The sequence below is a fragment of the Mangrovimicrobium sediminis genome (assembly GCF_004745945.1).
GTDB classification, from domain to species: Bacteria; Pseudomonadota; Gammaproteobacteria; order Pseudomonadales; family Halieaceae; genus Mangrovimicrobium; species Mangrovimicrobium sediminis.
In genome coordinates, this window is sequence record NZ_SRLE01000005.1 from 1 (window position 1) to 229,752 (window position 229,752).

At 66.6% G+C, this 229,752-nt stretch carries 206 protein-coding genes, 2 tRNA genes and 1 riboswitch (1 of these 209 only partly in view); of the genes, 111 read left to right on the top strand and 97 right to left on the bottom strand.

All coding sequences use genetic code 11. The features are described from left to right. Positions 1–534 precede the first annotated feature (534 nt). The 14 genes from E4634_RS04925 to E4634_RS04990 all read right to left on the bottom strand — a co-directional run bounded on the left by E4634_RS04925 (position 535) and on the right by E4634_RS04990 (position 18,802). On the bottom strand, positions 535–2,955 hold the full coding sequence (locus E4634_RS04925) for a TonB-dependent receptor (RefSeq protein ID WP_135441511.1): 2,421 nt from the start codon (positions 2,953–2,955) through the stop codon (positions 535–537). A 301-nt stretch (positions 2,956–3,256) separates the two neighbouring features. Continuing rightward, positions 3,257–3,979: a sulfite exporter TauE/SafE family protein gene (locus E4634_RS04930; protein WP_135441512.1), complete on the bottom strand. Its 723-nt coding sequence runs from the start codon at positions 3,977–3,979 to the stop codon at positions 3,257–3,259. After that, positions 3,976–4,173: a cbb3-type cytochrome oxidase assembly protein CcoS gene (gene ccoS, locus E4634_RS04935; RefSeq protein WP_135441513.1), complete on the bottom strand. Its 198-nt coding sequence runs from the start codon at positions 4,171–4,173 to the stop codon at positions 3,976–3,978. The genes E4634_RS04930 and ccoS overlap by 4 nt, the downstream gene beginning before the upstream one ends. A 9-nt stretch (positions 4,174–4,182) precedes the next feature. Continuing rightward, positions 4,183–6,612 carry a heavy metal translocating P-type ATPase gene (locus E4634_RS04940; RefSeq protein ID WP_240725095.1) on the bottom strand — a complete coding sequence of 810 codons (2,430 nt, stop codon included), beginning with the start codon at positions 6,610–6,612 and terminating at the stop codon, positions 4,183–4,185. Beyond that, positions 6,605–7,102 (bottom strand): FixH family protein, encoded by a 498-nt coding sequence (locus tag E4634_RS04945; protein ID WP_135441514.1) that lies wholly within the window; start codon positions 7,100–7,102, stop codon positions 6,605–6,607. Before E4634_RS04945 ends, E4634_RS04940 begins: the two co-directional genes overlap by 8 nt. A gap of 8 nt (positions 7,103–7,110) precedes the next feature. After that, entirely contained in the window at positions 7,111–8,526 is a 1,416-nt protein-coding gene (ccoG, locus tag E4634_RS04950; protein ID WP_135441515.1) for a cytochrome c oxidase accessory protein CcoG, read from the bottom strand. A gap of 81 nt (positions 8,527–8,607) precedes the next feature. Then, the gene (gene ccoP, locus E4634_RS04955) at positions 8,608–9,486 is read right to left on the bottom strand and encodes a cytochrome-c oxidase, cbb3-type subunit III (protein ID WP_135441516.1); all 879 of its coding nucleotides are present in this window, start codon (positions 9,484–9,486) and stop codon (positions 8,608–8,610) included. Then, entirely contained in the window at positions 9,479–9,658 is a 180-nt protein-coding gene (locus tag E4634_RS04960) for a cbb3-type cytochrome oxidase subunit 3 (protein ID WP_135441517.1), read from the bottom strand. Before E4634_RS04960 ends, ccoP begins: the two co-directional genes overlap by 8 nt. Next, positions 9,658–10,266 carry a cytochrome-c oxidase, cbb3-type subunit II gene (ccoO, locus tag E4634_RS04965; protein ID WP_135441518.1) on the bottom strand — a complete coding sequence of 203 codons (609 nt, stop codon included), beginning with the start codon at positions 10,264–10,266 and terminating at the stop codon, positions 9,658–9,660. Before ccoO ends, E4634_RS04960 begins: the two co-directional genes overlap by 1 nt. A gap of 19 nt (positions 10,267–10,285) precedes the next feature. Then, positions 10,286–11,722, bottom strand: coding sequence for a cytochrome-c oxidase, cbb3-type subunit I (gene ccoN / locus E4634_RS04970; protein ID WP_135441519.1), 1,437 nt, complete (start codon positions 11,720–11,722; stop codon positions 10,286–10,288). Between the two features lie 66 nt (positions 11,723–11,788). After that, positions 11,789–12,388: a Yip1 family protein gene (locus tag E4634_RS04975; RefSeq protein ID WP_135441520.1), complete on the bottom strand. Its 600-nt coding sequence runs from the start codon at positions 12,386–12,388 to the stop codon at positions 11,789–11,791. Between the two features lie 107 nt (positions 12,389–12,495). Beyond that, positions 12,496–13,251 carry a fumarate/nitrate reduction transcriptional regulator Fnr gene (gene fnr / locus E4634_RS04980; protein ID WP_135441521.1) on the bottom strand — a complete coding sequence of 252 codons (756 nt, stop codon included), beginning with the start codon at positions 13,249–13,251 and terminating at the stop codon, positions 12,496–12,498. Between the two features lie 80 nt (positions 13,252–13,331). Next, positions 13,332–14,768 (bottom strand): oxygen-independent coproporphyrinogen III oxidase, encoded by a 1,437-nt coding sequence (gene hemN / locus E4634_RS04985; protein ID WP_135441522.1) that lies wholly within the window; start codon positions 14,766–14,768, stop codon positions 13,332–13,334. A gap of 95 nt (positions 14,769–14,863) precedes the next feature. Continuing rightward, complete coding sequence (locus E4634_RS04990) at positions 14,864–18,802, bottom strand: DUF1631 family protein (RefSeq protein WP_135441523.1); 3,939 nt, start codon at positions 18,800–18,802, stop codon at positions 14,864–14,866. Positions 18,803–19,006: 204 nt separating this feature from the next. On the opposite strand from E4634_RS04990, the gene npdG reads away from it, so the two are divergent. The 4 genes from npdG to cofH are packed head-to-tail and all read left to right on the top strand — an operon-like array spanning position 19,007 to position 24,544. Next, positions 19,007–19,690 (top strand): NADPH-dependent F420 reductase, encoded by a 684-nt coding sequence (gene npdG / locus E4634_RS04995; RefSeq protein ID WP_135441524.1) that lies wholly within the window; start codon positions 19,007–19,009, stop codon positions 19,688–19,690. Between the two features lie 16 nt (positions 19,691–19,706). After that, on the top strand, positions 19,707–20,474 hold the full coding sequence (gene cofE / locus E4634_RS05000; RefSeq protein ID WP_135441525.1) for a coenzyme F420-0:L-glutamate ligase: 768 nt from the start codon (positions 19,707–19,709) through the stop codon (positions 20,472–20,474). Between the two features lie 12 nt (positions 20,475–20,486). After that, positions 20,487–21,440: a 2-phospho-L-lactate transferase gene (cofD, locus tag E4634_RS05005; protein ID WP_135441526.1), complete on the top strand. Its 954-nt coding sequence runs from the start codon at positions 20,487–20,489 to the stop codon at positions 21,438–21,440. Next, positions 21,437–24,544 (top strand): 5-amino-6-(D-ribitylamino)uracil--L-tyrosine 4-hydroxyphenyl transferase CofH, encoded by a 3,108-nt coding sequence (gene cofH / locus E4634_RS05010; RefSeq protein ID WP_135441527.1) that lies wholly within the window; start codon positions 21,437–21,439, stop codon positions 24,542–24,544. Before cofD ends, cofH begins: the two co-directional genes overlap by 4 nt. On the opposite strand, the gene E4634_RS05015 is transcribed toward cofH, so the two are convergent. The 3 genes from E4634_RS05015 to E4634_RS05025 all read right to left on the bottom strand — a co-directional run bounded on the left by E4634_RS05015 (position 24,541) and on the right by E4634_RS05025 (position 26,687). Next, complete coding sequence (locus tag E4634_RS05015) at positions 24,541–25,143, bottom strand: carboxymuconolactone decarboxylase family protein (RefSeq protein ID WP_135441528.1); 603 nt, start codon at positions 25,141–25,143, stop codon at positions 24,541–24,543. The genes cofH and E4634_RS05015 overlap by 4 nt on opposite strands. A 116-nt stretch (positions 25,144–25,259) precedes the next feature. Next, entirely contained in the window at positions 25,260–26,030 is a 771-nt protein-coding gene (locus E4634_RS05020; RefSeq protein WP_135441529.1) for a hypothetical protein, read from the bottom strand. An 87-nt stretch (positions 26,031–26,117) separates the two neighbouring features. Further along, entirely contained in the window at positions 26,118–26,687 is a 570-nt protein-coding gene (locus E4634_RS05025) for a TMEM165/GDT1 family protein (protein ID WP_135441530.1), read from the bottom strand. A 226-nt stretch (positions 26,688–26,913) separates the two neighbouring features. Between E4634_RS05025 and ung the strand changes: the two genes are divergently transcribed. From ung to rsgA, 6 genes are all read left to right on the top strand, one after another. Beyond that, a complete protein-coding gene (gene ung / locus E4634_RS05030; protein ID WP_135441531.1) occupies positions 26,914–27,615 on the top strand; it encodes a uracil-DNA glycosylase in 702 nt (233 codons plus the stop codon). Between the two features lie 65 nt (positions 27,616–27,680). Beyond that, positions 27,681–28,019: a zinc ribbon domain-containing protein YjdM gene (locus E4634_RS05035; RefSeq protein ID WP_135441532.1), complete on the top strand. Its 339-nt coding sequence runs from the start codon at positions 27,681–27,683 to the stop codon at positions 28,017–28,019. Positions 28,020–28,032: 13 nt separating this feature from the next. Further along, positions 28,033–28,443 carry a GFA family protein gene (locus E4634_RS05040; RefSeq protein WP_135441533.1) on the top strand — a complete coding sequence of 137 codons (411 nt, stop codon included), beginning with the start codon at positions 28,033–28,035 and terminating at the stop codon, positions 28,441–28,443. A gap of 12 nt (positions 28,444–28,455) precedes the next feature. Beyond that, a complete protein-coding gene (locus tag E4634_RS05045) occupies positions 28,456–28,893 on the top strand; it encodes a GNAT family N-acetyltransferase (RefSeq protein WP_135441534.1) in 438 nt (145 codons plus the stop codon). A gap of 187 nt (positions 28,894–29,080) precedes the next feature. Beyond that, on the top strand, positions 29,081–30,277 hold the full coding sequence (locus E4634_RS05050) for a DUF3089 domain-containing protein (protein ID WP_135441535.1): 1,197 nt from the start codon (positions 29,081–29,083) through the stop codon (positions 30,275–30,277). Between the two features lie 330 nt (positions 30,278–30,607). After that, the gene (gene rsgA, locus E4634_RS05055) at positions 30,608–31,642 is read left to right on the top strand and encodes a ribosome small subunit-dependent GTPase A (RefSeq protein WP_135441536.1); all 1,035 of its coding nucleotides are present in this window, start codon (positions 30,608–30,610) and stop codon (positions 31,640–31,642) included. Positions 31,643–31,721: 79 nt separating this feature from the next. Here the strand turns inward: rsgA and trhA are convergent, their stop codons facing one another. The 8 genes from trhA to E4634_RS05095 form a co-directional block, all read right to left on the bottom strand. Next, positions 31,722–32,348, bottom strand: a complete 627-nt coding sequence (gene trhA, locus E4634_RS05060; RefSeq protein ID WP_135441537.1) for a PAQR family membrane homeostasis protein TrhA — start codon at positions 32,346–32,348, stop codon at positions 31,722–31,724. 78 nt (positions 32,349–32,426) lie between these two features. Next, entirely contained in the window at positions 32,427–33,773 is a 1,347-nt protein-coding gene (locus E4634_RS05065; RefSeq protein ID WP_135441538.1) for an NCS2 family permease, read from the bottom strand. Next, positions 33,764–35,122: an amidohydrolase family protein gene (locus tag E4634_RS05070; protein ID WP_135441539.1), complete on the bottom strand. Its 1,359-nt coding sequence runs from the start codon at positions 35,120–35,122 to the stop codon at positions 33,764–33,766. The genes E4634_RS05065 and E4634_RS05070 overlap by 10 nt, the downstream gene beginning before the upstream one ends. A 3-nt stretch (positions 35,123–35,125) precedes the next feature. After that, complete coding sequence (locus E4634_RS05075) at positions 35,126–36,133, bottom strand: ABC transporter substrate-binding protein (protein ID WP_135441540.1); 1,008 nt, start codon at positions 36,131–36,133, stop codon at positions 35,126–35,128. After that, positions 36,134–36,922 (bottom strand): ABC transporter permease, encoded by a 789-nt coding sequence (locus E4634_RS05080; protein WP_167854773.1) that lies wholly within the window; start codon positions 36,920–36,922, stop codon positions 36,134–36,136. 11 nt (positions 36,923–36,933) lie between these two features. Beyond that, the gene (locus E4634_RS05085) at positions 36,934–37,728 is read right to left on the bottom strand and encodes an ABC transporter ATP-binding protein (RefSeq protein ID WP_135441542.1); all 795 of its coding nucleotides are present in this window, start codon (positions 37,726–37,728) and stop codon (positions 36,934–36,936) included. A gap of 79 nt (positions 37,729–37,807) precedes the next feature. Beyond that, the gene (locus E4634_RS05090) at positions 37,808–40,318 is read right to left on the bottom strand and encodes a TonB-dependent siderophore receptor (RefSeq protein WP_135441543.1); all 2,511 of its coding nucleotides are present in this window, start codon (positions 40,316–40,318) and stop codon (positions 37,808–37,810) included. A gap of 251 nt (positions 40,319–40,569) precedes the next feature. After that, a complete protein-coding gene (locus E4634_RS05095) occupies positions 40,570–40,965 on the bottom strand; it encodes a RidA family protein (protein WP_135441544.1) in 396 nt (131 codons plus the stop codon). An 85-nt stretch (positions 40,966–41,050) separates the two neighbouring features. Between E4634_RS05095 and E4634_RS05100 the strand changes: the two genes are divergently transcribed. Both E4634_RS05100 and E4634_RS05105 read left to right on the top strand, forming a co-directional pair. After that, positions 41,051–41,848, top strand: a complete 798-nt coding sequence (locus tag E4634_RS05100; RefSeq protein WP_135441545.1) for a creatininase family protein — start codon at positions 41,051–41,053, stop codon at positions 41,846–41,848. 34 nt (positions 41,849–41,882) lie between these two features. Beyond that, the gene (locus E4634_RS05105; RefSeq protein ID WP_135441546.1) at positions 41,883–42,731 is read left to right on the top strand and encodes a c-type cytochrome; all 849 of its coding nucleotides are present in this window, start codon (positions 41,883–41,885) and stop codon (positions 42,729–42,731) included. Here E4634_RS05105 and E4634_RS05110 read toward each other — a convergent pair. From E4634_RS05110 to E4634_RS05135, 6 genes are read right to left on the bottom strand one after another with little or no spacing between them, the layout of a single operon-like run. Then, positions 42,688–44,100, bottom strand: a complete 1,413-nt coding sequence (locus tag E4634_RS05110; protein ID WP_135441547.1) for an AtzE family amidohydrolase — start codon at positions 44,098–44,100, stop codon at positions 42,688–42,690. The two genes, E4634_RS05105 and E4634_RS05110, sit on opposite strands and share 44 nt — an antisense overlap. After that, positions 44,093–44,305, bottom strand: coding sequence for a DUF4089 domain-containing protein (locus E4634_RS05115; RefSeq protein WP_135441548.1), 213 nt, complete (start codon positions 44,303–44,305; stop codon positions 44,093–44,095). The genes E4634_RS05110 and E4634_RS05115 overlap by 8 nt, the downstream gene beginning before the upstream one ends. Beyond that, complete coding sequence (locus E4634_RS05120) at positions 44,302–45,921, bottom strand: hypothetical protein (RefSeq protein ID WP_206046799.1); 1,620 nt, start codon at positions 45,919–45,921, stop codon at positions 44,302–44,304. The genes E4634_RS05115 and E4634_RS05120 overlap by 4 nt, the downstream gene beginning before the upstream one ends. After that, positions 45,893–46,594, bottom strand: coding sequence for a cysteine hydrolase family protein (locus E4634_RS05125; protein WP_135441549.1), 702 nt, complete (start codon positions 46,592–46,594; stop codon positions 45,893–45,895). The genes E4634_RS05120 and E4634_RS05125 overlap by 29 nt, the downstream gene beginning before the upstream one ends. Further along, complete coding sequence (locus tag E4634_RS05130) at positions 46,594–47,856, bottom strand: amidohydrolase family protein (protein ID WP_135441550.1); 1,263 nt, start codon at positions 47,854–47,856, stop codon at positions 46,594–46,596. Before E4634_RS05130 ends, E4634_RS05125 begins: the two co-directional genes overlap by 1 nt. Beyond that, a complete protein-coding gene (locus E4634_RS05135; protein ID WP_135441551.1) occupies positions 47,853–49,220 on the bottom strand; it encodes an FAD-binding oxidoreductase in 1,368 nt (455 codons plus the stop codon). The genes E4634_RS05130 and E4634_RS05135 overlap by 4 nt, the downstream gene beginning before the upstream one ends. Positions 49,221–49,572: 352 nt before the next feature. Here E4634_RS05135 and E4634_RS05140 point away from each other — a divergent pair, with 352 nt between their 5' ends. Genes E4634_RS05140 through E4634_RS05155 form a run of 4 tightly spaced genes read left to right on the top strand, consistent with a single transcriptional unit; the run spans position 49,573 to position 53,211 of the window. Then, the gene (locus E4634_RS05140) at positions 49,573–50,112 is read left to right on the top strand and encodes a DUF2165 family protein (protein ID WP_206046800.1); all 540 of its coding nucleotides are present in this window, start codon (positions 49,573–49,575) and stop codon (positions 50,110–50,112) included. A 16-nt stretch (positions 50,113–50,128) separates the two neighbouring features. Next, on the top strand, positions 50,129–51,166 hold the full coding sequence (locus tag E4634_RS05145) for an isopenicillin N synthase family dioxygenase (protein ID WP_135441552.1): 1,038 nt from the start codon (positions 50,129–50,131) through the stop codon (positions 51,164–51,166). Next, a complete protein-coding gene (locus tag E4634_RS05150; RefSeq protein ID WP_206046801.1) occupies positions 51,156–51,788 on the top strand; it encodes a nucleoside deaminase in 633 nt (210 codons plus the stop codon). The genes E4634_RS05145 and E4634_RS05150 overlap by 11 nt, the downstream gene beginning before the upstream one ends. A gap of 46 nt (positions 51,789–51,834) precedes the next feature. Next, positions 51,835–53,211 carry a uracil-xanthine permease family protein gene (locus E4634_RS05155; RefSeq protein ID WP_167854774.1) on the top strand — a complete coding sequence of 459 codons (1,377 nt, stop codon included), beginning with the start codon at positions 51,835–51,837 and terminating at the stop codon, positions 53,209–53,211. Here E4634_RS05155 and puuE read toward each other — a convergent pair. Further along, the gene (gene puuE, locus E4634_RS05160; protein ID WP_434783495.1) at positions 53,193–54,107 is read right to left on the bottom strand and encodes an allantoinase PuuE; all 915 of its coding nucleotides are present in this window, start codon (positions 54,105–54,107) and stop codon (positions 53,193–53,195) included. The genes E4634_RS05155 and puuE overlap by 19 nt on opposite strands. A 375-nt stretch (positions 54,108–54,482) precedes the next feature. Between puuE and E4634_RS05165 the strand changes: the two genes are divergently transcribed. Genes E4634_RS05165 through E4634_RS05215 form a run of 11 tightly spaced genes read left to right on the top strand, consistent with a single transcriptional unit; the run spans position 54,483 to position 65,726 of the window. After that, entirely contained in the window at positions 54,483–55,244 is a 762-nt protein-coding gene (locus E4634_RS05165; protein ID WP_135441554.1) for a DUF3450 domain-containing protein, read from the top strand. After that, a complete protein-coding gene (locus E4634_RS05170; RefSeq protein WP_135441555.1) occupies positions 55,244–56,641 on the top strand; it encodes a MotA/TolQ/ExbB proton channel family protein in 1,398 nt (465 codons plus the stop codon). The genes E4634_RS05165 and E4634_RS05170 overlap by 1 nt, the downstream gene beginning before the upstream one ends. 4 nt (positions 56,642–56,645) lie before the next feature. Beyond that, entirely contained in the window at positions 56,646–57,179 is a 534-nt protein-coding gene (locus E4634_RS05175; RefSeq protein ID WP_135441556.1) for a MotA/TolQ/ExbB proton channel family protein, read from the top strand. After that, positions 57,176–57,586, top strand: a complete 411-nt coding sequence (locus E4634_RS05180; protein WP_135441557.1) for an ExbD/TolR family protein — start codon at positions 57,176–57,178, stop codon at positions 57,584–57,586. Before E4634_RS05175 ends, E4634_RS05180 begins: the two co-directional genes overlap by 4 nt. Positions 57,587–57,589: 3 nt before the next feature. Further along, complete coding sequence (locus tag E4634_RS05185) at positions 57,590–58,225, top strand: energy transducer TonB (RefSeq protein ID WP_240725096.1); 636 nt, start codon at positions 57,590–57,592, stop codon at positions 58,223–58,225. After that, on the top strand, positions 58,225–59,469 hold the full coding sequence (locus tag E4634_RS05190; protein ID WP_135441558.1) for a tetratricopeptide repeat protein: 1,245 nt from the start codon (positions 58,225–58,227) through the stop codon (positions 59,467–59,469). The genes E4634_RS05185 and E4634_RS05190 overlap by 1 nt, the downstream gene beginning before the upstream one ends. Before the next feature lie 54 nt (positions 59,470–59,523). Further along, positions 59,524–61,134, top strand: coding sequence for a gamma-glutamyltransferase family protein (locus E4634_RS05195; protein WP_240725097.1), 1,611 nt, complete (start codon positions 59,524–59,526; stop codon positions 61,132–61,134). Next, the gene (locus E4634_RS05200; RefSeq protein ID WP_135441559.1) at positions 61,131–61,964 is read left to right on the top strand and encodes a sulfite exporter TauE/SafE family protein; all 834 of its coding nucleotides are present in this window, start codon (positions 61,131–61,133) and stop codon (positions 61,962–61,964) included. Before E4634_RS05195 ends, E4634_RS05200 begins: the two co-directional genes overlap by 4 nt. Positions 61,965–62,001: 37 nt before the next feature. Next, a complete protein-coding gene (locus E4634_RS05205; RefSeq protein WP_135441560.1) occupies positions 62,002–63,243 on the top strand; it encodes a pyridoxal-phosphate-dependent aminotransferase family protein in 1,242 nt (413 codons plus the stop codon). Then, positions 63,236–64,543, top strand: coding sequence for an allantoate amidohydrolase (locus E4634_RS05210; RefSeq protein ID WP_135441561.1), 1,308 nt, complete (start codon positions 63,236–63,238; stop codon positions 64,541–64,543). The genes E4634_RS05205 and E4634_RS05210 overlap by 8 nt, the downstream gene beginning before the upstream one ends. Continuing rightward, a complete protein-coding gene (locus E4634_RS05215; RefSeq protein ID WP_135441562.1) occupies positions 64,536–65,726 on the top strand; it encodes a nucleoside hydrolase in 1,191 nt (396 codons plus the stop codon). Before E4634_RS05210 ends, E4634_RS05215 begins: the two co-directional genes overlap by 8 nt. 6 nt (positions 65,727–65,732) lie before the next feature. Here E4634_RS05215 and E4634_RS05220 read toward each other — a convergent pair whose 3' ends face one another. The 3 genes from E4634_RS05220 to E4634_RS05230 are packed head-to-tail and all read right to left on the bottom strand — an operon-like array spanning position 65,733 to position 67,549. Next, positions 65,733–66,095 (bottom strand): HigA family addiction module antitoxin, encoded by a 363-nt coding sequence (locus tag E4634_RS05220; protein WP_135441563.1) that lies wholly within the window; start codon positions 66,093–66,095, stop codon positions 65,733–65,735. Next, positions 66,088–67,095 (bottom strand): SPFH domain-containing protein, encoded by a 1,008-nt coding sequence (locus tag E4634_RS05225; RefSeq protein ID WP_135441564.1) that lies wholly within the window; start codon positions 67,093–67,095, stop codon positions 66,088–66,090. Before E4634_RS05225 ends, E4634_RS05220 begins: the two co-directional genes overlap by 8 nt. 10 nt (positions 67,096–67,105) lie before the next feature. Then, positions 67,106–67,549, bottom strand: coding sequence for an NfeD family protein (locus tag E4634_RS05230; protein WP_135441565.1), 444 nt, complete (start codon positions 67,547–67,549; stop codon positions 67,106–67,108). Between the two features lie 54 nt (positions 67,550–67,603). Here E4634_RS05230 and dinB point away from each other — a divergent pair, with 54 nt between their 5' ends. Next, entirely contained in the window at positions 67,604–68,791 is a 1,188-nt protein-coding gene (dinB, locus tag E4634_RS05235) for a DNA polymerase IV (RefSeq protein ID WP_135441566.1), read from the top strand. 129 nt (positions 68,792–68,920) lie between these two features. Beyond that, positions 68,921–69,424: a cupin domain-containing protein gene (locus E4634_RS05240; RefSeq protein ID WP_135441567.1), complete on the top strand. Its 504-nt coding sequence runs from the start codon at positions 68,921–68,923 to the stop codon at positions 69,422–69,424. On the opposite strand, the gene E4634_RS05245 is transcribed toward E4634_RS05240, so the two are convergent. Next, positions 69,421–70,797, bottom strand: a complete 1,377-nt coding sequence (locus tag E4634_RS05245; RefSeq protein WP_135441568.1) for an 8-oxoguanine deaminase — start codon at positions 70,795–70,797, stop codon at positions 69,421–69,423. The genes E4634_RS05240 and E4634_RS05245 overlap by 4 nt on opposite strands. Positions 70,798–70,812: 15 nt before the next feature. Then, on the bottom strand, positions 70,813–71,508 hold the full coding sequence (locus tag E4634_RS05250) for a TetR/AcrR family transcriptional regulator (RefSeq protein WP_135441569.1): 696 nt from the start codon (positions 71,506–71,508) through the stop codon (positions 70,813–70,815). 192 nt (positions 71,509–71,700) lie between these two features. Here E4634_RS05250 and E4634_RS05255 point away from each other — a divergent pair, with 192 nt between their 5' ends. Beyond that, positions 71,701–72,027, top strand: coding sequence for a DUF1330 domain-containing protein (locus E4634_RS05255; RefSeq protein WP_167854775.1), 327 nt, complete (start codon positions 71,701–71,703; stop codon positions 72,025–72,027). Then, complete coding sequence (locus E4634_RS05260; protein ID WP_135441571.1) at positions 72,024–73,043, top strand: adenosine deaminase; 1,020 nt, start codon at positions 72,024–72,026, stop codon at positions 73,041–73,043. The genes E4634_RS05255 and E4634_RS05260 overlap by 4 nt, the downstream gene beginning before the upstream one ends. On the opposite strand, the gene E4634_RS05265 is transcribed toward E4634_RS05260, so the two are convergent. Genes E4634_RS05265 through E4634_RS05280 form a run of 4 tightly spaced genes read right to left on the bottom strand, consistent with a single transcriptional unit; the run spans position 73,040 to position 77,650 of the window. Beyond that, positions 73,040–74,119 carry a BMP family ABC transporter substrate-binding protein gene (locus E4634_RS05265; protein WP_135441572.1) on the bottom strand — a complete coding sequence of 360 codons (1,080 nt, stop codon included), beginning with the start codon at positions 74,117–74,119 and terminating at the stop codon, positions 73,040–73,042. The two genes, E4634_RS05260 and E4634_RS05265, sit on opposite strands and share 4 nt — an antisense overlap. 1 nt (position 74,120) lies before the next feature. Then, the gene (locus E4634_RS05270) at positions 74,121–75,047 is read right to left on the bottom strand and encodes an ABC transporter permease (protein WP_135441573.1); all 927 of its coding nucleotides are present in this window, start codon (positions 75,045–75,047) and stop codon (positions 74,121–74,123) included. Positions 75,048–75,050: 3 nt separating this feature from the next. Next, a complete protein-coding gene (locus E4634_RS05275; protein WP_135441574.1) occupies positions 75,051–76,136 on the bottom strand; it encodes an ABC transporter permease in 1,086 nt (361 codons plus the stop codon). Continuing rightward, positions 76,127–77,650, bottom strand: a complete 1,524-nt coding sequence (locus E4634_RS05280; protein ID WP_135441575.1) for an ABC transporter ATP-binding protein — start codon at positions 77,648–77,650, stop codon at positions 76,127–76,129. The genes E4634_RS05275 and E4634_RS05280 overlap by 10 nt, the downstream gene beginning before the upstream one ends. Positions 77,651–77,874: 224 nt before the next feature. Here E4634_RS05280 and xdhA point away from each other — a divergent pair, with 224 nt between their 5' ends. The 9 genes from xdhA (at position 77,875) to E4634_RS05325 (ending at position 87,349) form a co-directional block, all read left to right on the top strand. Next, a complete protein-coding gene (xdhA, locus tag E4634_RS05285) occupies positions 77,875–79,323 on the top strand; it encodes a xanthine dehydrogenase small subunit (RefSeq protein WP_167854776.1) in 1,449 nt (482 codons plus the stop codon). After that, positions 79,316–81,634, top strand: coding sequence for a xanthine dehydrogenase molybdopterin binding subunit (gene xdhB / locus E4634_RS05290; RefSeq protein ID WP_135441577.1), 2,319 nt, complete (start codon positions 79,316–79,318; stop codon positions 81,632–81,634). The genes xdhA and xdhB overlap by 8 nt, the downstream gene beginning before the upstream one ends. A 4-nt stretch (positions 81,635–81,638) precedes the next feature. Continuing rightward, on the top strand, positions 81,639–82,490 hold the full coding sequence (xdhC, locus tag E4634_RS05295) for a xanthine dehydrogenase accessory protein XdhC (protein WP_167854777.1): 852 nt from the start codon (positions 81,639–81,641) through the stop codon (positions 82,488–82,490). Continuing rightward, complete coding sequence (gene uraD / locus E4634_RS05300; protein WP_240725098.1) at positions 82,487–83,002, top strand: 2-oxo-4-hydroxy-4-carboxy-5-ureidoimidazoline decarboxylase; 516 nt, start codon at positions 82,487–82,489, stop codon at positions 83,000–83,002. The genes xdhC and uraD overlap by 4 nt, the downstream gene beginning before the upstream one ends. A gap of 3 nt (positions 83,003–83,005) precedes the next feature. Beyond that, entirely contained in the window at positions 83,006–83,335 is a 330-nt protein-coding gene (gene uraH, locus E4634_RS05305; RefSeq protein ID WP_135441579.1) for a hydroxyisourate hydrolase, read from the top strand. Beyond that, positions 83,336–84,625: a guanine deaminase gene (gene guaD / locus E4634_RS05310; protein ID WP_135441580.1), complete on the top strand. Its 1,290-nt coding sequence runs from the start codon at positions 83,336–83,338 to the stop codon at positions 84,623–84,625. It begins immediately after the preceding gene. Beyond that, positions 84,622–85,842 (top strand): urate hydroxylase PuuD, encoded by a 1,221-nt coding sequence (locus E4634_RS05315; protein ID WP_135441581.1) that lies wholly within the window; start codon positions 84,622–84,624, stop codon positions 85,840–85,842. Before guaD ends, E4634_RS05315 begins: the two co-directional genes overlap by 4 nt. Beyond that, positions 85,839–86,747 carry an isopenicillin N synthase family dioxygenase gene (locus E4634_RS05320; RefSeq protein WP_240725099.1) on the top strand — a complete coding sequence of 303 codons (909 nt, stop codon included), beginning with the start codon at positions 85,839–85,841 and terminating at the stop codon, positions 86,745–86,747. Before E4634_RS05315 ends, E4634_RS05320 begins: the two co-directional genes overlap by 4 nt. A 98-nt stretch (positions 86,748–86,845) precedes the next feature. Beyond that, entirely contained in the window at positions 86,846–87,349 is a 504-nt protein-coding gene (locus E4634_RS05325) for a hypothetical protein (RefSeq protein ID WP_206046802.1), read from the top strand. Between the two features lie 54 nt (positions 87,350–87,403). Here the strand turns inward: E4634_RS05325 and E4634_RS05330 are convergent, their stop codons facing one another. From E4634_RS05330 to E4634_RS05345, 4 genes are all read right to left on the bottom strand, one after another. Then, positions 87,404–90,238, bottom strand: coding sequence for a bifunctional diguanylate cyclase/phosphodiesterase (locus E4634_RS05330; protein ID WP_135441582.1), 2,835 nt, complete (start codon positions 90,236–90,238; stop codon positions 87,404–87,406). Between the two features lie 28 nt (positions 90,239–90,266). After that, positions 90,267–91,532 (bottom strand): hypothetical protein, encoded by a 1,266-nt coding sequence (locus E4634_RS05335; protein WP_135441583.1) that lies wholly within the window; start codon positions 91,530–91,532, stop codon positions 90,267–90,269. Continuing rightward, positions 91,525–91,956, bottom strand: a complete 432-nt coding sequence (locus E4634_RS05340) for a type 2 periplasmic-binding domain-containing protein (RefSeq protein WP_135441584.1) — start codon at positions 91,954–91,956, stop codon at positions 91,525–91,527. Before E4634_RS05340 ends, E4634_RS05335 begins: the two co-directional genes overlap by 8 nt. Positions 91,957–92,275: 319 nt before the next feature. Then, positions 92,276–93,526, bottom strand: coding sequence for a hypothetical protein (locus E4634_RS05345; RefSeq protein WP_167854778.1), 1,251 nt, complete (start codon positions 93,524–93,526; stop codon positions 92,276–92,278). A gap of 357 nt (positions 93,527–93,883) precedes the next feature. Here E4634_RS05345 and E4634_RS05350 point away from each other — a divergent pair, with 357 nt between their 5' ends. Continuing rightward, the gene (locus E4634_RS05350; protein ID WP_135441586.1) at positions 93,884–94,723 is read left to right on the top strand and encodes a hypothetical protein; all 840 of its coding nucleotides are present in this window, start codon (positions 93,884–93,886) and stop codon (positions 94,721–94,723) included. Positions 94,724–94,786: 63 nt separating this feature from the next. On the opposite strand, the gene atzF is transcribed toward E4634_RS05350, so the two are convergent. From atzF to E4634_RS05370, 4 genes are all read right to left on the bottom strand, one after another. After that, positions 94,787–96,601, bottom strand: coding sequence for an allophanate hydrolase (atzF, locus tag E4634_RS05355; protein ID WP_135441587.1), 1,815 nt, complete (start codon positions 96,599–96,601; stop codon positions 94,787–94,789). A 36-nt stretch (positions 96,602–96,637) separates the two neighbouring features. Beyond that, positions 96,638–98,035: an amidohydrolase family protein gene (locus E4634_RS05360; protein ID WP_135441588.1), complete on the bottom strand. Its 1,398-nt coding sequence runs from the start codon at positions 98,033–98,035 to the stop codon at positions 96,638–96,640. Positions 98,036–98,051: 16 nt separating this feature from the next. Beyond that, positions 98,052–99,176, bottom strand: coding sequence for a HupE/UreJ family protein (locus E4634_RS05365; protein WP_167854779.1), 1,125 nt, complete (start codon positions 99,174–99,176; stop codon positions 98,052–98,054). Between the two features lie 61 nt (positions 99,177–99,237). Beyond that, positions 99,238–101,127, bottom strand: a complete 1,890-nt coding sequence (locus E4634_RS05370; RefSeq protein WP_135441590.1) for an adenine deaminase — start codon at positions 101,125–101,127, stop codon at positions 99,238–99,240. Between the two features lie 167 nt (positions 101,128–101,294). Here E4634_RS05370 and E4634_RS05375 point away from each other — a divergent pair, with 167 nt between their 5' ends. Continuing rightward, positions 101,295–101,876, top strand: a complete 582-nt coding sequence (locus E4634_RS05375) for a phosphoribosyltransferase (RefSeq protein WP_135441591.1) — start codon at positions 101,295–101,297, stop codon at positions 101,874–101,876. Positions 101,877–101,883: 7 nt separating this feature from the next. On the opposite strand, the gene add (E4634_RS05380) is transcribed toward E4634_RS05375, so the two are convergent. From add (E4634_RS05380) to E4634_RS21670, 6 genes are read right to left on the bottom strand one after another with little or no spacing between them, the layout of a single operon-like run. After that, positions 101,884–103,080: an adenosine deaminase gene (gene add, locus E4634_RS05380; RefSeq protein ID WP_135441592.1), complete on the bottom strand. Its 1,197-nt coding sequence runs from the start codon at positions 103,078–103,080 to the stop codon at positions 101,884–101,886. Continuing rightward, entirely contained in the window at positions 103,073–104,563 is a 1,491-nt protein-coding gene (locus tag E4634_RS05385; RefSeq protein WP_135441593.1) for an amidohydrolase family protein, read from the bottom strand. Before E4634_RS05385 ends, add (E4634_RS05380) begins: the two co-directional genes overlap by 8 nt. A 31-nt stretch (positions 104,564–104,594) precedes the next feature. Continuing rightward, the gene (add, locus tag E4634_RS05390) at positions 104,595–105,602 is read right to left on the bottom strand and encodes an adenosine deaminase (RefSeq protein ID WP_135441594.1); all 1,008 of its coding nucleotides are present in this window, start codon (positions 105,600–105,602) and stop codon (positions 104,595–104,597) included. A gap of 10 nt (positions 105,603–105,612) precedes the next feature. Continuing rightward, complete coding sequence (locus tag E4634_RS05395) at positions 105,613–106,866, bottom strand: acyl-CoA dehydrogenase family protein (protein WP_135441595.1); 1,254 nt, start codon at positions 106,864–106,866, stop codon at positions 105,613–105,615. Next, positions 106,863–108,680, bottom strand: a complete 1,818-nt coding sequence (locus E4634_RS05400; protein WP_135441596.1) for an adenine deaminase C-terminal domain-containing protein — start codon at positions 108,678–108,680, stop codon at positions 106,863–106,865. Before E4634_RS05400 ends, E4634_RS05395 begins: the two co-directional genes overlap by 4 nt. Continuing rightward, complete coding sequence (locus E4634_RS21670; RefSeq protein WP_206046804.1) at positions 108,677–109,045, bottom strand: hypothetical protein; 369 nt, start codon at positions 109,043–109,045, stop codon at positions 108,677–108,679. The genes E4634_RS05400 and E4634_RS21670 overlap by 4 nt, the downstream gene beginning before the upstream one ends. Here E4634_RS21670 and E4634_RS05405 point away from each other — a divergent pair. The 3 genes from E4634_RS05405 (at position 109,044) to E4634_RS05415 (ending at position 113,918) form a co-directional block, all read left to right on the top strand. Beyond that, the gene (locus E4634_RS05405; protein WP_206046805.1) at positions 109,044–110,282 is read left to right on the top strand and encodes an NCS2 family permease; all 1,239 of its coding nucleotides are present in this window, start codon (positions 109,044–109,046) and stop codon (positions 110,280–110,282) included. The genes E4634_RS21670 and E4634_RS05405 overlap by 2 nt on opposite strands. Positions 110,283–110,287: 5 nt before the next feature. After that, positions 110,288–113,263, top strand: coding sequence for an amidohydrolase family protein (locus tag E4634_RS05410; RefSeq protein WP_135441598.1), 2,976 nt, complete (start codon positions 110,288–110,290; stop codon positions 113,261–113,263). Between the two features lie 127 nt (positions 113,264–113,390). Next, positions 113,391–113,918, top strand: coding sequence for a zf-TFIIB domain-containing protein (locus E4634_RS05415; protein ID WP_135442121.1), 528 nt, complete (start codon positions 113,391–113,393; stop codon positions 113,916–113,918). Positions 113,919–113,982: 64 nt separating this feature from the next. On the opposite strand, the gene E4634_RS05420 is transcribed toward E4634_RS05415, so the two are convergent. Further along, positions 113,983–114,360: a VOC family protein gene (locus E4634_RS05420; RefSeq protein WP_135441599.1), complete on the bottom strand. Its 378-nt coding sequence runs from the start codon at positions 114,358–114,360 to the stop codon at positions 113,983–113,985. A 199-nt stretch (positions 114,361–114,559) separates the two neighbouring features. Here E4634_RS05420 and E4634_RS05425 point away from each other — a divergent pair, with 199 nt between their 5' ends. Further along, entirely contained in the window at positions 114,560–115,684 is a 1,125-nt protein-coding gene (locus E4634_RS05425; RefSeq protein WP_206046806.1) for a PQQ-dependent sugar dehydrogenase, read from the top strand. 33 nt (positions 115,685–115,717) lie between these two features. Here the strand turns inward: E4634_RS05425 and E4634_RS05430 are convergent, their stop codons facing one another. From E4634_RS05430 to E4634_RS05440, 3 genes are all read right to left on the bottom strand, one after another. Then, positions 115,718–117,103: an amidohydrolase family protein gene (locus E4634_RS05430; RefSeq protein WP_167854781.1), complete on the bottom strand. Its 1,386-nt coding sequence runs from the start codon at positions 117,101–117,103 to the stop codon at positions 115,718–115,720. Positions 117,104–117,116: 13 nt separating this feature from the next. After that, on the bottom strand, positions 117,117–118,466 hold the full coding sequence (locus tag E4634_RS05435) for an amidohydrolase family protein (RefSeq protein ID WP_135441602.1): 1,350 nt from the start codon (positions 118,464–118,466) through the stop codon (positions 117,117–117,119). Positions 118,467–118,625: 159 nt separating this feature from the next. Continuing rightward, on the bottom strand, positions 118,626–119,216 hold the full coding sequence (locus tag E4634_RS05440) for a phosphoribosyltransferase (protein ID WP_135441603.1): 591 nt from the start codon (positions 119,214–119,216) through the stop codon (positions 118,626–118,628). A gap of 101 nt (positions 119,217–119,317) precedes the next feature. Here E4634_RS05440 and E4634_RS05445 point away from each other — a divergent pair, with 101 nt between their 5' ends. After that, the gene (locus E4634_RS05445; RefSeq protein ID WP_135441604.1) at positions 119,318–119,890 is read left to right on the top strand and encodes a phosphoribosyltransferase; all 573 of its coding nucleotides are present in this window, start codon (positions 119,318–119,320) and stop codon (positions 119,888–119,890) included. Between the two features lie 21 nt (positions 119,891–119,911). On the opposite strand, the gene E4634_RS05450 is transcribed toward E4634_RS05445, so the two are convergent. Further along, positions 119,912–121,231, bottom strand: coding sequence for a cytochrome P450 (locus tag E4634_RS05450; RefSeq protein WP_135441606.1), 1,320 nt, complete (start codon positions 121,229–121,231; stop codon positions 119,912–119,914). Then, positions 121,212–122,201 (bottom strand): ABC transporter substrate-binding protein, encoded by a 990-nt coding sequence (locus E4634_RS05455; protein ID WP_167854782.1) that lies wholly within the window; start codon positions 122,199–122,201, stop codon positions 121,212–121,214. Before E4634_RS05455 ends, E4634_RS05450 begins: the two co-directional genes overlap by 20 nt. Positions 122,202–122,493: 292 nt before the next feature. On the opposite strand from E4634_RS05455, the gene E4634_RS05460 reads away from it, so the two are divergent. Next, a complete protein-coding gene (locus E4634_RS05460) occupies positions 122,494–123,048 on the top strand; it encodes an NAD/FAD-utilizing enzyme (protein ID WP_135441609.1) in 555 nt (184 codons plus the stop codon). Between the two features lie 75 nt (positions 123,049–123,123). Here the strand turns inward: E4634_RS05460 and E4634_RS05465 are convergent, their stop codons facing one another. Together E4634_RS05465 and E4634_RS05470 are read right to left on the bottom strand one after the other, a co-directional pair. Next, positions 123,124–124,359, bottom strand: coding sequence for an MFS transporter (locus E4634_RS05465; RefSeq protein WP_135441611.1), 1,236 nt, complete (start codon positions 124,357–124,359; stop codon positions 123,124–123,126). A 119-nt stretch (positions 124,360–124,478) separates the two neighbouring features. Next, positions 124,479–125,897: a carboxypeptidase-like regulatory domain-containing protein gene (locus E4634_RS05470; RefSeq protein ID WP_135441613.1), complete on the bottom strand. Its 1,419-nt coding sequence runs from the start codon at positions 125,895–125,897 to the stop codon at positions 124,479–124,481. A 308-nt stretch (positions 125,898–126,205) separates the two neighbouring features. On the opposite strand from E4634_RS05470, the gene E4634_RS05475 reads away from it, so the two are divergent. Next, the gene (locus E4634_RS05475; RefSeq protein WP_135441615.1) at positions 126,206–127,939 is read left to right on the top strand and encodes an NADP-dependent isocitrate dehydrogenase; all 1,734 of its coding nucleotides are present in this window, start codon (positions 126,206–126,208) and stop codon (positions 127,937–127,939) included. Positions 127,940–127,990: 51 nt separating this feature from the next. Here E4634_RS05475 and E4634_RS05480 read toward each other — a convergent pair whose 3' ends face one another. Further along, positions 127,991–128,659, bottom strand: coding sequence for an energy-coupling factor ABC transporter permease (locus E4634_RS05480; RefSeq protein ID WP_167854783.1), 669 nt, complete (start codon positions 128,657–128,659; stop codon positions 127,991–127,993). A 14-nt stretch (positions 128,660–128,673) separates the two neighbouring features. Next, a complete protein-coding gene (gene ygfZ / locus E4634_RS05485; RefSeq protein WP_135441618.1) occupies positions 128,674–129,603 on the bottom strand; it encodes a CAF17-like 4Fe-4S cluster assembly/insertion protein YgfZ in 930 nt (309 codons plus the stop codon). 146 nt (positions 129,604–129,749) lie between these two features. Here ygfZ and E4634_RS05490 point away from each other — a divergent pair, with 146 nt between their 5' ends. Beyond that, positions 129,750–130,016 carry an FAD assembly factor SdhE gene (locus E4634_RS05490; protein ID WP_135441620.1) on the top strand — a complete coding sequence of 89 codons (267 nt, stop codon included), beginning with the start codon at positions 129,750–129,752 and terminating at the stop codon, positions 130,014–130,016. Continuing rightward, on the top strand, positions 129,967–130,392 hold the full coding sequence (locus tag E4634_RS05495; protein WP_135441622.1) for a protein YgfX: 426 nt from the start codon (positions 129,967–129,969) through the stop codon (positions 130,390–130,392). Before E4634_RS05490 ends, E4634_RS05495 begins: the two co-directional genes overlap by 50 nt. On the opposite strand, the gene nadB is transcribed toward E4634_RS05495, so the two are convergent. Then, positions 130,354–131,976 (bottom strand): L-aspartate oxidase, encoded by a 1,623-nt coding sequence (gene nadB / locus E4634_RS05500; protein WP_135441624.1) that lies wholly within the window; start codon positions 131,974–131,976, stop codon positions 130,354–130,356. The two genes, E4634_RS05495 and nadB, sit on opposite strands and share 39 nt — an antisense overlap. A gap of 265 nt (positions 131,977–132,241) precedes the next feature. Between nadB and rpoE the strand changes: the two genes are divergently transcribed. From rpoE to E4634_RS05590, 17 genes are all read left to right on the top strand, one after another. Continuing rightward, entirely contained in the window at positions 132,242–132,826 is a 585-nt protein-coding gene (gene rpoE, locus E4634_RS05505) for an RNA polymerase sigma factor RpoE (RefSeq protein WP_135441626.1), read from the top strand. A 79-nt stretch (positions 132,827–132,905) separates the two neighbouring features. Next, the gene (locus E4634_RS05510) at positions 132,906–133,505 is read left to right on the top strand and encodes a sigma-E factor negative regulatory protein (protein ID WP_135441629.1); all 600 of its coding nucleotides are present in this window, start codon (positions 132,906–132,908) and stop codon (positions 133,503–133,505) included. A gap of 7 nt (positions 133,506–133,512) precedes the next feature. Beyond that, positions 133,513–134,472, top strand: a complete 960-nt coding sequence (locus tag E4634_RS05515; RefSeq protein WP_135441631.1) for a MucB/RseB C-terminal domain-containing protein — start codon at positions 133,513–133,515, stop codon at positions 134,470–134,472. Position 134,473: 1 nt separating this feature from the next. Then, positions 134,474–134,959, top strand: coding sequence for a SoxR reducing system RseC family protein (locus tag E4634_RS05520; protein WP_135441633.1), 486 nt, complete (start codon positions 134,474–134,476; stop codon positions 134,957–134,959). A gap of 55 nt (positions 134,960–135,014) precedes the next feature. Next, entirely contained in the window at positions 135,015–136,415 is a 1,401-nt protein-coding gene (locus E4634_RS05525) for a Do family serine endopeptidase (protein WP_135441635.1), read from the top strand. A 156-nt stretch (positions 136,416–136,571) separates the two neighbouring features. Next, on the top strand, positions 136,572–138,371 hold the full coding sequence (gene lepA / locus E4634_RS05530) for a translation elongation factor 4 (protein ID WP_135441637.1): 1,800 nt from the start codon (positions 136,572–136,574) through the stop codon (positions 138,369–138,371). An 8-nt stretch (positions 138,372–138,379) separates the two neighbouring features. Then, positions 138,380–139,219: a signal peptidase I gene (gene lepB, locus E4634_RS05535; RefSeq protein WP_135442123.1), complete on the top strand. Its 840-nt coding sequence runs from the start codon at positions 138,380–138,382 to the stop codon at positions 139,217–139,219. 34 nt (positions 139,220–139,253) lie between these two features. Further along, positions 139,254–139,637 (top strand): DUF4845 domain-containing protein, encoded by a 384-nt coding sequence (locus tag E4634_RS05540; RefSeq protein WP_135441639.1) that lies wholly within the window; start codon positions 139,254–139,256, stop codon positions 139,635–139,637. 5 nt (positions 139,638–139,642) lie between these two features. After that, the gene (rnc, locus tag E4634_RS05545; protein ID WP_135441641.1) at positions 139,643–140,338 is read left to right on the top strand and encodes a ribonuclease III; all 696 of its coding nucleotides are present in this window, start codon (positions 139,643–139,645) and stop codon (positions 140,336–140,338) included. Continuing rightward, on the top strand, positions 140,328–141,227 hold the full coding sequence (era, locus tag E4634_RS05550; protein ID WP_135441643.1) for a GTPase Era: 900 nt from the start codon (positions 140,328–140,330) through the stop codon (positions 141,225–141,227). Before rnc ends, era begins: the two co-directional genes overlap by 11 nt. A 20-nt stretch (positions 141,228–141,247) precedes the next feature. Next, on the top strand, positions 141,248–141,970 hold the full coding sequence (gene recO / locus E4634_RS05555; protein ID WP_135441645.1) for a DNA repair protein RecO: 723 nt from the start codon (positions 141,248–141,250) through the stop codon (positions 141,968–141,970). Next, positions 141,967–142,338 (top strand): holo-ACP synthase, encoded by a 372-nt coding sequence (acpS, locus tag E4634_RS05560; RefSeq protein ID WP_135441647.1) that lies wholly within the window; start codon positions 141,967–141,969, stop codon positions 142,336–142,338. Before recO ends, acpS begins: the two co-directional genes overlap by 4 nt. 98 nt (positions 142,339–142,436) lie before the next feature. Then, complete coding sequence (gene cysM, locus E4634_RS05565; protein ID WP_135441649.1) at positions 142,437–143,330, top strand: cysteine synthase CysM; 894 nt, start codon at positions 142,437–142,439, stop codon at positions 143,328–143,330. A gap of 1 nt (position 143,331) precedes the next feature. Next, entirely contained in the window at positions 143,332–145,566 is a 2,235-nt protein-coding gene (relA, locus tag E4634_RS05570) for a GTP diphosphokinase (protein ID WP_135441651.1), read from the top strand. Beyond that, positions 145,563–146,369, top strand: a complete 807-nt coding sequence (mazG, locus tag E4634_RS05575; RefSeq protein WP_135441653.1) for a nucleoside triphosphate pyrophosphohydrolase — start codon at positions 145,563–145,565, stop codon at positions 146,367–146,369. Before relA ends, mazG begins: the two co-directional genes overlap by 4 nt. Before the next feature lie 129 nt (positions 146,370–146,498). Next, entirely contained in the window at positions 146,499–147,146 is a 648-nt protein-coding gene (gene adk, locus E4634_RS05580; protein ID WP_135441655.1) for an adenylate kinase, read from the top strand. A 282-nt stretch (positions 147,147–147,428) separates the two neighbouring features. Beyond that, a complete protein-coding gene (locus E4634_RS05590) occupies positions 147,429–148,286 on the top strand; it encodes a hypothetical protein (protein ID WP_167854784.1) in 858 nt (285 codons plus the stop codon). An 87-nt stretch (positions 148,287–148,373) separates the two neighbouring features. Here the strand turns inward: E4634_RS05590 and mobA are convergent, their stop codons facing one another. Continuing rightward, entirely contained in the window at positions 148,374–148,925 is a 552-nt protein-coding gene (mobA, locus tag E4634_RS05595; RefSeq protein ID WP_167854785.1) for a molybdenum cofactor guanylyltransferase MobA, read from the bottom strand. Between the two features lie 116 nt (positions 148,926–149,041). Here mobA and tsaB point away from each other — a divergent pair, with 116 nt between their 5' ends. From tsaB to trpS, 6 genes are read left to right on the top strand one after another with little or no spacing between them, the layout of a single operon-like run. Then, positions 149,042–149,752, top strand: coding sequence for a tRNA (adenosine(37)-N6)-threonylcarbamoyltransferase complex dimerization subunit type 1 TsaB (gene tsaB, locus E4634_RS05600; RefSeq protein WP_135441663.1), 711 nt, complete (start codon positions 149,042–149,044; stop codon positions 149,750–149,752). Continuing rightward, positions 149,752–150,552, top strand: coding sequence for an undecaprenyl-diphosphate phosphatase (locus tag E4634_RS05605; RefSeq protein ID WP_434783497.1), 801 nt, complete (start codon positions 149,752–149,754; stop codon positions 150,550–150,552). Before tsaB ends, E4634_RS05605 begins: the two co-directional genes overlap by 1 nt. A gap of 14 nt (positions 150,553–150,566) precedes the next feature. Then, positions 150,567–151,448, top strand: coding sequence for an NAD(P)-dependent oxidoreductase (locus E4634_RS05610; protein WP_135441667.1), 882 nt, complete (start codon positions 150,567–150,569; stop codon positions 151,446–151,448). A 13-nt stretch (positions 151,449–151,461) separates the two neighbouring features. Continuing rightward, the gene (locus E4634_RS05615) at positions 151,462–152,772 is read left to right on the top strand and encodes a M18 family aminopeptidase (RefSeq protein WP_135441669.1); all 1,311 of its coding nucleotides are present in this window, start codon (positions 151,462–151,464) and stop codon (positions 152,770–152,772) included. Positions 152,773–152,778: 6 nt separating this feature from the next. Then, positions 152,779–153,912, top strand: coding sequence for a tRNA-queuosine alpha-mannosyltransferase domain-containing protein (locus E4634_RS05620; protein ID WP_135441671.1), 1,134 nt, complete (start codon positions 152,779–152,781; stop codon positions 153,910–153,912). Between the two features lie 31 nt (positions 153,913–153,943). Then, complete coding sequence (gene trpS / locus E4634_RS05625) at positions 153,944–154,951, top strand: tryptophan--tRNA ligase (protein WP_135441673.1); 1,008 nt, start codon at positions 153,944–153,946, stop codon at positions 154,949–154,951. Between the two features lie 15 nt (positions 154,952–154,966). Here trpS and E4634_RS05630 read toward each other — a convergent pair whose 3' ends face one another. The 5 genes from E4634_RS05630 to E4634_RS05650 are packed head-to-tail and all read right to left on the bottom strand — an operon-like array spanning position 154,967 to position 159,322. Next, positions 154,967–155,392 (bottom strand): YqaA family protein, encoded by a 426-nt coding sequence (locus tag E4634_RS05630; RefSeq protein WP_135441675.1) that lies wholly within the window; start codon positions 155,390–155,392, stop codon positions 154,967–154,969. Further along, positions 155,389–156,162 (bottom strand): gamma-glutamyl-gamma-aminobutyrate hydrolase family protein, encoded by a 774-nt coding sequence (locus E4634_RS05635; RefSeq protein WP_135441677.1) that lies wholly within the window; start codon positions 156,160–156,162, stop codon positions 155,389–155,391. Before E4634_RS05635 ends, E4634_RS05630 begins: the two co-directional genes overlap by 4 nt. Continuing rightward, entirely contained in the window at positions 156,159–157,211 is a 1,053-nt protein-coding gene (locus E4634_RS05640) for an amidoligase family protein (protein WP_135441679.1), read from the bottom strand. The genes E4634_RS05635 and E4634_RS05640 overlap by 4 nt, the downstream gene beginning before the upstream one ends. Before the next feature lie 58 nt (positions 157,212–157,269). Beyond that, the gene (locus E4634_RS05645; RefSeq protein WP_135441681.1) at positions 157,270–158,622 is read right to left on the bottom strand and encodes an ATP-binding protein; all 1,353 of its coding nucleotides are present in this window, start codon (positions 158,620–158,622) and stop codon (positions 157,270–157,272) included. Positions 158,623–158,626: 4 nt separating this feature from the next. Next, positions 158,627–159,322 carry a response regulator gene (locus tag E4634_RS05650; protein ID WP_135441683.1) on the bottom strand — a complete coding sequence of 232 codons (696 nt, stop codon included), beginning with the start codon at positions 159,320–159,322 and terminating at the stop codon, positions 158,627–158,629. Between the two features lie 188 nt (positions 159,323–159,510). Between E4634_RS05650 and E4634_RS05655 the strand changes: the two genes are divergently transcribed. Together E4634_RS05655 and E4634_RS05660 are read left to right on the top strand one after the other, a co-directional pair. Continuing rightward, positions 159,511–159,990, top strand: a complete 480-nt coding sequence (locus E4634_RS05655) for a Spy/CpxP family protein refolding chaperone (protein ID WP_135441685.1) — start codon at positions 159,511–159,513, stop codon at positions 159,988–159,990. 139 nt (positions 159,991–160,129) lie between these two features. Next, entirely contained in the window at positions 160,130–160,672 is a 543-nt protein-coding gene (locus E4634_RS05660) for a winged helix-turn-helix transcriptional regulator (RefSeq protein WP_135441687.1), read from the top strand. Here the strand turns inward: E4634_RS05660 and E4634_RS05665 are convergent. From E4634_RS05665 to E4634_RS05695, 7 genes are all read right to left on the bottom strand, one after another. Continuing rightward, the gene (locus E4634_RS05665) at positions 160,660–163,596 is read right to left on the bottom strand and encodes an EAL domain-containing protein (protein ID WP_135441689.1); all 2,937 of its coding nucleotides are present in this window, start codon (positions 163,594–163,596) and stop codon (positions 160,660–160,662) included. The genes E4634_RS05660 and E4634_RS05665 overlap by 13 nt on opposite strands. 216 nt (positions 163,597–163,812) lie before the next feature. After that, positions 163,813–164,700, bottom strand: a complete 888-nt coding sequence (locus E4634_RS05670; RefSeq protein WP_240725100.1) for a cobalamin-binding protein — start codon at positions 164,698–164,700, stop codon at positions 163,813–163,815. Continuing rightward, positions 164,697–165,476, bottom strand: a complete 780-nt coding sequence (locus tag E4634_RS05675; RefSeq protein ID WP_135441691.1) for a heme ABC transporter ATP-binding protein — start codon at positions 165,474–165,476, stop codon at positions 164,697–164,699. Before E4634_RS05675 ends, E4634_RS05670 begins: the two co-directional genes overlap by 4 nt. Next, entirely contained in the window at positions 165,473–166,486 is a 1,014-nt protein-coding gene (locus E4634_RS05680; RefSeq protein WP_135441693.1) for a FecCD family ABC transporter permease, read from the bottom strand. Before E4634_RS05680 ends, E4634_RS05675 begins: the two co-directional genes overlap by 4 nt. Then, positions 166,468–167,943, bottom strand: coding sequence for a cobyric acid synthase (locus E4634_RS05685; RefSeq protein ID WP_135441695.1), 1,476 nt, complete (start codon positions 167,941–167,943; stop codon positions 166,468–166,470). The genes E4634_RS05680 and E4634_RS05685 overlap by 19 nt, the downstream gene beginning before the upstream one ends. A gap of 17 nt (positions 167,944–167,960) precedes the next feature. After that, on the bottom strand, positions 167,961–168,569 hold the full coding sequence (gene cobO / locus E4634_RS05690) for a cob(I)yrinic acid a,c-diamide adenosyltransferase (RefSeq protein ID WP_135441697.1): 609 nt from the start codon (positions 168,567–168,569) through the stop codon (positions 167,961–167,963). Positions 168,570–168,599: 30 nt separating this feature from the next. After that, complete coding sequence (locus E4634_RS05695) at positions 168,600–170,453, bottom strand: TonB-dependent receptor plug domain-containing protein (RefSeq protein ID WP_135441699.1); 1,854 nt, start codon at positions 170,451–170,453, stop codon at positions 168,600–168,602. A 98-nt stretch (positions 170,454–170,551) separates the two neighbouring features. After that, positions 170,552–170,697: riboswitch (cobalamin riboswitch) on the bottom strand. A gap of 95 nt (positions 170,698–170,792) precedes the next feature. Here E4634_RS05695 and E4634_RS05700 point away from each other — a divergent pair. From E4634_RS05700 to E4634_RS05715, 4 genes are all read left to right on the top strand, one after another. Then, positions 170,793–171,305, top strand: a complete 513-nt coding sequence (locus tag E4634_RS05700) for a DUF501 domain-containing protein (RefSeq protein ID WP_135441701.1) — start codon at positions 170,793–170,795, stop codon at positions 171,303–171,305. Then, a complete protein-coding gene (locus E4634_RS05705) occupies positions 171,302–171,898 on the top strand; it encodes a YigZ family protein (protein ID WP_135441702.1) in 597 nt (198 codons plus the stop codon). The genes E4634_RS05700 and E4634_RS05705 overlap by 4 nt, the downstream gene beginning before the upstream one ends. A 109-nt stretch (positions 171,899–172,007) precedes the next feature. Next, positions 172,008–173,063: a 3-deoxy-7-phosphoheptulonate synthase gene (locus E4634_RS05710; RefSeq protein ID WP_135441704.1), complete on the top strand. Its 1,056-nt coding sequence runs from the start codon at positions 172,008–172,010 to the stop codon at positions 173,061–173,063. A 3-nt stretch (positions 173,064–173,066) separates the two neighbouring features. Then, entirely contained in the window at positions 173,067–174,806 is a 1,740-nt protein-coding gene (locus tag E4634_RS05715; protein WP_135441706.1) for a mechanosensitive ion channel family protein, read from the top strand. On the opposite strand, the gene E4634_RS05720 is transcribed toward E4634_RS05715, so the two are convergent. Then, the gene (locus E4634_RS05720; protein WP_206046808.1) at positions 174,803–175,837 is read right to left on the bottom strand and encodes a DUF481 domain-containing protein; all 1,035 of its coding nucleotides are present in this window, start codon (positions 175,835–175,837) and stop codon (positions 174,803–174,805) included. The genes E4634_RS05715 and E4634_RS05720 overlap by 4 nt on opposite strands. Before the next feature lie 143 nt (positions 175,838–175,980). Between E4634_RS05720 and E4634_RS05725 the strand changes: the two genes are divergently transcribed. Further along, on the top strand, positions 175,981–179,532 hold the full coding sequence (locus E4634_RS05725; protein ID WP_135441710.1) for a hybrid sensor histidine kinase/response regulator: 3,552 nt from the start codon (positions 175,981–175,983) through the stop codon (positions 179,530–179,532). Between the two features lie 52 nt (positions 179,533–179,584). On the opposite strand, the gene E4634_RS05730 is transcribed toward E4634_RS05725, so the two are convergent. Further along, complete coding sequence (locus tag E4634_RS05730; protein WP_135441712.1) at positions 179,585–180,277, bottom strand: type II secretion system protein GspG; 693 nt, start codon at positions 180,275–180,277, stop codon at positions 179,585–179,587. Positions 180,278–180,346: 69 nt separating this feature from the next. Then, positions 180,347–181,537, bottom strand: coding sequence for a type III PLP-dependent enzyme domain-containing protein (locus E4634_RS05735; protein ID WP_135441714.1), 1,191 nt, complete (start codon positions 181,535–181,537; stop codon positions 180,347–180,349). 128 nt (positions 181,538–181,665) lie between these two features. Here E4634_RS05735 and E4634_RS05740 point away from each other — a divergent pair, with 128 nt between their 5' ends. Next, on the top strand, positions 181,666–182,112 hold the full coding sequence (locus tag E4634_RS05740; protein WP_240725101.1) for an Lrp/AsnC family transcriptional regulator: 447 nt from the start codon (positions 181,666–181,668) through the stop codon (positions 182,110–182,112). Between the two features lie 8 nt (positions 182,113–182,120). On the opposite strand, the gene E4634_RS05745 is transcribed toward E4634_RS05740, so the two are convergent. Then, on the bottom strand, positions 182,121–183,005 hold the full coding sequence (locus tag E4634_RS05745; RefSeq protein ID WP_135441716.1) for a LysR substrate-binding domain-containing protein: 885 nt from the start codon (positions 183,003–183,005) through the stop codon (positions 182,121–182,123). A 153-nt stretch (positions 183,006–183,158) separates the two neighbouring features. On the opposite strand from E4634_RS05745, the gene cysC reads away from it, so the two are divergent. From cysC to E4634_RS05770, 5 genes are all read left to right on the top strand, one after another. Then, a complete protein-coding gene (gene cysC / locus E4634_RS05750; RefSeq protein ID WP_135441718.1) occupies positions 183,159–183,776 on the top strand; it encodes an adenylyl-sulfate kinase in 618 nt (205 codons plus the stop codon). Positions 183,777–183,789: 13 nt separating this feature from the next. Further along, the gene (gene sat / locus E4634_RS05755) at positions 183,790–184,977 is read left to right on the top strand and encodes a sulfate adenylyltransferase (RefSeq protein ID WP_135441720.1); all 1,188 of its coding nucleotides are present in this window, start codon (positions 183,790–183,792) and stop codon (positions 184,975–184,977) included. 76 nt (positions 184,978–185,053) lie between these two features. Next, positions 185,054–186,007 carry a DHH family phosphoesterase gene (locus E4634_RS05760; RefSeq protein ID WP_135441722.1) on the top strand — a complete coding sequence of 318 codons (954 nt, stop codon included), beginning with the start codon at positions 185,054–185,056 and terminating at the stop codon, positions 186,005–186,007. 92 nt (positions 186,008–186,099) lie between these two features. After that, positions 186,100–187,824 (top strand): SLC13 family permease, encoded by a 1,725-nt coding sequence (locus E4634_RS05765; RefSeq protein WP_135441725.1) that lies wholly within the window; start codon positions 186,100–186,102, stop codon positions 187,822–187,824. A 75-nt stretch (positions 187,825–187,899) separates the two neighbouring features. After that, positions 187,900–189,762 carry a DUF885 domain-containing protein gene (locus tag E4634_RS05770; RefSeq protein WP_135441727.1) on the top strand — a complete coding sequence of 621 codons (1,863 nt, stop codon included), beginning with the start codon at positions 187,900–187,902 and terminating at the stop codon, positions 189,760–189,762. Here the strand turns inward: E4634_RS05770 and E4634_RS05775 are convergent. Together E4634_RS05775 and E4634_RS05780 are read right to left on the bottom strand one after the other, a co-directional pair. Next, entirely contained in the window at positions 189,744–191,795 is a 2,052-nt protein-coding gene (locus E4634_RS05775; RefSeq protein WP_135441729.1) for a TonB-dependent receptor, read from the bottom strand. The two genes, E4634_RS05770 and E4634_RS05775, sit on opposite strands and share 19 nt — an antisense overlap. Positions 191,796–191,797: 2 nt before the next feature. Then, complete coding sequence (locus tag E4634_RS05780; RefSeq protein ID WP_135441731.1) at positions 191,798–192,232, bottom strand: group II truncated hemoglobin; 435 nt, start codon at positions 192,230–192,232, stop codon at positions 191,798–191,800. Between the two features lie 112 nt (positions 192,233–192,344). Here E4634_RS05780 and E4634_RS05785 point away from each other — a divergent pair, with 112 nt between their 5' ends. The 8 genes from E4634_RS05785 (at position 192,345) to E4634_RS05820 (ending at position 199,716) form a co-directional block, all read left to right on the top strand. Next, positions 192,345–193,019 carry a DUF6498-containing protein gene (locus E4634_RS05785; protein WP_135441733.1) on the top strand — a complete coding sequence of 225 codons (675 nt, stop codon included), beginning with the start codon at positions 192,345–192,347 and terminating at the stop codon, positions 193,017–193,019. A 95-nt stretch (positions 193,020–193,114) separates the two neighbouring features. Further along, positions 193,115–194,218, top strand: coding sequence for a phosphoribosylaminoimidazolesuccinocarboxamide synthase (locus E4634_RS05790; protein WP_135441735.1), 1,104 nt, complete (start codon positions 193,115–193,117; stop codon positions 194,216–194,218). 7 nt (positions 194,219–194,225) lie between these two features. Beyond that, positions 194,226–194,975 carry a sulfite exporter TauE/SafE family protein gene (locus E4634_RS05795; protein WP_135441737.1) on the top strand — a complete coding sequence of 250 codons (750 nt, stop codon included), beginning with the start codon at positions 194,226–194,228 and terminating at the stop codon, positions 194,973–194,975. Between the two features lie 61 nt (positions 194,976–195,036). After that, positions 195,037–195,441 (top strand): protein tyrosine phosphatase family protein, encoded by a 405-nt coding sequence (locus E4634_RS05800; RefSeq protein WP_135441739.1) that lies wholly within the window; start codon positions 195,037–195,039, stop codon positions 195,439–195,441. Positions 195,442–195,467: 26 nt separating this feature from the next. Further along, entirely contained in the window at positions 195,468–196,187 is a 720-nt protein-coding gene (locus tag E4634_RS05805) for an NUDIX hydrolase (protein ID WP_167854786.1), read from the top strand. Positions 196,188–196,196: 9 nt separating this feature from the next. Then, the gene (locus E4634_RS05810) at positions 196,197–196,850 is read left to right on the top strand and encodes a cytochrome b/b6 domain-containing protein (RefSeq protein ID WP_135441743.1); all 654 of its coding nucleotides are present in this window, start codon (positions 196,197–196,199) and stop codon (positions 196,848–196,850) included. A 245-nt stretch (positions 196,851–197,095) separates the two neighbouring features. Then, the gene (locus E4634_RS05815; protein WP_135441745.1) at positions 197,096–198,970 is read left to right on the top strand and encodes a hypothetical protein; all 1,875 of its coding nucleotides are present in this window, start codon (positions 197,096–197,098) and stop codon (positions 198,968–198,970) included. Positions 198,971–198,984: 14 nt separating this feature from the next. Beyond that, positions 198,985–199,716, top strand: a complete 732-nt coding sequence (locus E4634_RS05820; protein WP_135441747.1) for a hypothetical protein — start codon at positions 198,985–198,987, stop codon at positions 199,714–199,716. Between the two features lie 21 nt (positions 199,717–199,737). Here the strand turns inward: E4634_RS05820 and E4634_RS05825 are convergent, their stop codons facing one another. Continuing rightward, positions 199,738–200,799 (bottom strand): D-2-hydroxyacid dehydrogenase, encoded by a 1,062-nt coding sequence (locus E4634_RS05825; protein ID WP_135441749.1) that lies wholly within the window; start codon positions 200,797–200,799, stop codon positions 199,738–199,740. Between the two features lie 165 nt (positions 200,800–200,964). Next, entirely contained in the window at positions 200,965–201,447 is a 483-nt protein-coding gene (locus tag E4634_RS05830) for a c-type cytochrome (protein WP_135441751.1), read from the bottom strand. 199 nt (positions 201,448–201,646) lie between these two features. Between E4634_RS05830 and aptA the strand changes: the two genes are divergently transcribed. The 4 genes from aptA (at position 201,647) to E4634_RS05850 (ending at position 206,015) form a co-directional block, all read left to right on the top strand. Beyond that, positions 201,647–202,987 carry an omega-aminotransferase AptA gene (aptA, locus tag E4634_RS05835; protein ID WP_135441753.1) on the top strand — a complete coding sequence of 447 codons (1,341 nt, stop codon included), beginning with the start codon at positions 201,647–201,649 and terminating at the stop codon, positions 202,985–202,987. Positions 202,988–203,009: 22 nt separating this feature from the next. Then, the gene (locus tag E4634_RS05840) at positions 203,010–203,978 is read left to right on the top strand and encodes an AEC family transporter (RefSeq protein WP_240725102.1); all 969 of its coding nucleotides are present in this window, start codon (positions 203,010–203,012) and stop codon (positions 203,976–203,978) included. Positions 203,979–204,106: 128 nt separating this feature from the next. After that, positions 204,107–204,496, top strand: a complete 390-nt coding sequence (locus E4634_RS05845) for a PilZ domain-containing protein (protein WP_135441755.1) — start codon at positions 204,107–204,109, stop codon at positions 204,494–204,496. A 91-nt stretch (positions 204,497–204,587) separates the two neighbouring features. Then, positions 204,588–206,015 carry an aldehyde dehydrogenase family protein gene (locus E4634_RS05850; RefSeq protein WP_135441757.1) on the top strand — a complete coding sequence of 476 codons (1,428 nt, stop codon included), beginning with the start codon at positions 204,588–204,590 and terminating at the stop codon, positions 206,013–206,015. A 24-nt stretch (positions 206,016–206,039) separates the two neighbouring features. On the opposite strand, the gene E4634_RS05855 is transcribed toward E4634_RS05850, so the two are convergent. Beyond that, complete coding sequence (locus E4634_RS05855) at positions 206,040–207,485, bottom strand: energy transducer TonB family protein (RefSeq protein ID WP_167854787.1); 1,446 nt, start codon at positions 207,483–207,485, stop codon at positions 206,040–206,042. A 477-nt stretch (positions 207,486–207,962) separates the two neighbouring features. Between E4634_RS05855 and glpK the strand changes: the two genes are divergently transcribed. The 3 genes from glpK to E4634_RS05870 all read left to right on the top strand — a co-directional run bounded on the left by glpK (position 207,963) and on the right by E4634_RS05870 (position 210,334). Continuing rightward, positions 207,963–209,453: a glycerol kinase GlpK gene (gene glpK / locus E4634_RS05860; RefSeq protein WP_135441761.1), complete on the top strand. Its 1,491-nt coding sequence runs from the start codon at positions 207,963–207,965 to the stop codon at positions 209,451–209,453. A 1-nt stretch (position 209,454) separates the two neighbouring features. Beyond that, complete coding sequence (locus E4634_RS05865; protein WP_135441763.1) at positions 209,455–209,640, top strand: hypothetical protein; 186 nt, start codon at positions 209,455–209,457, stop codon at positions 209,638–209,640. A 136-nt stretch (positions 209,641–209,776) separates the two neighbouring features. After that, positions 209,777–210,334 carry a nitroreductase family protein gene (locus tag E4634_RS05870; protein WP_135441765.1) on the top strand — a complete coding sequence of 186 codons (558 nt, stop codon included), beginning with the start codon at positions 209,777–209,779 and terminating at the stop codon, positions 210,332–210,334. A gap of 6 nt (positions 210,335–210,340) precedes the next feature. Here the strand turns inward: E4634_RS05870 and E4634_RS05875 are convergent, their stop codons facing one another. After that, the gene (locus E4634_RS05875) at positions 210,341–211,126 is read right to left on the bottom strand and encodes a hypothetical protein (RefSeq protein WP_135441767.1); all 786 of its coding nucleotides are present in this window, start codon (positions 211,124–211,126) and stop codon (positions 210,341–210,343) included. Positions 211,127–211,155: 29 nt separating this feature from the next. Between E4634_RS05875 and E4634_RS05880 the strand changes: the two genes are divergently transcribed. Both E4634_RS05880 and E4634_RS05885 read left to right on the top strand, forming a co-directional pair. Next, a complete protein-coding gene (locus E4634_RS05880; RefSeq protein WP_135441768.1) occupies positions 211,156–211,959 on the top strand; it encodes an alpha/beta fold hydrolase in 804 nt (267 codons plus the stop codon). A gap of 7 nt (positions 211,960–211,966) precedes the next feature. After that, positions 211,967–212,296: a DUF3301 domain-containing protein gene (locus tag E4634_RS05885; RefSeq protein ID WP_206046809.1), complete on the top strand. Its 330-nt coding sequence runs from the start codon at positions 211,967–211,969 to the stop codon at positions 212,294–212,296. 38 nt (positions 212,297–212,334) lie between these two features. On the opposite strand, the gene E4634_RS05890 is transcribed toward E4634_RS05885, so the two are convergent. Together E4634_RS05890 and queD are read right to left on the bottom strand one after the other, a co-directional pair. Further along, the gene (locus tag E4634_RS05890; protein ID WP_135441772.1) at positions 212,335–212,949 is read right to left on the bottom strand and encodes a LysE family translocator; all 615 of its coding nucleotides are present in this window, start codon (positions 212,947–212,949) and stop codon (positions 212,335–212,337) included. Between the two features lie 491 nt (positions 212,950–213,440). Further along, positions 213,441–213,797, bottom strand: a complete 357-nt coding sequence (gene queD / locus E4634_RS05895) for a 6-carboxytetrahydropterin synthase QueD (RefSeq protein ID WP_135441774.1) — start codon at positions 213,795–213,797, stop codon at positions 213,441–213,443. A gap of 181 nt (positions 213,798–213,978) precedes the next feature. Here queD and E4634_RS05900 point away from each other — a divergent pair. Together E4634_RS05900 and E4634_RS05905 are read left to right on the top strand one after the other, a co-directional pair. Then, a tRNA-Val gene (locus E4634_RS05900) sits at positions 213,979–214,054 on the top strand. Positions 214,055–214,084: 30 nt separating this feature from the next. Continuing rightward, positions 214,085–214,161: transfer RNA gene (locus E4634_RS05905), tRNA-Asp, on the top strand. An 81-nt stretch (positions 214,162–214,242) separates the two neighbouring features. Here E4634_RS05905 and E4634_RS05910 read toward each other — a convergent pair. Beyond that, complete coding sequence (locus E4634_RS05910; RefSeq protein ID WP_167854788.1) at positions 214,243–215,040, bottom strand: c-type cytochrome; 798 nt, start codon at positions 215,038–215,040, stop codon at positions 214,243–214,245. 279 nt (positions 215,041–215,319) lie between these two features. On the opposite strand from E4634_RS05910, the gene E4634_RS05915 reads away from it, so the two are divergent. Further along, positions 215,320–216,096 (top strand): class I SAM-dependent methyltransferase, encoded by a 777-nt coding sequence (locus E4634_RS05915; protein WP_135441778.1) that lies wholly within the window; start codon positions 215,320–215,322, stop codon positions 216,094–216,096. Between the two features lie 74 nt (positions 216,097–216,170). Here the strand turns inward: E4634_RS05915 and E4634_RS05920 are convergent, their stop codons facing one another. Both E4634_RS05920 and E4634_RS05925 read right to left on the bottom strand, forming a co-directional pair. Next, on the bottom strand, positions 216,171–217,997 hold the full coding sequence (locus tag E4634_RS05920) for a DUF3604 domain-containing protein (RefSeq protein ID WP_135441780.1): 1,827 nt from the start codon (positions 217,995–217,997) through the stop codon (positions 216,171–216,173). 147 nt (positions 217,998–218,144) lie between these two features. Then, positions 218,145–218,837 carry an aspartate/glutamate racemase family protein gene (locus E4634_RS05925; protein WP_135441782.1) on the bottom strand — a complete coding sequence of 231 codons (693 nt, stop codon included), beginning with the start codon at positions 218,835–218,837 and terminating at the stop codon, positions 218,145–218,147. A gap of 211 nt (positions 218,838–219,048) precedes the next feature. Between E4634_RS05925 and E4634_RS05930 the strand changes: the two genes are divergently transcribed. Next, positions 219,049–219,438, top strand: a complete 390-nt coding sequence (locus E4634_RS05930; protein WP_206046810.1) for a CBS domain-containing protein — start codon at positions 219,049–219,051, stop codon at positions 219,436–219,438. A gap of 80 nt (positions 219,439–219,518) precedes the next feature. On the opposite strand, the gene E4634_RS05935 is transcribed toward E4634_RS05930, so the two are convergent. Next, entirely contained in the window at positions 219,519–220,844 is a 1,326-nt protein-coding gene (locus E4634_RS05935; protein ID WP_135441786.1) for an amidohydrolase family protein, read from the bottom strand. Between the two features lie 168 nt (positions 220,845–221,012). Between E4634_RS05935 and E4634_RS05940 the strand changes: the two genes are divergently transcribed. Then, positions 221,013–221,807: a helix-turn-helix transcriptional regulator gene (locus E4634_RS05940; RefSeq protein ID WP_135441788.1), complete on the top strand. Its 795-nt coding sequence runs from the start codon at positions 221,013–221,015 to the stop codon at positions 221,805–221,807. A 92-nt stretch (positions 221,808–221,899) separates the two neighbouring features. Here E4634_RS05940 and E4634_RS05945 read toward each other — a convergent pair whose 3' ends face one another. Next, the gene (locus E4634_RS05945; RefSeq protein ID WP_135441790.1) at positions 221,900–222,529 is read right to left on the bottom strand and encodes a hypothetical protein; all 630 of its coding nucleotides are present in this window, start codon (positions 222,527–222,529) and stop codon (positions 221,900–221,902) included. 404 nt (positions 222,530–222,933) lie between these two features. Here E4634_RS05945 and E4634_RS05950 point away from each other — a divergent pair, with 404 nt between their 5' ends. Next, on the top strand, positions 222,934–225,084 hold the full coding sequence (locus E4634_RS05950; protein ID WP_135441792.1) for a tetratricopeptide repeat protein: 2,151 nt from the start codon (positions 222,934–222,936) through the stop codon (positions 225,082–225,084). A 101-nt stretch (positions 225,085–225,185) separates the two neighbouring features. On the opposite strand, the gene E4634_RS05955 is transcribed toward E4634_RS05950, so the two are convergent. Beyond that, positions 225,186–228,962 carry a DUF11 domain-containing protein gene (locus tag E4634_RS05955; protein WP_135441794.1) on the bottom strand — a complete coding sequence of 1,259 codons (3,777 nt, stop codon included), beginning with the start codon at positions 228,960–228,962 and terminating at the stop codon, positions 225,186–225,188. Between the two features lie 387 nt (positions 228,963–229,349). On the opposite strand from E4634_RS05955, the gene E4634_RS05960 reads away from it, so the two are divergent. After that, positions 229,350–229,752 carry the 5' portion of a methyl-accepting chemotaxis protein gene (locus tag E4634_RS05960; protein ID WP_135441796.1) on the top strand. It continues 1,268 nt past the right edge of the window, so the window shows 403 of its 1,671 coding nt (coding positions 1–403); it begins with the start codon at positions 229,350–229,352; its stop codon lies beyond the right edge, outside the window.

Sequence of the window (229,752 nt, forward strand, 5' to 3'; positions counted from 1 at the left end):
CGTAGATTCGTAGATTCGTAGGGCCGTACGTGCGAGCACTGCGAAACACGCAACATCACCGCTGACTATCCTGAGGCGCCGCTGAATTCAGCGGTCCGAGCCGCTTCCCTCCCGAGACGGGCTCAACCCACACCGCACCAAGCTCCCCACAAATCATATAATCAAAGGACTGGCGGCGGGCGTGTTGGCCGCGGAAAGTGAACGGCGCCGAGGGAGTGGAGGGAAGGGCGTGGAGGGAGACCGCTCGCGGGCTCACGACCGACTGAGGGCACCCCGGAGGGGCGCCGTTCTGCAGCGGCCAGCACGCGCACCGCCAGTCCGTCAGTGGCGAACCAATCTTGCAGCGCTTTTCCAGCCAATGTGGTGCCGCAAAGCAGCAAACCTCAAGCCCTCCCGGGCGCGCGCTTTTTTTCGCGCCCGGGAGGGCTTGAGATTTGCAGCTATGGAACCAAAAACTGCGGACCCAAAAAAAAGCACGCGCCGAAACGCGTGCTTTATTGAAGAGTGCCCCGGCAACCCGGGGCCAGTAAGCCGTCAGATGCGGTAGACGAACTTCACCCACAGCTCGCGGCCGCGGTCGGTGATACAGGCCAGTTCGTCCTTGCCGCCGAAGCCCTGCACGCCGTCCGGGCTGCCGGTTACGATCGAGCCCGGCAGGTTGGAGTAGACACCGTTGAAGTTGGTGCAGTTGCCCGCCGTGATCTCGTCCGTGAGGTTCTTGCCGATCAGGCTGATCTCCCAGTTGCCGTCCGCGTCGCGCAGGCCCAGGGATGCGCTCGTCTTGAAGTAGGAGTCCTGGTAGAAGTCGTCGCGCAGCAGGGTGTTGGCCGCGTACTCGTCGGACCACTGGGTGGAGGAGCCGAAGGACATGATCAGGCTCTCGCTGACCGGGCGCTCGTAGGTAAAGCCGAAAGTCGCCTGGAATTCCGGCGCGCGCAGCAGGTCGCCACCGGACAGGTCCTGCGCCTGGTACAGGCCGGTCTCTTCGTTGAAGGCTTCGGTACAGCCCTCCTCGAAGGTCTGGCCACCCCAGCACAGCGCGTTGTCGAATGTGTCGTACTCGGCGTTGTTCCAGTTGGCGACCGCGAACAGTTCCAGCCCGTCGACGGACAGCGGCGCGTAGGCGACGTCGAAGTCGACACCCCAGACAGTTGCGGAGGCCGCGTTCAGGGTGCGGATCAGGAAGCCCTGGGGGGTGGACTCGTTGGCGCCCACCTGCAGGTCGTCGTACTCGTAGTAGTAGACCGAGGCGTTGAGGGACACGGTGTTTTCCGCGAGGTAGGTCTTGATGCCGCCCTCGTAGCCCTCGACTTCCTCATCCTTGAACGAGGTGTCGACGCCGCTGGGGTTGGAGATGGTATCCCAGGAGCCGGACTTGAACGCCTTGCGGTAGCCGGCGAACAGGGTCAGTGTGTCGGTCGGCGTCCAGGTGATGGAGATCTCCGGCGAGACGTCGTCGGTCTGCAGGTTGTCCGTCTGGTACAGCTCGATGGGGAAGGGCTCGCCGGTCTCCTTGTTGACCGGGTTGTAGTCGCGCTCCTCGTCGGTGTAGCGCGCGCCCACCGCCAGTTCCAGTTCCGGGGTGATGCTCCACAGCACCTGGCCGAAGGCCGCCATGGTGGTCACGTCGATCGGCAGGTAACCCTGCGGGAAGGAGCCGAACACCGGCTGGAAGAAGAACAGGCCGGTGCGGTTGGCCATCTCGCCGTCCTGGTAGTACAGGCCGGCCATGAAGTTCAGGGCGCCGTCGAAGCTGGAGGTCAGGCGCAGCTCCTGGGTGAAGTCTTCGCGGGTGAAATCGGTGTCCGCGATGATCAGCGGGCCGGCGAAGCCGGACTGGGTGCCGTTGATCATGACACTGTGTTCGGCGTCGGCGTAGGCGGTGACCGAGGACAGCAGCAGTTGGTCGGTTACCTGCCAGTCCAGTTGCAGGCTGCCCCAGTACTGCTCGAGGTCGTAGAAGGGCACGCCATTGTTGCGGATGCCGGTGTACAGCGGGTTGTCCGGGTTGACCCAGACGGCATTGACGTTGCCGTCCAGTTTGCAGTCCTCGTTGGCGGCAAACCACTGCGGCGAGTTGGTGCCGTAGAAAGCTCCCAGGGCATCGCCGAGGAAGTAGTCGTCCGGTACGTCGGTGGTCACACCGCCGAGGCAGCCGGCGATCTGGCCGGCGCCGCCGGAGCCGTCGATGTAAACCTCGTTGTAGTTGGCTTTCAGCTTGGCGGAGAAGGTGTCCGAGGGCTCCCATTTCAGGGTGCCGCGAATCACCAGTTCATCCTTGTTGGGAACCTTGGGGACGTTGGGCGTGATGCTGCTGATGCCGTCGCCCACGGCGGTGTTGTCCTGCCAGCCTTCCATGTCGGAGTACTGTACGGCGAGGCGTGCGCCCAGGGTGTCGGTGATCGGGCCGGACACGATGCCGTGGACCAGGTATTCCTCGGCGTTGTCTTCATAGCCGGCGCCGACTTCCAGTTCGAACTCGTCGCCCGGGTCATTGGTGTTGATGGAGATCACGCCGGCGGTGCTGTTTTTACCGTAGAACAGTGACTGCGGGCCGCGCAGGACTTCCAGTGACGCCATGTCGAACAGCGAGGAGGAAAACGCCAGCGCCTGGCTGAAGCCCTGGCCGTCTACGTTCAGCGATACCGACTGGTCGATGGTCGGGTTCAGGGTGCCGGTGCCGATACCGCGCAGCGACGGGGTCGGTCCGATCGAGGCGACCTGGGTGCCCATGACGAAGCCGGGTACGCGCTCGGTCAGGGTGTACATGTCGTTGGTGCCAAACTGCTTCAGCTGGTCACCGGAGAACGCGGTAATGGCCACCGGCACATTGAGTACGGATTCCTCGCGTTTGCGCGCGGTGACGATGACTTCTTCGAGCTGTGAGAATGCAGGGATTGCCGGGAGCATCAGGCTGGACGCAATAACGGCGGGCAGGATCTTCCTGGAGAACATAGTGCTACCTCTCGCTTATAATTTTTTATAGAGGGTCAAGAGCCCAAAATCGGAGTCTGATTTTTATGGATTGACCGATTCTTGAAGCCACTCAAGCATTGCACGCTTGTCGCGGGAGGGTCAAGCCAGCCGCGATACCGTGCCAGGAGTGGAACACGTGCATTATTCACTGTTTTTTACGGTGTTTTAAGCAGCCTGGCAGGGCATTGCGTGCAGGGTTCAATTCTATTGCGCGCCAAGCAAATTCCCGATTTTCAGGTTCGTCGATGGCCGGATTTTGCGCGCCGGCGTAAAACAATTGTTACATGTGATGGTGCTCGTGCGCCGGGGCGGCAGCGCCCGGCTGCGGCGAGCGCAGGTGCCCGGCGTGGGCTGCCACCAGGTACAGCGTCCAGATACCGGAGGCAATCAGCAGCAGGGCGATGACAAGCTTCAGGCCGCGCCGGCGCAGGAAGCCCTGCAGGCCGGCGGCGCCGAGACTGGTCGCGAGCATGGCCGGCAGGGTGCCGATACCGAAGCAGAACATCAGGCCGGCGGCGGTCCAGGCGTTCTGCGCAGTGGCCGCCCAGGCCAGGCTGGAGTAGATCAGGCCGCAGGGCATCAGGCCCCAGCACAGGCCCAGCGCCAGTGCCTGCAATGGATGGCGCAGCGGCAGCAGGCGGGAAGAGAATCGCTGTACCGGTTGCCACAGGTAGGCACCCGCGCGCTCCAGTGCGGCCATACCGCGCCACCAGTCCGCCACGTACAGGCCCATGCCGATCAGCAGTGCACCGGCAAGGTAGCGCAGGCCGATGGTCCAGGCGGCGATGTCCACGCTGCCTGCCAGCAGCCCGAGCAGGCCGCCGAGCAGCGCGTAACTGAACACGCGGCCGGCGTGGTAGGCGAGGGTCAGCGACAGCCGTCGCTCACCGCCGAGGTTGAGCGCCGCGGCGATGCCGCCGCACATGCCCAGGCAGTGGCCGGCGCCGGCCAGTCCCAGGCCGAAGGCCGACAGTGCCAGCGAGAGGAGGGCGGGGTCGGTCATGGTTTCGGGTCCCCGCTGTCCTGCGCGCTCGAGTTCTGCGCGTGGCTGTCCTGGCCCTCATCGTCGTTGAGAATGCGCCAGGCCTCCTTGTCGAGGTCGTCGTACTGCCCGCTGTCGATTGCCCACAGCAACAGTTTGATGCCGAGGGCGACGAACACCAGGGCCACAGGAATGAGGAGGTAGAGGCTGTCCACGCGGGCTCCCTAGTGCGCCGTCTCGCGCCGGTTCAGGCGCAGTGAATTGGTGACCACGAGTAGTGAACTCAGCGACATGCCGATGGCGGCGGCCCAGGGCGGTACCAGCCCGGCGGCGGCCAGCGGTATGGCGCAGAGATTGTAGCCCAGGGCCCAGGCGAAATTCTGCAGGATGATGCGCCGGCAGGCGCGCGCCTTGCGCCAGGTACGGGTGACGCCGCCGAGGTCGGCGGCGAGCACGAAATCCGCCTGGGCGCGGGCCAGGTCGGTGGCGCCGGCCACGGCGAAGCTGGCGTCCGCCGCGCCCAGTACCGGGGCATCGTTGAGGCCGTCACCCACCATTGCCACGACCGCGCCGCCAGCCTGCATTTCCCGCACTTTTTCCAGTTTCTCGCGCGGTTGCAGGCCGGTGCCGATAACCGCCATGCCCAGTTCCGTGGCCAGTTGCGGCCCGCGCGGGGAACTGTCGCCGCTGAGCAGCCCGGTGTGAATGCCGGCGCGTTCGGCGGCGGCGACCACCGCCGGCGCTTCGGCACGGGTGTGGTCGCCGAAGCCGAACCAGGCCAGCGGGCGCTCGTCGCTGCACAGCGCCACCCAGTACAGCGCGTCGTCCGGTGGTTGCGGCAGGGCGGGGCACAGGTCGCGGCAGAAGGCGGCGCTGCCCATGCGGTAGTGTTGCCCGCCGCGCACGCCGTCCAGCCCGGCGCCGACCACCTGGTCCACGCTGTCGCAGTCGAGGGTGCGCTCGACCCCGGCAAAGGCGCGGCTGATCGGGTGGTTGGACCACTGCTGCAGGGCGGCGGCGATGGCCAGCAGTTCGTTTTCCGCAATGTCCGCCAGGGGGTGTACCCGGTCCAGCGAGAGTTGCCCCGCGGTCAGCGTCCCGGTCTTGTCGAACACCAGGTGGGTGCAACGGGACAGCGCCTCCAGGGCGTTTTCGCCGCGCACGATGACGCCGCTGCCGCGCAGGGCGCCGGCCGCGGCGGTCAGCGCCGCCGGCGTCGCCAGGGCCAGCGCGCAGGGACAGGAGATCACCAGTACCGAGAGGCTCACCCACAGGGCCTGTGCCGGGTCGATCTGTAGCCAGGCCAGCGCCGTGGCGCTGGTCACCAGCAGCACGCCGGCGACGAACCAGGCGGCGATGCGGTCGGCCAGTCGCGCCAGCCGCGGCTTGCCGCTGCGCCCCATCTCCACCGAGTGCTGCAGCGCCGCCAGGCGGCTGTGGGCGAAGTCCACCAGCACCTCGGCTTCCAGGGCGGACTCGACATTGACCGTGCCGGCGTACACGGCGTCGCCGCTGCGCACATGCCGCGGCAGGTGCTCGCCGTTGAAGGTGTCCTCGCGCACGGCGCCGGCGCCGCCAAGCACGCGGGCATCCGCCGGCACCGTCTGGCCGGGCTTTACCAGGATGCGGTCGCCGGGCTGCAACTGCCGCCGCGGCTGGGTCTGCCACTGGCCGTCGCGGCGCACAGTCACCGCATCCGGCAGCGCGGCCTCGGCATCGAACCAGGTCACGGCATAGCGCTGGCGCACGCGCGCCTCGAGGAAGCGGCCGAGCAACAGGAAGAAGGTGAACATGACCACCGAGTCGAAGTAGACCTGTCCCGTCCCCGAGACCGTGGCCCAGGCGCTGGCCAGCCAGGCCAGGCCTATGGCCAGGGCCACCGGCAGGTCCATGACCAGCGCCCCCTGGCGCAGATGTCGCCAGGCGGTGCGGAAGAAGGTGCCGGCGGCGTAGTAGACGACAAAGCTCGAGACCAGCAGGCTGAAACCGCGCAACAGGCCGCGGTACTGCTCCTCGATGCCCTGCAGGTCGCCGGCGTGCAGGGCGACGGCGAACATGCCCACCTGCATCATGCCGAAACCGGCGACGCCGAGGCGGCGCAGGTCGGCGCGGTATTCAGTGGCCGACTGCTCACGCTGGGTGCTGGCGCGAAACGGCTGCGGCCGGTAGCCCAGGGACTCCACCCGCGCGAACAGCTCGCTCAGGGGCAGGACGGTCGGGTCTAAGCGCACGTCGAGGCGGCTCTGCTGCAGGTGGACCGAGGCGTCGAGTACGCCGGGCACCCGCGACAGGGATTGCTCGATCAGCCACGTACACGCGGCGCAGGTGATACCGCCGAGCAGCAGGCGGGCACTGACCTGGCCGTTGTCGTCGGTGGTGGAAAAGCCGGCGGCGACTTCCGGGTCGTCGTAGACGCGGTAGTGCGCGGCGAAGTCGCCGTCTTCCTCCACCGGGCGTTCGCTGTAGGCGGTGCGCCGGCGATAGAAGGCATCGAGGCCGCTGCCGCTGATCAGCCCGGCGACGGCGCGGCAGCCCGGGCAGCACATGGGGCGCGGTTCGCCGTCGATTTCCACCACCAGCGAGACCCCATCGGGGACGGGTTCACCGCAGTGGTAGCAAGGCGTCGGCTCGGCTCTGGCGAGTTGGTCAGCCACCGCCCTGGTGCTGGAAGTTGCTTGGGGAGAGGGAGCCTTCCAGCCGCCAGGCGTCGCCGCCCGCCGGTTGCAGGTTCCAGTGCCAGCGCGGGGCGACGTCGGTGCCGAGCCGGCCGCGGTATTCCCCGGGTGTGCTCTGCACCAGTGTCAGCTGGATGTCGCGGTCGGCTTCCATCGGGTGCGCCAGCTGCAGTTGCAACTGGGGAGCATCCACCGGCCCCTGGGTCAGGACCACGATCTGGTCGCCGTCGATCTGCAGGGCGGCGCTGATGCCCGCGGCCGCGGCCTGTTCCAGGCTGGCCAGTTCGCGATTGATGGCCAGGCCGTCCTTGTAGTAGTTGTCGTCCACAAGGTCGTCGGCGCCCTCGGTGGCGATATAGACCGTCGTCAGGCTGGCGACGACCACCACCGAGGGCAGGCCGATCAGGAACCACGGCCAGAACTGGCGGTACCAGGGGGTGCTGTCCTCACGCGGGATGGGGCGGGCCATGATCCGGGCTACAGCGGCTTGACGAAGCGCGATTCGTGTTCGGCGTGCAGCGAGTCGATGTCTGTCGCCTCCACCTCGAATTCGAATTCGGTGCTCGGCCGCTCCAGCGCCGCCGGGTCCATGCGCACGCGCAGGCTGATGGTGCGCACTTCGCCGCCGTCCAGGGTGTACAGGGTTTCGCCGATGATCTGCGCCTCGGGCAGGCCCTCGATGCGCACCTCGAATTCGTGCATGTCCGTGTCCATGTTGGCCAGGCGCAGGGTGTAGATGTTGTCGATCTGGCCGTTGTCGGTGGTTACATAGAGCTGGTTGCGGTCGCGGATGACGGACAGCTCCAGCGGTATGCGCGAGAACATGTTATACGAGAACACGCCGACCATCACGCACAGCACCACCACGTAGCCGATGATACGCGGGCGCAGCCAGTGGGTCTTGCCGCCGGCCAGTTCGCGCTCGCTGGTATAGCGGATCAGGCCGCGCGGGTAGTTCATCTTGTCCATCACCGAGTTGCAGGCGTCCACGCACAGGGCGCAGCCGATGCACTCGTATTGCAGGCCCTTGCGGATGTCGATGCCGGTGGGGCAGACCTGTACGCACAGCGAACAGTCGATGCATTCACCCAGCCCCAGCTGCGCCGGGTCGGCGTTGCGCTTGCGGCTGCCGCGCGGTTCGCCACGCTTGCTGTCGTAGGAGACGATCAGCGTGTCGTGGTCGAACATCACCGACTGGAAGCGCGCATAGGGGCACATGTACTTGCATACCTGCTCGCGCATCCAGCCCGCGTTCAGGTAGGTCATCAGGGTGAAGAAGCAGGTCCAGAACACGCCCCAGGGGTGCGCGCTGAGGGACAGCAGGTCAGTGGCCAGCTCGCGTATGCCGTAGAAGTAGCCGACGAAGGTAAAGCCGGTGAGAAAGGCGACCCCCAGCCAGGAACCGTGCTTGAGGAACTTTTTGGTGGCCTTCTCGACGCTCCAGGGCGCCTGGTCCAGCTTCATGCGCTGGTTGCGGCTGCCTTCGGTATGCTGCTCCAGCCACATAAAGATACTCGTCCACACCGTCTGCGGGCAGGTATAGCCACACCAGATGCGCCCGGCGAAGGTGGTCACCGCGAACAGCGAGTAGGCGGCGATAATCAGCAGGAAGGCCAGCATGGGGAAATCCTGCGGCCAGAAGGTCAGGCCGAGGATGTGGAACTTGCGCTCGGGCAGGTCGAACAGGACGATCTGCTGCCCGCCCCAGTTGATCCAGGGCAGGAGAAAATAGCCGAGCAGCAGCGGCCAGCCGGTATACAGCCGGATGCGCTGGAAAAAGCCCTCGACCTTGCGTGTGTAGATGCGCTCGCGGCGCTGGTAAAGGTCGACCTCGCCGACCTCGGCGGGAGCGACTTCCTGAAGATCTATCAGCTCTTCGTCAGTCTTTGACATTGCGGGTGTACCTGTCGAACTGCGGGGGGATGGGGGCGGCGCGCGGTGCGCCGCCCCGGTGGACCGTTGCCGGTCCGGATGTCAGCGGCTAAGGCCGTATACGTAGGCGGTGAGGATGTGGATCTTGTCCTCACTCAGCAGGTTCTCGTGAGCGGGCATCTTGCCGTTACGTCCAGCGCGCAGGGTGTGGGCGATCTGCTCCTCGGTGCCGCCGTACAGCCAGATACCGTTGGTCAGGTTGGGTGCACCCAGCGCCTGGTTACCCTTGCCCTCGGGGCCGTGGCAGGCCACGCAGTAGGTCTGGAAGTGCTTGGCACCGGCCGCCGCCACCTCTGCATCGACATCGCGACCACTCAGGGACAGCACGTAGGCGGTGGTTTCGGTGACGCCCTGGTCGCCGAGGATCGCGCCCCAGGCGGGCATGGCGCCCTGGCGGCCGTTGATCAGCGTGGCCTTGATCGCCTCGGGTGAGCCGCCGTACAGCCAGTCGTCGTCGGTCAGGTTGGGGAAGCCGTAGGCGCCCTTGGCGTCCGAGCCGTGGCAGGTGGAGCAGTTGTTGCTGAACAGGCGCATGCCCATCTTGCGCACCGCGGGGTCGTGGGCGATCTCCTCGACCGACATGGCCAGGTAGCGGTCGCGCACCTCGCGATACTTTTCCTCGGCCTTGGCCACTTCGCGCTCGTGCTGCTCGATCTCGGTCCAGCCGAGCAGGCCGGGGAAGTTGCCCATGCCCGGGTACAGGGCCAGGTAGCCGAGACCAAAGATAATGGTCAGTACGAACATGGTGAACCACCAGGACGGCAGCGGGTTGTCGTATTCCTCGATGCCGTCGTAGACGTGACCGGTGGTCTTCTCGCCAACGCCCGGACCGCGTTTGCGATTGGCAAACAGGATCCAGGTGACTCCGACAATAGTGACAGTGGTCAGAACAATGACCCACAGACTCCAGAAACTAGTCATTCCCGACTTCCTCCTGCTGGGTGCGTTGATTCAGCTCGTCATCCGCAAAGGGCAGGTGGGCAGCTTCATCAAAGGCTTGCTTGCGTTTGCTGTTGTAGGCCCAGAAGCACATTCCGATGAAACCGATCATCAAAAATGCTGTGCTGATACCTCTAAGATCGTTGATGTCCATCAGCGCCTCGTTTGCAGCAGGGTGCCCAGCTGTTGCAGGTAGGCAACCAGGGCATCGATTTCTTTCTTCCCTTCCACGGCGGCCTGGGCACCGGCGATATCGTCGTCGGTGTAGGGCACGCCGACCGCGCGCAGGGCGGTCATCTTCTTGCCGGTCATCTCGCCCGACAGTTCTTTCTCGAACAGCCAGGGGAAGGCGGGCATGTTGGACTCGGGCACCACGTCGCGCGGGTTGTACAGGTGCGCGCGGTGCCACTCGTCGGAGTAGCGCTGGCCGACGCGCGCCAGGTCCGGGCCGGTGCGCTTGGAACCCCACAGGAAGGGGTGGTCGTAGACGAACTCGCCGGCCACGGAGTAGTGGCCATAGCGCTCGGTCTCGGCGCGCAGCGGGCGAATCATCTGCGAATGGCAGACGTTGCAACCCTCGCGGATGTAGATGTCGCGACCTTCCAGTTCCAGGGCGGGCAGCGGCTTGAGGCCGGCGATGGGCTCGTTGGTTTCCTTCAGGAACATCAGGGGAACCAGCTCCACCAGGGTACCGAAGCTCAGCGCCACGACGATGAGGATCATCATCAGGCCGACATTGGTTTCAACTACTTCATGTTTCATGCTGCTTGGCTCCTCTGGCTCAGGCTGCGCTGGCGGCCGCGACCGGCTGCGCTGCGACGTCCCGGCGGGTGGTCATGTACACGTTGTAGGCCATGACCAGCATGCCGGCGAAGAAGATACCGCCACCCAGTACGCGCACCACGTAGCCCGGGTAGCTGGCGGCCACCGACTCGACGAAGCTGTAGGTGAGCGTGCCGTCCTGGTTGTAGGCGCGCCACATCAGGCCCTGCATGATGCCGTTCACCCACATGGAGGCGATGTACAGCACAGTGCCGATGGTGGACATCCAGAAGTGCACGTTGATCAGGTCGACGCTGTACATGCGCTCCTTGTTGAACAGGATCGGGATCAGGTGGTACATGGAGCCGATGGAGATCATCGCCACCCAGCCCAGGGCGCCGGAGTGTACGTGGCCGATGGTCCAGTCGGTGTAGTGCGACAGCGCGTTCACCGTCTTGATCGACATCATCGGGCCTTCGAAGGTGGACATGCCGTAGAAGGACAGGCTCACCACCAGGAAGCGCAGGATCGGGTCGGTGCGCAGTTTGTGCCACGCGCCGGACAGGGTCATGATGCCGTTGATCATGCCGCCCCAGGAGGGTGCCAGCAGGATCAGCGACATCACCATGCCCAGGCTCTGCGCCCAGTCGGGCAGGGCGGTGTAGTGCAGGTGGTGCGGGCCGGCCCAGATGTACACCGCCACCAGCGCCCAGAAGTGGACGATGGACAGGCGGTAGGAGTACACGGGACGCTCGGCCTGCTTGGGCACGAAGTAGTACATCATGCCGAGGAAGCCGGCGGTGAGGAAGAAGCCCACCGCATTGTGGCCGTACCACCATTGCACCATCGCATCGACGGTGCCGGAGTAGACGGAGTAGGACTTGGTCAGGCTCACCGGCACTTCCATGCTGTTGAGGATGTGCAGGATCGCCACGGCGATGATGAAGGCGCCGTAGAACCAGTTCGCCACGTAGATGTGGTGTACCTTGCGTTTGGCGATGGTGCCGAAGAACACGATCGCGTAGAGCACCCAGATCACGGTGATCAGGATGTCGATGGGCCACTCCAGTTCGGCGTATTCCTTACTGGTGGTCAGGCCCAGCGGCAGGGTGATTGCCGCGGCCACGATGACCAGCTGCCAGCCCCAGAATACGGCGGCGGCGAGCTTGTCGGAGATCAGCCTGGTCTGGCAGGTGCGCTGGACCACGTAGAACGACGTGGCGAACAGCGCGCAGCCGCCGAAGGCGAAAATCACCGCGTTGGTGTGCAGGGGGCGCAGGCGGCCGAAGTGCAACCACTCCAGGCCGGGATTGAGCTGCGGCCAGGCCAGCTGGGCGGCGATAAGTACGCCGACCAGCATGCCCACGATGCCCCACACCACGGTCATGATGGCGAACTGGCGAACCACCTTGTAGTTGTAGGTGGGATGTTCCAGTGCTGCGTTGAGCTCACTCATGGTTCTCTTCCACTAGCAGTTTGCAATAAATCGTCTTTTCCCCAACTGCATACAGCAGGGCTTGGCTCAGTCCGTGAACGCGGGTGCGGCGCCGAAGTCCCATAGGATCACGGCCCCCACCATCAGGCAGATCAGTATCACCAGTGCGACGCCCATGACGGCGCTGGAGAACAGGAATCCGCGCTCCTCCGGGATGCCCATGACGATGGGAATGCCCAGGTACATCAGGTACACCGCCCAGCACACCGCGACAATGCCGATCAGCATGTCCAGCCACAGGATCGGGTAGAAACCCACCGCGCCGGCGATGAACATCGGGGTCGCCGCCAGCGAGGCGATGATGATGCCCTTGCTGATGCTGGAGGCGGCGCCGTAGGTGTCGGCCATCCAGTGGATGAAGTAGCCGATCGCCGCGAGGCATGCGACCTGGGTGAGGTAGAACAGGATGCAGATTGTTCTCGCGCTCTCCCGGGTGAGCTTGATCACCTCGCCGTCGCCCACGCTCCAGCCGATGTGGGTGGTACCGTAGTACCAGGCGACCGACGGTATGATGGCCAGGAACCAGGGATAGAGCAGGAGCGTCTTGAACGAGCTCTCGGACAACGCGGTAATGCGCTTCCACTGGGAACTGGGCTGAACTAAAAGGCCGAAGGTATGCTGAATCATCAGGTCTGGATCTCCCCTACGCGACTGTGGCAGTAGCGAGATCGTATTCTAGGGATTCACCGAAGCGGCGTCTTGATACACGTCAAGACAAGCGTGCGAACCAGGACCTAGTGGCTCAAGTTGGCCATATGCCTGAGCCCGGCGGGGTCCAGAATCTCGATCTCTTTGTTATCCACCCGTAGTATCGACAGCTTCTGCATGCGGCTGAATACCCGGGAGACGGTTTCTACCGTCAACCCGAGGTAATTGCCGATGTCGACGCGCGACATGGGCAGGCGGAATTGTGTGGCGCTCAGTTTGCGCCGGGCGTTGCGGGTGGAGATGCTGAGCATCAGTGCGGCCACCCGCTCGTCGGCGGAGTTCTTGCTGAGCAGGGTAATGAGCTGCTGGTCTTCGGTGATCTCGCGGCTCATCAGCTGGAAAAAATGGCGTTGCAGGTTGGGCATCAGCGAGCTCAGCTTCTGCAGCGATGAAAATGGTATCTCGCAGATGGCCGAGGTCTCCAGCGCCTTCGCGGAGGAGGCGTGGGCATTGTTGCCGATACCGTCGAAGCCCAGGATCTCGCCCGGGAAGTAAAAACCGGTGACCTGCTCGCGGCCGTCGTCGGTGGTGCGATAGGCCTTGAGCGCGCCGGAGCGCACCGCGTACACCGACTCGAATTCATCCGCCTGGCGATACAGGTGCTGGCTCTTTTGCAGCGGCTTGCTGCGCTGGATGATGCGGTCGAGCTGGTCGATGTCTTCGCTCTCGAGGGCCAGCGGTAGACAGATGGCGTTCAGCCGGCAATTGCCGCAGCTCACCTGGTAGTCATGGGCACAGGGGATGAAATCCGCGCTGTCCGCTTGGCCCGGGGGGACTGACATAGGAGTATCCATTGAATTCGGCTGGGGCGCATTATAGTGCAAAACGCCGCCGGATCGAAGGGTGTCGCGGCCCTCGCCGATCAGACCGTGGCGGAGAATCCGGCGGGCCTGTCGCCGCCGTCACCGCGCGGCAGGTAGGCGTCGAAGGGCATGCAGATATTGCGCAGGAACGGGCGGCCGCGCGCGGTAACGCGGATACTGTCCGCCTCGAGCTGCAGCAGTCCGTCGGCGGCCATCGGCGCCAGCGCGGCGAGTTCCGCGGCGAACTTGCCGGCGAAATCGATCCCGAACTGGCGGTTGCACTCGTCGAGGTCCAGGTGCAGGTCGCAGATCAGGCTCATGATCACGTGACGGCGCAGGCGGTCCTCCTCGTCGATGCGGCAGCCGCGCTCGATGGCCAACTCGTCGGCCTCGACGCGCTGGTAGTAAGTCTCGAGATCGCGCGCGTTCTGCAGGTAGTAGTCGCCCATCTGGCTGATCGCCGAGACGCCGAGCCCGACCAGGTCGTCGGCCATGCGCAGGGAATAGCCCTGGAAATTACGCTGCAGGCGGCCCTCGGCCTGGGCCAGGGCCAGTTCGTCCCCGGGCAATACGTAGTGATCCATGCCGATGTGCTGGTAGCCGGCGTCCTTCAGCGTGTGGCTGATGATCTCGTGCAGCAGCAGTTTTTCCTCGGGCGCGGGCAGCGCCAGGCGGTCGATGGCGCGCTGGCTGGAGAAGCGCTCGGGCAGGTGCGCGTAGTTGTAGCAGGCGATGCGGTCCGGCGACAGCGCGATCACCTGCTGTACGGTGCGGGCGATGCTGTCGCGATCCTGGAAGGGCAGGCCGTAGATGAGGTCGAAGCTCAGCGAGCGGAAACCGAGGTTGCGCACGCTGTCCACCAGCCCCGCCACCTGTTCGTAGGGCTGGATGCGATTGACCGCCTTCTGTACCTGCTCGTCGAAGTCCTGTACGCCGAGGCTGATACGGTTGAAACCGACGCCCTTGAGCAGTGCCAGGGTGGCGTTGTCTACCGTGCGCGGGTCGATCTCGATGGAGTACTCGCGGTAGTTCTTGTCCAGCAGGCGGAAATTGCTCGCCAGCAGGTGCATGAGCTCGGTGATCTGGGCGTGGTCCAGGTAGGTTGGCGTGCCGCCGCCCCAGTGCATCTGGGTGATCGGGCGCTCGCGGCCCACCAGTTCCGCCTGCGCCACGATCTCGCGCTGCAGGTGGTCCAGGTAGGTGCGCGCCACGTTCTTGCGCCGGGTGACGATCTTGTTGCAGGCACAGTAATAGCAGATGTCGTTGCAGAACGGCACGTGCACATACAGCGAGAGCGGCTCGCGATTGTGCGCCGCCCCCGCGCGCTGGCCGGCCAGGTAGTCTGCCAGCGGAAATTCGGTGCTGAACTGCGGCGCAGTCGGGTACGAGGTATAGCGCGGCCCCTGGCAGGCGTACTTGCGTGCCAGGGCGACATCCTCTGCCAACTCGGCGGGTAACGAGGGGGATCCGGCGGTGTTGGCGATCATGATGGTCATCGGTACGACGCTGCTGTGATTATGGGGAGGGACGATAGCAGCGCCCCGGCGCAACCGCGTTGATTTAGGTCAAACCGCTTTCGCGGTGAGCCGGGCTACTTGACGATGCTGGACAGCTCGTCGGTGATCTCGGTCAGCAGGCGCGGGCGCGCGACGCCCCAGCCCTGCAGGTAATCGACGCCGATTTCCTCGAGCTTGGCGATGATTTCGTCGTTCTCCACCGATTCGGCGATGGTCTCCTGGCCGAGGAAATGGGCCAGGTCGTTGATCGAGCGGGCCATCGCGTAGTCGGCCCGGTTGGTGTGGATGCCGGTGATGAAGGTGCCGTCGATCTTGACGAAGTCCACCGGCAGTTCGCGCAGGTAGTTGTGGCTGGCCAGTCCGGTGCCGAAGTCGTCGATCGAGAACTTGCAGCCGATGTTGCGGAAAGCCCGCACAAAGTCTGCGGCTTTTACCAGGTTGGAGATGGTGCCGGTCTCGGTGATCTCGAAACAGATGCGGCTGGTACCCACACCGAACTCGGATATCTGCTCCAGCAGGTATTCCAGGAACTCGTCGTCGGTGACGCTGCCGCCGGACAGGTTGATCGCCAGGTAGGGCACTTCTTTTTGCGCATCCATCAGCTGGCTGACCCAGGCGAAGGCCTCGCGCACCACCCAGCGGTCCACCAGGGTCATGAAGCCGTAGCGCTCGGCGCTGCGGATGAACTCCTCGGGCGAGGCGATGCTGCCGTCCGGGTTGGTCAGGCCGAGCAGCAATTCGTAGTGCCGGCCCACCGCCTGCTGGCCGGAGACCGCCACCTGGATGATGGGCTGGGCGCGCAGCACGAAGCGGTCGGTGGCCAGCGCCTGCTCGAGGTCCTGCCGGGTGCGCGACTTGTCGGTGCGGAACTGGTTGGCCAGCCCCTGGTCCTCGTCGAAGCTGCGTACGCAGTTGCCGCCCGCCTGCTTGGCAGCCTGCGAGGCAGAGCGTGCGGACTCCAGCACCTGGTCGACCGAGGGGCTGAACTCGAGGATCGGCGCCAGGCCGATGGACACGGTGAACGAGACCTGCTCGCCCTCGATCTCGATACTGCTTGCCTCGATGTCGGTGCGCACCTTCTCGGCGAAGCGCATGGCCTGTTCGGCGCTGCGGTCGAGCAGCAGCACCGCGAAGCGGTCGTTCTCGATGCGCGCCGAGGAGGATTTCTTGCCGTGCAACTGGGCGAGCAGGCGGCTGAACTGCATCAACACCTCATCGCCGTTGACCTTGTCGTACAGCTCGTTGACCAGGGCGAACTTGTCGATGTCCAGGTAGAGCACCGCGTGCTGAGAGTTCTTCAGCTGCGCGTGGCGCAGGGCACGGTTCATCTGGTCGAGGAAGGTCTCGCCGTTGATCAGCCGGGTCAGGCTGTCGTGGTTGCGGCTGAAGCTGAGCGTTTTCTGCACGTGCTCCAGCGTCTGGTACATGCTCTTGTCGACCACCGGCAGGCGGTCCGCCGGCGCCGGCGGCTGCACGCCCTGGCTCAGTTTGCGCGCCAGCTGGACGGCGCTGAGGTCGGCGATTTTCTGCCCGCGCTCGTTGACGAAGATGTAGCGGTCCTTGGCCGGGCTGACCCAGGCCAGCTGCATGCGCCGCCGCTGGCCGTCTGCGCCGCGGTAGGTGAGCCAGGAGTCCCTCTGCAGTTGCTCGACGCGCTTGACCCAGCGACGCAGCCGCGGCAGGTCTTCCACCCGTGCGCGCAGTCGCTGGGGTGCGTTGGCGTCGCTGTCGCCGCTATCGCTGACTTCTGCCGTGGCCACGTCCTGGCTGCCGGCGAGGATGCCGCGCAACTCGGCGAGCACCGGCTGGTAGGCGATGTTGGTCGGCAGCGCGGTGGCCAGTTGCTGCTCGACCACGTCGATCAGCGTCTCGGCCTCGAGGCTGCGCTGCATCAGCATGTCTTCGTCGTCGTCACCGGCCTGCTTGTCCTCCAGCCAGCCGGAGAGCTGGTCGAGGGTCTTGATCTGCTCCGCCCAGGTGGCGCTCTCCGGCCCCTCCTTGACGTGGGTGAGTACCAGCACGTCGCGCCAGCCGGCCTCGACCAGGTCGAGCAGCACGCGCGGCGCAGCGGGAGGGCGGATGCGTTCGTTGATGACCGCGCTGACCGCCAGGCGCGCCTGCTGCACTTTCTCCTGGCCATCCTGGATGCGCACCACGCGTTCGATATTGCGCGACAGGGCGCGGTCCTGCTGCTCGCCGAGTTTCTCGACTTCCTGCAGGGCGCGCTCGAACACAGACTCGTCGGTCTCGTAGCTCTCGACGATTTCCTCCACCACCCGGTTGATGCGTGTTTCCAGCGCGCGGTTGGGGAAGTTGGCGGAGGTGGCCAGGGTCGACAGGCGATCGACCACGGCGCGCGCCACGTGGCCGTGATCGAGGAAGAATTCGGGGTCGAGCAGGGCCAGCCGGGCCAGCGGAATCTGCAGGCTGGCCAGGGTCGGTTTCAGTTCCGGGGCGACGTCGATCTGCGAGGAGATGGTGCCGAACAGGTTGTCCACCATGTCCAGCTGGTTGAGGCTGTCGGTGGTCAGGCCGCTGCTGTCGCGCAGGCTGTTGATCTGCTGGCGGTGCTGCGCCAGGTACTCGCGCAGGGACTGCGCCTCGCGTACCGCCTGGCGCACGCCGCTGTCGCGCTGCAGGGCGGCGAGCGCGCGGGCGATGGTCGCCGCGTCCACCAGGGTGCTCTGGTCGACATCGCTGCTGGGGATGGTGGCGCCGTCCCAGGTGCCGCTCAGGGGCACGCCGGAGGCCAGCGCCTCGCCATTGGCCAGGCCCTCCGCCTCACGGCGGAAGTTGAGCGCGTCGACCACCGACTGGTAGACGTTTAACGGCGGCATGGCCCCGGCCCCGTGGCCGAAGCCGCCGGGGGGCGGGTCACCGCCGGTGGGTTGCTGGCCCAGGGCGCCGCGCAACTGGGAGACGATCTCCTCCGGTACGCTGGTCGCTTGGTCCTGCACCGGGCGGGCGGCGTTGGGGTTGAGCCGCGCGCGTTTGAGCAGCGAGCCCTTGGTCTGGATCTCGCGCTCGAGTTCCGGCGCCAGGCCGTTCTCGGCGAGGTAGTTGTTCATCGCCGCGTAGAAGTCGCCCAGCGGGCGCACCACGTGCTGCGAGTAGTATTCGTAGACCACCGGGGCGGTCTCCGGAGCGACTTCCAGGGTCTCGGTGGCGTTCTGGAAGGCGCGGCACAACTGGCGGGCGTGAATCGGAAGGCGTACCGCCAGCGGCTCCGCACCGATCAGTTCCGCCAGGCGAATGGTCAGCGCCTCCAGCGGGATGCGGTGCAGTTCCTCGGCCATGGTCACCGTGCGGTTGAGCGCCAGGTGCCCCTCGAACTCGTCGAGGTCGACCAGGTCCAGTTCCTCGGGACCCTCGATCTCCTGCTGCCAGTACTCGTCCTCGCCCGGCCCGGGCACCAGCTTCTGGAAGTAGTTCTCGATCTGCTCCAGCAGCAGGCGGCCGATGCGCTCGCGATTGCGGCCCAGCGAAACCGCCGCCTCGTAGACGCGGTTGCGGCCGTCGCTGCTGGGTTTGATGCGGCTGGCCAGGGACATCAGGTCGCTGTGAATGTGGTTGATCGCCTCCGGCAACAGGATGCTGAGTTCCTGCATGGCGCTCTGGTGAAAGCCGCGCAGGATGCGCGTGTAGGCGGTGGAGGCGCCCTGCAGGTCCGAGGCCTTCACCCGCGGTACGGGTTTGTCGTCGAACAGGCTCTTCCAGCGACGCGCCTTGTCGCCGCGGGAGTCCGCCGCGGCCAGGTAGACCACGCCGCCGGTAATGCCGCCGATGGTGACCGGGAGGGGGCCGAGGTCCTGGCGGTCGATGAGGTTCAGGGTGGCGGGCATGCCCTGCTTGAGACGCACGCGGCCGCTGGCGCTGGTGCCGGCGAGGAGTTTGACACGCGAAAGCTGCAGTTGCAGCGCTTCAGTCGCCGAACACTCGCCGGAGAGTTTTGCGCCGTCCTCGAGCACCAGGAGTGCCGGAAAGACCTGGGTCTGTGTCTGCGGGGGCGACATTCGGCTATTGTGAAGTGTTTATTCCCTCGCGCCCCGCGGGATTGCCGGACGACGAGTGCCGAGTATAGCCGCAATAGGATTGTCGATAAAATGCTCAACTGCGGAATCGGCGCGACTTGAGCCTGCCGGGGGATTTCCCTAATATGCCTGCGGTTCCCACTTTCTCGCAGCTGGTTCCCGGCGGCGATTTCACGGAAAAAAATTATGACGAATGAACCACTGCCCGTGCTGGCCATCCTGGGCGGCACCGGCGATCTAGGCACCGGCCTGGCCCGGCGCTGGGCACAGGCGGGCTACCGCGTGATCATCGGGTCGCGCACCCTGGAAAAAGCCCAGGCGGCGGTCGCCGACCTGCACGAAGTCATGGCCGAGCGCGGCGTCGCCCAGGTGCACGTCGAGGCGATGGAAAACCTCGACGCCGCGACCGCGGCGGATATCGTTACCCTCACCGTGCCCTTCAGCCACCAGGCCGCGACCCTGGAACTGGTGAAACCGGCCCTCGCCGGCAAGATCCTGGTCGATGTCACCGTACCCCTGGTGCCGCCCAAGGTGGCGCGCGTGCAGTTGCCGGAAGCCGGCAGCGCCGGGCAGATCGCCCAGGAATTGCTGGGCGAGGAGGTCGCTGTGGTCTCCGCGTTCCAGAACGTGCCGGCGGCCAAGCTGCAGGAGGCCGACGGGCCGGACTGCGACGTACTGGTCTGCGGCAACAAGCGCGAGGCGCGCGAGGCGGTGATCACCCTGGTCGAGGCGGCGGGCATGCGCGGTTTCCACGCCGGCATGATCAACAACGCGGCGGCCGCCGAGGCGCTGACCTCGGTGCTGATCGTGATCAACAAGCAGTATCAGTGCCACGCCGGTATCCGTATCACCGGGCTCGGCGATCACTGATATCCCGCCGGCGCCCATGCTCGGGTCCCTGCAACTCATTCCCCTGCGCCCGTTCCCGCTGGTCGAGCCGGGCGACGACCTCGCCGGCCTGGTGGCGGCCGCCCTGCGCGCGCAGCAGTTGCAACTGGTCCCGGGGGACGTGCTGGTGCTCGCCCAGAAGGTCGTGTCCAAGGCCGAGAACCGCTACGTGCGCCTGTCCAGCGTGACGCCCACGCCGGCGGCGCAGGAACTCGCCGCGCAGGCGGACAAGGACCCGCGCCTGGTGCAGCTGATTCTCGACGAGAGCCGCGAGGTGCTGCGCGTGCGCCCGGGGGTGATCATCGTCGAGCATCGCAACGGCTACGTGCACGCCAACGCCGGCATCGACCGCTCCAACCTGCAGCAGGACCCGGACGACCCGCAGGTGCTGCTGCTGCCGCAGGACCCGGACCGCTCGGCGGCGGCCCTGCGTGATCGCCTGGCCACTTTGTGCGGTGTCGCCCCGCAGGTGGTCATCAACGACAGCGCCGGGCGCGCCTGGCGCATGGGTACCGTGGGTATCGCCATCGGCTGCGCCGGGCTGGAGGCAGTGCGCGACCAGGTTGGCGACAGCGACCTGTTCGGCAACCGCCTGGAGGTCACCATGCCGGCGATCGCCGACGAGTTGGCCGCCGCCGCCTCGCTGGTCATGGGCCAGGCCGCCGAAGGCACGCCGCTGGTGCTGGCCCGCGGCCTGCAACTGGCGGCCTCCGAGGCCGGCTCCGGCAGCCTGTTGCGCGAGCGCGACATGGACCTGTTTCGCTGATGGGCGGCACTGATGGGCGGTGAGGTACTCGCGCTCTCCGGCGGTGTCGGCGGCGCCAAACTCTCGCTGGGGCTGGATCGCGTACTGCCCGCGGGGGCGCTGCACGTGCTGGCCAATACCGCGGACGACTTCGAACACCTCGGGCTGACCATCTGCCCGGATATCGACACGCTTTTATATACCCTGTCCGGGCGCGCCAACCGCGAGCAGGGCTGGGGCCTGGAGGGTGAAAGCTGGAACGCGATGCAGGCGCTGGAGGCGTTGGGCGGCGAAACCTGGTTCCGGCTCGGCGATCGCGACCTCGCCACCCACCTGTGGCGCAGCACGCGCCTGGCCGCCGGCGAGTGCCTGTCGCAGGTAACCGCGGGGCTGGCACAGCGCCTCGGGCTGCGCAGCCACGTCCTGCCGATGAGCGAGACCCCGGTGCGCACCCTGGTGGACACCGACGAGGGCGAACTGCCCTTCCAGCACTATTTCGTGCGCCGCCGCTGTGAACCCGCGGTGCGCGGTTTTCGCTTCGCCGGGCTGGACGCGGCGCAACCGCCGCCGGCGCTGCGCGAACTGCTGGCCTCCCCGGCGCTGGAGAAAATCGTGATCTGCCCCTCCAACCCCTTTGTCAGCGTCGATCCGATCCTGCAAACCGGGGAACTGTGGCGAGCCCTGCGCGATGCGCCGGCGCCGGTAGTGGCGGTGTCGCCGATCGTCGCTGGCCTGGCGCTCAAGGGTCCCGCGGCGAAGATGATGGCGGAGCTGCAGATACCGGCCACCGCATTGGGTGTCGCCGCGCATTACGCGCAGGCCTACCCCGGCCTGATTGACTATTTCGTGATCGACAGCAGTGACGCTACACTGTCCACTGGCATCGACCAGCTCGGCCTGCGCAGTATCGTGGCCGATACCATCATGACAACAACAAACGACAAGGAACGCCTGGCGCGCTACTGCCTGGCGCTGGAGGGGGTATGACCGGTACGCACGCACTGGTGGCGCTCAAGCACAACGCCGGCGCCAAGAGCCGGCTGTCCGGTGTGCTCGGCCCGGCCGAGCGCGCGGCGCTGGTGCGCGCCATGTGCCGCGACGTGCTGGCCTGCCTGCGCGCCCACCCCGCTATCGACAGCGTGGCGCTGGTCTCGCGCGGCGACGACGCACGCGATCTGGCGCAGCTATGCGGCGTCGATTTTATCGACGAGGCGCAGCTCGGCGCGGACGATCTCAACACGGCCCTGCAGGCCGCCGCGGCGCAGCGCGCCGGTGCCGGGCGTCTCCTCGCATTGCATGCCGACCTGCCCGCCCTCGGCGCCGCGGATATCGACGCGGTGCTCGCCGCACCGGCGCAGGCACTGGTTATCGGCGCGGACAAGACCGGTCGCGGCACCAACCTGCTGGCGTTTCCCGGCGCTGCGGTACCGCAGTTCCAGTTCGGCGCGGACAGCTGCGCGCGCCACAGCGCCGCGGCGCAGGGTGCCGGCCTGGAGCCGGCGCTGCTCTCGCGCCCCGGGCTGGCGCTGGACATCGACGAGCCCGCGGACCTCGAATGCCTGCCCGGTGCGCCCGCCGTCGGCGCCTATACCCGGCGCTGTTTGTCTGCTCTCGGGCTCGGTACCGGCAGCCTGGCGCGCGAAGACGCCCTGGCGCTGGCCGACGATGACGACCTCGCCGGGCTGCTCGCCCTGGCCGGCGCCGCCCGCGACCGCGGCCACGGTGCGCTGGTCACCTACTCGCGCAAGGTGTTCATTCCCCTGACCCAGCTGTGCCGCGACGTGTGCCACTACTGCACTTTCGCGCAGACGCCGAAGCGTGTTGAACAGCCCTTTATGCCGGTCGAGGAAGTGCTGGAACTGTGTCGCGCCGGCGCCGCGATGGGCTGCCAGGAGGCGCTGTTCACCCTCGGCGAGCGTCCCGAGCTGCGCTATTCGGCCGCGCGCAAGGCGCTGGCGGCCATGGGTTACGCCTCGACCCTGGAATACCTGCGCGACGTTGCTGCGCGAGTGCTGGAGGAGACCGGCCTGCTGCCGCATATCAACGCCGGCTGTATGAGCGATGAAGAGATCGCCCTGCTGCGCCCGGTCAGCGCGTCCATGGGCATCATGCTGGAATCCGCCGCCGAGCGCCTGTGCGAGAAGGGCATGCCGCACTACGGCTCGCCGGACAAACAGCCCGCCGTGCGCCTGGCAACCATCGAGCGCGCCGGCCAGGCGGCGGTGCCGTTCACCTCGGGCATTCTCATTGGCATAGGCGAGACCCGCCGCGAGCGCGTCGAGTCGCTGCTCGCCCTGCGCGAGGCCCACGAGCGGCACGGTCACCTGCAGGAAGTCATCGTGCAGAACTTCCGCGCCAAACCCGGCACCCTGATGGCCGCTGCGCCGGAGCCGGACCTGGAAGAATTACTGTGGACCATCGCCGCAGCCCGCGTTGTCTTCGGGCCGGCGATGAACATCCAGGCGCCGCCGAACCTGTCGCCCGGCGTGCTGGAGCGCCTGGTGGAGGCGGGTATCAACGACTGGGGTGGTGTCTCGCCGCTGACCCCGGACCACGTCAACCCGGAGGCACCCTGGCCGCACCTGGAACAACTGGCGCGCGAGACCGCTGCAGCAGGCAAGTTCCTCGAGCAGCGCCTGACCATCTATCCCGAGTATGCCGAACAAGCGGCGCGCTGGCTGGACCCGGCCCTGCGCGGGCCGGTGCTGGCGCACAGCGATGCCGCCGGCTTCGCCCGCCGCGACCGCTGGGTGCCGGGCGAGGACATCGCGGTGCCTGAGCTCGAGCGTGCACTGCTGGCCTCGCCGCCGGCGGATGCCGCGGTACCCGCCGACCTGCGCGCGATTGTCGAGCGCTGTGAGTCGGGCGCGGCGCTGGAGCAGGCGGATGTCGAACGCCTGTTTGCCGTGCGCGGTCCGGAATTCAGCTGGGTCGCCGCGCAGGCCGACCGCCTGCGTCAACAGGCGGTGGGCGAGCGCGTCACCTACGCGGTCAACCGCAACATCAACTACACCAACGTCTGTTACTTCAAATGCCAGTTCTGCGCTTTTTCCAAGGGCAAGCTGAGCGAGAACCTGCGCGGGCGCCCCTACGATATCAGCGGCGAGGAGATCGCCCGCCGCTGCCGCGAGGCCTGGGAGCGCGGCGCCACCGAGGTGTGCATGCAGGGCGGTATCCACCCGGACTACACGGGGCAGACCTACCTGGACATCCTGCGCACCGTGCGCGCGGCGACACCGCAGATGCACATTCACGCGTTCTCCCCGCTGGAGGTGTGGCAGGGTGCGCAGACCCTGGACATGCCGCTGCCCGAGTTCCTGCGCGAGCTGCGCGAGGCCGGCCTGGACACCCTGCCCGGCACCGCCGCCGAGGTGCTCGACGACGAGGTGCGCAGCGTGCTCTGCCCGGACAAGCTGGACACCGCCCAGTGGCTGGCGGTGATCGAGGAGGCGCACCGCGCCGGGCTGCGCACGACGGCGACCATCATGTATGGGCACATCGAGGCGCCGCGCCACTGGGCGCGCCACCTGCTCGCCCTGCGCGAATTGCAGGCGCGCACCGGCGGTTTCACCGAATTCGTGCCGCTGCCCTTCGTGCACATGGAGGCGCCGCTGTACCTCAAGGGCCGGGCGCGGCGCGGCCCCAGCTTCCGCGAGGCGCTGCTCATGCACAGCGTCGCCCGCCTGGTGTTCCACGGCTTTATCGAGAATATACAGGCGTCCTGGGTGAAGATGGGCGAGGCGGGGGTTTCCGCTTGTCTCGAGGCCGGGGCCAACGACCTCGGCGGCACCCTGATGAACGAGAGCATCACCCGCGCCGCGGGCTCCAGCCACGGCCAGGAGTGGCCACCTGCCCACATGGAGGCCCTGGCCCGGCGCCTGGGCCGCGAACCGATGATGCGCACCACCGCTTACGCGCCGGCGCCTGCCGAGCGACGCCTGGCGGCGTTCAATGCAGCCCCCCTGGCGGCGCCCGAAAACCAGTCCGCGGGCAAGCTGCAGCGCGACAAGCTGATTCCCGTCACCGCGCTGGCCGACCGGCCCAGCCCGGCGCTGTTCACCCAGGTGATGCCGATGGCGGCCTGCGACTAGCGACCGTCCGGCGCCGGTGCGCCGTATTTTTCCGCCAGTTCCAGCAACTCGGGCTTGCGCTGCACGCCGGCGGAGCGCATCACGCCGGCGACGGTGAGGTAGGCGCCGACGGTGAACATGAAGTCCAGCAGCTGTTTCTCATCCCAGGCCTGCGCCAGCGCCGCCCAGTTGTCGTCGCCGATACGGTGCTCGCGCACCAGTTCCTCGGTGGCGCGTATCACCACCTTTTCCAAATCCGTGAAGTAGGGGTCGTCGGCGCCGTTCTGCAGGGGGCCGTACAGTTCCGGCTCCAGGCCGGCGCGCGCGCTGGTGCGCAGGTGGCTGGACCACATGTAGGCGGCCTCGCAGATCCACGCGGTGCGCATGATGGCGATCTGCCGCAACCTTACCGGCAGTGTGTTGGTGGACAGCAGGTGGATATTGAGCTGCGAGAACAGGTCGGCGAGCTGCGGGTGATGGGCGAAGGTGAGCAGCACCGGGTTGCTGTCCGCGTTGCTGAAAATGCCGCCGGTCCATTTGGCGAGAAATTCGCGCATCTCGTCGGTGAGTGCATCGGGGTCTACCTCGGGCATGCGCGGTGCGGGGTCCGCCTGGAGCATGGCGCTGTCTCCTTGTTATCGCTGTTTTGTGAGTGTTCCGTGGTTGGGCGCGACAAGCGCGACAGGCATCGCGCACGGCAGCCAGTATAGCCACTGCCGCGGGCGGTCGTCGCGTGTCAGTCGCCGGCGCCCGGCAGGCGGTAGTCGATGGCGAGCAGGGCGGTGTTGAACCAGGCGAAGTTGTAGACGTCGTCGGTATCCACGCCGCCCTCGAGGGTGCGGTAGCCGGCGCTGACCCGCCAGCGTTCGTCGATGTCATAGCCGAGCTTGACGCCGAGGTCCAGGGCGCGGCCGGGGCCGCCGGCGAGACCGTCGAAGTCGAAGCGCAGGCTCCAGCGCTGGGCGAAGCGATACTCGCCGGCCAGGTAGAGCAGGGGCACGAAGCCCAGGTCGTCGTCCCTGGCCTTGGTGCTGCCCTGGGTCAGTTCGATCTTGGCATCGCGGATGAATGCGGTGGCGCCCAGCCACAGGCGCCAGCCGCCGACATCCTCGAAGCGGTAGCGATAGCCCAGGCGGTAGCTGTTGAACTGGTACTCGGCGGCCAGTCGCGTGTCCGCGGCGAAGGTCTCGCCGTCGAAGCGCACGTCCTCGCCGAAGCTGCCGCGTTCCTTGTAGGCGAGCGGGGCGATGACCAGGCGCAGTTCGTGGGGGCCGGTCAGCCGCCAGTTGGCGTTGATGCGCAGCGCCGGCCAGGGTCCGGAGCCGGCGATGTCGGTCAGCGCGAAGCGATCGGCGCTGGCGTCGTTGGGAAGACGCACCTTGTTGCGCGACTGCCACAGGGCGCCGCTTTCCAGTTCGAACGCGGCGGCAATATCGCTGGCCTGCAGCGGGACGGACAGCAGCAGGGCCGCCAGTCCGGCGCACAGGGTGTGCAGTGGTCGTCGCATGGCCTTACTCCGCGTTGGAAAAGTTCAGGGCGAGTATACGCCTGGAACCGGGCAGTGGTTCATGTACAGGCCCGGGTGGTGCCCGCTTCAGCCAAAGGTGGCGCGCAGCGGCAGTTGCAGCAGGCCGACCACGATGAATGCGCCCGCCGCGAGGATGCGCACGGGCTGCAGCGGAATACGGCGCATCAGGTAGTCGCCGGCGAGCACCACCGGCACGTTGGCCAGCAGCATGCCCAGCGTCGTGCCGACGGTCACCCAGAACACTGACTGGTACTGCGCCCCCAGCAGCACGGTAGCGACCTGGGTCTTGTCGCCGATCTCGGCGAGGAAGAACATCACCGTGGTGGCGACGAAGGCGCCGTAGCGCTCCACCGCGGAGTCCTCGCTGTCGTCCTTGTCCGGTACCAGCAGCCACAGGCCCAGTGCGATGAAACTGCCGCCGATCAGCCACTGGCCGGTGGCGCTGGCCAGGTAGTCGCCGATCAGGTCGCCGAGCCAGGCGGAGACACCGTGGTTGGCCAGGGTGGCCACCAGGATGCCGGCGATGATCGCCCACTTGTTGCGAAAGCGCGTGGCCAGGAACAGCGAGAGCAGCTGCGTCTTGTCGCCGATCTCGGCGAGGGCGACGGTGAGCGTGGAGGTGAGGAAGGCTTCCATTGAGGGTTCCGTGGCGCGGTGCGCGGGCGGGTAGTGGCATCAGCCGGCCCGTGCGCAGCTGCGGCGCTGGCCCGGGCGCGGCGATGTTAAAGCATGCGGCTGGCATTGTTAAGGGCTTCTCACCCCGGTGCGAATACGGCACTATTTCGCGCTGATCATGTTCGTGAAGTGCGCCTGTTGCGGCGCTTCGCGGACCTACCCGCCGCAGCCCAACCACGGAAACGACATGCCGGACACCGCGCGCAACGCGATCAAGCTCGAACCCAGCTGGCTGGCGCGCCTGGCGCCCGAGTTCGAGCAGCCCTACATGCAGCAGCTGCGCGCCTTCCTGCAGTCTGAAAAGCGCAGCGGCAAAAGCATCTTCCCGGCGGGCAGCGAATACTTCAACGCCTTCGAACACACGCCGCTGGAGGCGGTGAAGGTCGTTGTCCTCGGCCAGGACCCCTACCACGGCCCCGGCCAGGCCCACGGCCTGTGCTTCTCGGTGCGGCCTGGAGTAGCCATTCCCCCTTCGCTGCAGAACATTTACAAGGAAATCCACCAGGAACTGGGCCTGCCGATTCCCGCCCACGGCTGCCTGACCCACTGGGCGGACCAGGGTGTGCTGCTGCTCAACAGCGTGCTCACCGTGGAGGCCGGCCGCGCCGCCTCGCACCAGGGCAAGGGCTGGGAGACCTTCACCGACCGCGTGATCGACGTGGTGAATCGCGAGCGCGAGGGCGTGGTGTTCCTGCTCTGGGGCAGCTACGCGCAGCGCAAGGGCGCGATCATCGACACCGCAAAGCACTGCGTGCTGAAGGCACCGCACCCGTCGCCGCTATCCGCGCACCGCGGTTTTTTCGGTTGCGGGCACTTCCGCGCCGCCAATGAATACCTCCAGTCGCGCGGCGAGACGCCGATCGACTGGTCCCTGCCCGAGGCGCCCTGAGCGCGTCGGAGACTGACACACGCAGCGGCGCGAACCGGCGCCGCACGAATACGCGAGACACGACCATGAGTGACTTTCCCCCCTGCCCGAAATGCAACTCCGCCTACACCTACCCGGACGGCGAGCGCCTGGCCTGTCCCGAGTGCGGCCACGAGTGGTCCGCCGCGGACACCGGCGTGGACCCGGACGCCCTCGACGTGAAGGATGCCAATGGCAACGCCCTCGCCGACGGCGACAGCGTCACCGTGATCAAGGACCTGAAGGTAAAGGGCTCGTCCTCGGTGGTGAAAGTGGGCACCAAGGTGAAGAATATCCGCCTGGTCGAGGGCGACCACAACATCGACTGCAAGATCGACGGCATCGGCGCGATGAAACTGAAGTCCGAATTCGTCAAAAAGGCCTGAGCGAACCGCGCGCGTGAGCATCCGCGGGCAGTGCCGCTGCGGCAACCTGCAACTCGACTGGCACTGCGTGGACTTGAGTTGCACCCCGCGCGCCTGCCAGTGCGACTACTGCCGTGAACACGGCACCACCTGGGTGTCCAAGTCGGCGACCCGGGTGGAAGTGCGGGTCCACCGCCCTGCCTTGCACAACGTGGTGCGCCAGGGCTCCGGCAGTGCCGACTTCCACGAGTGCGCCCACTGCGGCCAGGTGCTGCTGGTGACCGCCACGATCGACGGTGTGGTCTACGGCGCGCTTAACGCCGCATTGCTGGACAATCCCGCCGCACCGCCGGCGCGCGCCCTGGACTACGCCGGCCAGGACGCCGCGGACAAGCTGGCGCGCTGGCAGCAGAACTGGTGCTACCCTGTGTGCTTTGCCGGCTGAGGTTCGCTCCCCATGCAGGGTTACCGCATCACCACGCGCGTCGAGGAGATGGACCTCGACGCGATACACGCCTTCATCACGCGCAGCTACTGGGCCAGCGGTATTCCGCGCGAGACCCTGGTCCGCGCCATCGCCAATTCCCTGAATTTCGGTGTGCTGGGTGGCGGCGGCGAGCAGGTCGGCTTCGCGCGCATGGTGACCGACCGCGCGACCTTCGCCTACCTGGCGGATGTCTACATCCTCGAGGCGCACCGCGGTCGCGGCCTGTCCAAGTGGCTGATGTCCACGATTCTCGAACACCCGGACCTGCAGGGGCTGCGGCGTATGCTGTTGGGCACCCGCGACGCCCATGGTCTGTACCGGCAGTTCGGCTTTACGGCGCTGGGCAACCCGGAGGTGTTCATGCAGCGCTGGCAGCCGGACGTTTATGCGGGTAGTGGACAGGGCTGAACACCACCGCCTGTTTGCCACTTTGCGCACGCCGCCGTCCGGCTGACGTGCAGGAACCCACCCCGGGCGCGTGTTCGCCCTGTGCAGGCCTCCGAAATCCCCCGATGTCATAAAAGCTTCACAGTCATCCGGCGGGCAGGTTGTTACACTGCATTGTGTTACAAAGTGATGACACTCCCGTTAATTCATGAAGAAGCTTCTCGCCGTCCTGGCGCTTGCCGGGCTGGGCGTTGGCGGCTCCGCGTGGAGCGTGTTGCAGGTCTGGGGCGAGGAACTCGTCGTCTATTACATCGAACCGGACCAGCCCTTCGATGTCGCCAATGCCGGCCGCGCGCCGGACTACAACGATTCCCGCTACTGGGCCGCGTATCCCGGTAAGCCCAGTGCTGCGCGCCTGGTCCCCCAGGGGCTGGCGCCGCGCGAGTCCCGCGCGCCGGCGGATGTCTTCTACATCCACCCCACCTCCTACATCAGCGGCGAAGCGTGGAATGCCCCGCTGTTCGTGGAGTCCCGCGCCTGGGAGATGGTGGATGTGATCCTCGGCGCCCAGGCCAGCGCCTTCAACCTGTGTTGTGAGGTCTATGCCCCGCACTACCGGCAGGCCACCCTGTGGAGCTTCCTCGACCGCGAGGACGGCGACGGCACCGCGGCGCTGGAACTGGCCTACTCGGACATCGCCCGCGCCTTCGAGGTGTTCCTCGCGCGCAATGACGGCCGGCCGTTCATTGTCGCCAGTCACAGCCAGGGCACCTACCACGCCCTGCGCCTGCTTGCCGAGTACGTGGACGGCCAGCCCGCACAGCAGCGCCTGGCCGCGGCCTACCTGATCGGCTATTGGGTGCCGCTGGATACCTTCGGCCGTACCCTCGTACACATCCAGCCCTGCGAGACGGCTCGCGACACCGGCTGCGTGGTGCACTGGTCGACCTACGGCGAGCGCGGCGAGCGGCGCGCGGGGGTGCCGCACTGGTATCCGGGCGGTGTCGAGCTGTCCGATGGCAAGCCGCTGCTGTGCACCAACCCGCTCAACTGGCAGCGCGCCGGCGGGCGCGTCGCCGCCGTCCACAACCCCGGCGCCCTGTACGTCTCGCCGGGGGGCAACCTGCTCAATACGCTGCTGGATACGCCGGTGGACATCGAACTGCGCGCGCTGCCGCCGCTGCTCGAACACTGGACCTGGGCGGAGTGCCGCGACGGCCTGTTGTACGTCGCCGACCAGGAGGCAGGGCCTTTCGCCGAGGCGGACCCCGCCGGGCAGGACTATCACCTGATCGACTACAGCCTTTTCTACGGTGCGCTGCGTAACAATGCGCCGCAGCGCGTCGGCAGCCTGCGCCAGCAAAGACTGGCGGCCAGCGCGGCGCCGCTGTCGCCGTCCGGTTGAGGCTGGCCCCCGTTCGCGCGCACTACTCCCGCGGCGGCACGCTTGCTCCGCCGCAATCCCGGCGTTACCATGCGCCATCACTCAATGCACCGGAGGGGAAATTTATGATTGTCGTTCAGCTCGCCGCCGGGATTGAGACAGTCGGTCGCTAATACACGTTTGCAAACCGCCGTTTGTTAGCACCAGGGCGCCAGGACCCTTACCCAGCGCCCGCTTTCCAGCAACACCCGAACACCCGCCTGTCCTCACCCGGCTGATGCCTTAGCCGGGGCCGTTACGCCCCACAACCTTGATTTTGTGCAGGCGCCTTTGCGCGCCGGGGGCAAACCAATGCATTTCGAGCTTTTGCAGCCGCTGGGCTGGCAACCGTATTTCCAACAACAACTGACGCTGGAGGAGTGGGAGCGCGACCGCCCGGCGCGCATCGTCGACTACCAGCGCTCGGTGATTACCGTAGACACCGGCGAGGAGCGCATCGCGCTGCCGGTGAGCATGTCGCTGCCGGCGATGACCGTCGGCGACTGGGTCCTGCTCGACGCCGACGGGCGTTTCCTGCGCTGTTTCACGCGCAGTTCGCTGTTCGCGCGCAAGGCGCCGGGCACGGCGCAGCGCGCGCAACTGGTGGCGGCGAACATCGACACCGTGTTCATCGTCTGCTCGCTGAACCAGGACTACAGCCTCAACCGCATCGAACGCTACCTCGCCCTCGCCCACGAGGCCGGGGTGGAGCCGGTGGTGGTGCTGTCCAAGGCGGATCTGTGCACTGATGACGTCGAGGCCCGCGTGGCCGAAGTACAGGCGTTGGGTGCCCAACTGCCTGTGGTGGCGGTCAACGGCCTGGACGCATCCAGCGTTGCCGCGCTGGCACCCTGGTGCAGCGCGGGCAGGACCGTCGCGCTGATGGGCTCTTCCGGGGTGGGCAAGTCCACCCTGGTCAACGCCCTGGTCGGCGCCGCCGTGCAGCGCACCGCGGGTATTCGCGAGGACGACGACGAGGGCCGGCACACCACCACCAGCCGCTCCCTGCACCGCATTCCCGGCGGCGGCGTACTGCTGGATACCCCCGGCATGCGCGAACTGCAACTGGCGGATTGCGAGCAGGGGGTGGAGGACGCCTTCGCCGATATCGCCGCGCTGGCGCAGCGCTGCCGCTTCGGCGATTGCAGCCATCGCAGCGAACCCGGCTGCGCGGTGCTCGCCGCGGTGGAGCGCGAGGAGATGGACGAGCGCCGCCTGGCCAACTACCACAAGCTGCTGCGCGAGCAGGCCCAGAACGCGAGCTCCGTGGCCGAGAAGCGCGCCCAGGCCCGCGCCCAGGGCAAGCGCAATCGCTACGCGATGAAAATCAAGAACCGGCGCGATTGACGCAGGCGGGACGTTGTTCCGGGCAGTCTCGACGCACAGCTGTGTGGACTACCGGGTGGGCGGGCAACCGCCCGTCCGGTCAATCCACGTAGCCGAGAATGGAGACGAAGTGGGCGAGTGAGCCGCACAGCACGAACAGGTGCCAGATGCCGTGGGCGTGGTCCAGGCGGTTCATCTTGTCCAGCACGTAGAACACTACGCCGACGGTGTAGGCGATGCCCCCGGCCAGCAGCCAGGCCATGCCTGCGGTCTCCAGCGCGGCGGAAAAACTGCGAAACACCAGCACGCCGAGCCAGCCCATGCCGAGGTAGATGGCGATCTGCAGCCCGTGGATGCGTTTGCGCATGAACAGGTCCAGGCAGATGCCGACCACCGCCAGCCCCCAGATCGCCGCCAGCATCCACGGGCCCTGGGCGTGACCCAGCGAGACGATCATGTAGGGCGTATAGGTGCCGGCGATCAGCAGGTAGATGGACACGTGGTCCAGCTGCTGGAAGATGCGCTTGACCCGCGGCATGGGGAAGCTGTGGTAGAGGGCGGACATGGTGTACATCATCACCATGCTCAGGCCGTACACGGTGTAGCCGACCGTCGCGCGCCAGTCGCCGCTGAGAAAGCCCTTGTATAGCAGGGCGCCGAGGCCGATCAGGGCCAGGGCGGCCCCGACCACGTGGGAGATGCTGTTGAAACGCTCACCGTAATACATGGTACCCCGGAATCCTGTCTGCCGCCCCGCGTCGGCGGCCCGGCTACAGCATAGCGCAGGCGCTGTGACGCTTGCGCGTCAGGCGCCGAGGAAAGCGAACTTCAGTGCAAAAATCACCGCCACCACGTAGACCGCCGCCGGGCACTGGCGCCACTGGCCGGAGGCGATACGCGTCACCGCGTAGCAGATGAAACCGATACCAATACCGTTGGCGATCGAGTAGGTGAGCGGCATGGCCAGGGCGGTGACCAGGGCCGGGGCGCTCTCGGTGATGTCGGCCCACTCCAGTTCCTCCAGCGCGCGCGCCATCAGGCAGGCGACGAACAGCAGCGCCGCGCCGGAAGCGTAGGCGGGAATGCTCTGCGCCAGCGGAGCGACGAACAGGCAGAGGATGAACAGCACCGCGGTGAAGATCGCGGCCAGGCCGGTGCGCGCACCGGAACCCACGCCGGCGGCGCTCTCGATGTAACTGGTGGTGGAACTGGTGCCGAACAACGCGCCCAGCGCGGTGGCACCGGAATCCGCCAGCAGCGCCTTGCGCAGGCGCGGCAGGTGGCCGTTCTCGTCGAGCATCTTCGCCCGGGTGGCGACGCCGACCAGGGTGCCGGCGGTGTCGAAGACGTCTACCAGCAGCAGGGTCAGCACCACGGTGATCATGGACCACTCGAAGATGCCGTCGAGGTCCAGTTGCATGAATACTGGCCCGATAGCCGGCGGAGTCGATACCACGCCGTTGAACTCGGCGACGCCGGTGAGCCAGCCGATGACGGTCACCGCGAGCATGCCGATGACCACGGCGCCGATCACGTTGCGGTGGCTGAGCGCGGCGATCAGCACGAAACCCAGGAAGAACAGTATCGCCGGCGGCTGGGTGAGGTCGCCGAGGCTGACCAGGGTCGCCGGGTCGTCCACCACCACGCCGCCGCTGGCCAGGGCGATGATGGCGAGGAAGAAGCCGATGCCGGCGGAGATGCCGAGTTTCAGCGAGCGCGGGATGGCGTTGATCAGCCACTCGCGCACCGGCAGCACGCTGAGCACGATGAAAATGATGCCGGAGACGAACACGGCACCCAGCGCGCTCTGCCAGCTGTTGCCCATGCCCAGCACGATACCGAAGGTGAAATAGGCGTTCTGCCCCATGCCGGGGGCCTGGGCGATCGGGTAGTTGGCCACCGCGCCCATGATTACCGTGCCCACGGCGGCTGCCAGGCAGGTGGCGACGAACACCGCGCCGAAATCCATGCCCGCCTGGGACAGGATGGAGGGGTTGACCACCGTGATGTAGGCCATGGCCATGAAAGTGGTGAGCCCGCCGATCAGCTCGGTGCGGATGCTGCTGCCCTGCGCGCTGATCTGGAAGTAGTTGTCCAGGCGTGCCGCCAGGGATGAGTTGTTCGTGTTTGCGCCCTGCGCTTCTATCGACATGCGTCCACCAGTATCGCCAATTGTCGCTGAGTCTGGCGGAAGAGTTCCGCCTGGTCCACCCCGAGGATCTCGCCGCCGCGCACCCGCCACTCGCCGTTGATCATCACCTCGCGCGCGGTGATCGGCTCGCCGCAGACCACCGGCGCCCACTGCGGCTCCCACACGCCGGCGAAGCGCGGTGCCGCGAGGTCATAGAGCACGATGTCCGCGAGCATGCCCGCCTCCAGCGCACCCAGTTCGGCAAAGCCGAGAATCTGCGCGCCGCCGCGGCTGGCCCAGTGCTGCACCTGCTCGACCTGGGTCGCCGCCGGGCCGCCGACGGCGCGGTGTACCAGCCAGGCGAGCAGCATCTCGCTGACCATGCTGCCGCTCTCCGCCGAGGCCGAACCGTCCACGCCCAGCGAGACCGGCTGGCCGCCGGCGTGCATCTCGGGCACCCGCGCCACACCGGAACCCAGGCGCGCGTTGGAGGTGGGGCAGTGGGCGATGCCAGTGTGCGTGGCGATCAGCTTGCTCAGGCCGCTGTCGTCCACGTGCACCAGGTGGGCGAACCACACGTCCTCGCCCAGCCAGCCGACGTCGTCCATGTAGTCGATGGCTGACATGCCGTGTTTTTCCCGCGCGACCTCATCGTCGAAGCCGACCTCCAGCAGGTGGCTGTGGCGGCGCAGGCCGTGCTCGCGAGCGAACTCCGCCAGCAGCAGGAGTTCCTGCCGGGTAGAGGCGTGAATCACCGAGGTGGGCGCGACCACCACGCGGGTCATGGCGTCCGCCGCGGGGTCGTGGTGGCGTGCGGCGCTGTCCTGCATGCGTTGCAGGCGCTGCTCGATGCTCTCCGGCACCAGGTCGGTGACCGCCAGGCCCTGGTGGCTGCCCTCGCGGCTACCGCCGCCGCGGCACAGTACCAGGCGGATGCCGAGTTCCCGCGCCGCCTGGAAGATCGCCTCCTCCAGTTCCGGGCTGGTGTCGGCGTGGTACAGGTAGTGATGGTCGGCACAGGTGGTACAGCCGCTGCGCAGCAGTTCGCTCAAGCCCACGCGCGCGGCGCAGTACATCAGCTCCGGCGTGACCTGGCCCCAGGCGCGGTAGGGCACGTGCGCCAGCCACGGCCCCAGGGGCTGGTCGATGCCCTCTGGCACCGCCTTGAGCACGCTCTGGAACAGGTGGTGGTGGGTGTTGACCAGGCCGGGATAGGCGAGCAGGCCGCTGGCGTCGAGTTGTTCGCAGCCGGGGCCGGGCTGCAGGTTTTTGCCGATCTCGGCGATGCGCTTGCCGCGCACGCGAATATCCGCGCGACTGCCGTCGGGCAGGGTGGCGTTGCCGATCAGGATCTCAGGCGCGGCGGGCATCGCTCAGGGTGTCTCTCCTACCAGTAGTTCCGGCGGCAGCAGGTCGAAGGCGACGCTCTCCTCCAGCGTCACCGGGCCGTCCAGCAGGCCGATGTCCTGCAACTGCTGCAGCACCGTGCGCAGGCGCTGCACGTTGTACTGGCCCAGGGTTTCCCCCTGCTCGACCTTGCCGTCGATCAGGCTGTAGGCGCGCATCTGCTCGCGGATCTCCTCCATCAGCGGCAGTTGCTGCTGCGGGTTGCTCGCGGTGATCAGCTGGTACGCGGGCGCCGGGTCGCCGGTCATGAAATCGCGCCAGCCGCGCAGGGAGGCGCGGATGAAGCCCTTCACCAACTCGGGACTTTCACGCGCGGTTTTCTCGTTGGTGTAGACATGGCGGTAGGGATCGAAGCCGGACTCGGACAGCGGGATCACGCCGGGTTCGATGCCCTCGTGGCGCACCATCACCGGCTCGTTGGTAAGGAAGCACTGCTGTACGAACTGCTTGTCTGTCATGTAGCGCGCCAGGGACCAGTCCATGGGCAGGACGTGGATGTCCAGGCCCATGGCCTTCTCCAGGAAGTCCACGTAGACCAGCCCGGGGTTGAACATGACCTCGCGGCCGTCGAGGTCCTGCAGTGTCTCGATACCGGCTTCCGGGTGGAACATCACGCACTGCGGGTCGTGCTGGAAATAGGGGAACAGGCTGACCAGCGGAATGCCGCGCGAGCGGTAGATGAACATGGTCTCGATGGCGCCCACCGAGAACTGCACGCGGTCCATGGCCACCAGCTGCGGGATGGCGCTGACGTTGGCCCCCGGGCGGATCTCCACTTCCAGGCCTTCCTCGGCGTAGAAGCCGCGCGCCAGCGCCTGGTAGAAGCCGCCGTGCTCGGGCTGCGCATACCAGTCGGTCTGCAAAACGACTTTGGTCAGGGCCGGCGTGTCCGGCGTGGCCGGTGCGTCGGCTTTCTCGCCGCAGGCGCTCAGTGCCAGCAGTGCCGCTCCCAGCAGCGCGATGATCGGGCGCATTCAGTTACCCTCCTGTTGATAGGCGTCGTGCCAGCGGTGCAGCGCCCACCAGCTGAGCAGGTTGACCAGGCCGACGAACAGAAAACCGATGGCGCAGGCGGTAAACGCCGCGGCGAACAGCGCCGGCACCTTCAGCTGCGAGCTGAAGATCACCACCACGAAACCGAGGCCGGCGTCCGCGCCGGAACCCATGCCCGCCACCGTGTCGCCGTACAGGGCGCCGATCGGGGTGAGGGCGGCGGCAATCTTCAGGCCGGTGAAAAAATAGGGCAGCGCCGCGGGGATGCGCAGGTGCAGCATGGCCTGCCAGCGCGAGGCCCCGTACACGCGGAACAGGTCGACCAGGCCGCGGTCCGCGGAGCGCAGGCCCATGGTGGTGTTGGCCACGATGGGAAAGAAACAGATGAGGAAGGTGATCACCGTGATACTACCGATGCCCTGGCCGAACCAGATGATGATGATCGGCGCGAGCACGATGACCGGGGTCATCTTCAGCATGAGGATATAGGGGTAGATGCCGCGGTAGGCGATGTCGGACAGCGCCAGCATGACCGAGAGCACCACGCCGCCGGCCACCGAGGTGAAGAACCCGAGCAGGCAGGCGTAGGTGGTCTGCAACAGGCCGGACCACAGGGTCGGCCCCTCTTTCACACCTTCCTCGAGGATGCGGTGCGGCAGCGGCAACTGGTACTCGGGAATATCGAGCCAGGTCACCGCGGCATACCACACGCCGAGGAACAGCAGCCCCACCACCAGCGGCCAGGTGAAACTGGCCAGTATCCCGTTCATCCGGCGCGCCATCAGTCGTGCCCCCCGACGCTGTGCAGGCTGCGCGTCACCTCGGTGAGGTAGGCGTGATAGTCCCCGTCGGTGCGGGTGTGCGCGGTGCGCGGGTAGGGCAGGTCGATGTCCAGCAGCGCGTGGATACGGCCGGGGTTGGCCGAGAGCACCATGATGCGCGAGGCGAGGAAAACCGCCTCCGCCACCGAGTGGGTGACGAACACGCCGGTCCAGCCCTGCAGTTCGCGCAGGCGCAGCAGTTCCTCGTTGAGGCTGTCGCGGGTCATCTCGTCGAGTGCGCCGAAGGGTTCGTCCAACAGCAGGATCTCCGGCTGTGTGGCCAGGGCGCGGGCGATGGACACGCGCATCTTCATACCGCCGGACAATTCGCGCGGGTAGCGCCCCAGCGCGTGGGACAGGCCGACCATCTCGAGCATCGCCTCCGCGCGCTCATCGCGCTGCGCCCGCGGCAGACCCGCGAGTTTCAGCGGCAGGGCGACGTTGTCGCGGATGTCCAGCCAGGGCAACAGGTTGGCGTCCTGGAACACGAAGCCCAGCTTGCCCTCGCTGGCGCTGGGTGCTCCGCCGCCCACACACAGGCTGCCCGCGCTGGGCGAGATCAGCCCGGCGATGAGTTTCAGCAGTGTCGATTTGCCGCAGCCGCTGGGGCCGATGAGGGCGAGAAACTCGCCGCGCGGCAACTCGGCGCTGATATCGTCGAGTACGACCTGCCCGGGGGCGAACTCCTTGCTGACGCCCTGCAGGCTGATCAGTGCCCGCCGGTCGTCGGCGGCACGCGTGGCATTTACGCCCATTGCAACCTGTTTCGTTGAATCCAAAAAAAATGAGCAGCGGCGAACCGCTGCTCCAAATGGCAATCCTGCCAGTTCACACCTAGAACTTGTACGCGATCTCTGCGGACCAGTTGAACGGCAGCTCCGGCAGTACGGCGTTGTTGCCGTACAGGCTGGGGAAGTTGCCGCGGTAGTAGTCCTCGTCGAGGATGTTGTTGAGGAACACACCGAAGCGGAACTTCTCGCTGTCGTACACGACCGAGCCGTTGACCAGGTAGTAGTCGGGCAGGGTGATGCCGCCGAGTACGGATGACTCCACCTCGTCCACGTAGGTCACGCTGAGGTTGGTCTTCACGTTCTGCATCAGCTTGTAGCTGGCGGACAGCGACCAGGTCACTTCCGGGATACCGCCGCGCAGGGGCTTCTCGCCGACCACGATGTTGCCGCCGATGATGCCGCCGTAGACCGCGGAGGGATCAACCTGCGGCATGTCCGCCGCGCCGATGTAGCTGAAAGTCACGCCGCCGGGGGTGGTCACCCGGGTCTCCTGGTTGGAGTAGGTGCCGATCAGCGCCAGGTCGTCGAAGGGTACGTAGCGGAATTCCAGTTCGTAGCCCTCGGATTCCACCGCCTGGTTGGATACCGGGTTCTGCGAGCTGAAGGCGATACGCTGCTGCTCGTAGTAGGCACCGGCCATGTAGAGGCGGCCGTCCAGCAGGCTCATTTTCAGGCCGAATTCATCCAGTTCCGATTCACCGAGGAACGTCTTGTTCTTGATGTTCTCGGTGTCCAGGTCACCGGCGGAACCGGAGACGATGGTCTGCTGCTCGGCGCGGGTGATGTACGGGGTGAACTTCTCAGCGATGGTGTAGGACACGCTGGCGGTGTAGGTGAAGCCGTCGTCCGAGTTGGAGGCGCTGTGCTCGCCGTCCGGGTCGAAGGTGCGCAGGATGATGGGGCCGTCGCCGTCGCCGTTTTCACCCTCGGCATCGACGTAGTCCCAGCGACCGCCGAGCAGTACGTTGAGGTTCTCGAAGAAGTTCATGTCCACCATGGCGGCCAGGCCGTACTGGGTGTACTCCGAGTTCCAGTAGTCGCTCCAGGACTCGGCGCCCGGGGGCAGCCGGCTGGGTACCTGTTGGATGGACAGGGCGTTGAAACCCTGGCTCAGGTCGGTGCGGTCGAAGATCTCGTGGCCGAAGTCCAGTGCGTAGAACGCATCGGTATAGCGAATGGACGGCGACAGTTGCAGTGCACTGGTCCAGTTGTTGAACTCGAAGGTCTTGGCGAAGATCAGCTGGTCCTCGATCACCCAGGCGTCGGCGATCTTGGTGAAACCGTAGCTGTCGACGTTGGTGTATTCCTGGGCGTCGTAGAACAGCTTGTTGGTGATGCTCCAGCCATTGTCGAAGTCGTGGATGATGTCGAAGTAGAAGGTAGACGCTTCGGTGTCATACTCGTCCAGCTTGGAGATCAGGACTTCGTTACCCGACAGTTTGGTGGTGCCCACGGTGGCCGGGTCCAGGCCGATGCCCAGGCCGTCGACCAGGTCCTGGGTGATCATGCTCGGGTCCAGCGGCTCGAAGTTGCCGTTGAAGCAGAACGGCACCAGGCCGGTGAAACAGCTGACAGTACCCGGGGTGAAGGGCTCGCCGGTGGAGACCAGGCCGGCCAGGGTGGTTTCCCACAGGTCGATTTCCGGCTCGTTGATCAGGCCGTCGCCGTTGCCGAACTCGCTGTCGATGTTGGTGGCCGGGATACCGGTGATGTAGGTGCCGTTGTCGATCAGGTCCTGGGTCACTCGGTTCCAGCCGCCGTTTTCATGGCCGCGCCAGTCCTGGTACATGCCGCCGAACTCGATACGGGTCTTGGCGCTGAGGTCCTTGTTGAACGACGCCTGCAGCAGGGTCTGCTCGGTGAAGTCGTTCTTGTAGTAGCTGTCGGAGTTGTTGATCTCGCCGTACAGGTAGTAGCCGGCGTCGTCACCGAGGAACTTGGCCGGTCCGCCGAGCTCCGCCTTCATGATGTTGCGGTCCCAGCTGCCGGTCTCGTAGCTGATCTCACCGGTGGAGTCTTCCATGTACTGGCCGGTGCTGGCGCGCGCGGACTTCGGAATGAAGTTCAATGCGCCGCCCACCTTGCTCGGGCCGGAGATCGGTGACATCGGGCCGCGGATCACGTCGATGCGGTCGGAGGCGCCGATCGGGGTCGGGAAGTTACCCTCGTTGTTCAGGCGCTTGACGCCGCGGAAGTAGTTTTCCGCCGCGGTACCGCGAATGTCCAGGGAGCCGGCGACGCCGAAGAAGGACGTGGTAAATGTGCCGGGCACGAAGTTGACGATGTCGTTGATGCCCTTGGCGTTGAACTGGTCAAGGAACTCGGAGCTGATGGAGCTCACCGAGCGCGGCGTCTCCAGGATGGTCTTGCCGAAGCCGAAGACCGAGTCCACCGGTTCCGACTGCAGGATGCCGAGGTCGTCATTGACCTCTTCTTCGGCGACGAAAGTGTCCAGCTCGACGACATCTTCGTCACTCGCAGTTTCCTGGGCGGCCAGCGATGCGGAGTACATCGCAATAGCGCTGGCCAGGATGGTCACGCAAAATCTCTCCATGGAATTACTCTCCCCTATGACTGGCGTATGCCAGTTCCGCGGTAGTTTTGTCAGGTGAAAAAGGCCCGGGATGTAGTGGTCTCCCGTTGCTGTCGGTCAATGCAATCGCTGTGCCAAAACCTGACTAAAAGGTCAAAAATAGGATTGACTCGGTAAATACAGGGGCTGGCGCGCCTCGCCGGGTGTTTGGGCGGTTACTGCCGGTATCTTGCGCACCGCGGCCGAGCCACGTCCGCACCAACATTGTGCGGTCACCCCGCGACCGGTGCAGCGGCCAGCGCCTCGATCTCGACGAGGAATTCCGGCCGCGTGAAGCCACCGACGATCACCAGTGTCGAGGCCACTGTGCGCCCGCCCAGGCGCCGCTCGCGCACCGCCATGTAAGGCTGGAAGAATTCGCGCGCGGTGACGAAGGCGCGTAAATGCACGATGTTTTCCAGGCCCATGCCACCCTCGGCGAGGATCGCCTCGATGGCGTCGAAGCACAGTTCCGCCTGCGCTTGCGCCTCCTTTGGTATGGCACCGTTTTTGCTTATTCCCAGCTGCCCGGACGTCGTCAGCAGGCGCGATCCCGCGGGAATTTCGAAGCCGTGGGCGTAGTTCCCGAACGGCGGGTGGATAGACGAAGGACTGTCGAGTGCAGGCATGGATGCGTTCCCGCTTTTTTACCCGGGGCACGGTGCTGAACACCGGGCCACCTGAATTTCTGAAAACTGGAGCAACTGGTACAACATGCGATTCTGGCAGGACCTCACCACCGAAGATTTCACTCACCTCGACCCCGAGCACACGGTAGCGCTGCTGCCGGTGGGCGCCATCGAACAGCACGGGCCGCACCTGCCGGTCAGTACCGACGCGACCATCGCCGAATCGCTGTGTATCGCAGCAGCAAAATTGGTGCCAGACGATGTGCCCCTGCTGGTCATGCCGACCCAGGCGGTGGGCAAGTCCACCGAGCACATGCAGTTCGAGGGCACCGTCACCCACAGCGCCGAGACCCTGCTGCGCAGCTGGATGGAAATTGGCGACAGCGTGGCGCGTTCGGGCCTGCGCAAGCTGGTGTTCTTCAATGCCCACGGCGGCCAGCCGCAGGTGATGGAGATCTGCTGCCGCGAGCTGCGCGTGAAGCACAAAATGCTCAGCGTCGGCTGCAGCGGCTGGAGCTTCGGCCCGCCGGATGCGGACGTCCCCGACGACGAGCGCCGCCACGGCATCCATGCCGGGCAGGTCGAAACCTCGATCATGCTGCACCTGCGCCCGGACCTGGTGAAGATGGACAAGGCGGAGAATTTCCGCGGTCTGCTGGCGGACGTGGAAACCGAATTCAAGCGCCTGCGCGTGCTCGGCAGCACCTACATGGGCTGGCTGTCCAACGACCTGCACCCGCTGGGCTGTTCCGGCGACGCCACCCGCGCCACCGCGGAACTCGGCGCGCTGTACGTGGAGCACTACAGCCGCGGCCTCGCCGAGTTGCTGCAGGAAGTCTCCGCCTACCCACTGTCCAACCTGCGCGACCGCGGTGACTGGTAGCGCAGTGACTGCTCGACCTGCGAGCGAAGTGGCCGTGACCGGAAAAAAAGCACTGCGCGCCCTGTGTGCCGGCCTGTTCGGCCTGCTGCTGTGGTCCGCGGGCGCCCTCGCGGACCCGCGCAACCTGCTGCTCACCGACGGTGACGGCGCCGAACACAGTATCCCGGTGGCGCAGCTGGTGGCGCGCTTCGGCGAGCGCACCATGACCGTGTTCGACCCGCAGTACGACGCGGTGCGCAGCTATCGCGGCGTGCCGCTGCGGCCGGTTCTGGAGAGTTTCGGCATGAGCGGCGAGGCGCTGATCCTCGAGTGTATCGACGGTTACCGCATCGCCCTGCCGGCGCAACTGCTCGCCGATCCCGATCTGGAGCCATTGCTGGCGCTGGGCGATGCCGCGCCCAGCCCGGGTCACAACTGGCTGCTCTACCCGCACGGCCGTGAGGTGGTCGACTTCGACCCGTTCTACCTGGTGTGGGGCCTGCGCGACACGTCGCCTGAAGATGCACAGCACGACACCAGGGTCGAGCGCCTGCCCTGGCCCTACCAGCTGACCCGCGTGGTGCCCGAGGCGGATTACCTGCCGCCGACGCCGGATGCCAGCGCTTCCGCGGCGGTGCGCCTGGGCCACAGCACCTATGTCGATCACTGCCTGAAATGCCACAGCCTGGCCGGTCGCGGCGGTGCGCTCGGCCCGCCCCTGGACCGCCCCGGCGGCATGGTGCTGAGTTTGCAGGACGCGCAGCTGCGCCAACTGATCCAGCGGGTGACGGATTACTTCCCGCGCACCAAGATGCCGGTGTATGAAGAGACCCTGCAGGCCGGCGAACTGGACGGGCTGGTCAGCTACCTGCGCTGGACACTGGCGGCGTCGCCCGAAGCGTAATTCCCGCGGTTTCCAGTGCGCGCGCCGCGCGCAGGCACAGGTCCTCGCGCCAGGGCGCGGCGACCAGTTGCACACCGATCGGCAGCCCCGCCGATTCCGACCACAGCGGCACCGACACCACCGGCAGGCCCACCGCCGAAAATGGCTGGGTGAACAGGCCCAGGTTGGGTCGCAGTGCCTGCAGTTCCCCGCGCACATTCAGTGTCGTGGTACCCACCGCCGGGGCGCAGCAGGGCGTGGCCGGTGCGATGACAATATCCACTTCGCGGAACACCGCCAGCATCTGCTCCAGCCACCAGCGGCGCACCGCCTGGGCGCGCACGTACCAGCCCGCCGGCCACAGGGTGCCGGCGAGGAAGCGGTCGCGGGTGTCCGCATCGAAATCCTGCGGTCGTTGGCGCAGCCGTTCACGGTGCAGGGCGGCGCCCTCGGCATTGGTGACCAGGTAGGCGGCGGAGCGGCCGGCGTCGGCGCCGGGCAGTTCCAGTTCCCGGGATGCGCCGAGTGCCGCGGCGACCTGTGCTACTGCCGCCTGCGCTTCCGGGAAGGCGGTGCAGTCAAAATAGCCGCCGGCCACTGCGCAGCGCAGGCCATCGACGCCGAGGTCCAGCCGCTCATGGGTGGGTAGCGACGGGCGTTCGGCACAGGCCGGATCGCCGGCGTCGAAACCCTGCAGGCAGTCGAAGGCCAGCGCCAGGTCCGCGCTGCTGCGCGCCAGCGGGCCGAGGTGGTCCAGGCTGTCGCAGAAGGGGTAGCTTCCTGTGCGCGGCAGGCGGCCGTAGGTGGGTTTGAGCCCGAACAGGCCGCACAGGGAAGACGGCACGCGAATCGAGCCGTTGGTATCCGAGCCCAGCGAAATCGGCGCCAGGCCCGCGGCGGTGGCGCTGCCGGAACCGGAGGAGGAGCCGCCGCTCATGCGCGCCGGGTCCCAGGGGTTGCGGCAGGCGCCGTAGTGTTCGTTCTCGCCGGTGAAGTCGTAGGCGTACTCGCCCATGGCCAGCGCACCGACCAGGATCGCGCCGGCGTTTTCCAGGCGCTCGACGAGTACCGCGTCGCGCGTCGCCACCGGATTGTCGCGGTTGATCTTGCTCCCTGCCAGGGTGGTCACACCGGCGATATCGAACAGGTTTTTTACCGCGAAGGGCACGCCGGCCAGCGGGCCGGGATCCTGTCCGGCGGCGCGCCGGGCATCCAGCTGCGCGGCGCGCTCGGTGGCGCGCTGAGCCAGCACCTCGGTGAAACAGTTGAGCGTGGGGTTCAGTGCCTCGATGCTCGCCAGGGTGTCGGCGATGATCGCCGCGGCGGAAATGTCACCGCTGCGCACAGCGTCGGCGATATCCGCGGCCAGTGGCAGGTTCGCGTCAGTCATGGTTGTCGAGACCGGAGCACGACCAGGGCCGGAATACCGGCGCCGGTTCCAGTGCGTCCGCCGGCAGCGGCGCGGCGAAGACTTTTTCCGCCATGCCCTGGGCCACGCGCAGGTGAGCGAGCACACCCGCGCGGCTGTCTTCCGGGATGTCCACGCCGGCGAGCGCCGACAACTGCTCCAGCATGTCCATGTCCACCTGTTTCATCGCGCCTCCTGTTCGGCAAGATCGCCCGTACTGTCCCCTTCGGCGGGACCCTCGTAGCCGGCCGGCACCGGCACCTCGCGGGTACCGCGCATGGCGTGCAGGCCGGCGCCGATGGCCAGCAGGGCATAGGCCACCGCCGGGCCGGGCGATACCGCCCAGCCCACCGCCTCGCCGTGCATGAAACCGAAGAAACTGAGCAGGCAGCCGGCGAGGCTGAAGGCCGCCGCGCGCAGGTAATCGCGCTCGATGACGAACACGGCGATGGCGCCGAGCACCAGGCCGCCGAGGATGGCGCCGCCGCCCAGGGTTTCCAGGCCCTCGTAGAGTACGCCCACCGTGGCCAGCTCGGACAGGCCCACCTCGTGGGCGGAAGTGCCAGCGGCCCCCAGGGCACCATCGATCAATGTCTTGGCCCAGGCCGCCAGGTGCGGCACCAGGGCGAGGATGATCGCCGGTGCGTGGCGCCCCGGCGATTCGCGGAACGCCTGGGCGCCGATCAGCATGCCGATGTAGAGCAGGATGGGCAGGATGGCGACCACGGGAATGAGCGCCAGCATCAGCGAGAGGATACCGAAGCAACACAGGATGAGCACGCTGATACCGGTCACCGCCGAGTAGCCGATGCGCCCGCCCATGGCCTTCCAGCCCGGGTGGCCGATGTAAACGGCGTTGATGAACGGGTTGCCCATCAGGCACCCGATCATGCTCACCACGCCGTCCGCGACCACCACCCGGTGGGTCGGGTAGCTGTCGCCGGCGGCCTCGGCGCTCTCCACATTGTCCATGGCTTCCACCAGGTCGTAGATGCCGAAGGGCACCGCGGTGACCAGCAGGATGCCGAGGTACTCGAAGCCGGAGAAGGTGTGGCCGATGGCCGGGATGGGCACAGAAAAACCGAAGTCCGCGATCGCCGCGCCGATGGCGTCCACCGACATGCCGCCGTATTCCAGGCCCATGGCCGCGGCGCCCCAGGCGATGGCGGTGCCCACGGCGATGGCGACCAGCCCCGCGGGAATGCCGCCCGGGTAGCGCACGTTGCCGAACCAGCCGGCGAGGATGATGAAAAAGCAGGTGAGGCCGATGAGCGGCGCGCCGTACATCTCCAGCGCCGGGCGCATGGAGATGAAGGTCACGGACACGCCGGCCAGGGTGCCGAGCAGCGCGGCCCGCGGTGTAATGCGGCGGATAATGGGCGCGATGTAACCGCCGAGCATGAGGATGATGCTCTGGATGAACACCCAGGCCAGGCCCGCTTCCCACGCCGCGTAAGGGTCGCCGGTGCGCGCCATGATCGGCATCATGATGACGAAAATCACGATGAACATGTGCGCCACGCCGATGCCCGAGGGCAGGGCGCAGACGTCGTCGCGGCCGGTTTCCTTCGCCAGCTTGTAGGCCAGCCAGGCGTAGTAGACGGTGCTCAGGCAGAGCATCAGGCCGGTGGCGGGCAGGATGCGCCCGAATACAAGATCGTCCGGCATCTGCAGTGCGAAACGCAGCAGGCCGGTGAGCACCAGCAGGTTGACCAGGATGTTGGTGCCGAAGCCGAACAGCGCGTTCCAGTCCCCCGGTGACCAGAAACGCGGTTTAAAATCCCTCTTTGTCGTCGTGTCCATCTCGCTTCCCCCCGAAAGCCTCGATAATGGCGTCCGCGGTCGTCACTGCGCCGAAGATGCCGCCCTGGGCGCTGATCATTGCCAGGCCCACCTTGTGAAACTCCTCGAAATAGGAACCGCAGCAGTCGCCGGGCACCAGCACCCGGTAGCCGCGGTCATTGGCCTCGCGCACTGTGGTGTGCACGCACACCTCGGTGGTCACGCCGCAGACGATGAGGTCGCGCACCCCGGCGCTGCGCAGCAGCAGGTCCAGGTCGGTGGCGAAGAAGGCGCCCTTGCCGGGCTTGTCGATCACCACTTCGCCGGGCAATGGATAAAGTTCTTCGATGATGTCGTGGCCCGCCTCGCCGCGTACCAGGATGCGGCCCATGGGGCCGGCGTCGCCGATCTTGCGGCCCGGCGCACAGCGCGCCTGTTTTTCCGGGTGCACGTCTTCCAAACCGGGGCGGTGCCCCTCGCGGGTATGCAGCACCGGCACGCCCGCGGCGCGCATCGCCTGCATCAGGCGGCCGCAGGGCTCGACGCAGGCGCGCAGCAGGGAGACGTCGTTGCCCAGGGATTCGCCGAAGCCGCCGGGCTCGAGGAAATCCCGCTGCATGTCGATCACCAGCAGGGCGGTGGCGGCCGGGTCCAGGGCGACGGGGGCGGGTTGGGCATCGACGGTGACGGACATCACGAGGCCTCCATGGCGGTGGGCAGCCACTGCGTGGACAGGGTCTGTTCCAGTACCGGCCGCCCGGCGAAATACACTGCGCGGCGCAGCGGGCGCTCGCACAGGGCGGCGCGCAGGTCGGCGCAGTCGAGCAGGGAAAAATGCGCGGGGCTGCCGACGGCGAGCGTCGCCGCCTCGATCCCCAGCGCCCGCGCCGGGTTGGCGCTGGCGAGTGCCAGCAGGGTGGCGCTGTCCGCGCCGTCCAGCTGCGCCACGTGAGCGAGCAGGGCGCTCTGTGCCAGCGGGTCGTAATCGCCCCAGGGCTGGAAGGGGTCCTGCACGTTGTCGCCGCCCACTGCGACGTTGATGCCCGCGTCCAGCAGTTCTGCGACCGGGGGAATGCCGCGCGGGGTCGGTTGTGCTTCGCGCCCCATCAATACGAGGTTGCAGGCGGGCAGGGTGATCACGCTGATGCCGGCGCGCTGTACCAGGTCGATGACTTCAGCGCGCTGTGCGTCGGGCAGGAAGCCCAGCGAACAGCAGTGACTGGCGGCCACCGGGCCGCGCCAGTCGAGTTCGATGCAGCGCTGTGCGAGATGGCGCAGGCAGGGGCTGGCCGGGTCCTCGGTCTCGTCGATGTGCAGGTCCAGGGGGCGGCCGTACTGCGTGGCCAGGTCCAGCGCCGCGTCCACTGCCGCTTCCGGCGCCGCGCACAGGGCCGGCGTGCCGCCGACCGCGACAGCGCCCATCTGCAGGGCCTCGGCGAAAATCGCGCGGCCGTCGGCGTCGGCGAGGTTGCCGAGCACGGTGAATTCCGCGGTGATGCGCCCGGACCAGCGCTGGGCCAGGCCGAGCATGGCGTCGAGCACCGCGAGTTCCTCCGCGCTGCCCAGGTCGATGTGCGAGCGCAGGTAGCACACGCCGGCGGAGACCGCCCGTTGCAGTGCGCGCTCTGCCCGACTCACGACATCTTCGATGCTGCGCTGGCGCTTGTATTCACGCATCGCGGCGATGGCGTCGCACAGCGCGCCGCGGCCGCTGCTGCCGGACACCAGGTGGCAGTCGTGGCTGTAGGTCTTGTCCAGGTGAGCGTGGGGTTCCACCAGTCCGGGCAGGGCCAGGGCGCCGCCCGCGTTGCGCACGCTGGCGGCGGGCAGGTCGGCGTCCGCGCCGAGGTGGGCGATGCGCCCGTCGCGCAGTCCCAGGCAGTGGGCGCCGCTCTGGCCGGGCAGGCGCAGGTCGCGCAGCAGCAGGTCGAAGGCCTGGCTGCTGCCTTCGTTCACGCTTGCTCCAGGGCGTGCAGGTGGCCGGGGTTGAGCAGGTGCTGCGGGTCCCAGCGGTCCTTGGCGGTGAGCATGCCGGGGTTGTACCAGCGCACGTCCTCGTCGAGGTAGTGGGTGTGCGGATTGGCGATGGTGATGCCGTTCTCCTCGCTCCAGGCCATCAGCTCCCATAGCGCGTCCTTGTTCTCGAAGCGCACGACGGCGAGGCCCGCCGCCCTCACCGCGCCGCTCTCCGGGTCGGTGACGAACTCCAGGTGGGTCTGCACGCTGTCGCCGTATTTAGCCTTGCGCAGGTCCAGTTGCTCCTGCAGCCGGGCCATGTCGAAACCCTCCTGCAAATAGGTGAGCGAGGGGTCGAACTTCATGGCCCACTGGGTGGTGTGGTTCCAGGTGAAGTCGTAGATCTGGAAGCCCTTGCCGCCCAGCGGCAGTTCCGGCGCCGGCTGGTGGTAGGTGTTGCGCAGGCCGCGCTCGGCCATCCAGGCGCCGACGGTGTCCGGGTCCTGGTCGCTGATCAGAAACAGCAGGGCCTCGCCCTCGGGGCAGGCCTCGCGTTTCACCAGCGGTTTGAAGTAGCTGGGGATGGGCCACTCGAAGGCGCTGACCAGGCGCTTGGACAGCGCCGGGTCGGCCGCCGCAGCCGCGCCGGCGGCGACCACCGTGGCGAAGTCCGGGGCGGCAAAGATGTACTGCTGCCAGTCGCGGCGCGGGGCCAGGGCGAAGTCCACCTCGGTGACGAAGGCGGTGAGGCCGCAGTTGTGCAGCACATCGCGCAGCGCCTCCTGGCCGCCCAGCTCGACACGCTGGGGTTGTTCCTCGATGGTCAGGATGCTCACCCCGCGCACGTTGTCGAGGTCGCGCAGCATGCCCCAGTTGACCGAGCCGATCCCGCCGCTGCCGCCGGTGATGAAGCCTGCGGCGCTGGAGGTGCCGATGGTGCTGGGGAACATGCGCAGCTCACCGCCGCAGTCGGCGGCACGCTGCTCGATGGTCCACAGGTTGACCCCGGCTTCGACGCGGGCGTGGTCTGCATCCAGGTCGATGATGCGGTTCATGCGCCGCGTGTTGATCATCAGCCCGCCGTGCAGCGGCACGCCCTGGCCGTAGTTGCCGGTGCCGCCGCCGCGCGGGGTGAGCGGCACCTGCTCGCGCACGGCCAGGGTGATCAGGGCCGCGAGTTCCTCCTGGCTGGCGGGGAAGGCGATGGCGTCCGCCTGGCAGTCGTCCAGCAGCGGCGTCAGTACCGGCGAGAAATGGAAGCAATCGCGTGAGCCGGAGCGCAGGGCGCGCGGGGCGAGTTCGAGGAATTGGGCCCCGACAATGTCGGCGGCGGCGGAGAGAAACTCGGGACTGCAGCGATTCAAGGTGTTTTCCTACCGGTTGGTTCTAAGTTGGGCATTGGTTGGCGGGGTTCGCAGCAAGGAACATGCCATGCGCAAGGGGCTGGAAACACGGGCTGTTTCGGGGGATTGGCACAGGCACAACGCACCGATGCAGTGCGCCGCGCTCGAAAAATGTGCCAAACGATCAAGATTTCGCGGATGGGCGTTGACGCTGGCGGGGGCGCGGGGGCGGTCCGGGCCTGTACCGCGGGCGCTTTGCGCACCCGGGCATCAATCTTGCTTGCGATGATGCCCGATGCGCCGCATGGCGTCGAGAGTTCTGTTCGGGCCGCGCCCGCTATCTGTCCGGGCTGCGCCCGTTTAAGGAGATTGCGTGAATCACCCACTGCTGCAGGCGCCCGCCGGGCCCCGCTGCATGAAAGCCCTGCTCACCGCGCTGGTGGCGGTGTTCGCCCTGCTGGTGGCGGCCAATAACGTCACCGACTACAACTCCAACTTCCAGTTCGTGCAGCACGTGCTGAGCATGGACACCACCTTCGAGGGCAACCGCCTGATGTGGCGCGCCATCGACAGCCCCTGGGTCCACCACCTGGCCTACTGGCTGATCATCGCCATGGAATTCGCCGTCGGCATCATCAGCGCCCTCGGCGCCCGCGCCCTGTTCGCCGCGCGCCACGCCCCCGCGGCGCAGTACCGGGGCGCCGCCATGCTGGCGAGCTGGGGCATGGTGCTGGGCATCGCCCTGTGGTTCGGCGGCTTCATGGCGGTGGGCGCGGAGTGGTTCCTGATGTGGCAGTCGGAAGGCTGGAACGGCCAGCAGGCCGCGTTCCGCTTCATCATGTGCCTGTTCGGCACGCTGCTGTTCCTCAACCTGCCTGAGGCCGGCCCCGCGCCCGCCGACGAAACTCACTGACTACGAGCGATATTTTATGAGCGACAACGCATCCGGACCGGCTGCCGCGCCGGCGCCCGAACTGCTTGAAGAGCTGCGCCGTGAACAGCGCATGGGCGGCGCCGGCACCGAGGACGCCGCGCGCAGCATCCCGGTCATCGACCTCAGCGAGGGCGTGCACAGCCAGGCGGAAATCGACGACCTGCTGTGGGACGCCGCAGAAAACCACGGCTTTTTCCAGCTGGTCGGCCATGGCTTCGGCGCCGCGGAGCTGGACCGCGCCTTTGCCATGGCGCAGGCCTTCTTCGAGTTGCCCAGGGAGGTCAAGCAGCAGTACCCCCTGCGTGAGGCCAGCAACGCGGGCTGGGAGTACATGGCGCAGGTGCGGCCCTCCACCGGTACGGCGGATCACAAGGAGTCCTACCAGGTGACGCGGCCGCGTATGGATGGTCTGTGGCCGGACGACGAGGAACTCGCCGGCTTCCGCGAGGCCATGCTGCTGTTCGAAGCCAAGGCCTGGCGCCTGGCCATGCGTGTGCTGTCGAGCTTCGCGCGCAAGCTGGGCTTCGCCGATGATTTCTTCACCGCGGCCCACGACCCGTCCTCGCCGAGGTACCAGAGCACCCTGCGCCTGCTGCACTACTTCGGCAGCGAGGGCGGTGACACCCCCGGCGGCCAGTGGCGGGCCGGTGCGCACACGGATTTCGACTGCCTCACCCTGCTGTTCCAGCGCGACGGCCAGGGTGGCCTGCAGGTCTGCCCCGGCAAGGAGCGCGAGTCCGGCGCGTGGACACCGGTGCCGCCGGACAGCGCGCGCATCACCTGCAACATCGGCGACATGTTGATGCGCTGGAGCGACGACCAGCTGCGCTCCACCCTGCACCGGGTGCGCATGCCGCTGGCCGGCGAGGACGCCGGCGACCGCTACACCCTGGCCTTCTTCGCCCAGGCCAACTGCGACCAGCTGATCCGCGGGCCGCAGGAGAAGTACCCGCCGATCCTCGCCCGCGACTACCTGAACCAGCGCATCGGCGCCAACTTCGCCGCGCTGCAGGCGCACGACGATGCGTCCTGACCGCCGCGGTTTCGTCCAGGGTTCGCTGCTCGGCCCGATCGGCCTGATGCTGGCGGGCGCCCTGGCGCCGCACGCCGCCGCACTGGAGCACGCCACCGCGATGGAGAAAGAGAAAGCCATGACCGATCTACCGCCGCCCCCCGGCAACGATCCCAGCCAGGGCCAGATGCTGGCCAACCTGCGCCGCGCCAACGCCGTCGCCGGGCGCGCGCTGGAGGCCGGCCACCACCCCTTCGGCGCCGTGCTGGTGGCCGCCGACCACACCAGCGTGCTGCTCGAGCAGGGCAACCTCGATGTGGTCAACCACGCCGAGTCGACCCTGGCGCGGCTGGCCGCGGAGAAATTCAGTGCCGAGGAGCTGTGGGGCATGACCCTGTACACCACCGCCGAGCCCTGCGCCATGTGCGCCGGCACCCAATACTGGGCCAACATCGGCCGGCTGGTGTACGGCATTTCCGAGGCGCGCCTGCTGGAACTCACCGGCAGCAGCGACAAGAACCCGACCATGGACGTGCCCTGCCGTTACATCTTCGAGCACAGCCAGAAGGGTATTCGCGTGTGGGGGCCGTTCGCCGAGGTGGAGGAGGAGATCGTCGCCCTGCACCGGGATTTCTGGAGCTGAGCCCCGCCGTGCCGGCCATTGCAGCCATCACCGGGAGCGCTCGCCCTTGAGCGAAACACCTGGCGTCGCCGAATGGCGCGAGCCGCTGTACGGCTGGCAGGAAGTGCCGCCCTGGCCGACCGCCCTGCTGGCCGGCTTCCAGCACCTGCTCGCGGTGTTCGGCGGCATCGTCACCGCGCCGCTGATCATCGCCGCCGGCATGGGCCTGTCGGTGGCGGACACCAATTACCTGGTGACCTCCGCGCTGCTCATCTCCGGGCTGGCGACCATCGTGCAGATCTCCAGCTGGCGCGGTGTCGGCTCCGGCCTGCTCTCCATCCAGGGCACTAGTTTCACCTTTATCGGCGCCATCCTTTTCGCCTGGCATGCCCTGCCGGGCGAGTGGAGCGACCAGCAGCGGCTGGCGGCGATCTTCGGCTCCACGGCCGCCTGCTCGGTGTTGATGATGGGGCTGGGCCGCCAGCTGCATCGCCTGGGACGGGTGATCACGCCGGCTGTGACCGGCGCCACCGTGGTCCTGCTCGGGCTCACCCTGACCCTGACCACACTGCAGAACCTGCACCGGGTATACGGCGCGGCGGTCGCCGCCGGCGAGGCCTGGAAAGTGCTGTTACTGGCCGGCACGGTGCTCGCGGTAACCATCGCCCTGGCCCTGTGGCGCAACCCCTGGTGCCGCATGTGCGCGGTCATGGGCGGCCTGGGCACCGGGCTGTTGCTGGCGCTGTTCCTCGGCGACGTGGATTTCTCCGCGCTGCGCGAGCTGCAGTGGGTGTTCGTGCCGGTGCCGCTGCGCTACGGCATGACCTTCGATCTTTCGGTGTTCCTCACCCTGATGCCGATTTTCCTGGTCACCGCGATGGAGTCCGTGGGCGACCTCACCGCGACCCAGGCGCTCAGCCGCCTGCCCACCAGCGGCCCCGCCTACTGGGCGCGCATCCGCGGCGGGGTGGTGGCGGACGCCTTCAATTCACTGGTGGCGGCGCTGTTCGCTACCTTCCCCAATACGACGTTCAGCCAGAACAACGGTGTCATCCGCCTCACCGGTATCGCCAGCCGCCATATCGGTTACGTGGTGGCGGGGCTGCTCATCCTGCTCGGCGCACTGCCGGTGGTGGCGGGGGTGTTCCAGGTGATTCCCACGCCGGTGATCTACGGCGCGACCCTGTTGATGTTCGCGCTGATCGCGCTGACCGGGGTGAATATCCTGCGCAGCGGCGCCCTCGACCGGCGCGGCTGGTGGGTGGCCGGCGGCGGTATTGCCGGCGGTTTACTGCTGAGCCAGTTGGCGGCGGTGCTGCCGCTGCCGGACCAGGCGCGGCTGCTGCTCGGCTTCCCGGTGTCCACCGGCGCCGCCTGCGCCATCTTGCTGGAATGGCTGTTGCCGCTGGCACGGACGCCGGAGGCTCAGCCCGCCGGCCGGTAGTTGGTGTGCCAGTGCCGGGCGATATCGCTGCGCCGGCACACCCACACGTGCTCGTGAGCGAGGACGTACTCGACGAAGCGGCGCAGCGCGGCGAAGCGCGCCGGGCGCCCGACCAGGCGGCAGTGCAGGCCGATGTTGAGTAGTCGCGGGGCGCTCTCGCCCTCGGCGTAGAGCACGTCGAAGGCGTCCTTGAGATAAGTGAAGAACTGCTCGCCGCAGTTGAAGCCCTGGGGACTGGCGAAGCGCATGTCGTTGGTGTCCAGAGTGTAGGGGATGACCAGGTGCGGGCCCTCCGGTCCGTCCACCCAGTAGGGCAGGTCGTCGGCGTAGGAGTCCGAGTCGTAGAGGAAGCCGCCCTCGGCCAGCACCAGGCGGCGCGTATTGGGACTGTCGCGGCCGGTATACCAGCCCAGCGGGCGCGCGCCGGTGAGTTCGGTGTGCAGGGCGATAGCCTCGCGGATATGTTCGCGCTCGGTGGCCTCCGGCATGTCCTGGTAGCTGATCCAGCGCAGGCCGTGGCAGGCGATCTCCCAGTCCGCCTCGCGCATGGCGGCCACCGCCTCCGGGTTGCGCGCCAGGGCCATGCTCACGCCGAACACGGTTACCGGTAACTCGAGCCCGGTGAACAGCCGGTGCAGGCGCCAGAAGCCGGCGCGGCTGCCGTACTCGTAGAGCGACTCCATGCTCATGTGGCGGTCGGGGAAGGCGGCGGCGCCGATGATCTCGGAGAGAAAGGTCTCCGAAGCGGGGTCGCCGTGCAGCACGCAGTTCTCGCCGCCCTCCTCGTAGTTGACGACGAACTGCACGGCGATGCGTGCATCGCCCGGCAGCGCGAAGCGCGGCACCTCGCGGCCGTAGCCGAGCATGTCGCGGGGATAGGGGTCGGTCGGCTGCACAGTGGTCTCCCTGGGTCTGGCCTCGGTTGTGGCTTGTGGCACAGCAAGGAGCGTACCACGCCGCGGACGCGGTGCAGCCGGTGGTGGAATGGTCGGCAAGCGCGGGCGCCGATGCACTGTTGTCGAGCGGCGTGTGCGGGCGGCGCACCAGTCTGGATCAAAACCTGTCCAGTTGGACAAGATTTGAAAGGGGCGATACGGCATGCCGGGCGTGCCTGTGCCCGCCATGACCGTGCAGCTACTGTAACACGTGCACAAAAGGTTTCGTGGCACGGTTATTGCTGAACCTCACGGCATTAGTCACTTCGCCAGTGCCGGGACGGCCGCCCGACCTTGTACTGAGCGTTCAATTTTTGAGTCAGGAGTTGCAGCACAATGCACCAAGCGAATTCCCTTCGTCACCTGGCCTTGCTGTTGTCACTGGCGTTCCCACTCGGGGCGCTGGCACAGGAGGCCGCCATCGAGACCCAGGTCAAGACCGACAGCGCGGCGGCCGCCAGCCAGGACCGGATCGACAAGCTCGACGAGCAGGCTGCCACCTCGCTGCAGGCCTACCGCGTCGCCACCCAGCGCGCCGAGAGCCTGTCCATCTATAACCAGCAGTTGCAGAAGCTGATTAACTCCCAGGAGGCCGAGATCGCCTCCATCACCCGGCAGACCGAAGAGATCGAGGGCATCGAGACCGGCGCCCTGCCGTTCATGATCGAAATGACCGACACCCTGGAGAGCATCGTCGAGGCCGACGTGCCCTTCCTGCGCGACGAGCGCATCGAGCGCATCGAAAGCCTGCGCGGCATGATCGACCGCGCCGACGTGACCGCCGGCGAGAAATACCGCCGCATCATGGAGGCCTACACCATCGAGGCCGACTACGGCCGCACCATCGAGGCCTACCGCGGTGAGCTGAATTCCAGCGGCGATGTGCGCTCGGTGGACTTCCTGCGTATCGGCCGCGTCGGCCTGTACTACCAGACCCTGGACGGTTCCGAGAGCGGCCGCTGGAACAGCCAGCGCGGCAGCTGGGAAGTGCTGGACGGCAGCTACCGCCGCTCCGTACGCGACGGCCTGCGCGTGGCGCGCAAACAGGCGCCGCCGAGCCTGCTGAGACTGCCGATCAACAGCGCGGAGGGCGCGTAATGACTCTTATCCAAAAACCGTTCGCCGGCACCCGTAAACTGCTGGCCGGACTGGCCATCGCCGTCACCGCCTCCGCTGTGTCCCTGCCCGTCGCGGCCCAGGGCAGCCAGGAATTGCTGGACCTGTTGAAGAAGGTCGAGAACAACCAGACCGAGGAAGCCAAGCGCAACCGCGAGCGCGAGGCCAAGTTCAAGGCCGCCGCCAGCGAGCAGGTAACCCTGCAGCGCCAGGCCGAGGCCGAAGTCGCAAAGCAGGAAGCCCTGCGCGATGAACTCAAGGCGAAGTTCGACGAGAACGAGATCGCCCTGGCCGAACTGCAGGCCACCCTGGACCGCCGTACCGGCGACCTCGGCGAACTGTTCGGCGTGTTCCGCCAGATGGCGGACGACACCCAGACCGCCCTTTACGATTCACTGATCACCGTCGAGTACCCGGAGCGCAAGCCGGTGGCGGACGAACTGGCCAAGAGCGAGGACGTGCCCACCATTCCGCAGATGCGCGCCCTGTGGGAGCTGCTGCTGCAGGAGATCGCCCACTCCGGCGAGGTCAGCAAGTTTGAGTCTTCCATTGTCGAGCCCAGCGGCGAGAACTACACCGCCGAGGTCACCCGTGTCGGCACCTTCAACATGGTCAGCGGCGACAAGTACCTGAACTTCATCTCCGACAGCGACCAGGTGGTGGAACTGCCGCGCCAGCCCCAGGGCTACGTGCGCAAGACCGCCGCTGAACTGTCCTCCGCGGGCCCGGGCCAGGAAGTCGGCTTCTACCTCGATCCCTCGCGCGGCGCGCTGCTCGGCCTGCTGGTGCAGTCGCCGAGCCTGATGGAGCGCGTGGAGCAGGGCAAGACCGTGGGCTACGCGATTATCGTGGTGGGCATCATCGGCCTCGCCATCGTGCTGGTGCGGCTGCTCGCGCTGTCGCGCACCCAGGCGCGCATCCGCGCCCAGCTCAAGGATATGGACCACTACAACAACGACAACCCGCTGGGTCGCATTCTCAACGTGTACTACGAGAACAAGCACCTGGACCTGGAGACCATCAAGCGCAAGCTGGATGAAGTGGTGTTCCGCGATGTCTCGGAAATCCGCAAGGGCCTGCCCATCGTGAAGGTATTGGCCGCGGTGGCGCCGCTGATGGGCCTGCTGGGTACGGTGACCGGTATGATCGGCACCTTCCAGGCGATCACCCTGTTCGGCACCGGCGATCCCAAGCTGATGGCCGGCGGTATCTCCCAGGCGCTGATCACCACGGTACTCGGCCTGGTCGCCGCTATCCCGCTGCTGCTCAGCCACAGCATCCTGTCCAGCCGCGTCACCGCCATGAGCAAGGTGATCGGCGAGCAGTCCGCGGCGCTGATGGCACAGAAAGCCGAAGCGGACGCGCAGCTCAAGGCCTGATTCCATGTTCGAGATTGTCAGTTCATTCCGCGATTTCCTGGATAAGGGCGGCGACGTACTGTACGCCATCCTGCTGCTCTCCATCTGGTTGTGGTGGCTCATCCTGGAGCGCTTCTGGTACTACTTCCGCGAGCACGACGGCGAGGTGGCCCAGGCCCTGGCCAGCTGGGACGAACGCGCGGACCAGCGCTCCTGGCTGGCGCTCACCCAGCGCCGCGGCATGATCTCCGAGGTGGAAGTGAAAATGCTGCGCAACCTCGGCCTGATCCCCGCGCTGATTGCCCTGCTGCCGATGTTCGGCCTGCTCGGTACCGTGACCGGCATGATCCAGGTGTTCGACGTCATGGCCTTCATGGGTTCGGGCAACCCGCGCGCCATGGCCGACGGCGTCAGCGCCGCCACCATCCCGACCATGGCCGGCATGGTCGTGGCCCTTATTGCAATCCCCTTCGCCTCGCAACTGGACCGGCGCTACCGCCGGGAAAAACAGCGCCTGGCGGAAACATTGAAAATTGCTGACCAGGAGGTCACCGCATGAGCGACTCCATTGATTCCATGCTGCTGGAGGAAGAAGAGAGCCAGATCGACCTGACGCCGATGCTGGACGTCGTGTTCATCATGCTGATCTTCTTCATCGTCACCTCCACCTTCGTCAAGGAGGCGGGTGTGGACGTCAGCCGGCCCAACGCGGACACCGCGGTGGTGACCGAGTCCAACAGCATCCAGATCGGCATTACCGCCGCCAACCAGATCTTCATGGACAAGCGCCAGGTGGACAAGCGCGCGGTGCGCGCCAACGTCGAGCGCGGCCTCGCCGAGAACCCGGGCGCGGCGGTGATCATCGTCGCCGACGCCGAATCCAAGACCGAGACCCTGATCGAGGTGATGGACCAGGCGCGGCTGGCCGGCGCGGAAAGCGTTTCAGTGGCGGCGGACGAGGGCTGATACGTGCAGGCAGTACTGAAACCGGCGGCGACCTTCGCGCTGGCCTGCGTCGTAGGCCTGTCGCTGTTCGTGTTGATGCAGGTGATGATCCGCGCCGACGCCATCCTGGAAAAGCCCGATGGCGAGCGCGCCTACCTCAACTTCGTGCGCGTGGACCAGAGTGAGGAGACGCGCACCAAGGAGCGCAAGCTGAACGAACCGCCGCCGCCCGAGGCGCCGCCGGAGACGCCGCAGCTGAGCTCGGACATGACCAACGTCAACCCGAACCTGAGCATGAACATGCCGACCATCGGCATCCCGATCAACTCCGGCGACGGTCCATACCTCGGCGCGCTGCAGCAGGGCCAGGGCCTGGCCGGCTTCGACACCGACGTCATCCCGGTGGTGCGCACCTCGCCGGTGTACCCGCGCGGCGCCAAGCAGGCGCGCATCCAGGGCTACGTGACGCTGGCGGTGACCATTCGCCCGGACGGCACGGTGGAGGGCGCCGAGGTGATCGAGTCCGATCCGCCGCGGCTGTTTGACCAGTCGGCGCTGGACGCCATCAAACGCTGGAAATTCCGGCCCAAGATCGTCGACGGTAACCCGGTCGCGCAGCGGGCCAAGCAGACTATCGAATTCAAACTGGGGGGAGGCTGATGCGGCGCCTGCAACGGGGGTTAGGCAAAGCGGGGATCGTGCTCGCGCTGGTGCTCGGCGTGGGGGCGCCGGCACTGGCGGGGCCGAGCTCGGTCAGCACCAAGACTTACAAGGAACTCACTGAAATCCAGGAAGTGATGGCGGCGGGGGATACGCGCGGTGCCGTTACGCGCCTGGAAACGCTGCTCGGCGAGGTCGAGGCGGACAGCCTGGACCAGGCGCTGACCCTGCAGACCCTGGGTTACGTGGAGATGTCGCGGGAGGACTTTCCCAAGGCCATCGACTACCTGAAGCGCGCCCTGGGCACCGAGCGCCTGCCGCAGAACGTGGTGTATAACGTCGGCTACATGGTCGCACAGCTGCACGCCGCGCTCGGCCAGTTCGACGAGGCGCTGAGCTTCGCCGAGGACTGGTTCAAGCAGCTCGAGGCGCCCAAGCCCGACCAGTACATGTTCATGGCCAACATCTACGCCCAGGTGAAGCGCTACGCCGAGTCCGCGCCCTACGCGGAGAAGGCGGTGGCGGCCACCGACAAGCCGCGCGAGGCATGGTATCAGCTGCTCACCGCGGACTACTTCGAACTGAAGAAATACCCGGAGGCCACGCGCACGCTGCAGCGCATGGTCAAGCTGTGGCCGGACAAGGGCGCCTACTGGGAGCAGCTGGCCAGCGTGTACATGGTGCAGGACGATCGCAACCACGCCCTGGCCACGCTGAAGATCGCCTTCGACCTCAACGTGCTGGAAAAAGAGAGCACGGTGAAGTCGCTGATCCAGCTGTGCGTGATGCGCGGCATCCCCGAGCACGGCGGCCGCCTGTTGCAGGCGGCGATGGAGCAGGAACTGCTGCCGCGCGACGAGACCTACATGGAAATGCTCGCCCAGGCCTGGGTGGAGGCCCGCGAGCGCGAACGCGCGGTGGCCGCCTACAGCGAGATCGGCGAGACCTTCAACAGCGGTGAGGCCTGGATGAAGGTCGCCAATATCCACGTCGACGCGACCCAGTGGGCGCAGGCGGAAGCGGCGGTGGCCAAGGCCCTGCGCGCGCAGCTGGACGATGACGACAAGGGCAAGGCCTACCTGCTGCTGGGTATCGCCAAGGTCGAGCAGGGCGAGTTCAAGTCCGGCAAGGACGCGCTGCGCAAGGCGCGTACCTTCAAGAAGACCGAGCGCAGCGCGGGCAACTGGATGAATTACGCCGACGAGATGAAGCGCCAGTCCGACTGGCTGGCGGCGAATCGCTGACCCGGCAGCGGCTATACTTCTCCTCCCGATTCACTGACGCAGGCGGCATCAACCTTGGCAACTGGCGGCCCGGTCGCGTTCACCGCTCCCCACGCCGACGTGGCGCGGGCGGCGCACGCCCTGCTCGCCGACGGCGCCAGCGCGGTTGACGCCATGGTCGCCGCCTCGGCGGCCATCGCCGTCGCCTATCCCCATATGAACAGCCTCGGCGGCGACGGCTTCTGGCTGGTCTGCCCGCCGCAGGGCGAACCCATCGCCATTGACGCCTGCGGTTATTCCGCTGCTGCAGCGACACCGCAGTGGTATGCCGAACGCGGTCTCGCGGCAATTCCCGGCCGCGGTGGCGCCGCAGCCCTGTGCATGGGCGGTACCGTCGATGGCTGGCGCGTGGCGCGCGAGGTCGCGGGCGAAGCGGGGCTGGCGGTACGACCCCTGCCCGAGCTGCTCGCCCCCGCGATCGCCATGGCGCGCGACGGTATCGAAGTCACCACAACCCTGGTCGCCGCCTGCGAGAAACTCGCCGCGGAGGACAGCGGCAGCGACGAGTTCCGCCGCCTGTTCCTGCCCGGCGGGGTCGTCCCTGCAGCGGGCGACACGCTGCGTAATCCCGAACTTGGCGATTTCATTGCGACCCTCGCCCGCGAGGGCAGCGAGGCGTTCTACCGCGGTTCGCTGACCGGCACCCTGCAGGCGGGGCTGGCCGCTGCGGGCTCACCGCTGGCGGCGGAAGATTTTGCTGATTACCGCGCCCGGCGCGTCGCCCCATTGCAACTGGATATCGACGGCGCACAGCTGTACAACCTGCCGGCGCCCACCCAGGGCGTGGCCTCCCTGCTGATCCTCGGCATCTACCAGCAACTGCGCGAGCGCCTGCCCCAGGCGCGGGAAGTGGACCGCGTGCACTGCCTGGTCGAGGCGACCAAGCACGCCTTCGCCGTGCGCGATGCACAGGTCTGCGACCCGCAGCACCTTTCCCCCGACTGGGCCGGGCTGCTGCAGGCGGAACACATTGCCGCGCTGGCCGGCGAGGTCGACGGCGAACGCGCCGCACCCTGGCCGCGCGAGGCGGCCCACGGCGACACCGTGTGGATGGGCGCGCTGGATGACCAGGGCTGGATGGTGAGCTTTATCCAGAGCGTGTACTGGGAGTTCGGTAGCGCGGTGGTCATCCCCGGCACCGGGCTGGTGTGGAATAACCGCGGGCTGAGTTTTTCCCTGGACCCGGACCACGTCAATTGCCTGCGCCCGCGCTGCAAGCCCTTCCATACGCTGAACCCCGCCGCCGCGCGTTGCGCCGACGGCCGGCGCATGGTCTACGGCACCATGGGCGGCGAGGGCCAGCCGCAAACCCAGGCGGCGCTGTTCTCGCGCTATTACTGGGAGGACGTGCCGCTGGCCGAGGCCATCGCCGACGGCCGCTGGCTGCTGGGCCGTACCTGGGGCGACAGCGACAACGACCTCAAAATCGAGGAGTCCCTGTTCCGGCGCATCGGCGACGAGCTCGCCGCGCGCGGCCACGCGGTCAAGTGCGTACCGCAGCACGTGGAGATGATGGGCCATGCCGGCGCTATCTGCCTGTCACCGGACGCGTCGGTGGAGGCGGCCAGCGACCCGCGCAGTGACGGCGCCGCGCTGCACAGCGTCGCCGCGGGAGGTGCTGCATGAGCGAGATCCTGGCCCTGCTCGGCGAATGGCTGCCGGTGATCCTCGCCCTGTTGCTGACCGGTGCGATTGCGGGTGTGCTCGCCGGGTTGCTCGGGGTCGGCGGCGGCATCGTCATCGTGCCGGTGCTGTACCTGGTGTTCCAGTCGCTGGGCATGGAACCCGGCTCGGCGATGCTGGTGGCCACCGGCACCTCGCTGCTGACCATCATCCCCACCAGTATTTCCTCCGCCCGCGCCCACCATGCGCGGGGCAATGTCGACACTGCGTTACTGCGCCTGTGGGTAGCGCCCATGGTGATCGCCGTGATCTGCGGCAGCCTGCTGGCGGCGCGCTCCGGCGGCCTGCTGCTCACCGCGATCTTCGGTACCGTCGCGATCCTGGTGGCGCTGAACATGCTGCTGCGCGCCAATGCGCCGGCGGTGTTCCAGAGCCTCCCCGGCGTCCCCGGGCAGATGGGCATGGCGGGCGGTATCGGGTTTTTCTCCGTGATGATGGGCATCGGCGGCGGCACTTTGGGCGTACCCACCATGACCCTGTGCAACGTGCCCACGCACCGCGCCGTGGGTACCGCGGCGGTGTTCGGGCTGGTCATCGCCGTGCCCGGCGCGCTGGTCATGCTGCTGCAGGGCGTCACCCCGGCGGATGCGCCGGCCGGTACCCTGGGCCTGGTCAACCTGCCGGGCTTCGCGGTGATCGTGCCGATGACCACGCTGATGGCGCCGCTGGGTGTGCGCCTGGGCGCGAAGCTCGACGGCGCCACGCTCAAGCGCGTATTCGCGGTGTTCCTGATTATCGTCGGCGTGCGCATGCTGTGGCAGACCTTCGCCTGAGCCGCGCAGCCGCCGCTGCAGACAACGAGACGAGAACATGAAAGGCCAACTTCCGCACACTGGCCCCGAGGAGGGCTTCTCTCCGCCCCAGCGCCTGCTGATGGGCCCGGGGCCGATCAACTGCGACCCGCGCGTGCTGCGCGCCATGTCGCACCAGCTGGTCGGCCAGTTCGACCCGGACATGACGCGTTGCATGAACGAGACCATGCAGCTCTACCGCGGCGTGTTCTGCACACAGAACCCGTGGACCTTCCTCGTCGACAGCACCTCGCGCGGCGGCATCGAGGCCTGCCTGGTGTCGCTGCTGGCGCCGGGCGACCGCGTACTGGTCGGCAACTTCGGCCGCTTCGGCGCCCTGCTGCAGGAGATCGCCGTGCGCTGCGGCGCCGTGGTGCAGACCATCGACGTGCCCTGGGGCGAGGTGCTGCAACCGGAACAGGTGGCCGAGGCCATCGACCGCTTCAAGCCGCGCCTGGTGGCACTGGTGCAGGGCGACACCTCCACCACCATGTGCCAGCCGCTGGCGGAGATCGGCGAGGTGTGTCGCGACAAGGACGTGCTGCTGTACTGCGATGCCACCGCCTCCATCGCCGGCAACCAGTTGCTGGTGGACGAATGGCACCTGGACGCGGTCAGCGTCGGCCTGCAGAAGTGCATCGGCGGCCCCTCGGGCAGCGCGCCGGTCACCCTTGGCGAGGCCGCGGTGGCGGAGATCCGCAAGCGCCACCACGTGGAGAAGGGCATTCTCGCCGCGCACCACGAGGAGGGCGAGGGCGCGCGCATCGCCTCCAACTACTTCGACCTGGCGATGATCATGGATTACTGGGGCGAGGAGCGCCTGAACCACCACACCGAGGCGGCGAGCATGCTGTTCTGCGCCCGCGAGTGTGCGCGGCTGCTGCTGGCCGAGGGGCTGGACAGTGTGATCGAACGCCACCGGGTGAATGGCAAGGCGATGGCCGATGGCCTCGCGGCCATGAACCTGAAGCTGTACGGCGACCAGGCCCACCGCATGAACAACGTGGTCGGCGTGTATATTCCCGAGGGAGTCGACGGCGACAGCGTGCGCAAACAGATGCTGGAGCAGTACGCCATCGAGATCGGTACCTCCTTCGGGCCCCTGCACGGGGTGATCTGGCGCATCGGCGTGATGGGCTACAACGCGCGCCCGGATGCGGTCTTCCTCACCCTGGCCGCCCTCGAGCAGTGCCTGATCGGCGCGCGCCACCCGCTGAGTCCGGGCGCTGCGCGCGCCGCGGCGCTGGCGGCCTATGGCTGAGCCGCGCAGCGCGCCCGGGCCCAACGCCGTTTACGCGGCGGACGCCTGCCTGCCCGGCGCCCAGCGCGTGATGCAGCGCTGTGACCTGCTGGCCACTTACAGCGCCATGCCCAATGCCGTGTCCCGCGGCTACCTGACCGCCGAGCACCAGCAGTGCAACGCCACCGTGCGCGACTGGATGGGCGAGGCCGGCATGCACTGCTGGCAGGACCACGCCGGCAATATCTGGGGACGCCTGCCCTGCGACGACCCAGCGGCGCCGACCGTGATCATCGGCTCGCACCTGGACTCCGTGCCCAACGCCGGCAAGTACGACGGCATTCTCGGCGTGGTGCTGGCGGTGGAGGCGCTCGGCCAGCTGGCCAGCGACGGCCACCGCCTGCCGTTTCACGTCGACCTGGTCGGCTTCGGCGACGAGGAGGGCTCACGCTTCGGCACCACATTGATGGGCAGCCGAGCGGTGGCCGGGCGCTGGAACGACGACTGGCTGAAGCTCACCGATGTCGACGGCATCACCCTGGAATCCGCGCTGCTCGAGTTCGGTTGCGACACCGCCGCTATCGGCGCCTGCGACCGCAGCGGCGAGGCCCTGCACGCCTACCTCGAGGTGCACATCGAGCAGGGGCCGCTGCTCGAGGAAAAACACCAGCCCCTGGGCGTGGTCACCAGCATCGCCGGCGCGCGGCGTTTCGTGGTCAATATCCGCGGCCGCGCCGGCCACGCCGGCACCGTGCCCATGGACATGCGCCAGGATGCACTGGTCGCCGGCGCCAGCGCGGTGTCGCTGGTGGAAAGTACCGCGCGGCACTATGAGATCGTCGCCACCGTGGGCGCGCTGCAGTGCTGGCCCGGTGCACCCAACGTGATCGCTGGCGATTGCCGCCTGACCATCGACATCCGCTCCGGCCGCGACCAGACCCGCGACCTTGCGCTGGCGCAGTTGCAGGAGGAGATCGACGCCATGGTGAAGGCGCGCAAAATGCAGGTGGAGTGGACCGAGACCCACAACGCCTCGGCGGTCAGTTGCGCCAGCCACCTGCAGCGCACCATGGAGGACGTGCTGCAGGACATGGGCCTGACGCCGGTGTCGCTGGTCAGCGGCGCCGGCCATGACGCCATGAGTTTCGACGGTATCACCGACATCGGCATGCTCTTCGTGCGCTGTGCCGGCGGTATCAGCCACCACCCGGCCGAGAGTGTCGAGGTGGGCGATGTCGGCGCTGCGGGCGCCGCACTGATGAACACGCTGCTGGCGATGGCGCGGCAGTACCAACAGGTGGGGGAGTCCGGCAATGGGTGAAAGTTGGTTTGAATCCGGCCGGCGGGCCATCGGTGCGCGGTCCGCGCGCAATGGGTGCGACCGCGGCGGGCTCACGTTCGCGGCGCTCGGCCTGTGCGGCGCGCTGCTCGGCGCAGCGGTGCCGGGCCAGGCCGCGACACCGGTAATCTTCGACAACGACATGGCCATCGACGACTGGTCCGCGCTGCTCTACCTGGCGCGCGAGCCGGCGGTGGAACTGCTCGCGGTTACCGTGGCCGGCAGCGGCGAGGCCCACTGCGCCCCCGCCGAGCGCAACGCCCTGGCCCTGCTCAAACTGGAAGGGCTGGATGCCGAGGTGCCGGTGAGCTGTGGCGACCCCTGGCCCCTGGACGGCTACTTCGTGTTTCCGGTGCCCTGGCAGGAGGACATGGATATTCTTTCCGGCGTCAAAATTCCCGACAGCGAGCAGGCCCCGGACCCGCGCCACGCGGTGGAATTGATCCACGACACCCTGCAGGCCAGCGAAGAGCCCGTGGTCCTGCTCGCCACCGGGCCGATGACCAACATCGCCCAGTGGCTGCAGCGCTACCCTGAGGACCGCGCGAAGGTCAGCCGCGTGGTGATCATGGGCGGCTCGCTGCACGTGCCCGGCAACATCCTGGTGCCCGGGTTTACCGACGGGCACCCGAACCGCAAGGCGGAGTGGAACTTTTACGTCGACCCGCTGGCGGCGGACATCCTGCTGCGCTCCGGCCTGCCGGTGGAAATGGTCGGGCTGGACGTCACCAACACGGTGCGCGTGACCGCGGAGTTCGCGGCGGATTTCAAGCGCCGCGCCAATAACCCCTCCGCGCATTTCTGGGACGCGATTCTCGACAAGAACGACTGGTTCATCGCCTCCGGCGAGTACTATCTTTGGGATGTGCTGGCGGCGCTGGCGGTGACCGACCGGGCGACCTATTGCGGCAGCGAGCCGATGCCGCTGGCGGTCGCCCACGGCGCCACCGAATCGCCCTGGGAGCCCGGTTCCGACCGCAGCATGCCGGCGCAGCGCTGGGACGGCGCACCGCGCCAGGACCTCGACGCCGAGAGCGCGGGCGCCGTGCTCGTCGCCGCGGACGGTCCGCCGATCGCTGTCTGCCTGCGCACCGACGGCGACGCCGCGTTCGAGCGCTTCACCCAGGTGCTGACCAGTGCACCGCCCGCGGGCAAGGGCGAGTGAGTCGCCTTAGCCCATGCCGCGCAGCTGTGCTGCGAGGTCTTCCAGCGGCAGTGTGTCCGCCTCGGGTAGTTCCAGTGCCTGCACCAGGTTGATCCGCGAAGGCGACACAGAGTCCCGCGCCTGGCCCAGGTCCCAGCGCAATTGCGCGAGCAGCCAGAATTCAGCCGGGTAGGCGCTGGCGGTCAGGCGTTCCAGTAGCAGCGCCATTTTCGGCGTGATATTGCGCTTGCCCTTGACCAGTTCGTTGACCGGCTGCGGCTGGTTGAAGCCCAGGTGACGCGCCAGCTGCGACTGCGAGAGCCCGCTGGGGGCGAGCACCAGCGACTCCAGCAGCCCGCCGGGATGGGCGACAGCGGCGGGCTTACTCACTGCGGCCCTCGGTCACCGCAAGCGGGCCGGCCGGCTTGCGCTCGAGCAGGTGCCGGTAGCCGCCGATGAAGGACGCGAGGTCGGTGGCGCTGTGCGGCATCCACACGACGTTGTCGTTCTTGGCCATGCGGTCTATCGATTCCATGTAGCGGATGCCGACCAGGTAGTCGGCGAAATCGTCCTGCATGACCTCCTTGACCAGCTGCAGCTTGCGCTGCTCCGCCAGGGCCAGGCGCTCGATGGCCTCGGCCTCGCCCTGGGCCTCGAGGACGAACGCGCGCTGCTCACCCTCGGCGGTGGCGACCCTGGCGTCGCGCTCACCCTCGGCGCGCAGCACCTCGGCGCGCTTGAAACCCTCTGCCTCGGTCACCCGGGCGCGGCGCTCGCGCTCCGCCTTCATCTGCTGTTCCATGGCGGTGAGCACGTCGACCGGCGGGATGATGTCCTGCACTTCCACCCGGTTCACCTTGATCCCCCAGGACTGGGCGGCCGCGCCGATGGTCTCCACCAGGCTGGCATTGATCTTCTCGCGCGAGGTGAGGGTGTCGTCGAGGTCCATTTCGCCGATCACGTTGCGCAGCGTGGTCTGGGTCAGGGTTTCCAGGGCGATGGGCAGGTTCTCGATCTCGTAGACCGCGTCGCGCGCCACGGTAATCTGGAAGTACACCACGGCGTCGACCTGGATGCCGACGTTGTCGCGGGTGATCACCGACTGCGAGGGGAAGTCGTAGACCTGTTCGCGCAGGTCGAGGTTGGTGATGGTGGTCACCACGAAGAATTTCTCCCCGTCCTGCTTGTGGGTGCGGCGCCAGGGAATCTGCCGCGGCTGGTCGATCACCGGGATGATGATGTTCAGGCCCGGCTCCAGTGTCTTGTGATAGCGGCCCAGGCGCTCGATCATCATCACCGACTGCTCGGGCACGATGCGGATGCCCTTGACCAGCAGGATGACGACGAACAGCGCGACAAAACCGAGGATGATGATTGCGGCGAATGGCATGGGGTTCTCCCTAGCGTGCTACACGCTTGACGATAAGTGTTGAGGTGCGCACGTCGACCACCTCGGCGAGGTCGCCGTCCATGAGGTCGTCGGTACTCTCCAGTTCCCAGCGCGAGTCGCGGAACACCGTGTAGTAGCCGCCGCCCAGCGCGGGGCTGTCCATCACCGTGACCTGTTTGCCGAGCATGCCGTGCACGCCGAAGCGTGGCCGGTCCCCGCGCATGAAGGTGCGCAGGGCGATGGGGCGGATGGCGACGAAGAACAGCAGGGCACCGGCGCAGTAGCCCGCCAGCGCCCAGCCCAGTTCGCCGCTGAGGTAATGCCCCAGGGCGGCGGTCAGGGCGCCGAAGCCGAGTCCGGCGAGCACGAAGCCCGAGACGAAGATTTCCGCGGTCAGCAGGACCACGGCGAGGATGATCCACAGGTGCCAGGGGCTGAGTCCCAGAAGGGTCATATGAATACACCTTACATATGTAACATGTAAGCGATAATACCTTAAGCATGGCCCATGTCAAACGGCGGCGCCGGCCCGTCACGCTTGTACCGCTTGCGCGCTCTGCCTACCATCGGCGCCATGCCCGAGCCTGACTCACACAGCGCACCGCGCAAGATCATCCACATCGACATGGATGCCTTCTTCGCCAGCGTCGAACAGCGCGACAACCCCGAGTTGCGCGGCCGCCCGGTCGCCGTCGGCGGCAGCGCCGCGCGCGGTGTGGTGGCCGCCGCCAGCTACGAGGCGCGCGCCTTCGGCGTGCGTTCGGCGATGCCTTCGGTGACGGCGAAACGGCGCTGCCCTGAGCTGCTTTTCGTCAAGCCGCGCTTCGAGGTGTACCGGGCGGTGTCACAGCAGATTCACGCCATCTTCGCCCGCTACACGCCGCTGATCGAACCGCTGTCACTGGACGAGGCCTACCTCGATGTCTCCGCGGACCTGCGCGGTGTCGGCAGCGCCACGCGTATCGCCCAACTGATCCGCGCGCAGATCCGCGAGGAGACCGGACTCACCGCCAGTGCCGGCGTCAGCTACAACAAGTTCATCGCCAAGATCGCCTCGGACCAGAACAAGCCCGATGGCATCTGCGTGGTACGCCCGGAGCAGGGCGCGGCCTTTGTCGCCGGCCTGCCGGCGCGGCGCTTCTACGGCGTGGGGCCGAAGACCGCGGAGAAAATGGCGGGCCTGGGGATTCACACCGGCGCCGACCTGCGCGAGTGCGAGCTCGCTTTCCTGGTCGAGCACTTCGGCAAGTCGGCACAGTACCTCTACCACGCCAGCCGCGGCGTCGACCACCGCGCGGTGAAACCGGACCGCACGCGCAAGTCGATCGGCGCGGAGCGCACCTACGGCGAAGACCTGCAGGCGGAGGATGCGCTGCGCGCGGCGCTGGACGGGATTGTCGATATTCTCTGGGCGCGGGTGGAGAAACAGGCCTCGCGCGGGCGCACCGTCACCCTCAAGCTCAAGTACAACGACTTCCGCCAGATTACCCGTGCGCGCTCGCTGGACGCCCCGGTGACCTCGCGCGAACAACTGGCCGCGATCGGCCAGCAATTACTCGGGGATCAGTTGCCGGTGGAGCGCGGGGTGCGCCTGCTGGGGCTGGCGGTGTCCAGCCTCGACAGCGGTGACGAGGTCGCCACCCCTGCCGCGGCTATCGCCGAACCGGCCCCACGCCAGGGGCGCTTCGAGTTCTGACGGCGAACCTGCCGGAATTGCCCGTACAGCGGGTCAGTCGCCACTCGCTCCCCGTCCCCAGGATTGAAAGGTGTCCGCAACGCGGCCTGCTATGCTTCGCCTTTCATCCAACCCGAGTGAGAGGCAGGTATGAATACCCCACTGAATCCGGTCGCCCGGCTTGCGGAACTATCGCTGGAGCCATTCAGCCGCGGCGAGCACTGGGCCTCGCAGGACGCGCCGCTGGGCGAGCGTCTCGCGCTGACCCAACTCGGCGCCTGCTACATCGAGGTTCAACCCGGGCGGTCCAGTTGTCCCTGCCACGTCCACCACAACGAGGACGAGTTGTTCGTCATCCTCGAGGGCGAGGCGGAGTACCGCTTCGGCGAACATCGCTACGCGGTGCGCGCCGGCGACGTCCTCGGAGCTCCGCGCGGCGGACCGGAGTACGCGCACAAGCTGACCAACACCGGCAGCGGTACGCTGAGGTACCTGGCGGTGTCGTCCAAAGCGGACACGGAGATTTGCGAGTATCCGGATTCTGGTAAGTTTGCTGTCTTCGGCCGGCGTAAGATCGGCTCGCGCGATCGATTGCGTTTTATTGGCCGCGAAGCCGATGGCCTGGACTACTGGGACGGGGAGCCCGGCGCCTAATTGAAGCCCTGCACCTGGGCCCGCTCGCGCAACCGCGCAGCGGCTTCCCGGTGACGCGCCTTCAACGCGCCGAGGTCCACGCCGGGCACGGCGCCGTCGGTCACGCACCACTCGCCGTTGATCATCACGTGCTTGGCCTGGGACGCGCCGCAGGTGACCAGCGCCAGCAGCGGGTCGCCGGCGCCGGAAAAGCGCAGGGCGCCGAGTTCGAACAGGGCGAGGTCGGCCATGTTGCCGGGGCGCAGGCTGCCCAGGGCCGAGCGGCCGAGGACCCGCGCGCCGCCGCGCGTCGCCCAGCGCAGGGCATCGCCGACCGAAACGCTGGCGCTGCCGTAGTGCAGGCGTTGCAGCAAAAAGGCCTGGCGCACCTCCTCCATGAGGTTGGAGTGATCGTTGGAGGCCGAGCCGTCCACGCCCAGCCCGACCGGCGCACCGGCACCCTCCAGGTCGAGTACCGGGCACAGGCCCGAGGCGAGGATCATGTTCGAGGAGGGACAGTGGCAGATGCCGACACGGGCGGCGCCGAGCCTGGCGATTTCGCTCTCCTCGAAGTGAATGCCGTGGGCCAGCCAGACGTCATCCCCCATCCAGCCCAGTTCCTCCAGGTGGTCCAGCGGCCGCCGGCCGAAGTTCTCAAGGCAGAAGCGGTTTTCGTCCTCGGTCTCGGCCAGGTGGGTGTGCAGGCGCACGCCGCTCTTGCGCGCCAGGTGCGCGGTCTCGTGCATGAGTTCAGCGCTGACCGAGAACGGTGAGCAGGGCGCGAAGGCGATCTGCACCATCGCATCCTCACTGCGCTCGTGGTATTCGCGCACCAGTCGTGTGCAATCTTCGAGGATGACCTGCTCGTCCTGCACCACGCTGTCCGGCGGCAGCCCGCCGCGCGACTCGCCCAGGCTCATCGAGCCGCGGGTCAACACCACGCGCATGCCCAGGCGGCGGGCGACAGCGACCTGGATGTCGATGGCGTTGGCGAAGGCGTCGGCGAACAGGTAGTGGTGGTCCGCGGCCGTGGTGCAGCCCGACAACAACATTTCGGTGAGGGCCAGCTCGGTGGCCGCGGCGATGCTCTGTTCGTCCATCTGCGCCCACACCGGGTAGAGCGCGCGCAGCCAGTCGAACAACTCGCGGTCCTGGGCTGCGGGCAGGGCCCGGGTGAGGGTCTGGTAGAAGTGGTGGTGGCAGTTGATGAGGCCCGGCAGCAGCACCAGGCCGTCGGCGTCGAGGCGATCGTCGAAGGCGCGCGGCGTGCTGCCCGCGGGTACGCATTCGAGAATGCGCTTGCCGGCCACCACCACGCCGCCGCGACAATCGACGTCGATGTCGGGGCTATAGGCCGCCGCCGGGTTGGCGATCCACAGGCGCTTGGCAGCCATTGCTTCGCCCCGCGTTCAGCCGGTGCGCCGCTGCTGCGACTTGCCGACCGGGAGTTCCAGGCCGCAGCCGCGCAGGATCATGCCGCTGATGAAGTCGGCGATATGCGCGATCATCTCCGGTTCGTATTCGGCGTGGTTCATGATGGTCAGCACCTGGGTATCGAAGTCCGCGTAGTGCTGGGTCGACGACCAGATGAGAAAGATGAGCTGCACCGGGTCCACCGGCGCCATGCGGCCCTGTTCGATCCAGATGTTCAGGAAGTTGGCCTTCTCGCGCACCCAGGTGCGCATCTCGGTGCGGATGTATTCGCGCAGGAAAGGCGCGCCCTGGATGATCTCCATGGCAAACACCTTGGAGGCTTCCGGGTGAGTGAAGGCGAGTTCCACCTTCTTGCGGATGAACATGTCCAGCACCTCGGCCGGGTCGGCGTCGGCGTCCACCGTGTCCAGGTAGTCGTTCCACAGGTGGATGATGTTATCGAGCACCGCCAGGTAGAGGTTGTGCTTGCTGCTGAAATAGTAGTGGATACTGGGCTTGGCGACACCGGCGCGGTCGGCGATCTTCTGCGTGGTGGTGCCGCGATAGCCGTTCAGCGCGAACTCCTGTTCCGCAGCCTTGAGGATGATCTGGAAGTTGTGGTCGCGAATCTTTCCGGGCTTGTACGGCCCGCGCTTCGCAGTGCCGTTGCGTGATTCTTTCCGTGTCGCCATTGTGCTTCCTTATGACAGCGTCAAACGCGGGGCCGCGGCTGGCTGCTCGGCCCGTTGCAGCCGGCGTCCACGCGAATGCGGTGGCCGCCAGGCCGTGACTGGTGGTTTAATAACATGCGAGAAAAATGCCAGTTTTTGACCGCGGTGCAGTCGAATGTTCCGTATGTCACCGAGCGATACCCGGAGGCCCGCATGACCGCTTATGTCATCGTCGATAACGATGTCATCGATCCAGAACCCTACCGAGAATACCTGCGTCTCATTACACCCACGGTAGAGCGCTACGGCGGGCGCTACCTGGTGCGCGCCGGCAGGATTCACCTGCACGACACCGACTGGGCACCCGGGCGCATGGTGGTCATCGCCTTCGACGATGCCGCCGCCGCGCGCCGCTGGGTGGAGGCGGAGGACGTAGCGCCGATTCACGCCATGCGCCGCCGTCACGCCCATTCCCGGCTGGTCGTCATCGAGGGTGTGGATGTGGCTGGGGATGAACCGGGCGTGGAGGGCGCGGCATGAACGACGACACCTTCGCGCGCTGGCTGTGCGCCATGCCCAAGGCCGAGCTGCACCTGCATATCGACGGCAGCCTGCAGCCGGAGCGGCTGCTGCAGCTGGCGCGCAAGAACGGCGTCAGCCTGCCCTACACGAGCATCGAGGCGGTCGAGGCCGCCTACGACTTCGCCGACCTGCAGAGCTTTCTCGACCTCTACTACCTCGGCGCCTCGGTGCTGCGCGAGGAGGAGGACTTCTACCATCTGATGATGGACTACCTGCTGCGCTGTAAAGCGCAGAACATCGTGCACGCGGAGATCATGGTCGAGCCGCAGACCTACGCCGCCCAGGGCGTGGCCATGGCGACGATCATGGCCGGATTCAGGCGCGCCATCGATGAGGCGCGCGCGGGCTGGGGCCAGTCGGTGCTGCTTATCCTCAGCCTGCTGCGCCACCTGCCCGAGGACGACGCGCTGGCCACCCTGGCCGCCGCGGATGCCTTCCGCGAGGACTTCGTCGCCATCGGCCTGGCCAGTTCCGAGCGCGACTTCCCGCCGGAGGGTTTCGCGCGGCTGTACGCCGCGGCGCGCGAACGCGAGTACGCGCTCACTGCCCACGCCGGCGAGGAGGGCCCGGCGGCCAACCTGCGCACCGCCCTGGACCTGCTCGGCGTGCAGCGCATCGATCACGGTGTGCGCTGCGTCGACGATCCGGCGCTGGTGGCGGAGCTGGCGCGCCGCCAGGTGCCGCTCACCGTCTGCCCGCTGTCCAACGTGCGCCTGTGCGTGTTCGAGAGCATGGCCCAGCACAACATCCTGCAACTGCTCGAGGCCGGGGTGATGGTCACCGTCAATTCCGACGACCCGGCCTACTTCGGCGGTTACCTCAACGAGAACTTCCTCGCCCTCGCGCAGCACCTGGACCTTGGCCGCGAGCAGGCGAAGACCCTGCTGCACAACAGCTTCGCCGCGAGCTTCCTGCCCGCGCGGGAGCAGCAGCGTTTGCGCGAACAGCTGACCCAGGCCTGCGCTGCCCACTAGTTGGGCACGCCGCCGATAATTCCCTCCAGCAGCCACTCCATCGCGATCAGCGCGTCGTCCGCGGGAATCGCGCCCGCGGCGACCCGCTCCTGTCCGCTGCTGTCCTTAAGCGGCCCGCGCCAGACATTGAGCTCGCCGTCGAGCATGCGCTGGCGTTCGGCGGCCACCGCGGCGCGAATGTCTTCCGGTACTTGCGGCCCCCAGCCCACCAGTTGCGTGGCGTCCTCCTCGACGCCGACCCAGTCGACGTTGGAGGTCCAGGTGCCGTCGATCACCGACTGCACCTTGCGCTTGTAGATGGGGAACCAGTTGTGGGCGATGCTCACCAGGTGGTGTTGCGGCGCATAGGCGCTGCGGTCGGTCTGGTAGCCCACCGACCACACGCCGGCCTGCTCCGCGGCCTGGATCGCCGCGGCGGTTTCCGTGTGGTGGGTGATGACGTCGGCGTTGCGCGCGATGAGCAGGTCCGCCGCCTCGCGCGAGCGGCCGGCGTCGCTCCAGGTGTTGATCCACACCACCTCGACGGTGATGTCCGGGCGCGCGGCGCGCGCGCCGATGGTATAGGCGTTGATACCGCGCAGCACTTCCGGGATCGGGAACGAGCCGACATAGCCCAGGCGCCCGGTCTTGCTGGCCAGGGCCGCGGCGTAGCCGGCCAGGTAGCGGCCCTGGTAGGCGCGGATCTGGTAGGTGCCGAGGTTGCGCGCGGTGGTGTAGCCCGAGGCGTGCTCGAACTTCACCTTCGGAAAACGCCTGGCCACGCGCACCGCCGAGTTCATGAAGCCGAAGGAGGTGGCGAAGACCAACTGGTTGCCGTCGCGCGCGAGCTTGGTCATCACCCGCTCGGCATCGCCGCCCGGCGGCACCCCGTCCAGCGCGGTGGTAACGATACGCTCGCCGAAATACGCTTCCAGTTCCTTGCGCGCCAGTTCGTGGGACAGGGTCCAGCCGCCCTGGCCCACCGGGTTCTCGTGCATGAAGGCGACCTTGACCGGCGCCTGGGCGCCGGCCAGGGCGGGCAGCAGCATGGCGGCGGCGAGCAGTCGGCGAAGCAGTGGGGAGCGGTGTTTGCGCATATCAGTCTTCCGGTGAAAAGTTCTGGCCCAGTCCGGGCGGTGATTGGTAACGGCCGAAATCGCGCTGCCGCGAGAGCAGTACCAGCGCCGCGATACATAACAGGTAGGGCGCCATGGCCAGCATCTGGCCGGGCAGGCCGATACCGGTGCCCTGCAGCAGCAGGTTGAGGATGCCCGCCATGCCGAACACATGCGCGGCGACCAGCACCAGGCCGGTGCGCCAGCCGGCGAGTACCACCAGGGCGAGGGCGATCCAGCCGCGCCCGGTGGTCATGCCCTCGGTCCACAGCGGAGTGTAGGCCAGCGACAGGTAGGCGCCACCGAGGCCGGCCATGAGGCCGCCGGCGCAGGCCATCAGCGCGCGCACCCGGCGCACCGGCAGGCCCAGGCGGTGGGCCACCGCCGGGTCTTCGCCGACGGCGGTGATGATCAACCCGGCGCGGCTGCGGTGCAGCAGCCAGTAGCTGGCCAGGGCCAGCAGCCAGGCCAGGTAGAGCAGCCAGTCCTGGGCGAACAGCGCCTGGCCGAACAGCGGGATGTCCGCCAGTAGCGGCACCGCCAGCGGGGCGATGCCGTCGATCGAACTGCCCACGTAGTCCTCGCCGAGGAAGGCGCTGAGACCGGTGCCGAAGATGGTCATGGCCAGCCCGGTGGCGACCTGGTTGGTCTGCAAAAGCAGTGTGAGCAGGGCGAACAGCGCGCCGCAGGCCAGGCCGGTGCCGGCCGCGGCGAGCACGCCGAGGGCGGGACTCTGGCTCTCGCTGGCGGCGATGAAACCGACCACCGCCCCCATCAGCATCATTCCCTCCTGGCCGAGGTTGAGCATGCCGCTGCGCTCGGCGAGCAACACGCCCAGCGCGCAGTAGAGCAGGGGGATGCCGGCGCGCAGGGTGGAAAACGCCAGGGTGGCGAACAGCTCGGCGTCCACGGCTCAGCGCTCCCCCGCCAGGGCCGGCGCGGCGCCGGGCAGGCGCAGCCGGTGGTTGATGAGGAAGTCCGCCGCCAGCAGGTAGAACAACAGCATGCCCTGGAACATCTGGGTGATGGAGCGCGGCAGGCCGAACTCGATCTGCAGGTTCTCGCCGCCGATGAAGGTGAGTGCGAAGAGCAGGCCGGCGAGCACGATACCCACCGGATGGTTGCGGCCGAGGAACACCACGATGATGGCGGAGAAGCCGTAGCCCGCGGACAGGTGCGGGGTGACCTGACCCACCGGGCCGAGCACCTCGAAGGCCCCGGCCAGCCCGGCCAGCGCGCCGCAGGCGGCGAGCACGAACCACAGCAGGACGCGTGAACTGAAGCCGGCGTAGCCCGCGGTGCGCGCGCTTTCGCCAAACACCCGCACCTGGAAGCCGAGCAGGCTGCGCGCCATCAGCAGCCACAGCCCGGCCGCGGCCAGCAGCGCTATAGGCAGGCCGATATGCACGCGGTAGTCCGGGTGCAGGGTGGGCAGCAGCAGTTCCTCCACCAGCAGCGCGGACTCCGGGAAGTTGAAGCCTGCGGGGTCCTTGAGCGGGCCGTGCACCGCCCACAGCAGCAATTGCAGGGCGATGTAGTTGAGCATGATGCTGGTGAGGATTTCACTGCAGTCGAAGCGGTCGCGCAGCAAGGCGACGATCCCCGCCCAGGCAGTGCCGGCAAGCATACCGGCGACACTCGCGCCGAGCAGCGCCCAGCCGAAGCCGGCGGAGAACTCGTTGCAGGCCAGCGCCACCACCCCGCCGCCGAGGGCGCCGAGGATGAACTGCCCCTCCGCGCCGATATTCCACACCCGCGCGCGAAAGCACAGGGACAGGCCCACCGCGCACAGCAGCAGCGGCGTAGCCTTCAATAACAACTCGCTGATCCCGTACAGGTCACGCACCGGGGCGATGAAGAATGCGTACATGACCGCCGCCGGCGGTTGCCCGAGCCCGGCGAAGATCGCGGCGCCGGTCAGCCCGGTGGCCACCAGCGCCAGCAGCGGCGACAGGACCTGCATGCGCCGCGAGGGGGCGGCACGGCGCTCTATGCGCATGCGCCACTCCTTTGCGGACTGCTGCCACCCGCGCCGGTCATCCACTGCCCGAGCAGGTCGCGGTCGACCTCGGCGGTGGGAAGCTGGGGCGACAAACGGCCATCGCACAGGGCGCCGAGCCGGTCGCACAGGCGGTACAGTTCCTCGGTGTCCTCCGACAGCAGCAGGATGGCCATGCCGGCGTTGCGCGCCGCGGCCAGCGCCGCGTGGATGTTAGCCTGGGCGCCGGGGTCCACGCCCCAGGTGGGGTTGTAGCAGACCAGCACACGCGGCGCGCCGGCCAGCTCGCGGCCGACCAGGAATTTCTGCAGGTTGCCGCCGGACAGCTGCCGCGCCTGCGCCGCCGCGGAGGGCGCGCGCACCGCGGCGTCCTGTATCAGTTGCGTGGCCAGGGCGGCGACGCGGCCCCAGTGCAGCCAGGGGCCGCTGTGGCAGGCCGCGTCGTCGTAGTGGGAGAGCAGGTAGTTCTCGTCCAGGGTCAGGCCCGCGGCGGCGGCGTGGTGCAGGCGGTCCACCGGCAACACGCGAATACCGCGGCGGCGGCGCTGGCGCACGCCGCTGCGGCCAAGGTCCTCGCCGTCCAGCCACAGGCTGCCGGCGCTGGGCCGGATCTCCCCGGCCACCACCGCGGCCAGCGCTTCCTGGCCGCTGCCGGAAACCCCCGCGATGCCGAGGATCTCGCCGCTGGCCAGGCTGAGGTCGATGTTCTCGAGTCGCCCGCGGCGCTGGCCGGGCAGTTGTGCGCAGATCCCGCGCAGTTGCAGGGCGGTGGCGCCGGGCGGCGCTGCGGCCCGCGCCAGCTGTGCCGGCGGCGGCTCGCCGCCGAGCATCAGGCGGGTGATATCCGCATCGCTGCTGCCGGCCAACTCGAGGCGGCCGGCGACGCGGCCGCCGCGCAGTACGGTGGCCTCGCGGCACAGGGCGCGCGCCTCGTCCAGCTTGTGGGTGATGAACAGCACAGAACAGCCGCGCTGCGCCAGCTTGCGCAGGATGGCTACCAGCTGTTCGACCTCCGCCGGCGTGAGCACCGAGGTGGGTTCGTCGAGAATCAGCAGTTTCATGTCCTGCAGCAGGCAGCGCAGGATCTCCACGCGCTGCATCTCCCCCGGGGAGAGCAGGCCGACGCGCACATCCAGCTCGATGCGCAGGTCGAAATCGCCGAGCACCTGCGCCAGGCGCTGCTCGTCGAGGTCGGGGTAGGCGAGTTGCAGGTTCTGGCGTACGCTGAGGGTGCGCAGCAAGGAGAAGTGCTGGAACACCATGCCGATGCCCAGGCGCCGCGCGGTGCCGGGGTCGCTGACGCTGACTTCCCGGCCCTCCCACACGATGCTGCCACTGTCCGGTTGCAGCACGCCGTAGAGCAGTAGCATCAGCGTGCTCTTGCCGGCGCCGTTCTCGCCGAGCACCGCGTGAATCTCGCCGGGGCGCAGGCGCAGGTCTATGCTGTCGTTGGCCACGACTGCGCCGAAGCGCTTGCCAATGCCGACGAGTTCGAGTCGAACCGGGGGCGTCATTTTATGATCGTTTGGTCAAGTTTTGTCATGCCGGGTTTCGGCGGCTGCCCGAACCCGCGGTATCCCTGCCGCAGTAATACAGGCGGTTCAGCAATTACCATGCCACCCCGCGCGCCCCGGCGTCGCGCTTTTCCCGCTCTGACGGAAAAGCTGTCCATTTGGTCTAATATTTGCAAAGAAGCGGAATGCCGCGCTGCGGTACCGCGAAGTCACGAGGAGGCCCGGTGGAGTTTTATCTGAACGGAGAGTTGCAACAATGCACCGGCGTCGATGCCAATATGACGCTGCTGCGCTACCTGCGCGAGCGGCTCGGCAAGGTGGGTACCAAGGAGGGCTGCGCCTCCGGCGACTGCGGCGCCTGTACCGTGCTCATAGCGGATGCCGACGACACCTCGCCGCAGGCTATCAACAGCTGTATATGCCTGCTGGGCTCGGTGCAGGGGCGGCAGGTGCTGACCGTCGAGGGTCTGGAGCAGGACGGCGAACTGCACCCGGTTCAGCAGGCCATGGTCGACTGCCACGGCTCCCAGTGCGGCTTCTGTACCCCCGGTTTCGTGATGTCCCTGGCGGGACTCTACCAGCGCAGCCTGGCGCAGGGCGGCGAGACACCCGGGCGCCACGCGATCACCGATTGCATCGCCGGCAACCTGTGCCGCTGCACCGGTTACCGGCCGATTGTCGAGGCCGGCCAGCGCATGCTTACGTATCCGCAGCGGGGCATTTTCAATGAGCCGGCGACCCAAACTGGTGCGCCGGACCGGGATGACCGGCAGCCGCTGGTCGGCGGCGCCCAGCGTTACTACCAGCCGCGCTCGCGCTCCAACCTGCGCGCGATTCTCGCCGTGGAGCCGGGGGCGACCCTGGTCGCCGGCGGCACCGACCTCGCCCTGGAGATCACCCAGCGCTACCGCGAGTTTGAGGTGCTGGTGGATATCTCGGCGATCGACTCGCTGGCCACCATCGGCGAGGAGGACGGCTATATCCGCATCGGCGCCGGCGTGCGCTATCACCAGCTGATGGGCCACCCGTTGCTGGCCTCGACGCCGCTGGACGGCCTGCTGGCGCGACTCGGCTCGGAGCAGGTGCGCAATCGCGGCACCATTGGCGGCAACCTCGCCAACGGCTCGCCCATCGCCGACATGCCGCCGGTGCTGATGGCCTGGGGCGCCGACGTCGAAGTGGTCAACACATTGGGTGAGCGCACCCGCTACCCGGTAGAGGATTTCTACCTGGATTACCGGCAGACGCGACTGCAGGCCGGCGACTATATCGAGGCGGTGTATATCCCCATGCACCTGTCCCGCGCGCCGCATCGTTTCTACAAGCTGAGCAAGCGCTTTGAGGACGACATCTCCTCGGTGATGTGCGCGGTGAGTATGACTCTCGATGGCGGCTATGTGCTGGGAGTGCGTATCGCCTATGGCGGCATGGCCGCGGTGCCGCGCCGCGCCTCCGCTGCCGAGCAGCAGTTGCTCGGCGCGCAACTCACCGACGCGGTGATCGACAACGCCTGTACCAGCCTCGACAACGAGTTCCAGCCGCTGTCCGACGTGCGCGCCAGCGCGGTATACCGCCTGGACATGGCCGCCGCCCTGCTGCGCCGCGCCCTGCGCGCGCTGCGCGATGGCGATGCGCCGGACGTGTTCGAACTCGGGGAGGTGTCCCATGCGTAAGCTGACCCCGGCGTATAACCCCAACGCCCCGGCGGTAGACCCGGTCGGCAAGTCGCTGCCGCAGGATTCCGCCGCGCGGCATGTCGCAGGCTCCGCGGTGTATGTCGACGACATGCCCGCCTACCCGGACCAGTTGCACGTCGCCGTCGGCGTTTCCAGCCACGCCCACGCCCGCGTGCTGGGCATGGCGCTGGATGCGGTGCGCGCCGCGCCCGGCGTGGTCGACGTCGTGGTGCAGGCGGATATTCCCGGCAGCGCGGATATCTCGCCCGTGTTCGACGGCGACCTGCTGCTGGCGGGAGACACCGTTCACTACGTGGGCCAGCCGCTGTTCGCAGTGGCCGCCACCAGCCTGGAGGCGGCACAGCGCGCCGTGCAACTGGCGCAGGTGGACTACGAGCCACTGGTGCCGCGCCTGGAAGTAACCGAGTCGCTGGCGGCGGAGGATTTCCTGCTGCCCACCCGTCGCTCGCGGCTGGGCGACCCGGAGGCGGCGCTGGCCGCTGCGGCGATGACCCTGAGCGGCGAGATGGCGGTAGGCGGGCAGGAGCATTTCTACCTGGAAGGACAGGTGGCGCTGGCCGTGCCGGACGAGGTCGGCGTACAGATCTACAGCTCCAGCCAGCACCCCGCCGAGGTACAGAAACTCGCCGCGGAGGTGCTCGACCTGCCGCTGCACGCGGTGACCGTGCAGGTGCGCCGCATGGGCGGCGGTTTCGGCGGCAAGGAGTCGCAGCCCGCCGCACTGGCCTGCCTCGCCGCGCTGTTCGCCCGGCGCACCGGCCGCTCCGTGCGCTACCGCATGCCACGCTGGGCCGACATGGTGCAGACCGGCAAGCGGCACCCTTTCTGGAACCGCTATACCGTGGGCTTCGACGAGAGCGGCGTGATCCAGGCCCTGGTCATGGATGTGGCCGGTAACTGCGGTTGTACCGCGGACCTCTCCGACGGCATCGTCGACCGCGCTGCCAACCACGCGGACAACGCCTATTTCCTGAAGAACGCCGCGGTGACCGGCTACCGCTGTCGCACCAACATGGTCTCGCACACGGCGTTCCGCGGTTTCGGCGCGCCCCAGGGCATCGTGACCACCGAGGCGTTCATGGACGACATCGCGCGCCGGGTGGGCATGGACCCCCTCGACGTGCGCAAGGCCAACCTGTACCGGCCCGGCGACAGCACGCCCTACGGCCAGGAGATCGAGGAGTCGGTGCTGGTCGACCTGGTCGCGGAACTGGAGCACAGCTGCGACTACCGCGCGCGCCGCGCCGCCGTGGCCGCCTTCAACGCCCAGGGCGGAACCCTGCGCCGCGGCCTGTCGCTGGTGCCGGTGAAGTTCGGCATTTCCTTTACCACCACCCACCTCAACCAGGCCGGCGCGCTGGTGCACATCTACACCGACGGCTCCGTGCACGTGAGCCACGGCGGCACCGAGATGGGCCAGGGCCTGTACATCAAGGTCGCGCAGGTGGTCGCCCGTGCACTTGGGGTGAGCATCGAGCGCGTGATGCCCGGCGCCACCTGTACCGACAAGGTACCCAACGCCTCGCCCACCGCGGCCTCCGCGGGCACCGACATGAACGGCATGGCGGCGCTGGACGCCTGCAACCGCATTCGCAAGCGCCTGGTGAGTTTCGCGGCGCAGCATTTCGGCTGCGACGAGGGTGCGGTGGAACTGCGCGATGACCACGTTTTCGCCGGCGAGCAGGTGGTGCCGTTCCCGGACTTTATCTCGCTGGCCTATCTCAACCGCGTTTCGCTGTCTTCCACCGGCTTTTACCGCACGCCGAAAATCCATTTCAACCGGGAGACCGGGCAGGGCCGGCCGTTTTTCTACTTCGCCAACGGCGCCGCCTGCTCCGAGGTGGTGGTGGATACCAGCACCGGCGAATACCGGGTCACGCGGGTGGACGTGCTGCACGATGTCGGCGCCTCGCTGAACCCGGCAATCGACATCGGCCAGATCGAGGGCGGTTTCGTGCAGGGCATGGGCTGGCTGACCACCGAGGAGCTGAGCTGGAACGACGACGGCGTCATCACCTCGAACAGCCCGGCCAACTACAAGATCCCGACCGCGGCGGACGTGCCCGAGCACTTCGACGTGCGCCTGTTCCAGCGCCCCAACGCGGAGGACACGGTTTACCACTCCAAGGCGGTGGGCGAGCCGCCGCTGATGCTGCCGATCTCCGTGTGGTGCGCACTGCGCGATGCCTGCGCCAGCCTGTGCGACTACCGCTTCAACCCGCGCATGGATCCGCCAGCGACCCCGGAGCGGGTCTACTGGGCGGCGCGCGAAGCGCTGCGAGGGTAGGCCGATGCCAATGCGAGACAGTCACTGGAGCGAGGCGGTAGCGCGCCTGCAGGCCGCGGGCGAAGCCTATGCGCTGGTCACGGTTATGGCCACCGCCGGTTCCACCCCGCGCGAGCGCGGCGCGAAGATGGTGGTCAGCGCCGCGGACACCTACGCCAGTATTGGCGGTGGGCAACTGGAATACCTGGTGGTACAGCGCGCCCGGGAGTGCCTGGCCGCCGGGCAGGCGCTGCAGGAGGTAAAACAGTTTCCGCTGGCGGCCGAGGCGCAGCAGTGCTGTGGCGGCTCGGTGGCGATTTTCATCGAGACCTTCGTGCCGCAGCGCCGCGAGGTCTGCCTGTTCGGCGCCGGGCACGTGGCCGCCGCGCTGGCCGGCATCCTGGTGCAGACCGAAACGCGGGTCACCTGTATCGACAACCGCGCCGAGTTGCTGGCGCAACTGCCGGCGGGGGAGCGCCTGCAATGCTTGTTCGAAGCGCAGCCGGAGGATGCCGTCGCGCGGCTGCCGGCGGGCGCCAGCGTGTTCGTGCTCACCCACGATCATGCCCTCGACTACCGCCTGGTCAGCGCCCTGTTGCAGCGCGGCGGCTGGCGCCGCCTGGGCCTGATCGGCTCGCAGACCAAGTCCCTGCGCTTTCGTCATCGCCTGGGCCGCGACGGATTCAGCGAGGCGCAACTGGCGGCGCTGGAGTGCCCGGTGGGCCTGCCCGAGGTCCAGGGCAAGCTGCCCATGGAGGTCGCGGTATCCATCGCCGCGTCGATCCTTGCCGAGCCGGTCGCCGCAACCGACACCGATGCCGCGATGGGCTGGCCGCAGATGCGCGCCGCCCTGCGCGATACGGAGCAATCCTCGTGAGCGCCGCGCTGGCGGAGTTCAACAGCGCCGTGGACACCGTGGCGGTGGACGCGCTGGTGGGCTGCTGCCATTGCTGGCGCTGGGCCCGGGAGGTCGCCGCGCAGCGGCCGTTCGCGGATCTCGCCGCCCTGCACGATTGCGCCGCGCAGGTGTGGGAGACCATGGGCGAGGCCGAGTGGCTGGAGGCCTTCGCCGGTCACCCGCGCATCGGAGACCTCAGTGTCCTGCGCGACAAGTATTCCACCGCCTCGCGCGAACAGGGCCAGGTGGCGGCGGCGGACGAGGCTGTCCTGCAGGAGCTGATGCAGTTGAACCGCGACTACGAGGCGCGCCACGGATTCATTTTTATCGTCTGTGCCAGCGGCAAGAGCGCTGCCGAGATGCGCGACCTGCTGCGCGAACGCCTGCCGCACTCGACACAGGAAGAGCTGCGCACCGGCGCGGCGGAACAGGCAAAAATCACTGCGCTGCGGCTGGACCGCGCGTTTGCGACCGACCCGGAACAGGAGTAGTCCATGGGCAGAGGTATCACCACGCACGTGCTCGACCTGCACAGCGGCCAGCCGGGGGCGGGCATCGCCGTCGCGCTGGGGCAGGGGGACACGCTGCTGGCCAGCGGCATTACCGATGACGACGGCCGGGTCGCCCAGTGGAGTGCTGCGCCCGAGCTGGCTGCCGGGGACTACTGGCTGCGCTTCGAGGTCGGCGCCTGGCGCGCGGCGCGCGGCGCAGAGGGTTTCTACCCGCAGGTCCTGATTCACTTCAGCGTGGCCGACCCGCAGCAACACTACCACGTGCCGCTGCTGCTCAGTCCCTACGGCTACTCGACCTACCGGGGCAGCTGAGTGGGCAGCGGTATCCTGCGCGGGCGCATCCTGCACTGTATCGATACGCCCGGCGCCGACGGTGCGGGCGTGGAGTACCTGGAGGACGGCGTCCTGCAGTTCGAGGACGGTGTGATCACCCTGCTCGCCGATGCACGCGAGGCCAGCGCCGGCGGCCTGCAACTGGGGGATGTCCCGCACCTCGGCGCCGGGCTTATCGTGCCCGGGTTTATCGACACCCACGTGCACGCACCGCAGCTGGCCATTCTCGGCTCCTACGGCGAACAACTCATGGCCTGGCTGGAGCGCTACACCTTTCCCGCCGAGGCGCGCTTTGCCGACCCCGACTACGCCGCCGCGGCCATGGACGAGTTTCTCGGCGAGATGCTGCGCCACGGCACCACCAGCGCACTGGTGTTCTCCACCAGCCACGAGGACGCTACCGAGGCGCTGTTCACCGCGGCCCGCGCGCGCGACCTGCGCCTGGTTGCGGGCAAGGTACTGATGGACCGCAATGCGCCACAGGGCCTGCTGGATACCGCCGCCAGCGGCGAGGCCGCCTCGCGCCGCCTGATCGAGCGCTGGCACGGGGCAGGGCGGCTGGCCTACGCCGTCACCCCGCGCTTTTCCATCACCTGCTCCGATGAACAACTGGCCGCCGCCGGCCGCCTGCTGCGGGATTACCCCGGCGTCTATTTGCAGACCCACCTGGCGGAGAACCCCGGCGAGATCGCCGCCGTCGCCGAGCTGTTCCCGGACGCGGCGCACTACCTGGATACCTACGACCGCCACGGCCTGTGCGGCGAGCGCTCGTTCTTCGCCCACTGCGTGCACCTGCAGCCCGACGAACTCGAGCGCCTGGCGGCCACCGACTCGCGGGTGTCGCTGTGCCCCAGCTCCAATATGTTCCTCGGCAGCGGCCTGTACGACTGGGCGCAGCTGGAGCGCGAGGGCGTGTGCATCAGCCTCGGCTCGGATGTCGGCGCCGGCACCAGCCTTTCCATGCTGCGCACCCTGGGCGATGCCTACCGCGTGTGCCAGCTGCAGGAGATGTCCCTGCCGCCGATGCAGGGCCTGTACGCGGTGACCCTGGGCAATGCCCGGGCGCTGGGCGTGGCCGAGCGCATCGGCAACCTCGCGGTGGGCAGCGAGGCGGATTTCCTGGTGCTGGACCCGGCGGGTAATCCACAGGTGCAGCGGCGGTTGCAGGACGTGAGCGATATCGACGAGGAGTGGTTTGTCTACATGATGCTGGGGGATGAGCGATTGGTGGCGAGTACCTGGGTGGCGGGCAGGGAGGTGGTGCGGTGATCGCGACACTCTGGGACCTGCTGGAACTGACCCTGCGCTGGCTGCACGTGATCACCGGCATCGCCTGGATCGGCGCCTCGTTCTACTTCGTGTGGCTGGACAACAGCCTGCGCGACCCGCCGGACTGGAAAGCGCAGCAGGGCGTCAAGGGCGACCTGTGGGCGTTCCACGGCGGCGGCATCTACGAGGTGGCCAAGTACCGCATGGCGCCGCCGCAGATGCCGGCGCGCCTGCACTGGTTCTACTGGGAGGCCTACTCGACCTGGATCACCGGCATGCTGCTGCTGATGGTGCTCTACTACTTCCAGGCCGACACCTACCTGGTGGGGCCGGACAACCCGGTGCGCGCGCCGCTGGCTGCGGTGGGCCTCAGCCTTGTGTACATCGCCTCCGGGGTTGCGGTCTACGAACTGCCGCTGCGCGCGGGCCTCGCCGCGCGGCCGCCGCTGCTGGTGGCCAGCGGACTGGTGCTGGCCCTGCTCTACAGCTACGCGGCGCACCTGCTGTTCGCGCCGCGCGCCGCTTACCTGCACGTGGGCATACTCATCGCCACCATCATGGTGGCCAACGTGTTCATCGGCATCATCCCACCCCAGCGCGCCATGGTGCGCGCGCTGGAGGCCGGCCGCGAGCCGGATGCCGGCGGCCTGGCCATGGCCAAGCTGCGCTCCACCCACAACAACTACCTGACCCTGCCGGTGCTGTTCTGCATGATCAGCAACCACTACCCGCTGCTCTACGGGCACCGCTTCGCCTGGCTGATACTCGTCTACATCGTGTTTGTCGCCGGCAGTGCGCGCCAGTATTTCAATCTCAAGCACCGCGACATTCACCGCCCGGGCATCCTTCTCACCTGTGCCGGGCTGTTCGCGCTGCTGGCCCTGTGGCTGGCCTGGGATGCGCGGCCGCCCCCTGCCGCCGCAGGGGAGCCGCGTGTCGCCGATGCGGCGATGCTCGAGGTGTCCGCTGCGCACTGCGCCGTGTGCCACGCGGCACAGCCTACCCAGCCTGGCTTTACCGCCGCGCCGGCGGGCATCGAACTGGAGAGCGTGGACGACCTGCGCCGCCAGTCCGCGCGGGTGGCGGTGGCGGTGTCCAGCGGCTACATGCCGCTGGGCAACCTGACCGGCATGAGCGATGCAGAACGCCAACTGTTACTCACCTGGCTGCGACAATCGGGCGCCGCGCCCGCCAGCAATTCCCCGGAGACTGAATGATGGATATACCCCTGATCGATTTCGCGTCCTACGACGAAAGCGATGCCACCGCCATGCGCAAGCTGGCCGAACAGGTCAACGCCGCGCTTACCGGCATCGGCTTCATGTCGCTGAAGAACATCGGCATTCCTCCCGAATTGCAGGCGGAGATCTTCGCGGCCTCGCGCGCCTACTTCTCCCAGCCGGAGGCGGAGAAGCGCAAGCTGGGCTACTCCAGCGCGGAGGATAACTTCGGTTACCAGGGCGTGTGCGAGGAGAGCCTGGAACCCGGCCAGCCGCCGGACCTGAAGGAGGCGCTGACCATGCGCGACCTGGATTCCAAGCTGTCGCTGGAGTGGCCGGACCCTGACTTCCGCGACCTCCTGCACCGTTTCTACCGGGAGTGCCTGTCCGCCGCCTACCGCATCATGCGCGTGTTCTCCATCGACCTCGACGTGCCCGAGGATTACTTCGTCAAGGTGCACAGCGGTGAGAACGTCACCATGCGTTTGCTGCACTACCCGCCTTTGAGTGCGACGACCCACGGGCAGCTGGGCGCCGGCGCGCACACCGACTACGGCATGATTACCCTGCTGTTCCAGGACGAGGTCGGCGGCCTCGAGGTGCGCGACACCGACGGCCAGTGGCACCCGGTGACCCCGGTACCCGGCGCGGTGGTGATCAACGTCGGCGACCTCACCGAGCGCTGGACCAACCGTCGCTACCGCTCCAGCATGCACCGCGTGCAGCCGCGCGGCGGTGTCGGCGACCGCTACTCCATCGCCATGTTCGTCGACCCGGACCCGCAGACCGAGGTCGTATGCCTGCCCAGCTGTACCGACGATGCACACCCGCCGCTGTACCCGCCGACCTCCGCCGGCGAGCACATCCTGCAGCGTATCCAGGCGACCCACCTGGGCGCTTGAGTCCGGTGAGCCGGCTTCGGCGTGAATGCCGGCGTTTTCGTCGCGTGCCCAGCTGTGCGATGATCCGCAGTACGCCCACCTGAGCCGGAGGAACGCCCATGCGATCCCTGCGCTGTCTCGCCGTCGCGCTGTGCCTGCTGGCACCGCTCACTGCAGCCGCCCAGCCTGCGGCGCCGCCCTGCAACTCCCCCGAGCATCGCCAGTTCGATTTCTGGCTGGGCAAGTGGCAGGTGCACACACCGGACGGCAAGCTCGCCGGCTACAACACCATCACCAGCGAATACGGCGGCTGTGTGCTGCACGAGCGCTACACCACCGAGCAGGGCTTCAGCGGCGAGAGCCTCAACCTCTACGATGCGTCGCGCGGCCTGTGGCACCAGACCTGGGTCGACAGCACCGGGCAGTTGTTGCTGCTGGATGGCCGGCTGCACAAGGATGGCATGCTGCTGGAGGGAACCACCCGCGGCGCCGACGGCGAACTGCTGGTGCAGCGCATTACCTGGACGCCGAACCGGGACGGCAGCGTGCGCCAGTTGTGGGAATCGATGGGCAAGGACGGTGAGTGGCAGGTGGTGTTCGACGGCCTTTACTCGAAGCTCTAGCCGCTTTTTCTTTTACCGCGATTGACTGTTGGCCGCGAGGCGCGACGACCCCGGCTAGTGGCTGGTGGAGCGTCGCTGGTGGCTCTCGCCGAGCACCAGGGGCGCCGGGCGACCCAGGTAATACCCCTGTCCGTGGGTGACGCCCAGGCTGCGCAGCAGGCCCAGGGTGTCCTCGTCCTCGATGAATTCCGCAATGGTTTCCATGCCGTAAGCCTCGACGATGGCGGCCAGGCTGCGCACGAAAATCTGGTCTTCCTGGTTCTGCTGCAACTGGCGGATGTATGAACCATCCAGCTTGACGTAGCTCAGGGGCAGAAGTTTCAGGTGGGTGAACGATGAATAGCCGACGCCGAAATCGTCCAGGGCGATACGCACGCCGCTGCCGGTGACCTGTTGCAGGTTGCGCAGTACCTGCTGGAAATTCTCGATATAGGACGTTTCCGTCAGCTCGATGATCAGGTCGTCGGGGTCGATGTGGTACTTGTTGATGGTGTCGATCACCATCTGCGGGAAGTCGTCCGCCTGCATGGTCGGGGCGGAGATGTTCACTGCGAGTTTCGGGCACGGGCCCAGGGCGCGCATCTCGCTGAACTGCTTGAGCGCGTTGTCCAACACCCACTCGTCGATGCGGCGGATTTCACCGGAGCGCTCGGCGACCGGGATGAACAGCCCGGGTGAGATGGTCTCCCCGCGCTCGTCGAGCATGCGCACCAGCACCTCGTAGTGGGAGATCTCCTCCGTGTGCAGGTTGACCACTGGCTGGTAGACCAGGTGAAACGCATTGTCGCGCAGGGCGTTGCGGATATTGAGGATCAGGCTGTTGTCGATCTTCAGCTGTACCACCTGCTCCTCGTCCGGGTCGAAGATATGCCAGTGGCCCAGGCCCTTGCGCTTGGCGTTGTACATCGCCATGTCGGCATTGGTGGTGAGGGTTTGCGCGTCGTCGCCGTGGGCGGGGAACAGGGATGCACCGATACTCACTGTGTAGTTGACGCTGCGCCCGGAGGCGACCTTCACCGATCCGCACAGGTTTTCCAGTACCTTGTCGAGGATTGGCGGCAGCGAGTTGGCGTCGGTATTGGCCAGGATGGCGATGAACTCGTCGCCGGCGAAGCGGCAGATCACGTCGGAATTGCGCAGGTGGGTGCGCAGTTTCTGTGCGATTTCCACCAGCACCTTGTCGCCGGTGGCGTGGCCGTAGATGTCGTTGATCTGCTTGAAGCGGTTGACGTCGATAAACACCAGCGCACCGTGCATGTCTGCGTTGAGGAACTGGGCCAGCGCGGTGTTGAAGTAGCGCCGGTTACCGATGCCGGTGAGGCTGTCGTGGTTGGCCATGCGCCGCAGGTCGTGCTCGGCGAGCTTCTGCATGGTCTGGTCGATGCCGATGGACAGCACGATCTCCTCGCCGCTCTCGTCCTCGACCAGGGTGTGGGTCCAGGCGATGACCATCTCCTTGCCGTTCTTGTCGAACTGCCGCAGCTCCTGCTGGAAGACTTCTTCCTCGCGCGCGTGCAGGCGTTGCACATGCTCCTGGAAGTGATCCGACTGCAGCTCATCGCTGAACAGCACGCCGAAGTTGTCCGGTACGTGCTGGTACATGGCCTCGAATTTCGTATTGGTGGACAGGATGCGCGAGTCGTGATCCTGGGTGATGATGAATATCTGCGCGTTGTCGAACAGCCGCGACAGGAAGGCCCGCGAGCGCGTGAGCGCGTGGATCTGGTTTTCCAGCGACTTGTTCTTGAGGGTCAGCTCGCCCTGCAGTTTCTCCAGTTCCGTGGCTACGTATGCAGTGCTGGTTTCCAGCGTGCTGAGCTCGTCCGGGAACCAGCTGCGACCGGTGGACAGCTTGTTCGCCGCCCGCGAGAACTGCTGGTAGGGCAGCAGGTGCAGCGCGTTGGTGATGCGCGTGAGGCGATTCAGCGGCGCCACCAGCAGAAGCAACAGCAGGCCCTCGGCGACCAGCAGCACCAACATGCCGGTCCACAGGCCGCGCCGGATATTGTCCTGCATCATGAGGTAGTCGGAGGTCTCGTCGCTGATCGACATGAAGTAGACGTTGTTGCCCAGGGTCTCGATGCTGGTGGCGAGGCTCTTGACCAGGTAGCTGGCATCTCCACTGTGATACAGCTCGTTCCGCGGGTTGTGGTGCGGGTTGCCCTGCGCATAGCCCTCCAGCACCGGGAACACTCGCTCGAAGTCGCTCACCGCCCAGGCGCGCAGGTGCCACTGGTCCAGGTAGCGCTCCTGCGAGCTGCCGGGCAGCGGTTCGACATCCTCGATAAGGATGCCCAGGGCCGCGCTGGAGAAGTCCGAGTAGCTGCGCACCAACTCCGCCATGTTCTGGGCGACCACGATGGTCCCGGCGGTCCCGTTATCGGTGATGAATGGTTCGAGGACAACCATGAGGCATACGCGGGCGCAGTAGATAAAGTTTTTCTGGCTGTGCGGCGAGTTGCGCGAAAGTAACTCCCGGGCCACGTAGCCGCTCAGCTGCCGGTCCGACTCGATCATGCTCGAGAAGATCTCGCTCCTCGCTTGCTTGTCGGCGTCATAGACCGCGAGGTAGTCGAGGCCCAGGTTGATGTTGTAGGAGAGCCAGTCACTCTCCAGCGCCTGTTCCGTGGCTTCCTCATTGTCGTGTTCGCTCAGGCGCTGCTCGATGGTGGGGTTTTCCGCAATCAGCAGGGCCAGCTGCGAGAGCTTCAGGTAGTTGTCGGAAACCAGTTCCTCGATCAGCTTGTTCTGTGCGCTGTAGCCGCGCTCCAGCTTGTCCTCGAAATTTTCCAGCTGCTTGTACACGCTCTGCCAGGTCCAGGCCACGGTCACGGTGGCCAATACCAGGCTCAGGAAGACGACGAGTTTCCATTTGAGGCTGATATACATGGCGGCTGCTGACTGGTCTACCGGGCGGCTAGAAGTGGTACGAGAACTGCAACAGGAACAGGTCCCAGTGCTTGTTCAGGCTGGAGTAGTCGATGTCCGACTGGCCGTTGAGGAACGCCGCGCCCTCGTTGATGCTGTACTCCGCGGTGGCCGAGAAGTCCGGCGTGAAGTACCAGCGTGAACCGGCAGTGTACGCCTCGTTGTACTGGGTGACCGGGTTTCCTCCTGTGTAGTACTCGTAGACCGAGCCGTCCGGGTCGTCCTCGTTCATCAGCAGTTTCTCCCAGCGCGTATACAGGCTGAGTTTTTCCATCGCCTGCCATTCGGCCTGCAGGTATACGGATTTCGACTTGTACTTGTCGGGGAAGATCTCCTTGGGTACCGAGAGGTGCAGCATTTCGATCTCGTCCAGGTGAACGTCGACGATCATGTGTTCCGCCGTGAAGATCCAGTCCCCCGGCGAATACTGGGCCGAGAACAGGTGGATAGACGCTTCCAGTTCAAGGTTGGTCACGTACAGCGGATACAATGAGCTGTCCTCCTTCAGCGCGTTGAGGCCCTCGAGGACTTCCGCCGGGGTGAAGCTAGGACCGTCCTCGTATTCGGTGACGAAGCCGATATAGGTGTAGCCCAGGGTCAGGTCCGGCAGGGGCCGGGGATTCGCCATCACCTGGAAGCCGCCGCCATCGATGTCCCGGAACTTTCCCGGCATGCTGCTCTGGAACAGCTGGTATTCGACAGCCTGGTTGTCGAAGTGGGCGGTTCCGCCGAAGGCATTCAGTGAAATATCGGCCAGCGGCGTCGCGACTGTAGCGTACAGGTCCGCGCCGTCCAACGAGATCAGCGCGCCGCGCATACTCTCGTAGTAGATCGACTGCGGGGCGAATACCCCCGGGCGCCCGTGCGGGATGTCGCGGCTGGTGTTGTACAGCCCGTAGTGGGTCTTTACCCGGCCCAGGCGGATGCCTGCACTGACCGCTTCGTCGATGTAGAAGTTGTAGTCGAGCAGCAGGAAATCGATCTTCGGGTCGCCGTCGTCGAGGTCGCCGGCGCGGCGCGAGAGCACCTGCCCGGCCAGTCGCACGCGGTCGTTCGCGGTCCAGGAGCCGTTCAGGCCCACCTCGCGATAGTTGAAGTTCAGGCCGGTGTCCTTGTCGAAGAAGGGATTGTCCGGCGAGTAGATCACGCCCTGGCTGAGAAAACCCTGGAACTGGAAGTCGTCGCTGAGCGCGTGTGCATTGACCGCGCCGAACAGCAGCGCAGGCCACAGGGGCATTAGACTCAACTTATTCATGGTCGCTCCCCGTCTTCATCGCGGCGTCGACGGCACCGGCATCGGCGCTGTCGATATAGCCGATGGCCCCGGGCGTGTTTCTCACCTGTTCGATCATTTCCTTTACCGAGTTGACTTCGCGCGGCCGTGTGCCGGTGCCGCTGAACACCAGTCGGTGCCACAGGCGGTTGAGTTGATAGGGCTGCATGCGCAGGTAGTCGGCGACGAACTGGCGGTGGGTCTCGCTGTCGTCAGGCATGACGAAGACGCGGACGGCGGTGCCGTCGGACCACACGCGTTTTTGCATCGCGTACACTTTCACCAGGCTGCGGGTCGAGAAGTCCTCGCCCTGCAAATCGGGATTGTGGATGAGGATGGGTTCCGCGCTGGCGTTGGCGGAAAGCGCGACGATCGCCAGCCAGGCGAGGAAGGGCAACGCTCTCAATGTGTGCGCCAACGCGTGCATATTCCAGTCTGCGTGAGGGGCGAAAACTCCCGCCCCGGAAGGTTGCTCCAGAAAAAACAGATGTTATCGCATTGGCGACTGGGAGCGATCAGGCAATATGTGAACTGGTCTTCCTTTGGCGCAATAAAACGGCCCTTAATTCGCTAAAGTTTCCTGCGGTTACCATCCGCACCACCGGAACGGTGCCGCGGCGAGGTGAAAGCGAGAACCGCGTCACACAGCCCGGGGTGTCAGCCATGCTGTGTCCCGCGCCTGGCGCACAACGCGGCACCGGACTGCGAGTTTGTGGATGGTGCTGTCAGAAGTGGTAGGAAAGCTGGAGAAAGAAGAGGTCCCAATCTTCTTTCAGGTCGGCGTAACTGGTGTCGGACTGGCCGTTGAGGAACGCAGCGCCATTGTTTCGGCTGTACTCTGCGGTGGCCGAGAAGTCCGGCGTGAAATACCAGCGGCCACCCAGTGTCAGCGCCCTGTTGAACTGTGTGGCGGGGTTGCCACCGGCAAGTTCCGCGTAGTTCGAGCCGTCCTTGTCGTCCTTGTCGTTGTAGAGCGCCTCGTAGCGCGTATACAGGCTCAATTTCTCCACCGCCTGCCACTCGGCCTGGACATAGTAGGACAGGGTGGTGTTCTGGTCCCTGAATACATCCTGCGGCATGGGGAAATCGAGGATGGTTGTATCCTTGAACTGGATGTCGATCACCAGGTACTCCGCTGAAAGAATCCAGTCGCCGGGGGTGTACTGCGCCGAAAACAGGTTGATGGAGGCCTCCATTTCCATGCTGGTAACGTATTGGGCAAACAGTCCCGGGTCCTGGACCAGTGCGACAATGGCCTCGATGCGTTCCGCCGCATTGAAGGTGGGTGCATCCTCGTACTCGGTGGCGAATTCGACGTACGTGTAGGCCAGCAAGAGATCGGGAAGGCTGTGGGGTTCGACAACCACGTGCAGGCCTGCGCCATCGATGTCCTTGAATTTGCCGGGCGCGCTCGACTGGAACAGTTGGTACTCGATTGCGTCGTTCTGGAAGTGGGAGGACCCACCGAAGGCATTTACATGGATATCGGCCCGCGAACCCGAAAACGAAGCGTAGGCGTTCGCGCCGTCCAGGGAGAGGATGGCGCTGCGCAGGGATTCGAAGTAGACCGAACGGGGTACGAACACGCCGGGGCGACCGTGAGGGATGTCACGCGTGCTGTTGTACAGGCCGTAGTGGCTCTTCACCCGGCCCAGCCGGATGCCCGTATTCCACGTCTCATTGACAAAGGCGTTGTAGTCGAGAAGCAGGAAATCCAGGCGCGGATCGCCGTCATCCAGTGAGCCGGCCTGGCGAGAGAGCACCTGGCCGGCCAGGCGTAGCTTGTCGCTTGCGATCCACGACGCGTTCAGGCCAAGTTCGCGGTTGTCGTAGCTGATGCCCGTATCCTCGGTGAAGAACGGGTTGTCGGGGGCATAGGCGATGGTCTGGCTGAGGAAACCCTGAAACTGGAAGTCCTCAGTCTTTCCGTAAGCGGCACCACTGCCCAGCAGGAACAGCAGCACCAGTTCGGGCAATCGATTGCAATTCATTCTCAATGTGTGGGCCAGCGCCTGCATAATCCAGTCTGTGTGCGGGGCGGGACCTCCCGCCCGGACGGTTGTTCTCAAGCAGAAAATGGTATCGCACTGGCGACCTGGCGCGATGACGCAATCTGTGAACTGGTCTTGTTTTGGAGCAACAAAAAGGCGGTCGATAGATTAAAGTTTCGCGCAATGGCGAGCGCGGCTGCGGAAGCGAGAACCGGTTCACACCATCCGGGGAGTGCCCCGGTTGGCGCCCGAACTCTGGCGGCTGGCCGGTTTTCTGCTACGTTGAAAACGGGATTTTTTTTGTCAAAAATGCAGCCTGCGTGCCATCAGGCAGGGGAACCTATGCTCGAGTACGAGACCGTCAAACTGATCGCGACCTCCACGGTGGTGTCCGCTGTCGTCGCCGGGCTCATCGCCTTCCTGTCCCAGCACCGCCTGCTCGCGCGCAAGGCGGAGTTGGACTATGAGTTCGAGGCGCGCAAGCGCCTGTACGCGGCGGTCGGCCCCCTGCGTTTCCAATTGCTGCTGGCGGCACGCGACCTGGTCGGCCGCTTCTCCGTACACCACGGCACGCAGTGGAACATGGATCCGGATCGCTACTATGTGAAGAGTTGTGTCTACCGCCTGCTGGCACCGCTCGCCGTCGGCCAGTTGATCCAGCGCCAGCTCAGCCTGGTGGACTTTTCCGTCGACCGCGAGGCGGTGGGCCTGTTGCGCTTTGTCGCCGCCGCCGAGCGCGTGTTGAGCGGCAACGAGGTGCCGATGGGGCATCCCGACGCCGACTGGTCCTCGCAGCGCCAGCACTTGTACCGCGACAACCTGCGAGCGGCTGCTGGCGCGCTTATCACGGGCGACGCCGAGGGTCGCGAGCGCCTCATGACTTATGCCGAGTTCGACCGGGAATACCGAATTTTGGAGGCGGGGGAACTGGCCAGCCTGGGCGGCATCTTTGCCGCCTGCCGGCATTCTCTTACCGAGAATCCCCTGTTCTGGTTGCGGGTCGTCGCCTACACATGGGTCTGCGCGCAACACCTGCAGTCTCGCTCCGCGGCCCGCCTGGGATTCAGTGTGCACAAACTGCCGCTGGAGGCGATGGTGGCTGCCACGGCGGACAACTACCTCGTGAGCCGGACGGGGCAGTACTGCAAGGTGCTGGAGGAGATTGTCCAGGACAGCCTGTAGCCGCCGCGGATGCGCCGGCACAGCACGCGCCGCGCTACCCGGAGAGCCGTAGCGTTGCGATGGCTAGGACGCGTCCAGCCAGGCGCGCCAGCCACCGTGACTGGTGATCTCGCAGGCGCCCTCGGTGGCGCGCGCCTCCGCCACGAATCCCGTGTACCAGCCGTCGTCGGCCAGCTGTACCTTGCCCAGCGCCAGCGGGGCGGGAATGCCGGAGAGGAAACTGCCCATGCTGGCCGCAGGCAGCGCCCACAGCTCCACCGCGATGCGGCTGCTGCAGGCGTCATCGCGTACCAGTGCCGGTCGCTGCGGCGGTCCGCCGGGCAGGGCGTAGAGGCGGTAGCCCGGTGCGGTGGTGGTGCTTGCCAGGCGCACGCCGCCGCGGCCGGTGAGTTGCCCGTTGAGCGGCAGTCCATCCATGTGCGCCCCGCACACAACGAGTGTCTGCCAGTCGCCACTGTCCACCGTGTGCACCTGTTCCGGCGGGCGCGCCAGGCCGGTGGCGCCGAGCGGCGGCGCGCTGGCATCCAGGTAGTCGCCGGCCAGTTGCAGCAGGGCGCGGTCGCAGCCGGCGGGACCGAACACGGTGAAGCCGCTGGGCAGGCCGGAGGGCAGGAAAGGGCCGGGCAGGGCGATGGCGGCGAGGTCCAGCAGGTTCATGAAATTGGTGTACACGCCAAGGTGGCTGTTGCAGGTGACCGGCTCGGCGAGCATCTGCGCCAGGGTGTAGATCTTCGGCGCGGTCGGGCTGAGCGCCAGGTCGAAACTGTCGAACAGCGCCTCGGCCTTCCGGCGGTAGTCCTTCAGGCGGTACATGGCGGCGAAGGTATCCACCGCGGTGCGCCGGATACCCGGCTCGATGATGCCGCGCACCACCGGGTGTATGGCCTGCGCCGAGGTCTCGATGAACTCGCGAATGGCGGCGTAGCGCTCGGCCACCCAGGGGCCCTCGTAAAGCAGCTGGGCGGCCTCCAGCAGGGGCGCGAAGTCCCACTCCACCAACTCGGCACCCATCGCCCGCAGGCGCTCGACCGCTGCCGCGTAGGCCGCGGCGTGGTCGGCGCAGCCACCGAAGTCCAGTTGTTCCGGCTGCGGAATCGCCACCCGTAGCGGTGCGTGGCGGTGAAAGCCGGGGTAGCGGCTGTCGATCAGCGGGCGCGCGTAGGCATCGGCACTGTCTACCGCCTGGGCCTGTTCGAAGACCGCGGCGACGTCCCCGGCGCTGAGCCCGAAGATGGTGATGGTATCCAGGGTGCGGCAGGCGGGCAGCATGCCGCGGCTGGAGAGTACGCCGCGGGTCGGCTTGAGACCCACCAGGTTGTTGAACGCGGCGGGTACCCGGCCGGAGCCTGCGGTGTCCGTGCCGAGTGAGAAGCTGGCCAGGCCCAGCGCCACGGCGACCGCGGAGCCGGAGCTGGAACCGCCGGAAATATACTCGCGGTCGAAGGCGTTGGCGCAGGGGCCCCAGGGCGCCGGCGAGCGCGTGCCGTTGAGGCCGGTGGCGAACTGGTCGAGGTTGGTCTTGCCCACGGGAATGGCGCCGGCGTCGATCAGCCTGGCCACCACCGCGGCGTCGCTGTCCGGGGTGAAGGCGAACTCGGCGCAGGCGGCTGTGGTCGGTATGCCCGCCAGGTCGATGTTGTCCTTGATGGCGAAGGGGATGCCGTACAGTGGCAGGTCAGAGGGCGAGCGCCCGTCCAGGCGTTCGACAAAGCACTCGCGTTCGTCGACAGTCAGGCGGTGAATCCAGACACCGGGCGGCGCCAGCCGCGCCTCGCGGGCATCCAGTTCGGCGAGCAGTTCGCGCACGTCGAAGGCGCCGCTGCGATAGCCGGCGAGCAGTGCCGCGATGGTCAGTGGCTGGTTGGCGGGAACGCTCATCCGTGAATCTCCTGTCGGTAGTGGGTCCGCTTGGGGCTAGCCCGGGGTGCGCAATGGGGCCAGGTGCCCGTCCAGTTTTTCCCGCAGCAGGGCGTCCGCCGCGCTGCGCAGTTGTGTCTCGTCGAGACCGGGGAACTCGCCGTCGCGCCACACCACGCGCCCGTGCACCACGGTCATCGCCGCGGGGCCGGCGAAGCCGACCTTGGCTGGCAGGCTGAGCGGGTCGCTGTCGGCGCCGGCGTAGTCCAGGCCGTTCAGGTCTGCGCAGAAAAAGTCCGCCGCCTTGCCCACCGCCAGCTCGCCGATGTCCGTGCGGCCCAGGCAGGCGGCGCCGCCGGCGGTTGCCATGTGCAGGTAGCGCTCCGGCGGTGGCGCCGGCAGAGGGTTGTGGCGGGCGTTGAGGCACTGCAGCAGGTAGGCCAGGCGCATGCACTCGGCCAGGTTCGAGCTGTCGTTGGAGGCCTGGCCATCCACGCCCATGCCCACGGTCATGTCCGCCGCGACCATCGCCGGCAGGTCGGTGACCTCGGCGCCGACCAGGAACACCGGCGCCGGGCAGTGGGCGACGCCGGTGCCAGTAGCGGCCAGGCGCGCGATCTCCGGCGGTGTGAATTCCCAGCCGTGGGCGAACCACACGTCGGGGCCGACGAAACCCACCGACTCGCACCAGTCCAGGCTGCGCATACCAAAGCGATCCAGCATGGCGGCGTTCTCGCCCTCGGACAGGTGGGTGTGCAGGCGCACGCCGTGGCGGCGCGCCAGGGCGGCGGCCTCGGGAAAGGTTTCCGGCAGCGAGTTGACCGGCTGGCAGGGGGCGACGACTACTTGCGCCATGGCGCCGGGGGCAGGGTTGTGGAACGCGCCAATCAACCGCTCGCAATCGGCGAGGAAGGCGTCGGTGGTCTCCAGCATGGCGTCGGGGATGGTACTGCCGGCACTCATCGGCAGCGTGTTGCAGCCGCGGCCCACGTGCAGGCGCGCGCCGAGCAGGGCGGCGGCCTCGAACTGGCGGTCCACCACGCGGCTGCCCATGTTGCTGTTGAAGTTGTACTGGTGGTCGAAGGCGGTGGTGCAGCCGTGCTTGAGCAGGTCCGCCAGGCTGATCAGCGAGGCGTGGTAGATACAGTCCTCGTCCAGCCGCGCGAAGATCGGGTAGATGGTGTCCAGCCACTCCAGCAGTGAGAGCGTCGTCCAGTCCAGGCCCGGCAGGTTGCGCACCAGCGCCTGGAAGAAGTGGTGGTGGGTATTCACCAGGCCCGGGTAGGCGGTGAGTCCGCCGCAGTCGACCACCTCGTCCACATCCGTCAGCGGCAGTTGCGGTCCGATGGCGGTGATCATGCCGTCGCGGGCGCACAGGTCCACGTCGCGCAATACGCTGCCCGGTGCGCCGGCGCACACCAGCTGGCGGAAGTTGCGGAACAGGACGGTGCTCATCGGCGGGCCTCGGATATCACAGGCTGGCCAGGCGCTGGATCAGCCAGAACGAGGAGACCAGCGCCACCGCCACCGCGATGGGTTTTTGCACACGTCCCGCGTACCAGCTGCGGCCGCGGCTCCAGGCCAGGCACAGCCACAGGCCGGCGAGGAAGATGACCTGGCCGATTTCCACGCCGACGTTGAAGGTCACCAGCGTGAGCAGGAACTGGTGGTCGTCCAGGGGCAGGGCGCGCAGGGCGCTGGCGAAACCCAGCCCGTGCAGCAGGCCGAAGCCGCTGATCAGTCCGAGGCCGGCGTGGGCGTGGTTGCCGCGCAGCACGGCGATGGCCAGCCAGAGGATGGACAGGGCGATGGCGGCCTCCACCGGGCCGGCGGGGAACTCCACCAGGCGGTAGGCGGCGATGATCAGGGTGATGCTGTGGGCGAGGGTGAACATCGAGGCGTAGAGCAGCAACTGACGCCAGCCGCTCGCCAGCAGGAACAGGCACAGCAGGAACAGCAGGTGGTCGGCGCCGCCGGGCAGGATGTGGGCGATACCCACGCCCAGGTGCTGCCACACGTCGAAGCCCTCTGCCGGAGGCGGCGCGGTGACCGGCCCCAGGCCGCTGGCAAACGGCGGGCTGCTCTGGTTGGCCACCAGCAACCGCGATTGCTTGCGGCCGGAGTCCGGCGCCTGCAGGCTCAGTGCGATGGGTTCCTCGAAGGCGAAACCGGAGCGGAAATTGAGGGTGAGCGGCGCCGCCGGGTCGACCGCGCCGCGCAGGGTAATCGCGGTCATCGGCCAGTTCACCGGGCTTTCGAAATCATCCAGGCTGGCCTCGACCGGCGGCGCAACAGCGACCGTTTCCAGCGCGACGCGCGCGGCGCCCTGGCGCAGCTCGATATTCTGTGCGAGCTGTTGCCAGAAGGCGCGCATGTCGGCGTCGGCCAGCGGGGATTCGCGTTGCGCCAGGTCGTAATAGGCCTGCGCACTGCCGCTGGCGCGCAGCAGGTCCAGGCTGAGCTCGAGGGTGAAGCGGCCGTCCGCCGCCACCTCGCCCGTGGCCTTGGTCATGTTGAGCAGGTGCGCGCCCGCCGGCGGTGCCGCGAGCAGCAGGCACAGCCAGAGCGAGGCGAGGAAACCGTTGCGCGCGTTCACTGTGCCGTCCTCTTTGCCACACCGACCGCCACGCCCGTCTCCCGATCTGCACGCATGTCGCTTACCACACCACCGGGTGGGTCTCGCCGCTGGTGACATCGACGAAGCCGCCGGGGTTGCCCTCGTAGGGCGCGACCAGCTGCCAGGTCCAGGGCGTGGCGGTGAGGAAGGCAAAGCGCATACGGTCCGGCAGGCCCGGCGCGCCGATCCACTCCATCTGGTCGGCGGCGGCAAACATCGCCTCGACCTCGGCGCCCACTTCCGCCACCGGCCGCGCCGTCATCAGGCCGGCGATATCCAGGGTGACGGTGGCCACGACCTTGCCGCCGCTGACCAGCGCCCAGCCGCCGCCCAGTTTGGCGACGGTGTTCACCGCCAGGGCCATGGCCGCGTCGTCGTTGCCCAGGGCCCAGACGTTGTGGATGTCGTGCATCTGCGAGCTGGCCAGGGCCGAGCCGGGGGTGAGCGGGCCGACGCCGCGCCAGAACATCTTCGAGACTGCGCCCTTGCCGTGGTAGCGGTCGACGACCGCCACCTTGCTGATGCTGCGCGCGGTGTCCGCGTGCACCACGCCATCGACCACCGGCAGGGTGTCCTCGAAGAACTTCGGCCCGAACACGAACGGTTCCATCAGCGCGACGTTGACCGTGTCGCGGCCCTCGGGCGCGACGATGGCAAAGTCGTCCGCGACGATCTCGCGGCCGATGTTGATCGTGTTGTAGGCCCAGTCCGGGTAGTCGATCTTCGCTACTGGCAGCAGGTACTCGGTGCCCCCCTTGCCTGCCAGCTTGCCATTGGCCACCACGCGGGTGATGGACACGCTCTTCGGATCGTCCAGCAGCACCACGTCCGCGTAGCGGCCCGGCGCGATGGAACCCACCAGGTGGTCGATGTTGAAATGCCGTGCGGTGTTGTAGCTGCCCAACTGGTAGGCGATCTCCACCGGCACACCGCTCTCGATGGCCATGCGGATGTTGTAGTCCATGGAGCCGAGCTGTTCGGTGGCGGCCACGTCGCGGTCGTCGGTGGTCACCGAGATGCTGCTCCAGTCGGTGATGCCCGCCTCCAGCAGTTTCGGGAACAGCAGCGGCATGGCGCCGGTGCGCACCTCGAGGAAGATACCGCGGCGCACTTTCTCCAGCCCTTCCTCGGCCAGGCGCACCTCGTGGTCAGAGGACAGGCCCGCGGCGGCGAAGGCGTTGATGTCGTCCACTTTGGTCATGCCGCTGCCGTGGCCCTCGACCACGCCGCGCTTGTCCCAGGTGGCCTGGATCATCTCCCAGATGCGCTGGTTGCCCGGCGCGTCGCGGTTGCTCACCGAGGGCCAGTCCATCACCTCGCCGAGGGCGACCACGCGCAGGTCCTGCTGCAGGAAGTCGCGCATCTCGTTGTAGCCGTAGTAGCCGCCGCCGAGCTCATACACGGTGGGCGGGGTCGCGGAACCGATGGCGGGGAAGATCTTCAGCGGGCTGCCGGCGTTCTCCGCGGCCAGCCAGAAGTCCACGTTGTGTTCGCCGACCACGTTGGAGACCTCGTGTGAGCCCTCCACCGTCCAGGTGTTGCCGCGCGGGATGACCAGCTGCGCCTCGTATTCCGGCGTCAGGTAGCTGCTCTCGATATGCTTGTGCGACTCGCCGAAACCGGGCACCGCCCACTCGCCGCTGGCGTCGATGGTCTTCGCCGCCTTGCCGGGCCAGGTGCCGCTGTCACCTGTCCAGGCGATGCGCTCGCCGCGTATCACGATGTCCTGTTTCGGCAGCCACACGCCGGTGAACACGTTGAGCACTGTCGGACCCTTGATCAGCAGGTCCGCGGGCTCGCGGCCCAGCGCCGTCTGCACCAGGTCCTGGCGGGTGGCGATTTCCTGCGACAGCTCGATTTCAGCGTCGGCCAGGGCGCCGGCCGCACACAGCCCGGCCAGGGCGGCGAATGCCCGCAGTCTGGTTGTCATTCGATTCTTGCGCATACCTGTATCCTCCTCGAAACTCCCGGCGCGGGCGGGGAAACGCGTCCCGGCCGGCGCCCAATTGCGCTACACTTGTCCCCCCGCTTCCCGGCCCCGCGCCGGGGGTGAACACACCCCGGCCCGCGCGGCCGGCTCGCCGAAGGAGTCGCGCCTTGAACAAGATTTTCCTGTCCGCCAACGACCTGCTCTACGATTCCTATCGTCTTGCCCAGCAGGTGTACGAGAGCGGCTTCCGGCCCAACTTCATCATCGGCGTGTGGCGCGGCGGCGCGCCGGTGGGCATCGCCGTGCAGGAATTCCTCGAGTACGTGGGCGTGCCCTCGGACCACATCGCCATCCGTACCTCCAGCTACCGCGGTATCGAGCAGCAGGAAAAGGTGGTGCGCGTGCACGGCCTGCAGTACATCATCGAGAACGTCAACGCCGAGGACGAGGTGCTGCTGGTCGACGACGTCTTCGACACCGGCCGCAGCCTGCGCGCCACCCTCGCCGAGCTGCGCGAGAAGTGCCGGCGCAACCTGCCCAGCACCATCCGCATCGCCTGCCCGTGGTTCAAACCGAACAAGAACGTCACCGACATCAAGCCGGACTTCTACGTGCACGAGACCGACGACTGGCTGGTGTTCCCGCACGAGCTCAAGGGCCTCAGCCTGGACGAGATCTGCGCGGGCAAGGGCCATATCGCCGACCCGCTGGCGGCGGTCCTGCGCGACCGCGATCGCTCCACCGGCTGAACCGTCACTACCGTTCCCCCGCCGCGGCGTAGGCGTCCAGCGCCGCCAGGTAGGCGCGCTTGTCCGCCTCGCTGAGCCAGGCGCCGCCAAACGCGCGGCGCTGGAAATCCAGCAGCTGCTCGCGGGTGTAGCCGTTTTCCTCGTAGAAGGCCTGGATCATCTCCGATAAATAGATGCCGGCGAAGTAGCCCGGGTCGTCGGTGTTGATCGTGGTCTTCAGCCCCGCCTCAGTCATCTCGTCGATGCGCCGGGTGTAGAGCTTGAAACCGCTGTCCTCGTAGAGCGCCGGGTTGTCCGAGTAGGTGGTGGCGCCGCACACGGTGAAGGTGACTTCGCGTTCGCGGGCGGTGGGGATCAACTGCGGCGTATCCATGATATTGATGCCGTGGTCCACGCGCCCGACCTTCAGCGTCTGCAGCAGCCAGGCCAGGTTTTTCTCGTAGTCCAGCTCGTAGCGGTCGATGTGCCCGGAGATGTGGAAGCCCAGTTCGCGGGCGCGCAGCATCACCGGTTCCAGCTTTTCCGCGTAGCCCTCCTGCGGGCCATTGTCCATGCCCACGCCGACGATGTGCGCCTTCCAGCGCTGGGCATCTTCCAGCGCCTGCAGCGCGGACTCGCGGCTGCGGTCGCGATGCAGCTGCATGAGCAGTTCGATGCGGATGCCGAGTTTCTCCGCGGCTTCCTGCTTCGCCTGTACCAGGCCGCTCATCATCGTATCGAAAGCCACGCCGCGGCTGGTGTGGCCCTGGGGGTCGAACATCAGTTCGGTGTAGACGACGTTGTTTTCCAGCTGGCGCAGGGCGAAGTCGTAGGCGACCTCGTAGAAATCCTGCTGGGTGACCATCACGCTGCGCGATTTCGCCAGCCCCTCGAGGAACTGGGTGAGCACGGAGCTGGCCAGCATGCGGTGGATACCGGGAATGTCCTGCGGCAGACCCTCGATATTGTTGCGCGCGGCGAGTTCCAGGATCTTCGGCGGCGTCAGGGTGCCCTCGAAGTGCACGTGCAGTTCTGCCTTGGGCATGGCGCGGATGAAATGCAGCATGTTCTGCCGGTAGTCCGGGTGGTCGCGGCCGTACTTGTGCGACTCGGACAGCAGCTGGCCGCCGGCGTCCTCCGGCGGCTTGCCATTGAACTGGGCATTGGCGTCGCTCATCAGCAACAACCCCGCTGCCAGCGCTGCAGCGCGCGCGAACTCATTCACCGACTACCTGCGCCACTTTTGCCGCGTCCTGATCTGCGGCCACCGCGCGGATGCGGTCGGTGCGCGTGTCGATCTCCTCGCGGATACGCTTCTCGTCAAAGGAGAGAATCTCGGTGCCGTTGACTACCTGCTCGCCGCCCACCCAGACTTCCTTCAGGTTGCGCAGGCTCGAGGCCAGCACGTAAGTGGCCAGTGGTTCATACACCGGCCCGGTGTCCGGCGAGCGCGGGTCGACCACCAGGAAGTCGGCGTACTTGCCCACCTCCAGGCTGCCCACCTTGTCGTCGATGTTGAGTACCTTGGCGCTGCCCAGGGTGTGCAGGTAGAGAATCTCCTGGATGGACATGGCACTGGCCTTCAGGTGCACGCCGCGCATGGTGTACAAACCGATGCGCATGTTCTGGAAGGGGTCGGAAACGTCGGTGCAGGACTGGTCGTCCAGGCCCACGGCCACCGGGATGCCGAGTTCCTGGTAGTGCACGACATCGGCGATACCGTCGGCGAGGCGGCCATTGGAGGTGGGCTGCCAGCTCATGCGCGCGCCGGTCTCGACCACGCGCTCGAGGATCTCGTCGTTGACATGGATGAAGTGGCCGAAGATGAAATCCGGGCCCAGCGCGCCGGCCTCGTCATACCAGGCGAACTTGGCCTGCTGTTCCGGTACCGCGTTGGGGCTCTCCAGGAAGTGGCTCTGGTTCATCACGCCGAACTCGCGCATGGCGCGCGCCTCGATGTAGGCGGTGCGCTTGGTGGGCATGAACTGCTGCTGGCCGGAGATGGCGTCGGCGAGGTACTGCGGGTCCTCGTGCAGGCCCTCTTTTTCAGCCCATTCGAGCAGGTTGCCGAAGCGGCCGATGATCTCGTCGTCCGTGCCGATCTCGGATAGCCAGGGGCTGTTGACGAAGCGCAGGCCGGAATCCAGCTTGGCCTTGATCTGGTTTTCCTCGTAGGGGCCGGGCTTTTGCGTCGGCGCACCCTGGGGCTGGCTGGGGTCGTCGGTGAGATCCTCCAGCACGCCGGGGTAGGTGAAGTCGTAGGCGGTGGTGATGCCGTTGCGCAGGAAATCCACCGAGCCGTGCAGGGTGAACCAGTACACGTCCTCGGCGGTGGTGTGGCGCAGGTAGTAGTCCCAGGCGCGGAACCAGCCGTAGAGGTTGACGTCGTGGCCGAGGCCGCGCAGGGGGCTCATGTAGATATGGCTGTGGGCACTGAGGAAGCCCGGGGCGACCATCAGTCCGCGCATGTCGCGCACCACCGGCGCATCGACATCCGCCGGCGGCTTGCCGGCGCCGATGGCCATGATTTTGCCGTCGTCGCCCACCTGCAGGTAGCCACTGAAGGCGTCTGGCTGGTCCGGGTCGACGGTGATCAACGTGGCGTTGGTGAGCAGCAGTGCGGGCTCGGCGGCCAGCGCCTGCAGCGGCAGCAGGCTCAGCAGTGCGGCGCCGAGGGCGGTCAGGGATGGACGGGAAAAACGGGTCATGGTCACTCCGGTCAGGTGGCTGGTGAATGCCTCAGTCCATGGCGGCTAGCGCCGCGCCGATGCGTTCGCGCAGGGCGCTGCGGGTGGTGTCGTCGCAAAACGCGCTGTCCACAGCGCGGTACTGGAAGGCCGCGATGTCCTCCAGGGTGAAATCGAAGATGCCGGCGGCCCAGGCCAGTTCGTCACACAGCTCGGTGTTAAGGACCACCGGGTCGTCGGTGTTCAGGGTCATCTTCACCCCGGCTTCGAGCAGCTGGGGGAAGGGGTGTGATTCGATCGACGGGTAGAGAATCGAGCAGTTGCTGCGCAGACAGACGTTCAGCGTGATGTCCTCGTCCACCAGTCGGCGCAGCAGTTCGGGTTCGTCCGCCGCGCGCACGCCGTGGTCAATGCGTTGCACCTTGAGCAGGTCCAGGGCGTCGCGCACGCCATCGGCGCCGGAGGATTCCCCGGCGTGGGCGGTGACGCCGAAGCCCAGCTCCCGGGCCATGGCGTAGGCGCGGGCGAAACGCTCGCCGGTGCGACCGGCGGCGGCCTCGTTGCCGTCCACGGACAGGCCGACGATGCGCGGCGCGGCGCGCTCGCCCATCCAGGCCACCATCTCCTCTGCCTCCTGCGCCGACTGCTGGCGCAGGATCGAGGGCAGCAGGCGCACGTCCACGCCGTAGTCTGTTTCCACGGCGTCGAAGGTGGCCGAGAGCGCCGGCAGCAGTTCCTGGTAGCGCAGCCCGGCCCAGTGTGTGGGATTGATGATCACCTCGGTGTAGCAGATGCCCTCGTCGCGGCAGCGGCGGCCGAAGTTGTCCGCCACCATCTGCGCCTCCTCGGTGCTGGCCACCAGCGAACACACCCAGTCCAGGGTCTCGAGGAAGGCGCCGATATCACTGAGGTCGTAGAGGTCGTCCAGCGGGCGCTGCAGCGGTACGCCGCGAGCCTCGGCCAGGCGCGCGACCAGCTGCGGGTCGAAGGTGCCCTCCAGGTGGATGTGCATCTCCAGCTTGGGCAGGGCGCGGATGGCGTCGACGGTGGCGATGGTCATGGCGCGGCGCCTACTGGTAGATGCCCGGTTCCGGCTCCCAGCCGGTCACCAGGTGGCGTCCGATTTCGTGGTTCTTCCATTCCATGGGGTCGTGCAGGGCCAGGGTGCGCGCGTTGCGCCACCAGTAATCGAAGTGTTCGCTGGCAGCCACCGAGCGCGTGCCCATCAGCGCGTGCAGCTCGCCGGTACACTTGAGTGCGGCCCGCGACGCGGCGGACTTGGCGGCGGAGATTGGCATGGCCAGCTGGCCGCGGCCGATCTGGCCCGCCTCGAAGGCGTCCAGCAACTGACCGCAGCGCTGGGTGGCCGCCCAGGCGCAGGCGAGGTCCGCGGCCATCTCGCCGGCGGTGCGCAGCACCATCGGGTCCTGGTTGGCGTGCTCGACGCCGGACTGGGCCCAGGGGCGGGAGCGCTCGTTGATAAACGGCACGGCGGCCGCCAGGGCGCCGAATCCCATGCCGCACAGCAGCGCGCAGAAGCCCGCCTGGTAGCGCAGGCTGGACTGCACCAGCGGCGCCTTGCCCGGCACCGAGCCCACCCATTCAGCGGGGCACTGTACCTTGTCGAACTTGATTGAGCCGGAATCCGTGGCGCGCTGGCCGAGGGCGTCCCAGTCGCGGTTGACGGTGACGCCGGGGGTGTCCTTCGGGATGAGCAGTAGCTGCATGCCCAGCACCGGGTTCTCCGCGGTGGCTGCCGCGGCGTTGAACGCCCAGGTGGCGACCACGTCCGCCTCGGCGGCGCCGGTGGTGTAGATTTTGAAACCGTCGACCACGAAGCCGCCGTCATCGGTGGGGGTGGCGGTGGTCTTCAGCGGGTCGACCGCGGTGCGCGCCGGTTCGGCCACGGCCAGGCCGACGATCTGCTTGTGGTTGACCACCAGGTCGGCCAGGCGCTCGCGCTGGAAGTCCGGGCAGTAGGCCAGGATCTCGCGCATCAGCTCGTCGTGCACCTTGTACAGCTGGCCGACGGCCGGGTCCACGGTGGCCAGGCGCATCTGCATTTCCAGGCTGGCGGCGTGGCTGATGCCCATGCCGCCGAGTTCCTTCGGCACCACCGCGGTGAGCAGGCCGGCCTCCTTGAGGGCGGCCATGGAGGCGGTGGGGTAGCGGCCGCGCTTGTCGTTTTCCGGGGCCAGTTCACGCAGCTGCGCGTCGATGACCTGCTGCAGCCGGGTGAGCAGGGAGAGCTCCGCGGGGGGCAGTACCGGTGTTGGGATAATGTGGCCGAGGATCGGCGCGAGAGTCGATTGTGCTTGGGTCATGTGATCTGGTGTACGTGTTGGGGGCAGCGGCAACACACCACTACCGGGATGAATTCCATGCTGTAGGAGTCGATCAGGCCCTTCTCCGTGAGCCCGTAGTCGGGTACGCCGGCCAGGCCGACGAACGCCAGGATCATGAAAGGACTGTTCAGTTTGCTGCCCAGGGCGTGGGCGGCGGCGTCCACTGCGTCGGACTGCACCAGGACCTCCTCCCAGGGCAGGTCCGACATGATGCCGGCCACCGGCAGTGGCAGCGAGGCCAGCACTTCGCCGTCCTTCACCGCTACGTAGCCGCCGCCCAGTTCGCGCAGGGCGTTGGCCGCCGCGGCCATGTCCGCGTTGTTGGTACCCAGCACCACCAGGTTCTGGTTCTCGCAGTTGGTGGTGCCGGCGATGGCGCCGGCGCCCAGGTCGAAGCCGCGCACGAAACCGCAGGCGCGGGTGTCGGTGCCGTGGTGGCGGTCGATCACCGCGATCTTGGCCACGTCCTGGGCCGGGTCGGGGACGACATCGCCGTCCACGACAGGCAGCTCCGCCTCGAAGGCGCGCTTGAAGTAGCCGTCGTACATTTCCATGGCGCGCACCACCGCGACCTCGCCGTCACCGGCTTTCGCGGGAACACGGAACGCCTCGGCGTCGAAGTTCTCGGGCAGGTGCACGCTGCCGTACAGCGACTCGGGGATGCTGTCCGGGTTGGCAAACAGCGCCGCGCCGTCCTGCGCCGCCCACTGGCCGTCGAGCATCACGCGGCTGGGCTTTGCCTCCTCGAGCACCGGGATCACCTGCAGGTCGGCGATGCGCCCGGGGGTGATCGAGCCGATGAGGTGGTCCAGGCGGTAGAAGCTGGCGGCGTTGAGGCTGGCCATGGCGTAGGCCTCCAGCACCGGCACGCCGCAGCGGATGGCCTCGCGCACGTGGTGGTCGATATGGCCGACCCGGTGCAGGTCGTCGACGTGGCGGTCGTCGGCGCAGAAAGAGAAGAACGGGTAGCCGCCTTCCACCGCCGCGGTGTCGGCGAACACCATCGGCACGTTGTCGTTCATGGAGCCGGACATGACGGTGATCATCATGCCCAGCCGCACGCGGTCCAGCACCTCGTCGGTGTTGAAGGCGTTGTGGTCGTCGGAGATACCCGAGGCGGCGTAGGCCCACAGCATCTCATCTTTCACTCGCGCCGTGTGGCCGGTGTTGCGGCGGCCCTCGGCGAGTGACTGGGCGTACATGCGCGCGGCCCGCTCGTCGAAACCGAAGGGCGTGGATTCGCCCACCGTCACCGCGTGGCTGCTGGCCAGGCGGCTCAGCTGTTCCTCTTCCGTGACTGTGGCGCCGCCCAGTTCCAGGTGCGGGGCGCGCGGGATGCGGCTGGAAATCTGCTGGAAAATCTTCAGCGGCGTGCCGGTCTGGCCGGCCCAGTCCATGGCATTGGCGCCGAGCACGTTGCCAATGCAGTTGGGGTCCGCCAGCACGCAGCCGGTGCCGCGCGGAACCACGCAGCGGGCGAACTCGCCGGGAGTGAGCAGGCTGTACTCGATGTGCAGGTGGGTGTCGATGAAGGTCGGGGCCACGAATTGGCCGCCGAGGTCCTCGCGCGGCGCCTCCGGGTGAGGGTGGCCGGCGGGCACCACCGCGGCGATGTGGCGGCCGCTGAGCCAGATGTCCCGCTCGAGGATCTCGCGGCTGTGCAGGGACAATACCCGGGCGTTGGCCAGCACGAGGTCCGGCGCCGCGCGCCCGCCGGCGACGGCCTGCAGGCGCACCAGGTCGTCTGCGCTGGCGGCGAGGTGGTGGCCCAGGGGTTTGTCCGCGTTGCTCATGCTGCCGTCGTGGTTTTGCGTTCGACGGGGTTATGCAATTCGCGGGCCAGCACAAACACGCGGGCATGTTTATTGCTTTGCTGTGTGGGAGCGTCGCCGCGAGGTGGCGCCAGGGGAGCGGCGCGGACCGCCTGCCACAGCCCGGGATGGCTGCCCAACCGGCCTTTGAAAAGTTGACCAACAGGTAGAGAAATGAATCGGGAACGTGGTGCGCAGTACGAAGAAAGCGAGGGAATAGTGCGAAACGGTGCTATTTCTGCACCAAATTGGTTCGCTTCATTTCTCGACCAGAAGTTCAAAATTTCGCAGCGGGGGTCGACGATACGCACCGAGCTGCTGGCCGGACTGACCACCTTCGCCACCATGTCCTACGTGCTGGCGGTACACCCGATGATCATGGCCGATGCCGGCATGGACCGGGCCGCGGTGATCACCCTCACGGCGGTGGTCGCCGGGGTGTTTTCCGTCCTCATGGCGCTGATGGCCAACCTGCCGATGGTACAGGCGCCGGGCATGGGCGCCAACGCCATCTTTACCTACACCATCATCCTGACCATGGGTGTGCCGCTGGAAGCCGCGCTCGGGTTGGTATTCTGGAGCGGCGTGATCTTTCTCCTGCTCACGGTCACCGGCGTGCGGCGCATGTTGCTCGACGCGTTTCCGGACGATCTCAAGTACGCGCTGACCGCGGGTATCGGCCTGTTTCTCATGTTCATCGGCCTGAAGGGTGCGGGCATAGTGATAGCCGCCCCGGCGCCGACCCTGCTGAAAATCGGCGACATCGCCCAGCCGGCGGTGCTGCTCTCGCTGCTCGGCGTGCCCGTGGTCATGGGGCTGATGGCGCGACGGGTGCCGGGGGCGATCCTCATCGTCATCGCCCTCATTACCATCGCGGGCTTTTTCGTGCCGGGGGCCGCGCCGGACCAGCCGGTGACACGCATGCCGGAGGCGATCGTCTCCGCCCCGGTGTCGTTTTCCCAGTACCTGATGATTCTCGACATGGGCTACCTGTTCACGCATATCGGCAGCGCCTTCCCGGTGTTGCTGACCCTGGTATTCCTCGACCTGTTCAGCTCGCTGGCGGCGATGAACGCCATGTGCCAGCGCGCCGGGCTGGTCGACGAACACGGCAACATGATCAAGCCCACCGAGGCGCTTTCCGCGGATGCGATCGCCACCATCGGCTCCGCCATGTGCGGCACTTCCACGACCAATGTGTACGGCGAATCCGCCGCGGGTATCGAAAGCGGCGGCCGCACCGGGTTGGTGGCGCTGTTCGTGGGTTTCCTGTTTTTCCTCGCGCTGTTCCTCAACCCGTTGCTGCTGGTGATTCCGGTGCAGGCCACCGCACCGGCGCTGGTTTTCATCGGCCTGCTGATGTTCTCCGAGGTGCGGCATATCAACTTTGACAATATCGTGCTCGGCGGCAGCGCGATCCTCACGCTGATTCTCATGGGCGTCACCTCGATCAGCGACGGCATGGCGCTGGGCATGATCGCCTACACCGTCGGCACGGTGCTGACCGGCAAGGCGCGCACGGTGCATCCGCTGGGCTGGGTGCTGGCGGCGTGCTTTATCGGCTACTACGCGATGGTGGGGTAAGGGTAATGCGTAATTTCAGGTTTGCTTTTTTATCACTGGCGCTGCTGCTTCCGGCGCCGCTCGCCGCCGCCAAACCGGTCACCCTGGTCGAGGGTACCAACCTCGCCGTGGCGGTGGATCCCGCCAGCGGCGTCGCGGTACTCGCCCTGCAGGGACGCCTGTACCGGCAGGCGCCGGGCGAAGTGGCGGCCATGCCGATCACCGGCTGGCTGGACGACGCCTGGGAGCCGGATTTTGCGCCGGATGGCAGCGCGGTGGTGTTCAAGGGCTACGGCGAGGAGAGCTTCGACCTGTACCGGGTGCGCGTCGATGGTAAGGGCGGTATCGAGCGCCTCACCGACTCCTTGTTCGACGATCGCGAGCCGCTGTATTCGCCGGACGGTGCCGCTGTCCTGTTTTCCTCCGACCGCAGTGGTAACTATGACGTGTGGCGCCTGTCACTGGCAGAGGGTGCACTGACGCAATTGACCGATGCGCCCGGGGACGAGTTCTCGCCGGCTTTGTCGCCGGACGGTGAAAACCTGGCCTGGATTGCTGCTGAGGGCCGCGAGCAGGTGATCCTGACCCGCGCCATCGCCGGCGACGCGCCGGTTGAGGCGTACCGCAGCGCGTCGAAGCTCAGCGGCCTGCGCTGGCTGCCCGATGGCTCGGCGCTGAGCTTCCGTTCGCTGGACCGCGACCCCGCCGGCAACGCCACCTCCAGCCTGCGCCGGCTGGACCTGGCTTCCGGCGCGGACAGCGTGCTTTCCCCCGCGGGTGCCGATGTCTTCCCGTTCCGCGCCACCTGGCTGGATGCGCAGACCGCGGTGTATACCAGCGACGGTGTGGTCAAGGTCTGGCGCGAGGGGCAGGCGCTGGCAGAGCGGCCGTTCAGCGTGAGTTTTGATATCCCGGCGCGCGAGTATGCCCACCGCGAACGCGATTTCGACGCCGCGGACGAACGCCAGGTACTGGGTATCTCCACGCCGGCACTGTCACCCTCCGGCGATGTGGTCGCCTTCACCGCCCTCGGCGACCTGTGGCTGTGGAACCCGGATAAGCAGGACCTGCAGCAGCTCACCGACGACGCCGCCGCCGACCAGATGCCGAGCTGGAGCGACGACGGTAAGCAGCTGGCCTGGGTCTCCGACCGCGGCGGCGAGTACCGCATCTACCTGCAGGACCTGGCCAGCGGCGAGCGTATCGCGCTGCCGGTGAGCCAGCGCTCGATCAGCTTTCCCAGCTGGTCGCCGGACGGGCGGCGTTTCGCGTTCTTCACCGACGTGCCGGACAACCCGCTGCTGCACGTGGTCGGCCAGCTCATGGTGTTCGACCGCGACAGCGGTAAGCTGGAAAAGTACTCGCAGCCTATGCCGCCGCAGAGCATCGCCTGGAGTGCAGACGGCAGCAAACTGCTCACGCTGCGCCTGAAACCCTATAGCAGGCGCTACCGCGAGGGACTGTACGTGCTCGCAGTCATCGATCTGCAAGCCGGAACTACCACCGACATCGTGCCGGTGCCGCACCGCAGCATCGCTCACGTCAGCTATTCCGCCAAGGCAGGGGGCGTCGCCTTCGAGCAGGACGGCGTGCTCTACCGCATGCCGTTGACCGCGCAGTTCGAACCCGATGGACCCGTGGAGCTACTGCATGCCGGCCTGGCCGATTCGCCGCACTGGAGCAAGGGCGGTGAGCAGCTGGTGTTCCAGGCCGGCGACCGCCTGCAGCGCATGACCGTGGCTACCGGTGAACTCGAGGACATCACGCCGCCGCTGAGCTGGCAGCGCGACGTCCCACAGGACGAGTGGGTACTGCGCGCCGGTCGGGTATTCGACGGGCGCGCGCTGGAGTATCGGGAAAATGTGGATATCCACGTGCGCGGCCAGCGTATTGTCGAGCTGTTGCCGATGGGTGCGCGCGATGACCTGCCCGTGGTGGACGCCTCGGACAAGGTGGTCATCCCCGGCCTGTTCGAATCCCACGCGCACATCGGCGACCACAACCACAGCGAATCCCAGGGCCGCGCCTTCCTCGCCTACGGCGTCACCTCAATCCGCGACCCCGGCTCCAACCCCTATCTTGCCAACGAGCGCAAGGAGGCCTGGACCAGCGGACGGCGCGTCGGTCCGCGCACGTTTATCACCGGGCACAATATCGATGGCCGTCGCGCGTTCTACGCCGTGGTAGAAGCAGTGAGTTCCGATGCCCACCTGGAGCGCGCCCTGCAGCGCGCCGAATTGCTGGAGCTGGATTTCCTCAAGACCTACGTGCGCCTGCCGGACCGCCAGCAGCAGCGCGTCACCGAGTTCGGGCACGCCACCGGCATCCCGGTCACCTCCCACGAGTTACTGCCCGCGGCGATCTACGGTGTCGATGCCATCGAGCACTTTACTGGCACCAGCCGCCGCGGCTACACCACCAAGATCAGCGAACTGGGGCGCTCCTACCAAGACGTGGTGGAAGTGATCACTACCGCCGACATGGGCATCGTGCCCACTATGGTCGTGCCCGGCGTGGTGCTGACCTTCTCCGAGCAGGACGATATTTACAGCACCCCGCAATTCAATAACTTCTACGGCCCGTCCATGAAACAGACCTACCAGGACTTCATGGCCTTCTTCGGACCCGGTGCCGAGGGTTACGTGGATGCCTACGGGGAACTGCTGACCAAGCTGATCGAGCGCGACGCCCTGGTGGGTACCGGCACGGATTCGCCGTTCACGCCCTTCGGCACCGGCCTGCACGCGGAACTGCGCCTGTACCAGCGCGAGGGTATCGCCCCGGCGAAGATCCTGCTCGCGGCCACCTACCAGTCCGCGCGTATCGCCGGCGCCGAGCGCGACCTTGGCAGCATCGAACCGGGCAAGCTCGCGGACATGGTGGTGATCGATGGCGACCCGCTGGCGGATATCAGCGACAGCGACAATATCGTGCTCACCGTGAAGAACGGGCGGCGCTACACCCAGGACGAGTTGTTCGAGTATCGCGACAGCTGGCGCTAGGCGGCCCGGCCCGGCGCGGGAAGGTTTCGAGCGCAGCAGTGAAATGAATTAGACTGGGCGGCAACCGTGGCGCGCGGCGGTCACCGCCAGCGCCGCGCACAACAACAAGATCCAGGGACGTAAGCCGATGGAATGCCCCGCCTGCAAAGGGACGTTTTCCCACGTGGAAATCGACGATATCCAGATCGAGCTGTGCCGCAACGGTTGCGGCGGCATGTGGTTCGATACCTTCGAGTTTCGCAAATTCGACGAGCCCCACGAGGCCGCCGGGCAGGCCCTGCTCGAAGTGCCGGTGAATGTGACGGCAGCGGTGGACAGTGAACAGCGCATCAACTGCCCCAAGTGCGACGGCGTGACCCTGATGCGTAACTATTTCAGCGTCAAGCGCCAGGTCGAGATCGACACCTGCGCCAGTTGCGCGGGCGTGTGGCTCGACGCCGGCGAACTGAAAACCATCCACGGCCTGTTTCGCAGTGACGAAGAGCGGCGCGAGGCGGCCCGCGAGGCGTTCGACGAGATGTTCGGGCCGGAACTGGAGCGCCTGCGGCTGGAGCGTGAGGAGCGCCTGGCCCAGGCCAGGCGTGTGGCCAATATGCTGAAGTTTATCTGCCCCTCCTACTACCTCCCGGGTGACCAGGACGGCGGGGCATTCTAGAGCGCGGGGCGGACTGCCCCGCCGGTGTTCGTGCCGACGCGGCGGTAGTGATCCGCCATCGGCCTCAGGCCGGTGCGCGCCAGGCGACCAGTTTGTTGCCGGTCGGGTCGCGCAGGTAGGCGGCGTAAGAGCCGGGGATGGCGTCGCGCGGCCCGGGCGCGCCCTCGTCGCTGCCGCCGTTGGCCAGGCCCGCCGCGTGGAAGTTGTCCACCGCCTCATCCGAGGCCGCGGTCAGGCCGATGGTGCCGCCGTTGGCAGCAGTGGCGGGCTTGCCGTCCCGCGGCTTGGTGATGAGCAGCATGCCGCCGTTGCCCTGGTACAGCAGCTTTTCCCCCTCCACCAGCACCATGCCCGGCTCGTAGCCGAGTGCGCCCAGCGCGGCGTCGTAGAATTGTCTGGTGGCCTCGATGTCATTGGCGCCGAGAACGAGATGACTGAACATGCGGGGATTTCCTCTTGTTGGATTTATGCCGGAGTGGCGATGCATGCTAGCAAGTCGACGAACTGACCGCTATAGCCGACCCTCGCGTTCCTGGACTGTGTGGGCCGGCGCGCCGCGCCAGCGAGCTGATCCGCTTGACTGCCTGCAGCGTAACATTGACCATCTCCCAGCCGCCTGAATTCAGTAGCAGAGGTAAATCGTGCGCCAACCCGTGTTCTCACTATTCCTGGCCCTGGGCCTCATTCTCTCAACCCAGGCCAGCTGTGCCCGCGATGCCGCCGCGTTCGACATCACCAGTGTGACCCGCTTCGAGGTACCCTGGGCCATGGCCTTCCTGCCGGACGGGCGCCTGCTGGTCAGCGAGATGGGCGGCAAGCTCAAACTCTTCGACCCACAGGACAAGACTAGCGGTGAGGTCACCGGCCTGCCCGACGTGGACGAGGGTGGTCAGGGCGGCATGGGCGATATCGTCCTGCACCCGGATTTTGCCGCGAACCGCCTGCTGTACTTCAGCTACGTCGAGGCGGGCGAGGGCGACACCCGGGGGGCCGTGGTGGCCCGCGCCCGGCTCGAGCTCGAGGGAGAGGGTGGCCGGCTGGTCGACACCGAGATACTTTGGCGCCAGGCACCCAAGGTGAGCGGCCACGGTCACTACAGTCACCGTATCGCCTTCGGTCCGCAGGGCTACCTGTGGATCAGCTCCGGCGAGCGGCAGAAGTTCGATCCCGCCCAAGACATGGATGGCAATCTCGGCAAGATCATCCGCCTGCGCGACGACGGTTCACTGCCGCCGGACAATCCTTTCCACGCCCAGGGCGGGGTTGCCGCGCAGGTGTGGTCACTGGGCCACCGCAATGTGCTCGGCCTGGCCTTCGACCCCGAGGGGCGTTTGTGGGAAGTGGAGATGGGTCCGAAGGGTGGTGACGAGCTGAATCTCGTCACCCGGGGTGCCAACTACGGCTACCCGGTGGTCTCCGATGGCGACCACTATGACGGGCGCGAGATTCCGGATCACGCCACGCGGCCGGAATTCGCCGCGCCGGCGGTGGTCTGGAACCCGGTGATTTCCCCCTCCAGCCTGATGTTCTACAGCGGCGAGGCTTTCCCGGCGTGGCAGGGCAGCGCGTTCATCGGCGGGTTGTCATCGCAGTCCCTGGTGCGCGTCGTCATCGACGGCGAGAGTGCCCGCGAGGCGGAGCGCTTCGCGCTGGACCGGCGCATCCGCGCGGTGGCGCAGGGGCCGGACGGAGCGCTGTGGCTGCTCGAGGACGGACGCCGCGGCGCCGGTCACCTGCTCAAGCTGACGCCGGCAAAGGCGGACTGACCCCGCCGCCTCCTCCCTCGCCCCGGCGGGCGGCTATTGTGCCGCCTGCTGGCGGGCGACGATGTCGGCCACTCGTTTTTCCACTTCCTGCTGTACCAGGTCCATATCCTGTTCCAGGATCTCGCCGTTCTTCACCCGCAACTTGCCGTCCACATAGACGGCGTCGATATTGTCCGCGCTCATGGTGGCGACGATGTGCGCGGCGGGGTAGAACAGCGCACCGGTGGCGGGGCTGTCCGGGTCCAGCACCAGGAAGTCCGCGCGCTTGCCCGGCTCCAGCGAACCCACCTTGTCGGCGACGCCGATGAGCTCGGCGCTGCCCATGGTATGCAGCTTCATTACCTGCAGCGGCGACATGATGCCGGCGTCCCTGTGCTGCATGCGCAGCGCGTACATGCCCATGCGCATATTCTCGAAGGGGTCGCCGATGTCGGCGGAGGCGGCGCCGTCCACGCCCATGCCCACCGGTATGCCGCGCTCGAGGTAGCCGGGGATGTCCGCGAGGCCCGAGGCGAGGCGGCCGTTGGACAGCGGGTTCCAGCTCATGCCCGCGCCACCGGCGGCGGTGTCGTCGAGAATCTCGTCGGTGGTGTGGATGAAGTGGGCGAAGCTGTTGCCCTTGCGCACCGCGCCTGCGGCCATGAGGTCCGGCCATTCGGCGCGGTCCTGCTCGCGCCGCGAGTACTGTTCCAGGTAGTGGAACTGCGCGCCCAGGCCGTATTCGGCGGCCACGTCCATTTCCACCTTGAGCATCGGCAGGTTGCCGTGCAGGGCGACGGAGTGCATCGCCGGCGCCAGCATGGAGGCGCCGGGCTGCGCCATGTAGTCCCTGGACAGCGCCATGAAGGCGGCAAAATCACTGCGATAGTCCTGCTCGGGCTGGTTGACGTTGCCGTTGTAGGAGAACACGAAGTGCTGGCTGAAGCCGGCCTCGGCAGCCAGTGACTCCAGGTACTGCGCCTCGCTGCCGCCCAGGCGCTGGGAGTGGCTGTAGGTGGTGGTGATGCCGTGGGCGAGCTGGTCCATCGCGCCGTGCAGGGTGAACCAGTAAAAGTCGCCGTCGGCGAAGAAGTCGCCGTAGGTCCAGTGCAGCGCTTTCAGCCAGGGCCAGAGCTCCTCGTCGATGGCCAGGCCGCGAAAGGCGGTCTGCCACAGGTGGTTGTGCGCGGAGACAAACCCGGGCACCACCAGCATGCCGCTGGCATCCACCACGCTGGTGGCGTAGTCCAGTTCACCGCTGTAGCTGCCCGGGCCGACGGCGACGATGGCGCCGTCCGCATCCGCCAGCAGGTAGCCGCTGAAGGGCTCGTCCTGGCCCTCGGCCAGGGTCAGCAGCGTGGCGTTCTTTACCAGCACCTGGGCGTTGGCCAGGGCGCTGCAGGCGCACAGCGCGGCGGCCGCGAGATATTTCAGGTTCATTGCTTTCTCCGTATCAGACCATGGGTATCGCCGCGAACTCGCGGCGGCGCGCCAGGAACGCCGCGGTTGCGGCGTGGATTTCTTCGAGTAGCGCGGATTCATCGACCCGGGTCAGCCGCCCCTGCGCCAGCAGTTGTTCGCCCTGCACCCAGGCGTCGCGCACGTCGCTGGCGCGACCGGCGAACACCAGATTCCACAGCACCGGGTCGTGACCCTCCGCCTCGTGCAGCGGCATCAGGTGCGGCTGCCACAGGTCGACGGTGATCAGGTCCGCCTGTTTGCCCACTTCCAGCGAGCCGATCTGCGCGTCGCGGCCCAGCACCTGCGCGCCGCCGAGGGTGGCCAGGGTCAGCGCCTCCTGCGCACTGACCCGGGTGGCGTCGAGGTGGGTGACCTTCTGCAGCAGCGAACCGCTCTTCATCGACTCCCACATGCTCACCGCGTTGTTGCTGATACCGCCGTCGCTGCCCAGGCCGAGGGGAATGCCTGCGGCTTGCATCGAAGCCAGCGGGGCCGGCCCGGAGGCCAGCTTCATATTGCTCACCGGGCAGTGGGCGACGCCGGTGCCGGTATCCGCGAGCACCTGGATTTCAGCTGCGTCCAGCCATACGCAGTGGGCGAGCAGGGAGCCGGGCTTGAGGATGCCCCAGTCATTGAATTTGTGTACCGGCCGGTCACAGAACAGCTCGACCACCACGTCCACTTCCTCGCGCTGTTCGCTGGTGTGGGTGTGGATGGACACGCCGTAGCGGTCTGCCAGGTCGCGGGCGGCGCGGAACATGCCCTCCGAGCAGTAGGTGATGTGCTCCAGCCCCACCCAGGCGCGGGTGCGGTCGTCGCGCAGGCCGTGCAGGTCGCGCAGGGCCTGTTCGGTCGTTTCCAGGGTCTCGAAGAAACGCTTGGTCGGGTTGTCCGCGGCGTAGGGCACGAGGTCGACGCGCAGTCCCAGTAACTCGGCGGCACGGTGCCCCTCGTGCATGAAGCGGTACATGTCGAGCACGGTGGTCGTGCCGCCCTTGAGCGCTTCCATGTACGTCACCAGGCAGGCGTAGAAGGCGTCCTCGGCGCGCAGCGCCTGGTGCTCGCGCTGGTACTCCGGCAGCCACTGCATGAGCTGCGCGTTCTCGGAAAAGCCCTTGAGCAGGCTGGCGTGGCAGTGGGCGTCGACCAGCCCGGGCAGCACGGCGAGGCGCCCGGCGCCGTCGATGATGTCGGCGTCCGCCGGCACCTCCACGGATTCGCACGGGCCCACAGCGGTAATCAGGCCGTCGCGGAAGACGATACTGCCGGGGTTGTAGACCTGGAAGCTCGCGTCTACACAATAGATGCGTGCGTTGATGATGGCGGTGCAGCCGCTGCCCATGTGCCTGCCTGGAGTCCGGTTGGGGTGTCGATCTACTCAACAGGCATTTTTCATACCAGCGGACGATTCATGGCCCTGTGGCGCTGTGGGTGAGCGATTAGTGGACCGAATGGTCAATAATTAAGCGCGACCGCACCGCACTGGTGCGACGGCTCGCGATCAGGCCTGCTCGCGCAGCGCCAGCAGGGGCAGTACCCAGGGCTTGTGTTCGCGCAATTCGTCCTCGCTCAGGCCCTGCAACTCGTAGGGCAGCACCAGCCACTCGTCGCACTCGTGCAGGTAGAAGTCCGGCACGCGACCGGTACGGTTGCTCGCGGGCTTGTAGAAGGGCACGGCGATGCGCGTGTCGGCGGGCATGTTGCGCTTGCACTTGGCCTGCAGGCGGTTGATTACCGCCTCGATGTTGTTGCCACTGCTGTACACGTCATCGACGATCAGCAGGCGGTCGTCGTGGTTGAGGTTCTCGTAGAGGTACTGCAGGCCGTGCACGCGGATGCTCTCCGGGCTGCCGAGGTTCTTCAGGTAGCTCTCCATGCCCTGGTAGGAGGTGCGGATGGCGATGTGATCCGTCTGCACTCCCAGGTATTGCAGGCACTCCTGCACATAGATGCCCACGGTGGAACCACCGCGCCAGACGCCGACGATAAAGTTGGGGTGGAAGCCGCTGCGGTGGATCTGCACAGCCAGGCGGAAGGCATCGTTAAGCAACTCCTCCTCGCTGATAAATCGTTTCTTGACCGGTTGGTCCATGTTTGTGCTCCGGACAGATCGCTGCGGTGGCCTTATACTAAGCTATGCCCGCCGCAGGGCGAAATGCGAAACGTCCAAGACGAAGAAGGTCCGCTTTACCGATGGTGAACAAATACTATATCGACGCGCAGCAATTGCTCGAGGATTCCTTCCGCCTCGGCGCCATGGTGCTGGCCAGCGGTTTCCGGCCCTCGATCATGATCGCCATCTGGCGCGGGGGTACGCCGATCGGCATCGCGGTGCAGGAGATGCTCGCCTACTCGGGGGTGGAGTCCGACCACATTGCCATCCGCACCTCGTCCTACGGCGCGGATATCGACGACCGCGGGCAGCGCATCCGCATCCACGGCATGAGCTACCTGGTCAAGCACGTCACCCACGAAGACCGCCTGCTGATCGTCGACGACGTTTTCGACACCGGCCACACCATCGAGGCGGTGATCGAGGACCTGCAAAGCAAGGCGCGCCTGAACACCCCGAAGGATATCCGTGTCGCGGTGCCGTACTACAAACCCTCGCGCAGTGAGGTACCGCGGGTGCCGGACTACTACCTGCACGAGACCAGCGACTGGCTGAAGTTCCCGCATTCGCTGGAGGGCCTCAGCGTGGAGGAGATCCGCGAGCACCGGCCCGCCCTGTACGACATCCTGCGCGACGAACTGCCGGCCGGTTGACGCGCCTGTGGGCCTGCGGCGCTAGCGGGAGCGCAGGCTGACCTCGAAGACCATGCGCGAGGGAGAGTCCGGGTTGTCCGGCTCGATGGGCGCCAGCCGCGGCCCTTGCCCCGCGTCGATTTCATAGTCCTTCAACAGCAGCGCCAGCGTCTGCAACAGGTGCAGGTACGCGAGGTTCATGCCGATGCACATATGCCGCCCGCCGCCGAAGGCGTTGGGCCGCGGCGGCTTGCCATCGAGCCAGCGCTGTGGCCGGTAGTCGAAGGGTTCGGGGTAGTCTTCTTCCAGGAAGTGTTCGAGTGTGAACAGGTGGAAGACCTGGCTGCCGGCGGGCACCCGTCGGCCCTGCACTACCACGTCGTTGAGCGCCAGCTTGGGCATGCCCGGTGTCACCGGGTAGCGGCGTTCGGTCTCGAGGATTGCCGCGCGGGTGGCGGTCAGTCCCTGCATGCCGCTGCGCGCCAGCTGCGCGGGGTCGAAGCTGGCGAGTTCTTCGCGCACACGCTGCAGCCATTCGGGGTGTTGCAGCAGGGCCCACAGCAGGCTGCAGCACAGGCTGGCAATATTGCCCGCGCCGCCGGCCTGCATCAGGTAGGCGTCGCGCACCAGTTCGTCGAGGTCCGGTTCCGCGCCGCGTTTGCGCAGGGCATCCACCAGCAGGTCCAGGTTGTCGTCGCCGCGCTCGCCGGCCAGGCGTGCCTGCACCAGCGCGCGGAAGAAACTGAAAACCTCGTCGTGCAGCTGCCGGTACGCGGGCCGCGCATACCAGGCCGCGCTGTCCGCCGCTGTGGCGCCGCGGATGAATTCTTCCTCGAAACGGGCGAAGGATTGGATCTGCGCATCGGAGGCGCCGGTGCGTACCATGCTGTGGTTAAGTATGCGCGTAAACAGCAGCACCAGCGTGTCGTGTAATTCCACGGGTTGGCCGCTACTCGCCTGCAGGCCCTGCGCCAGGAGTGTTGCGACCACTGGTGCGTGGCGCTGGATATTGTCGCTGTTGAACAGCGGTTGCAGCACGCGGCGCTGTTCCCAGTGGGCATCGCCATCGCTGGCGGTGATGTATCCCTCGCCCAGTTGTGCGCGAAAGGCCTGGCCCAGGCCGGTCTGCGCGTAGCTCCAGTCCTGCGGATTGCGCCAGGCACTGCGCGAGGCATCGCGGCCGGCGAGCACGGCCGTGTTCATGGCCGGTACGGCGAACACTGGCCCCAGCTCGCGTTGTGCACGCAGCCAGGACTGCGCGGTGAAGCCGAGCAGGGTGGGTCGGGTGAGGTCGCCCGAGAGGTCGGCTTGCAGGCTGGCGAGGTCGAGTTGTGGCAGGGGCTCAGGGCTGGGGGTCGTCACTGTCTACTACCAGTTGTTGCGGGTACAGGTCGAAGGTCATTGCCTCCTCGACTTGCACATTCCGTTCCAACAACTGGAGTTCGGACAGCTGGCCGATCTCGCGGCGCAGGCGCGCGCGGTCGATCTGGCCCAGTGCTTCGCCCTCGCGGCCGTGTACCAGGCGGTAGCGCGCCATCTCCGCGTAGGTCCAGGCCATGAAGTCTGCGCTCTGTTGCGGGTTGCGCCGGGCAATCTCGGTGAAGGCTGCCACGCGGCCCGCTTCGCGCTGGGCGCCGCGGGTGTAGTCCGCCCAGCCGCGCAGGGAGGCGCGGATGAAGCCCGCCACCAGTTCCGGGTGTTCGCTGGCCAGCTGCCGCCGGGTGTAGGCGATGCGGTAGGGCTCGAAGCCGGTATCCCAGAAGGGCAACAGCCGCGGTTGCACGCCCGCCTGCATGACGAAGTAGGGCTCGCTGGTGAGGAAGGCCTGCTGCGCCAGCGCTTCGTCGCTGAGGAAGTTGGCCAGTTCGCCGGTCAGTGGCACCAACTGGAAGCGGATGCCCAGTGCGCGCTGCAGGAACTCCACGTAGTTGAGCGTCGGCGAGAGCATGACCTTGCGCCCGTCGAGGTCCTGCAGCGTGCGCACCTCGCTGCCGGGATGCACCATCACGCCCTGCGGATCGCGCTGGAAGTAGGGCATGACGCCGACCAGCGGTATGTCGCGGGCGATCAGGGTGAGCAGGGTGTCGCTGGTGCCGAGGCCGAAGTCGACCTGGCCGGTGGCGACCTGCTGGTAGATGTTGCTGATGTTGTTGTTCGCCTGGATTTCCAGGTCGATGCCTTCCTCAAGGTAGTAGCCCCGGAGCAGCGCCAGGTAGAAGCCGCCGTGCTCGGGTTCCGCATACCAGTCGGTTTTCAGGATGAGGCGGGTCGGGCCGGCGGCGTCACCGTCTGCATCGGCGACCCTGTCGCAGGCGCCCAGCAACAGCAGCATGGCAATCACAAGCCCCTGTGCCACCAGGCGGCTGGGGCGTTTGGCAATGCGAGAGCGTGCAGACGAGGACATCGGGACGGCCGTGGTGAGAACCTATCGAGTGTGCAGCATTCCTGGAGGGGCCACAAGCGAGCCGCCGGCCGCCGGGCCGGTCGCGGGCCCTTGCGCTATACTGGCAGCAGTATCGGGCCAGCGCCCCGATCCGCCTGGCGCGATATCCGCCGACTACCCGGCGGGCGGCGCTGTTTGTCCTCCCGGGTAGGCAAAACATGAATGCCTTGGGAGGTGTCTCATGCAACGCCATTTTTTTCTCTCGGATAATCTCGACGAACTGCAAGCGGTGGAAGACGAACTGCGCGCGGCCGGTATCACGCCGCCGCAAATGCACGTATTGAGCGAGGACGACGCCGCCGTGGAGCGGCGACAACTGCACCCGGTGGAAGCGGTATTGCGCAAGAACGTGGTGCGCGGCACCGAGCGTGGAGCCCTGATAGGCCTGCTCTGCGCGGGCGGCGTGCTCACCGTGTGTTGGGCGACGGGTATTGCGCACGGAGTTGCCTGGGTCCCGGTGATTTTCCTGGCGGTTGTCCTGCTCGGCTTTTGTACCTGGGAGGGCGGCCTGATCGGCATCCAGGAAAAACACGCCGAATTCCGCCGTTTCGACGAGGCCCTGGCGGACGGTCGTCACCTGCTGCTGGTGGATGTCGATGCCTCTGACGAGCAGGCGATGCTGCGGGTGGTCGCGCAGCACGGCGCGCTCGAGCCGGCTGGTGTCGGCAACGCTACCCCGGCGATGGTGGTGCGCCTGCAGGACCGCTGGGCGCGGTTCCTGCAATTGGCTCCATAAATAGCACCCTGGTGACAACGTTAACGGCACCCTGGTGACACCGTAATCGCACCCTGGTGGCTCCGTGGGCCGCGTTCAGGCCGGCGGCGCCGGGCGGCGCACTGCCGCCAGGGCCAGGGCGCTGGCCAGCAAGGTATAGCCCAGCCCGCCCACCGCCATGGCGTCCATGCTCACGCCGCGGTCGATCATCGCGCCCATCAGGATGGGCGCGATGGCGGTGCCGAAGACCATGGCCGCGGAGGTCAGCGACTTGATCGAGCCCAGGTGCAGGGTCCCGTAGAGTTCGGAATAAAACGGCGAGGACAGCGTGGAGTAGGTCCCCACCGAGACCGCCATCAGTCCCATGAAGACCCAGGCTGCGGCGAACTGGTCCGAACTTGCCAGCGCCAGCAGCCCCAGGCCCAGCGGCAGGCTGACCACAGGCACCAGGCGCACCGCACCGAACCGGTCCACCAGCAGGCCGGCCAGCAGCTTGCAGGCGATGTTGACCAGCGCGTAGAACACGAACAGCGCGGCCCAGGCGGAGAGCGACCACTGCTTGGCCTCGACCAGCGGTACCTGGTGGAAGATAAACCCGGTGAACAGCACTGGCTGGGCCAGCAGGGCGGGTAGGAACAGGTAGAAGCGGGCATCGCGCAGCACCTCGGCGCGGGTCCATTGTTTTTGCCGCGGGCCGGCCTGTGCGTCGTCCCCCGCCTGCAGCGTTTGCAGGTAGTCGCGGTGGCGGTCGCGGTGGCCGCGCAGCAGCAACAGGCTGAGTGCCGGCGCGGTCAGTAGCAGCAGGACTCCCCAGAATACCCATGACTGGCGCCAGCCCAGGCCGGCCAGCAGCGCGATGGCGAGCGTCGGCAACAGGGCCTCAGCAAACGAGAAGCCCATGCCGCTGAGGGCGTTAGCCTTGCCGCGTTGTTCAGGCAGGTAGCGGACCATGGCGGTGGGGCCGGCCAGCCCCATCAGCCCCTGGCCCAGGTGGCGCAGGGCGAAAAAGGCGAAGAACAACAGCAGCGGCCCGGTGCTGGCGGCCAGCAGCAGGCAGCCGGCGCTGAGGCCTGCGGCGACCAGGCAGGCGTAGTGCCGCAGGTCCAGGCGGTCGATCAGCGCGCCGCTCCACAGCAGCAGCGCGGCGCTGGCCAGGGTCGCGCCGGAGTAGATGGCGCCGAAGTCGCCGTGGCCCAGCCCCAGTTCCGCTCTAATGTCCCCGCCGAACAGGCCGATAAAGAAGGTCTGCCCGAAACTCGAGCAGAACATCATCATGAAGCCGAACAGCAGCAGGCGCCATTCGGAGCGGATCAGTGGCAGGAAACTACGCATGCAGGCGATACCCCGGGGTAGGCCTGCATCCTAACCGACAGCCCCCGTTCCCGTCACGGGGACAGGGGCGCATCGCGCGACGGGGCCGTCGCGCGCCGTGCCCGGCTGCCCGGCGTTGGTCAGGGCAGTACGGAAGCTGCCAGCGTTCCCGCGGTGCGATCCAGGCTGGCACCGGGCAGCGTCACGCCGGTAACGAAAGCGTTGACCCGGCCGTTGCACCCCGGCCCGGAACTGCGCAGGGTGGCGCGACCTCGAGCATTGGTCACGCCTTCGAGCAGCGTCTCCGCGCGGTCGATCAGCGCGACGCTGACCGCGGCGCCCGCCACCGGTGCGCCGGTCTCGTCGCTGACGGAGACACGCACGCGGGAGCGGTTTTTCAGTCCGGTACAGCTGCCGTTGCGGTCCACCACCTTGACGCTCAGTTCCAGCGTGGCCACCAGGCAATCGGCAGTGCAGGCTTCGACGGGCACCAGCTTGCCCATCACGCTGGCGTCGCCGAGGGTGAGGTCGGCGAGCAGTGCACCGCTGCCGGTCTCGCCGTTCAGGCCGTCGACGTGGATGAGGCCCGCATAGGCGGCGCTGATCTGTGGGGCGACGTCGGCGGCCACGCCATCGGGGCCCTCGGCGCGCACACCGATTTCGGGAAAGCCCGGCGCCGGGTCGTTGACGGTCGCGGTGAGTGTGCCCTGCGCGTCGAGCGAACCCGTATCCCACAGGATGCTGGGACCAGAGGGGCCGGCGATGACCTGCCAGGCACTGGTGTCGGGGCTGTAGCGCGCCAGGTGACGGAAGGTCACGCCGGCGTCGACCGTGCGCAGGAAGCCCGCGCGCATGCCGGCATCGTTGACGAACTGGGTCGCGGAATTGTCGGCCGTGTACGGGGAGGGCGGGGGAGTGACCGCGACCTCGCTGCCAGGGACGCCGAACTGATAACTCAGGTTGGGAGTGGCAATTACGCCGCCCGGGCTCACCGCGATCGGCAGCTCGGGGTAGTCGGGATGGCCGAAGCTGGTCAGCTCGGTGAAACCGGTTGCCATGGTCCAGATGTAGGGGCGGAAGATCTTGTCCGCAGGGCGCTCGCGATTGGTGGCGTAGCCGAAGACGTTGTTCTGGTCGTCGATGCCGGCGCCGATGGTGTCCTGCAGGTCGGGGAACGCGCCGATATCAGTGCGCGCGAAGCTGCCGCTGCCGGCATTCCAGGCCCAGATGGCCGGGGCGCCATAGACGTTGGACAGGTCCGCGGTGTTGGCCAGCACCCAGCCGCTGGCGGAGATGCCCAGCCAGCGGTAGAAGTCGTTGCCGTTGCCTACGGCATAGGCCGTGCCGTCGCGCCAGATCGTGGGGGCGAAATCGCTGCCGCGCACACCGGCCACCAACTGGCCATCGGCGCTGATCAACTGCCCGCGGGCGCCATTGGCGATGTGCTCGTAGGCGTAGGTCGTGGCCTGGGTGCCGGCGTGCCAGCCCAGGGCAAGGGTGGTGGCGAGTGCCAGAACCAGCTGCTGTCGGCGGTTGCCCGTGCGAGCGAAAGTACCCATCGTGCTTCCTCAGGTTGTTGTGGGAACAGGTGCGCGGGCAGGCTTGCCGGCTCCCTGCTGCAGTGGGTACCCGCTGTGGCCAATTTTGTTCATTTGCATCGCGCAGTCCACACCGACGCGACTACCCGATCGGGCGGACATCGGGTATTGCTCGCCTCGCGGCCCTGTGCTGCGTCGCGGCGCTGCTGCGGCCCGGTCCCATTTCGACTAAGATCGGATTGGGAATGCAATGCCAACAGTCTATGCTGGCGAGTTTACATTCCGGGGGTTGCGCGCTCCGCGCCCGCCCGTCACTCAGGGGAGAGGTCATGACTGCCAAAATCAAGGTCCAGCGGCCGCTGGTTATTCTGCACGGGGACGAGATGGCGCAGATCGCCTTCGAGCGCATCCTCGACATGTTCGTCAGCAGCCGCCTGGATATCGAGCTGGTGGAGATCGATCTCTCCGCGGAAAATCGCCTGGTCAGCAACGGCTCCGTGGTCGCCGATGCGATCGAGGCTCTGAAGGAGCACGGTGTCGGCATCAAGAACGCCGGCATGACCGTCAACCGCAAACAGCTGGACGACCTGCTCGCCCGGCACCCGGATATCGACGAGTCGAAACTCGACAAGCTGGCGACCAAGTCGCCTAACGGGGCCATCCGCAAGGGCATTCACGGCAATATCACGCGCGAGGACATCCAGTTCCGCAACCTCAGGGTCAAGCACCCGGAGTGGATTGGCCGCGATATCGAAGTCCTCACCATGGAGACCGGCGGCATCAAGCACAGTGCCAACGCGCTGGCCTGTACCACCGGGGTGGCCAAGGTGATTTTCATCGGCAGCAGCGGCGACCCGGTGGAAGTACACCGGCGCACCCTGCGCAAGGGCGACCCCTGGCTGCTGGCGACCAACTCCCTGGAGGATGTGCGCGCCTGGGCGCATGTGTTCTTCCAGCGCGCGCTGGATGAGAACCGCGACGCCTACCTGGGTCTCAAGGACACCGTGATTCCCGGCTACGATGGCGTCATGCGCGCCGCGATCGAAGAAATTTATGAACGCGACTACAAGGACAAGCTGGCCCAGGCCGGGCTCTACTACCACTATGAACTGATCGACGCCCAGGCCGCGCGGATTGTCGCCAACCCGCCGGTGCGCGCGTTGTGGGGCGTGCCGGACAACACCACCGGGCGCAAGCTGTTCAAGCTGGTCAACGAACTCAAGCGCTACGGCATTCCCGACCGCAAGCACCACGTCTCCCTGTCGCGCATGAGTGCCGGCGGCGGCGACCAGTACGGCAGCTTCAACATGGCGGTGGAAGAAGACGGCATCGTCAAGGTGATCCTGGATGGCGAGGAGATGCACGCCCGCGACGTCAAGGCCGGCGACCCGCTGCTGTTCATGTCCAACGACAAGGCGTCGATCAAGGACTGGGTCATGCAGGTGTTCCGCGACGCCTCGAACAAGAACAAGGAGGTCTACTTCGGACTCAAGCGCGAATATATGGAGTATGACGAGGTGTTCAGCAAGGTGCTGCTGGAGGTGCGCCACGAACTGGCCGCGACCGGTGTGCGCCCGCCCTCGTTCATGATCATGCGCCCGTCCAGCCAGTTGAAGAAGATGATCTGCGACCCGCCGCGCAACGCGCTGTACCCGGCGCAGAACCTCGACGGCGACATCTTCTCGGACATCGCCGCCGCACTCGGCGGCAGCTTGGCCACGGCCAGTTCGATCATCGAGAGCAAGGACGGCTCCATGCTGTTCGAGGCGCCCCACGGCACCGCCCACGACCTCTACCTGCGCTACCTCGACAGCGAGGGCCGCGAGGCCCACTTCAACTCATCGGCGCTGCTCTACGCGGTGGCCAACGCGCTGGAGACCATCGCCCAGCGCGAGGATAACGCTGAATTGCAGGACTATGCGGCGCGCCTGAAGAACGCACTGATCGACACCGTCGGCGATGGCATCATCACCGGCGACCTGCGCGGCAAGACGTCCGATCCGGACAGTGAGACCACTGTCGATATGCAGGGATTCCTGGATGCGGTGCAGGAGCGTCTCTGATACGAGCGCGCCTGCAGCCCGCGCCGAGTCATTCAGCCTTCGCTGAACCCCTCAGCCTTCGCCGAGATAGTGGTCCTCGTCGAAGGTTTTCACCAGCTGCGGATAGAACACCGTGAGCGTGGTGATGACCATGCCGTTGATGAAGCCCTCCGGGAACATCATCAGCAGTAGCAGCGGCCACTGCTCCAGGCACAAGGCGATCCAGTCCCACTTGCCGATGGCGGCGAAGGCCAGCATGGTGCCCGCCGCCACCAGCGCCGCGCACAGGGCCCCGCCGAAGAACCCCGCCCCCAGCATGTAGATGAACAGGTTGCGCGAGCGCAGCCGGCGCAGGCGATACACCAGGTAGCGGGTGGTGGTGGTCGGAATGAAAATGGTCAGTACCCAGGCTGGGGCCGCGGCCACGATCGGCTGGCCTATGATCAGGCAGTGGGCGATGACCGCCATGCTGCCGCCGATGATAGCGAAGCGCCAGCCCAGCAGCATGGTGAAGCAGCTGACTCCCAGCAGGTGCAGCCACAGGCCGTCGATGGCGCGCACCGATATCAGCCACAGGGCCACGCAGGCGATGCTGCTGCCCAGCAGCACATGCTGGCGTTGCGACACCCGGTAGATGGCGCGCCAGTCGGCGTAGCGCACCGCGGTGCCCAGCACCAGCAGCCAGCCGGCCCAGCTGATGACCAGCAGCCAGGTGGGCAGTAATTCGCGGGCGATGAACACGGGGGCCGGCCAGCTTACTCGGGCAGGGCGTAGGGCAGTTGCAGCAGGGTCATGGCCGGGCCGCCCTCGCCCAGTAGCAGGCCCCCTGCCACGCCGGGGCCGGTTGCCACAGCCAGACACAGCGCTTTGCCGTCAACCTGCACGCTGTTGACGATCTCGCCGGTGCTGGCGCCCAATCCGTCGGTATAGAGCTTGCTGCCCGGGGCGGGTGTCTCCCCGGTCGCAACTTCGGCCAGGTAGGCGCGCTGCTTGGGCTTGCCGCGGTAGTGCAGGCGGGCGACGATTTCCTGCCCGGTGTAGCAGCCCTTGTTGAAGCTCACGTGCCCGGTGAGGTCGTAGTTGAACAATTGCGGGATGAACTCCCCGCTGGTGGCCGCCTCGACCCGGGCAACCCCGGCGCGCATCTGCAGTGCGCGCCATTGCGATTCGTCCCCAGCCTGCAAGCGCTCGCGCAGGGTGGCGACCAGCTCCGCGTGGTTCTGCGTATCGATAAACACCTCGAAGGCGATTTCCGCTCCCGGCGCGCGTACCGCGACGATTCCCGGGGCGCTGGCTGCGGCATAGTCCTCGCTGCCGGGTTCACTTCCGACCACATCAGACAGCACCCCCGGGGCGTCTTCGCCCCAGCAACCGAACGCCCGCCAGTCATCGCGCGCGATGTCGATTTTGGCCTTGGAGAACACGATGAACTTACCCAGCGTAGCGGCGGCGGTGTCCAGGATGTCGCGGCGCATGCGCAGGGCGACGTGTTCCGCATCGAGCTGGACCAGCAGGAAATCGCAGACCATACGCCCCTGAGCCGTGCAGTAGGCGCCGGGCAGGGCCTGGGTCGCGGACAGCTTGCGCGTGTCGCAGGTGGTCTGCCCCTGCAGGAAGGTGAGGGTGTCGGGGCCTGCGATGTGTAGCAAGCCCTCGCCGGGAAGTGCGCTGAAATATCCGTTCACGGGTACATCTCTGGGTGTCGTGGAGTTCCATGATAGGGCCAGCGAGGGGCGGCTGTCAGCCGTCGGCCCCGCCGGTTTTCGCCGCGACGGGGCCGATGGCGCTATAATGTGCGCCCCTGATGTGGACCTGCAAAGGCAATTGGTCAATGGTAGTGGACGACGAATACAACCGCATGCGTTGGGCAGCCCGCCGCGGCATGCTGGAGCTGGACCTGGTGCTGGAGCCTTTCGTGCGCGACCGCTACCGCGATCTCGGGGAGGACGACCGCGCCAGCTTCCGGCGCCTCATGGAGAGCGAAGACCAGGACCTGTTCGCCTGGTTCCTCGGCCGGCAATTACCTGACGACCAGGAGCTGGCCGCTATTGTCAAAACGGTTCTCGACTTCGCCCGCACTAAACCTGAGGATCGCTGATTCCCCCTCCCGGCGGCGCTGGCTGCTCCTGTTTGGCCTGCTTGGCGCTGTCCATCTCGGCGGTATCGCCTGGACCCTGGAGTCCCCCTGGCCGCTGCTGGCGCTCCCCGTTTTTTTTACCTACCTGTGGCAAACCCTGCGCGACCCTCTGGTGGGGGTGGAACTGCGCTGGCGCGCGGGGCGCTGGTCGCTCGGCAGCTGTGATGATGGCGATGGCATCGAAATGACCCCCGAACGCTGGCACCTGCTGCCCTGGGTGACCTACCTGGCGTGGCGCGACGGTGCCGGCGCCCGCGGCCAGGCCTGGCTGTTTGCGGACAGCGCCTCTGCGCAAGCGCTACGGCGACTGCGGGTCAGGCTCGCCCTGCAGCGGTGAGTTGACCGGTGTGAGTACCGTGTCCACCGCCTCCGGCAACAGGTCGGGGTAGTCCAGGGTGTAGTGCAGGCCGCGGCTTTCCTTGCGCTCGATGGCGCAGCGGATCATCAACTCGGCGACCATGGCCAGGTTGCGCAACTCCAGCAGGTCGTTGCTCACCTTGTAGTTGCCGTAGTATTCGGCGATCTCCGCCTGCAGCACCGTGACCCGGCGCAGCGCGCGCTGCAGCCGCTTGTTGCTGCGCACGATGCCGACATAGTCCCACATGAAGCGGCGCAGCTCGTCCCAGTTGTGGGAGATGACCACGTCCTCGTCGGAGTCGGTCACCTGGCTTTCGTCCCAGGCCGGGGCGCTGTCCGGGGCGGACAGGCTGTCCAGGCTGGCGGCGATGTCCCGGGCCGCGGACTCGGCGTAGACGATGCACTCCAGCAGCGAGTTCGAGGCCATGCGATTGGCGCCGTGCAGGCCGGTGCAGGAGGTTTCGCCGATCGCGTAGAGCCCGGCCAGGTCGGTACGCCCGGCGGTGTCCACGATCACGCCGCCACAGGTGTAGTGTGCGGCAGGGACCACGGGGATGGGCTCGCGTGCGATGTCGATGCCGAATTCCGCGCAGCGGTCCATGATGGTGGGGAAATGGCTGCGCAGGAACTCCTCGGACTTGTGCGAGATGTCCAGGAAGACACAGTCGATCCCCAGCTTCTTCATCTCGTGGTCTATGGTGCGGGCCACCACGTCGCGCGGCGCCAGCTCCGCCTTGGGGTGGAAGTCGGGCATGAAGCGGCTGCCGTCCGGCAGTCGCAGCAGGCCTCCCTCGCCGCGCACCGCCTCGCTGATCAGGAACGACTTGGCCCTGGGGTGGTACAGGCAGGTGGGGTGAAACTGGTTGAACTCGAGGTTGGCCACCCTGCAGCCGGCGCGCCAGGCCATGGCGATGCCATCGCCGCTGGCGCCGTCCGGATTGCTGGTATAAAGGTAGGCCTTGCTCGCCCCGCCGGTGGCCAGCACCACGGCGCGGGCGGAGAACAGGTCGACGTGTTCGCTGCGCCGGTCGAGCACATAGGCACCCTGGCAGCGGCCGTCGCGGCGCACCAGGTCGACCGCCACCCGCTGGGTGAATACCTCGATGTTGTCCCGTGCCATCACCCGCTCGGTGAGCACCTCGGAGATGGCGCGCCCGGTGCGGTCCGCCGCGTGAATGATGCGCCGGTGGCTGTGGCCGCCCTCCATGGTCAGGTGGAACTCGCGCTCCATGTCGCTCAGGCGGTCCTCGCGGAGGTCGAAATCCACGCCCTGCTCGACCAGCCATTCGACGCAGTGGCGGCTGTTGCGCACGGTGAACTCGACGGCTTCGCGCTTGCACAGCCCGGCGCCGGCGGTCAGGGTATCCTCGACGTGGGAGTCGATGGTGTCGCGGTCGTGCAGCACCGCCGCCATGCCGCCCTGGGCCCAGTAGGTGGAGCCCTGGTTGAGGTCGGCCTTGGACAGTAGAGCGATGCGCAGGTGTGACGGCAGGTGCAGGGCGAGGCTGAGTCCGGCCGCACCGGTGCCGATGATGAGTACGTCGTGTTCGTGGGCGGTGGGCACTGGTTGTCTGCTTGCCGGCTCAGGGAGTGAAATATATGATGTGCCTCAACAACTTAGCTCAAGGTTTTGGCATTCGGGGCGAGTATAAACGACCTGCGCCAAAATAAGGAAATCCCACCGTGGGGAACTTTTACAGATCGATACTCTCTTACAGGTGCCCTGGGCGCTCGCCGGTTGTGAGTTTGCGGCGTCCGGCGTGCATCGGGGCACAGTTTAAAGAGAGGGTCGTGGCAGCCTTGCCGGGAGCCAGAAAGGGGATACCGGAGTGACGGCTGCGGAGACTGACCAGCAATTGGTCGCCCGTGTCAAAAAGGGTGATTCGCGGGCGTTTGATCTGCTGGTGCTGAAATACCAGCACAAGATCTTCGGCCTGATCAGCCGCTATGTGCACGACGCCGACGAGGTGCAGGACGTGGCGCAGGAAGCCTTTATCAAGGCGTATCGCGCGCTGCCCAAGTTTCGCGGCGACAGCCAGTTTTACACCTGGCTGTACCGCATCGCGGTCAATACGGCAAAAAATCACCTGGTGTCGCGTTCGCGGCGGCCACCTGGTACCGACGTCGAGGCGTCGGATGCGGAAAACTACGAGGGCGGAGCCGCCCTGCGGGACATCGAATCGCCGGAACAGGCACTGTACGGCGAAGAGCTCAGGGCCGTGGTGGAATCCGCTATCAGCAACTTGCCGGATGAGCTGAAAACCGCGGTAACTTTGCGTGAATTCGATGGTCTGAGTTATGAAGACATCGCCGACATCATGGATTGCCCTGTGGGCACCGTCCGCTCGCGAATTTTCCGCGCGCGTGAGGCGATCGACTTGCAGGTTCGAGCGCAGATGGAAGGGCGCTCCTGAAGGCCGGGAATGGCAAGGTTGAAAAGTACGGTTGAACCGATACTCTTGGATAGACGCACCAGGTGCGGAGGATCGACAAATGAGTGAACGCTTGCGGGAATCGCTGTCCGCCATGCTGGACGATGAAGCCAACGAGCTTGAAATCCAGAGGGTGATCAAGGCGCTGGACCAGGACCCGGAATTGCGCGAGACCTGGCGCCGCTACCAGGCGATCCGCACGGCGGTCACCGACCACGGCGTGAGCCACCTGCAACTCGACATTTCCAGTCGCGTGCGCGAGGCGCTCGACAGCCAGGAAAGCCCCGCTGTGGCGAGCCTTGGCCAGCGGCTGCGCAAACCCTTTGCCAGTTTTGCCGTGGCCGCCTCGGTTGCCGCAACCGTGGTGATCGGCGGCCAGCAACTGGCCACGCTCGATGCCGAAGATCCCTACGGGGTTGAGACCGCCTCCAGCGGCGGCGTCTCCCCGGTTGGCCTGATCAACAGCGTGGGTGCGGTTCCAGTGCGGGCCAGTTTCGGCACGCAGCCGGTGCCTGTGACCCAGGCCTCGGCGCGCAACGCCTACGAGGAACTCGCGCGCCAACGCATGCAGTTGTACCTGCAGGAGCACGCCGAACACGCCGCCCTCAACTCCCCGGACGGTTTGATCCCCTTTGCGCGTGTCCCTGAAATCCAGGAGTAGTTCCCGCATGGCCGGCTTGCGGTCCAAGAGCTGGAAAAATTTCGTTTTCGCCCTGCCGGCTGCCTTCCTGCTGCCGGCGCTCGTGTTTGCGGGTGATTGCCCGGAAGTCGATCTCGAGGCTATCAAATGGCTCGACCGCATGACCCGCAGTGTCGACGAGGTGAGCTATCACGGGGTTGTCACCTTCCAGCGCGATGGCCAGGACATGCAGGTCATGCAGGTCTCGCGCGTGGTGGACGGTGACACCAGTTTCGAACGACTCACCCAACTCACCGGCCAGGGCGCAGAAATCCTGCGTGCCTCGCACCCCCTGCAGTGCGTACACCCCGGCCACAAACTGCTGCGCATGGGCCAGGACCTGCAGGATGGCGAGTGCGGCCTGTCGCGACTTTATCGTTTCCGCGTGACCGAGGGTGAAAGGGTGGCGGGCCGCAAGGCCGTGCGCCTCGAGGTCGCCCCCCGCGACCTGTATCGCTATGGGTATATCCTCGAACTCGATCGCCGCACCGGCCTGCTGCTGAAGTCGGTGACCGTGGGGCGCGGCAGCCGCATGCTGGAAAAATTCCAGTTCGCCGATATCGCCTATAATTCGCGGCTCCCGGAGGGCGCCGAGATCAACCTCGTGCACGAGGCCGAGCACCCCGCTCCCGGGGAGGCCCGCGAGGAGCGCAGCCTGCCGCAGGCCTGGCAGGTCGGCTGGTTGCCGCGGGGCTTCACCGCCACCGATACGCCGCTGCCCAATGCGGCGCGGCGGACGTTCACCGACGGCCTCGCCGTGTTCTCCATCTTCATCGAGGAACTGGACCGCTCGATCCGGCCCGGTGAGGGCGTGGTTCGTTCCGGCAGCACGACCTCCTACACCCGGGGCATGAATGTGGGTGACGAACCGGTGCTGGTCACTGTCGTCGGCGAGATTCCCGTCAACACCGCGCGCATGGTCGCGGACTCCGTAGCCTGGACCCATTGAGATGCTGCTGGAAAGTGGACGGGTCGTGGCGGTGGATGCCGACAGCGTCTGGGTGGAGACCGTGCGCAAGAGCACCTGCGGCAGCTGCAGTCTGCAAAAGGGTTGCGGGCACAGCCTGATGGAGCGGCTCGCTCCCGGCCACCGCCCGCTGGTGCGCGTCCTTCCGGGCCGCCTGCAACCGGCGGACTGCCAGGTGGATGACGAGGTCCAGATCAGCATTCCGGAATCCGTCCTGCTGCGCGGCTCAGCGCTGGTCTACGTGCTTCCCCTGCTGGCGATGCTGGCCGGCGGCGCTGGCGCCGCGGCTGTGTTTCCCGCCAGTGCCGACGCGTCTGCCGCGCTGGGCGCAGTGCTCGGCATGGGTGCCGGGTTTGCCCTGGTGCGGGCACATGCGCGCCGGCACCGCGACGATCCCGGCCTGCAGCCGAGCCTCGAGCGCCTGCTGCGCCGCGCCGGCGCGCCAGGCGTCCAGCTGCAACAGTTGTAAAAGCGCCCTGGCGACCCTATCTCTCTCCTGTAAACAGTATCCCTGGAAAGCAAGCATGATTGTGAAGACCAAATTTTCCGTCCTCGTACTGCTGTGCGGCATGCTGTTCGCCGCCGTATCCGGCGCGGCGGAGCTCCCCGATTTCAAGACAATCGTCAAACAGAACTCGCCCGCGGTGGTGAAGATCATTGTCGAGTCCAGCGGCCAGGCGGTCGCCGACGGCGAGTACGGTCCCCAGGAGATTCCGGAGTACCTGCGGCGCTTCTTTGAATTCCGCGGCCAGCCCCCGGCAACACCGCACCCGCGCATGGGCCTGGGCTCCGGGTTCATCATCTCCCGGGACGGCTACATCGTGACCAACAACCACGTGGTCGAGGGCGCGGACAGTGTGCTGGTGCGGCTCAGCGATCGCCGCGAGTATGAAGCCGAAGTGGTCGGCACCGACCCGCGTTCGGACCTCGCCCTGCTGCGCGTGGAGGCCAGCGACCTGCCGGTAGTGGCGCTCGCGGCCGACAATAACCTCGAGGTCGGCGAGTGGGTGCTGGCCATCGGCTCGCCTTTTGGCCTGGACTACTCGGTGACCGCGGGTATCGTCTCCGCGATGGGGCGGAGCCTGCCGACGGAGAACAACGAGAATTACGTGCCCTTCATCCAGACCGATGTGGCCATCAACCCGGGTAACTCCGGCGGGCCGCTGTTCAACCTCGAAGGCAAGGTCGTGGGCGTAAACTCGCAGATTTTCACCCGCAGCGGCGGTTCCATCGGCCTGTCGTTCTCCATCCCGGTCAGCGTGGTGCGCAATGTCGTCGAGCAGCTCAAGGCCAACGGCCACGTCACCCGCGGCTGGCTGGGGGTCACCATCCAGGACGTCGACAAGAACCTGGCCGACTCCTTTGGGCTGGATCGGCCCCAGGGCGCCCTGGTGGTGCAGGTGGGCGAGGACGGCCCGGCGGACAAGGGCGGCCTGCGCGAGGGCGATATCATCCTGCGTTTCGATGGCCAGGTGATCAACACCTCTTCCGACCTGCCGCACGTGGTCGGCCTGGTGGCACCGGGGACGAAGGTCGCGGTGGAGATCATGCGCGACCGGAAGAAGCGCAATCTCAAGGTCGAGGTCGGCGGCCTGGAGGCCGATGACAGTTACAGCCTGGCCAGCGGCAACACGACGGGGCAGGGCGGCAAACTGGGCGCCGTCGTGGCAGAGGCACCCGCGGAAGCGCTGGAGCGTTGGGGCCTGTCCGGGGGTGTCCAGGTGCGCGACGTGGTGCCCGGTTCGCCGGCCGCGGACGCGGGGGTGGAACCCGGTGACATTATCACGCTGGTGGGCAGCCGGCCGGTCAAGAGCCTGGAGGCGTTCGAGGAAGCTGTCGCCGGACTCCAGCCGGGCACTTCCGTACCGCTGCGCCTGATGCGGCGCGGATCGCCCCTGTTCATCGGCCTCAAATTGCCCGAGTAAGGGACCCGCTGCCCGTTCCCCGGCGCGATAGCCGGGGGCGGGCCTTTGGGGTACAATCGCGCGTTTTTTGGTGAGCCGCCGGATCGCGCTCGCTGTGGCTCCGGATGCCCGGCGGGGGATACGGCGCCCAGCAACCGTTTTTCAGGCCCGTAACGAGTGAGCGACCTCCAACACATCCGCAATTTCTCCATCATTGCCCATATCGACCACGGCAAGTCCACTCTCGCGGATCGTTTCATCCAGCACTGTGGCGGCCTCAGCGATCGGGAAATGGCGGCCCAGGTCCTCGATTCCATGGATATCGAGCGCGAGCGCGGCATTACCATCAAGGCGCAGAGCGTGACCCTGGACTACACCGCGCGCAACGGCGAGGTCTACGAGCTCAATTTCATCGATACCCCCGGCCACGTCGACTTCTCCTACGAGGTGTCGCGCTCGCTGGCCGCCTGTGAAGGCGCCCTGCTGGTGGTCGATGCGGCCCAGGGCGTCGAGGCCCAGTCGGTGGCCAACTGTTACACCGCTATCGAGCAGGGCCTGGAAGTCCTGCCGATTCTCAACAAGATGGACCTGCCCCAGGCCGACCCGGACCGGGTAGCGCAGGAAATCGAGAACATCATCGGTATCGACGCCTCCGGCGCGTGTCGGGTCAGCGCCAAGTCCGGCCTGGGTATCGAGGACGCCCTCGAGTACCTGGTGGAGCAGATTCCCCCCCCCGAGGGCGACCGCGACGCGCCCCTGCAGGCGCTGATCATCGACTCCTGGTTCGACAACTACCTGGGAGTGGTCTCGTTGGTGCGGGTGAAGCAGGGTGTGCTGAGCAAGGGTGACAAGATTGTCGCCAAGTCCCTGGGCAAGGCGCACCAGGTGGATAACGTCGGCATCTTTACGCCCAAGCGGGTCGAGCGCAAATGCCTGCAGGCGGGCGAAGTGGGCTTTGTCGTTGCCGGCATCAAGGACATTCACGGTGCGCCGGTGGGCGACACCCTGGTTCACGACAAGAACCCGGGCGTCCCTGCACTGCCAGGTTTCCAGCGGGTCAAGCCGCAGGTCTACGCGGGCATTTTCACCGTGTCCTCGGATGACTACGAGGACTTCCGCGAGGCGCTGGCCAAGCTCACGCTCAACGATGCCTCGCTGTTCTACGAGCCCGAGACCTCGGATGCCCTCGGTTTCGGTTTCCGCTGCGGCTTTCTCGGCATGCTGCACATGGAGATCATCCAGGAGCGCCTGGAGCGCGAATACGACCTCGACCTGATCACCACCGCGCCCACGGTGATCTACGAGATCGTGAAAAAAACCGGCGAGGTGATCCAGGTGGATAACCCCTCGTCGCTGCCGGACCCGGGCGATATCGAGGAGATGCGCGAGCCCATCGCACGCTGCAATATCCTGGTGCCCCAGGACTACCTGGGCAGCGTCATCACCCTGTGTGTGGAGAAGCGCGGCACGCAGGTCGACATGCAGTTCCTCGGCACCCAGGTGCAGGTGACCTACGATATTCCCATGGCCGAGGTGGTGTTAGACTTTTTCGACAAGCTGAAGTCTGTCAGCCGCGGCTACGCCTCCCTGGATTACAGCTTTGAGCGTTTCGAGGCGGCCAGCCTGTCGCGGCTCGACGTCCTGATCAACGGCGAGCGCGTGGATGCGCTCGCCATCATCGTGCATCGCGACCAGGTGCAGTATCGCGGGCGGGCCCTGACCGAAAAAATGAAGGAACTGATTCCGCGGCAGATGTTTGACGTCGCCATCCAGGCGGCTGTCGGCAGCAAGGTGGTGGCGCGGCAGACGGTCAAGGCGCTGCGCAAGAACGTCACGGCCAAGTGCTATGGCGGCGACGTTACGCGTAAGCGCAAACTGCTGGAAAAACAAAAAGCGGGCAAGAAACGCATGAAACAGGTTGGCCGTGTGGAAATTCCACAGTCGGCCTTCCTCGCCGTACTCAAGGTGGACAGCTGATGAGCGGAATGAACATCGATTTTCCCCTGATTCTCACCATCCTGGTGGCAGGGTCGGGACTGATCTGGCTGCTCGACGCCATGTTCCTGGCCCCGGGTCGGCGCCGCATGGTTGCCGAACTGGTGCAGCAGTATCCCAATCATGCGGATCCCGGTCACCCGCAGGCGGCGCAATTCCAGGCGCGAGTCGCCGATGGTGCCAGCGAACCGATCCTGGTGGAGTACGCGCGTTCGTTTTTTCCGGTCCTGCTGCTGATCTACGTACTGCGCTCGTTCATTGTCGAGCCGTTCCAGATTCCGTCGTCGTCGATGGTGCCCACCCTGGAGGTGGGGGATTACATCCTGGTCAACAAGTTCACCTATGGCATACGCCTGCCCGTGGTGCGTACCAAGGTCATCGATGTCAGTGAGCCCAGGCACGGTGACGTCATGGTGTTTTTTCCGCCGCACCAGAACGAAACCTACTACATCAAACGGGTGATCGGCGTGCCCGGCGACCTCGTCGAGTACCGCGACAAGATCCTTTATGTTAACGGCGAACAGGTCAGCCGCGAGGAAGTCGCGGTGGTGCCGGGACCCTACATGCGCCTGCGCCTCGGCATCGAGGAGCATGGCGATGCGCGCTATACCATGCAGGTCAACGACGCGAGTCCGGCGCTCGATTTCTCCGTGGTAGTCAAGCCCGGACACTACTTCATGATGGGCGACAATCGTGACAATTCTTCGGACAGCCGTGTTTGGGGTCAGGTCCCCGAAGAGGATATAGTAGGCAGGGCTTTCGCCATCTGGATGCATTGGGAGTCGTTTCTCAGCGTGCCCAGTTTCAGCCGCGTTGGCCTCATAGAATGACACTATAAATTCGGTTGACGTGGAGGGCGGGGAAATGCGTACACCGCAGCGCCAGAGGGGCATATCCGTACCGAGCATGATTGTGCTCGGTATTCTTATCGGGTTTTACGGTCTGTGTATCGTCAAGATGTGGCCGCACTATTACGAGTACCTGACCGTCAAGAATATTGTCGAAACTGCCTCGGCGGAGTTCGAGCCCGGCCGGACCACCCTGGGCGACATCCGCCGCCGCGTCGACGCCATGTTCAACACCAACCGCGTTGAAGGTATCACCGCCAAAGATGTCGAGGTCTACAACAAAAAAGGCGTGACCTATATCGACGCCAGCTACGAGGCCCGCGTGCACATCGCGTGGCGCATCGACGCGCTGCTGGTTTTTGATGACCTGCTTTACGAAGCGGGGAAGACCCCCGACTGAATGCGGTGACCGGCGACCAGCAGCATCAGCGGGCGAGCCTGGAACGCCGACTGGGCCACCAGTTCGTCGATGCCGGATTGCTCACGCTCGCCCTGACCCACCGCAGCGCCGGCAGCCAGAACAACGAACGCCTGGAGTTTCTCGGCGACTCGGTGGTGAACCACATCATCGCCGAGTACATCTACGACAAGTTTCCGGACGCCCACGAGGGCGAACTCAGCCGTATCCGCGCTTCGCTGGTGAAGGGCGATACCCTGGCCGCGCTTGCCGCGGAGCTGTCGCTGGGCGACCACCTGGTGCTGGGCAGCGGCGAGCGCAAGAGCGGTGGGCGGCGGCGTAGTTCGATCCTTGCGGATGCGCTGGAGGCGGTGGCCGGTGCCATCCTCCTCGACGCGGACCTGGAGTGTTGCCGACGCTGCGTCGTCGCCTGGTTTGGCGCGCGCCTGGAAGAACTCAGCCTGGACGCGGTGGCCAAGGACGCCAAGACCCGCTTGCAGGAAATCCTGCAGGGCCGCGGTCGCCCGCTGCCGGAGTACGAGTTGCTCGGCGTGCTGGGCGACGATCACAACCAGCGCTTCCATGTCGCCTGCCGCGTGGCGCGTCCCAATTTCGTCGTCGAGGGCTCCGGCAGCAGTCGGCGCAAGGCGGAGCAGGCCGCCGCCAGCGTGGCGCTGGACAGGCTGGAATCCCATGACCGCTGAACAGCAACGCTGCGGCTATGTCGCGATCGTCGGCCGCCCCAACGTGGGCAAGTCCACCTTGCTCAATCACCTGCTCGGGCAGAAGATCAGTATCACCTCGCGCAAACCGCAGACTACCCGCCACCAGGTCCTCGGTATCAAGACCGAGGGCCAGCACCAGATCATCTACGTGGACACCCCCGGCCTGCACCGCGATGGCGGCAAGGCAATCAATCGCTACATGAACCGGGCGGCGAGTTCCGCCCTGCGCGACGTGGACGTCGTCGTATTCGTCGTCGACCGCACCGCCTGGACCGAGGAAGACGAGATGGTGCTGGAGCAGGTTGCCGCTGTCGGCGTCCCGGTCCTGCTGGCGGTCAACAAGGTCGATCTGCTGGCGGACAAGGCCGTCCTGCTGCCGCAACTGGAGGCGCTGGCGGCGCGCGGCAAGTTCGAGGCGATCATTCCGCTGTCGGCCCTGCGCGATCACAATGTCGCCGAACTGGAGCGCGAGATTCTGCGCTTCCTGCCGGAGTCGGTGCATTTCTTTCCCGAGGAACAGATCACCGACCGCAGCCAGCGTTTTCTCGCCGCCGAGATCGTGCGCGAGAAAATCATGCGCCAACTGGGCGACGAACTGCCGTACTCGGTCACCGTCGAGATCGAGGAGTTCGCCCTGGAGGGCGCCACCGTACACATCTCCGCGCTGATTTACGTCGAACGCGACGGGCAGAAGCGCATCGTTATCGGCACAGGGGGAGAGCGCCTGCGCAGCATCGGCACCGAGGCGCGGCGCGACATGGAGCGGCTGTTCGACTGCAAGGTGATGCTGCGCCTGTGGGTCAAGGTGCGCAGCGGCTGGTCGGATGACGAGCGCGCCCTGCGTAGCCTGGGCTACGACGATACCTGAGCGAACGGCGGGTCTCACCCATGCGCGCGCAACTGCAGCCGGCCTACATTCTTCACCAGCGCCCCTACCGAGATACCAGTCTTTTACTCGAGGTGTTTACCGCCACGCAGGGGCGTATCAGCCTGGTGGGCAAGGGTGTGCGGCGCCGCGCGCGCGGCGGTTCTGTCGCTGCGCTGCTGCAGCCTTTCACGCCGTTGCTGCTGTCATTCAGTGGTCGCAGCGAGCTGAAGAACCTCAACCAGGTGGAGCCCGCAGGTGCTGCACGCGCGCTGCGCGGGGATTTCCTGTTCAGCGGTATGTACCTCAACGAGTTGCTGGTACGCCTGTTGCATAGAAATGACCCGCACCCGGCCCTGTTTGCGGCCTACGGACTCGCACTGGAGGCGCTGGAGCGCCGGGAGGAAATGGACGGTGTACTGCGCCGTTTCGAGTTGGGCTTGCTGGACGAACTCGGGTACAGTTTCTCGCTGGTCGAGGATGGTCGTTCCGGCGAACCGCTCGACGCGCAGGCCTGGTATGGCTTCGAGTCCGATGTCGGCCTGGTGCGCGCGGCGCCCGGCGCCGCGCCGGTATTTCACGGCGGCGATCTGCTGGCCGCCGCACAGGGGGATTTCGGCGGAGCGGCGGGGCAGACCGCCAAGCGACTCATGCGCCTGGCGCTGGCCGCCCATCTCGGCGACACACCGCTGCACAGTCGCGAGTTGTTCAGGGCGCGTCGGGCAGCGCCAGTGGAGGATGGATGATCGCAGTCGGTACGGATATTTTGCGTTTTGCGCGCATCGACGCGGTGCTGGAGCGCCAGGGCGCGCGCTTCGTGGAGCGTATCCTCACCCCGGAAGAGCGCGGCGAGTACGCCGCCAGCAAGCGCCCGGGCAATCTCCTGGCCAAGCGTTTTGCCGCCAAGGAGGCGGTGGCCAAGGCGCTGGGGACGGGTATCGGTCGCGGGGTCAGCTGGCAGGATATCCGCATCGACCACGACGCCCAGGGTGCCCCCCTGGTGGTACTGAGCGGCGGTGCCCTGCGCGTGGCGCAGTCCCGCGGCGGCAGCCGGGTGGCGTTGAGCCTGGCGGACGAAACTGACTGCGTGGTCGCTTTTGCGATACTCGCCTGACGCGCGGGCCAGCGTCGCGCGGTCTGCAACCAGGACTGCGGTGCGCGGCTCATCGCAACACGTTACACTGCCAGCCGGACAGCGGTGCTTACAATTTTATGCGTGACTATCCCACCATCGAAGCCTGCATCGGCAATACACCCCTGGTTCGCCTACAGCGCATGCAGGGGAAGACCAGCAACACCCTGTTGCTCAAGCTGGAGGGCACCAACCCCGCCGGTTCGGTGAAGGACCGCCCGGCCCTGAGTATGATCAGCCAGGCCGAGGCGCGCGGTGACATCCGCCCGGGGGATACCCTGATCGAGGCCACCAGCGGCAACACGGGCATCGCCCTGGCCATGGCGGCGGCGATTCGCGGCTACCGCATGGTGCTGATCATGCCCGCGCACATGTCCGACGAGCGCAAGCAGGCGATGGCCGCCTACGGCGCCGAACTCGTCGAAGTGAGCCAGGCCGAGGGTATGGAGGGCGCCCGCGACCTCGCGCTGGCCATGGCCGAACGCGGTGAGGGTCGCGTGCTCGACCAGTTCGCCAACCCGGACAACCCGCGCGCCCACCTCACTGGTACCGGTCCTGAGTTGTGGGAGCAGACCGGCGGGACGATCACCCACCTGGTCAGTTCGATGGGAACCACCGGCACCATCATGGGCTGCTCCGCCTACCTCAAGCAGCGCAATCCCGACCTCCAGATCGTTGGCCTGCAGCCCGAGGACGGCTCCAGTATCCCCGGCATACGGCGCTGGCCCGAGGCCTACCTGCCGGCCATCTACGACGCCGCCCGCGTCGACCGCGTGCTGGATATCTCCCAGGAGGAATCCGAAACTACCATGCGCCGGCTGGCTGCCGAGGAGGGCATCTTCTGCGGAGTGTCCTCCGGTGGCGCAGTGGCCGGTGCATTGCGCCTCTCACAGGAGCTCGAGGACGCGGTGATCGTTGCGATTATTTGCGACCGCGGGGACCGCTATCTCTCCACCGGGGTATTCGGCGGCTGATATGGTCCGGGTCAGGCAGGACAACGTCTACGAAACCACCGAGGGCGGGGTAGACCTCGACCTGTGGTTGCAGAACCTGCCGCTGCAGCAGGAGCAGGTCGACGACCAGCGCCTGCGCGAGGCCGCCCAACTGGCTGCGGAACTGGCCCAGGGCCCGGGGGTGGACCAGCGCGACTGGGCGCGCGAATCCGACTGTTTCCGCGCTGGGCTGGATACCGCGCTGATCCTTGCCGAACTACATGTCGGCGCCGACGGGCTGGTCGCGGGCATGCTCTACCGCGCGGTGCGCGAGGAACGCATCTCTTTGGAGGAGGTCGAGCGCCGCTTCGGGGCGACCGTGCGCCACCTCAATGAAGGCGTTCTGCGTATGGCGGCCATTGGCGACCTGCGCCTGCACCAGGACCGGCCGGTGCTCGGCCAGGCCCATGCGCAGAAGGACAACATCCGCAAGATGCTGGTGGCCATGGTCGACGACGTGCGCGTGGCCCTGATCAAACTGGCGGAGCGCACCTGCGCCCTGCGCGCGGTGAAGAACGACGATGAGCGCCGCGACCCGGTCGCGCGGGAAGTCTTCGACGTCTACGCGCCGCTGGCCCACCGCCTGGGTATCGGCCACCTGAAATGGGAGCTGGAGGACCTGTCCTTCCGCTACATCTACTCCGACGCCTACCGCAAGATCGCCCGCCTGCTGGATGGCAAGCGCCTGGAACGCGACCAGTTCATCGCCGACGTGAAAGACATCCTGGCGCGAGTACTGCGCGCCGCGGGTCTGGAATTCGAGATCGAGGGCCGCGCCAAGCACATCTACAGTATCTGGCGCAAAATGCAGCGCAAGGGCATCGGCTTTTCCCAGGTCTACGATATTCGCGCCGTGCGCATCCTGGTGCCCGAGATCAAGGACTGCTACGCCACCCTCGGCCTGGTGCACGGACTGTGGCGCAATATTCCCAACGAGTTCGACGACTACATCGCCAACCCCAAGGAGAACGGCTACCGCTCCCTGCACACCGCCGTGATCGGCCCGGACGGCAAGGTTCTCGAAGTGCAGATCCGCACCCGCAATATGCACGAGGAGGCGGAGCTGGGGGTCTGTGCCCACTGGCGCTACAAGGGCTCGGACAGCGAGTCCGGCATGGCCAGCAGCTACGAGGAAAAGATCGCGTGGCTGCGCCAGGTGCTCGATTGGCACGAGGAAACCGGTGATGCATCCGGCGTCGCCGAACAGTTCAGCTTCGATGTCGCCCAGGACCGGGTCTACGTGTTCACGCCCGATGGCGATGTCGTCAACCTCGCCCACGGCGCCACGCCCCTGGATTTCGCGTACCACGTTCACACCGAGGTCGGTCATCGCTGTCGCGGCGCCAAGGTGAACGGATCGATCGTGCCGCTTACCTACACGCTGCAAACCGGCGAACGCGTGGAAATCCTTACCAGCAAGGACGGGTCGCCGCGGCGCGACTGGCTGCAGCCGGGCTCGGGCTACCTGCGCACCTCACGCGCCCGAGCCAAGGTGCAGCACTGGTTCCGCAGCCAGGCGCGCGAGGAGAACATCGACGCCGGCCGCGCGCTGCTGGAGCGCGATTTCAAGCGCCTGGCGCTGACCAGCGTGGACTACCAGCGCATCGCCAAGAAAGTGCAGATGCCCACGGTGGATGACATGTATGCGGCAGTCGGCTCCGGTGAGCTGTCTTCCATGCAGGTCCTCAACGCCGCCCAGGGTCTTGTCGAGCGTCCCTCCGAGCCGCAGCTCAAGCTGGCGCGCGCCGGCGGCGCCACCCGCCTGCGCAGCGAGATCCAGGTGCAGGGCGTGGGCAATCTCCTCAACCACATGGCGGGCTGCTGCAAGCCGCTGCCCGGGGATGCCATCGTCGGCTTTATCACCCGCGGTCGCGGTGTCAGCATCCACCGCGCCGACTGCGCCCGGCTGGTCAAGCTCTCCGAGGGCGCGCCGGACCGGGTCATCGATGTGGAGTGGGGCACCACGCCCACGGATAACTACGAGGTCGATGTCGCGATCGAGGCCTACGACCGCCAGGGCCTGTTGCGCGATATCACCGGACTGTTCGCCAACGCGCACCTCAATGTGCTTGCCATCAACACTATGAGTCACCGCAAGACCAACACCGCCACCATGCGCCTGCGGGTCGAGGTGCCCAACCTGGCCTCGCTGTCGAAGTTGCTCGAGCGCATCAATCGGTTGCACAACGTGATTTCCGCAGCGAGGGTCAGCGAATGAGCGCGGCGCAGTACACGGTGGCCGATCTCGTGCGTGTCATGCAGCGCCTGCGCGATCCGCAGCACGGCTGTCCCTGGGACCTGGAGCAGGATTTCCAGAGCATCGTCCCCTCGACCCTGGAAGAGTGTTACGAGTTGGCCCACGCCATCGAAGAAGGTGACTATGGCCACGTCGGCGAGGAACTGGGCGACGTGCTGTTCCAGGTCATTTTCTACAGCCAACTGGGCGCCGAGCGCGGTTACTTCGATTTCGCGACGGTCGTGAACACTCTTGTAGAGAAGCTGGTACGCCGTCACCCGCACGTGTTTGGCGGCGGTGAGATCGAGGGCGTCGTCGATGGCGACACCGATGTCCAGGCGGTCAGCGCCACCTGGGAGGCGATCAAGCAGGAGGAGCGTGCCGCGCGGGAGCAGCACGGCGCGCTGTCCGACGTACCGGTGGCCTTGCCGGCCCTGCCGCGCGCGCAGAAACTGCAAAAACGCGCCGCGCGCGTCGGCTTTGACTGGCCGGAGCACACCGGCGTGATGGATAAACTCGACGAGGAAATCGGCGAACTGCGCGCTGCGATCAGCGCTGCCGACGATGCCGCTATCGAGGAAGAACTGGGCGATATCCTGTTCACCTGCGTCAATCTTTCACGCCATCTCGGCGTCGACGCGGAGTCCGCGTTGCGCCGCGCGTCGGCAAAGTTCGAGCACCGTTTTACCACCATGGAAGCCCTGGCGAACGATCAGGGAACGGGCTTGGGAAGCCTCGAAGCAACGGCCCTGGAAGGCCTTTGGGAGAGGGCCAAAACGTCCTGAGGAGGCGCGCCGGGCGGGGCTTGTAACCTGTCCTTGCGCTGTGTATGGTTATCGGCCTCCCCGGAATTCCTTAAGAAAATCACCACCACGCGATCGCGAATTCAATTTGATCAACGAGGAAACTCGCATATGCGACTGATATTGTTGGGCGCCCCCGGCGCAGGTAAGGGCACCCAGGCCCAGTACATTACCGAGAAGTACGGTATTCCCCAGATCTCCACCGGGGATATGCTGCGCGCTGCCGTCAAGGCGCAGACGGAACTCGGCCTGCAGGCCAAGGAAGTTATGGATTCGGGTGGTCTGGTTTCCGATGAAATCATCATCGGCCTGGTCAAGGAGCGTATCGCCCAGGATGATTGCGCACCGGGTTTCCTGTTCGACGGTTTCCCGCGCACGATTCCGCAGGCGCAGGCGATGGTGGATGCGGGCGTCAACATCGATCACGTCGTAGAGATCGCTGTCGATGACGAGGAAATCGTTTCCCGGCTGAGCGGTCGTCGCGTGCACCCGGATTCCGGCCGCGTGTATCACGTGATGTACAACCCGCCGAAGCAGGAAGGTGTGGACGACGTGACCGGTGAACCGCTGGTGCAGCGCGACGATGACAAGGAAGACACCGTGCGCAAGCGCCTGGAAGTCTATCATTCGCAAACCAGTCCGCTGGTCGGCTTCTATCGTGACATGAGCGGTGAGAGCGCGCCGGCATATCATCGTGTCGAAGGTGTCGGTACTGTCGACCAGATTCGCGACGCAATTTTCGCGTCACTCGATGGCTGAAACGTTTTTTTGAAGTTGTAGAAAAAGGGGAGCCAGGCTCCCCTTTTTTGTTGTCACGCATTCGCCTTTTTTGTTCCCATGCATCCGATAGTGCCTGTCCCCTTGTTCACTATTGGCAGTCCCGCGCCAAACTACACAATCAAATTTTTGTTTTTTTACTCTTGAAATGTGATTTTTTGCTATTTTGAGTCGCTGTTTTATCCGGTCATATTGTTGTAAGCCCTTTTTTTTCTTGCTATTTTTGCACTGCGTTACCTTGCTAACAACTCTGGAGAAAGTGTAATGGCAACCGCAAAGAAGAAAACTACAGCGAAAAAAGCGCCCGCTGCCCGAAAGAAATCCGCGGCGAAGAAGCGCCCGGCTGCGAAGCGGACTGCTGCAAAGAAATCACCCGCAAAAAACTCCATCGTAAAACGAGCTGCCGCGTCGCCCAGCGTGGTTCGCGCCAAGGACTCTCTCGACAAGTTGCAAAAATCCCTGGATGCCGAGAAGCAGGCCCTGAAACAGGTCAAGGACAAGCTCGAAAGTGCAAGGAAGCAGGTTTCCAGCAACGCCACCGCAGCCAATAAACGCGCGGTAAAAACGGCGCGCAACGTCGTTGAACGCACCAACAGTCGCGTGCGCACAATGCGCGGGAAGGTCGGTGATGCGCGGCAGATGCTGGCGGAATCGATGGAGGCTGCGCGACTGCAGGCGAAGAAGCTGGCCGCCGAGGAAAAACTGCTCGCGCGCAAGGCTGAACTGTTTGCCAAGGCCGAAGCGGACAAGGCTAAGTCGATGGCACTGCACGCTGAGCAGTGGATCAAGGCGCGGGCTCGCGCAGATGCCAAGAAGGTTGCCGCTTTCGAGAAGCGTCTGGAAAGGGAAATTGCAGCTGCCGAGCGCAAGTTGAAAGCCAAGGCCAAGGCTGCCGAGAAGAAGGCCGAAGCCAAGGCGAAGAAGGCTGCGAAGAAGCGCGGCGCGCCGAAACGCAAGGCTGCAGCCAAGACCACCGCGGCGAAGAAGTCACCGGGCCGTCCGAAGTCTGCTGCCAAGAAAAAGGCTCCCGCAAAGAAAAAAGCGACCAGGAAAAAGGCCGTAGCGCGCAAGGCGCCCGCCAAGCGTGCAGCCGCGAAGAAGAAGAGCGCGGCCAAGCGCTAGTCAGGCCCGGACGGGCAACACACAGGCGCCGCCCCGATTTCATCGGGGCATCGCGAAACCCGCCGCCAGCGATGGCCGCGGGTTTTTTTATTGGGTGCCGTGATTCAGGTTTGTAAACTGCGACGCCTGAGTGTCCATCGCTACCGATACGGCGCCGATCTGCGCGTACCAGTGGCGGACGGCGCGACCGCCCGCATCGAGAAATGACGGCAGGGTGGCGAGGCAGTTGCGGCGCAGCAGCGCACACAGATAGTGATTGTCACCGCCCGCGCTTGCATAGGCGGCCTGGACTTCGGGGTGGGTATCCAGTGCCTGCCCGAGTGCACTCGCGAGATCCACCGGCAGGTCGGGCATATCGCAGGGTGCCAACAGTATGAACTCACCGCCCAATTCATTCCGGGCGGCTTCGAGTCCCGCCAACGGACCCTGGAACCCCTCGCGCAGGTCCGCGGGGGCCAGGCAGCCGATACGCGCGTAGGCCTCGCGGTTGCGATTGCAGCTGATCAGCACTTCGTCCGACTGCGCGGCGATCCGCTCGTAGACCCAGGCCACCAGCGGTCGGCCGCGCCAGGGCAGCAGACCCTTGTCCTGCCCCCCGGCACGGCGACCAGCGCCGCCAGCGAGGATCAGGGCGGACACTGTGGGCGTCGCCGCGGAGGTATTCGAGTGGGACTCGCCCATGGAGTGTTTTTACCAATGCCGCAGTGTGGGATAATTCGAGTTTATCACTTCAATACGAGTTTCCCCGACCCCCGATGCGAGGCATTCTGGCCATCGAAACCGCGACCGATGCGTGCTCGGTCGCCCTGTGTCGCGGCGGTGAAGTGCTCGAGCGTCACGAGGTTACTCCCCGGCAACACAGCCAGCGCCTGTTTTCCATGCTCGCCGAGTTGTTACCGGACGGCCGCCTCGCCGAGCACGGGATTGAAGCCATCGCTTACGGCAGCGGCCCGGGCTCATTCACCGGCCTGCGCGTCGCCGCCAGCGCCGTACAGGGCCTGGCCTATGCCGCGTGCCTGCCAGCCGTACCGGTATCGACCCTGGCCTGCCAGGTGGCAACCGCTCTGCGCGAGGGACTGGTGACGGACGGCCAACGGGTGGCGAGCCTGATCGACGCGCGCATCAACGAAGTCTACTGCGCGCTGTTCCAGGTGGAGTCGGGGCAACTGGTACAGTGCGGCCCGGCCCAGGCCTGCCCGCCCTCTGCACTGGTTCTCCCGGACGCTATGCCGCCGGTGGTAGCCGTGGGCAGCGGTGCGGCATACCTGGACAAGGCTCCCGCCGCGTTTCGCGCGAAACTGGAACACATCGACACTACGCTGTTGCCGCGCGCCCGCGACCTGTTGCCCCTGGCCGAGCGGGCGCTTGCCGCGGGCCAGGTGCAGGACGCCATGCAGGTGCGGCCGGTGTACGTGCGCGACGAAATCAACTGGAAGAAGATTCCGCAGCAGGGCAAGCAGCGATGATTGACTGGTTTCAGGCGGTGGTGCTGGCAATCCTGCAGGGCCTGACCGAGTTTCTGCCGATTTCGAGTTCCGCCCACCTGGTGATTCCCTCGCTGGTACTGGAATGGCCGGACCAGGGCCTGGCCTTCGATGTTGCGGTGCATGTGGGTACGCTCAGCGCCGTACTCATTTACTACCGTCGCGACCTCTGGCAGATGGCGCAGGCCTGGTTGCGCTCCCTGACTGGCGGTGGTCACAGTGAGGACAGCCGCCTGGTCTGGTATCTCGCAGTGGGCTCTATCCCCGCCGGCCTGCTGGGCGTGACCATGGGCGACTTTATCGAACACCACGCCCGCAGCCTGCCGGTGATCGCCACCACCACGCTGGTCTTTGGCCTGTTGCTGGGGGTCGCCGACCGCTACGCGATACGCACGCCGGGCGATGCCCGGGTCGGTTTGTGGGCGGCCGTGTTTATCGGCTGTGCCCAGGCAATCGCACTGGTGCCCGGCGTCTCCCGCTCCGGGGTGACGATTACCGCGGGCCTGCTGTTAAACCTCAGCCGCCAGGATGCGGCGCGGTTTTCATTCCTGCTGTCCATTCCCGTCATCGCCGGCGCCGGTGCGCTGAAGGGTGTCGAACTCGCCCAGGGCGGGCACACTGTCGACTGGTCACTGCTGGTCGGCGCGGCCGTGCTCTCCGGCCTGACGGCCTTTGCCTGCATTGCCGTCTTCCTGCGCCTGCTGGATCGGGTGGGCATGATGCCCTTTGTCTGGTACCGGATTGTGCTGGCGGCATTGTTGTACCTGATCTGGATCGCCTGAGAGAGGAAAGCGCCATGGCCAGACTCGCATTCATCGGACTCGGGGTGATGGGGTACCCCATGGCGGGCCACCTGCAGCGCGCCGGCCACGAGGTGACGGTATTCAACCGCTCCCCGGCCCGTGCCGCGGCCTGGGTGGCCGAGTACGGCGGCGCCAGCGCGCCGACTCCGGCCGGGGCGGCGCGCGATGCACAGATGGTTTGCGTCTGTGTTGGCAACGATGACGACGTGCACCAGGTGGTGCTCGGCGAGCAGGGCGCGCTCGGTGCCATGGCTGCGGATTCAGTGCTGGTCGACCATACCACCGCCTCGGCGGAACTGGCCCGGGAACTGGCGCAAACCGCGGCGGCATCCGGCGTGGGCTTTCTCGACGCGCCGGTGTCCGGCGGCCAGGCCGGTGCGCAGAACGGCGCGCTGACCATCATGGTCGGTGGCGATCCCGCGGTATTTGCCCACGCCGAACCCCTGCTGCAACACTATGCGCGGTGTGTCCGCCTGCTCGGGCCAGCGGGTAGTGGCCAGTTGGCCAAGATGGTCAACCAGGTGTGCATCGCGGGCATCCTGCAGGGGCTCGCGGAGGGGCTGGAATTCTCCGAGCGGGCCGGGCTCGACAGCGCGGCGGTGATCGAGGTGATCTCCCAGGGCGCCGCGCAATCCTGGCAGATGGAGAACCGCTACAAGACCATGCTGGCCGGGGAGTACAATCACGGCTTTGCCGTCGACTGGATGCGCAAGGACCTCGGGTTGGTGATGGCGGAGGCCGCCGCCATGGGGCTGGACCTGCCCGTCACACAACTGGTCGATGACTATTACGCGCAGGTGCAGGCAATGGGCGGCGGGCGCTGGGACACCTCCAGCCTGTTCGCCCGCACGCGCGCACAGCGCGAGACAGGTTGAATCGGGAGCAGGCATGTCGGAACAGGATACTTTCAACAACGATTTGTGCGCATTCCTCGCGCGCGCCACCACGCCGTTTCACGTGGTGTCGGCCCTGGCGGAGGAACTCGCGGCCGCCGGCTTCATCGCCCTGGCGGAGGACGAGGCCTGGTCGCTGCAGCCGGGCGGCCGCTACTACGTGGTGCGCAACGGCAGTTCTATCGTCGCTTTCGGAATCGGCGAGCAGGCGGGGCCGGAGGAGGGCGTACGCCTGGTGGGCGCCCACACCGACAGCCCCTGCCTGATGGCCAAACCCTCACCAGAACGCCAGCGCCAGGGCTACCTGCAGGTCGGCGTACAGGTGTATGGCGGGGCATTGCTCAACCCCTGGTTCGACCGCGACCTCTCGCTCGCCGGCCGGGTCAGTTTTCGCGATGCCCAGGGGCAGTTGCGCAGCGCGTTGATCGACTTTCGCGACCCCATCGCGGTAATCCCCAGCCTGGCGATTCACCTCGACCGCGAGGCCAACAACAGCCGCACGATCAACGCCCAGACGGATATTCCCCCCATCCTGTGCCAGCTTACCGAGGGCGAGAAAGTGGAATTCCGCGCACTGCTGCGCGAGCGCCTGCTGCAGGAGCACCCGGATTGCGGCGCGCAGGAGGTGCTGGATTTCGAGCTGTGTTTCTACGACACCCAGCCCGCCGCCGTGGTCGGACTGCGCGGCGACTTCATCGCCTCCGCTCGTCTCGATAACCTGCTGAGCTGTTACGTCGGCCTGTGCGCCCTGAAGCAATGGGACGGCGTTTCCAGCGTACTGCTGGTGTGCAACGACCACGAGGAGGTGGGCAGCCTCTCCGCCAGCGGCGCGCAGGGTCCCTTCCTCGCTTCGGTGCTCGAGCGCATGGCGGGGGATCGCGCCGCCTACGCCCGGCTCACCGACCGTTCCATGCTGATCTCGGCGGACAACGCCCACGGTATCCACCCGAATTACGCGGACCGCCACGACGAGAACCACGGCCCGCTGCTCAATCGCGGCCCGGTGATCAAGATCAACGCCAGCCAGCGCTACGCCAGCAACAGCGAGACCGCGGGCCTGTTCCGCATGCTCGCCGCCGAGGTCGAGGTGCCGGTGCAGTCCTTCGTGGTGCGCAGCGACATGGCCTGCGGCAGCACCATCGGCCCGATCACCGCGGGTGCGGTGGGCGTGCGCACGCTGGATATCGGTGTGTCCACCTTCGCCATGCATTCCATCCGCGAACTCGCCGGCGCGGCGGACGCCGCGAACCTCGTCCGGGTGCTCGCGCGCTTCTACAATTTCCCGGGTGCGCTCGGGGCGCGCTGACGCAACGTGCGTGTCCTGCTGCTCTCGGCCTACACGGCCCAGAGCCATGCGCGCTGGCTGGACGCGCTGCTGCAGATGTTCCCGCACTGGGACTGGCAGCAGTTGGCGCTGCCGCCACGGCACTTCAGCTGGCGGGTGCGCGGTAACCCCCTGTACTGGGTACTCGAGCAGCGCGAGGTCCTGGACGCCGGCTACGACCTGCTGGTCGCGACCTCCATGGTCGACCTCGCCACCCTGCGCGGCCTGGTGCCCTCACTGGCGGCGACGCCCGCCCTGTACTATTTCCACGAAAACCAGTTCGCCTACCCGCAGGACCGTCAGCGGCACGACCTGCTGGAGGCGCAGATGGTCAGCCTCTACGGGGCGCTCGCCGCGCCGCGCGTGGCCTTCAATTCGCCCTATAACCGCGACAGTTTTCTCGCCGGGGTAGACACGCTACTCGCGCGCCTGCCGGATTTCGTGCCGCGCGGTGTCGCGCAGCTGATCGCCGAAAAATCCCTGGTATTGCCGGTTCCCGTGGCGCTCGGAGAGGTAGCGCCGCTGGACCCCTGGCCGCAGCGCAGCGGCGCTACACCACTGCGCATCCTGTGGAGCGCGCGTTTCGAGCACGACAAGGGCGGCGAGCTGCTCCACGCGGTCCTGCGCGAACTGGAAGCGCGGGGCATGCACTACCAGTTGGCGATCACCGGCCAGCAGTTTCGCCAGTCGCCGGCAGTATTCGCGAGTATCCAGCGCGATTTCGCCCACCGCCTCGCGCACTTCGGGTTCATACCGGAGGAGCCTGACTATCGCGCCTGGCAGCGCGGTGCGGACGTGTTTCTCGCCACGGCGGACCACGAGTTCCAGGGCCTGGCGGTGATGGAGGCGGTGCGCCTGGGTTGTTTCCCGGTGCTGCCAGACCGCCTCGCCTATCGCGATTTCTATCCTGGGCACTGTCGCTACCCGGTGGAAGCTGAATCCCTTGATGAGCAGGCCCGGGCTGCGGCCGACATTATCCAGGCCTGTACAGCAGCGACAGGCCCGCCAGCGGCACCGGATCTCGACGCATTTTCACCGGACGCGCTGCGCCCCGGGTACGAGCGCTGCCTGCGCCAGCTGGCCGGTCTGCAGGATGGCCTCGCGCCGCCCGGCCCGGTATGATTGGCGCCTTTCCACAGAACCGTCGTATTTCATGACCAAGCAACGCGTCCTCACCGGTATCACGACCACCGGCACTCCGCACCTCGGCAATTACGTGGGGGCGCTGCGGCCCTCGGTGGCGTCATCCCGTGACGACAGCGCCGAATCGTTTTTCTTCCTCGCCGACTACCATGCGCTGATCAAGTGCCAGGAGCCGGCGAAAGTGCGCCAGTCCACGCTGGAGATCGCCGCCACCTGGCTCGCCCTCGGCCTGGATACCGATAAAGCCCTGTTCTATCGCCAGTCCGATGTGCCGGAAATCCCCGAGCTGACCTGGATACTCAACTGTGTGGCGGCCAAGGGCCTGATGAATCGCGCCCACGCCTACAAGGCCGCGGTGCAGCTCAACGAGGAAGCGGGGGAGGACCCGGACCACGCGGTGACCATGGGGCTGTTCAGCTACCCGGTGCTGATGGCCGCCGATATCCTGATGTTCAATGCGACACACATTCCTGTCGGTCGCGACCAGATCCAGCACGTGGAGATGGCCCGGGATATCGCCGGCCGCTTCAACCACCTGTTCGGCGAGACCTTCACCCTGCCCGAGGCGGTGGTGGATGACAGCGTGGCGCTGCTGCAGGGGACCGACGGCCGCAAGATGTCGAAGAGCTACAACAACACCATCGCGCTGTTCCTGCCCGAGAAAAAGCTGCAAAAGGCGATCAACAAGATCAAGACCAACCTGCTCGAGCCGGGTGAACCCAAGGACCCGGATAGCTCCACCGTGTTCCAGGTGTGGGCCGCCTTCGCCGACGAGGCGGAGACCGCGCGCATGCGCCGCGAGTTCGAGAACGGCATCGCCTGGGGTGAAGCCAAGAAGCAGTTGTTTGAACTGGTTAACGCGGAAATCGGCCCGGCGCGCGAGCGCTACGAGGCGCTGATGGCAGATCCGGGCGAGGTCGAGCGCCACCTGCGCCTCGGCGCCGAAAAGGCCCGTGAGTACAGCGTCCCGCTGATGCGCAAGGTGCGCGAAGGTGTGGGCATCGGCCCGCTCGGCTGAGAGCCATCGGCGGTATCAGTCGAAGAGGCCGACCACGCCGAGCAGGATGGCGTAGCGCGTCGTCTTGCCGATGGCAGTCAGCGTGAAGAACAGCCAGAAGCGCACGCGCATCATCCCGGCGATAAACGTCAGTGCATCGCCGCCCACCGGCAACCAGGCCAGCAGCAGCGTCCAGACCCCCCAGCGCGCGTACCAGCGTTGCGCCGGCCCCAGCGTTTCTGCGCGAAACGGAAACCAGCGCCGGTCCTGGAAATGCAGCAGGTAGCGGCCGAGCCACCAGTTGACGGCGGACCCCAGGGTGTTGCCCGTCGAGGCGGACAGCAGCAGAAGCAGCGGGTCGTAGCCCGCGGCCAGCAGGCCGGCGAACAGGACCTCGGACCACGCCGGGACCAGGGTGGCGGCGAGAAACGCACTGGCGAACAGGCCGAGGTAGGCGCTCACGTTTTCGCTGCCGCGGTGCTGACCAGCGCGCGGAACAGGGATTGCTGGCGCGCGACCTGGGGCAGGTATTCGGGGTGCCATTGCACGCCGAGCGCGAACCCTTCACTTTCCAGCTCGATGGCCTGGGTGACGCCGTTGGATTCGCGCGCGGTGACGATCACGCCGCGCCCGGGCTCGCGCACGCACTGGCGGTGCAGCGCGTTGACCTGGCAGCGCGAGGTGGCGAGGATGTCGGCGAGCCTGCTCGCGGGCTCGATATGCACCTGTTTGCGCGGCAGTACGCTGCGCAGGTTGCTGGTGCCCTCGACGTAGAAGTGGTCGATGCTCTGGTGCAGGCTGCCGCCCAGGCAGACGTTCAGCAACTGCGCGCCGCGGCAGATGCCGAGTAGCGGCTTGCCGGTCTGCAAGGCGTGCTCGATCAACTGTTTCTCCATCGCGTCGCGCGCCGGGTCGTAGTTCTCCCGCGCCGAGCGCGCGAACAGGATACGCAGCAGCGCCAGGCTGAGGCCGATCACCCAGTCCAGCAGGCGTGTCTGCGACGCCTCTTCCTCGCGGTCCAGGGGTTCCTCGCCGTAGTGCAGGGGGTCGACATCCGAGCCGCCGCCGATGACCAGTCCCGCCAGTTGCTCGGGGTCTACCGTGCGGCGCGGTTGGATACGCAGCGGACGCCCGCCCGCCCGGCGAATCGCCAGCGCGGTCATCAGCCAGGCGGGCAGCCCGCCGCGATCCGGGCCGGTGATACCGATGACCGGTTTCGTCTTGCCCGTCATGCCCCCCGCCCGTTGTGCCGGGTATCCAGGGACAGGTAGCGCTGGGCGAGGATCGACGTCAACTGGGCGACCCAGCGCGTGTTCTGCACCAGCATGAATTCCGCGTAGTGCGCCTGCCAGGCGCGCATCAACTCGGCCAGCAGGTCGCGGTCCGCGGCGAGTGCCTCGATGTACACCCAGTGATTCCAGTAGGTCGCGACCTCCCAGCCCGGCTGGTTGATACGGCAGTCGGGCAGGCGGTAGTGAAAGGTCGGGCGGCCCTTGACCAGTTTGCGCTCCTCCCGTGACAGCGCTGCCCTGACGTGCTCCAGGTCGATATGGGCGAACAGCGGCAGCAGGTCCAGCGCGCGGTTGCGGGTCGCGTTGTGGGCCAGGTAGTCGTCCATCAACTGGCGCATGTCGGGCTGGTAGTCCGGACGCAGGACGAGCTCCATGTAGCGCTGCGGAAAGGCGTCGATATACGGCGTCAGGTAGCGTCGGGTAAGGTCGGTCGCGCCGGCCTCGAGCAGCCAGGCGTGCAGCAGCAGGAACGACTGCAGCGTGCTCAGGACACTGGCCGGCTCGAGGTCGGGCAGCGAGGGGTTGATGTGCAGGCCGAAGGCGTAGATCAGCGATTCCTGGGTGCCCTCGGCGCCGATCGCCTCCAGTGCCTCGACCAGGGCGTCCAGGCTTTCCAAGTGCTCGAAGGGTATCGGGCCGGTGATGACTTCGCAGGGAATCAGGCCGCGGCTGGCGCTGTCGATATTCGACTCGATCTCGTGGCCGATACTGCCCGGGGAGAACTCCACGCCCAGCTGTTGCAGCCAGCCGCGATAGCGTGTCGATTTCAGCAGGTCGGCGTCGCGCTCGATACGCAGGCGCCCGAGCAGCGAATCGTGCAGCAGGGCCTCGAAGGGACTGATTTCCTCGAGCTGGCCGCCGAGGGCGGACTGCAGTGCGCGCGCCGCCGGCAGGATCGGCAGGTTGCCGAACTCGAACTCGAAACCGGCCGCCCGCGGCGTGCCGTCGGGTCCCGTGAGTCTCGGTGGCAACAGGTAGTTTGACTGCATGAATGACGCCTCCACAGGCTACGCAGTGTAGCACTGGCGCGCGCGGGCGCGCAGCGGCTCAGGTGTCGGTGGGCAGAGTGACCACCAGGCGCAGGCCGCTGCCGGTGTTCTCGGCGTGCAGGCTGCCGCCGTGCTGTTCGATGGCGCGCCGGGCGATGGTCAGGCCGAGGCCGTAGCCGCCGTGTTCGCGGGTACGTGCTGTGTCCACCCGGTAGAACTCGTCGAAGATGCGCGACAGTTCGGCCTCGGGCACGCCCGGGCCGCGATCCTCCACGCACACCCGGAAGTGGCTGCCCTCCTGCGCCAGGCTCACCGTCACTTCGCTGTCCTGGGCGGTGTGGCGCAGGGCGTTGCGGATCATGTTGTCGAAACATTTCTGCAACAGGTCGGCATGGCTGGCGACCAGGGCCTCGTCCAGTGTGGTGTGCAGGGACACGCGCTTGCCCTGGCTGGCCCCCTCGAAACTGGCGTCGTCGCACAGGCGGCGCAGCAGTTCCACCAGGTCGATATGGCTGTCCAGCGTGATCGTGCCCTGCTGTGAAGTGAGCAACTGGCCGATCAGTTCCTCGAGTCGCTCGATATCCAGTTCCATGCGCTCGAGGTAATCGCCGCGCTTGGCCGGCGCATCCATGGCCAGGGCCAGGGCCACGCGCAGGCGTGCCAGGGGCGAGCGCAATTCGTGGGAGACATCGCTGAGCAGGCGCTTTTGCGCCTGTATCCTGCCCTCCAGTTGCTCCGCCATGACGTTGAAATCCCGGGCCAGGGCGTCGGTCTCGTCGCCGCCGCGTTCGCGCACGCGGATGCGCGTGTGCAGATCGCCGTCCGCCAGCTGTCGCGACGCCTTGCCCACCGCGCGCAGGCGCACGGTGACCAGCCGCGACAGGCCGTAGCAGACCAGGCCGCTGACCAGTACGGCGATCAGCAGGCGCAGCCAGGGGTTGGCACCGAGCACGCCAAGCAGTCGGTGGCGCGGTGGCGGCAGGCCGATCACCAGGCGCAGGCGCCCGTCCTCGCGGTAAATCGTGTGCGCGATGAGACGCTCGTCGCCGCCGCTGCCAAAGGCCTGGCGCCGGCCCCCGCGCAGTTCCCCGGCGACCTCCACGACATCCTCGGGTACCGGGCGTTGCAGCAGGTCGTTGCCGCGGCGGTCCAGCAGCCAGATACTGACGCCGTGCTCCTGGCTGGCGGTAGTGATCAGCAGCGGCAGGTTTTCCAGCGGCGCATTTTGCAGGCTGTAGATCAGGCGCAGGATCATGCGCCGCGGCGGCGCCTCGGGCGGCGGCGGTGCAGCCTGCTGGTCGGCGAAGGGCAGGGTGTCGAGGTACTGGTTGACCAGCATCCAGCTGCCCAGCACGGCGATGGTGACCAGCCAGAAGCCGAGGAAAATCTTGACGAACAGGCTGCTGCGCATGCCTTCAGCCGGCGTCGTCCAGCACGAACTGGTAGCCGGCGCCGCGCACGCTGAGAATGAGGTTGTCGCCTCCGACCTCGGCGAGTTTGCGGCGGATCTTGCTCACGTGCACGTCGACGCTGCGGTCGTAGGCGGACAGTGGACGGCCCAGTCCCTCGCGGCTCAGGGTGTCCTTGTCGACCACCGTTCCCGCGTGGCGCAGCAGCACGCACAGCAGGTTGAACTCGGCGCTGGTCAGCGGCACCGGCTGACCGGCGTGGGTCGCGGCGCGGCTCGCCATGTGGATGTGGGTGTCGCCGGCATGCAGCTCCGAGACCTCTTCCTCTTCGCGGCGGTCACCGGCGCGGCGCAGGATCGCGCGCAGGCGCGCCGCCAGTTCGCGCGGGTTGCAGGGTTTCGGCAGGTAGTCGTCGGCGCCCATCTCCAGGCCGACGATGCGGTCGGTGTCTTCGCCGCGGGCGGTCAGCATGAGCACCGGCGTGTTGTCGAACTCGCGCAGGTTGCGCAGCACGTCGAGCCCGAGCATGCCCGGCAGCATGATATCCAGCACCAGCACGTCGTAGTGATGCTGGCGCAGGTGCTCCAGGGCCTGTGCGCCGTCGTGGACCGCCTGTGCCTCGAAACCCTGTGTTTCAAGGTATTCGAGCAGCAGCGCGCACAGGTCGCGGTCGTCGTCGATGATGAGAACCCGGTTGTCCATGGGTGAGTATCCGGTCGTTGTCGGCAGCGGGAAGCTACTGGAAGGCACTAGTTTGTGCATTCGCTGACAGTTTGTCATCCGCGGTTAACACTTCTTAACTGCTTCGCGGCAGAGTTTAACCGCCTGCTGCCCTACAGTGGTTTCCACTGCAGCGGCGCAGTGCCGCGACTTCCCGAGGAGATACGACGATGAAGCAACTGATTTCCCGCATCCTGCCCGGCACCGTACTCAGCGCGATCATGCTGTTCTCCGCGGCGGCCTGGTCCGGCCCGCACGGCAACCCGCACATGGGTCCCGACGACAGCGCGCCGTTCATGGCCCGCATGGTCGACGAACTCGACCTGAGCGACGAACAGCGCACCACCATCCAGGGCCTGGTGACGGATGCGCGCGAGGCCGGCAAGGCCGACCACCAGCGCATGCGCGAGATTCACGCAGCGCTCAAGGACATGCGCACCAGCTTCGACGAGGACAAGGCGCGCGCTCTCACCGACGAACTGGGCGAGATCAGCGCACGCATGGCGTATCGCATGAGCAGCACTGGCGCCGGGGTCTACGCGCAACTCACCCCCGAACAGCAGACCGAACTCGACGCCCGCATGGAACAGATGCAGGCGCGGGCGGAAAAACGCATGGGCAAGCGGCGCGACTGGCAGCCCGGTAGCTGATCGCGACCTTCTGCAACGAACCCCTGTAGCTTGAGCGGCCCCCCCCGGCCGCTCTTTTTTTTGCCCGTCGCCCGGACATTCCACGCCCGGACGAATGTGCTAGAGTGCCCCGAGCACGCGGCGGTAGGGAGGCCTCGAGATGCGCTGGGAAGATATCGACAAACAGCTGTGTTCCGTGGCCCGGTCCCTGTCGGTGGTCGGCGAACGCTGGACCATGCTCATCATCCGCGACGCCTTCCTCGGCACCCGCCGCTTCGACCAGTTCCAGGCCAATCTCGGTATCACCCGGCACCGCCTGTCGGAGCGCCTGGCGAAGCTGGTGGAGGCCGGTGTCCTGGTCAAAGTCCCCTACAGCGACCGGCCGCTGCGCCATGAGTACCGGCTCACCCGCAAGGGGCTGGGCCTGTATCCGGTTCTGCTCACGCTGGCGCGCTGGGGCGACGAGTGGATGGACCAGGGGGAGGGGCCGCCGCTGGAATACTTCCACCACAAATGCGGACACATGACCCGGCCGGTGCTGGCCTGCAGTGAATGTAACGCGCCGCTGCGTCCCGAGGAGGTCAGCCCGCAGGTGGGGCCGCCGCTGCGCGCACTGGCGCGGCAGGTGGCGGAGGGTGGCGAGGTGCCGGAGGGAATGGGCGCCCTGTTAAAACTGGCGTCCCGCGAGACTCAGGACGCGTAGCTCTTCAGCAGCAGCGTCTGGCCCGGGGCCGGCAGTGCCAGGCCCTTGCGATTGCGCTCGTGCTCGGCGAGCCATTGCAGGAACTCCCGCTCCGGCAGCGGTCGGCAGAAGAAGAACCCCTGGTAGCGTTCGCAGCCCTGCGACAACAGTGTGTCGCGCTGGTTGAGGTTTTCCACGCCCTCGGCGACCACCGGAATGCGCATGTGCTGGCCGATGGCGATCATGGATTCCACCAGTGGGTGATCCACCGTGGTGTTCAATTCCGCGATGAACGATTTGTCGATCTTGAGCTGGTCCAGCGGCAGGTCGCGCAGGTAGGCCAGCGAGGAATAGCCGGTACCGAAGTCGTCCAGCGACACACGCAGGCCCATCGAGCGCAGCGTGGTCAGGCGATCGACCGCTTCGTCCAGGTCGTAGAGGAGGGCGGTCTCGGTCAGCTCAAGCATAATCAGCCCGGGGTCCACAGCGTATTTTTCCAGGGTGTTGCGCACCTGGTCGACGAAGTCGGCACGGTTGAACTGCCACGGACAGACGTTGATGGAAATGTAGCCGTTGAAAGGCACACCGTTCTCGCGCCAGGTATTGAGCCGCGCGCAGGCCTGCTCGAAGACCCAGCGCCCGACGCTGTGAATCAGCCCGGTTTCCTCGGCGATGGGAATAAAGCTGTTGGGCATGATGTTGCCCATTTCGGGGTGCTCCCAGCGCAGCAGGGCCTCTGCACCGATGACCTGCCCGCTGGCGTTGAGTTGGGGCTGGAAATAGATTTCCAGTTCCTGGTTGGACACGGCGCGGCGCAGGCCGTCTTCCAGCAGCAGTCGCCGCGCGGCGTTCTCCTGCATTTCCGGGCAGTAGAACTGGATGTTGGCGCGACCCAGGTGCTTGGCCCGGTACAGGGCCATGTCGGCGTGGCGCATGACGTCGAGCTCGGTTTCGCCGCCGTCCGGGAACAGTACCACGCCGATGCTGGCGCCCAGGGTGAACGCGCGCTCGTCGACGAACAGCGGGCTCAGCAGCTTGTCCATGACCTGTACGGCCATGGTGCGCGCGGTTTCCTCGGCGGAGGCGGATTCCTTCGCGTTGTGGCGCATGAGCACCACGAATTCGTCGCCACCCAGCCGCGACAGGAAGCCGCGCTCCCCGACCACGTCGCTCAGGCGCCGGGCCACCGCGCGCAGAACGTCGTCGCCGATATCGTGGGACAGGGCGTCGTTGATGGTCTTGAAGTGGTCCAGGTCGATCAGCAGCAGGGCGCCGGTATCGCCCGTATGGCGAACCTCGCGCAGGGTCTGCGACAGGCGCTCGTGCAGGTGTGCGCGGTTGGCCAGGCCGGTGAGATAGTCGTAGTAGGCCAGGCGGCGGATGTGTTTCTCCGCCTGCAGGCGGCGCAGTTCGGCGCCGGTGCGTGCGGCGAAGATCTCCAGGATCTCGCGTACCTGCTCGCTGTAGACCAGCGGCTTGGTATCCAGTACCGCGAGGATGCCGAGCGGTTTGCCCTCGGCGTCGTAGAACGGTGCGGCCAGGTAGCCCTCGATATCGAATTGTGTGAGCAGGTGATCCCCCGGGAACTCCTGCTGGACGCCGGAGGGGATGGCGATGGTGCCCTCGCGCAGCGCCCGCTCCGCGGGCGTGCCGGCCACGCGGAAGCTGAAGCCCCGGTCTTCGCTGCCGCGCGCCGCAACCGCCAGCGTGCAAACCAGGCTCCTGTCGTGCTCGTCAATGGTACCGACGTAGACGCAGTCCGCCTGGAACAACTCGGCCAGGCTCTCCACCAGCTTCTGGAAGAAACCCGACCCGGTGCTCGCCGCAACCCCCGCGGCGATCAGGCGGATGCACTCCTCTGCGCGCTTTTCCTCGCTGACGTCCTCGTTCAGGGCGACCATCGAATTGACCTTGCCGTCGCGATTGCGGATCGGGTACAGGTGGGTGCGAATCCAGCGGTCGTGCAGCGGTGTGTCCGAGTGGCCGATATGCGTGGGTGTATGCAGGATCGGCGGGATCACCCTCGAATCGCCGGCGAAGCTGCCCATCAGCAACTCGCGCAGTTCATCGTCGACCATCTTCTCATCCCGGAAAATGCTGTAGTCCTTGAGATCCTCGACCGTTTTTCCCCACAGGCGCTCCCAGGCCGGGTTGGCGCTCACCGTGTAGCCGTCCGGTGACAGGAACTGCATGCTGATCGGCGATTGCTCCACCAGTGAGCGGAAGTGGCGCTCGGAATTCTGTAGCCGCAAATGGGTTTCGCGCCCCAGCGACATGCTCATCAGGGTGACGATGGTCAGGAAGCCGAACGGACCCAGGTCGATGAAGTTAATGATCGAGAAGCGCGCCATCAGGCCCTGTACGGTGCACAGCAGGAACAGGATACAGGCCAGCGCGATGCGCAGCGTGCGCTCCTGGCCGTGGTTGAGGTAGTAGGTGCGCGCCGCGTAAATGCCGTAGCCCAGCTGTAGCAGCATGGCCACCATGACCGGAATCGCCCACGGCCCGACGGAGCCGCTGCCCGAGGTGATTATGTCCCCCCAGGGCAGGCGCTGGAATTGTATGCCGTCAAACGAGAAGTAGTGCAGCGTATAGGGCGCGAGGTTATTGATGACGATGACCACGCCGCTGACCGCGGTATTGAGGTAGAGGAACCACTTCGGCCGCAGCCCCGAGTTTTCCGCGACAAACCAGGGGAACAGTATAAAAAATGCAAATATCGCGTTGAGACTCCAACGCAGGTTGCTGATGTACGCTTCGGCGGTGGATGCCTGCAGGCTATGGGCGTAGAAAATGGCATAGGGCACGAGCAGCGCACACATTGCCGAGAACATGAGGTGGCTGCGTTCGCGCGGCTTTTGCAGGCCCACACTCAGATGATTGATCGAAGCGTAGGCGCAGATGCCAGCGAGGGTGTAGTAAATACCGGTCGCTAGAGCGGTCATTCTCGTTTATCCCCTTGCACTCCGCGTGCAAGTCCCTGCCGTTATACCGACATTGGCGCTGTCGGGTGCGCATGTTTTGTATGGTAGGGAGATCTGCCTGAAAACCAATCGAAAACAGCACTGTGACGGGGGTTAGATGCAATTTCTGCTACCGGAGTCTCATTCCTGGAGCGTGGGGGGGCTCAAGTCGCGGATTCTACGAGATAGCTGCGGCGGTCACCGGGAGGTCTGCGCAACAGCGCGCACGCCGTCGAGTTTGGCGCACAGGCGCGTGGCGCCCTCGGCGATGCGTGCGGTGGGCCGCTGCAGCAGGTCCGGATCCACGTGCACCAGTGCATCGTTGCGCACCGCCCGCAGCTCGGGGAAACGCAGCCACTCGTCCAGCCACTCCGGGCGCGAGCGGTCCATGCCGCTGGCGACGATGACCTCGGGGTCGGCGGCCAGCACCGCTTCGATATTGACCCGGGGCGCCAGCGGAGCGAGCTCGGCGAAGATGTTCTGCGCCGCGCACAGCTCCAACACCTGGCTGATCATGTGCTCGCCGTTGACGGTCTGTAGCGGCTGATTCCAGATCTCGTAGAAGGCGCGCAGGCGTCGGGCACTTGCGTAGCGTTCGCGCAGTGCGGCGATGCGCGCCTCGAAGGCAGCGGCGGCAGCCTCCGCGGTGTCGCGGGTGCCGGCCAGCGCGCCGATGGCGCGAATGCTGCTGGCGATATCGGCGAAGCTGCGCGGTTCGCTGACGTAGGTCGGTACGCCCAGGCGCTCCAGCCCGGCCAGCCCGGTCAGGCCGTTGCCTGAACCCCACAGAATCACCAGGTCCGGGCGCATGGCGACCACCGCCTCCAGGCTCCAGGCGAAGGCGCTGCCGACCTGCGGCAGCTCGCGCGCGGGTTCCGGGTAGTCGCTGTAGCTGACCACGCCGACCAGCCGGTCGCCGGCGCCGGCGCTGTACACGTTCTCCACGCTGTGCGGCGCGAGGGCGACGATGCGTTGGGCCGGCGCATCGAGCGCGACCGTGCGCCCGCTGGCATCCACCGCGCTGGGTCCGGCCTGTGCGACCTGTACCAGCATCGCCAGCAGCAGTGCGCAACCGCGGCGCCTCACAGCTGCACCACCAGCGGTCGCTGCGACACCGGGTGGGAGAGAATCTGCACCTGGATGCCGAACACCGCGGTAAACAGCGCGGGAGTCAGTACCGTGGCCGGTTCACCGCAGGCGACCTGGGCGCCGTCCTGCATGACCAGCAGGTGGTCGGCACGCGCCGCCAGCAGGTTGAAATCGTGGCTGGCGATGACCACCGCGCAACCCTCGGCTGCGACCCGCGCGACCACGTCCAGCACCATGTGCTGGTGGGCCGGGTCCAGGGCCGCGCTGGGTTCGTCCAGCAGCAACAGCCGCGTCGGGGCGTCCTGCGCCCGCCACACCTGGGCGACGGCGCGCGCCAGTTGTACCCGCTGGCGCTCGCCGCCGGACAACTGGGTGTAGCGCCGCTCGCGCAGGGCGGCGGTATCCGTCGCCGCCAGCACTTCCTCGAGGATGGCGCGGTCGGCGGCGCGACCCGAGGCGTGCGGGATGCGCCCCAGCTGTATGACCTCGGCCACAGTAAAGGGAAAGTTCAGGCTGGCGTGCTGGGTCTGCATGGCCAGCGCCCGCGCCCGCGCTTCCCGTGGCCAGTCGCGCAACTCGCGGCCGGCGAGCCGGATGCTGCCACCGCTGGTGCCGACGCCGCCGGCCAGACAGTGCAGCAGGCTGCTCTTGCCGGCGCCGTTGGGGCCGATCAGGCCGAGTACCTCGCCGCTGGCCAGCCGGAAATCGATACCGTGCAGCAGGGGCGGGCCGTAGGGCGCGGCGCCCAGTGCGCTGACCTCGAGCGCGTTCATCCGCCAATCCCGTAGTCGCGCCGCTGGCGCAGCAGGGAAATGAAGAACGGCACGCCGACGATGGCGGTGACCACGCCCACCGGCAGTTCCATGGGCGCCACGGCGGTGCGCGCGAGGGTGTCCGCCAGCAACAGCAGGAGCGCGCCGGCCTGGGCAGACGCCGGCAACAGGTAGCGGTGGTCCGGGCCGATCAGCAGGCGCACGATATGCGGGACCACCAGGCCGACGAAGGCGATGGTGCCCGCCAGCGCGACGGAACAACCCACCGCGAGTGCGACCAGCAATATGATGGCGCGCTTGGTGCGCTCTACCGGCACGCCGAGGTAGCGCGCCTCGGACTCGCCCAGCAGCAGGGCGTTGAGGGCGGTGGCAAACCGCGGCAACAGGCCGATGGTGACACCGCCCACCAGTAGCGCGACCAGCGCGCGGGGGAAGTCCGCGCCATCCAGCCCGCCCATGCGCCACAGGCTGATGCGGCGCAGCACCTCGTTGCTGGAATACAGTTCCAGGATATTGCCGCCGGCGCCGGCCAGCGCCGTAATGGCGATGCCCGCCAGCAGCATGGTCGCCACCGAGGTGCCCATCTCGCTGCGCGCCAGGCGGTAGACCAGCAGCACGGCGAGCATGCCGCCGATGAAAGCGCCGGCGGACACCAGGGTGAGGCCGAGGGCGCCGTGAATCAGGGGCGCGGCCAGCGCGATCAGGCAACTGGCGCCGAGGGAGGCGCCGGCGGTCACGCCGATCAGCGAGGGGTCCGCCAGCGGATTGCGAAACATGCCCTGCATCGCTGCGCCGCTGATGCCGAGCATGGCGCCGACCAGCGCCGCCATCAGCGCACGCGGCAGGCGGATCTGCTGCACGATGGCCGCGGTACCGCCGGCCTCGCCCGGGCTGAACAGGGCCGCCAGGCTCTCCCCCGGCCCGAGGCTGACGCTGCCCATGGCCAGCGCCGCGAGCAGCGCGACGGGCAGGGCGGCAAACTGCAGGCCGATCAGCCGGGCGGGGCGCATTGGCTGCCCGCCGCGGGCGCGGCGTCGACCCCTTGCGGCAGCAGCGCCGCGAGGTCCAGGTGTTGTTCGAGACAGTCGGCCAGGCGCTCGATCTCCCGTTCGCGCAGGGCCTCCATGTCGATAGTGTGCACGGTATCCAACCCGGCCCAGCGCAGCAGGGCGTTGCAGGCGTCAGGTGAGTCGAACAGGCCGTGCAGGTAGGTGCCGGCGACCTGACCGTCCGCGGACAGCGCGCCGTCCCAGCCACCGTCTTCCAATTGCACGAAACCGCTGGCGTCGCTCGCCAGTACGCTCTCGCCGCAGTGAATCTCGTAGCCGCTGACTGCGCAGTCGAGTGCCGGGATGCGTCCGCGGGTGTGGCGCAGGACCTTGCCCTCGCGCAGCGTGGTGACCAGCGGCAGCAGGTCCAGGCCCGTGCTGCTGCCCGCATCGGCCTCCACGCCCTGCGGGTCGTCGATGCGCTGCCCGAGCATCTGCAGCCCGCCGCACAGGCCCAGCAGTTTGCCGCCGTAGCGCAGGTGGCGCTGCAGGTAGTCCGGCCAGCCGTTGTCGCGCAGCCAGGCGAGGTCCGCGCGCACGTTCTTGCTGCCGGGCAGGATCACCAGGTCCGCCGGTGGCGGTTGTTCGCCGGCGCCAACGTAGCGCAGGTCCACCTCCGGGTGCTGGCGCAGGGCGTCGAGGTCGGTGTGATTGGAGATGCGCGGCAGCACCGGTACGACCACGCGCAGGCCCTGCCCGCGGCTTTGCTGCGCGGTGTCGATGGCGTCCTCTGCATCCAGGCGCAGGTTGTGCAGGTAGGGGATGACGCCGAGCACGGGCTTGCCGGTGCGTGCCTCCAGCCAGTCCAGGCCCGGCTGCAGCAGGCCGAGGTCGCCGCGAAAGCGATTGATGACAAAGCCGGTGACGCGCTCGCGTTCGGACGGCGAGAGTAATTCCAGGGTGCCGACCAGGTGCGCGAAGACGCCGCCGCGGTCGATGTCGGCGACCAGGATCACCGGGATGTCAGCGGCCTCGGCGAAGCCCATGTTGGCGATGTCGCGCTCGCGCAGGTTGATCTCCGCGGGGCTGCCGGCGCCCTCCACCAGCAGGTACTCGTGCTGCGCCTGCAGTCGCTCCCAGGCGGCCATCACCGCGGCCATGGCGATGCGCTTGTAGTCGTGGAAGCCGGCGGCCTCCATGTCGCGCAGCGGCCGGCCGGCGACAATGACCTGGGCGCGGGTATCGCTGGAGGGCTTGAGCAGTACCGGGTTCATGTCGGCGTGGGGTGCGATGCGCGCCGCCTGTGCCTGCAGCGCCTGGGCGCGGCCGATCTCGCCGCCTTCGGGGGTGACCGCGCTGTTCAGGGACATGTTCTGCGGCTTGAACGGGGCGACGCGCAGGCCGCGGCGCGCGAGCACGCGGCACAGGCCGGTGACCAGTGCGCTCTTGCCGGCGTCCGAGGTGGTGCCCTGCACCATCAGTGCAGCGGGCGGTTTCAGAAGTCCACGCCCCGGCGCGCCATCACGCCCGCGCGGAAGGCGTGCTTGACGTCCTTCACCTCGGACACGGTATCCATCACCGCCTGCAGCGCGGCGCCGCCGCCGCGGCCGGTGACCACCACGCTCTGCTCGCGCGGGCGTTCGCGGATAACGCCGGTCACCTCGTCTTCGTCGAGGTAGCCGTAGGCCAGCATGTAGGTGAGTTCATCCAGCACCACCAGGTCGAAAGCGGGGTTTTCCAGCATCGGCCGGGCCAGGGCCCAGGTGCGCCGGGCCGCGGCCATATCCGCCTCGCGGTCCTGGGTGTCCCAGGTAAAGCCAGTGCCCATCTGGTGAAACTCCACCTGCGGGCAGTGCTCGCGCAGGTAGATCTCCTCGCCGGACAACTGCTGGCCCTTGATGAACTGCACCACGCCTACCTTCTGGCCATAGCCGAGCGCGCGCATGACCATGCCGAAGGCGGAGCTGGACTTGCCCTTGCCGTTGCCGGTAACCAGCACCGCCACGCCGCGCTCCTCGCTGGCCGCCTCGATGTTGGCGTCCACCTTCGCCTTCTGTTTTTCCATCGACGCCTTGTGCCTGGCGTTCTTGCGTTCCTCGCTCATGCTGCGGCCTCTCTCATGCTTCAGTCATGCTCAGAAGGTGTAGCGTACGCCGGCGTAGGCAGCGGCGCCGCTGGTATTGTAGGTCGGCACTTCCTCGTAGTCCTCGTCGAGCAGGTTCTCCGCGCGCACGTAGATGTCCAGCCCCTGCAGCAGCGCGAAGCTGGCGCGGGCGTCGACTACGGTGTAATCGTCCATCGGCCGGCCGTCCAGGCCCACCGCGTCGCGCGCCAGCCGCGCGTCCACCCCGATGCGCAGGCGGTCGCCCAGGCCGCGCCAGGTGAGGCCGAGGTTGGCCAGGTGCTCCGGCCGGTAGACGCGCGGGTTGCCGTCCGCCGCCTCGGTGTCGTTCCAGGTGTAGTTGCCGGTGAGGCTCAGGCTGGCCAGCACCGGCCACTCGGCGATCAGCTCCACGCCCCGGGAGCGGGCCTCGCCATCGCCCTGCAGGTAGCCGGAATAGGCGAACAGGTCGAAGTACAACTCGTCCTCGACGCGTTGGTCGAAGTACACCGCCTCCAGGTACAGCCCGTCGTTGCCAAACCAGGATACGGCGAGATCGTAGCCGGCGCTCTCCTCGGCATCCAGTTCGGTGCCCGCGGCGGGGGGGTAGGCGTAGGGACCCGCGTTGTAGGCGATCTCGTACAGGCTGGGCGCGCGGAAGCCGGTGCCGTAGGTGCCGCGCAATTTCACGTCGCCGCTGCCGGTCGGAACCAGGTAGGCGGCGCTCGCCCGCCAGGAGGTGTAGCTGCCGAAGTCGTCGTTGTCGTCGTAGCGGGCGCCCACGGTGACGTACAGCCGGTCGGTCCAGCTGCCCTGGTACTCCAGGTAGTAACCGTCCTGGTCGCGGCTTTCGCCGTCGCTGCCGTCCTCCAGGTGTTCGGTCTGCAGGTCGGCGCCGTAGACCAGTTGCAGCGCATCGCTGGCGCGGAAGCTGCCCAGGTAGCTCCAGCGCTCCAGAGAACCTTCATTGGCGAAGGCCTCGATGCCGTTGGAGAAGTTGGTGCGCTCGGTGCGGCTATCGTTGTAGGCCAGTTCATGGCTGAGCCGCTCGCCGCGCCACTGCGCACCGGCGCGCCAGGCGCGCTGGCTGTACTCGTCGCGGCAGTCGTTGGTGCTGGAGAAATCCAGCGCGTCATAGCAGCCGTCGTACTCGCTCTCGCCGTCGACGTCGTGGCCGGCCAGCGACAGGGTGAGCGCATCGGTCGGGCGCCAGGCGACGCGGCCGTGCAGGCTGGTGTTGTCGTAGCTGTCCTCGTCCTGCTCGACCTGGTCGTTGCTGCTGGCGTTGAAGCCATCGGCGGAGAAGTCGGCGGCGGAGAGGTTGCCCTCGAACTGCTCGCTGCCGTAGGCGAGGTTACCCGCCAGCTGCGCGGTGCCGTAGCGGCCGCCCTCGGCGCTGGCGTCGCCGCTGAAGCCGTCGCGCGGCGCGTGGGTGGTGATGTTGATCACCCCGCCAGCGTCGGCGCCGTACATCATGCCCTGCGGGCCGCGCAGGATCTCGACCCGCTGCACCCCGGCGCTGAGCAACTGCTCCATGCGCGGCGAGTACTGCGGCGAGCTGGTGTCGGAGATATCGATGCCGTCGAGGAAAACCCTGGTGCGGTAGCCCTCCTCGCCGCGGATGCGCAGGGTGGACAACTTGCCGGCGCCGCCGTTATTGCTGACAGCGACACCGGGCTGGGTACGCAGCACGTCCTGCAGGCTGAAAAAGCCCAGCGACTGGATTTCCTCGGCGGTGATGACCGAGACCGAGGTGCCCACCTGGCGCAGCGGTGTGGGGATGCGCGAGGAAGTGACGACCATTTCCTCGAGGCTGGTCTGGGCGGTGGCTGGCAGCGCGAGACAGGCGCAGGCTGCGAGCAGCGGGTAAGCGGGTTTGAAGTGCATGTGATTCCTCAATAGCCGGTAAATAGTGGCGATTGAGGGAGGGAATCAGGAAACGCGACGCGGGATCGAGCGACCTTGAATGAAGCCCTCCGCTCCATCGGTACGACAGTGTCCAGGCAGGTGTCGGGCTCGCAGTCGTCGACTGCATACCGTTGCGGGGGCAGCGGTGGCGTTTCACCACACTTCCCATTTAACCCACCCAGCAGCTCTCGCTGCGGCAGGCACCTGGTACGGGCGGGGATTGTGGGACCGGGCCCGGGGTTTGTCAATCGAATAGCGTCTGACCGCGGCGGCGGATTGCCGTAGAATGGCGCCCTCGAATTCACAGCGAGAGGCGACATGCCGGTAAGCCCGCAACAGCAGGCCAGGGTGGCCGAACTGCTGGGCCGCGAACCCCGCGGCCTGGCCGCTATCGCGGTGGCCGGCAGTGGCGGCGAGCCGGTGGTGATCCGGGTCGCTGCGCTGGTGGACGACAAACCCTTTCCCACGTTGTTCTGGCTGGTGTGCCCGCGCCTCAACTACCGCATCGACGTGGTCGAGGCGGGCGGCCTGATCGCCCGCCTGCAGGCGCGCATTGACGCCGACCCGGCGCTGCGCGAAGCGATGGTCGAGGACCACCGCCGGCACATCGCCCTGCGCGACAGCTACATCGACGCCGCCCAGCGGCAGCGGCTGCAGCAACTGGGTTTCGCCGCGGTATTCGAGTGTAAGGGGATCGGCGGCATCGCCGATTTCGGCCGTATCCGCTGCCTGCACACCTGGTATGCGGCGCACCTGGTGGAGCCCAACACCGTCGGCCGGCTGCTCGACGAGTACTGGGCCGCGAGTGCCCCGGAGGATCCCGCGGCGTGAACTGGCAGGTGCCGGCGGCACAGGCGCAGGTCGAGTACGAAGTGAAGAAGAGCCGCTTCATCGCCCGCGTGCTGCCGGTGAGTTCGCGCGAGGAGGTCAACGCCGAGGTCGCCCGGGCGCGGGCGGACTACCCGGACGCGCGCCACCACTGCTGGGCCTACCTGCTGGGGCGCCCGGCGGATGCCACCGGCGCCGGCATGAGCGACGATGGCGAACCCGCCGGTACCGCCGGCAAGCCCATTCTCAACGTGTTGCAACACGGCGAACTCGGCGACGTACTGGTCATCGTTGTGCGCTATTTCGGCGGCATCAAGCTCGGCGCCGGCGGACTGGTGCGCGCCTACGGCAGCGCCGCCCGCCTGGCGCTGGAGGCGGCCCCGGTGCGCGAGCGGCGCAGCCTGCTGCACTGCGAGGTGCGCGGCGACTTCGCCCATGAACAGCAGCTGCGGCATTTCCTGCAGGGAGTCGAGGGCGAGTTGCTGGAGGTCGAGTACGCGCAGCCGGTGTGTTTCCTTGTCGCCCTGCCCGAGGGCGCCCTCGAGGCCCTGGCCGGCTTCTGCGCGGCCCAGGATTTACACCTGCTTCGGCCCTGAATGCCGCGCCCGCGAATGCCCGCCACGCGGTGGTATGCGCGCCTCGCGGTGGTATAGTAGGCGCCCTTTTTTGGCGAGGCCGGCAGACGGCCGCACACAGGTTCGACCCATGACAGCCAGTACCGATGATCTTCGCATCCAGAAGACCAACGAACTCATCGCCCCCGAGCAGCTGATCGGCGAGATCGGCATCAGCGACGCGGGTGCCGAAACCGTCGCCGCGGCGCGCAACAGCATCCACCGCATTCTCAGCGGCGAGGACGACCGCCTGCTGGCAGTGGTCGGCCCCTGCTCGATCCACGATCCGCAGGCCGCCCGCGCCTACGCCGAGCAACTCAAGGTGGTGTCCGACGAACTGGCGGAAGACCTGTGCATCGTCATGCGCGTGTACTTCGAGAAGCCGCGCACCACGGTGGGCTGGAAGGGGCTGATCAACGACCCGGACCTCAACAACACCTTCCAGATCAACAAGGGCCTGCACCTGGCGCGCCAACTGCTCGCCGACCTCGCGCAGATGGGCGTACCCGCCGGCACCGAGTACCTGGACCTGATCAGCCCGCAGTACTACGCGGACCTGGTTTCCTGGGGCGCCATCGGCGCGCGCACCACCGAGAGCCAGACCCACCGCGAGCTGGCTTCGGGGCTGTCCTGCCCGGTGGGCTTCAAGAACGCCACCGATGGCGACATCCAGGTGGCTATCGACGCGATCAAGTCCGCCTCGCGCCCGCACCACTTCCTGTCGGTCACCAAGCAGGGGCATTCGGCGATCTTCCAGACCGCCGGCAACGAGGACTGCCACGTGATCCTGCGCGGCGGCAAGCACCCCAACTACGACATGTTCTCGGTGGAGGACACCAGCGCCCTGCTGACCAAGGCCGGCCTGCCGGTGCGCATCATGATCGACGCCTCCCACGCCAACAGCCGCAAGCTGCCTGCCCGGCAGATCGACGTGGCCTCGGATATCGCCACCCAGGTGGCCCGCGGCAGCCGGGCGATCATGGGCATCATGCTCGAAAGCAACCTGGTGGAGGGGCGCCAGGACGTGGTGCCCGGCCAGGCGCTGACCTACGGCCAGAGCATCACCGACGCCTGCATCGCCTGGGACGACACCGCGCCGCTGCTGCGCGAACTGGCCGGCGCGGTGCGCATCCGCCGCGGCAGCTGAACCGTGCCCTCGCTGGCCTTGCTGTCCCGGCGCGCGCTGTTGCCACTACTCGCGGCGTTGCTGCTGACCCTGGGGTCCGCACTGGCGAGCGCCGAGCAGGAGGCCGTTGCGCCGCCGACCATCCAGCAACTGGGCGAGCAGCTGCAGTCGCGTATTGCCGACCTGCGGCGCATCGACGACGAGTTGCAGACGGCGCCGGCACGCTACCAGGAACCGCTGGAAATCCGCCGCGACGACCGCGCCTTCCGCGCCCTGCAGGACCTTGAAAAGCTGGTGCAGGCGGTGCTCGCGCTGCCCGCCGACGCCGCGGACCGCCAGGCCGGCACCGAGTACGTGCAGCAGTACCTGGAGACCGCCGCCGAGCGCATCCTGCAGCGCGTGGATACCCTGGGCCAGCGCATCGACAAGGGTTTCGACAGCCTGGATGAGCTGCAGGGCCCAGAGCGGCTGCAGGCGGAGGCGCGGGTACACTCGTTGCAGGCCAAGCGCTTTCGCTATTACTCCGCCCTGGTCGCGGTGATCGAGGGCATCCAGTCGCTGCAACTGCCGGTGCAGTCGCTGCTCGACGAGGTCCAGCCGCGGCTCCAGTTACAGGCCGAGGCGCTGGTCGGACGCATGGAATTCAACGGCCAGGTCCTGCGCGAACTGCGCGGTCGCCAGCCGCAGCAGCGCGACAACGCCGACCTCAACACTGCGATCAGCACCCTCAGCGCGCAGCAGAAGACGGATATCGCCAACCTCACCACCATGATTGCGCTGCTCGAGCGCCTGCAGGTGCCAACCCAGGATTACCGCGCGACCCTGGTGCAGCAGGGCCAGGGCCTGTCCCTCGCTACCCTGGAAAGCGGCGCGATTACCACGCTGCTGCAGGAGACCTGGGATTCGGTGCGCGAGTCGCTGGGCACCACGGCGCCCAACCTGGTATTCAACGTCGTGGTCTTCGTGTTGATCGTGGTCACCTTCTACACGCTGGGCCGCTTCGCCAAGCGCGGCGTGCGCGCCACCTTCGAGCGCCCCGGCGTGCGCATGTCCACGCTGCACAAGAACACGCTGATCTCGCTTACTGGCGGCACGGTGACCCTGGTCGGGTTCCTGATCGCGCTGGCGCAGATGGGCATTTCGCTGGGACCGATGCTCGCCGGTCTCGGTGTCGCCGGCTTTATCGTGGGTTTCGCCCTGCAGGACACCCTGGGCAATTTCGCCTCCGGTGCGATGATCCTTATCTACCGACCCTTTGACGTCGATGACTATGTCGAGGTGGCCGGTGTCGCCGGTTTCGTCAAGAAGATGAGCCTGGTCTCGACTACCATTGCCACCTTCGACAACCAGACTCTGGTCGTTCCCAACACCAAGATCTGGGGCGACGTGATCAAGAACGTTACCGCGCAAAAGGTGCGCAGGGTGGACCTCAAGTTCGGGGTCAGCTACGGCGACGACGTTCCCCACGTCGAGCGGGTGTTGCGCGAGATCGTTGCCGCGCACGAGAAAATCCTGGAGACGCCGGAGACCAACATCCGCCTGCACGAGATGGGCGACTCCTCGGTGAATTTCATCGTCCGGCCCTGGGTGCGCACCGAGGACTACTGGGACGTGTACTGGGATCTCACCCGCGAGGTGAAGGTGCGCTTCGACGCCGAGGGCATCAGCATCCCGTTCCCGCAGCGGGACGTGCATTTCTATCCCGCGACAGCGGACGCCGAAGCGGCTCTGGACGATGCCCGGCGGGACGACGAACCCGGCTAGTTGTTCCAGCCGATGCCGGTGGTGATGGCGTAGTCGGTATCGCTGCCAGTAGCCGACTGGTTGTCGGTGTTGGCCCAGGCGGTCACATCCCAGTACAGGTCATTGAGCAATTCCCAGCGCAGGCGCACGTTGCTGCTGCTGCGCACCCGTCCCTCGTCGGTGACGCTCGGGTAGAGCGTGAAGTCGAAATCGATATCCAGCTCCGGCGAACTGAAGCGCCAGGTGGCGAAGTGGGTGTTGAGGATCAGTTCCACGTCCTGGGTGGTTTTCTCGCCCTCGCTGTCCTCGTCGATGACCTGCAGGCCGGCGGTGCCGGTGAGCGTGGAGCGGTGGGTGTCGATGAAGTAGCGCCCGACACCCGCGCCGACACCGACACGCCGGGTCAGCGCGAGTTCGTCGTTGGTCTCATAGCTGGCGAACAGCGCGCGGTAGACGCTGCCGCGGTCGGTACTCCAGGTATTGCGACTGAGGTTGACCGTGGTGCTCTTGGAATCGTTGTCGTCGGTGCGCGACAGGTCGGTGCGCGCGGAGAGCGTGTTGGAGGAGGTCTTGTCCTCGTAGTTGATATTGGTGTTGAAGGACACCTGGCCGACGGACGTGGCCTTGGTATAGGCGACGGTGGCGGAGAAGTAGATGTTCAGGCGGTCGACGAAGCTGTCCTCGATCGGGCGCACCTCGACCACCTGCAGCAGGTCGATCGGGTGCCGGCCGTAGATGTCGGTGAGCACCAGCTGCCCGGCCCGTGAATCGCGCTGGATCGAGCCGTACAAGCGCTGGCCGTCGCTGAGGCGTAACTCGTAGTGGTAGTCGCTCTGTAGGTGCGCGATCTCCGGCCACTCGATGCCGATAGTGCCAATGGCGTCCGTGGACAGCTCCAGGATACCGCCCTCCATGGACTTGATCTCGCCGGTCACCTTGTCACCATTGTACAGGGTGATCACGTCCGTCTTGCGCTCCTGGGCCTGGCACGGCGCCACCGCCAGCCAGAGCAGGCAGGCCAGCAGCAGCGGGAGGGTCTTGGTCGCAGGCACGGGGTCTCGCATCTCGCCGGTTTGAGTTCGTCGCCTATATTAGCCGAATTTGTCCCGCGCGCCTGCCACCGCGGGCGCGCGCGGCGCCGCGGAGGCCGTGATATGCTTTTGCGACAACCAGAAGAATCGAGTCCGCTGTTTCCATGGTGACACCCTCGCACCTGCTCAGCCTGGCGCTGCTCTATATCTGCGTGCTGTTCGCGGTGGCCTGGTATGCCGACCGCTCCTCCGGGCGCGGTGAGGTGCGCAGCGCACACTGGCTCTCCGGCCCGGGCTGGCGCGGCAGCATCTACGCGCTGTCCCTCGCGGTGTACTGCAGCTCCTGGACCTTCTACGGCGCCGTGGGCAGTGCCGCCGAGTCGCCCTGGGGTCACGCGCCCATCTACCTGGGCCCGATCCTGGTATTCGTGTTCGGCTGGCCGATCATCGAGCGCCTGCTGGCGGTGGGCGCCCGGCACCGCGTAACCTCCATCGCCGACTACATCGGCGCGCGCTACGGCAAGCGGCAGTTGCTCGCGGTGCTGGTCACTCTGGTGGCGACCGCGGCGGTGCTGCCGTACATCGCCCTGCAGTTCAAGGCTCTGGCCCAGGCCTGGACGACTATCGGCGGCGACCCCGCGGTGGAGGCGATGGGCGCCGACACCAACCTGCTGGTGGCGATTATCCTGGTGGTGTTCACCATCCTGTTCGGCGCCCGCCGCCTCGACGGCCGCGAGCGTCACCAGGGGCTGATGACCGCCATCGCGCTGGAATCCCTGGTCAAGCTGGTCGCGTTTATCGCCGTGGCGGTGCTGGCCATCCACTATCTCAGCCGGCTGCCGGTGGAGGCGCGCTTCGAGAACGTGCAGCACCGCATGGGCGATTTTACGCTGACCGCTGATTTCGTCGCCCGCACCCTGATCAGCGCGCTGGCCATTCTCTGCCTGCCGCGCCAGTTCCACGTCATGGTGGTGGAGGCCCAGGCGGGCACCAATACGCGCATCGCACGCTGGCTGTTCCCGCAGTACCTGGCCCTGTTCATGTTGCTGGTGATTCCCATCAGCCTCGCCGGGGCGAGCATTTTCTCGGTGTCCGAGGAGATCAGCCCGGACGTCTACGTGCAGTTGCTGCCGATCTCGCTGGACGCTCCCTGGGTGACGGTGGCGGCGTTTATCGGGGGAATTTCCGCGGCGACCGGCATGGTTATCGTGGCGACTGTCAGTCTCGCCATCATGATCACCAACGAGGTGGCCGCGCCCCTGTACATGTGGGTGAACGCGCGTTCGCCGGCGGCGGTGCTCAAGCTCGGTGACAGCCTGCGGCGCATCCGCCAGTTCACCATCGCCGGTATCCTGCTCTGCGCCTGGCTGGTGTCGCAGCAGATCATGCATATTCCCTGGCTGGCGCGTATCGGCTTCATTTCCTTTCTCGCCGCGGCGCAGATCGCGCCGGCCCTGCTGGCGGGATTGTACTGGCGCCGCGCCCACGGACTGGGGGTGATCGTCGGCCTGCTCTCCGGCCTCGCCCTGTGGTTCTACTGTGGCGTGCTGCCGGTGGTACTGCCGGACGATGCGCCGCTGCTGGTGCACGGCCCCGCGGGCATCGACTGGCTGCGCCCGCTGAACCTGCTGGGGATTCCGGCGGGCTACCGGCTCGCCTACGCCACCGCCTGGAGCCTGTCGGTGAACATCTGCCTGCTGGTAGCGGTTTCGCTGCTGCTGCGCCCGTCGCGGGCGGATGAGCGCCAGGCGCGGCTGTTCTTCGGCGGCGAATCCGACCCCCTGCGCGAGCAGGACCGCGACATGGAGCTGAGCCTGATCCGCGTGAGCCAGTTGCACGCGCTGCTGCCGCCGTTCCTCGAGCGCGGCGAGATGCGCCAGATGTGGCTGCAGTTCGAGGACCGCTACCAGCAGCGCCTGCTGCCGGGGGACCGCGCGCCGGTGTTCGTGGTCAACCAGGTCGAGTCGGTGCTGGCGCGGATCATCGGCAGCACCTCCGCGCACCAGGTGATGGAACAGCTGGAGCGTTCCCAGCAGCTCGAGTACACCGACCTCGCCGGCATGATGACCGACGCCAGCCGCCTGCACACCTTCAACCGCGAACTGCTGCAGACCACGGTGGAGTCGCTGGAGCAGGGCGTCTCGGTGGTCGATGGCGAACTGCGCCTGGTGGCCTGGAACAAGCAGTACGAGCAGATGTTCCACTACCCGGAGCGCTTTCTGTATGTCGGCTGCCCGATCGAGCGCGTCTACCGCTTCAACGCCGAGCGCGGCATTCTCGGCAGCGGCGAGCGACCGGTGGAGGAGGAGATCGCCAGGCGCATGCAGTGGTTGCAGCAGGGCAGTCCGTATCGCCTGCAGCGCACCATGCCCGATGGCAAGGTGGTGGAGATCCGCGGCAACCCGCTGCCCCACGGCGGTTTCGTCTCCACCTATATCGACATCACCGACTACCGCGACATGGTGGAGCAGCTCGAGGAGACCAAGCTGGAGCTCGAGCAGAAGGTCGCCTTCGGCAGCCAGACCCTGAGCGAGACCAACGCGCGCCTGCGCCAGGAAAACCGCCTGCGCGCGCAGGTCGAGGCCAGCCTGCGCGAGGCGCACCGCTCGAAGACCCGGTTCATGTCCGCCACCAGCCACGACCTGCTGCAGCCGATCAGCGCCGCCCGGCTGTTCACCGCCGCCCTGCGCCCGCGCCTGGGCGCGGACGTGGAGCCCTCCACCGTGCTGATCTTCGACCAGATCGACAACTCGCTGCAGCGCGCCGAGCGCCTGATCGCCGAGTTGCGCGAGATCTCGCGCCTGGATTCCGGCAAGCAGATGCCGCGGCGCAGCCACTTCCCCTGCGCCGAGGTGTTCGACGCCCTGAGCCAGGAGTTCCGGCCGGTGGCCGAGCTCAAGGGCTTGGAGCTGCGCGTGCAGCCCAGTTCGGTGTGGTTGTACTCGGACCAGTCGCTGGTCACCCGCATCCTGCAGAACCTGCTGTCCAATGCGATCAAGTACACCAGCTCCGGGCGCGTGGTGCTCGGCGTGCGGCGGCGCGTGGCCGGTGCCGAGATCCAGGTGTGGGATACCGGCCCGGGCATTCCCCGCGACCAGCGGGTGCGCGTGTTCCAGGAGTTCGAGCGCCTGCACCAGCCGAGCCAGGCGGAGGAGGGGCTGGGCCTGGGCCTGGCCATTGTCTCGCGCTATGCGGAGTTGCTCGGCCACCCGCTGCACCTGGATTCCCTGGAGGGGCGCGGCACGCTGTTTTCATTGCAGGTGACCTTTGGCGCCCCGCGCCAGCGCGGCGTCCCGGTACCGGCAGGCACCGCCGGGCACGGCCTGGAGGGCCTGCGCATCCTTTGCCTGGACAACGACCCGCTGGTGCTGGAGGGGATGCGGCAGATGCTGCAGGCGATGGGGGCGGATGTGGCGGTGGCGGCGTCGCGCGCCCAGTTGTTACAGCATATTGCCGACGGCTACCGGCCGGACGTGGTGCTGGCCGATTATCACCTCGACGCCGGCGACACCGGGCTCGAGGCATTGCTCGCCGCGCGCAAGCTCAGCGGCGACAAGCTCCCCTGCGTGATCATCAGCGCCGACGACAGCGATGTCATCCGCGAGCGCGCCAAGGCCATCGGCTGTCGCTTCCTGCCCAAGCCGGTGAGTCCGCCGCGGCTGCGCGCGCTGGTGCTGGCGCTGACCGCTGAGGAGCGCCAGCTGCGCACGACCTGAGTGTGCGAGCGGACTTGCGAATGAGGTGGCGGGCGACGTTGTCGCCCGCGGATCACCGGTGGATTCTGGCGATGTGCTGGAGGTAGGGCAGCTGGTCGCTGCTGACATCGTGGGCCGGGCCAGTGCCGCCCTCGGCGCCATCCGCGCCCAGCGAGGTCACCTGGTAGTGGCCCTGGGTGCCGCCCCACTGTTCTTCCCAGTAGGTGTATTCATTGCCCCAGGGGTCCTTGGGGATGGGGTCGAGGTAACCGCCCTCGGGAAACTTCATCGGCAACCTGCCGGTGGTGGTGCGCGTGACCAGCGCCTTCAGCCCCTGGGCCATGGTCGGGTACTGGTAATTGTCGGTGTAGTAGGCCTCCAGCGCGGCGCTCAGCGCGGCGAAGTCCGCGGTGATTTTTGCCAGCGCCTGGTTGTCCGCGGTGAACGGGCCGACCCCGGTCAGTTCGAACAGGGTGGCGGAGGGGTCGTCGGAGCAGTAGATCTTTACCGCGCGGGCCTCGATGCGACGCTGCAATTTGCCATCGACTACGACGAAGGGCGCGAAATCCGCCTTCGGCGTGGTGTACGAGGTGTAGCCGCTGTACTCGCCGCAGACCACCGCCCCGGGATAGCGCTGCAGATTCCTGAACTCGAGTTCTTTCTTGATCGGCAGGCTGTCGGTGAGTACTTGTTTCGCCTGGTCGAGGTCGGCGCTACAGGCGCCGAGCATCAGGAGGGCGAGCGCGAGGCACAGGGCGCGCGGCATGTCGGGTTCTCCGCTGGGGTCAGGGTGCGCACAGTATGAACGCGCTCCCCGGCGCAGACAAACCCCGCGTCAGGCGGGGTCGAAGTCGGTGCCTTCGCGAATGTCGACGTAGGCCGCGGACTGGAAGCCGTTGAAGCGCGTGGAGGTGGCCGAGCCATAGGCGCCGAGCAGGCCGAACTCCAGGTAGTCGCCCGGGCGCAGGCCGCGCGGCAGGCTGACCGTGCGCTGCAGGCGGTCGATGGGGTCGCAGGTGGGGCCGAACACGCGGTAGTGGGTGTGCTCGCCGGCGACCGCCGCGCCATCGCGCCAGGCGCGCACCGGCAACTGCAGGTCGACCAGTGACTGCTCCTGCATGCCGCCGTAGACGCCGTCGTTGATAAACACGGTCTGGCCATCCTCGCGGCAGTGCACGATGCGTGCGAGCAGGCTGACGCTCGGCGCCACCATCGCGCGGCCGGGTTCGCACAGCAGCGGCACGCCATCGCCAAAGGCGCCGCGGGCGGCGCGGTGGACCTGGCCGAAGTAGGTCTCCAGGGACGGCGGCGCGGTGTTCAGGTAGTACTCCGGGAAACCGCCGCCGACATTGAGGAATTCCAGCGGCGTGTCTGCGCGCTGCGCGATGCGTGCGCCGGCCTCGACATAGCGCGCGTACATGGTCGGGTCGGTGCACTGGGAGCCGGGGTGGAAGGTCAGGGCAGCGCGCAGGCCGCGGCGGCGCAGTTCGGTCAGCAGGGCCACGGCGGCGGGTTCATCGGCGCCGAACTTGCTGCCGAAGTCGTAGGCGGCGCCAGCGTGGGCGAGTTTGAAGCGCACCGCGTAGATGACGTCGCGGTCGCCGTCGGTGCAGCGGTGGATCTTCTCCAGTTCCGCCATCTCGTCGAGGGCGAAGGAGCGCACACCGAAGCGCAGGTAGGCCTCGCGCACCGCCTCCTCGGCCTTGATCGGGTTGTTGAAGTGCAGCACAGCGCCCGGGCAGGCGGCGGCGACGGTGATCACCTCTTCCAGCGAGGCCACGTCGAAGTTGCGCACACCACAGCTGTGCAGGGTGGCCAGCACGCGGTACTCCGGATTGGCCTTGACCGCATAGCTGACCATGCCGGGGAAGCCCTCGAGGAAGCGGCGTGCGCGCTGCTCCAGCTGATCGGCGCAGAACAGGTACAGCGGCTCCACCGGTTTCACCCGGCCGGTGATCTCGGCGCTGTTGCGGTAGGGTGCTGCCTGCTGCGGGTAATGGAAGCGTTGCGCTGGGCTGCCGGTCATGGATGCCGTCTCCTCGATGAGAATGCTCGGATGCTTCTATTGTGGGAACGGAGGCTGTGCAGCGGATAGTTGCAAATACTGGCCAATTTGTCAGATTATTGGTCAATCTGAATAGATAGATAGACAATATGCCTGATCAATTGGACATCACGCAAAGTGATCGCCGCCTGATCCGCGCCCTGCAGCGGGATGCGCGCAAGAGCGTGAGCGAACTGGCGCGCGAGCTGGGGCTGTCGCGCACCACGGTGCAGAAGCGGCTGGCGCGGCTCGAGGAGGTCGGTGTGATCGCCGGCTACCAGGTCAGGCTGGGGGAGGGGTATCGCGCCAGTACCTTCCAGGCCTACGTCAACCTGGTGGTCGACCCGCACCTCTCGGCGCAGGTGGCCACGGCGCTCGGGCACATGGCCGAGGTCGAGGCGCTGTTTACGGTTGCCGGCAAGATCGACCTGGTCGCGCTGGTGCGGGTGAGCACGCCCGGGGAACTGGATGTGGCGCTGGACCGCATCGGCCAGCTGGACGGGGTGCGCGACACCGACTCCGCCATCGTGCTCACCACCAAGTTCGACCGGCGCTGAGCCGCGCCCTACGCCTCCACCGAGCGGCAGGTCTCCATCCAGCACTCCACCGACTCCAGGGCGAAGCGCTGTTTGGGCAGGGCGAAGTAGAAGGTGCGGCGCATGTCCCGGCGCGGCAGCTGCAGCGGCACCAGGTCGCCGTTGGCGAAGTTGCGCTGCAGCACGATCTGCGACAGGCAGCCGATGCCCAGGCCCGACTCCACCGCGTTCTTGATCGCCTCGTTGTGCTTGAACTCCATATACACGTTGAGATCCGGCAGCAGCCCGGCCATCGCCTTGTCGAAGGTCTGCCGCGCGCCGGAATCCGGCTCGCGCAAAATCCACGCGGCCTCCTTGATGTCGCGGGTGGTCAGGCTGTGCTTCTGCGCCAGCGGGTGGTGGGCGGCGCAGAACACCACCAGTTCGTCCTCGCGCCAGGGGATGAGGTCGAGTTCCTTGTGCAGCACCTCGCCCTCGATCATGCCGATGTCCACCTCGTAGTTGAGCACCATGGCCACCACGTCCGGCGTATTGGCGATCTCCAGGCTGACGTCGGCCTCCGGGTAGGCTGCCAGGTAACCCGCGAGGCAGCGGGTGGCGAGGTGGTTGCCGATGGTGAAACTGGCGCCGACCTTGATGTGGCCCAGCGCCTCGTGGGATTTCAGCACCTGCTCGAAGCTCAGGCAGTGGTCGAGCAGCGACTGCGCCTCCTTGCGCACCGTGTGGCCGACGGCGTTCAGTGCCAGCTTGTTGCCGACACGGTCGAACAGGGCGATGTCGTAGCTGTGCTCGAAGTTCTGCAGCGCCTCGCTGGCGGCGGACTGCGACATGTGCAGGATTTGCGCGGCGCGCGAGATGCTGCCCTGGCGGGCCACTTCGAGGAAGATCTGGAGCTGTCTCAGGGTATATTTCACCGGCCTGTCCTGTTATCGGTATTTCCGATGGAGACAATCATAATATCCTGTTTTACACATGGCACCAATGGCCGTAACCTGCGCCCTCCAGCCTGTACACGAAGCGGTGGAGACCGTCCACCGGCGATGCACACCTGACGAGGAAAACCGACCATGGCAGAACAGAAAGCGACCAACGTCCATTGGCACGAGGGTGACATCACCCGCGCCGACCGCGAGAAACTCAACGGCCACAAGGGTGCCACCCTGTGGTTCACCGGCCTGTCCGGCAGCGGCAAGAGCACCGTGGCGGTGGAACTGGAAGGCAAGCTGTTCGAGATGGGCGTCGCCTCCTACCGCCTGGACGGCGACAACGTGCGCATGGGCATCAACAAGAACCTGGGCTTCTCCGCCGAGGACCGCGCCGAGAACATCCGCCGTATCGGCGAGGTGGCCAAGCTGTTCGTCGACAGCGGCCAGATCGTGCTGTCCAGCTTCGTCAGCCCCTACCGCGCCGACCGCGACGCCGTGCGCGAACTGCACGACGCCGCCGGCATGGACTTCATCGAAGTGTTCGTCGACTGCTCGCTGGAGGCCGCCGAGTCGCGCGACCCCAAGGGCCTGTACAAGAAGGCACGCGCCGGCGAGATCAAGAACTTCACCGGTATCGACGACCCCTACGAGGCGCCGGAAAAGCCGGAACTGCACCTGCACTCCGACCAGCAGTCGCTGGAAGAAGAAGTGAACCTCATCCTCGAGCTGCTGCGCGAGCGCGGCATCATCAGCAAGTAACCGGGAGATACCGATGATCAAGCCCCATGGCTCCGACGAGCTGAACCCCCTCTTCGTCTACGACACCGAAGAGCGTCACGCACTGGTTGCCGAGGCCGAGAGCCTGCCCTCCCTGCTGCTCAACTCCGCCGCTGCCGCCAACGCGGTGATGCTCGGCGGCGGTTACTTCAACCCGCTCACCGGCTACATGAACCTGGCCGATTCCATGGCGGTGGCCGAGAAGATGGTCACCACCGACGGCCTGTTCTTCCCCGTGCCCATCGTCAACCTGACCGACGAAACCGGCATCGAGGCGGGCAGCCGCATCGCCCTGCGCGACCCCAACGTCGAGGGCAACCCGGTACTGGCGGTGATGGATGTCGAGGCGGTCGAGTCCGTGTCCGACGAGCAGATCAATTTCATGGCGGAGAAGATCTTCCGCACCCTGGACCCGGCGCACCCGGGCGTGGCGACCTTTACCGGTCTGGGCCGCACCATGGTCTCGGGCCCGATCAAGGTACTGAACTTCTCCTACTTCCAGGACGACTTCCCGGACACCTTCCGCACCGCGGTGGAGATCCGCAACGAGATCGCCGAGCGCGGCTGGAACAAGGTCGTCGCCTTCCAGACCCGCAACCCGATGCACCGCGCCCACGAAGAGCTGTGCCGCATGGCCATGGAAGACCTGAAGGCCGACGGCATCCTCATCCACATGCTGCTGGGCCAGCTCAAGCCGGGCGACATCCCCGCCGACGTGCGCGACGCCGCCATCCGCAAGATGGTGGAAGTGTACTTCCCGCCGAACACCGTGATGATCACCGGCTACGGCTTCGACATGCTCTACGCCGGTCCGCGCGAGGCCGTACTGCACGCGGTGTTCCGCCAGAACTGCGGCTGTTCCTACCTGATCGTGGGCCGCGACCACGCCGGTGTCGGCGACTACTACGGCGGCTTCGACGCGCAGACCATCTTCGACGAGGAAGTCCCCGAGGGCGCGCTGGAGCTGGAGATCTTCAAGGCCGACCACACCGCTTACAGCAAGAAGCTGGGCAAGGTGGTGATGATGCGCGACGCGCCGGACCACGAGAAGGAGGACTTCGTCCTGCTGTCCGGCACCAAGGTGCGCGAGATGCTGGGCCAGGGCATTGCCCCGCCGCCCGAGTTCTCGCGTCCGGAAGTGGCCAAGATCCTGTCCGACTACTACCAGTCACTGGATAAATAATCCCTGCCGGTGCAGCCGCCCGTCACGTGCCCTGCGGGTATCGGGGCGGGCGGCTTCCGGCGTTAAAGGAAGTGCTATGGATTACGATATTTTCAATGGCGACGCGGACGGCATCTGCGCGCTGCTGCAACTGCGCAAGGTCGAACCCCGCGACGCTACCCTGGTAACCGGGGTCAAGCGCGACATCAACCTGATGGCGAAGATCGACGCCGCCGCCGGCGACCGCGTCACTGTGCTCGACGTCTCCATGGACAAGAACAAGGCGGCGCTGGAAACCGTGCTGGGCAAGGGCGCCGAAGTGTTCTACGTGGACCACCACTTCGCCGGCGAGATTCCCGAGAACCCCGCGCTGACCAGCATCATCAACGAGGCGCCTGACGTGTGCACTGCAGCACTGGTCAACGGCCACCTGCGCGGCGCGCAACTGCCCTGGGCGGTAGCCGGTGCCTTCGGCGACAACCTCAAGGACACCGCGCGCAAGCTGGCCGAGGGCCTGGACATCTCCGCCGACGATCTCGCCGCGCTGGAGCGCCTGGGTACCTGCATCAACTACAACGGCTATGGCCCGGCCATCGAAGACCTGCACTTCGACCCGGCGGAGCTCTACCAGCGCCTGTACCTGGCCGACGGCCCGCTGGACTTTGTCGCCTCCTCGCCGGACTACGTGAAGCTCAGCGAAGGCTACGACTCCGACATGGGCCAGGCGGAATCCCTGCAGCCGGAGCACGCCACCGAGAAAGTCGCCGTGTTCATCCTGCCCAACGAGGCCTGGGCGCGGCGCGTGAGCGGCGTGTACAGCAACGACCTCGCCACCGGCAACCCGGGCCGCGCCCACGCTGTGGTCACGGTCAAGGACAACGGCAACTACCTGGTCAGCGTGCGCGCGCCGCTCTCGAACAAGCAGGGCGCCGCGGAACTGTGCATGAAGTTCCCGACTGGCGGCGGTCGCGCCGCGGCGGCGGGCATCAACGACCTGCCGGCAAGCGAACTGGATAATTTTGTCGCCGCTTTTTCCGCGGCTTACGGCTGATCGTACCGGCCCTCCCGCGCGCATCGGCATGATGCGCGCTGCTGTTCCGGTGGGGCGAGCGGGCGTATGCTAGGGAGAAACAGGGTCGCGGGATGATAGACCAGATACTCATTACAGGCTTGTTCCTGATCCTGCTGGCGAGCCTTATCTTTACCGATTGGCCCGCCGTGGGTGTGTTCAGCTGCTGCATGCTGGCGGCCTATTTCCTCGGCCTGGTAGACACCGACGACGTCCTGTCCAAGGCGTCCAACAGCGGGCTGATGACCCTGCTGGTCCTGCTGCTGGTGTCAGTGGGGCTGGAAAAACTCTCCTGGCTGACGCGGCTGTCCGACAAACTGGTGACACGAAGTTACGCCATGACCCTGGTGCGCCTGGGCGGCGTCACCGCGTTCTTCTCCGCCTTCGTCAACAACACCGCGGTGGTGGCGACGCTGGCCCACACCGTGCGCAGCAACCGCTACCACCCGGCGTCCAAGCTGCTGATTCCGCTGTCCTACGCGGCCATTCTCGGCGGCACCGTCACCCTGATCGGCACCTCCACCAACCTGATTGTCAGCAGCTTCCTCGAGGACGCCACCGGCAAGGGCCTGGCGTTCTTCGACTTCACCGTGATCGGCCTGACTGGCACCGCGCTGGGGCTGCTAGCCATGGCCTTCAGCTCGCGCCTGTTGCCGGTCTCGGAAAACGGCAAGATCGACATCAACGAATACCTGATCGAAGCCGAGGTCAACGCCGAGTCCGAACTGGTCGGCCGCAGCATTCTCGACAACGGCCTGCGCGACCTCGAGGACCTGTTCCTGGTGGAGATCGTGCGCGGCGAACAGCTGATCTCGCCGGTGGCGCCGCAGGAGTTCATCGAGGCCGGGGACAAGCTGATCTTCTCCGGCGACATCAAGCAGGTCGCGGTGCTCGACGCCTTCCCCGGCCTGCAGCTGTTCGCGGTGGAAGAGGGCCTGTTACAGGAGAACATGACGGAAGTGATCGTCATGCCCAACGCCTCCATCGAGGGCAAGACCATCAAGGAGAGCGCTTTCCGCGCCCAGTTCGATGCGGCGGTGGTCGGCATGCGCCGCGGCGGCAAGCGGCTCTCCGGCAAGCTCGGCAACATTACCCTGGAGGCCGGCGACAACCTGATGCTGGCGGTGGGCGCCGACTTCAACGAGCGCAAGAACCTCGACAAGAACTTCGTCGTCATCGACGACTCCGTGGGCCGTGTCCGCACCAGCCCGCTGCAGAATTACGTGGTGACCATCGTCCTCGCCGCGGTCATCATCCTGGCGACCACCGAGACCGTGCCGCTGATCAAGGGCATGGCCTTCCTGCTGGTGTGCATGCTGGTGCTGGGGGTGGTGCGCGGCTCGGAACTGCGCCGGCGCTTTCCCTTCGAGCTGTGGCTGATCATCGCCTCGGCTCTGACCCTGTCGCAGGCGCTGAGCAATACCGGGGTGGTGGCGCAGATTTCCGACTTCCTGCACCACTATCTCGGCGCCCTGGGCCCTTACACGGCCCTGGCCGGCATCTACCTGGGCACGCTGCTGCTCACCGAGATGATGACCAACAACGCGGCGGCGGCGCTGGTGTTCCCGATCGCCTACGGCCTGGCGGAGAGCTTCGGTATTTCCTACATGCCCTTTGTCATGGCCGTCGCCTACGGCGCCAGCGCGAGCTTCCTCACGCCGTTCGGTTACACCACCAACCTGATGGTGCAGAACCTCGGTGGCTACTCGATGGGGGACTATTTCCGCGCCGGCCTGCCGGTGTCGCTGGTGTACACGGCGGCGGTGCTGGTGTTGATACCCATGATCTTCCCCTTCTGAGCGGCCGGATTTGATGTTTGAGGGAAATGGCCGCCCGCCCGTCTAACACGGAAGTTGTCGAGGTAATCGAATCGTATGGAACACGTAAAAAGAACGATAACCGCGGTATGTGTGGCGTTTCTGGCGGCCTGGGCCAGTCTGGCGGGCGCAGCCGGCGAGACCGAGCGACTGAACCAGTGGCTGGACGCCCAGTATGAGACCGAGCTGCGCTTCAACCCGTTGACCCTCACCTATTACGGGCGCAAGGAACTCTACGACCAGGTCGATGATTTCAGCGTGGCCGCCGACCTGCGCCGCATCGACTGGCTGGAGGCGAGCGCGGCGCAGATGCAGGCGCAGTTCGACTACGACGCCCTCAGCCGGCCAGGGCGCATCTCCTATGATTTCTGGTTGTTCCGCGCGCGCAGCGAGGCCAGCAAGCGCCCGTTCATCAACCACACCTACGTGCTCGATCAGTACACGGCACTGCACACCTACCCGGTGCAGTACCTCACCAGCTACCACGCCGTGGATACGCCGCAGGATATGCGCGACTACATCGCGCGGGTCAGCCGCTTTGCCCCGGCGCTGGACCAGTTGCTGGAGCGTGCGCGCGATGCGGCGCTTGCGGGCATCCGGCCGCCGCGCTTCGCCTACGACTACGTGGTCTCCCAGAGCCGCGAGATCATCACCGGCTACCCCTTCGATGACGGCGAGGAACCCAGCGCCCTGTGGCAGGACGGCACTGCCAAGATCGACGCCCTGGTGGCGGCCGGCGCACTCGCCGAACCGGCTGCCGCGTCCCTGCGCGCGGCCCTGCGTACGGCCCTGGTGGACGACCTGCAGCCCGCCTACCGGCGCCTGATCGCCTGGGAGCTCGCCGACCGGGAACGCGCATCGGAGGCAGCCCGGGGTGTTTCCGCGCTACCCGACGGCCCGGCGTTCTACCAGCGCCAGCTCGCCTATTACACCCATTCGTCCATGAGCGCCCGCGAAGTCCACGAACTGGGCCTGCGCGAGGTCGAGCGGATCAAGGAGGAGATGGAGGCGATCCGCCGCGAGCTCGGTTTCGCCGGGTCGCTGCAGGACCTGTTCCGCGAAGTGCGCGAGTCGCCGAGTTTCTACTACCCGGACACCGACGCCGGGCGCGACGCCTACCTGGCGCAGACCCGCGACTATCTCGAACAACTGGAGCGCCGCCTGCCCGAGTATTTCGGCCTGCTGCCGCGCTCGCGCCTGGTGGTGAAGCGGGTAGAACCCTACCGTGAGCGCGATGGCGGCGCGCAGTTCTACCAGGGCGGCACCAGCGACGGCTCGCGTCCCGGCGTGTACTACGTGCACCTGTCCGACATGCGCGCGCTGAACCGGACCGATATGGAAACCACCACCTACCACGAGGGTAATCCTGGCCACCATATGCAGTTGTCGATCGCCCGCGAACTGACCGGCCTGCCGGAGTTTCGCGCCCACGAGGGCTACTCCGCGTTCCAGGAGGGCTGGGCGCTGTACGCCGAATACCTGGCCTGGGAAATGGGCGCCTTCGAAGACCCGTACAACGATTTCGGCCGGCTGGTGGCGGAGATCTGGCGGGCGATACGCCTGGTGGTGGACAGCGGCATGCACGCCCTGGGCTGGAGCGAGGAGCGCGCCGTGCAGTATATGCTGGAGAATTCGGCGATCCCGGAGACCGCGGTGCGTTCGGAAATCCAGCGCTACCTGGTCTCGCCCGGCCAGGCGACGTCCTACAAGTCCGGCATGCTGCGTATCCAGGCCCTGCGCCACCAGGCCCAGGTGCAACTGGGTTCGGCCTTCGATATCCGCGGTTTCCACGACGCCGTGCTCGGCGAGGGCTCCCTGCCGCTGCCGATCCTCGAGCGGGTGGTCAACGAGTGGGTCGAATCGCAGTCGGCGCAGCTGTCCGCCGCGCCTGTGGAGGCGTCTCAGCCCCCCGGCGAGTAGGCGACTTCCAGGTAGGCGCCGCGCGGCTGGCCGACGAAGTAGCGGTAGCTGCCGAAGCCGTAGTCCGCGCGCTCCGCGTAGTCCTCGTCCAGCAGGTTGGTCAGCCGCAGGCTGGCCTGCCACTGGCGGCCGAGGTCGGCGGACAGGCGCAGGTTGAACAGCGAGTGGCCGTCGTATTCGTGCTCGTTGTCCGGGTCCAGGAAGTACTCGCCCATGTACACCCACTCCAGTTCCGCGACACCGCGACCGAAGCGCCGCCCGAGGCGGGCGCTGCCGAACTCGCGCGGTGCGGTGTCGACGTCGTTGCCCTTGATGTCGCCGCTGCTGCCCAGCAACTGGATGCGGCTGCTGTAGGTGTGGCGGGCGAAGCTGGCATCCGCCTCGGCGTACCAGGTGTCGGAAGTCCATGCCAGGCTGGCCTCGATGCCGCGGTGTTCGGTGCTCGCCCCGCTCACGTTGTAGCGGTTGCTGTCCTGGAAGATCACGTTGTCCTTGTCCATCGCGTAGGCTGAAATCTCGTAGCTCAGCGATTGCGCCAGCGTGCCGCGCAGGCCTACCTCCAGGTTGTCCAGTTGCTCCGAGTCGAGGTCGGCCACGCGCTGGCCGGACTGCAGGCGATACAGCTCGGTGGCCTGCGGGGCGCGGAAGCCGCGCGCGGCGCGCAGGAACACCAGTTGACTCTCGCCCAGCGCGTAGCTGGCGCCGGCATTCAGCGAGAAATTGTCGAAATCGTCGTCGCGATCCGCCGGGCGGTAGAAGCGGCAGGCGCTGGCGTCGGGGCTGCAGGCGTCGCCGTCAGCGGTTTGGTTGTCGTAGTCGTAGCGGGTGTATTCCCAGCGCACGCCGCCGTCCAGGGTGAGGGCGTCGGCGGACCAGCGCAACTGGCTGAACAGGGCGGCGGTGCTGGCTTCAACCTCGTAGTCGTAGTGCACGCCGGCGGGCTGGTTGGGGCTGAAGTCCTCGGCCTGAGTTTCCTTCAGCCAGCCATCGGTGAAGTCGATGTCGCTGCCGTTGATCCACTGCCAGGCGCCGAGGTCCGAGTGCACCGCGGCCTGCAGTCCGAGGCTGCGGTGGCCGTTTTCCTCCACCGGCTGCCAGGCCAGGAAGTGCATCAGGAATTCCATCTGGTTGTCGCGCACGTAGGGCGTGAGCACCAACTGGTGGTTGTCGCCCAGGGCGCGGCTGGCGCGGCTGTAGGCGAGCAGCGAGCGGGCGTCGCGGTAGGCCTCCGGATTGGGGTTGGTGTCCTTGAGCGAGTCGTCCTTGTAGGCCTCGAAGCCCTGAATGTAGCCGGCGGTTTCCTGGTTGAGGTTGCTCGCATTGACGGCGCTGGAGAACGACCACAGCTCGCCGGCGTAATCGTGGCGCAGGGTCATTTTTTGCTCGTCGTAGCCGGAGTCGTCCTTGTAGCCGCCGTCGCTGGTGCCGTGGGCGCTCAGGCTCACGCCGTGGCGGCCCCAGGTGTTGCCGTAGTGGACCTTGCCGCGGTAGTAGTCGTCCGGCCCGGCCTCCAGCGACACGCGCGATGAGGGCGCTTCCGTGGGCGCTGCGCTGATCACGTTGATGACCCCGTGCATGGCGTTGGAGCCGTACAGCGCCGACGCCGGCCCGCGTATCACCTCGATGCGGCCGGCCTGCTCGGTGTTGGCGTCGAACATCTGGTTGATGTTGCAAAAGCCGGGTGCGCGCAGGCTGATACCGTCGAAGGCCATGAAAAATGCGCCGCAGCCGCCGGCGCCGGTGAGCACCGGGGAGCGCAGCGCGGCCAGGCTCTCCTGGCCGTTGCCGCGGCTGAGCCAGGCGCCGGGGACGCGCTGCATCAGCTCGTTGATGTGCACGTGACCGGTCAGCGCCAGGGCGTCCGCGTCGACACTGCTCCAGGACAGCGGCAGGGCGCTGCCCGATTCCGGCAGGCGGCTGGCGGTAACCAGCACCTGTTCCGCGGTGTCCACGTCGGCCGCCGCGCCGCCTGCGGCGCCAGCCAGCAGGAGAAGCGCACCGCGAACGGCGCGCAGGGTGATGTCGTTGCGCATGGTCAGTGGGAGGCGATGATGTTGGGATCGGTGCTGGCGGCGGTGGGCCCCTCGCGATTGCGCACCGCATCGGCGATGCGGAACATCGGCACCTTGAGCATCTCTTTGAGTTCCGCGCTGGCCTCGATCCGCTCCAGGGCGCTGTCCATGCAGGCCAGCCACATGTCGCGCTCGGCGGGGCCTATCGCGTAGGGCTCGTGCGGCTCGGTCATGCACACGCTGCCGTACTTCGCGGCGTACAGCGGCGGGCCGCCCATCCAGCCGGTGAGGTATTCGGACAGCTTGAGTTTCATCGGCGCCAGGTCCTCGGCGTGCATGGCGCGCAGGGGCGCGAGCTCCGGGTCTTCATCCATGATGTCGTAGAAGGCGGTGGCGAGTGCGCGCACGCCTTCGGCGCCGAGGATCTGGTAGGGGGTTTGCGGTTGTGACGATGACATGCGCAAAAAGCCTGTTCTTTTATGGTGAATCTGCGGTATCCCGGTATTCTACCTCTATCCGTGGGGGAATTGGCGCCGCGTGACATAATTTTAACCGGGGGACACCGCCGCCGTGGCCGAACTCGTCGACAGCACCGACGCCTATTGGGGTCCGCGCCGCAGGATCAGCCTGGTCGCGCTGGTCGCGGTCAACCTGTTGCCGCTGGCCGGGGTGGTCTTCCTCGACTGGGACGTCGCCTCGCTGATGGTGCTGTACTGGTCGGAAAACATCATCCTGGGCTTTTTCACCCTGCTCAAGATGGTGATGGTGGCGCCGCTGGGTACCTTGTTTGCAGGGCCTTTCTTCGTCATTCATTACGGTGGTTTTTGCGGTGTGCACGGCCTGTTCCTGGTCAGCCTGCTGCTGGACAGCGATTTCTCGCCCATGCCCGACGACCCCTGGCCGGCGTTCCTGGTGTTCCCGCAGCTCCTGCTCAACGTCTGCCTGGAGGTCCTGCGCTTCGCCCCGCCGGAGTGGATGTTCGCCTTCGCCGCGCTGTTTGCCAGTCACGGCATTTCCTTTATGGTCAACTTCCTGCGCGGGCCGGAGCGCGAGGCGGGTAGCGCGCAGAAACTCATGACCCAGCCCTACGGGCGCATCGTGGTGCTGCACGTGGCCATCCTGTTCGGCGCCTTCGCCATTTCCATCTTCGGCGAGAAGCTGTTCATGCTGGTCATCCTGGTGCTGGTGAAGCTGGGCCTGGACGTGACCCTGCACCTGCGCGAGCACCGCAAGGCGGCGCCCTGAACAGGTGTGTCACGGCGGCGGCTGTAGTAAAATCTGCCGCCCGCGCCGGCCCGTGCCGGCACTCCACGACGAACCGCGACCCCAGGAACAGCACCATGAGTCTTGCCGATACCGTTCTCGCCGTTAACGACGATCTTCCCATTCGCACCGACAGCCCGGTGCACAGCGGCAAGGTGCGCTCGGTGTACTGGCTCACGGCGCAGGACAGCGCGCGGTTGATCGCCGAGCGCGGCTACGATGTCGCCGCGGACGCGCCGCTGGCGGTGATGGTCATCTCCGATCGCATCTCCGCCTTCGAGTGCATCTGGCAGGGCGAGGGCGGCATGGCCGGCGTGCCGGGCAAGGGCGCCGCGCTCAACGCCATCTCCAACCACTGGTTCGAGAGCTTCCGCCAGCAGGGCCTGGCCGACAGCCACATCCTGGAGATCCCGCACCCGCTGGTGTGGGTGGTGCAGAAGGCGCGCCCGGTGATGATCGAGGCGATCGCCCGGCAGTACATCACCGGCTCCATGTGGCGCGCCTACGACAAGGGCGAGCGCGACTTCTGTGGCATCCAGATCCCGGACGGCCTGCAGCGCGACCAGAAGCTGCCGGAACTGCTCATCACCCCGTCCACCAAGGGCATCCTCGAGGGCATCCCGGGCGTGCCGGCGCAGGACGACGTGAACATCACCCGCGAGGACATCGTCTCCAACTTCGAGGCCTTCAAATTCCGCAGCGTGGCCGACGTCGACCTCTACGAAAAACTGCTGCGCGAGGGCTTCGACCTGATCTCCGCGCGCCTGGCCGAACTGGACCAGATCTTCGTCGACACCAAGTTCGAGTTCGGCTACGTCACCGACAAGGCCGGCAACGAGAAGCTCATCTACATGGACGAGGTAGGCACGCCGGATTCCTCGCGCATCTGGGACGGCGCCGCCTACCGCGAGGGCCGCGTGGTGGAGAACTCCAAGGAGGTGTTCCGCCAGCTGCTGCTCTCCCACTTCCCGGAGCCGGACATCCTGCTCAACAAGTCGCGCATGGACGAGCGCTACGCGCTGGCGCGGGACAATGCGCTGCCCACCGAGGTGCTGATGCAGGTCTCCGCGACCTATACCGGCATTGCCGAGAAGATCACTGGTGTGCCGGTGCCGGTCTCCGACAACCCCAAGGCGGAGATTATCGACATCCTGCGCCGGGAGTTCTCCCTGGTCGACTGACAGCGGTATGCTCACTGACCCCAGCTTCTACCTGGTCAGTATCCCCGCGGTGCTGCTCTACGGCATCGCCAAAGGCGGCTTTGGCGGGGCCATGTCCATGCTTTCGGTGCCGATGATGGCGCTGGTCATGCCGCCCACCCAGGCCGCGGCGATCATCCTGCCCATCCTGGTGGTGATGGACGGCTTCGCCGTGCACACCTACTGGGGCCACTACGACCGCCGTGCCCTGCGCCTGCTGTTGCCCGGGGCGATCGTCGGCGTGGGCATCGGTTATCTCGCCGCGGGCGTCACCCACGACGCCTTCATGCGCGTGCTCATCGGCGCCATCTCGCTGGCCTTTGCCGCCCAGCAGCTACTGCGCCTGCGCGCCAGCACCTCGTCTGAGCACAACCCGGTGGCGGCCACCGTATTCGGCACACTCGCCGGTTTCACCAGTTTCAACATCCACGCCGGCGGCCCGCCTTTCACCATGTACCTGATGCCCAAGCGCCTGGAACCGCTGCTGTTTGCCGGTACCGCGGGGGTGTTCTTCGCCGTGGTCAACCTGGTCAAGCTGGTGCCTTACACCTTGCTCGGCCAGTTCAGCACCACCAACCTGCTGTACTCGGCGGTGCTGGTGCCGCTGGCGCCGCTGGGAGTGAAACTCGGGCACTTCCTGGTGCGGCGCTCCTCGCCGGGGTTTTACTACCAGGTGATCAACCTGTGCCTGCTCGCGGTCGGCCTCAAGCTGCTCTGGGAAGGCGTGGCCAACTGGTAGCCGCGGGGCGCCCTAGGCGCTGACACCGGGCTCTGGTATAAACCCAGTCGGAGGTATTCCCATGCAAGCCTACAGACTCACTGACACCCTCGCCGTGTGCGGGCAGATCAGCACCGCCGCGGTCGCGGAAATTGCCGCCGCCGGCTTCAAGGTACTGGTCAACAACCGCCCGGACGGCGAGGAGATGAACCAGCCCAGCAGCGCCGAAATCCAGGCCGCCGCCGAGGCCGCGGGTCTCGAGTACTACCACATGCCGGTCAACGCCATGAGCTTTCCCGGCGAGCAGATCGAGGAGATGGCGACGTTGTTCGACGACCCCGAGCGCCCGGTGTTCGCCTTTTGCCGCACCGGCACCCGCTGCACTAACCTGTGGGTGGTCTCGCGCGAGCCGCAGTTGCGCGAGGAGGCCGCCGCCCATGCCCATCGCCTGGGGTTCGACCTGTCCCTGGCCATGCGCATGCTGTGAAGCAGCCAGCCGCCGCGCAACCTGCCGTGACTGACGACGTCCCGATCAAGCCTGCGAGCACCGTCGCCCTGCTGCGCGATTCGGCGCAGGGTATCGAGACCCTGTTGCTGCGCCGCGGCCAGGACCTCGCCTTTGCCCCGGATCGCTGGGTGTTTCCCGGCGGACGCCTGGAAGCCGCGGACTACACCGCGGACGCGGGCGAGGTGGGTGAAGAAAGTGCTGCCCGCCAGGCCGCCGCACGCGAGTCGCTGGAGGAGTGCGGCCTGCACCCGGACCCGGCGGCGATGCAGTTGCTCAGCCGCTGGACCACGCCGGTTGGACACCCGCGCCGTTTTTCGACGTATATTTTCGCCGCACCGCTACCCGGTAGCGAAGCGGTAGTGGTCGATGGCGGCGAGATCTGCGATTACTGCTGGCTGCCTGTGGCGGAGGCCCTGCAGCGCCACTGCGCCGGGCAACTGGACATCCTGCCGCCGACCATGGTGACCCTGCGCCTGATCACGCGCTTTACCGCGGTCGACGAGTTCCTGCGGGCGGCGAGCGCGATGCCGGTGCCGCAGATATTCCCCGTCTTGTGCCGCACGGAGACCGGCATGGCCTCCCTGTACGCCGGTGATGCCGGCTACGCCAGTGCGGACCCGGACGTCCCCGGCGCCCGGCATCGCTCGGTGTTCGCCGCCGATCACTGGGTGTATACCTACGAGGCGGTGGATGCAGCCCACCCGCCACTGATTCCCCTGGACTGAGGTACCAACATGAGCCAGAACCACGTCGTCTGGGATATTCCCACGCGCATCTTCCACTGGAGCGTCGTGGTCTGTGTCGCGCTCGCCTGGTGGAGCGGCGAGGAGGGCAATTTCGAGGTGCACGAGTGGGCCGGGTACACCCTGGTGGTACTCGTGCTCACCCGTATCGTATGGGGGTTCGTCGGCAGCCGGCATTCGCGCTTTGGCGATTTCCTGGCCGGGCCGCGGCACGTGCTCGCCTACCTGCGCGGTGCGGGCAGCAGCACACCGGGACACAATCCCCTGGGCGGCTGGTCGGTCATGGCACTGCTGTCGCTGCTGTTGATACAGGGCGTCAGCGGGCTGTTCAACAGCGACGACATCCTGTTCGATGGCCCCCTGCATTACCTCGGCGGCGACTTCAGCGACACCATGGGCGAAATTCACGAGATCGCGTTCAACCTGCTATTGGCGTTCGTCGCACTGCACATTGCCGCCATCGCCTACTACCAGGTGTTCCGCCGCGACCAGTTGGTGCGCGTCATGCTGCTGGGCAAGGCCGATGGCAAGAGCGGCCGCGAGGCGCCGCGCAGCGCCTGGCTGGCGCTGGTGATTTTCGCTGTGATCGCCGCCGCTTTCTGGTTTGGCCTGGAGCAGGCACCGCAGCCCACCAGCTATTGGTAGCTGCCGGGTAATGCCGGTTCTTTAGCGCCGCTGGCGGCGAATGTCCCGGATTGTGAAGGGGTGCACACTGCAGCGCTACTGCCGCCGTGCGGAAAATGGTACGCTCTTTTCCAATTGTGGGGACGCGGTAGCCGCCTTGCACTGCATAGTGGCCACCTGAACACAAAAAAACAGGGCAGGGTCTGACATAACCGCCCGCACGTCCCCGTCGATGACGACCGCATCGGTCCAGGGAGACGTATCTCATGAGCAGGGGCATCCCATGCATGCTGCTGGCGCTCGGCCTGGGGGTCAGCGTGCCCGCCGTGGCCCAGCCGGTAGTGCTGGAGCAGCAACTCAACAGCGTAGGCGGCGAAGCCGTGGCGGTGACCGGCGAATGGGCATTCGTCGGCGACCCGGACAATTGCCGCGCCTATGTTTTCAAATACGATTATGTGACCAACCTCTGGGGCAATGGCGTCGGCGTGGCGGGACTGCCGTACACGATACTGGGTTCGGTGTCCGGTTGTGGCTTCGCGGCGACATTCGCCAATCTCGGGCGCTTTGGCGAATCCATCGCCACCGATAACGGCCTGGTGGTTATCGGCGCGTCCACCGGCTTCGATGCCGGCGGCTTCTACAACTCCGGCCGGGTGTTCGTCTTTCACTACGACGCGGGCGCGGTCGGCGGCGCCACCGGTGGCTGGATCGGCAACACGGCGGTCAACGGCGCGCGTGAAGCCGGCCTGGCCAGCGACCAGCAGACCAACGCGTTTTTTGGATTTTCCGTGGCGGTGAGCTACGACGATGCCACCGGTATCGCCACGCTGGTCGTGGGCGCCCCCGGCTACAACATCCCCGGCCAGTCGGATGCCGGCAAGGTGTACGCCTACGAGTGGGACACCAATCCCCCCACGCCCACGCTGACGTTCCTTGCCTCGGATACCGGCAATGCCGCCGGTGACATGCTCGGTTACCAGGTGTCCGCCAACGACAGCGCCTACATGGGCGGCGTTCCCGGCGCGGACAGCGCCGGCTTTACCGACAACGGTGCGGCGTTCTTCTACGGTGCCAGCCCCGCGGTGGTCACCGACCTCGACCCGCCCGGGCTGACCGCGGATGGCGACAGCCTGGGCTTCGATGTGTCGCTGGCTGATGACGGTATCGCCCTGCTGGGCGGTGTCGACAGCTATGTGTTGCGCGAAAGTGGCGGCAGCTACCAGTACGAGGCGGTGCTCACCGGCACCCAGGGCGGCGCCGTGTCACAGAGCGGTGGCGTCTACGGTTTTGGTTACCAGGGCAGTTCGGTGCGCCTGTACTACGCCGACACGGATTTCACCGCGACGGAAGACTGGCGTGTGGACAAGACCGAAGTAGCCTTCGGCCGCGATATCAGCGCTGCGGATGACCTGCGCGTGCTGGTCAACGGCGAGACCAACAATCGTGCCTATGCCTACAGCACGCCCTGTGGCCGCGGCGGTGACCTTATCGCCAACCAGTGGACGCTCATCGGGCTGCCCTGCGACACCGGCAGCGCGACCATCGACCAGATCTTCGGCGACGACCTCGGCGTCTACGGCACTGACTGGTATATGTACCGCCAGGGCACGGATTACAGCGGCGCCGGCTCCGCGTACATCGGCCTGTCCGCCAGCGACACCCTGGAACCGGGACGCGGCTACTGGTTGATTTCCGCCAGCGATGCCAGCTGGCAGGTGGACCAGCCGATCGCCGCGCAACACAGTGCCGCCGCGATCGACCCGCTGACCCGCGCCCTGGTCGGCGCGGTTTTCCCCTTCGACCTGAACGCGTTGATGGGCACCAGCTATACCCCGGACAGCGACGCCCGGGTGATGCTCGCCAACCCCTTCCCCGCGGCGGTGGACTGGTCGCTCAGCGCCATCGAGGACGTCGGCGGACTACCGCCGGTGGCCATCGGCGCAGTGCCCTGGTTCGAGGGCGGCAGCCCCACCGCCTACGTTTACGACGCGGCGAGCGATGGCTACACCGTGGTCGACGGCAGCGTGCCGGGCGCACCGCGGGAAATCGGGGCGGGCGAGGGTTTCTTCGTCCGTTTCAACAATACTTTCTACACCGAGCGCGCCACGCAGAAATACCTGCGCATGGCGCGCGGCAAGTGAGCGGGGTGAGGGCGATGCAACGACCGACCACAACGCGCCGCGTGCTGTCCCTGCTGGCCCTCGCCTGCGCACTGGCCGCGGGCACGGCCCAGGCGCAGCAGGCGCCGCGCCACAACCAATGGTACCTGGCCACCAGCATCAGCGTTTTCGATGCGGTCGCCGGGAAGTCTTACAGCGCACCCAACCGTGCGCTGATCGGCCAGCTGGTGGATGCCAGCGACGATTGCGACCGTTTCGACCTGGCCGCGTTTTCCGCCTCCAACGGGGCGCGAGCCGCGGTGGTCTTCGAGCGGCCCGCCTGCGGCGGCGAACTGGTGTCCGACTACCACGCGCGCAAGGGGCGCCGCGGCGAGTGGGAGATGACCGTGTACAGCACGGTCGCCGGCGGCGCGGTCACGCTCAGCTGGGACAGCTTCCACGCGCTGAAGCGCTCCGCGCGCGGGGGTGAAGTCAGCTACAGGGAAACCCCGACGCGCAACAGCCAGACCCTGCAGAACCTGCACCTGGTCGACCTGGAAACCCTTGAGGTGATCGACGCCCTGGGTGCCGACGGGCGGCCCAACAGTTATACCTTCACCCTCGACGGACAGACGCGGCGGGATTTCCGTTGGGTGTTGGGGAATGTGAAGTCCCGGGCGTTCAAGCCGATCGTGCGCGCGGCGAGTGCCAGCGCTGCGGTGGGCAGCACCCGCGCTGTGGCGCCGACGGCAGCGGGCAAGTTCGGCCTGCCCCCCGCGGCGAACTGAGCAGGGAGTTACGGCGCGCGGTCAGTAACCGCGGACCATGTCCACCGGGTTGAGCAGCGCCTCGCCCGCGGCATAGCGGCGCAGGTTTTCCTGGGCGATGGCCACGCTGCGGCGCAGGCTGTCGCCGCCGGTCGCGGCGATATGCGGGGTGACGATGAGCCGCGGCAGGTGCCACAGGGGGTGGTCCTGCGGCAGCGGTTCCGGATCGGTGACATCCAGCCCCGCGGCATACAATTGGCCGTTCTCCAGCGCGTGGACCAGGTCCGCGGTGACCGTGGTCGCGCCGCGCCCGACGCTGATGAAAATCGTGCGCCCGCGCAGTTTCCCAAAAAATTCCTTATCGAACAGGCCCTGCGTGCTGTCGGTCAAGGGCAGCGCGTTGACCACGACGTCCGCCTCGGCCGCCAGGGTATCGAGTTCGTCCGCCAAACCGACATAGTCCACGTAGTCCGGCCCTTCGCGCGATGAATTGCGCGTAGCGATGACGCGCATGCCGAGCCCGTGGGCGCGACTGGCTACCTCGGTACCGATGCCGCCGAGGCCGGCCACCAGCAGGGTCTTGCCCGCCAGTTCCCCGAAGTGTTCGCGCTCCGCGATTTCCCGCTCCCAGGCGCCGCGCAGCTGCGCGGCGTGGTAGTCGGGCAGGCCGCGCGCGAGCGACAGCAGCATGGCGATGGCGTGTTCGGCGATGGCCGGTGCGGACAGGCGCTTGCTGTTGCTGAACACTTTGCCGGCGAATACCGCGTCGTCGAGGCCGAGGCAGCGATCGACGCCGACGCTGTAACTGTGAAGCCAGAACAGGGAATCGCCGGCGGCGGCGAACACCTCGGGCGTACACAGGCCGATCACCGCGTCGGCGCCGGCGAGCACGCCGGGGTCTGCGCCCATCTGTGCATCGAACACCAGCTCGAGGTCACCGGCCGCGGCGGTGAATCCCGCGCGAAAATCCGGCACGGCGGCGGCGATACTGCCCGGCGCCATCACCACCACCTTGCGCGGTGCCCAGCCGGGTATTTCGCGCAGTGGGGTGTCGGCGGTGTCCAGGCTGCGGGCGTCGATAATCGCCTGTACCGGTTTTGGCACCGATGTGGCGAGGGGTGTGCCGGGCGCCTGCGCGGTGGCGGTCGAAGCCCCGTCGCTCGCGAATACTGCGAGTAGCGCTAGCGCCGGAGCGAGGCGCCCCACACCGGTTGTGGAGCGCGCGTAGAGTGCAGTCCGTTGCACGGCAGCGGAGTCAGTAGAGCCGAATCAGTAGAGATAGTCCTTGGACTTGAACTCGTCGTGACAGCCCTTGCAGGTCTTGCCGGTCTCGCCGACGGCCGCCGCGATGGCTTTCTTGTCGCCGCTGTCGGCGGCCACCTGCAGCGCCGCGACGGCTTCCTGCAGTTCTGCCAGGTCGGCCTTGAAGTCGTCGAACTCCTCCCAGATTTCGGGCTTGGCGCGGGTGGTGCCTTTCTCGGTGCCGGGCGGGAAGGCGCGCGAGACGTCCATCTGGGTCAGCGCGCTGAGGTCGCTGGCGGCGGTCTTTGCCATCTCGTCGTTCCACGGCATATCGCCCTTGACCATCGACGCCAGGGTGCCGAAGTTCATTCCCACCAGGGCGAACCAGGACTGCCGGTAGGACTGCATTGGCTGTTTGTCGTCGAGGTGGGCGGGCGCCTGCAGCGATACTGCGAGGCCGGCGGCCAGGACGGGCAGGGACAGGAGCAGGGTTCGGGTTTTTCCGCGCATGGTAATCTCCAGCAGGATGGATTGTTTTCCGGGGTTGAGGGAGCAGTTTAGGCAGGGGCCCCGGCACAGGGCAAGTGAATGTGGCCGGTGCGAGGTGCCCGGGCGCTGCAGCTACCACCATGGAGTTAGTTCCGGCGCTTTTATGTTGCCGGGGCCGGGGCGTAGAATTTGGGTTTCCCCCCGCAACAGAGAAACTCCCATGACCAGCCCGCAGCACCTGCGCCAGCCGCTCACCCGCGAGCAACTGGAAGCGCACTGGATGCCGTATACCGGCAACCGCCAGTTCAAGGACGACCCGCGCATGATCGTCGGCGCCGAGGGCGCCTATTTCATCGACGACCGCGGCCGCCGCGTCTTCGACGGCCTGTCGGGCCTGTGGTGTTCCGGGCTGGGACACAACCGGCCGGAGATCACCGAGGCGGTCACCCGCCAGCTGCAGACGCTCGACTACTCCCCGGCGTTCCAGTTCGGCCAGCCGTTGTCCTTTGAACTGGCCAACCGCATCAAGGCGCTGACCCCGGACGGCCTGGACTACGTGTTCTTCACCAACTCCGGCTCCGAGTGCGCGGACACCGCGCTGAAGATGGCCCGCGCCTACTGGCGGCTCAAGGGCCAGCCGGCCAAGACCAAGCTGATCGGCCGCGCCAAGGGCTATCACGGCGTCAACTTCGGCGGCATCTCGGTGGGCGGCATCGGCGCCAACCGCAAGTTGTTCGGCACGGCGGTGGACGCCGACCACCTCTCGCATACCCTGTTGCCGGAAAACGCCTTTACCCGCGGTATGCCCGAGCGCGGCGCCCACCTGGTGGAGGAGCTGCTGGAGCTGATCGCGCTGCACGACGCCTCGAACATTGCCGCGGTGATCGTCGAGCCGCTGGCCGGTTCCGCCGGTGTGATCCCGCCCCCGGTGGGCTATCTGCAGCGCCTGCGCGAAATCTGCGATGCCCACGATATACTGCTGATCTTCGACGAAGTGATCACCGGTTTCGGTCGCATGGGCGCGATGACCGGCGCCGAGGCCTTCGGCGTGACGCCGGACATCATGAACGTGGCCAAGCAGATGACCAACGGCGCCATTCCCATGGGCGCGGTGATCGCCAGCAGCGAGATCTACCAGACTTTCATGGCCCAGGGCGGCCCCGAGTACATGCTGGAGTTCCCCCACGGCTACACCTACTCGGCGCATCCGGTGGCCTGCGCCGCGGGCCTGGCCGCGCTGGAGGTGCTTGAGCGCGAGAACTTCCCCGGGCGGGTGGCGCAACTCGCGCCGCACTTCGAGGCGGCGCTGCACCAGTTGCAGGGCAAGCCGCATGTCGCGGATATCCGCAATTATGGTTTCGCCGGCGCGTTGACCCTGGCCGCCTACCCCGGCGAACCCGCGCGGCGCCCCTTTGAGCTGGCCATGCGCATGTGGGAGAAGGGCTTCTACGTGCGCTACGGCGGCGATACCGTGCAGCTGGGCCTGCCGTTCATCACCGAGACCGCGGAGATCGACAGCCTGTGCAGCGCCCTCGGCGAGAGCCTGGACGAACTGGCCTGAGCGGAACCGGGATGACAGCGGTTTGAGCCCCGGCGGCGCCGCGGAGTTATTTCTCGCCTGCCTGCGGGTTTCCCTGCCCACCTTCGGCTGGGTGATCGCCGGCATGCTGCTGGCGCGCGCCGGGCTGCTGCCCCAGGCCCTCAACGATCGCATCTCGAAACTGGCATTCCGCTTCGGCCTGCCGGTGATGCTGTTCGCCTGCGCCGCGCCGGTGGACTACCGCAACGCGCTGCACGCGGGCTACGTGCTGGTCGGCGTGTTCGCCACCGTGCTGGTGGTGGGCCTGTCCTGGCTGTACAGCCGCTGGCGCGGACACCCGCCGCGCGAGCAGGGGCTGTTTGTGCAGGGGGCCTACCGCTCCAACCTGGCGATTGTCGGCCTGGCCCTGTGCATTGCCGCTTACGGCGAAGCCGGAGGACGCCTGGCGGCGCTGCCGGTGGCGCTGATGACCACCCTGTACAACCTGCTCGCCGTATTCGTGCTCAACGCCAGTCTCGGCGGCAATGCCTCACCGCTGGCGGCACTGCGCGGCGTGCTCACCAACCCGCTGATCATCGGCATTGCCGCCGGGGTCGCCCTGTCGCTGTCCGGGTTGCCGGTGCCGGCGTTGCTGGAACCGGCGGGGCTGTGGCTGTCGCGTTTCTTCCTGCCCCTGATGCTGGTGTGCATCGGCGGCGCCATCCGCCTGTCCGACCTGCACCGCGCCGGGAGCCTGGCTTGGGAGGCCACCGCCTGGCGCCTGCTGGTGAGCCCGGCGCTCACCGTCGCGCTCGCCCTCGCACTGGGCATTCGCGGCGAAACCCTGGGCGTGCTGTTCCTGCTCGTGGCCACCCCGGCCGCCGCTTCCGGCTACGTGATGGTGGTGGCGGCGCGCGGCAACGGCACCCTGGCGGCCAATATCATCGTGCTCACCACCCTGTGCTCACTGGGCAGCATCACCCTGGGCCTGTTCCTGCTCTCGCTGCTGGGGTTGGCCGGAGACCTCAGCTGACGGCTGTGCGTAAAGGCTTTTTCGCTGCTTTGCAATATAAAGTGCAGGAATCTCCAGTTTTAAGCTGACGCAAAGTGTGAACTGGGTCACATTCTGGGTTTGCAGGGGATAACGACGAGGTATCAGGGGTGAATCACGATTTTCTCAACCGGCGCAAGCACGAGCGCTTTTCAACCGCCCAGGCGCTGTTCATCGAGGTAGAGGGCCGGTCTGGCGGCCGCGAGTCCGACAACATGGTCTTGCGTTGCGAGGCCGTGGACATTTCCGTCGGCGGGCTGCGCATCGAGGTCCCGGAGGCGATCCCCGCCGGCGCCAGGCTCAATATCGCGGTGCCCTTCGGCGACTGGAAGGACAACCTGGAACTGGCGGGCAAGGCCATGTGGTGCCGCCCGGCCGAAGGTTGCCCCGGTTACTGGGTGGGACTGCAGCTGGAAGACGCCTGTCGCGAGGACATGGAACGCTGGTGCCAGGTGGTGTACCTGATGAGCCGCGACCGCCAGGCCAGCCGCAGCGCCTGAGCACTCCCTTAAGGGGTGATGGCAGCGCGCCCGGCGCTACCGCTAGAATGCCGTTTTTCAACGACAACTGCGGCAGCCCGGGAGGCCCTCCATGCGTGATTACCGGAAATTCTATATCGACGGCCAGTGGGTCGCTCCGGCGCAGGCGCGCGACCTGGATGTCATCAACCCGGCCAACGAAACCGTCTGCGGTGTGATCTCCCTGGGTGGCGCGGCGGATGTCGATGCCGCCGTGGCCGCCGCGAAACGCGCTTTTACCAGCTTCGGCCGCAGCAGCCGCGCCGAGCGCGTGGAACTGCTCGAAGCCTGTGTCGCCACCTACGAAAAACGCTACGACGATGTCGCCACCGCGATTCGCGAGGAGATGGGCGCGCCGCAGGCCTTTGCCCTCGCCGAGCAGGCGGACTGCGGCCTGGGCCACCTCAAGGAAGCCCTGCGCGTGCTGCGCGAGTTCGTCTTCGAGGAGGACCTGGCCAACTCACGGGTGTTCCGTGAGCCTATCGGTGTGTGCGGGTTAATCACCCCTTGGAACTGGCCGGTCAACCAGATCGGTTGCAAGGTCGCACCGGCGCTGGCCGTGGGCTGCACCATGGTGTTGAAGCCCAGCGAGATCGCGCCGCTGTCCGCCTGGGTGTGGAGCGAGATCATGCACGAGGCCGGCGTACCGGCGGGCGTGTACAACATGGTCAACGGCGACGGTCCCGGCGTGGGCACGGCGCTGTCCTGTCACCCGGACGTGGACATGATGTCCTTCACCGGCTCGACCCGCGCCGGTGTCCTGGTGGCGCAGAACGCCGCCCCCAGCGTCAAGCGCGTGGCCCAGGAACTGGGCGGCAAGAGTCCGAACATCATTCTCGATGACGCTGACCTCGACAAGGCCGTGACCCGCGGCGTGTTGCACATGTGCGCCAACACCGGGCAGTCCTGCAACGCGCCCTCGCGCATGCTGGTGCCGGCGCACAAACTGGAGGAGGCCGAGGCCATCGCCGCGCGGGTGGCCGCGGGTGTGGTGGTCGGCGACCCGGCGGACGACACCACGGTCATGGGGCCGGTGGTCTCACAGCAGCAGTTCGACAAGATCCAGGGGCTGATCGAGCAGGGCATCGCCGAGGGTGCGAAGCTGGTCGCCGGCGGCCCGGGCAAGCCCGAGGGCCTGGAGACTGGCTACTTCGTGCGCCCGACGGTGTTCTCCGGCGCCAGCAACGACATGACTATCGCCCGGGAAGAAATCTTCGGTCCCGTCCTGACCATGATTCCCTACACCAGCGAGGAAGAGGCGATCGCCATCGCCAACGACACGCCCTACGGCCTGGCCGGTTACGTACAGAGCGGGGATATCGAGCACGCGCGTGCCGTGGCGTCGCGCATCCGCGCCGGCAACATCAAGATCAACGGTGCCTTCGGCGGCTACGCAGTGCCCTTTGGCGGCTACAAGCAGTCCGGCAATGGCCGCGAGTGGGGCGAGCACGGCTTCGCCGATTTCCTCGAGACCAAGGCTGTAGAGGGCTTCGCGGGCTGATCAGGCCCAGGTCTTGCGCCAGGCTCAGTTGAGGCGGAACGTGACCGGAATCGGGATCAGGTAAGCGTCGCCGGGTTCACCGCCGAACTCCTCGCGCGCCACTGCGTCGAGCGCCGGGAACGGCGCCGCCTTCTCCACCGCGCGCACCGCCGCGCTGTCCAGCGCCCGGATTGTCGAGGATGTGCCGATCTGCACTTCCAGCAGTTCCCCGCTCGCGCGTACCTTTGCCAGCACCTCGACCTGCCCCTGCAGGCCGCGCTGACGAGCGCGGCTCGGGTACTGCAGTTCGCGGAACACGCTGCCCAGGGTCTGGCGCATGTAGCGTTGCAGGCTGAGCTGGTATTCGCGGTCGTCGACGGCGCCTGAGGCGGCGTCCGCGGTTGCAACGGTCTGCGCTGCGGTAGCGGCTGTCTCAGCGGCTGGCGACTCCGCCGGTTGCGCGTCTGCCACCGCCGGGCTGGCCGCCGGGGTGTCGTCGACCTCGGGCGCACTGGCTTTGGTGTCTCGGGCTTGCGCCTGCGCCACGGCATTTTCTTTCGCGGCTGTCGGTTCCGGCGCCTGCGCGACCGGTGCCGGCGCAGCCTCTTCTTGTTCTGGCGCGTTCGGCGTGTCCTGTGTTTCGGCGACCGCGACCGCGACCTGCTCGACCGGTTCGGCTTCGGCCTTCGCCGGCGCTGGCGCTGCAACATCTGCCTTTTGCGCGGGGACATCCGGCGCTTTGGCAGCCGCTGTCACCGCGCTGTCAGAAGCTGCAGGAGGAGCAGCTTTCGGTTTTGCCTTTTCTGCAGGGGGCTGCGGTGCCGACTTTTTCTCGACGGGTTTGGCGGCGGCCACGGCTGTGGTTGCCGGGGCGGCCGACGGCGCAGCCCAGCCCGCAACCTCTGCCTCGCGCCCGGCGGGCGGCTGCAGGGCCTCGTAGCGCTCGCGCAATGCCGGGTCGATGTCGCCGGCGAGCAGGGGGTCGCGCAACAGGGTCGAGGCGTTGTCGCCAAGCCAGCCCTGGGCGAGGAATTCAAACGTCGCGGCATCTGCCGCGCTCAGCAGCTCGGTGCCATCCAGGCTGTAAACCGTGCTGCCGTCCACGTTCAGGCGGGCGGTGAAGCTGTCGCCCTGGACCAGGAAACCCTGCATTGCGTTGCGCATGCGTGCCAGCGAATCCACGACCGCGTCCGGTGCACGGGCGCCGGCGCCCAGTTCCGCCTGCAGCAGCAAGGTGCCGAAAAACCCGCGCGCGCTCAGCCGGCGAATGGCCAGTCGGTACTCGAGGGTCACCGGCGGTGCCAGTGACGCGAGGTCCGGGCCGGTGGCGCCGTCGCCGGTGTATAGGCCGGCGATGTAGATATCCCGCGCGGTGTCGATATGGATGGCCAGTCCCGCCAGGCTGTCGTCTTCGGCGGCTGTCGGCAGTGAGAGTGAAAGAGGGATCAGGGCCAGGAAGAGTGCCCGGAGAATCTTGCCCTTTAATGTCATTGTGCTGTATGTCCCATACCGCTGGCAGCTGCATCTGAGCTGAACGTGAGTAATTGCCCGCCAATACCGCAAAGCCTCGCCCGCCAGGGACGCGCCAGGCGTGTCCGTAAGCGGCGAATATGCGATCAACTGAATCGTTCGAATTATTGGCGGGGGCGTCCGGGTTGCCGGTGCCATTAACGGATAGTAGAGCGGGGTCCGTGATGCAGCAACGATTCAGTTCACATTTTCGGAGTTTTCCGGCGCGAATTGACGTATTGGTTTGTCCGCCACCGGGGCCTGGGCGCTGCAAAGCCTTGGCGTCCGGGGCGGCGATGCCGTAACCTTTGCGGGGCGCGGCGCGACCGGGTACGCGCAGGAGCGACGTCCAGGCATAGAGTTTGTGGCCGGATATCGCTGGCAGTGCCCGGCACAGGGCGCCGGGCAACGAGCACAACGCTGGCAGTGCGCTGCCAGCCCAACGCAAGGAGCCCAACCATGGCGGAGTACATCCTGGCGATCGACCAGGGCACCACCGGCAGCACCGTCGCACTGATGGACGCGGGTGGCAGGCTGTGCGCCAGCGTCAACTACGAATTCCCGCAAATCTACCCGCACCCGGGCTGGGTGGAGCACCGTCCCGCAGAGATCTGGGCTTCCGTGCTCAAGGGCATTCGCGCGGTGCTGCGCAAGGGCGTATGCAAGCCGCGCGAGATCGTCGCCATCGGCATTACCAACCAACGTGAGACCGCTGTGCTGTGGGACCGCGACAGCAGCGAGGCGGTGAACAATGCCATCGTCTGGCAGTGCCGGCGCACCACCGACTTCTGCGAGACCCTGCGCGGCGCCGGACATGAAAAAACCATTCGCCGCCGCTCCGGCCTGGTGCTGGACCCGTACTTCTCCGCCAGCAAATACCGCTGGCTGCTGCGCAATACGCCGGGTATTCGCGGCCGGCTGAAGGACGGGCGCCTCGCCGCCGGTACCATCGACAGCTATCTCATCTGGCAGCTGACCGCGGGCGCTGCCCATGTGACGGATATTTCCAACGCCTCGCGCACTTCCCTGATGAATCTGGAGGAGGGGGGCTGGGATCACCGCCTGCTGGATATCTTTGAGGTGCCCGCCGACATCCTGCCGCGCATCGTGCCCTCCAGCGGCATACTCGGCCACACCCGCGGCGTTCCCGGCCTGCCCGATGGCATTCCCATTGCCGGTGTCGCCGGCGACCAGCAGGCGGCCCTGTTCGGCCAGGCCTGCTTCGGCCGCGGCGAAGCCAAGTGCACCTTCGGCACCGGCTCGTTCATCGTCATGAATACCGGCGCCGAGGTGGTGCGCTCCAGTGCCGGCCTGCTCAGCACCGTGGCCTGGCAACTGGGTGAGCGCAGCAAGCCGGTGTACGCCCTGGAGGGCGGCGCGTTCGTGTGCGGCGCCGCGGTGCAGTGGTTGCGCGACGGACTCGGCATTATCCGCAAGGCGACGGAGATCGAGGCGCTGGCCGCCAGCGTGGAAGACAGCGGCGGGGTTGAGTTCGTGCCCGCGCTGACCGGGCTGGGCGCGCCGCACTGGGCCCCGGAGGCGCGCGGCACGATCACCGGCCTGACCCGCGGTTCGCATCGCGGCCACCTGGCCCGCGCCACCCTCGACGCCATGGCCCTGCAGAACGCGGACATCCTGCGCGCGATGGAAGAGGAACTGGGCAAGCGCATGAAGCCGCTGCGCGTGGATGGCGGCGCCGCGGCCAACAACCTGCTGATGCAGATCCAGGCCGATGTGCTGGGGCGCAAGCTGATCCGCCCGAGCATGATCGAGACCACCGTGGCCGGCGCCTGTTACCTGGCCGGGCTCGGCGTCGGCCTGTGGCAGAGCCAGAAGGAGATTCGCGAGATCTGGTCGGTGGAGCGCGAGTTCGCCGTGCAGATGAGCACGGCGGCGCGGCGCAAGCGGCTCTCCGCCTGGAATGACGCGGTCAAGCGGACGCTGCTCTGAGATGGCCGACATCCTGCCTTTCCGTCGCCCTTCGGCGAAGGACAAGCACAAGGGCAATACCCTGTGCCGTCACGGCCACCACAAGTGGGAAGTGGACAAGGCCAAGCAGTTCGATGTGAAGGAAGGCAAACTGGTGACGGTCTATCGCTGCAGCCGATGCGGCAAGACCCGGGTGAAAGCCCACTGAGGGCGCCCATCCTGTTGAACGAGCTCATTGCACTAGCCGATAGAAATAGTCCATTGAAACAGCAACAGCCCGCTGAGGCGGCAAGCCCACTGCAGGAGCAGGGCCGACCGACAGACCAGGGCCCACCGAGAAAACTATGAACGAAGAACTGAATTTCCTGCTGCAGCGCGCTTCCTGCGCGCGCCTGGCCGAACCGGCGCCGAGCGCGGAAGAGCTCGAGCCGATGTTCGCCGCGGCGATGCGCGCACCGGACCACGCGCGACTGCGGCCCTGGCGTTTCCTGTGCGTGCGCGGCGAGCGCCGGGTGGAACTGGGGCAGCGGTTTCGCGAGGCGCTGCTAGTGCGCGACCCCGCTGCGGACAGCGCGGCGCAGGACAAGGCCGCCAATGCGCCCCTGCGCGCACCGCTGCTGGTGGTCGCTATCGCGTCCATCAGCGAACACCCCAAGGTGCCGCCGATCGAGCAGCGCCTGGCGGCGGGCTGCGCCACCTATGGGTTGTTGCTGGCGGCGGAGGCGAGCGGTTATGCGGGTATCTGGCGCACCGGCGAAGTGGCTTTCGATCGCACGGTGATGAACGCGCTGGGGCTGGCGGCCAACGAGGAGATCATCGGTTTCCTCTACCTGGGTACGCGCGAGGGGGACTGCCGGGCGCTGCCCCGCCTCGCGGTGGATCAGTATGTAGCGGAATGGTGAGGGCGATCAGGGGTTGCCCGGCCAGTCTTCGTACTCGATGAACGGGTGCAGCGCGATGCCGATGCCTTCCTTGATATTATCCTTGTTTTCCAGCAGCGTGCGCCGGCGCGCGTAGCGCTCGGTGCGGGTGTCGATGGCGTCGGTGGCATCGAGACCGCCGCGGCTGAAGAACACGCGCTCGAGGTCGGTGTTGAAGATTGCCACCTGCAGCGAGGCCACCGCGGCCACCGCGTTCCAGTCGAAGTCCGCGGAGATGCTGTTGCCCGGGCCCTGCACCGCGGGCTTGCGGGTTACCCCGTCCCAGCGTGCGACGTGCTTGAGACCGCCGGAGAAGGGCGCTTCCAGTTCCAGCAGGTCGGTAAACACGAAGGCGTCGAGGTTGAAGTCCTTGACCAGGCCATCGCGCACGTCCTGCATGATGAGCGAGAAGGACTTCATGTTGGTGCGCCCGGTGGTCGGGTCCACGGGGTTGCCGTAGGCGCGCACCGCGGTGTTCCAGCGTTGTTCGAACTCGCGCTGGGCGATCACCTTGTAGCCGTTTTCCTTCAGGTAGGCGCTCACATAGCCGTCGATGCGCGGTGCCTCGTCTTCCAGGTAGTTGCGCGAGGGCGGGCCGAGGTTGACGTGAGGGATAACCACGGTCCTGATACTATTTGCCGCCAGTTTTCCCTGGTCCAGCTCGTAGGGGAAAGTGGTCGGGTTGTAATCGGGGGTGCCGGCGCAGGCACTGAGCAGCACGCCGAGGGCGAGCAGGCACAGGCCTTTGAACCCGGCGATAGTTGAATCGCGCATGCTGGGGCCCAGTAATAAATGAGGAACGCATGGTAGCAAAATCTGGAATCTGGCACAGCACCACCGGCGCAGGGCCGCCCGTGGTGCTGATCCACGGCCTGTTCGGCTCCGCCGGCAACCTCGGCGCGCTGGGCCGCGACCTCGCCGACCGCTACACCGTGTACAGCATCGACCTGCCCAACCACGGTCGCTCCAGCTGGGTGGACGACCCCGGCGTCCCGCACATGGCGAACCTGCTGCGCGCCTGGCTCGACGAACAGGGGCTGGCCCGCGCCGCCTTTGTCGGCCATTCGCTGGGCGGCAAGGTGGCCATGCAACTGGCGCTGAATGAACCGGAGGTCGTGAGCGCGCTGGTGGCCGCGGATATCGCGCCGGTGACCTACCCCGGTGGCGGTCACGACAGTATTTTCGCCGCGCTGGAAGCGGTGGAGGACGCCGCGGTCGACTCGCGCGCCGCCGCTGCGAAAGTGATGGGCGAGCATCTACAGGAGGAGGGCGTCATCCAGTTCCTGCTCATGAGCCTGGAGCGCAAAGCGGAAGGCGGCTACGGCTGGCGCTTCAACCTGCGCGAACTGCACCGCGGCTACGACGGCCTGCGCTCGGCACCCGAGGGCGAACCCTTCGCCGGCCCGGTATTGTTCGTCAAGGGCGGCGAATCGAATTACATCCTGCCGCAGCACCGCGAACAGGTGACGGCGCTGTTTCCCGCGGCGCAGATGAAAGTCATGCCCGGCTGCGGGCACTGGCTGCACGCCGAGCAGCCGGCGCAGTTCAACCGTATCGTCGGGCGCTTCCTCGACACCCACGTGGCCGCCGGCCAGGCGCTGAGTTAAGGAGTCGATGGTGTATTTCAGTCTTGGCGAAGTCCTGGCGGTGTTCCTGTTCGGTGGCGTCTGCCTGTATTTGTTCGCGGCGATTCGCGTGCGCGAGCTGGCCCTGCAACACGTCAATGCCGCCAGCCAGCGCGACGGTTTCCAGTTGCTGGACCAGGCGGTGCAGTTACAGCGTGTGTCACTCAGCCGCGACCGCAACGGCCAGTGGCGGGTGTGGCGCCAGTACCGCTTCGACTACAGCCTGGACGGCGTGGAGCGCCGCCAGGGGCATGTGATCATGCTCGGCAAGCGCCTGGTCTCCGTGGTGGTGAGTGAGCGCCCGCGGGTATTGCACTAGCAAACCGCTTGCACCGCGGGGCGACGTTGCCGGCCGCTTCAGGCGGTGCGCCAGAGTAGGGCGACGGCCAGCGCCAGCAGGGCCAGGCCGAACAGTCGGTCGATGAGCGCGGCCTGCCGCCGCAGGCGATGTTGCAGGCGCGGGTGCGACAGGCCGAGCGCCACCAAGGTGTACCACAAGCCATCCACCGCACCGGCGGTGGCGACCATTACCGCCTTCTGCGCCAGCCCCGCCCCTTCGCTGAGAAACTGCGAGAAAACTGCCAGCATGAAGATCGCCAGCTTGGGATTGAGGAAGGCGACCAGGAAACCCTCGCGCACTGGTGAGCGCGCAGTGGGCGCGGTATCCGTGTCTGCCTCGCCCGTGGCAGCACGTGCCAGCAGCAGGCGGCAGCCGAGATAGGCGAGGTAGGCAGCGCCTATCCACTGCACGACGAGAAACAGCCCGGGCCGTGCGGTCAGGGCCGCGGTCAGGCCCAGCACGGTGAGTGCAGCGTAGAGGGCAACCCCGCTGCCGTGGGCTAGCGCCGCGGCGACACCGTGGCTGCGTCCCCCCGCCAGGGTGTGGCTGGTTACAACTGCCAGGCTCGGCCCCGGCGACATCGCCCCCAGGGTGCACACGCCGAGCAGGACCAGCCACTGCGCAATTTCCATTAAAGTTTCCTTACAGCCCGCCGATAGGTATGTCGAAGCGGGGTAGCCGTTTCCTCAAACTTCAGTCCCCAATTCCGCCTGGGCATTGCGTAACAGGCGGTCATGTCGCTCTTTTCCACAGAATCTGTGGATAACTCAGTGGGTAAATTGTTTAACCGGCCCGCAAAGCCCCGTGTAGGGGTGTTTGTTACGGATTGATTAAAAATCAATCAAAAGTGATTAATCTATAAAAAACAATACGTTATTGCTGTTTGTTCATGCCATAGGGTGGCTTCTTGAGCTAACCCCGTGAATCTTTTGTGACCAATATTCCCGTGTGTATAACATTTGGGGAACTGCTACGCAGGGTAACTTTTTCGCATTTTGGGAAACAGTTAGTGACGCCATGTGCATACACTTTGTAATACAAATTCCTGGAAACACTGTATTTGTAGCACCGCTGTTATCGTCAAGTATTTTGTCGCAGTGTTACCGAATTTTGTCAGGAAAATTTACACCCCGCGATAGACGCAACCACTGGTGCAGGTCTCGCGGATTTCTACCGCACTGAGGCCGGGAAGCGCGGGGATGAGGCGCTCCCAGATCCAACGCGCGACGTTCTCGCTGGTGGGGTTTTCCAGCCCGGGAATGTCGTTCAGGTAGTAGTGGTCCAGTTGTTCCAGCAGCGGCTTGAAGGCGGCCTTGATGTCGGCGAAGTCCATCACCCAACCGCTGGGTTCGGCCGCCTCGCCGGCCACCGTGAGCCGCACGTGAAATGAATGGCCGTGCAGGCGGGCGCACTTGTGACCCTCCGGCACGTTGGGCAACCGGTGCGCTGCCTCGAAGTGAAAGTCCTTGTAGATTTCCATCGCCGGCCTCGCCTTTACAGGGTGGAGGCGGGCGCCTGCCAAGGCCTGGCGCGCCCGCCGAAAGACGCGGATTTTACTACTAAAATCAAGGCGTTTTCAGCGACGGGAAATTGCAAAAGTTTTTTTGCGGGAAGGTTTGACAGCACCGGGCAAATCTCTATAATGCGCGGTCTCGGTTCGGGGGTGATTAGCTCAGCTGGGAGAGCATCTGCCTTACAAGCAGAGGGTCGGCGGTTCGATCCCGTCATCACCCACCACTACCGAAACGAGGAAAAACCTACCGATTAGGACCGGTAGTTCAGTTGGTTAGAATGCCGGCCTGTCACGCCGGAGGTCGCGGGTTCGAGTCCCGTCCGGTCCGCCATTTCCCCTTGGGTGCATACCGAACACATAGGTTGCACTTAATGATTAAGACTCAAGCCTCCTCTTTACGACTTCCCTTTAACTAGGGTGCGTTTACCTGGCGCTCCGCATTTTCCAGGGCCTCAAGAACCATGTAATCCACCAGGTCCTTCAATTGCTGGTCGGTGCACGTAAGGCAAAGTCCCATGGGCGGCATTGCATTGAAGCCGTTGATGGTATTGGCGTACAGGACTTCAATTCCCTTTGCGATGCGTGCCTCCCAGTCACTGTACACCCCCAATCGCGGTGAGCCGGCTACGCCGGTGTCGTGACATACCGAACAAGTTGCACTGTACAGTTCGAGTATCTCCGGATCGGGTTCTGTAGCCTCGACAAAATGTGCGGTCAGTTCGATGTCGCGTTCGAATGCCTGTAACTGTTCTGGCAGCGGCCGCAAAACCACATCGCAGGTGGCACTTGGCGTTTCCTCGCAAGCGCCCCAGCCGGTCCAGTTGGAGAATACGTAGCCCGCGTTCGGGATCGCGGTAAATGTTTCTTCAAGACCTTCGGAAGCATCAAACACGCAACTTGTGGCAGGGCAGTCTCTTGTGCCCGATGCGGACACCACTGTTCCGTTGGTGCCGGGCACCATGATCAGCTTGCAGGATGCGAGCATGAAAATGGAGGCGAGTAGAGTGGCTGCTTTGGCGGCGCGCTTGCCGAACAGCGCAATGGCGCGTTTCTCGTGAGAAGCGAATGCCTGAACGTTTTTCATTGGAGGCCTCTTGTGTATGTAGCGTCCGACAGCAAGCTGACGAGCAATGTGTCCGATGACTAAATTTAAAAGTCTCTCCTCACCACCGTGGTGCTTAAAGGTGTGCAGCAACAGCGCGCCTGCCACATGCATTTTGCTTGAAGCAAATCGTGCGTCTGCTGGTCGAGGTCGGCTGATTTCCACCAGTCAGAAGAGAGTGGAATTTCCGGACGCCCAAGTCGATAGCCCGACTGCACTAGTAGCAGCGTATGAGTTGGAGATTGGGCTTGTCTCACGGCGCACAGCGTCCTGATGGATGACTAGACACGCATTTGTGCTCCATAGGTGATTTAGTCTGCTATTACTTATTGGCGCAATAGCGGCATTGGATGCCGACACGGACCAGATGCAGGAGGCACACCGACCATGACCAAGCCAGCAGGCGACTTCACCGGACTCGCACAAAACTACTCCCGCTACAGGCCGGCCTACGCGCCCCTGCTGATACCGGCGCTTCAGGGTCTCATTGAAAAACCCTGGTCGTCAGTCGATGTTGTCGATGTGGGCGCGGGTACAGGCATCTGGACGCGTATGCTCGCCGCACACAGCCCGCGTTCGATCATCGCCATCGAACCGAATGACGACATGCGCCGCTTCGGCAAGGCCGATTCGCAGGGGTTACCCATCCAGTGGCGCAGCGGAAGCGGGGAGCAGACCGGGCTGCCCGATCACTGCTGCGATGTCGTCAGTATGGCATCGTCCTTTCACTGGGTGGACTTCGACGCGGGTACCCGGGAGTTCCTGCGCATCCTCAGGCCGGGCGGTCTGTTCTGCGCCCTGTGGAACCCCAGGTTGATCGAGGCAAATCCCCTGCTGGTCGAGATCGAAAACACACTCTACGAGATGGCGCCGTTTATCCAGCGCGTCTCCTCGGGCCGCGCGGAATTCACCGAGACCTTGTTCGACAAATTGGCCGGGCATCCGGGATTTTCGGACGTGGTGTACCTGGAGGGCCGGCATGTCGTGCGCCAGAGCCAGGAACAGTATCTCGGTGTTTGGTGGTCAGTGAACGATGTGCGCGCCCAGGCCGGCGAGCGCATTTTTTCGGAGTTCATGCGCTATGTGGAAGGTCGCATCCAGGGCCTGCCCGAGATCGAGACGACCTACCTGACGCGGGCCTGGGTGGCGAAGGCAGGCGGCTGAACAAGCCGGGCGCAGGAAGGCTGGGTGTCAGCCTCCTGCGCGTGAATATCGAGAATTGATAAGCGACCCGGCGGCTAGGGGGTGTACCACACCGGCGACGTCCAGGCGCGCTCCTGTATGCTCACAGGCACGTCCGTAGGCCGCTTCAGGCCGTGGCGCACCGCATCGTAGGTGGACCAGCGCGGCGTCGGTATTTGCAGCACGCGGGCGTAGTACACCGCGGGCAGGGACGCGTCGAAGTCGGGGTCGGTCCAGGTGGTGTACAACTGGGTGTCGCCGATAGCATTGGTATAGGTGGCGTCGGACTCCTTCACCGTGTTACCCACCGGCGGGATCTTTCCGTCCGGGCCGGGCTTGCGCCCATCTGACAGGGCGATGTCGTAAATCCTCGACCGCTGTTCGCCATCCTTGTCGATCCAGCCCTTGATCATCTGGATGCGGTCGAGGTTGGCGCCATCGACTTCCTTCACGGCGTGCACGGCGAAGGTCGGTGCCTTGCCTTTGGGAGCCGTGGCCAGGTCACCGCCCATGGGCACGCCTTCCTTGTAGGCCTGTTGCAGATTCTTGTCCGCACCCAGTGAGGCGACGCCGAGGTCGAATCCGGCAAACAACCTCACTTTGAGTCGTGGCCCCGAAGTGGCGAAGGTTTCCTTGCGCTTTATGGCCTCGAAGATGCCGTCGCGGGTGTTGGACGTGGCCCACACGCCAGCGAGGCCGCCAGAGCTGAACTGGCGCACCTGGCGCGCGGCCTCGGGTGGTGTGCCGGGGGGGCCCTGCAGGCGGTGTTTCGGATCGTTCTCGAAGCCGAACTTGCCGGAGTAGTTGTCCTCCTCGACGGTCGAGGCCGAATTGTGGGTGTCGGAGTCGCCGATGAACCCGTATTTGAAGGGGTTGCCATTGCCCTCGCTTTGCAGCTTCAGGCCGCGGATGATCGCCTCGCGCGCGTAGCCGCCGCGCTTGTGCTCGGGCGGCGTGGCCGTGGGGGCGAGGGTGTAGTCCCAGAGCTCGAAATTGCCGAACTCGTCATTCGGGAACAGGGTCGGGTGCGTCTCGGAGGTCCCCTTGATCTGGGTGAGCTCGAAGACGGGTTCGTTGCGCATGCGCGCCGCGGCGTACTCCGCGTTCAGCGTGCTGCCGCCGTAGGAACGCTCGATGGGGAACATGATGCCGTCGCTGGCGTTACCGTTGTGCGGGACGGCGAGCAGGTCGTTGCCCGCCGCGCGCTGCTGGTCCATCCAGCGCCAGAGGTCTTCGGGCCGGTTGGAGTCCAGCGCGGAGAATGGCGCCTCCGGGACTTTCGCTGAATCGCGAAAAATGACGATTCTGTGGATGTTGCGCCAGTCCGGGGCGGAGGTCCATTCGTAGCCCGCCATGGTGGTGAACTTGCCGGGTTCGTAGTGGCTGTCGGCAATCTTCACGACCTTGCTCCAGATACTTTTGGCGAGTTCCGGGTCGCCGAGGATCGGGTCAACATCGGGCGGGCTGCTGTACATGCCGTCGCTGATAGTGCCGTAGGCGGCGAAGGATTTTGCGGGATCGTCACCGGTCACGTCCGCGGCGAGGGGATGCTTGCTCACCGGGCTGTCGGGGTCGGCCATCAACGGCAGGGCGCCGAGGTATTCCGCGTGATCGGAGACGATGTACCAGTCCAGCGGCACCTTGATCTGCAGGGGTGTGCCGTCGCCGCCGCCGGGGATGGCCTCGCCCTTGGCCCAGCGATAGGCATCGTCGGGGCCGGTGATCGAGCCGTTGATGTAGCCGTCGAAGGACCAACCGGTGTGCACGTGGAGGTTGCCGAAGTAGGCGTCTTTCAGCGGGTTTTCAGTTGGCCCGGACTGGGCCTGCGCATGAGTGGCGAATACCAACGCCAGCAGAACCGTGTGTCTCAACGTATTGCCCATGGCATCACCTCGTACCGGTTGTCACCATTTGTCTGGGGTGGCGGTGTACGTAGCGTGGCGTAAGTATAGATGAGGTCAGGCGGGTGTGCGGTCCGTCTCTACACGGTCGGGGCGCCATGTCCGCAAGCCCTGAAGCGGTCGGCTGGATCAGGATAGTGCGAGACGAACCGCCTGGTCAGCGTGAATTCGCGTGGTATCGAGCAGTTCGATAGTCGTGTCGGCCTGAGTGATAAGCAGCCCGATTTCGGTACACCCCAGAATCACCGCCTCTGCGCCCTGATCCCCGAGTGACTGGATGATGCGCAAGTATGCCTGCTTCGACTCGGGAAGGAATTTGCCCACGCACAATTCCTCGTAGATGATCCGGTGCACTACCCTCCTGTCGTCAGCCTCGGGTATGAGCACCTCGATGCCGAATCTCTGGGCCAGGCGACCCCTGTAGAAGTCCTGCTCCATGGTGAACGCCGTGCCCAGCAGGGCTACGCTCTTCATATTCGCCTGCACGATGACCTCCGCCGTGGCGTCAGCGATGTGCAGCAACGGAATGCCGATGGCGCCTTGAAGCTCGTCCGCCACGCGGTGCATCGTATTTGTGCAGATCAGCAGGCAGTCGGCGCCGGCAGCTTCCACCTTGCGTGCTGCGTCGGCCAGGGCCTGCGTGGCGGCAGCCCAGTCCCCGGCTTTCTGGAGTTGCTGGATGCTGTCGAAATCGACGCTGTACAGCACGATCGTCGCCGAATGCAGTCCGCCCAGGGCGGCCTTCACGCCCTCATTGATGATCCGGTAGTAGCTGAGTGTGCTCTCCCAACTCATGCCACCGATAAGCCCAATGGTTTTCATCGATGCGTCTCATCTGCCAGTGCTGTCGTGCGAAGTGTAAGAGGCAGTGAATATCGGCGCCAGCGCGCAACGTGCCTGAATGCTTCGTGTGCGCTGCGGCCCGCATTTCTGGCACGCTTCCAGCATGAATTTCCCGGTGGCCCAGCCCGCGCGTTTCAACAGAATCTAAAACGAGGATTGCACGATGGATTCCGGCTCAATTGAAGGACTCATGATCAAACGTTTCGCGAAGATTACACCGGACATGCCCGTGGTCGAGGCGTCCAGCTACCTGATCAAACACGAGCTACTGGGCAGCCCGGTGACTGACGACACGGGCACCCTGCTGGGCTGGATCAGCGAGCACGAATGCCTGCAGGCGGCCCTGCAGGTGATGTACTACAACCAGCGGGTGGCCACGGTGAAGGACCTGATGCGCACGGATGTGCTCACGGTTGCAGTGACCGACGACGTGCTCACCCTGGCCCGCCAGATGCTGGACGCCAAGCCCAAGATCTACCCGGTGGTGGATGCGCAGGGGAAGGTCCTCGGCGTGGTCAGTCGCCGCCAGATGTTGAGAATGCTCGATGACAGGTTGCAGGAGCTGAGCAAGAAGGCGTGAGGTTAGTCGCGCGGGGGGACAGTACCCGGAAGTAAAAAGGAGAGGAGGGGGCACCGGCAACCGGTGCCCCCCGGGTTGGATCACGCCTCGGTTGCCTCTTCCTGGCGCTTCATCATCATCTTCATGATGTCGCCGGAGGTGACGCGACGCTTGGCTTCGCCCTCGGCCAGCGGCGCGTTGCCGCCGGTGGAGATCGGCGTGGTGTCCACGCCCGTTGCCTTGGCCTTCTCACGCAGGGTGCCCACGCTCAGGTCTTCGCGCTTGTACGTCTTGAACAGGTCGTGACGCAGCCAGCGGCAGGCGTTGCCGTGGGTGATCTTGTCGATCTGCTCGTCGGTGAGGCAGTCCAGGGTCTTGTACAGGTGCTCGGGAACGTCGGGCCACAGCGCGTCGGAGTGCGGGTAGTCGGTCTCGAAGGCGACCATGTCCTCGCCCACGTGCTTGAGGCTCTGCAGGCCGAAGGCGTCGTCGACGAAGCAGGTCATGAAGTGGCGCTTGAACACGTCGCTGGGCTTCAGGCCGCCGTAGCCGGAGTTGGTCCAGGCCTTGTGCCGCGAGTGGGCGTAGTCCGCGCGCTCCATGAAGTAGGGCACCCAGCCGATACCGCTCTCGGAGAGGAAAATCCGCAGCTCCGGGTATTTCAGCAGCGCTTCCAGTTGCAGCCAGTCGGAGGCGCCGACGGCGATGGACATGGGCATGGTGGTGATCCAGGCCTCGATCGGCGTGTCCATGGAGGCGATCGGCGTCGGGTTGCCGGAGCCGATGTGCAGGCAGGTGGTGACGTCGTTGTCCACCAGCGCCTTCCACATGGGTTCCCAGTAGTCGCTGTGCACGCTGGGCAGGTCGATCTTGGTGGGGTTCTCGGTCAGGGAGACCGCGTGGCAACCGAGGTCCGCGACGCGCTTGATCTCGGCGACGGTGGCGTCCATGTCCCAGGTGGGCAGGATTGCCAGCGGGATGAAGCGGCTGGGGTCTGTGGCGCACCACTCGTGGATGTGCCAGTCGTTGTAGGCGCGCAGGTGGGTTAGCGCCATGTCCTTGTCCGGCGCGCAGTGGAAACAGGCGCTGCCGTCGAAGCCGCCGATGCTGCCGAAGTTCATGGAGGCGGCGACGCCGCTCACGTTCATGTCGTCGAGGCGGGCCTTCGGGTCCCAGCAGCCCCTGCGCATCTGCGCCAGGGATTGCGGCTCCATGCCGTATTCCTCGGGTACCCGGCCGACCACGGCGTTGAGACCGGCGCTGGCCATGGTCTTGCCCTGGTAGGTCCAGTGGTTGGTGTTGGCTTCGGTGGTGTGGAACTGTGGCGCGCTGGCCAGGGCGTCCCCGGTCAGGTGGCCCTTGAACAGGTCCGGGGGTTCCACGATGTGGTCGTCTACGCTGACGATCACCATATCGTTCATCTGCATGCCGTTACTCCTCGCTGAGTGATTTTTGTTGTCCGGTCGGCCTGGGTGTCGCGCGTGGCATTGGAGGCGGTATCACCCGGTCGAGTGGGCAAGTCTACGGGGGAGTGGGTTGGCAGTCTGGCGCACAAAGGTCATAATTTGTTCCTCAGCGGCCAAAACTGCTTCCATATGCAAAACCTTGTCTCCCTGGATCAATCCGGACTCGACCTCGTCGGCGGCTCCCACCTCAGCACCGGGCTGGAGCTGGACACCGGTTGGCACGTCCACGACATGCACCAGCTGCAGTATGCCTTCGAAGGCAGTATCGAGGTGGAGGACGCGGAGGGCCGACACCTCGTGCCGCACCAGTTCGGGGTGTGGATTCCCAGGGGCATTGAGCACCGCACCTGGCTCAAGGGCGGCGGCTCCGGCTCGCTGTTCCTGCGCGAGGGCCTGCCCGGAACCGACAGCGAGACCGACTCGGACCGCATTCGCATCATCCGCGTGCCGCCGCTGATGCGCGAGATGATCCTGGAATCCATGCGCTGGCCGATTCTCGAGGGCTACACGGATGCCGCCGGTACGTCCTTCTTCATCACCTTCGCCCTGCTGTGCAAGGACTGGCTGGCAGAGCGTGCGGAGCTGGTGCTGCCGGTGTGCGACGACCCGCGCATCACGCGCATCATGGCCTATACGGTGGAACACCTGTCCAGTGTGACGCTGGAGGACGTGTGCCAGGCCGTGGGCATGTCATCGCGCACCCTGCGCCGCAAGTTCAGCGCCAAAATGGGCATGACCTGGGAGGAGTACCGCCTGCGCTGCCGCCTGTTCAGGGCCGTCGAACTGCTGGAAGACACCTCCGTGCCGATCCTCGAGATTGCCATGCTGGTCGGCTACAAGAGCCAGTCGGCCTTCACCAAGGCGTTCAAGGCGCTGATGCGCGAGACGCCCTCGAACTACCGCAACCACGTGCTGGCGGGCTGAGGCTCTCGCACCTGCTGCGCGCGATGCGAGTCGCTCGCGACGGGCTATAAAAAACCCGGCCTGGGCCGGGTTTTTATCGATCCGCGACAGGCTTAGCTGCGCAGTTTGCGCGACCCCGCCCAGCCGATCAGGGAGGCCAATGCGGCCAGGCCCCACAGGGGCAGCGCCGGTACCGGTTCCGCCGGGCCTGCGGCAGCGGCCGGGGCATCCTCGTAGATGATGTTGTCGACAATCTCGATCAGGTCGATGGGATTGAACCCCGGGTCGGCGTAGACGAAGACCGCGCGGTCGAACAATTCGCCGGAATAGCTGATGGTCTGGTTCATCAGGTCGTCCCGGTTCAAAACAACGGAAACCTGGTCGACCGGGCTGCCGCCCAGGGTCAGGGTGAGCAGTGCCACATCCCCGGCGTCTGAACAACAGGCGTCGTCGTTGCCGAAATCGATGGAGAGAAAGTCCGTCGGCGAGGCAAAGTCGATTTGCAAAGCACTTGGGTCATCGTCGTCAACGAGGAGGGCCTGGCCATCGCTCTGGACCCCGTAATCGTCGATGAACAGGTCGCTGCCACTGGTATCAGTGAAGGTCACGTCCGGGGCATCGACACTACTCGAGCCGTTGGCAATGCTGCCGATGGCATCGGACTCGAAATCGATGGTGACCTGTGCGGCCATCGCCTGGCTGGAAATAGCTGCGAAAAGAACGCCTGCAAAAAGACGGTTCATATGGTTTCCCCTGGTTCCCCTGATGAGAATAAGTTATTGAAAAGACGCGTGTAATTTACGCGAAGACGGGATTGCTGTCCACGCTGCTGGCGGCGGTAGTGTCGTGGGGAAATGCGGCGCAAAAACACTCGGGCAGGCCGGGACGGCCAGGCGAGGGAGCGACACCTTGGCCGCGGCTCCCGCATTCCCGTCGCCTCCCCGAAGCCAGTCCCCGCCTGCACAGGCATGGCCTTGCGACTCGCGGCGAGCGTCGCCGGCGCGTGAGGAGTATCCGATAGGGCTATCGCCCTGAAATAGACCCCTTAACCGTGACTTCCTATACTCGGGTGCTGCCGTGGTGGCTGACTGCGGACAGAGCAATGCCCGACGCCACCGAAATTTCCGCGAAATGAACGGACCTCATTTTGGCCAGCGTCAAGTTTTCCTCCGCAGCCCTCGCCGCCGCCATGGCGCCCTGGCGTACCAAGACACGTATCGCCCAGGAGATGCAGGAGCTGTTCCCGCACAAGTACCGCAATGCGGAGACACCGTACCGCGCCTTGCGCCGGGCGGAGACCGGCAACTTCGTGGACCTGGATACGGCGAAGTGTATCGCCCGGGCGCTGGGGGCGGAGCTGGTGACCCTGTTGGATGCGTCGGAGCCGCTGCCGCGTGAGCTTGCAGTGGAGGAGGGTGGCGCCAACGCGTCGCCGGCTAGGGAAAGAATTACGGCTACGACTGACGGCGACAGCGACGCAGCCGGACCACCGGATACGGCGACACCGCCCGCGGCGTCGGCGTCACGTTCTTCCCTGCGCCGCCGCGCCGCGCTGGCGGTGGCCGCAGCAGTCGTGGCCATCGCGGGCGGCGCGTATCTTGGCATTCCGCAGTCCGCGCCCCCCGTTCCCGACGCACTGGAGCCGCCCGCGGCCGGCGCGGCGCCGGTGCAGCAGGCCGCACCGCGGCGCGTGGTGCTGGTGGTTGGCACAGAGCTGCGCGCGGCCGACGCGGAGTTCGCCGCCCGCCTGCAGCGTGCGCTGCCCGCCTGGATCGACGTCAGCGCCGAACTGGAAACCTACGATGGCGAGTTCCTCGCCGACGTGGTGCTGAAATACGATGCGGACGCGGTGGTGCGCCTGGCCTCCGGCGCGCGCGGCCGTTACCTGGAGGTCTCGCTGATCGTCGCCAGCCGGCAGTCGGTCAACCGGGTGTGGACCGAGGCGATCGTCACCAGCGGCATGCCCGGTGCCGCGCAGCCCCTCGCCGGACGCTTTGCCCGCCGCCTCGAGGGGTTCCTCACCGGCCAGCCCACGGATGCAGGGGCGGGCTACGGCAGCGCGCATTTCACCGCCGTCGATGCCTACGTGAAAGCGCGCGCGATACTCGACGACGTGCAGAGCAGCTCGATGTCCAGCCTGCTCGCGGCCAGCGGCCTGCTGCAGTCCGCGGTGCAGCGCGACCCGGATTTCGCCCTGGCGCGCGCCGCCAACTGCATGACCCTGGCCTACCTGTACTGGGTGGACGATGCGCGCAGTTACATCGACGAGGCTTCCGCCGCCTGTGCCCTAGCGCAGGCAGCGTTGCCGGCGCACCCGTTCGTGGTGGCGGCACAGGCCACGGTGACTTCGCGCGATGGTCACCATGTGCAGGCGCGCAAGCTGCTCGCCCCGGCGCTGGCCGCCAGTCCCGGCTCGCTGGACCTGCACCTGGCCGCCGCCGAAGTGGAGTACGCGTCCTACCAGCGCGAGGGCAACCCCCACAACCTGGACCTGGCCATGGACCAGCTGCGCAAGGCTATCGCGCTGGAGCCGGACAACTGGATCGCGCATTTCTGGCTCGGGACACTCGGCTTCTACAGCGGCGACATCGTGCTGGCGATGAGCGAACTCAAGCGCGCCGTGGCACTGCACCCCAGCGAGGTGGCGCTTGCCAACCTGGGTACCTTCGCCATGTGCCAGGGCGACCTGGCGACCGCGCGCTCGGCCTACCAGACGCTGGAGGAAGTTCACCCGGCCAGCCATACGGCGCCGGAGATGCTGGGCCGGCTGCATCACTTCGAGGGCGACTTTGCCGGGGAGATCGCACTCATCGACAAGTCCCTGAAGATGCTGAGTCCCGAGCACCAGCCGCAAATCCACCAGGTATTCGCCTCCCTGGGGGACGCCTATCGCCTGTCGGGCGACGAGGCGTCCGCGCGTGCCCACTACGAGACCGCGCTGGACATCCTGCGCCGGGACGAGGCGGAGCAGATCATGAACGTCGTCGACCACGCTGCGCGCGCGGTGTACCTCGCACGCCTGGCGGAGCTCGGCGGCGACGGCGTGGAGACGGTGCGCGAGAAGGTCGAGGCGGAGCTGGCGCTGGCCAGTCCCGAGAGCCTGGGGGTTGTCGGGCACTCCTGGTACGCACAGGCCGCAACCCTGCTGCGCCAGTACGAAACCGCGCAGTGGCACTGGCAGCGCGCGATCGACCGCTGCCCGGTGTACCTGCACCACCCGGACCGGCAGCGCTTCGTGGCCATGCTGGAACAGCTGCCGCCGGGCCAACAGGTGCTTTCCGGCGGCGCCGCGCCCTGATTCTTTTCCCAGCGCCTTCCTGTTGTCCCGTCTGAGGGGCGCACGCAAAAAAAACGCCGGCACGAGGCCGGCGTTTTCGGGGTGGGTAGTTGGGCGCGTTGTCAGGGCGCCACCACCTCGACGTCGATGGTCACCGCCGAGGTGTCCGGCAGGTCCGAACTGGTCAGGCGCATCGGTACCGCGATGATGCTGCCCTCGGCCAGGCTGCCGCTCACCAGCGCGTCCACGGTGACCACCACCGACTGACCCGCCGCCAGCGTGCCCAGCGACCAGAAAGCCTCCTCGCCGGTGTTACAGGTGGAACTGCTGCAGGCGAAGGTCAGGTTGGGATCTACGTCGTTGGCGTCGTCGAAGGACAGTCCCACCGGTACCCGGAATTGCAGCCAGACATCGTCCGCCTGTATCGCCGAGGTGTTGCTGACGGTGAAGGTGTACAACACCCGTCCGCCCGGGACGACCTGGCCGGGGCTGGCCGACATGGCCAGGCCCAGGGGAATGGCGGCGTCCTGCACGGTGGCGGTGTGCTGTGCGCGCGTGACCGGTTCGCCGAAGCCGTCCCGGGTCAGGCTGGCGCTGGTCAGCAACGCCTGCCCACCCACGGTGCCGGGCGCCACGCGCAGGTTCGCGGTGCGTGAGCGGGTCGCACCCTCGAGCAGGTCGCCCATATCCCACACCACGTCGTCGCCGACCAGTGCACCGCCGTCGCTGGCGCCAATGAAATCGGCCGCCGGCGGCAGCGCCAGGCGCAGTTCGGCGTTGTCCGCGGTCTGGGCCGAGACATTGCCGAGGTCGATGACCACGCTGTAGAACTCGCCCGGGGCGAGCGGGTCGCGCTGTGCGCTGGCGCTCATCTGGATACCCGGCGCGGCGGCCACCAGCGCGGTCTTGGTCAGCAAGGTGGTGTCGTCCAGGTCCGAACTGGTCAGGCGCAGCGGCACCGGGATCAGTTCGCCGCCGTCCAGGGCGCTCGAGACCAGGGCGTCGACCGACAGGGTGCGCGACTCGCCCGCCGCCAGCGTGCCCAGGTCCCAGCGTGCCTCTTCGGCGGTATTGCAGGTGGAACTGGAGCAGGCGTAGGACAGGTTCGGCTCCACGTTGATGCCATCGTCGAAACTCAGGCCCACGGGAACGCGCAGTTGCACCACGATGTCGTCGGCCTGTACCGGCGAGGTATTGCCAACAGTCAGCTCGTAGCGCACACGGCCGCCGGGCAGTACCGGGTCGGCGCTGGCGGCGAGGGCGAACACCAGCGGTGAGGCCTGCGCCTGTACCGTGGTCACGTGCTCGGCCAGCGTTACCGGGGTACCGAAGCCGCTGCGGGTGAGGCGGGCCCGCGCCAGCAGCGGCTGGCCGGGGGTGGCGTCGCCGTCCACGGACAGGGTCAGCGTACGCAGCAGGCCGGTATCCTCGAGCACATCGCCGAGGTTCCAGCTCACCATGTCGGCGCCGACGCTCGCCCCGGGACTTGCCGTGACGACCGCCACGCCGGCGGGCAGGTCTACCTCCAGCACGGCGTCCTGGAGGCTGCTGTTGCCGGCGTTGCCCAGGTTCACGCTCAGGGTGTACTGGTCGCCCGGCACCACCGGGTCGTGGTCCGCGGTGACGTTCAGCTGCGCGCCGGTACTGGCGTAGACATGCAGGCTGGGGGAGATCGCCGTGGTGTCGTCCAGGTCCGAAGTGGTCAGGCGCAGCGGCATGGGGATTAGCTCGCCGCCGGTCAGAGCGGAGGACACCAGGGCGTCGATGGAGAAGCTGCGCGTCTCGCCGGCCGCCAGGGTCCCCAGGTCCCAGCGAGCCTCCTCGGTGGGATTACAGGTGGAACTGCTGCATGCGTAGCTCAGGTTGGGTTCGACGTTCACGCCGTCATCGAAGCTCAGCCCCGCGGGAACCCGCAGCTGCAGGACGATATCGTCAGCCTGCACCGGCGAGGTGTTGGCGACGGTCACCTCGTAGCGCAGCCGGCCCGCAGGCAGCACGGGGTCCGGGGTAGCGGCTATGGCCAGGGCGAGCGGTGAGGCGCTCGCCTGTACCGTGGCCACGTGTTCCGCGAGCCTCTCCGGCGCGTTCAGCCGGTTGTCGCGCAATGATGCGCGCGCCAGCAGCGGGGTACCCGGCGCGGTATCGAAGGGCACGGATATGGTGATCTCGCGGGCGACGCCGGCGCCCTCGATCACATCGCCCAGGTCCCAGCTCACGCTGTCGGCGGTGATAATCGCGCCGCCGCTGGCTTCCTCCACGCTGACGCCGTCGGGCAGTTCCACCAGCAACTGCGCCAGCTCGACGCTGGAGTTGCCGGCGTTGCCGACGTCCACGCGCAGGGTATAGCTGTCACCGGGTATCACCGGGTCGCGGTCTGCGCTGATCGCCAGGTGAGTGCCGCTATCGGCATGCACGCGCTGGGTCTCGTAGACAGCGGTGGTGTCGGCGAGGTCCGAACTGACCAGGCGCACGGGCAGCGGGATCAGTTCACCGCCGTCCAGGCCTGAAGACACCAGTGCATCGATGGTGAAAGTGCGGGTTTCACCGGGCACCAGGGTTCCCAGGTCCCACTGGGCTTCCTCGGCGGTGTTGCAGGTGGAGCTGGAGCAGGCGTAGGTCAAGTCCGGCTGTACGTTGGTGCCGTCGTCGAAACTCAGTCCCACCGGTACCCGTACCTGCAGGGCGATGTCATCGGCCTGCACCAGTGCGGTGTTGGCCACGGTCAGCTCGTAGCGCACGCGGCCGCCCGGCCGTAGCGGGTCGGCGGTGGTCGCTATGGCCAGGGCCAGCGGCGACGCCTGGGCTTGCAGCGTCGCAGCGTGCTGCGCGCTGCTGACGGTGGTCGTGTTGCCGCCCACTGTTTGCTGCAGCTTCGCCTGGGCCAGCAGGATGCTGCCCGGAGCCAGTGTACCCTGGGCCTGGGCGGTGAGCGTGCGCCGTTGGCCGGCGCCCTCGACCAGGTCGCCCAATGGCCAGCTGACCTGGTTGCCGCTGATCACACCGCTGTCGCTGGCGGTGAGCACTGCAAGCCCTGCCGGCAGGACGGCCAGCAGCTCGGCGTTGGAGATGCTCTGGTTGGCGCCGTTGCTCGCCTGCACCTCGAGGGTGACTGTCTCACCGGGCAAGATCGGATCCTTGTCAAAGCTGATCGCCGCGCGCGGTCCCGAATCGGCGACGATGCCGATGGAGCGGTTGCGCGAGAGCGCCTCTCCCGGGTCGTCCGTGGCCAGGGCGATGTCCAGGTCCACGCTGTCGCCGGCGACCAGGCCGCCGGAGAGCAGCGCATCCACGGCGATGGTGACGGACTCGCCCGGTGCCAGGTCGCCGAGATTCCACAGTACGGTCTCGCCCGGGTTACAGGTGGAACTGGAGCAGAAGTTCTGGGGGTTGGGCGCGACATTCACGCCATCGTCGAAAGTCATGCCGGTGGGCACCAGGTAGCTCACCGTGACCGCGTTTACCACCTGGTCGGTGCCATTGCCCACTGTGATCTGGTGCAGCAGGCGGTCGCCGGCCCCGGCGATCTCGGGGCTGGCGATGACCATGTCGAGTTGTCCCGGGGTGGGTGTGCCGTCGAGCACGAACAGCGCGCCGAAACGGGCGTCGCGGTCCTGGGAGGCCAGCGCCCTGCCGATCTCAATTTCGCAGACCTCGGTGGTGAAATCGTCACAGATGCCGGTCCAGCCATCGAAACGGTAGCCGGGTTCGGCCACCGCGGTGAACACGTCGGAGAAGCCCGACGGGTCCACTTCGATGATGCATTGCGGGCCGCCGCAGTCGTTCTCGCCGCTCTGGGACACGATGTCCCCGCCCTCGTCTACCGAGACCACCAGCCGGCAGGCTGGTAGCGCCAACAGCATCAGCAGTACGCCGAGCCGCTTGATGATTATCGTTTCCATAGTCCGTCTCTCTCCGTGTTTGCCGTTGGTGGCCGAGCTGTCGCAGCACGTGAATCGCGCTGTCCCGGACTACAGCGCAGGGCAGGGCAAGCATCAATAAGACATCTCTGACACCGGCTCCGGACACCGGATAGGACAGGAAAAGACGTTTGAAATCAGTTGGATGGGTGATCTGTCACAGGGTGTCCGCAGTTCCGCTGACACCTCTTTGCCGCCCCGCAAGGCATCCGGTGCGCGGCCCGCGCGGGAACGCCGGCGCGCGCGGCTCCTTTGTGCCTAAATCAATTCGTCACTTCGCCGATAGGACTCCTGTGTAATTGCGGGTGACCCTGGCGGTATTGCTATGAGCCGCCCGCCGATAACTGTGCCCGAGGGGAGCGAGTGAGGATGGACAGACTACTTCAGATGATGCGCAGGATTCGCATCCAGACGCGATTGTGGATATTGCTGGGCGTGGTGTTGGTGGCCCTGCCGCTGCTGACGATCTCCATGCTGGCCCAGTTCTACTTCTCCATGAAGTCGATGAAGGTCAACAACACGCAGTTCATGGTCGAGACGGCCTACTCGCTGGTCGAGCACTACCACCGCCTGCAGACCGACGGCGAACTCAGCGAGGAACAGGCGCAGGCGCAGGCCATGGCGGCGGTTGCCGGGCTGCGCTACGGCGAGGACAACTACTACTGGATCCAGAACCGCGAGCCGCGCATGCTGATGCACCCGTTCTCGGCGAAGCTGGTGGGTACAAACCTCGCCTCCTTCACCGATCCCACGGGCAAGCACCTGTTCCGCG

Excerpts from the sequence above, each read along its gene's own strand:
- E4634_RS04925 (WP_135441511.1), bottom strand. The coding sequence starts at position 2,955 with ATGTTCTCCAGGAAGATCCTGCCCGCCGTTATTGCGTCCAGCCTGATG.
- E4634_RS04930 (WP_135441512.1), bottom strand. The coding sequence starts at position 3,979 with ATGACCGACCCCGCCCTCCTCTCGCTGGCACTGTCGGCCTTCGGCCTG.
- E4634_RS04945 (WP_135441514.1), bottom strand. The coding sequence starts at position 7,102 with ATGGCCCGCCCCATCCCGCGTGAGGACAGCACCCCCTGGTACCGCCAG.
- ccoG (WP_135441515.1), bottom strand. The coding sequence starts at position 8,526 with ATGTCAAAGACTGACGAAGAGCTGATAGATCTTCAGGAAGTCGCTCCC.
- ccoP (WP_135441516.1), bottom strand. The coding sequence starts at position 9,486 with ATGACTAGTTTCTGGAGTCTGTGGGTCATTGTTCTGACCACTGTCACT.
- E4634_RS04960 (WP_135441517.1), bottom strand. The coding sequence starts at position 9,658 with ATGGACATCAACGATCTTAGAGGTATCAGCACAGCATTTTTGATGATC.
- ccoO (WP_135441518.1), bottom strand. The coding sequence starts at position 10,266 with ATGAAACATGAAGTAGTTGAAACCAATGTCGGCCTGATGATGATCCTC.
- ccoN (WP_135441519.1), bottom strand. The coding sequence starts at position 11,722 with ATGAGTGAGCTCAACGCAGCACTGGAACATCCCACCTACAACTACAAG.
- E4634_RS04975 (WP_135441520.1), bottom strand. The coding sequence starts at position 12,388 with ATGATTCAGCATACCTTCGGCCTTTTAGTTCAGCCCAGTTCCCAGTGG.
- fnr (WP_135441521.1), bottom strand. The coding sequence starts at position 13,251 with ATGTCAGTCCCCCCGGGCCAAGCGGACAGCGCGGATTTCATCCCCTGT.
- hemN (WP_135441522.1), bottom strand. The coding sequence starts at position 14,768 with ATGACCATCATGATCGCCAACACCGCCGGATCCCCCTCGTTACCCGCC.
- E4634_RS04990 (WP_135441523.1), bottom strand. The coding sequence starts at position 18,802 with ATGTCGCCCCCGCAGACACAGACCCAGGTCTTTCCGGCACTCCTGGTG.
- npdG (WP_135441524.1), top strand. The coding sequence starts at position 19,007 with ATGACGAATGAACCACTGCCCGTGCTGGCCATCCTGGGCGGCACCGGC.
- cofE (WP_135441525.1), top strand. The coding sequence starts at position 19,707 with ATGCTCGGGTCCCTGCAACTCATTCCCCTGCGCCCGTTCCCGCTGGTC.
- cofD (WP_135441526.1), top strand. The coding sequence starts at position 20,487 with ATGGGCGGTGAGGTACTCGCGCTCTCCGGCGGTGTCGGCGGCGCCAAA.
- cofH (WP_135441527.1), top strand. The coding sequence starts at position 21,437 with ATGACCGGTACGCACGCACTGGTGGCGCTCAAGCACAACGCCGGCGCC.
- E4634_RS05015 (WP_135441528.1), bottom strand. The coding sequence starts at position 25,143 with ATGCTCCAGGCGGACCCCGCACCGCGCATGCCCGAGGTAGACCCCGAT.
- E4634_RS05020 (WP_135441529.1), bottom strand. The coding sequence starts at position 26,030 with ATGCGACGACCACTGCACACCCTGTGCGCCGGACTGGCGGCCCTGCTG.
- E4634_RS05025 (WP_135441530.1), bottom strand. The coding sequence starts at position 26,687 with ATGGAAGCCTTCCTCACCTCCACGCTCACCGTCGCCCTCGCCGAGATC.
- ung (WP_135441531.1), top strand. The coding sequence starts at position 26,914 with ATGCCGGACACCGCGCGCAACGCGATCAAGCTCGAACCCAGCTGGCTG.
- E4634_RS05035 (WP_135441532.1), top strand. The coding sequence starts at position 27,681 with ATGAGTGACTTTCCCCCCTGCCCGAAATGCAACTCCGCCTACACCTAC.
- E4634_RS05045 (WP_135441534.1), top strand. The coding sequence starts at position 28,456 with ATGCAGGGTTACCGCATCACCACGCGCGTCGAGGAGATGGACCTCGAC.
- E4634_RS05050 (WP_135441535.1), top strand. The coding sequence starts at position 29,081 with ATGAAGAAGCTTCTCGCCGTCCTGGCGCTTGCCGGGCTGGGCGTTGGC.
- rsgA (WP_135441536.1), top strand. The coding sequence starts at position 30,608 with ATGCATTTCGAGCTTTTGCAGCCGCTGGGCTGGCAACCGTATTTCCAA.
- trhA (WP_135441537.1), bottom strand. The coding sequence starts at position 32,348 with ATGTATTACGGTGAGCGTTTCAACAGCATCTCCCACGTGGTCGGGGCC.
- E4634_RS05065 (WP_135441538.1), bottom strand. The coding sequence starts at position 33,773 with ATGTCGATAGAAGCGCAGGGCGCAAACACGAACAACTCATCCCTGGCG.
- E4634_RS05070 (WP_135441539.1), bottom strand. The coding sequence starts at position 35,122 with ATGCCCGCCGCGCCTGAGATCCTGATCGGCAACGCCACCCTGCCCGAC.
- E4634_RS05075 (WP_135441540.1), bottom strand. The coding sequence starts at position 36,133 with ATGCGCCCGATCATCGCGCTGCTGGGAGCGGCACTGCTGGCACTGAGC.
- E4634_RS05080 (WP_167854773.1), bottom strand. The coding sequence starts at position 36,922 with ATGAACGGGATACTGGCCAGTTTCACCTGGCCGCTGGTGGTGGGGCTG.
- E4634_RS05085 (WP_135441542.1), bottom strand. The coding sequence starts at position 37,728 with ATGGGCGTAAATGCCACGCGTGCCGCCGACGACCGGCGGGCACTGATC.
- E4634_RS05090 (WP_135441543.1), bottom strand. The coding sequence starts at position 40,318 with ATGGAGAGATTTTGCGTGACCATCCTGGCCAGCGCTATTGCGATGTAC.
- E4634_RS05095 (WP_135441544.1), bottom strand. The coding sequence starts at position 40,965 with ATGCCTGCACTCGACAGTCCTTCGTCTATCCACCCGCCGTTCGGGAAC.
- E4634_RS05100 (WP_135441545.1), top strand. The coding sequence starts at position 41,051 with ATGCGATTCTGGCAGGACCTCACCACCGAAGATTTCACTCACCTCGAC.
- E4634_RS05110 (WP_135441547.1), bottom strand. The coding sequence starts at position 44,100 with ATGACTGACGCGAACCTGCCACTGGCCGCGGATATCGCCGACGCTGTG.
- E4634_RS05115 (WP_135441548.1), bottom strand. The coding sequence starts at position 44,305 with ATGAAACAGGTGGACATGGACATGCTGGAGCAGTTGTCGGCGCTCGCC.
- E4634_RS05120 (WP_206046799.1), bottom strand. The coding sequence starts at position 45,921 with ATGGACACGACGACAAAGAGGGATTTTAAACCGCGTTTCTGGTCACCG.
- E4634_RS05125 (WP_135441549.1), bottom strand. The coding sequence starts at position 46,594 with ATGTCCGTCACCGTCGATGCCCAACCCGCCCCCGTCGCCCTGGACCCG.
- E4634_RS05145 (WP_135441552.1), top strand. The coding sequence starts at position 50,129 with ATGAGCGACAACGCATCCGGACCGGCTGCCGCGCCGGCGCCCGAACTG.
- E4634_RS05150 (WP_206046801.1), top strand. The coding sequence starts at position 51,156 with ATGCGTCCTGACCGCCGCGGTTTCGTCCAGGGTTCGCTGCTCGGCCCG.
- E4634_RS05165 (WP_135441554.1), top strand. The coding sequence starts at position 54,483 with ATGCACCAAGCGAATTCCCTTCGTCACCTGGCCTTGCTGTTGTCACTG.
- E4634_RS05170 (WP_135441555.1), top strand. The coding sequence starts at position 55,244 with ATGACTCTTATCCAAAAACCGTTCGCCGGCACCCGTAAACTGCTGGCC.
- E4634_RS05175 (WP_135441556.1), top strand. The coding sequence starts at position 56,646 with ATGTTCGAGATTGTCAGTTCATTCCGCGATTTCCTGGATAAGGGCGGC.
- E4634_RS05180 (WP_135441557.1), top strand. The coding sequence starts at position 57,176 with ATGAGCGACTCCATTGATTCCATGCTGCTGGAGGAAGAAGAGAGCCAG.
- E4634_RS05190 (WP_135441558.1), top strand. The coding sequence starts at position 58,225 with ATGCGGCGCCTGCAACGGGGGTTAGGCAAAGCGGGGATCGTGCTCGCG.
- E4634_RS05200 (WP_135441559.1), top strand. The coding sequence starts at position 61,131 with ATGAGCGAGATCCTGGCCCTGCTCGGCGAATGGCTGCCGGTGATCCTC.
- E4634_RS05205 (WP_135441560.1), top strand. The coding sequence starts at position 62,002 with ATGAAAGGCCAACTTCCGCACACTGGCCCCGAGGAGGGCTTCTCTCCG.
- E4634_RS05210 (WP_135441561.1), top strand. The coding sequence starts at position 63,236 with ATGGCTGAGCCGCGCAGCGCGCCCGGGCCCAACGCCGTTTACGCGGCG.
- E4634_RS05215 (WP_135441562.1), top strand. The coding sequence starts at position 64,536 with ATGGGTGAAAGTTGGTTTGAATCCGGCCGGCGGGCCATCGGTGCGCGG.
- E4634_RS05225 (WP_135441564.1), bottom strand. The coding sequence starts at position 67,095 with ATGCCATTCGCCGCAATCATCATCCTCGGTTTTGTCGCGCTGTTCGTC.
- E4634_RS05230 (WP_135441565.1), bottom strand. The coding sequence starts at position 67,549 with ATGACCCTTCTGGGACTCAGCCCCTGGCACCTGTGGATCATCCTCGCC.
- dinB (WP_135441566.1), top strand. The coding sequence starts at position 67,604 with ATGTCAAACGGCGGCGCCGGCCCGTCACGCTTGTACCGCTTGCGCGCT.
- E4634_RS05240 (WP_135441567.1), top strand. The coding sequence starts at position 68,921 with ATGAATACCCCACTGAATCCGGTCGCCCGGCTTGCGGAACTATCGCTG.
- E4634_RS05245 (WP_135441568.1), bottom strand. The coding sequence starts at position 70,797 with ATGGCTGCCAAGCGCCTGTGGATCGCCAACCCGGCGGCGGCCTATAGC.
- E4634_RS05250 (WP_135441569.1), bottom strand. The coding sequence starts at position 71,508 with ATGGCGACACGGAAAGAATCACGCAACGGCACTGCGAAGCGCGGGCCG.
- E4634_RS05255 (WP_167854775.1), top strand. The coding sequence starts at position 71,701 with ATGACCGCTTATGTCATCGTCGATAACGATGTCATCGATCCAGAACCC.
- E4634_RS05260 (WP_135441571.1), top strand. The coding sequence starts at position 72,024 with ATGAACGACGACACCTTCGCGCGCTGGCTGTGCGCCATGCCCAAGGCC.
- E4634_RS05265 (WP_135441572.1), bottom strand. The coding sequence starts at position 74,119 with ATGCGCAAACACCGCTCCCCACTGCTTCGCCGACTGCTCGCCGCCGCC.
- E4634_RS05275 (WP_135441574.1), bottom strand. The coding sequence starts at position 76,136 with ATGCGCATAGAGCGCCGTGCCGCCCCCTCGCGGCGCATGCAGGTCCTG.
- E4634_RS05280 (WP_135441575.1), bottom strand. The coding sequence starts at position 77,650 with ATGACGCCCCCGGTTCGACTCGAACTCGTCGGCATTGGCAAGCGCTTC.
- xdhB (WP_135441577.1), top strand. The coding sequence starts at position 79,316 with ATGCGTAAGCTGACCCCGGCGTATAACCCCAACGCCCCGGCGGTAGAC.
- xdhC (WP_167854777.1), top strand. The coding sequence starts at position 81,639 with ATGCCAATGCGAGACAGTCACTGGAGCGAGGCGGTAGCGCGCCTGCAG.
- uraH (WP_135441579.1), top strand. The coding sequence starts at position 83,006 with ATGGGCAGAGGTATCACCACGCACGTGCTCGACCTGCACAGCGGCCAG.
- E4634_RS05320 (WP_240725099.1), top strand. The coding sequence starts at position 85,839 with ATGATGGATATACCCCTGATCGATTTCGCGTCCTACGACGAAAGCGAT.
- E4634_RS05325 (WP_206046802.1), top strand. The coding sequence starts at position 86,846 with ATGCGATCCCTGCGCTGTCTCGCCGTCGCGCTGTGCCTGCTGGCACCG.
- E4634_RS05330 (WP_135441582.1), bottom strand. The coding sequence starts at position 90,238 with ATGTATATCAGCCTCAAATGGAAACTCGTCGTCTTCCTGAGCCTGGTA.
- E4634_RS05335 (WP_135441583.1), bottom strand. The coding sequence starts at position 91,532 with ATGAATAAGTTGAGTCTAATGCCCCTGTGGCCTGCGCTGCTGTTCGGC.
- E4634_RS05350 (WP_135441586.1), top strand. The coding sequence starts at position 93,884 with ATGCTCGAGTACGAGACCGTCAAACTGATCGCGACCTCCACGGTGGTG.
- atzF (WP_135441587.1), bottom strand. The coding sequence starts at position 96,601 with ATGAGCGTTCCCGCCAACCAGCCACTGACCATCGCGGCACTGCTCGCC.
- E4634_RS05360 (WP_135441588.1), bottom strand. The coding sequence starts at position 98,035 with ATGAGCACCGTCCTGTTCCGCAACTTCCGCCAGCTGGTGTGCGCCGGC.
- E4634_RS05370 (WP_135441590.1), bottom strand. The coding sequence starts at position 101,127 with ATGACAACCAGACTGCGGGCATTCGCCGCCCTGGCCGGGCTGTGTGCG.
- E4634_RS05385 (WP_135441593.1), bottom strand. The coding sequence starts at position 104,563 with ATGACCCGTTTTTCCCGTCCATCCCTGACCGCCCTCGGCGCCGCACTG.
- add (WP_135441594.1), bottom strand. The coding sequence starts at position 105,602 with ATGACCATCGCCACCGTCGACGCCATCCGCGCCCTGCCCAAGCTGGAG.
- E4634_RS05395 (WP_135441595.1), bottom strand. The coding sequence starts at position 106,866 with ATGACCCAAGCACAATCGACTCTCGCGCCGATCCTCGGCCACATTATC.
- E4634_RS05400 (WP_135441596.1), bottom strand. The coding sequence starts at position 108,680 with ATGAGCAACGCGGACAAACCCCTGGGCCACCACCTCGCCGCCAGCGCA.
- E4634_RS05405 (WP_206046805.1), top strand. The coding sequence starts at position 109,044 with ATGTCCTACGTGCTGGCGGTACACCCGATGATCATGGCCGATGCCGGC.
- E4634_RS21670 (WP_206046804.1), bottom strand. The coding sequence starts at position 109,045 with ATGGTGGCGAAGGTGGTCAGTCCGGCCAGCAGCTCGGTGCGTATCGTC.
- E4634_RS05410 (WP_135441598.1), top strand. The coding sequence starts at position 110,288 with ATGCGTAATTTCAGGTTTGCTTTTTTATCACTGGCGCTGCTGCTTCCG.
- E4634_RS05415 (WP_135442121.1), top strand. The coding sequence starts at position 113,391 with ATGGAATGCCCCGCCTGCAAAGGGACGTTTTCCCACGTGGAAATCGAC.
- E4634_RS05420 (WP_135441599.1), bottom strand. The coding sequence starts at position 114,360 with ATGTTCAGTCATCTCGTTCTCGGCGCCAATGACATCGAGGCCACCAGA.
- E4634_RS05430 (WP_167854781.1), bottom strand. The coding sequence starts at position 117,103 with ATGAACCTGAAATATCTCGCGGCCGCCGCGCTGTGCGCCTGCAGCGCC.
- E4634_RS05435 (WP_135441602.1), bottom strand. The coding sequence starts at position 118,466 with ATGGGCAGCGGCTGCACCGCCATCATCAACGCACGCATCTATTGTGTA.
- E4634_RS05440 (WP_135441603.1), bottom strand. The coding sequence starts at position 119,216 with ATGGACCAACCGGTCAAGAAACGATTTATCAGCGAGGAGGAGTTGCTT.
- E4634_RS05445 (WP_135441604.1), top strand. The coding sequence starts at position 119,318 with ATGGTGAACAAATACTATATCGACGCGCAGCAATTGCTCGAGGATTCC.
- E4634_RS05455 (WP_167854782.1), bottom strand. The coding sequence starts at position 122,201 with ATGCTGCTGTTGCTGGGCGCCTGCGACAGGGTCGCCGATGCAGACGGT.
- E4634_RS05460 (WP_135441609.1), top strand. The coding sequence starts at position 122,494 with ATGCAACGCCATTTTTTTCTCTCGGATAATCTCGACGAACTGCAAGCG.
- E4634_RS05465 (WP_135441611.1), bottom strand. The coding sequence starts at position 124,359 with ATGCGTAGTTTCCTGCCACTGATCCGCTCCGAATGGCGCCTGCTGCTG.
- E4634_RS05470 (WP_135441613.1), bottom strand. The coding sequence starts at position 125,897 with ATGGGTACTTTCGCTCGCACGGGCAACCGCCGACAGCAGCTGGTTCTG.
- E4634_RS05475 (WP_135441615.1), top strand. The coding sequence starts at position 126,206 with ATGACTGCCAAAATCAAGGTCCAGCGGCCGCTGGTTATTCTGCACGGG.
- E4634_RS05490 (WP_135441620.1), top strand. The coding sequence starts at position 129,750 with ATGGTAGTGGACGACGAATACAACCGCATGCGTTGGGCAGCCCGCCGC.
- E4634_RS05510 (WP_135441629.1), top strand. The coding sequence starts at position 132,906 with ATGAGTGAACGCTTGCGGGAATCGCTGTCCGCCATGCTGGACGATGAA.
- E4634_RS05515 (WP_135441631.1), top strand. The coding sequence starts at position 133,513 with ATGGCCGGCTTGCGGTCCAAGAGCTGGAAAAATTTCGTTTTCGCCCTG.
- E4634_RS05520 (WP_135441633.1), top strand. The coding sequence starts at position 134,474 with ATGCTGCTGGAAAGTGGACGGGTCGTGGCGGTGGATGCCGACAGCGTC.
- E4634_RS05525 (WP_135441635.1), top strand. The coding sequence starts at position 135,015 with ATGATTGTGAAGACCAAATTTTCCGTCCTCGTACTGCTGTGCGGCATG.
- lepB (WP_135442123.1), top strand. The coding sequence starts at position 138,380 with ATGAACATCGATTTTCCCCTGATTCTCACCATCCTGGTGGCAGGGTCG.
- E4634_RS05540 (WP_135441639.1), top strand. The coding sequence starts at position 139,254 with ATGCGTACACCGCAGCGCCAGAGGGGCATATCCGTACCGAGCATGATT.
- era (WP_135441643.1), top strand. The coding sequence starts at position 140,328 with ATGACCGCTGAACAGCAACGCTGCGGCTATGTCGCGATCGTCGGCCGC.
- recO (WP_135441645.1), top strand. The coding sequence starts at position 141,248 with ATGCGCGCGCAACTGCAGCCGGCCTACATTCTTCACCAGCGCCCCTAC.
- acpS (WP_135441647.1), top strand. The coding sequence starts at position 141,967 with ATGATCGCAGTCGGTACGGATATTTTGCGTTTTGCGCGCATCGACGCG.
- cysM (WP_135441649.1), top strand. The coding sequence starts at position 142,437 with ATGCGTGACTATCCCACCATCGAAGCCTGCATCGGCAATACACCCCTG.
- relA (WP_135441651.1), top strand. The coding sequence starts at position 143,332 with ATGGTCCGGGTCAGGCAGGACAACGTCTACGAAACCACCGAGGGCGGG.
- mazG (WP_135441653.1), top strand. The coding sequence starts at position 145,563 with ATGAGCGCGGCGCAGTACACGGTGGCCGATCTCGTGCGTGTCATGCAG.
- adk (WP_135441655.1), top strand. The coding sequence starts at position 146,499 with ATGCGACTGATATTGTTGGGCGCCCCCGGCGCAGGTAAGGGCACCCAG.
- E4634_RS05590 (WP_167854784.1), top strand. The coding sequence starts at position 147,429 with ATGGCAACCGCAAAGAAGAAAACTACAGCGAAAAAAGCGCCCGCTGCC.
- tsaB (WP_135441663.1), top strand. The coding sequence starts at position 149,042 with ATGCGAGGCATTCTGGCCATCGAAACCGCGACCGATGCGTGCTCGGTC.
- E4634_RS05610 (WP_135441667.1), top strand. The coding sequence starts at position 150,567 with ATGGCCAGACTCGCATTCATCGGACTCGGGGTGATGGGGTACCCCATG.
- E4634_RS05615 (WP_135441669.1), top strand. The coding sequence starts at position 151,462 with ATGTCGGAACAGGATACTTTCAACAACGATTTGTGCGCATTCCTCGCG.
- trpS (WP_135441673.1), top strand. The coding sequence starts at position 153,944 with ATGACCAAGCAACGCGTCCTCACCGGTATCACGACCACCGGCACTCCG.
- E4634_RS05635 (WP_135441677.1), bottom strand. The coding sequence starts at position 156,162 with ATGACGGGCAAGACGAAACCGGTCATCGGTATCACCGGCCCGGATCGC.
- E4634_RS05640 (WP_135441679.1), bottom strand. The coding sequence starts at position 157,211 with ATGCAGTCAAACTACCTGTTGCCACCGAGACTCACGGGACCCGACGGC.
- E4634_RS05645 (WP_135441681.1), bottom strand. The coding sequence starts at position 158,622 with ATGCGCAGCAGCCTGTTCGTCAAGATTTTCCTCGGCTTCTGGCTGGTC.
- E4634_RS05650 (WP_135441683.1), bottom strand. The coding sequence starts at position 159,322 with ATGGACAACCGGGTTCTCATCATCGACGACGACCGCGACCTGTGCGCG.
- E4634_RS05655 (WP_135441685.1), top strand. The coding sequence starts at position 159,511 with ATGAAGCAACTGATTTCCCGCATCCTGCCCGGCACCGTACTCAGCGCG.
- E4634_RS05660 (WP_135441687.1), top strand. The coding sequence starts at position 160,130 with ATGCGCTGGGAAGATATCGACAAACAGCTGTGTTCCGTGGCCCGGTCC.
- E4634_RS05665 (WP_135441689.1), bottom strand. The coding sequence starts at position 163,596 with ATGACCGCTCTAGCGACCGGTATTTACTACACCCTCGCTGGCATCTGC.
- E4634_RS05675 (WP_135441691.1), bottom strand. The coding sequence starts at position 165,476 with ATGAACGCGCTCGAGGTCAGCGCACTGGGCGCCGCGCCCTACGGCCCG.
- E4634_RS05680 (WP_135441693.1), bottom strand. The coding sequence starts at position 166,486 with ATGCGCCCCGCCCGGCTGATCGGCCTGCAGTTTGCCGCCCTGCCCGTC.
- E4634_RS05685 (WP_135441695.1), bottom strand. The coding sequence starts at position 167,943 with ATGGTGCAGGGCACCACCTCGGACGCCGGCAAGAGCGCACTGGTCACC.
- cobO (WP_135441697.1), bottom strand. The coding sequence starts at position 168,569 with ATGAGCGAGGAACGCAAGAACGCCAGGCACAAGGCGTCGATGGAAAAA.
- E4634_RS05695 (WP_135441699.1), bottom strand. The coding sequence starts at position 170,453 with ATGCACTTCAAACCCGCTTACCCGCTGCTCGCAGCCTGCGCCTGTCTC.
- E4634_RS05700 (WP_135441701.1), top strand. The coding sequence starts at position 170,793 with ATGCCGGTAAGCCCGCAACAGCAGGCCAGGGTGGCCGAACTGCTGGGC.
- E4634_RS05710 (WP_135441704.1), top strand. The coding sequence starts at position 172,008 with ATGACAGCCAGTACCGATGATCTTCGCATCCAGAAGACCAACGAACTC.
- E4634_RS05725 (WP_135441710.1), top strand. The coding sequence starts at position 175,981 with ATGGTGACACCCTCGCACCTGCTCAGCCTGGCGCTGCTCTATATCTGC.
- E4634_RS05730 (WP_135441712.1), bottom strand. The coding sequence starts at position 180,277 with ATGCCGCGCGCCCTGTGCCTCGCGCTCGCCCTCCTGATGCTCGGCGCC.
- E4634_RS05735 (WP_135441714.1), bottom strand. The coding sequence starts at position 181,537 with ATGACCGGCAGCCCAGCGCAACGCTTCCATTACCCGCAGCAGGCAGCA.
- E4634_RS05740 (WP_240725101.1), top strand. The coding sequence starts at position 181,666 with ATGCCTGATCAATTGGACATCACGCAAAGTGATCGCCGCCTGATCCGC.
- cysC (WP_135441718.1), top strand. The coding sequence starts at position 183,159 with ATGGCAGAACAGAAAGCGACCAACGTCCATTGGCACGAGGGTGACATC.
- sat (WP_135441720.1), top strand. The coding sequence starts at position 183,790 with ATGATCAAGCCCCATGGCTCCGACGAGCTGAACCCCCTCTTCGTCTAC.
- E4634_RS05760 (WP_135441722.1), top strand. The coding sequence starts at position 185,054 with ATGGATTACGATATTTTCAATGGCGACGCGGACGGCATCTGCGCGCTG.
- E4634_RS05765 (WP_135441725.1), top strand. The coding sequence starts at position 186,100 with ATGATAGACCAGATACTCATTACAGGCTTGTTCCTGATCCTGCTGGCG.
- E4634_RS05770 (WP_135441727.1), top strand. The coding sequence starts at position 187,900 with ATGGAACACGTAAAAAGAACGATAACCGCGGTATGTGTGGCGTTTCTG.
- E4634_RS05775 (WP_135441729.1), bottom strand. The coding sequence starts at position 191,795 with ATGCGCAACGACATCACCCTGCGCGCCGTTCGCGGTGCGCTTCTCCTG.
- E4634_RS05780 (WP_135441731.1), bottom strand. The coding sequence starts at position 192,232 with ATGTCATCGTCACAACCGCAAACCCCCTACCAGATCCTCGGCGCCGAA.
- E4634_RS05790 (WP_135441735.1), top strand. The coding sequence starts at position 193,115 with ATGAGTCTTGCCGATACCGTTCTCGCCGTTAACGACGATCTTCCCATT.
- E4634_RS05795 (WP_135441737.1), top strand. The coding sequence starts at position 194,226 with ATGCTCACTGACCCCAGCTTCTACCTGGTCAGTATCCCCGCGGTGCTG.
- E4634_RS05800 (WP_135441739.1), top strand. The coding sequence starts at position 195,037 with ATGCAAGCCTACAGACTCACTGACACCCTCGCCGTGTGCGGGCAGATC.
- E4634_RS05810 (WP_135441743.1), top strand. The coding sequence starts at position 196,197 with ATGAGCCAGAACCACGTCGTCTGGGATATTCCCACGCGCATCTTCCAC.
- E4634_RS05815 (WP_135441745.1), top strand. The coding sequence starts at position 197,096 with ATGAGCAGGGGCATCCCATGCATGCTGCTGGCGCTCGGCCTGGGGGTC.
- E4634_RS05820 (WP_135441747.1), top strand. The coding sequence starts at position 198,985 with ATGCAACGACCGACCACAACGCGCCGCGTGCTGTCCCTGCTGGCCCTC.
- E4634_RS05830 (WP_135441751.1), bottom strand. The coding sequence starts at position 201,447 with ATGCGCGGAAAAACCCGAACCCTGCTCCTGTCCCTGCCCGTCCTGGCC.
- aptA (WP_135441753.1), top strand. The coding sequence starts at position 201,647 with ATGACCAGCCCGCAGCACCTGCGCCAGCCGCTCACCCGCGAGCAACTG.
- E4634_RS05850 (WP_135441757.1), top strand. The coding sequence starts at position 204,588 with ATGCGTGATTACCGGAAATTCTATATCGACGGCCAGTGGGTCGCTCCG.
- E4634_RS05855 (WP_167854787.1), bottom strand. The coding sequence starts at position 207,485 with ATGACATTAAAGGGCAAGATTCTCCGGGCACTCTTCCTGGCCCTGATC.
- glpK (WP_135441761.1), top strand. The coding sequence starts at position 207,963 with ATGGCGGAGTACATCCTGGCGATCGACCAGGGCACCACCGGCAGCACC.
- E4634_RS05865 (WP_135441763.1), top strand. The coding sequence starts at position 209,455 with ATGGCCGACATCCTGCCTTTCCGTCGCCCTTCGGCGAAGGACAAGCAC.
- E4634_RS05870 (WP_135441765.1), top strand. The coding sequence starts at position 209,777 with ATGAACGAAGAACTGAATTTCCTGCTGCAGCGCGCTTCCTGCGCGCGC.
- E4634_RS05875 (WP_135441767.1), bottom strand. The coding sequence starts at position 211,126 with ATGCGCGATTCAACTATCGCCGGGTTCAAAGGCCTGTGCCTGCTCGCC.
- E4634_RS05880 (WP_135441768.1), top strand. The coding sequence starts at position 211,156 with ATGGTAGCAAAATCTGGAATCTGGCACAGCACCACCGGCGCAGGGCCG.
- E4634_RS05885 (WP_206046809.1), top strand. The coding sequence starts at position 211,967 with ATGGTGTATTTCAGTCTTGGCGAAGTCCTGGCGGTGTTCCTGTTCGGT.
- E4634_RS05890 (WP_135441772.1), bottom strand. The coding sequence starts at position 212,949 with ATGGAAATTGCGCAGTGGCTGGTCCTGCTCGGCGTGTGCACCCTGGGG.
- queD (WP_135441774.1), bottom strand. The coding sequence starts at position 213,797 with ATGGAAATCTACAAGGACTTTCACTTCGAGGCAGCGCACCGGTTGCCC.
- E4634_RS05915 (WP_135441778.1), top strand. The coding sequence starts at position 215,320 with ATGACCAAGCCAGCAGGCGACTTCACCGGACTCGCACAAAACTACTCC.
- E4634_RS05920 (WP_135441780.1), bottom strand. The coding sequence starts at position 217,997 with ATGGGCAATACGTTGAGACACACGGTTCTGCTGGCGTTGGTATTCGCC.
- E4634_RS05925 (WP_135441782.1), bottom strand. The coding sequence starts at position 218,837 with ATGAAAACCATTGGGCTTATCGGTGGCATGAGTTGGGAGAGCACACTC.
- E4634_RS05930 (WP_206046810.1), top strand. The coding sequence starts at position 219,049 with ATGATCAAACGTTTCGCGAAGATTACACCGGACATGCCCGTGGTCGAG.
- E4634_RS05935 (WP_135441786.1), bottom strand. The coding sequence starts at position 220,844 with ATGCAGATGAACGATATGGTGATCGTCAGCGTAGACGACCACATCGTG.
- E4634_RS05940 (WP_135441788.1), top strand. The coding sequence starts at position 221,013 with ATGCAAAACCTTGTCTCCCTGGATCAATCCGGACTCGACCTCGTCGGC.
- E4634_RS05945 (WP_135441790.1), bottom strand. The coding sequence starts at position 222,529 with ATGAACCGTCTTTTTGCAGGCGTTCTTTTCGCAGCTATTTCCAGCCAG.
- E4634_RS05955 (WP_135441794.1), bottom strand. The coding sequence starts at position 228,962 with ATGGAAACGATAATCATCAAGCGGCTCGGCGTACTGCTGATGCTGTTG.